Source organism: Pseudodesulfovibrio alkaliphilus (genome assembly GCF_009729555.1).
Classification (GTDB): Bacteria; Desulfobacterota; Desulfovibrionia; order Desulfovibrionales; family Desulfovibrionaceae; genus Pseudodesulfovibrio; species Pseudodesulfovibrio alkaliphilus.
Map to the genome: position 1 here is coordinate 112,425 of NZ_WODC01000005.1, position 177,295 is coordinate 289,719.

Below are 177,295 nucleotides of genomic sequence, written 5' to 3' on the forward strand. Positions count from 1 at the left end.
CAGGAATACAAGCGCGAGGGCTTTGCCCTGTTCGAGGAGCTGGTCTACACCCTCAAGGAGAATGCCATGCGCGCCTTCTCCCACCTGCGCATCCAGGCCGAAGTGCGGGACGAGGAATTCCAGCACGAGCAGACCGACAAGCTCGAGTACACCGACTCCGCCTCGGCCGGAGACAAGAAGAAGGAGCCGGTCAAACGCGCCGAGCCCAAGGTCTCCAGAAACGCCCCCTGCCCCTGCGGATCGGGCAGAAAATACAAGAAGTGCTGCGGCTCGTAAGGTCGCGCTGCCCAGGCTGACATGCAGGCCCGCGAACAGTGCGTTCGCGGGCTTGTTCTTTGTCGGTTCCCGGCGTCGGGACCTATGACCTGAATATGAAATAGACCGCGCCGAGCAGACACAGGGAGGCCCAGAGGTAGTCCCATTTCAGCGGCTGGTTCATGTACAGCAGGCAAAAGGGCGCGAACACGGCCAGGGCCAGCACCTCCTGCATGATCTTGAGCTGGGGCAGGGTGAGCTGGGTGTAGCCCAGCCGGTTGGCCGGCACCTGGATCATGTACTCGAACAGGGCGATGCCCCAGCTGACCAGGGCGGCGATGTACCACGGCCGCTGGTTCAGCTCCTTGAGATGGGCGTACCAGGCAAAGGTCATGAAGATGTTGGAGGCTGTCAGCAGCAGCGCGGTATAGAGCGGAATCCTCACATCCCACCTCGCAATGGAAAGAGTCGTCCCGGACGGACGGCGGAAGATAGACCAAGTGGGCCCCCGCCGTCCACAGTTTCCGGCGGGACCGGCAAAGCAAACTGCTCGACGGACCCGGCCGGGTCGTGGTAGGAAGAGCCGAAAAAGAGGGGGGCTTCACGGTTTCCGTCTTTTTCCCGCCCGGCACCTTGACCACGTTGGTCCAGGCCATTTCCCACCGGGCGGTTTTTCGTTGACGAATCCGGAGGATCGGCATGGACAAGTACCAGAAGCAGGCCCTGCAGGTGGCCAAGGAAGTGGTGATCAAGTTCATCGAGGTGGGGCGCATCTCGCCCAGTAATTTCGGGCAGAATTTCGATGTCATCTATAAGGATGTGATGAGAACCATCACCGGAGTCACCGCTGGCGACGGCTCCCGCGAGGCCGAGCTGGCCGAGGGCGGGGAGGACGAGGCGGAATCTGCGGAGCAGGACGGCTAGATGACCGGGGACCAGTGCCGTTCGGCCACCGGAGCCGCCACCCCCGACGAGCATGGTCGACGAGTGGCCGCCATGTTCGGCCGCATCGCCGGGTGGTACGACTTTCTCAACCACGCCCTGTCCGGCGGGCAGGACATCTACTGGCGCTACCGTCTGGCCCGTGCTGCGCGACCACAGCCGGGAGAGACCGTCCTCGACCTGGCCGCCGGGACCATGGACGTGTCCGTGGAGCTGGCCCGCCAATACCCTGGCTGCAGGGTGGCTGCTCTGGATTTCGCCTTGCCCATGCTTGAGCGCGGCAAGGTCCGCAAGCTCTCGGAGGGGCTGGAGAAACGCATCTTTCCCGTTCAGGCGGACGGTCGCCTTCTGCCCCTGGCCGACGCCAGCATGGGCGCGGCCACCATCGCTTTCGGCATCCGCAACATCCTGCCCCGCCAGGATGCCTATGGGGAGTTTCTGCGCGTCCTCAAGCCCGGCGCCCGGCTGTGCATCCTGGAATTCGGCACCGGCAGCCGCCGGGTGTGGCGGGGGCTGTACAATTTTTATCTCGATACCCTGCTTCCCTTCATCGGCGACCGCATCTCGGGCGATCCGGGGGCTTACCGCTATCTGGCCGAGACCATCAAATCGTTCCCCGACGAACGCGCTCTTGCCCGCGAGCTGCTGGACGCCGGGTTCGCACGGGTCTACCACGTGCCCATGATGTCGGGCATCGTCTATCTGCATGTGGCCGAGAAGGCGGGCAGGGGCTGACCCTCCCTGTGGACAGGCCGCGGTCTAAAAGGATAAGGAGCGGCCGAAGGAAATGATGAGCAGGCCGAGGATTATGGCCGCAAGCCCGATGAAGCGCAGAAATTTCGGGGGTTGGGTGGCCAGCCGCAGCAGCATGCGCGGCATGCGCTCGGCAAAGAGAAAGTAGGGGAGTCCCTCAAAGACAAATGCCAGCCCTACGGCCGCAATGAGCAGTGACCAGTCGATGTTCATTCATTTCTACTATCCGGGAACACCGCCCATGTCCACCAAATGACAAATGGAGACAATGAGTTCATGAGCATGATCACTTTCGAGAGCTTGCAAAACAGGGAAGAGGCCATCGCCGTGGTCGGGCTGGGCTATGTGGGCCTGCCTCTGGCCGTGGCCCTGGGACGGCATTTTCGTGTTCTGGGCGTGGATGTGTCCGAGCGGCGGGTTCGCGAGCTGGCGCGGCGCTTCGATCGTACCGGCGAGGTGGATTTCGCCGCCGTGAGCGGGGATGTGGACCTGACCTTCACCTCGGACCTTTCCGCCCTGGCCGACGCCCGGCTCATCCTGGTGGCCGTGCCCACCCCCATCGACGAATACCGCTCGCCCGACCTGCGCCCCGTGACCGGGGCCAGCGAGTCGGTGGGCACCTATCTCCAGCCCGGCACCGTGGTGGTCTATGAGTCCACGGTCTATCCGGGCCTGACCGAGGACATCTGCGTACCCATCCTGGAAGAGCGCTCAGGGCTGGTCTGCGGCAGCGATTTCCGCGTGGGCTACTCGCCCGAGCGCATCAACCCCGGCGACAAGGTCCATCGGCTGGAAACCATCGTCAAGGTGGTGGCCGGACAGGACGAGGCCACGGGAAAGCTCCTCGAAGCGGTCTACGGCACCATCGTCACCGCAGGCATCCACCGCGCCCCGGACATCCGCACCGCCGAGGCGGCCAAGGTCATCGAGAACACCCAGCGCGACCTGAACATCGCGCTGATGAACGAGCTGGCCATGATTTTCGACCGCATGGGCATCGACACCATGGACGTGCTCGAGGCCGCCGGCACCAAGTGGAACTTCCTGCCCTTCCGGCCCGGGCTGGTGGGCGGCCACTGCATCGGCGTGGACCCCTACTACCTGACCTTCAAGGCAGAGGCCATGGGCTTTCATCCCCAGGTCATCCTGGCCGGGCGGCAGATCAACGACTCCATGGGCAAGTTCATTGCCGAGTCCACGGTCAAGCGGCTCATCCGGGCCGATGTCAAGATCAGGGGAGCGCGGGTGGGCGTGCTTGGCGTGACCTTCAAGGAAAACGTGCCCGACCTGCGCAACACGCGGGTTGTGGACATCCTGGCCGAGCTGGCCGACTACGGCGTCGTCACCCTGGTTCACGACGCCATGGCCGATCCCGAGGAGGCCCGCCACGAACTGGGCATCGAGCTGTGCGCCCTGGACGATCTGCGCGACCTGGACGCACTGATCCTGGCCGTGGCCCACGACCAGTACCGCGAGATCCCCCTGGACGGGATCAGGCAGTGGTTCGCCGACCCGGCCCGCGCCCTGGTGATGGATGTCAAGGGCTTCTTCGACCGGGCCGGGCTTGAGGCCCTGGACATCGAGTACTGGCGGCTGTAGGCGGCCGGGAAAGAAATCATGATCCTCGTCGTCACAGCCACGTCAAAGGAGATGCAGTCCGCCTTCGGAGGCGTGGGGGCTCCTGCCGTGGAGCAGGGCGGGACAGCGGAGTTTTCTCTGGGCGGCCTTGATCTGTTGCTGGCCGTGAGCGGGGTGGGGGTGGTCAACGCGGCCCTGACGGCCGGTCGCCTGATGGCCCTGCCCGGCGCAGCCGGAGTGGTCAACCTCGGCATCGGCGGGGCCTACGAGGTGTCGCGGTTCCCCCTGGGTTCCTGTGTCTACGCCTGGCGGGAGACCTGGCCCGAATACGGCCTGCTCGACGAGGAAGGCCGTGTGGACCCCAAGGGCATCGGCTTTGCTCAGGGCGAGGTGGGGGGAAAGCCGGTCTGGAACCGGCTGGTGCTCAACCCGGTCAACGACGCGGCAACCATGGGGCTGTCCCTGCCCGGCGGCTGCGCCCGGGGTTCCTTTGTCACCGTGAGCGGCGTCACCGGCACCCCGGAGAGGGCTGGCTGGCTTCAGATGGCCTGCTCCGCGGACGTGGAGAACATGGAGGGCTTTGCCCTGGCCTACGGAGCCTTGCGGGCGGGCCTGCCGTTTCTGGAGGTGCGCAGTGTCTCCAACGTGGTGGGATCGCGCCTCGCCGGGGACTGGGATCTCAAGGGTGCGCTGCGGGCCCTTGGCGACTTTGCTCCGCGCCTTTTTACCGGGAAGTAGAAGTCTTTACTCCTTGCCCGCAACCTGACATAGTTGGCGGATATGAACGAACTGCTGCGCTACTTCCAAAGGGAACTCCCAGGAATTAACGGTTATCTCGATGCCGAGGCCGAGTCCTTGAGCGGGTTGGTACGGGATGTCGCCCGGCACATCATCGGCTCCGGGGGCAAGCGCATCCGGCCCATGCTGACCCTGCTCCATGCCCGGGCCCTGGGATATGACCGGGACGACTTTCACGCCATTGCCTGTGCGTTGGAGCTGCTCCATTCGGCCACCCTGCTGCATGACGACTACCTGGACGAAGCCGAGATCCGGCGCGGCCGGGCCGCCTCGCATCTGGTCTTCGGCCGCACCGAGACCATCCTGGCGGGCGACGCCCTGCTGGCCCTGGCCAACGAGATGGGGGCGCGTTACGGCAACGCCCGTCTTTGCTGGCTTCTGGCCCGGGGCATCATGGAGACTGCGGTGGGCGAGATCGAGGAGATCCAGTTCTCCAAGCATCCCACCCTGGACCGCGAGGCGTACATGCGGATCATCATCGGCAAGACCGCCCGGCTCATCGAATGCGCCTGCCGCTGCGGCGCGGCCCTGGCCGGGGCCACCCCGGAGCAGGAGGACGCGGCCGGGGAGTACGGCCTCAACCTGGGCATCGCCTTCCAGCTGGTGGACGATGCCCTGGATTACGATTCGCCCGCGTCCGAGACCGGCAAGCCCGAGGGCGGCGACCTGCGCGAGGGCAAGGTGACCCTGCCGCTGATCCTGTTCATGGAGGACTGCGAGGAGGTGGCCGGCGATACCCTGCTCACCCTGATGCGCGACAGCGAACTGACCGACGAGCAATGCGCAGAGGTTCTGGCCCAGGTCCAGGATGCGGGCAGCGCCGGGCGCACCCGCGAGGAGGCTGCCGTCTATGTGGAACGGGCCAAGGCATGCCTCGCGCTCCTCCCCCCCGGCGAGGAACGCACCGTCCTCGGCCAGGCCGCCGACTATGTGCTGACCAGAACCAAGTGACTTCTGGCCGGCCCGGTCGCGCAAGCGAGACGGGCCGGTTGCTTTTCATATCGCCAAGAAGGAGTTTCCAGATGCTTTTCCGTGTCGTTGTCGGACTGAAAGAAGGCGTCCGTGACGTGGTGGGCGAGAAGGTCGCCCGCAAGATCAGGAGCGAGTTGGGGATGGCCGTGGACGATGTGCGCATCGTCAGCGTTTTTACCTTGGAGGGCGTGAGCCGGGAGCAGGTGGATACGGTTCTTGAACGCGCCGCCCTGCACGATCCGGTGCTGCACGAGGTGTCGCTGTCCCCCCTGGCCCGCGATTTCGACTGGATACTCGAAGTGGGCTTTCGGCCCGGCGTCACCGATAACGAGGGGCGTACCGCCAGGGAGACCCTGGGCGTGGTCCTGGGGCTGACCAAGGCCGAGCTGGAGTCGGTCAGGGTCTACACCTCGCGGCAGTATCTGCTCCGGGCCGGGCTCGACGAGGCCGGAGTGCGGCGCGTCGCGGCCGACCTGCTGGCCAACGAGCTGATCCAGCGCTTCGAGTACAAGTCCGCGGCCCAGTGGGCCGCCTCGCCCGGATTCGAGGCCCGTGCGGCCAGGGTCACGGGCAAGGCCAGCGACGAAGTTGCCACCGTGCCGCTTTCGACCATGACCGACGACGAGATGATGGAATTCTCCCGGGCCAACACCCTGGCCCTGTCCCTGCGCGAGCTGCACGTCATCCGCGACTATTACGCAAATCCGGCGGTGCGGGCGGAGCGCGAGACCCTGGGCCTGGGGAACGAGCCCACCGACGCCGAGGTCGAGGTGCTGGCCCAGACCTGGTCCGAACACTGCAAGCACAAGATATTCAGCGCGAAAATAGACTACGAAAACCGCGAGACCGGGCGAAGCGCCACCTACTCCAGCCTCTACAAGACCTTCATCCAGGGCTCCACCAAGGCCCTGCGCGAGCGCAACGCCGCCGCCGGGCCCCACGGCGACTACTGCCTGTCGGTCTTCAAGGACAACGCGGGGGTCATCGCCTTTTCCGAGGCCCTCAATGTCTGCGTCAAGATGGAGACCCACAACTCGCCCTCGGCGCTCGACCCCTACGGCGGAGCCTTGACCGGCATTGTGGGCGTCAATCGCGATCCCATGGGCACCGGGCTGGGCGCAAACCTTTTGTGCAACACCGATGTCTTCTGCTTTGCCTCGCCCTTTCACGAGGGCGAGCTGCCGCCCCGGCTGCTGCATCCGCGCCGCGTGTTCGAGGGCGTACGCGAGGGAGTGGAGCACGGCGGCAACAAGTCCGGCATCCCCACGGTCAACGGCTCCATCGTCTTTGATGAGCGCTACCTTGGTAAACCCCTGGTCTACTGCGGCACCATCGGGACCATGCCCAAGACCGTGGCAGGCCGGCCCTCGCACGAGAAGCGGGCCATGCCCGGCGACTGCATCGTCATGTCCGGCGGCCGCATCGGCGCGGATGGCATCCACGGCGCGACGTTCTCGTCCGAGGAGCTGCACGAGGGCAGCCCGGCTACGGCCGTGCAGATCGGCGACCCCATCACCCAGCGCAAGATGTACGATTTTCTGATGCGCGCCAGGGACCGCGGCCTGTACAACGCCATTACCGACAACGGTGCGGGTGGCCTGTCCTCCTCGGTGGGCGAGATGGCCGAGGACTCGGGCGGGTTCGACATGGACCTGGCCCGCGCCCCGCTCAAGTATGATGGGCTCAAGCCTTGGGAAATCCTTGTTTCCGAGGCTCAGGAGCGGATGACCATGGCCGTGCCGCCGGACAGGATCGACGAATTCCTGGCCCTGTCCGCCGAGATGGATGTGGAGTCCACGGTGCTTGGCACCTTCACCGATTCCGGCAGGTATCTGGTGCGTTACGGCCGCAAGCCGGTGGCGTGCCTGAGCATGGAATTTCTGCACGAGGGCGTGCCGCAGATGGAGCTTGAGGCGGTCTGGGAGCGGCCCGCAGTGGTCAGCCGGCCTGTGCCCGGTGTGGCCGACCAGGGGGGGCTGCTCAAGAGTATGCTCGGCCGCCTGAACATCTGTTCCAAGGAATATGTGGTCCGTCAGTACGACCATGAGGTCCAGGGAAGGAGCGCGGTCAAGCCCATGGTGGGCGTCAAGGCCGATGGTCCTTCCGACGCGGGCGTGCTGCGTCCCGAGCTTGGCAGCGACCGGGGCCTGGTGGTCTCCCACGGCATCTGCCCGCAGTATTCCGACCTCGACACCTACTGGATGATGGCCAACGCCATTGACGAGGCCATCAGAAACGCGGTGGCCGTGGGGGGCGACATCGGCTACATGGCCGGGTGCGACAATTTCTGCTGGTGCGACCCGGTTCAGTCCGAATCCACCCCTGACGGCCGCTACAAGCTGGCCCAACTGGTCCGGGCCAACCAGGCTCTGGCCCATTTCTGCCTCGGGTTTGGCGTTCCCTGCGTCTCGGGCAAGGATTCCATGAAGAATGACTACAAGGGCGGGGGCCGCAAGATTTCCATTCCGCCCACCGTGCTCTTCTCGGTCATCGGCGTGATCCCGGACGTGAACAGGTGCGTCACCTCGGACTTCAAGGCTCCCGGCGATTTGATCTACCTGCTTGGCCTGACCCGGCCCGAATTCGGCGGCAGCGAGGTGGCTGTCCAGCTCGGTTTCACCAGCGGTCGCGTGCCCCAGGTGGACCTTCTCTCGGCCAAGTCGCGGTATCAGGCACTCTTTGGCGCCATCCAGGCAGGACTGGTCAGCGCCTGTCACGACTGCTCTGACGGCGGTCTGGGCGTGGCTCTGGCAGAGATGTGCATCGGCGGCCGGTTGGGTGCGCGTGTGGACCTTGCGGCCGTGCCTGTCTGCGAAACGATGGACGCCACCGGCCTGCTCTATGCCGAGTCGGCCAGCCGACTGGTGGTTTCCGTGCCCCCGGTCCATGCCGGGGCCTTTGAGGCGAGGTTTGCCGGGCAATGGGTCGCCCGCATAGGCGCGGTGGACGATACCGGGACGTTCCGGGTGGGTCTGGGGGATGCGGCGGTGTTGAGCGAGCCGGTGGAGGCGTTGGCCCGGGCTTTCAAGGCCACACTGGACTGGTAAAGGTCCATGCGGGGGTTTTCGAGGTCCAAGCCCCCTTTACCTGTTTTAAAAAACCATCTATAGACCGTGGGAGTTCTTGTGGGCGCGGGACGTTTTTTCCTGCCGGACCGCCGCATTGTGGACTTTTACGGGGGGGTGGTTGATGTTCTTTTCTTTTGGGTGGCCCAAGGTGTGCGTGTTCTTTGTGGTTGCTGTGGCCGTTGTCGTGATCGGGTCTGTTTCCGTTGGCGGGACCAACTCGGGAAGATATGTGGGCACCGAGTCCTGCGGCGACTGCCATGATCAGGAATACGAAAATTTCAAAAAATTTTCCAAAAAGGCCCATTCCGGGGATTCGGTCAAGATCATGGCCGGCGACCTGACCCGGGAAGAGCTTGATGAGTGTTTCGTCTGCCATATGACGGGGTTTGGCAAGCCGGGCGGGTTTGTCAGTTTCGAGGAGACACCGCACATGGCCGACGCGGGTTGCGAGGTCTGTCACGGCCCGGGCTACGACCATGTCGAGTCCGGCGGCGAGCCCGACCTGATCATCCGAAAGATGAAAATTTCAGACTGCGAGACCTGCCATAACGCTGAGCGCGTCAACGCCTTCAACTTCAAGCCGCTGATCTACGGCGGGGCGCACTAGGAGACGATCATGAAGATCATCAATCAGTCTCTGGGCGTCAAGGTCATCCTGCTGTCCTCGCTGCTGACCATCACCGCGTTCACCGGGCTTTTCATCTACAATTCCTACTCCACCTATGCGCACACCCTGCACGAGGTGGAGGTGGCGGCCGAACGTGTCGGCGACATGCTCTACATGGCCATAGAGGACCCCATGGCCGTGGGCGACAACGAGGGCACGGCCCACAAGTTCCGCGAACTTTCGGAGCGCTACGCCGACATCGGCGCCTATCTTACCGACTACAAGGGCGAGATCACCTACGCCACGGACGAAAGTCTGGTGCGCAAGGATATCTTCGAGATCAGAACCGAAAACGGGCTGCCGCGCATGATGCGCGAGGGACTTGAGCGCCCTGTGGTCATGGGCGAGTTGATGGAGATCGAAGGCAGGCTCCAGTTCGCCGAGGTCAAGACCATTGAGAATAGCCCGTCGTGCTACCACTGTCACGGCCGGTCCCGTAAGATTCTGGGGGCGTTGGTGCTCACCGTGGATGTCAGCCCGCAGTTCAGCGCCCTGAAGACCAACCAGCTGCGCTCGGCGGGCATTTCGGTCGTCGGCGTGGTGGCCCTGCTGGCCGCGCTGATCATTTTCATGCGCAAGAGCGTGGTCAACCGCATCACCAGCATCGCCGGTACCACCGAAGAGGTCAGCAAGGGCAATCTGGATGCGCCCTTCACCGTGACGGGCGAGGACGAGCTTGGCAAGCTTTCGCGGTATCTTGGAGAGATGGTCTCCCAGATCAAGGACCAGCTCCAGTACAACAAGAGCGTGCTTGAAGGCATCGTTGTCCCCCTGTTCGTGACCGATGCGCAGGAGCGGCTGCAGTTCGTCAACGAGCCGTTGCGGGAAATCCTGGGATTGAGCGAGAAGGAGGTGTCCGGGCGCAAGGTTTCAGAGGTTTTCTCCTGCGATCCCGGAGACGAAACCTGCGACGCGGCCCACGTCATTGCCAGCGGCGTGACCATCTCGGGCAACTTCCACTACAACCGTGCCGACGGCACGGTCTTTCCGCTCCATTTCGAGGCGTCGCCGCTTGAGGACGCCGACGGCAAGACCGTGGGCGCCATCTGCGTACTCATCGACCTCACCCGCGAGGAGAACGACCGCAAGAACATCGAGGCCCAGCGGCAGAATCTGCTGGTAGTGGCCAACGAAGTGACCGAGGTGGCCAACAAGCTCAACGCAGCCTCCGAGGCGCTCTCGCAGCAGATGGCCAACCTGGCGCGGGGGGTGGACACCACCGCCGACCAGACCAGCCAGGTGGCCACGGCCATGGAGGAGATGAACGCCACCGTTCTTGAGGTGGCCAAGAACGCCTCGGAAACCGCCGATGCTTCGGGGCGGGCCAATAAGGTGGCCGCCGACGGCGGCGTGGTGGTGGGCAAGACCGTGGCCGAGATCAACACCGTGGCCGAGATCACCGAGAATCTGGCCGGGGCGCTGGCCTCCCTGTCGAGCCGGGCCGAGAATATCGGCAAGGTCATGGCCGTGATCAACGACATCGCGGACCAGACCAACCTGCTCGCCCTCAACGCGGCCATCGAGGCGGCGCGGGCTGGCGAGGCTGGCCGCGGTTTCGCCGTGGTGGCCGACGAGGTGCGCAAGCTGGCCGAGAAGACCATGACCGCCACCAAGGAGGTGGAGGGAGCCATTTCGCTGATTCAGCAGTCCACCACGGATGTGGTCCGGGAGATGGACACGGTCAAGGAGCGGGTGCTCAATACCTCGGACATGGCCAAGGAGGCGGGAGGGGTCCTCGATCAGATCGTGACCCACTCGGATTCCATTGCCGACATGGTGCGCGGCATCGCCACGGCGGCAGAGCAGCAGTCCGCCACCTCGGACGAGATCAACACCAGCGTCACCCACATCAATGATCTCTCCCAGGAGGTCCTGACCGGCATCCGGGAGTCCAATAAGGGCATTCAGGAGGTTTCGGAGATGGCCCAGCACCTTTCGGAGCTGGTGGCCAAATTCCGTCATTAGCCGGATACGGGCCCGGACGCCCGCGTCCGGGCCCCGACCGTGCCGCATTCCTCGCAATTCATCGGCCCCGGGCAAGCGTCCGGGGCCTTCTCGCTGCATTACCGATGTCGGCCCCGCATGGGCGACACAGGTTCTCTCCCGGCGGCCAACGCCGGTTTTGAGGAGATGCCGGCAGGATTTGCGGGTTTTTGGAAAGTACGCTATGGACAGCTCTTCCTCCTGTGGAGAACGTCCCCGTTCAGCCGGGAGCGACCGGGTCCAGGGCGGAGCTTCGAGCGCAACCCCGGCCATTGTGCCGGGACTATCCCCCGCTTGACAAAAGGGCTGTGATCGAATAGTAATCATTATTATGATCGAAAGGGAGGTTTCCCATGACGGCGAATATGGGTTTTCGGTTGTCCAAGCAGCGCAAGGTGATTCTTGAGGAACTCAGGAAGGTGAAGACGCACCCCACGGCGGACGAGGTGTACGACATGGTCCGCAAGATCATTCCCCGTGTGAGCCTTGGCACCGTGTATCGAAATCTTGAGTTTTTGTGCAGCAAGGGGTTGGCCATGAAGCTTGGCGCACCGGGTGCGCAAAAACGCTTTGACGGCATGGCCCAGCCGCATCCGCATCTACGGTGCGAGATCTGCACCCGGGTGGTGGATGTGGAGTGCGACATCGCCATACCCGTGATTCCTGATGAATGCGCTGCCGGGTTCGAAATCCTGAATACCAACGTGGAATTCGTGGGCATCTGCCCCGAGTGCCGGGCCACCCGCCAGTAAGCAGGATGGGTCCGGGGCGGCGGTTGTCTGCCGCGTTTGATGACGGCCTTGTGCCATGGCGAGTGAAAGCCGGGACGCTGTGAGCGGCTCGGCTTTTCTGTTCCCGAGTGATTTTTTCTGGAAATGCGCAACGATGGGTTGACAGGTTGCGAGTTTGTATGTAGTAATTATTATCAACAAGAGCGGTGCACCGCAAGGCCATGATCGCGGGGCGTTGTGGAGAATGTAAAAAATTCGCCTCTTGGCGGTGCACATTGCGCCCTCATGTGCTATGTATTGGCTAAACGGCAGACTTACCTGATCAATAAGCATGAAAGACTAGGAGGATAGCATGTCGCTGAAAGGAACCCGCACCGAGAAGAATCTGCTCATCGCCTTTTCCGGCGAGTCGCAGGCCCGCAACCGTTACACCTACTTCGCCAGCAAGGCCAAGAGCGAAGGATATGTGCAGATATCCAAGATATTTGAGGAAACGGCCAACCACGAGAAGGAGCATGCCAAACGGCTGTTCAAATTCCTTGAGGGCGGCGAGGTGGAGATAACCGCATCGTATCCGGCCGGGGTTATCGGAAGCACCCTGGAAAATCTCAAGGAGGCTGCCGCAGGCGAAAACCACGAGTACACCGAGATGTACCCCGAGTTTGCAAAGATCGCTCGCGAAGAGGGTTTTCCTGCCATCGCTGCGGCCATGGAGCACATCGCCATTGCGGAAAAATACCATGAGGAGCGCTACAAGGCGCTTATCTCCAACATTGAGCGCAACCGTGTTTTTTCCAAGGACAGCGAGATCGTCTGGCGCTGTCAGAACTGTGGATACAACCATACGGGCGCGACCGCCCCGGACCGTTGCCCGGCCTGCGACCATCCCCAGGCCCATTTTGAAATCAAGGATACCAACTGGTAAAACCAAAGGAGTTGTCACATGGGCATCAAACTCGGTGAAGTTTACAAGTGTAACGTCTGCGGCAACATTGTCATGGCCATCCACGAAGGCGGCGGCGACCTTGTCTGTTGCGGGGAGAACATGAATCTGATGACGGAAAACACGGTTGACGCCTCGACCGAGAAGCATGTTCCGGTCTGGACCCGGGATGGCGACAAGATCACGGTCAAGGTCGGCTCCGTGGCCCATCCCATGGAGGAGAAGCACTACATCGAGTGGATCGAGGTCATGGTGGGCGACACCGTGCTGACCAAGCTGCTCAAGCCCGGCGAGGCCCCGGAGGCGGAATTCTGCGTCTGCGGGCTCGCTGGCGAGGTAAAGGTCCGCGAGTACTGCAACATCCATGGCCTCTGGGCCGCCAAGTAGGCGGACGGAGTACGACTTGTTCCGGGGACGGGCGTTGACCCGTCCCCGGTTCCCGGTTCGGGAGAGGTGGGCGCACGTTGACAGCCCCGGCCAGTGCTGCGAGAGTAAGGAAAAAAGGAGACCCGTTCATGCAGAAATACGTGTGCGAAATTTGCGGCTATGTTTACGACCCCGCCCAGGGCGATCCTGACAGCGACATCCCGGCCGGCACCAGCTTCGACGATCTGCCGGACGACTGGACCTGTCCCATCTGCGGAGCGACCAAGGAGAATTTCGTCCCTGAGGACTAGGCCCCTATTGCCGGTTTTCCGGCTGGAAGCGCGCACACTCTGGTCCGCGCTTCTTTTTGACATGACGGTTGATCGACCGTTCAATGCGGAGTGAGACATGAGACCTGTACAGATGAAAGAAGGTGTCCACTGGGTCGGCATAGTGGACTGGAACCGTCGGAATTTTCACGGTTACTCCAAGTCGCCCATGGGTACCACCTACAACAACTTCCTGATCCTCGACGACAAGGTGACGCTGGTGGACACCGTGGCCGAGGAGTTCTGGGGCGCCCTGCAATGCAATCTGGCCCAGGTGCTGGGTACGGACAGGAAGATCGACTATTTCGTCATCAACCATCTGGAGCCGGACCACGCGGGCTGCCTTGCCCTGGCTGTGGAAAAGTACCGGCCAGAGAAGATTTACACCTCGCCAATGGGCCAGAAGGCCATGGCCGCCCACTTTCACTACAAGGATTGGCCGGTCGAGGTGGTGCCCACCGGCAGCTCAATCAGTCTGGGCAAGCGCACCCTGAAGTTCATTGAGGCGCGTATGCTCCATTGGCCCGACTCCATGCTGACCTATTGTCCCGAGGACCGGATTCTCTATTGCAACGACGCCTTCGGCCAGAACTGGGCCACCAGCGAGCGCTGGGCCGACGAGGTGGACCGCCATACCCTGGAAGAACTGATGAAGGCGTACTACGCCAACATCGTGCTGCCGTATTCGCCTGTGGTGCTCAAGACCCTGTCCGCTCTGGCCGAGATGAATCTTGAGATCGACATGATCTGCCCGGACCACGGGCTGATGCTGCGCGGGGACGACGTGCCTTGGGCCATAGCCAAGTACATTGAGTTCGCCGAGCAGAAACCGAAGAACCGGGCGGTGATCGTCTATGACACCATGTGGCACTCCACCGAGAAGATGGCCGGGGCCGTGGCCAGCGGTCTGGCCGACGCAGGCGTGTCCGTGCGTATCATGTCCATGAAGGAGAACCACCACTCCGAGGTCATGACCGAGGTGTTCGACGCCGCGGCCGTGGTCTTCGGTTCGCCCACGCACAATAACGGCATCCTGCCGCTCATGGCCGACATGCTTACCTACATGAAGGGGCTGCGGCCACAAAACAAGATCGGTTCGGCCATCGGTTCGTTCGGCTGGTCCGGCGAGTGCACCAAGATCCTGACCCAGTGGATCGAGGACATGGGCATGGAGCTGGTGGACCCGGTCAAGGTCAAGCATGTGCCCACCCATGACACCTATGCCCAGTGCTACGAACAGGGCAAGGCCATAGCCGCCGCCATCAAGGCCAAGCTGAAATAATACCCGCTCCGAAACCCAAGAAGCCCGGTTCCCCGAACCGGGCTTCTTCTCTTGCGGATTCAAGCGCCGCAGGCTCGCCTGGGGTCCAGGTGCCTTAGGCCCCTGGCGGGTCCAGGGCAGCGCCCTGGCCGCCGCAGCCATTCTGTCAGCTCAGCTTCTCGCTGCGTGTCAGGAACTTGTCGAGCTGGTTGGTGAAGTCCTGCTTGTGGCGCGGGCCGATGGGCGGGGGGCCGCCCGGTGCCATGCCCGCGCTGCGCAGCTCTTCCATGAGATTGCGCATGCGCAGCAGTCCCTTGACGTTGTCCGGGGTGTAGAGCTCGCCCCTGGGGTTGAGACCCGTGGCTCCCTTGTCCACAATGCGGTCGGCCAGGGGGATGTCGGCGGTCACCACCAGGTCGCCTGCTTCGGCCAGGCGGGCGATCTCGTCGTCCGCCTCGTTGAAGCCGTTGCCCACGCGGAGGGTGTCGATGAGGGGGGAGGCGGGCACGGCAAGGTGGGTGTTGGCCACCAGGGTCAGCCGCACCTCGCGGCGCAGGGCGGTTTTGAAGAGCACTTCCTTGATGACCACGGGACAGGCGTCGGCATCGACCCAGATGTGCATGGGGATCAGACCGCGTGACCGGGGTTGGCGGGCACGATGCGTTTGACCCGGCCCACCTGGCCGTCGGTCAGGCGCACTTTGATGCCGTGGGGGTGGACGGGGGACTTGGTCAGCAGCGCGGCCACGACGCCCCGGGTGAGTGTGCCGGAGCGCTGGTCCTTCTTGAGGACTATCTCCACGGTCATGCCGGGGGCGATGTCTTTGCGCGTGGTGCCGCTCATGGCTCCTCCGGCCTGTGTGGAACGCAAAAAAGCGGGCGCAAGGCCCGCCTTGGCGCATGATGCAATGGTGCGGCTATTGCCAGGAGCCCTGTTTGAAGCTGAATATGTGGCGGTTGGGAATGACCGCCACGGGGATAAACTCGGCAACGCGGCATGCGTCTGGTGAGCTGGCAACAGCCTCGAAAACTTTTTCTTTGTAGAAGAGCACTCCGACAAAGGGGATGGTGTTTGAGGATGAGCGGCGCACGTTGCAGACCAGCGAGCCGTCGTCAATGGCGTGGTAGCGGGCCCGGTAGGAGCCGTCGGGCTGGCGCTCGATCTTCATGCGGCTGCGGGAAAGGTTGTGATTCTGGTTGAGGGAGCGGATCTTGGACTTGGCGAAGCTGGTGAAGTCGGCGTGTTTTTGAATGAGAGCCTCGTCAAGATAGGCTGGGAGGTTCGCCGGGTCCGCGGTGGCGGCGGGAACGGCCAGGGCCACGCTCACGGACTGGGTTTCCACGACTTCGAGCGTCTCGCCGGAGGCTTCCGTGGCGAGGGCGCAGGGGGCGAGGGCGCAGGGGGCGAGCAGCCCCAGGCACAGCCAAACGGTCAGGACGGAGAGAAGAAAGTGTTTATTCATGGCGTCTTGTTCTCTGGCCCTGCGTGGGGCCGGGTATCGGCCGGGCGGCTTTGCCGCCCGGCCGAAGGAACCATAGCCTTACTTGGTCTGGATTTCAACCCTGCGGTTGAGCTTGCGGCCTTCGATGGTGGAGTTGTCGTACTTGGGCGACAGCTCGCCGTAGCCCTTGGCTTCCAGGCGCGAGGCGCTGATGCCGTTGGCCACCATCCAGTCCTTGACCGAACCGGCGCGGCGCTCGGACAGTCCCTGGTTGTATGCCTCGGGGCCGGTGGAGTCGGTGTGACCGGCGATCTCGTAGGAGGCCGAGGGGTTCTCGTCCAGGATCATCTTGGCCTGCTCGAGCACCGGGATCATCTCGTCGGTGATCTGGTACTTGTCAAAGCCAAAGTGCAGGCTGAAGGTGATGGTCTCCTTCTCCATGGGAGTGACAGGGACCGGAGCCGGGGCCGGGGCATCGGCCACCTCGGCGTAGAAAACGTCCTTGACATAGGCGTTCATGCCGCCGGGGCTGCTCAGGGAGGCATAGTCGGTCACCACGGAGCAGGAGGACAGGGCACGGATGTTGTCGATGATCATCTGGCCACGGGCGTTGTCCCCGTAGCTGACGATGTGGATGCACAGGTTGTTGCCGTACTTGGCGTAGAGCCCGCGGGCCTGGGCCACGGGATCGGCGCCCAGGTTGGAGTCGCCGTCGGTGAACATGATCACTGCGGTCTTGCCGGGCAGGGCGGCGATGACCGGGTCGAGGTCGATGAGGCCGTTGCCCATGGTGGTGCGGCGGCCGTAGATGTCAAAGTCGGTGCCGACGGAGGTGATGGCGTTTCCCATGGCTCCCTTGTTGTAGGCCCCGGGGCCGGATTTGCCCTCAAAGGGGGCGAAAAGGAACAGGGCCGAGGTGTAGTCCAGCGCTGGCACGGCCTGGTTCATGGCCTGCATGTTCGTGATGGCCATGTCTATTTTGCGTTCCCCCAGTTCCTTGTGCTTTTGCGCCATGGAGCCGGACTGGTCGGAGAAGAAGATGAAGTTGTCCACTTTCTTGACCATCTTGGCGCTGGCCGTGGCCGCGAAAGCGAAGGACATGGTCATGACGACGGCAAGGGCGGTGAGTAAAAGTCTCTTGGATTTTCTCATGATGTCACTCCTTTGGAAATTTTTGTGGCGCGGCAGCTGCGGCGCACGGGCATCCCGATATTGCAATATACGCAAGGGGGAAGTGCGGTGCAAGGGGTGGATGTTAGAATCTTTGGAAAAAGATGCGGGCGCAATCGGTTCCGGCCCGGCCGTTGCGGTTGCGTCCGGCCCGTGAAATCAGTATAAAGAAGCGTTTACCGCCAGTTCGGGCGGGTTGTTCAGCGCAGACAAGGAGATCGCATGTACATAGTCACCGGCGGCGCAGGGTTCATCGGCAGCGCCATGGTCTGGAAGCTCAACCAGCTCGGCATCGACGACATTCTGGTGGTGGATAATTTGTCCACGAGCGATAAATGGAACAATCTCGTCGGATTGCGCTACGAAGACTATCTGCACCGCGACCAGTTCCTCAAGTTCGTGCTGGAGGGGGACGACCCCTTCGACACCCGGGCAGTGATCCACATGGGCGCCTGCTCGGCCACCACCGAGCGCGACGCGGACTTTCTCATGGAGAACAACTACCGCTACACCCAGTACGTCTGCCGGCATTGCCTCAACCACGACGCCAGGTTCATCAACGCCTCCAGCGCCGCCACCTACGGCAACGGGGAATGGGGATTCGACGACGACCATGCGGGCATGGACAGGCTGCGCCCCCTGAACATGTACGGCTACTCCAAGCAGCTCTTCGACCTGTGGGCCCAAAAGGGCGGTATGCTGGACCGCATCGTCAGCCTTAAGTTCTTCAATGTCTACGGGCCAAACGAATACCACAAGCAGGACATGCGCAGCGTTCTCTGCAAGGCCCATCGGCAGATACTGGAAACCGGGCGGCTCAAGCTTTTCAAATCCCATCGCGAGCAGTACCCCCACGGCGGACAGATGCGCGACTTTGTCTACATCAAGGACTGCGTGGACATCATGGCCTGGTTCCTGGAACATCCCGACAAGAACGGCGTCTTCAACATCGGCACGGGTACGGCCCGGACCTGGAATGATCTGGCTGCGGCCGTGTTCGCGGCCATGGACCGGGAGCCGGTCATCGAGTACATCCCCATGCCCGAGGCCATCCGCGACAAGTACCAGTATTTCACCGAGGCGAAGATGGACAAGCTGGCCGCCGCAGGATGCGACGTGACCCTGACCTCCCTTGAGGATGGCGCGGCCGACTATGTGCGCAACTATCTTGACACGGACAACCCGTATCTTTCGTCGCGCTAGATTGAGGTGTTTTTGAGACGTTTCGCCAAGCACATGGGTTTGACCGGCTGCCTTGCGGTCGCCGTCATCCTGTGCCTGCCCTGGACGCTGATGGGCAAGAACGCCCAGCTTGACCGGGTCAGGCAGTATGTGCCCGACACCCCGGTGCGTACGCCAGAGCTGGACGAGTGGACCTTTTCGGCCGACCGGGTGGTGGGGGACCACACCAGCGAGTACATGGAGGCCTTTGGCAACTGCACCCTGGCCATGGGCGACAACCAGTTGCGGGCTGACTTCGCCCGCTACTACCAGCGAACGGGCTGGGTTTTTCTCAAGGGCAACTTGCGCGCTCAGTGGGGCGGCGATTTTCTCCAGGCCGACGAGGGCGAGTTCGACCTCAACACCATGACCGGCTGGCTCAAGAACGGCCGTCTGTTCATGGCCAAGCCCCATGTCTATGTCGAGGCCGAGCGGGTGGCCAAGAACTCGGGCGGCTCATACTCCTTCCAGAACGCCAAGGTCACGGCCTGCGACGGCGAAAAGCCCGCCTGGTCCGTGACCAGCGAAGAGGGAGAGGTGGTGCTCGACGGCCGGGTCAAGCTCTACCGCTCCGCCTTCCGCATCCGCGATGTGCCGGTCTTCTACTGGCCCTACATGGCACTGCCCGGCCGCGGGGATCGCCAGTCGGGTTTTCTGCCGCCCGCGGTCTCGTCAAGCAAGAAGCTCGGCATGCAGGTCAACCTGCCCTATTACTGGGTTATCAGTGACGAGGCGGATGCGACCTTCTATCAGAACTACATGAGTCGGCGCGGCTACATGCAGGGGGTTGAGCTGCGCCATACCGAAGACGCGGGCACCAGGGGCCTTTGGATGGTGGACGCCCTCAAGGACAACCGCCGCGCCGAGACAGAGGCCGACGAGTGGAAGGACTACCGGGGCGACGGGCTCGCCCGGCCCAACCGGAGCCGTTGGTGGGTGCGCAGCAAATACGACGGCTGGCTCGGCAGTCCCGAACTCAAGGTCAAGCTCGACATTGATCTGGTCTCGGACCAGAACTATCTGCGCGACTTTCAGAACGGGCCCAACGGATTCGACCGGACCCGGGCCGAGTTCCTTGAAGCCTTTGGCCGCGACATCGACAACAAGGACAGCACCCTGCGCACCAGCGTGGCCTACGCAAGCCGCAGCTGGGACCGATTCGGGGCCACGGGCTCCCTGACCTATGTGGAAAATCTCGAATTCATGAACGGCAATGGCCGGGAGGCCGACAACACCACGGTCCAGACCCTGCCCGAGCTGAATCTCTTCGCCTTCCAGCAGCAGGTGCCGGGCACGCCCCTTGAGGTCTCGGGCAACGCCAAGTACGACTTCTTCACCCGCAACAAGGGGCACTCGGGCCACCGGGTGCGCCTGACCCCGGAGCTGAAGCTGCCGCTTCAGACCGACTATGTCACTTTCATCCCTTCCGTGTCCGGCGATGTCACCACCTATGACCTGACCCGCCACCAGAGCTACGGCGACCAGGCCGTGGTGGACGACGGCGGCCGCACCCGGTACATCGACACCAACGCCACCAAGAAGGGTTTTCAGTCGCGAGCCACCTGGGGGGCCGGGTTCACCGCCTTCAGCGAGATGACCCGGGTCTTCAGTCTCTCGGAGACGCCTTTGGCCGAGCCGACCCTGGCGGGCACCAGCCGCTGGACCCGGCTCAAGCACTCCATCGTGCCCCGGGTCGAGTACGCCTACACCCCGACCATCACCGGCCAGGACGAGCTGCCCTACTTTGACCGTTACGATCGAATTCAGGGGCGCAACGAGGTGGTCTACTCCCTGACCAACGTGCTCGACAGACGACGCGAAAGCGTGGTTCTCTCGCCCGGCTCCGGTGATGGCCCTCGGACCTCGGTGGCCTCGGATTATCTCGATTTTCTGGTCTTTCGCATTGAGCAGGCGTACGACCGCAACGAGGCCACCCGCACGGATCAGCTCGCTGCCTACAAACGCAGACCCTTCTCGGATGTCCTTGCCGAAATCCGCATCAGGCCGGAAAACTTCATCGATCTGGTCAGCCGGACGTGGTTTTCGCCCTACAAGGCAAGCCTGACCCAAAACGAAAACTATCTGCGCCTCCACAAGAGCGGACTTGGCGAGTTCACAGTGGGCTACGACTATCTGACCAGTATCGACGAGTACAAGCGCTACCGCGAGAAGACCATGTCCATCCTTGCCCTGGGGGCAAAATGGGAGATCAGCAACGATCTGACCTTGATCACCAAGTACCGTCACGACTTCAACAGCAGGCGCGACCTTGAGCGCACCCTGGCCCTGTCCTGGGCCGCCGAGTGCTACACCCTGTATATGTCTGTCAGCCAGAAATCGGGCGACACCCGTTTCGAGATCGGCTTCGACCTCTTTAATTTTTGATGCAACACACCGAAGATATACGCGTCCTCCCTCCGGGGCTGAAGAACCAGATCGCGGCGGGCGAGGTGGTGGAGCGGCCCGCCAGCGTGGTCAAGGAGCTGGTGGAGAACAGCCTCGACGCCGGGGCCACGCGTGTGGACGTGACCCTGGAGCGCGGCGGCCGGGGGCTGATCGTGGTTCAGGACAACGGCCGCGGCGTTCCGGCCGACCAGCTCGGGCTGGCTGTCACCCGTCACGCCACCAGCAAATTGCGCACCTTTGACGACCTTTCGGCCATCGGGTCCTTCGGGTTCAGGGGCGAAGCCCTGCCCAGCATCGCCTCGGTCTCGCGCTTCGTCATGACCTCGCGGGCCCAGGGCGCGGCCGAGGCCGTCTTTATCGAGGTGCGCGGGGGCGAGGTGGCCGGGCAGGGGCCTGCCTCCCTGGCTGCGGGCACCCGTGTCGAGGTGCGCGAGCTCTTCGCCAACACCCCGGCCCGTCTCAAATTCCTCAAGGCCGAGACCACCGAAAACAAGCGCTGCCAGGATACGCTCATGCGTATCAGTCTGGCCCATCCGGGCTGCGGTTTTTCCCTGACCATGAACGGCCGCGAGGTGTTCCGCCTGCCGCCGGATCAGGTCCTGGCCGCCCGGCTGCGCACCTTCTGGCCTCCGGCGGTGTGCGACGCCCTGGCCCCCTTTGATTTCGAGCGGCTGGGCTACCGGGCCAGCGGGGTGGCCGGTGCGCCTTCGGCCGCCCAGAGCCGGGCCGACCGCATCCTGCTGTATGTCAACGGCCGTCCGGTGCAGGACAAGCTCATGCTCGGCGCGGTGCGTCAGGCCTACAAGGGGATGCTCCTCTCCCGGGAATACCCCCAGCTGGTCTTGTTTCTCGACCTGCCGAGGGAAGAGGTGGATGTCAATGTTCATCCGGCAAAGCTCGAAGTGCGTTTCACCGAGGAGAGCCGGGTCTTTTCGGTTATCCGGGGCGGCGTTGTCCAGGCCCTTTCGGCAATGAACGAGCCTGCCCGCGCCGGGGAATCGGGTGGGGCACAGGCGCGGGAAGCCTCGCATGACTTCAGTGCGCCGGGCAGCCGTTTCGCCGGGGAGGGCGGTTTTGACGGCACTGGCCGCGAGACTGTCGGCACCCCTAAGCACGCCTCGTTTCGCGAGGGCGGGGCGAAATTCTCCTCCTACCGCGACTACGCGGCCATGACCAGCCGCCCGGGAACACTGGATTTCGGACCCGGTTCCGACGGAGAGCGGGAGCCGGGCGGAACCGGCGAGGAGCCCGAATCCGGATTTGCCACCGGGACCGGCGGCGGCTTCGGCCTGCGCGACGGATCGCGGGCCGCCCCCCTGGCCGGAACCGACTTCATCTATCTCGGGCAGGTGGCCGACACCTATCTGGTGTTGCGAAGCGGCGCCTCGCTGGTGCTGGTGGATCAGCACGCGGCCCACGAGCGCGTGCTGCTGGCGGCCATGCGTAGGGAGCGGACCCGGGGAGATTCCCAGCCCCTGGCCCTGCCCCTGACTCTGCCCCTGCACCCCAGCGAGGCCGAGTCGCTCGACGAATTGGGCGAGGGACTGCGCACCATGGGTTTTCTCCTTGAGCGCGAAGGCGATACCCTCGTTGTGCGCGGCGTGCCGCCCACCTTGGACACGGGCCGCGCCAGGGAGTACCTCGCTGCCGCGTTGGCCTCCCGGGCCAGGACCATCGACGATCTGTGGACCATGATGGCCTGCAAGACCGCCATCAAGGCCGGGCAGCCTCTGGCCACGGACGAGGCCCTGGCCCTGCTCGAGGTCTGGCTGCGCACCCCGGAGCGCGACTACTGCCCCCACGGCAGGCCCATCACGGTGTCGTGGAATCCGGGGGAACTGGAAAAACTCTTTAAGCGGAAATAGACGATGATCGATTACAACAAGGTCCGGGTTGAAATCTCCCTCGCCAACCTGTTGGCCAATGTCCGGCGTTTTCAGGGGGTGTGCCCCACCATCATCCCGGTGATCAAGTCCGACGCCTACGGCCACGGGCTGGCCGAAGTGGCCCGGGCGCTTCAGGGAGAGGGCATCGCCACCCTGGCCGTGGGCTTTGTCAACGAGGCGGTCGCGCTACGGCGCTCCGGCTGGGTCGGGCGCATCCTGGCGTTGCTCGGTCCCGTGGACGACGAAGACACGGTCGCCCTGTGGGAGCACGACATCCTGGCCGCCATTGCCAATGCGGACCAGCTCGCCCGGGTGGCCGAGGCTGCCCGCACCCGTGGACGGCTGGCCGTGTGCCTCAAATTCGATACCGGCATGCGCCGCCTAGGGTTCCGGCCCGAGGCGCTGCCCCAGTTGCTCGACGCTCTGGCCGCCAACCCCGCACTGGTGCCGGTCATGGCCAGCACCCATCTGGCCTCGGCCGATATGCCGGACCGGGAGGCGCAGGTTGCCGTCCAGGCCGCCCGTTTCCAGGACGTGATCGATGTGCTGGCCCGGGCCGGGCACAGGGTGGAGGCCAATATCGCCAATTCGGCCGGGGGCATGGCCCACGCAGGCTGCCGTATGGACAGCATGCGCCTTGGCATCGCCATGTACGGGGCCAATCCCTTTTACGGCACTGCCTGGGAGGAAAAAGGGGAGGGGCTTGCCCAGACCATGCAGGTTTCGGCCCCGGTGCTCCATGTCCATACCCTGGCCCGGGGCGAGGGGGTCAGCTACGGCTGGACCTATGTGACCGGCCGCGACCGGGAGGTGGCCGTCGTTGGCGTGGGTTATGCGGATAACTACAGCCGGAGTCTGTCCAACCGGGGTTTCATGAACATCAAGGGGCACCGGGTGCCCATTCTCGGCCGCGTGTGCATGCAGATGACCGTGGTTGACGTAAGCCGTCTGGTGGGCGAAGAGGGACCTGGAGTCCGACCCGGCGACCGGGCCTGGCTGCTGGGCGGCCCCGGCCCCGGAACCATCGCGCCCGAGGAGCTGGCCGACTGGTGGGACACCATTCCCTACGAAGTTTTTTGTCTGCTCGGGATGAACCCGCGCAGCCACGCCGCATAATCGACTGAAGCAAGGAGAGCGACATGCCCGCAGTGCAGGACGACGAATGGACCGTGGCCGAGAGCCACTCCCTGAACGAGATGGAAGCCGAGGGCGTCAGCGCAGACTGGCTCGCCCGTAAATGGATGAACGTGGCCGACGACATGGCCCTGATCCCCGAGAACAACGTCCGGGTCGTCGAGGAAAACGGCATCGTCCGCGTGGAGGTCTCGGTGTACCTCATGGAGTGCATGCGCGGGCATTGATGGCCTGACGCGCAGCGCGAACCCCGCCGCCCTGGCGGGGCGCGGTGTCGGGACCGGCACGCCTTGGTGCGCCGGTCCCGGTTCATTTTGGCCTGATGGCTGACCGTGGACGACGCCCTTTCAACAGTCTGTCGGAATCAGCGGGTCATGCCCTGGGGCCAGACATAGTGGAACCCTGCCCTGGGCGGCATGATGAAGCCCGCGTCCAGTCCCAGCAGGGAGGCGGATTCCGGGTCGGCGGCGGTCATGGTGTTGTAGGGGTTGTCGTTGGGATAGGTGTCGCGCCGGTAGGTGACGACCCGTGCGCCTTCGGGCAGACCGGCCAGGGCGCGGGCCTTGGCAAAGGCGTCCTGGATGTAGCCCACTTCGTCGATGAGCCCTGCGTCCAGGGCCTGGCGGGCCGTGAAGATCCGGGCAGTGCGCGCCAGCTCCATGTTCCGGTCGGTCAGGCTGCGGTGTCTGGCCACCAGGGAGAGGAAGCGGTCGGCATAGTCGTCGATGATGGCCTGGAACAGGGCGGCTTCTTCCGGGCTGGTGGGCCGGAAGGGCGAGCCCATGTCCTTGTCCGCGCCGGACTTGGAGACCTCCACGTCCACCCCGATCTTGTCCAGGAGCCCGTGCAGCTTGGGGCGCATGAAGACCACGCCCACCGATCCGGTGATGGTGGTGGGGTGGGCCAGTATCCAGTCTGCGGGCAGGGCCGCGTAGTAACCGCCCGAGGCGGCCACGTCCAGCATGGCCGCCACCACGGCCTTGCCCGTGCGCTCCCTGAAGCCCGCGATCTCGTGATAGAGGATGTCCGAGGTCGTGGCGGTTCCGCCCGGAGAGTCGATGGCCAGGACCACTGCCCGGACCTGGGGGTCGGCCTCGGCCAGGGCCAGGGCGCTGACCAGCTCCTGCACCTGGCTCGGGGTGGCGCGGAGCACGCCCTGGCGCGGCTGCACGGTCAGAAAGCCTGTCAGATGGACGAGGGCCAGCTTGTCGGCGGCGCTGCCTTCAAGGACGAATTCCTTGAGGGGGTCGGTGGTCGGTGCCGCGAATATCTTCAGCTTGGGTGCACATCCCGGCAGGACCAGGAATAGGGCCAGGGCCGCGAGCAGGGCCGGGACAGCGGGGGAAGAGGTGCGTCGCATGATGCCTCCATTGGTGTCGGGTGCGGTGAATGATGCTCCGGTCTCCACAAGCGTCCCCATGCTCAGCCCAGGAGCGCAAAGCCGAGCCCGGCGGACAGTTCGCCCAGGATCACGGCGCAGCCCAGGAAGTCTCCGTTAGCCCCTTTGACGTGGCGGGCCAGCTTGAACAGGGGGATGAGGGTCAGTCCCGCGATGGTTGCGGCTCCGACCGCGACCATTGGCCCGGCCAGGAACACGCCTGCGCCGATGGTCAGGACCGTGGCGGCCAGGGCCGTCTTCGGGGTCGCGCCGTCGATGAAGAGCTTGCCCAGGCCCGGACGGGTCAGGCGGCGCACCGATCCGCCCAGGCAGACGGCCGAGGCGCGGCCCAGGATGAATGCCCATGCTGCGGTGCCGAAGGCCCCGGCCGCGAACATCTCGCGAAACAGGATGACCTGCCCCCCCAGGGCCATGACCAGCCCCATGACGCCGAAGGCCCCGGCCCGGCTGTCCTTGATCACGGTCCAGAAGCGGTCCGGGTCGGCATGGGTGGTCACGGCGTCGCAGACATCGGCCAGCCCGTCAAAGTGCAGACCGCGTGTCAGGAAGAGGCTTAGGCCGACAACGAGCCACGCCTGGATCCAGGGCGAGTGGGAGAGCAGGCCCAGGGCAAAGGGCAGGACAGCCACCGCGCCGAGGACGGCCCCGACAAGGGGCAGATGGGCCATGCACCGGCCCATCTCCTGATCGGTCATGACCCGGGACGGACCCAGCCGGGTCAGGAAGCCGAGGGTGGAGAAAAAGGTGCGTGGAACGCCCATTCACGCCTCCCAGGCCAGCTCCACGGCGTCGCCCATGGACAGGCCGAAACGCTTGGCTGCCGAGCGCTGGTTCACGGCCAGCTCCAGAAAGCCCTGGCTCCCTTCGAGCAGTCCGGGAGCGCCCTCGGGCATGTCGCCGTAGGTGCGGGCGTAGACCAGCTCGCCCCCGGCGGGCATGGTCAGCCGCAGGCCGGTCGGGGTGCCGATGCTCCCGGCCTCCAGGTTGAGGACGCAGTTGCCGAAGCGGTCGATATGCAGGACATGTCCCTGCGCCAGGCCGGGTCGGATGTCCGGGTGGCTCCAGGGTAGACTGACGAGGGCTTGGGGGTCGATCTCGCGGCCCAGCTCGCCGGGGTTGCCGCCCAAGGCCAGCCATGCGGCCAGGGGGGAGAACACGTCGCGGCCGTGGAAGGTGTGGGAGACGCGGCTTGGCGCATCCGTGGCCACGCTCAGGTCAAAGGCGCGGATGTGCTCGGCCCAGGCGTTTTTCAGCGCCAGGGCCAGCAGGCCGTTGTCCGGGGCCAGAAGCAGGCGTCCGTCGATGTCCAGGGCGACGATGCCCCTGTCCGTGCCCACCCCTGGATCGACCACGGCCAGGATCACGGCTTCGGCCGGAAAATGCTCGTAGCTTGCGGCCAGGAAGAAGGCGGCCTGGGCCACGTTGAAGGGGGCCACGTCGTGGGTGATGTCCACCACGAGGCAGCCAGGAGCCTTGCGGGCCAGCACGGCGCGCATCTGGCCCACATAGGGATCGGCCAGCCCGAAGTCGGTGATCAGTCCGATGGTGCGCGGCGGCGCGGTCTCCTTCTTCCTGATCGGGAACATCTAGTAGACCTTTCTCGTGGAGAATCCGCGCCCGAGGACGTGGAAGCCCGAGCCCATGATGGTGAAGGCGTCGGGGTCGATGGAGTAGACCAGCTCCTCCAACCGCTTGAGCTGGATGGAGGAAACCATGGTCAGGATGACCTGCTTGGGTTCGCCGGACCAGCCGCCGCGGCCGTCGAGCATGGTCACGCCGCGGTCCAGCGGGCCGAGGATTGCCTGGCGCACCTCGTCGGGCTTGTCAGTGATGATGATGACCATCTTGCGCTCGCTGAACATGCCCATGACATATTCGATGGCCAGGGCGATGACAAAGGTCATGGCGATGGAATAGAGGACGATGTGCATGTCGAGGAAGGCGAAGCCCGCCAGGAAGCCCACAAGATTGAACCAGAACTCGAAGCTGCCCATGGAGAGGTTGAACTTCTCCTTGCAGATGACGGCCAGGATGTCTGCCCCGCCCGTGGACCCCAGGGAGCGCAGGGCCACGCCCACCCCCGCGCCCATGATGCCGCCGCCCGTGAGCACGGCCAGCCAGATGTCCTCGATGGGCAGGGAGTAGGGGATGATGTCGATGAAGGCCGAGGTGGCGAACATGCCGTAGAGGCTGTAGAAGAAGAACCGTCTGCTGACGAATATCCAGCCCAGGACGAAGACCGGCAGGTTGAGCAGCAGGTACCACTGGCCCGTGGTCAGCCCCCCGAACACATAGTAGCACAACAGCGCAATGCCCGACATGCCTCCGGTAAGCAGGCCGTGGGGCACGGCCACGGCCTTGACCGAAAAGGCGATGAGGAAAGACCCGAAGGTCAGCATCATCAGGTTCCAGGGCACACCGAAGGTCATGGCGCGAAGTCGTTCGTTGAGGTCGGTTTGTTGCATCGTCATCCCGTGCCTTGTATCCGGTTTTGGCCGCACTGGAAACCTCAACTTGCATCCCGCGAACCCGGCTCCCGCCCCGATGCCGGCTTGCTGACGCTTGCGCATGTTGGACAATGCAGGTACTCCCAAAATGTTTCCCTAAAAGGCATTGCAGGCCAGGGAACATCGTTGCGGAACACTCATGCGAACACTGAAGACAAGGAATCTCTCCATGCGCCTGATAGACATGCAGCCCAAGGAAGAATGGGAAAAACTGCAACAGGAACTCAACGACCGCTTTCATTTCAACGCCGATGTCGTGGACCAGGACGGCGTCCGGCTGGCCGGAACCGCCTGGGGCAACGAACTGTGCCGGGCCATCCGCGAGAACGAGCAGGCCCTTGGTGCCATCTGCAAGCCCGCAGGCCAGATGTTCGTGCACCTGATGCGGGAGGGCCGGGCCGCATTCGTGGAGGAATGTGACGCCGGGCTGGTGCGCGTCAGCGTGCCGGTGATCAGGGACGGCGAGCTGCTGGGTGCGGTGGGCGGCTGTGGACTGGTGCCCGAGGAGGGCGAGGTGGACGAGTACATGGTCGAGATGTCATCAGGGATGGACGCCGAGACCGTGGGAAGACTGGCCGGGACCGTCACGTCCGTTTCTGCGGAGCGGGTGCGTGAGATCATCGACTTCATTGAGGCAAAGGTGGCCGAGCTGGTGGCCAAATAGCCCAAGCCGGCCAGCCCGGGCCTGGATTCCTGGCACAAGGCCCGTCGGGCAGACACAAAAGGAGGTTTTCATGCGCCATGAGAACAGCGATGGATCCAGACCCGTCATTGATCCGGGGCTGACCCCCTCGGGCAGGGAGCCGGGTCGCGACAACCTCGACCGGCACCTGCTCATCGCCCTTTCCGCGCATTCCAAGGCCGGGGCGGGTATTGAGTTCGTCACGCATTTCTTCTCCGCCAAGGCGAATCTTGATCTGACCCTCTTTCACATTCCCGCAGGCCAGGCCGCGGTCTGGGCCGAGGAAACCTCCTACAAGACCGTGGAAGCCCTGGAGACCCGGGCGGTCGCGGGGCACGGCAAGGGGCGCAAGCTGGTGGGGGATGTCAAGCATGTCCTGGCCGCGGCCGGGTTTGACCCCGAACGTATCCACGAGCGCGTGGTCGCTCCCCAGAAGAGCAAGGGGCACGACCTGATCCGCGAGGCCGCACGGGGGCGCTACGACGCCGTGGTCCTGGGCCGCCGGGCGCAACTGGGCCTTGGCGAGATCATGGACAAGTCCCTGTCGCGCCATCTGCTCGAAGGGCTGTCCCACGCCATCAGCTTTCCCCTGTGGATATGCCGCCTGCCCGAGCCTGACCGGCGCAACGTGCTCCTGTGCGTGGACGGCTCGCCACCGTCGGAGCGCATCACCGACCATGTGGGCTTCATGCTCGCACGGGAGCCGGGCCATACGGTGACTGTGTTCCACGTCAGCCCCGGCGGGGAGGATGCGCCCGAGGCCCACGCGGTCATGGATCGGGCATTGGCCCTGCTGGCTGAGGCGGGCATGCCTCGGGAGCGCATCGCCACCGTTGTGCGCAAGGGTGCGAATCCTGCCCGGCACATTGAGGCCGAGTACGAGGCGGGACGCTACGCGGCCGTGGCCATCGGCAGCTCGGGCGCGGGCCGGGGTCTGTGGGACCGCCTCTTTGTCGGCTCCGTGGCCCGTACCGTGTTCGCCGACCTCTCGGGCGCGGCCCTGTGGGTGTGTTTCTAGGCTGTTGAAAAACGGCGATCTGCGTCGTTGCTTCAAAAGGTTCAAACCCTCGCGAATCCGGGGACGCTTCGGCCCTCAAGGAGAGTCTCATGGGCAGGAATCCGGCCAACACGCATGTGCGCTTCTGGCGCGACCCGGACCTGCCCGGGGTCGAGGTCCGCGCATCCCGCTACAATGAGGACGCCTTTCGCCCTCATGTCCACGACGCATGGTCCATCGGCCTGATCGATGCCGGGCGGACCACGTTTCTCCTGGGCGAGACGAGCCATGCGGCGGCCAGGGGACAGATGGTGGTCATCGGACCGGGCGCGGTGCATGCCTGCAACCCGGACCCCGGCGCGGTCATGGCCTACCGCATGTTTTACGTGGACCCCGGACTGGTGGACGAGGCGGCCGCCGAGGTCCTTGGCCGCGTGGATTCCGAGGCACGCCCCAGGTTTGCCTCGCCGGTCATCGACGATGCCGACCTCTTCCAGCTCTGGCGCAGGCTGCATGTCGCGGTGGCGGTCAATGCCGGGGCGCTGGAAAAACAGTCTCTGCTCATGCAGGGGCTGGCTGATCTGCTGACACGCCACGGTCGCCTGGGCGGCCCCTGCCCCTGCGTCCGGGTGCCGGAGGCCGTGGAGCTGGTGCACGGGCATCTGGCCGCGCATCTCGACGAGCGGGTCGGCCTTGACGATCTCTCGATTCTTGCCGGAGTCAGCCGGTATCACCTGCTGCGCCTCTTCAGCCGCGAGACAGGGCTGCCGCCCCACGCCTATCAGAACCAGTTGCGCGTGGCCCGGGCCAGGACGCTGCTGGCCAGGGGAGAGCCCATCAGCCAGGTGGCGGCCGAGGTCGGCTTTGCGGACCAGAGCCATTTCAGCCGGGTCTTCCGGCAATTTACCGGGGCCACGCCGCGCCAGTACCAGTCCGGCTCCCAGGACTGACCAGCCGCCGCAATTTCCTTCCATACAGCCGACGCGCAACGGGCTACACCGACCCTTCAATCAAGGAGGGATCATGAGACTGTGGCAAAAGGCGATGATCGGGCTGGCCAGGAGCGAGCGGGTCGCGGCGTGGGTGCAAGGCGCTGCGTGCATGGGCAGGTTCTCGCGCATGTTCGTCGGCGGTGGTGACGCAGATGCTGCCGTGGGGCGCGCCATGGAATTGAAGGCAGGCGGCATGACCGCCTCACTCTTCTATCTCGGGGAATACGTGCGCGACCCGGAGCTGATCCGGCGTAACGCGGCCGAGTTGGAGGCCATGGCTCCGAAGTTGGCGGACGCGGGACTCGATCTGCACCTGTCCGTGGACCCGACCCAGGTGGGGGCCATGCTCTCCTGGGAGGTCTGCCGCGAGAACGTGACCGCCCTGGCGCAGTCCGTGGCCGGGCTTGGCGGTGCAGGCCGGTCCGTGGTCATGCTCGACATGGAGGATTCGTCCGTTACCGAACGCACCTTCGGTCTGTATCACGAACTGCGGGCCAAGGGATTACCAGTGGCCGTGACTATTCAGTCGTCCCTGCACCGGAGCCGCGAGGACCTGGACCGGCTGGTGGAGGACGGGGCCATGGTCCGGCTGGTCAAGGGCGCTTTCGCCGAGGGGCCGGAAGTGGCCGCCACCGGCCGCGCTGCCCGCGATAAGAGTTATCGGGACGGGCTGGAGCAGCTCTTTTCGGCCCGGGCGCGGGAGCGCGGGGTCTATCCCGTACTGGGCACCCATGATCACCGGATGGTGGCGCACGGTGCTACCCTGGCAGCCCGGCACGACTGGCGTCCGGACCAGTGGGAGGTGGAGATGTTGCTGGGGGTGCGGCCCGTCTATCAACGCCAACTCGTGGACCAGGGGGTCGCCGTGCGGCTCTATCTGCCCTTTGGCGAAAGCTGGTTTCCCTATGCCATCCGCCGGGTGGGCGAGCGTCCGGCCAATGCCTGGTTCGTCCTGCGCTCCATGCTCGACGGACTGGCCGGATAAAAAAGGAGAAAGGCCCTGTGGCGGTGATCAGGGCCTTTCCGGGGAAGACCCGGCGGGGATTGCCGGGCTCATGCGCAAGCTTCATCACACTCCTCTGCCGGGAGCAATAGGGGAAGCTCCCGTTCTGCGGGGACTTGGCAGGAAAATGTCCCGAAGAGGCAGGGGGCTGATTTCCGTGAGCACAGAGCCTGCGGACCACGAAGGAAAAAAACGGGCAACCTCTGTTGCTTTTCGTTCAATTTTTTTGTACGTAAAGCGCATGTTGACAGAGTTGTTCACCTCCAAGACGCGGATCAAGCTGCTGCTCAAGCTCTTTCTGAACCCGGAAGTTTCCTGCTATCTCAGGGAGCTGTCTTCCGAGTTCAGCGTCTCGCCCAATGCCATCAAGGGCGAACTCGACAGCCTGAGCGAGGCCGGATACCTGACGCGCAAGCAGAACGGGCGCAGCGTGTTTTTTCAGGCCAACAAGAAACACCCCTTTTTCCCGGAGATCAGCTCTATTGTCCGCAAGTCTCTCGGCATAGACAAGCTGGTGGACGAGGTGGTGGCGAGTCTTGGCAAGGTGGATGCGGTGTATATTCTCGACGATTATGCCCAGGGCAGGGATTCCGGGCTCATTGACGCCCTGGTTGTCGGCAACGTGGACAAGGGTCGGCTCGACGAGCTTCGCTCCATCGTCGAGTCCAAGGTGGGCCGCAAGGTTCGCGTCATGGACATCGCACCTGCCGAGTTCGCGAAGAGCCGGGACATATTTCTCTCCCGTCCCAACTGGAAGGTCTATTGATATGGCTGGTCTGAAAGTGGCTGTCGTCGGTTCCGGCTACTGGGGAAAGAACCTTGTCCGTAACTTCCACGAGTTGGGAGCGCTCGACCGCATCTGCGACTCAAGCCCGGACACCCTGGACTCGTTTCGCGAGATGTATCCGGAGGTGCACACCAGTGTGAGCTACGCCGAGGTGCTGAACAGCGATGTGGACGGGGTGCGGTTGGAAGAAAGCTTTTTCTGCCCGGTTTTCGGGCGGGGTGCCCGTTGCGGGCGATATCCTGCTGTCGTTGTGGTGGCGTACGGGTTTTTCGAACGCAATAACAGACTTCGTGATGGCATTTTTCAAGTGGTGGACGATTTAGGGATATCGTTGCGGCTCGGAAATACAACTGATTGATGTGATGGCCAAGAAAACGTATTGCATGCGTGGGGCAGGACATCTTCGCGGCAGCGGGATTGATTGGATGTACCGTTGATAACATGGCGTAATAGTTTGTGAGTTCAGCAAATGAGTAATGTTGAGTCGTTATTTGATCTGGGCGGAAAGGTTGCAGTAGTAACTGGCATTATGGGGCGCTTGGGCAGTGTTTGGGCCGAAGCGCTTCTGGAGGCCGGAGCGTATGTGTTGGGACTTGACCAAAAGGTGGATGTTGTTTCTGATCCTGTGCAGGCGCTGCAATCTCAATATCCCGGTAAGTTGCATTGTTTCAGGGCGGATGTGTGTTCCAGGAGCGACTTGGAAGAAGCGTTGACGCATTGCAGAGAACAGGTTGGGCCCCCGGATATTTTGGTAAACAACGCGGGCATAGACCAGCCACCTGGAGCGCTGGGGGTATCCCATGTCATGGACAGTGTTCCTTTCGAAATTAGTGAAAAGGTATTTGGCGTGAATACGCTGGGTGCGTTTCAGTGTGCTCAGGTGTTTGGGAAAAGCATGATTGAGAGTGGTGGGGGGAAAATCATCAATATTGGTTCCATGTATGGAACTGTTTCTCCTGATTCCAGGATGTATGACCATATCGATATGTCTCCTCCATTTTTAAAGCCTCCAGCATATGGAGCTTCCAAAGCTGCTTTGGTCAATATTTCAAATTATCTTGCGACGCACTGGGCACCATATGGGATTCAAGTCAACACCTTGTCGCCTGGTGGTGTTTTTGGCGGGCAAGACAGTACATTCAAGAAAAAATTTGCAGAGCGCGTTCCCATGGGCAGAATGGCATATCCACATGAGCTTAAAGGGCCGCTTCTCTTTCTTGCCTCCGAAGCATCATCATATGTGACTGGCGTCGAGCTTGTTGTTGATGGCGGATTTACATGTTGGTAGGGATGAAGCAATATGACTAATTATTTTCCGATCTTGGCAGGAAACTGGATTGATGGGTTTGACGTTCCATCTGGCGACGGGACTGTTTTTGACAACCTGTCACCCCATGATGGCACGGTCTTGTGCCGTTGTGCCCGGTCAAATAAAAATGATGTGGATCAAGCCGTGCAGGCTGCGCGAGCCGCATGGCCGCACTGGAGCCGCACCAGTCCGGTCCGCCGGGGACAAAAGCTCTACGACCTTGCCTTGGGTATGAAGGCTCGACGGGAGGTTATCGCAGATATTGTGGCGGCTGAGACCGGCAAGGCGCCGCGAGATGCCTTGGGTGAGACCGATGGGGCCATTGCCCTCGGGTTGTTTTACGCTGGCGAGGGACAGCGGATGTATGGGCGAACCACGACAAGCGGTGTTGACAATAAGACCGCGATGACGGTGCGGGAACCCATAGGAGTCGCTGGTCTTATTGTCTCTGCCAATACACCCATCGCCAATGTGGCTTGGAAGATTTTTCCAGCTATGATTTGTGGAAATACGGTCATATTGAAGGCTCCTGAGGATTCTCCGGCAACCGCTTGGATTGTCGGGAAAATTGCGAAAGAGCTTGGGTTTCCCGATGGTGTTCTCAATATAATTCAGGGCTACGGCACAGAGGCTGGGGTTCCTTTGGTGGAAAACCATGACGTGGACGTATTAAGCTTTACTGGCTCAACCGTCGTGGGGAAGCAGGTCGCCGCAACCATGGCCCGTAGGCTCGGGCGGGTTTCGTTGGAGCTCGGGGGTAAGAACGCCCTTGTTGTTTGTGATGACGCCGATATGGACAACGCCATCAAATGGGCAATCCTTTCAGCTTTTTCCAACGCAGGCCAGCGATGTGCAGCTGCGTCGCGCATCATTGTCTTCGATTCCGTGTACGATGCGTTTCGCGACAGGTTTGTTGCGGCCGCAAAGAGACTGTCTGTTGGGCCGACCAATGACGATGACTTGGGTCCGGTCATCAACAAACGGCAACTCGACAATATGGCGACCGCAGTGAAGAGAGCCGTTGAGAGAGGGGCCATCATTTTGGCCGGTGGCCGACCCCTGGACGGCCAGGGATATGCGAAGGGCAGCTACATGGCTCCGACGATACTTGAGGGCGTGGCCCCTGACGACGAGTTGTCCACAACCGAGGTTTTCGGGCCCATTACAGCTTTGTACAAGGCTCGGGATCTTGAAGAGGCGATCGCTCTCGTGAATGAGTCACCCTACGGGCTGACCGCATCCATTCATACGCAAAGCGTCCACCGCTCTTCAGAATTCACCCGGCGTGCACGGACTGGCGTGGTGACGATCAACGCAGGGACCTATGGCAGCGAACCGCATATGCCCTTCGGCGGTCTGAAACTTTCTGGAAACGGAACGCGTGAACCGGGAACCGAGGCTCTGGATATATATTCGACTTTGAAATCTGTTTATACGGCAACTCTTCCGGAATTAATATAACATTAAAAGGAATGAGCGCATGAGTAGAGAATTGTTTCTTGGTGGAACACTGGTAAACGACGAAAGCGACTGCTATGTCATCGCCGAAATCGGTAACAACCATCAGGGCGATGTTGAAATCGCCAAGCAGATGGTTCTCGAAGCCAAGAATTGTGGCGCGAGTGCAGTTAAATTCCAAAAACGAGACAACAAAAGCTTCCTGACACGTCAAGCTTTTGATGCTCCATACGCCAATGAGAACAGTTACGGTGCCACATATGGTGAGCACAGGGAGTTTCTGGAGCTCGATACCCCGGAGTTGGCCGAAGTCCAAACCTACTGCAACGAGATCGGCATCACGATGTTTTCCACCGCTTTTGACCTGAATAGCGTGGATGTGCTGGAGGAGCTTGATATTCCATTTTACAAGGTAGCCTCCGGCGATCTTCGGAACACCGTTCTTCTCGAAAAGATAGCCAAGACCGGCAAGCCTGTTCTCGTGTCCACCGGTGGTGGGACCATGGCAGACGTGAGCCGCGCCTATGAAACTATAGCCGCCCATCATGACCAGATCGCCCTGCTTCAGTGCACGGCGGCTTACCCCGTGCTCAATTACTCAGAAATGAACTTGGCGGTCATCACGACCTACCGGGAGCATTTTCCCAACACGGTCATAGGATTGTCTGACCATGAAAACGGTACCGCCATGTGCTTGGCAGCCTACATGCTCGGCGCGCGCATCGTGGAAAAACACTTCACCCTCAACCGAGCTTGGAAGGGGACGGACCACTCCTTCTCCCTGACGCCGCGCGGTCTTGCCCAAGTTGTGAAGTACCTGCACAGGATCAAGCTGGCGCTGGGCGATGGCGTGAAGATACCGACTCGTTCCGAGGAATCTCCCATCTACAAGATGTCCAAGTCCATTGTTGCCGCCCGGGACTTGGCTGCCGGGGAGGCTCTCACCCAGGCCGACATCGCTTTCAAGTGCCCGGGAAACGGGCTACCTCCGTACGAGGCCGCCGGACTCATCGGGAAAATCCTGACTGCGGATTTGGCCGAAGACCAGTTGATTTCCCGCGAGGTTCTGAAGTCCCCAGAGGAAACGGAATGAAGCCTATATACATTCCCAAGAGGGACTTTGATCGAGTGCGGCATATTGACCGCCAGCGTGCGTGGCGGGCTCGACTGTTTGCCGACATGTGCCGCATAAACACTCTTTATATGATCCAGACTGCTGGGAGCGGGCACATCGGATCCAGCTTCAGCAGCCTTGACATGGCGACGTGGATATATCTGCATGAGTTGAGCTTGGGCGATGGGATTGAGCATGCGTATTTCTCGTCAAAGGGACATGATTGTCCGGGCCTTTACTCGGTGCTTATGGCCTGCGGTCTCCTTTCTTTCGATCTGATTCATGGTTTGCGTCGTCTTGATCATCTCCCGGGGCACCCCGATGTGGGGACTCCTGGCATTGTCGCGAACACCGGCTCGTTGGGCATGGGCATTTCCAAGGCAAAAGGGATGGTGCATGCTGACCGCCTGCAAGGACAGAACGGACGGCGGGTTTTCGTCATGCTCGGCGACGGTGAGCTGCAGGAAGGTCAGATATGGGAATCGCTCGCATCCGCCGTGTATTCCGGGATGTGGGAAATAACCGCTATTGTGGATCGCAATCGTATCCAGTCCGACACCTGGGTTGACCTGACTTCGCCGCAAGGCAGCATTGAGGATCGTTTTCGTGCATGCGGCTGGCGCGTGGAGTCCGTGGATGGCCATGATTTCACCGCCCTTGAGTCCGTGTTCGCCGCCGTGGCCGAAGAGCGCGAAGTGCCCCAGGTCATCATTGCGGAGACCCGCAAGGGGAACGGGGTCGAGAAGTTCGTGCACACGGTGGCTCCTTCGGAAGACATACCCTATGCCTATCATAGTGGCGCACTGTCCCAGGTGGATTACGACCATGCCCTCCGAGAACTGCGCGAACGGGTGGTGTCCCTGTTTGCCGAAGCCGGAGCAGAGGCCCCGCAGTTTCTCACCGGACCGGGAAAGGAGCCGGTTGTGTCGGCCGTAAACATCCAGCGCCTCCTCCCTGCCTACGAGAAGTCCTTGGTCGAACTCGGCGATGAAATTGAAGAGGTGGTAGTCCTGGACGCTGATTTGAAATACGATTGTGGACTAGGAGCATTTGCCAACAGGTTCCCCGAGAGGTTTTTCGAGTGCGGAATCGCAGAGCAGGACATGGTGTCGAGGGCAGGCGCCATGGCGCTCAAAGGACTTCTGCCAGTGGTGCATTCCTTCGCTTGCTTCCTGACGACCAGGGCAAACGAGAATATTTATAATAACGCCACAGAGAGGAGCCGAATCATTTATACAGGCTGGCTTGCCGGTCTCATCCCTGCTGCTCCGGGGCATTCCCATCAAGGTGTACGTGATATCGCCGCGCTTACCGGGATTCCGGGGCTGGACCTTGTGGCCCCTTCCTGCGTGGCAGAGATACCCATGGCCTTGAATTATGCCGCCAAGGTGACATCCGGCAGTACCTATCTGCGTATGACTTCCATGCCGACTTCCGTGCCTTACGCCCTGCCCGAATCGTATGTTTTTACACGTGGTCGGGGGTGTGAGCTCGTTTCCGGATCAGATGTTGTCCTGACTGCCTACGGCCCGATCATGCTTGCACAGGCGTTCAAGGCTGCGGAGTTGCTGGCCAAAGACGGCATATTGGCCAAAGTCATGAATATGCCGTGGCTCAACGTCATTGATGAAGGATGGCTCAAGAAGCAGACCGAAGGCGCAACATGCGTTGTGACTATCGACGACCACTATGTTGATGGTGGCCAGGGTTGCCGTATCGCCGCAAGTCTGATCCGGTCGGGCCTGAGCTTTGAAAGAGGCGTTCATCTCTTGGGCGTGAACGAGATTCCTGCTTGTGGCCAGCCACAGGAAGTTCTTGAGCATCACCGCCTGGATGGTGCATCCATTGCCAGCGTGGTGAAAAAGGTCGTCAAGGGGGCTTGATGTGAGTGACTCAATACCCCGCGTATTGGCTGTGATCCCTGCTCGTGGCGGGTCCAAGCGCCTTCCACGCAAGAATATCCGCATGCTGGCCGGGCATCCCATGCTGGCCTACACCATCCAGGCCGCCCAGCAAGCCACCACGGTTACCGATTTCCTCGTGAGCACCGAAGACAAGGAAATTCAAAGAGTCGCAAAGGAATACGGTGCACCAACCCCCTTCCTCCGACCCGCCGAAATTGCCGGAGATGCAGTACGTAATATCGATGTCATGCTTCACGCCCTGGATTTCATGGAAAAGGAAAGGGGATGGCAATACGACATCATCCTTCTAATGCAGCCCACGTCTCCAGTGCGTGACCCGAACCACCTGGACGAGGCCGTCCGATTGCTCGCCACATCGGAGCTAGATACGATTGCTTCGGTTAAAGGGCCGTTCAAGAAGCGCGACCCCATTCTCAAGGCGATCCGGGACGGCGAGCTAGTAACCTATTGCAGCGAGGCCGGAGAGCGCGAACCTTTTTATGTGTACAACGCCGCATTGTACGGGATGAAGCGCGACTATTTCGTATCCGCCCGCAAGCATGTGTCCGAACGCCAGATTCCGCTGGTCATGGATCAGCTCCATTCCGTGGACGTAGATACGGCCGAGGACTTCATGGTGGCCGAGGCCTATATCAACCATTTGAAAAAGAACGATTTTACGGTGAAATAAATGATAGAGACCCGTGCGATCAACGGTGTGGTGCCTGTGGTGCTGACTCCGTTTACCGAAGACGAAAGCATTGATGTCCCCGCCCTTGAGCGGGTTGTGGAATTCGTGGTTTCCAAGCCCATAGGTGGCATGTGGGTGCTTGGCACAGGCAGTGAGGACATGAATCTCACTTTTGATAAGCGCCTGGAAGTGGCTCGGGTCGTCAGCCGGGTCAATGCAGGACGCAAGCCGTTAATTCTCGGCGCAGGCTTCTACGCATTGGAAGAGTCCCTAAGTTTTATGGAGCAGACTGCGGACATGGAAGTGGATGGCTATCACGTTATGCCGTATCACCCGCTACTCAGTCAGGACCGACTCAAGTGGTTATATGAGACGCTGGCCGATGCGGCGTCCAAACCGCTCTGGATGTACACCAGCGGTAACTGGAGTGCACAGCTCAACATTAATCTGCTTGTCGAACTCAAAAAACACCCCAACATCGCAGGTATTAAATACAGCAACGTCAATGCCGTACTTGCGGGCAAGGTGTGTGCCATGGCCGAGCCGGAATTCCAGGTTGTCACCGCTGTGGCCAGCCAGCATCTCGCATCCTTGGTCATGGGCTCCAAGGCACACACCTCAAGCCTCGGCAGCGCTCTGCCAGAGCCGATGATCCAGATTTACGACCTGTTTCAAGCTGGCGATATGAGCGGGGCGCTGAAGGCTCAGCGCAAGCTTAACAAATTCCTGTCTATCTTTGCCTCCTGCACCAAGAAGGACAACTTCATCCAGGCTGCGGACGAGAAGTATGTCATGTCCCTGCGTGGCCTGTGCGAACCTCGGGTGAGCTCCTACTACCGAGAGAGCACGGGAGAAGAACGGGAAGCAATTCGTGCGGGATTGCGAGAACTTGGGCTGGTTGAGGGTGAGGTTTGGGAGTGGACAGAGGTGTGATGAAATTGGCAGGATGGACCTGCTGCTGACGTGGAGAGGCTCTCTAACCACTGGCTTATGCTATGATTATTAATCACAAATACAAATTCATTTTCTTTCGAACCCGCAAGACTGCGAGCACGAGTGCCGCCATAGCGCTCTCGCGTTTTTGCGGCAAGGATGATGTCATCACTCCGCTTCCTGATGTCGACGAGGACATCCGTCGGAAGGCGGGCGGTCGTGGCCCACAGAATTATTCGATTCACCCCGGGCGGTACGGCCGTCTGGACTGGCTTGTCGCGGTCAGAACCATGCGCCTCAAGAAGTTTCCCAGACATGCGACAGCCAGTTTCGTGAAGCGATATGTGTCCGAGGAAATATGGAATACATATTTCAAGTTTTGCTTCGAGAGGAATCCGTATGATAAGGCCATAAGTCGCTACTATTGGACTGCCCCGGAGCCGAGGCCGACCATCAGCAGTTTCCTGGACGATCTTGAGACGCATTTTTTAACGAATTGGGACATCTACACGATCAATGATCATATCGCTCTCGATTTTGTTGGCCGCTACGAGAATTTGATTGAGGATATGGAGACCGTGCGAAAATGTCTCGGCTTGCCTGAAGAGATTCTGATGCCCAGGGCCAAAGGAATGCACCGGGGAAACAGGGATCACTACAGTGCCGTCCTTGACCCATCGGCCCGAAAGCGTGTTGAGGTCGTTTGCGCCAAGGAGATCGCAGCATTTGGATATGAGTGGGAAGAAAAGTAGGTTGCTATGAGAGAGCGGCCGATTGCCCATAATCGTCAGGGCTGAGAAGAGACAGGATGAAAAGGCTTACCTCACTCGACTCTTGCAGATTTTACTTCAAGGAGTTTCCACGGCACATGTGGTGTACAGTGGGCCTTCTGCTGCTTGCCGGTGTCGTGGAGTCTGTGGGAGCGATCAGTGTCGTCCCCCTGCTCACGTCGCTGATTGGAGGAGAAACAACCAGCCCACTTCTTCTCAAGATCAACAGTACCTTTTTATCGGTCGGTGTTGAGCCGTCCTTGGCCAATATTCTCGTTGTCGTCAGCCTCGCGATGGTAGGCCGGGCTGGTCTTTTTTTATTCATTAACCGGCAGGTTGGCTATGTCGAGGCAGAAATCGCGACACGTTTGAGGACGCGGTTACTTGACGGTGTCTTGAGTGCGGACTGGTCGTATTTCACCAAGCAGCCGATAGGCACTTTAACGTATTGTCTTTCCACCGAATGCTACCAGGCCGGCAAGGCCTTGCGTATCTTGGCGCAGGCTCTTTCGTACTTGGTCCAGGTTCTGGCCTACCTTGCTGTGGCTGCCTTCTTGTCTTGGAAAGTCCTTGTTGCTGGGCTAGCATGTGGCTCTCTGTTGCTGCTTTGTTTTCAGTTTCTCATCAGAATGATTCGACGGGCTGGCCTGAAGCAGGCCAGTGCGCTTAACAAAATGAGCGCAATTTTTACTGATTCGCTGACAGGTGTAAAGCCTCTCAAGGTAATGAACCTGGAGAAAAATCTTATTGGCCATATAATGACTCAGTCGGAGCGCTTTCGACGCGCAGCCAGGAAAAGCGCAGTGGGCATGGGAGTTCTTGCTTCGATTCAGGAACCTTTCACCACTATCATGCTCGCTGGCGGTTTGTATGTCGGGCATATCGTGTTAAGCATGGAGACTGCGATACTGCTTGCCATGGCATTCTTTTTTCACAGGATTCTCACGCGTGTCGCAAGTTTTCAGCAAGCATTCCAGGGCTTTGGCGCTCTGGAAGGGGTGCTGACTTCCCTCATCAACAAGCTCAACAACATCCTCGAGCATAAAGAATTTTTTATGGGGGAGGAAAAGGCCTTTTTCGACAAGTCGATCGAGTTGAGGAATGTGTCTTTGAGCTACGGAAGTAAACAAGTTCTCCGAGATTATAGCATCTCAATACGCATGAACAGCGTGACGGCTCTGTGCGGCCCTTCCGGCTCGGGGAAGACAAGTACTGTGGATATCATGGTGGGGCTGGTTTCTCCGACGGCAGGAGGGGTTTACATTGACGGCGTTAATATGGAAGCGTTGGATATTTCCTCATGGCGAGAGCAGATCGGTTACGTGCCGCAAGAGGTCTTTTTGTTTAATGACTCGATTCGTTTGAATATCTCCTTGGGGCGCGAGTGTTCCGACGAGGACATCTGGGCTGCCCTTGAAGCGGCCGGAGCCCGCAGCTTCGTGGAGCTTCTGCCTAGCGGCCTCGATTTTCTCGTCGGCGAACATGGGCGCTCGCTGTCTGGCGGACAAAAGCAGCGGTTGATGATAGCTCGCGCCCTGGTAGCCAGACCCAGGTTGCTTATCTTGGATGAATCGACAACCGGGTTGGATGTGAAAACGGAAAAAGAAATATGGGCCAGCGTTTCAGCCATGAAAAACAATATGGCGATCTTGGCGGTATCCCATCAAGAGGCGGTGATTGACGTGGCTGACGTGGTTGTTCGAATAGGTGGGCGGGAAGGGTGATGCAGTGAGTATATTGTGCTGCATCCATGAAACGCAGCAGATTGCCATGGCGAGGGCTTTGAAGCGGGCTTTCGGGGTCCCGGTAGTCTGCTTGGTCTCCTGGCAGTACATTGAAGACAATTTGGGCATCTCCGAGGAAGATAAGCGGGAGATAGGGCCGTTTTATTCGACGCCTCAACATTATTTTGAGAACAAGCTTCGCGTTGATGCCCTGTCCTGGGAAGATCTGGACCGGGAGCAAGAGGCGGCAGAGAATAGGCTCGGAATCAGGGACAATGCAATGCTGGTTTCGTATGATCGGGATTTTTCCCATATCCATGATTATCGAAAGGCGCGCACCTTCCAACTCCTGCATCTGTGGCTTGTGGAAACCATTCTTGAGGAAAACGACATTAGCTTCATCCTTGCGGGGCGGGAGACCTACCAGTGGCAGGTCTTGGCCGATGCGGCACTATATAGGCAGATTCCATCCATGAGTCTGACTACGGCCCGACATGTCGGCAACCGAATTTACGGCCGAGATTCCCGTGCAAGACAACTCGGGATGCCGGAAGCCTTTGCAGATCTGATGCAAGGGGAATCCAAGATGTCTCATGATGATGCTGAAGAGGCGGACAGAATGTATGACACATTTATAGATCGTCCGAAAAGGCCTCATTATGCAGTCAAGAATACGCGATCTTTTAGACGAAGCATCAGAGATATACTCTTCAATGGCTACAAATCGCTTTATCGTTCGTACATTTTGTGGAATGAAAACGAGTACGACAGGGAGTCAGGCAGGCTGGACTCTGTGGTTGAGTCTGTCATGGCATGGCCAGCTAAAGCCGTCCGGATGTCTACGATCAGATATAGTGATTATCTCCTCCGCTCCCCTGATCTGTCGCAGAGATATGTTTATCTGCCGCTCCACCGCCAGCCCGAAGTAACGGACATGTACTACGGCAGGGATTATTCGCACCACGAAGGATTTATTGCTGATCTTTCCAAGCGATTGCCGTCATCCATCCGCTTGTTTGTGAAGGACCACACTTCAATGGTTGGAAGGCGGCCATTAAGTTTTTACAAGAAATTGAAGAATTTGTACAATGTGGACGTCGTTAATCCCTACGTCAGTACATTTGATCTCATTGCCAACGCAAAGGCAACGATTACCGTCACTGGGACGGCCGGGTGGGAGGCCTACCTAATGAACAAGCCAAGCGTTGCCCTTGGGAATTGCTTCTACAACTTCCTACCTGGTGTGCTGAAGGCAGATCTGCGTGACGATGATTTTATCGTTAAGCTTAATGAGTATATCATGGGTTTCGTACCCGATGGCGACGAACGGCGGGCAGCATTTAGAGCTCATTATGCTTGTTCGTATGATATTGGAGTCAATTACAGGGACATGAATGCGCGTGTTTCTCGAGCCGAAAGATATGCGGAGATAGTCAAGGAGATCGCGGACCGATGGGGTGACTGGCTGGTGGAAAATGAGCCTCAAAGCAGGGCTGGGCGAGGTGGCGGATGACCGCTTTGGGAAACAGGGTAACCAGCGAGAGGTGGCCGGACTTCATCATTGCGGGAGCGGCCAAATCCGGTACGACGTCGTTGTTTCATTACCTCAAGGAACATCCAGGTGTCTTCATGTCGGATGAGAAGGAGCCGAGCTTTTTTTCAACGAGCGAACTAAGTGGCTATCACGACCGAGGGCAATATCTCGAAATGTTTCGTGATGCGCAGCCTGATCAGATGGCAGGGGAAGCCTCGGTGGTATACCTCATGGACCCGGACAGTGCTCGGCGGATTCATGATATGTTGGGTGATTCCGTCAAGTTGATCATGGTGCTGCGCAACCCTGTTAATGTCATGTACTCCCATTGGGGGCATCGTTACCGGGACGGAATCGAGCATCGAGAGGCGGAAGTCGCTCTGCTCGAATCATTCAACGAAATGGAATGGAATCCGCAACGTTGGCATTTCCAGCATGCCTTGAGGGCTCAATTTTACGAGCAATTGAAGCGGTATTTCGACTTGTTCGACCCAGAACGTATGAGGGTTTACATTTTTGAGGAATTTTTTAGCGACGGGTTGCCTTTGTTTTCTGATTTGTGTCGGTTTCTGGACATTGATGATGCGTACAAGCCGAAAGCTGTCGCATACAACAGAAACTACTTGGTGCGCAGCCATTTTGTGCAGAGGTTTGTAAATGTTTATTATAGGAAGTATTTCCTGAACTGGGCAAAATTCATCTTTACGGAATCGGTGCGCAACAAATGCAAGAACGCACTAGAGACATGGAACAGTAGCGGCAGTGATAAGAGGCCCATTCCCGCGATAGCGGGCGACCTCAGGTCGCGACTCGAAGATCGTTTGTCTCCGGGCGTCCGAAAACTGGAAAACTTGCTTGGCAGAGATTTGTCCGGCGTGTGGTTTTAGGGGTAAGATATGTCCTTTCGAAATAAGGCATTACTGGTTGCTAACGATCTAAGAATTGTGTGGTCAATTCTAAAAAATGACGGCACCCTAAAGGCTGGTCAAAAGTGCAAGGTGACCATTGAGGTGTCTTCCGTCTGCAATCTGAAATGCCCGTTATGTCCAACCGGCACCGGAAAAACCAAGCGGCAGAACCGTTTTATGCCGGGCAGGATATTTGATCGGATCGTCGAAGTGACGAGGCCTGTGACGGACGGATATATACTGAGCATGTGGGGCGAGCCTGCATTGCATCCCGAATTGGACAAGCTGATAGAGAAAATTTATCCTCACCCTGTTTGGATTGCCGCCAACCTGAACTACAAGCAATCTATTGCCGAAACCATGGCACGCTGGGACAATCTGCATGTAATTTGCGCTGTGGACACGCTGGTCCCGTCAGAATACGAAGCGTATCGGGTTGGCGGCGACTACAAAGTAATGCTGCGCAATCTTGATATTCTCGCGGCTGGGAAATGCCATACATATCCGCAGTTTCTCGTGGAAGCGGGGAAGAATTCTGATATGTATGACATCTTTGCCAGGGAGCACAACATCCCCACAGAAAATGTGATTATCAAAATCAAACGCGAGAACTTCACCCTCAACCCTTCTGGCGCGTCCGCTGCGGGAACGTGCCATGCCCCCTATTCTGGGATTTATTTCAACAGCGACGGAGAGATGGTGCCGTGTTGTAATGACGTGGGGAATGATTTGGTTATGGCCCATATCGACCATATTGATCTGGATGCCATTGTGGGACGGAGTGATTTGGCTCGGGTGCGAAGACTTCTCGCCAAGGACAAAAATAATTTTCCCAGTTGCGGACAGTGTAAGGGTGAGACTTTTTGGAATACGAGGCTGCCTGTGTATAAGGACTACTTGGCAAAGGTTCTTTTTCATTCCGGGAAAAAAAGCCCGCAAAAGATGCCCTTCCGGGAACCGGCTGGGCAGAAGACGACGGGCGAATAATTGGCATGAGGCGAGCCGTTTTGGTCATATCCTCTCTCGGCATGGGGGGCGCGGAATCAGTAATGGCGTGGCTGGCCGCAGGATTGGACTCCCGTGAGGTGGCCGTTACGATTCTCACTTTTGACCACGGTGATGACGTGCCGTACTACCCGCTACCGGCAGGAGTGGTTGTTCGCCACTTGAAGCTGAGCGGTCCATCCTTGTCAGCAGTTGGAGGGCTGTTGAACAATGTCAGGCGCTGTAGAGTGTTGCGTTCTGCAATACTGACTGAGTCTCCTGACGTGGTGGTCAGCTTCATGGAACAGACCAATGTGCTGACACTGTTGGCCGTTGGTGGTCGATGCCCGGTGGTTGTCTCGGAGCGGGTCCATCCAATGTATCCTGTGGGCAGGCCATGGGCGTGGTTGCGTCGCTGCATCTATGGCCGGGCTGCCGCTTTGGTGGTGCAGACCGCGAGCATTGGGCGGGAGTATGGTTGGCTAAAAACGGCCCAGGTGAAGGTTATCCCTAATGCGGCGATCCCCTCGGGCTGCAAGGAGCCCACGGTAAGGTTTTCCGGCCCAGCGGTTGTGGGCATGGGGCGTCTGCATGAACAGAAGGGGTTCGACATCCTGCTCCGGGCCTTTGCCAAAGTAGCCATGGAATTCCCCCAATGGAAGTTGGTGATTTTCGGAGATGGGCCAAAAAAGAGTGAGTTGCAGGAGCTTACGACGAGCCTGGGTTTGGCGCACCGGGTGGTGTTTGCCGGGCAAACGCCCACCCCACATGCCGACTTGGCTCAAGGGGACATTTTTGCCTTTCCCTCGCGGTTCGAGGGATTTCCCAATGCCCTTTGCGAGGCTATGACCATCGGCATGGCCTGTGTTGCCGCCGACTGCCCCGGCGGTCCGGCTGATCTGATAGACGATGGGCGCAACGGCCTTCTGGTCCCGCCGGGAGATGTTAAGGCATTGACCGAGACCTTGGGGCGGCTCATGGCGGACCAGCCCTTGCGAATCCGTCTTGGGCTGCAGGCTGGCGAGGTGGTTGAGCGGTTTTCCGTGGAGCGGGTAATGGATCAGTGGGAAGCATGCCTAATTGAAGCCGTGGCGACCAATCCCGGGAAGAGATTGAAACAATGTGCGGAATAGTTGGCATATGCTCCCGGATACAATCGCCGGATGAATCGACCCTGCGCACCATGACTGACGCCCTGGCCCATCGAGGGCCTGACCAAAATCATAATATTCTAGAATACCTGAGTTTTATGGTGTTGGGCTTTGGAGGCAGATATGAGAAACGTGCTTTAAGAAGTGGTTGGTGTCTCAATTCCTTGAAAAGTGAGTGCATATGAACAGAGAGATACGAGAGGTTCCTCTGGAGGAGCGGTTCGATTTCGGCTCTAACTGGTCGAAATTTTTGTCGAAAATATCCGAAGAGCAGATTGTTGAAGCAACAGGATCGCTTCTCGCGAGGTTCCCCGAGGGACTTTCTGGCAGTAATTTTTTGGATATTGGGTGCGGCAGCGGGCTTTTTTCCTTGGCGGCAAAAAAACTAGGGGCCTCGGTTGTTTCTTTTGACTTTGATCCCAAATCGGTCGGATGCGCCCGTCAATTAAAACAGCGTTTTTATCCCGAAGATGACTCTTGGCAAATCTGTCAGGCATCAGTGTTGGACGCTACAGCCATGGACGGTTTGGGGAAATTTGATGTCGTTTATTGCTGGGGAGTTCTCCACCATACTGGTGACATGTGGAGCGCAATGGAAAATGCAGTGGCAAGGGTGGCTAGCGGCGGGAAACTGTTTCTCGCAATTTATAACGATCAGGGCGGTTATTCAGAGTTGTGGAGAGTTGTAAAAAAAACATATGTGAAATCGCCTAAGTGGATTCAGTTTGTCCTCAGCGCGTTGACTGTGGCATTTTATGAAGGACGTTCCTTGGTCATCCAAGTTTTGCGTCTGCGGAATCCGATCAAATACCTGATTAATCGGAGGCAACAACGAGGCATGTCCATATGGACTGATGCCAAGGACTGGGTAGGTGGCTATCCATTCGAGGTCGCGAAACCTGAACAGGTTTTTGAATTTTGTAAATCCCGTGGGTTCGTTTTGCATTGGTTGAAGACCAGTGGCGGTGGCATTGCATGCAATGAGTTTTTTTTTACGAAGGGAAATAGCTAGGCAATGTGCGGAATAATCGGTCTATATTCTTCGGTGCAATCGCCGGATGAATCGACCCTGCGCACCATGACTGACGCCCTGGCCCATCGAGGGCCTGACGACTCCGGGGTCTGGATGGACCCGGAAGCGGGCGTCGGTCTCGGCCATCGGCGGCTGGCCATTCTCGACCTTTCGCCCCTGGGCCGCCAGCCAATGGATTCCGTCTGCGGCCGATACGTCATCGCCTACAACGGAGAGGTCTACAACCACGTGGCGTTGCGCCGGGAACTCCCGGATTACCCCTTCCGGTCAACATCTGATACGGAGACCATTCTCGCGGCAGTGTCCGCCTGGGGGCTGGAGGCGGCCCTGAAACGCTTCGTGGGCATGTTCGCCATGGCTTTGTGGGACAGGACGGAACGAAAGCTGTTTCTTGTCCGTGACCGTATGGGCATCAAGCCCCTGTATTACGGCAGACTGGGCAAGGGCTGGGTTTTCGGTTCTGAGCTCAAGGCGCTCAGGGCTTGTCCCGGATTCTCGTCCCGTATCAATCGAGGGGCCTTGTCCCTCTATTTTCGACACAATTTCGTGCCCGCGCCTTTGTCAATTTACGAAGATGCCTGGAAGCTTGAGCCGGGGCAACTGGCGATCATCGACGACACCGGGTTAAAGCTGGTCCGCTGGTGGGACACGGCCAGCCTGTGGCGCAAGGGGAGTGCCGAGCCGCTTGAAATTGGCGACGTTGAGGCCACGGAGCGGCTGGAAGAGCTGTTGTCCGACGCGGTCTCCCTGCGTATGCTTTCCGACGTGCCCCTCGGCGCATTCTTGTCGGGCGGCATTGATTCGTCCACTGTGGTGGCCTTGATGCAAAGGGCATCTGACCGGCCGGTGCGTACCTATTCCATCGGCTTTCATGAAAAGGGCTACAACGAGGCCGGGCATGCCAAGGCCGTGGCGCGTCATCTGGGCACGGACCATACCGAGCTTTACGTGACGCCCCGGGAAATGCTGGACGTGATTCCGGCCATGCCCCGGTTCTGGGATGAGCCTTTTGCCGATTCCTCGCAGATTCCCACCTACATCCTGAGCAGGATGACCAGGGAACATGTGACGGTCTCCCTGTCCGGCGATGGTGGGGACGAGCTTTTTTCCGGCTATGACCGCTACTTCTGGACAACCGGGGTCTGGAACGCCGTGCATCGGATTCCGGCTCCGGTCCGCAAGGCCTTGGTGGCGGCAGGCAGGGCGGTCCCGAATCGAATGTTTGATCTGCTCGGTTCCAAGGGGCAGAAGGTGCGCTGGCGTCTGGACGCCGTGGGAATGGAAGACTTCCCTTCCCTGTACCGATACTTCACGTCCATGTTCAAGCGCAACGAGATCGTGCTGGGCTTGGAGCGGGAGCCGGATCACTTCCTTGCAGAGCTGCCGCCCACCAGCGATTATTGGAGCTGGATGAGTCTTTATGATCTGCTGTGTTACCTGCCGGACGACATACTGACCAAGGTGGACCGCGCCAGCATGGCTGTGTCTCTGGAGGCGCGAGTGCCGCTGCTGGATCACCGCGTGGTGGAGTTCGCCGCCCGGCTGCCCCAAGCCCTCAAGGTCCGTGGAGGCAAGGGCAAGTGGCTGCTCAGGCAGGTGCTTTATCGTCATGTCCCTCGGGAGCTGGTGGAGCGCCCCAAGATGGGCTTTGGCGTTCCCATTGAGCAGTGGCTGCATGGCGAGTTGCGCCAATGGTGCGATGATCTGCTGAACCCGGCTGAAATTCGTCGGCAGGGCTACCTTGATGCGGGGCTGGTGGAAAAGATGTGGCGGGAATATTTGGCTGGTGAGCACAACTGGAAATCGTCCCTCTGGGAAGTTCTCATGTTCCAGGCCTGGCTTGCGGAGTGGAAGCCGTGAGGCGGCCGCTGTGGAGTCACATTCTTCGTGAGAGCGGCCTGTGCATCGACCATGTCCGGCTGCTGGACTGGATAGGCACCAGGGACTGGGCCAGAATCCTGTTCTTCCGTTTTCTGCGGCTCAGGTTTTCTCCGGCAATTCTGGAGAATACCCTGTCCCTTCCCCTGGACCCGCGGGAGAGCGGAAGGCTCTATTCGCTTGGCATGTCCCACATCAACGTGGGGGACACCTACAAGACCACTGCGCCCTATCGGACCACACTGGCCGATGCCGAACTGGAACGGTTGGCTGGGGAGTATGGGGCTCCTTCGGTTCTGGAGGTCGGCGTGTCCGACGGCATCTCGGCCCTTGGGCTGTTGCGAAAGGGCGACACGTTTGAGAGGGTGGTGCTCACGGATCGGTTTCCCCGGTTCTTCGAGAAAGAGATTCCCCTGGGCCGGGTCTTTCTCACTGCCGAAGGCGCATTGCTCGGCGTCAAGTTTCTGTGCTTTTATCTCTGCTTCGGCGAGGGTAAGCCTCGGAGCCGCGACGGATACATTCCTGTTGAGACCGTGAACCCGGTGTTGCGCCGGGAGTTCGGTATCCGGGCCATCCAGGGGTTCGACATGTTTCGCGACCAGCCCGACGAGCCCGTGGCATTGATCAAGTGTTCCAATATATTGAATGTTGGCTATTTCTCCCAGTCGAAGCTCAGGTGCGCTGTGGCCAACCTCGGGCATGGATTGATCGATGGGGGGCACATGGTGATCTCCCAGAACAACCAGAAATACCGGGAAGGCGAAAGCCTCTTCGTGCTCCGGCGGCAAGGCTCAAGGTTGGTTCTTGTCCACGAACGCAACGGCCATGACGCGGCGCCTCTCTTCGCTCAGGGGCTGGACCTGGACGCGGCTCAATCGGAGAGAGTGCGAATCCTCCTCCTCGCCCCCTCCCTGGAGGCGGGCGGGGCCGAGCGGCAGGTTGTGGTCCTGGCCAACGCACTGGCGGCTCGCGGGCATCGGGTGGCCGTGGCCCTGCATTATCCGGGCGGTGTTCTGGAGCGTGAACTTGCGGGCGTGGAGCGCATTCAACTTGGCAAGGGAGGCCGCTGGGATTTCGGTGGATTTCTTGTCCGGCTGGTCCGTGCGGTGCGGGGTTTTGCGCCGGATGTCGTCTATTCGTTCCTGGGGACTCCGAATATTCTCTCGGCCTTGCTGCTGCCTCTGTTCAAGCCGACCCGGCTGGTCTGGGCGGTGCGGGCCTCGAACATGGACATGGCCCGCTACGGCCGGGTGGCCCGCTTCGCCTATTGGTTTGAGGCGCGTCTTTCTCCCGTGGCTGACGCGGTGATCGTCAATTCCCGCGCCGGGCGGGAACATGCCCAGGGACGAGGATTTCCGGCGGAGACCATGGTAGTGGTTCCCAACGGCATCGACACCGGACGGTTCCGGCCGGACAAAGAGGCCCGGCAGACCGTGCGCCGGGAGTGGGGCGTCGGTCCTGAGCATGTGCTGGTCGGCCTGATGGCCCGTCTTGATCCCATGAAGGACATCCCCACTTTTCTCAAAGCCGCATCCCTGGCCGCACGGAAGGACGAGACCCTGCGCTTTGTCTGCGTCGGCGCAGGCCTGTTGGAAGGGGAGCTGCGCATCCTTGCGGCTTCCCTTAAACTTGATGACCGCCTCGTCTGGGCCGGATTCCGGGCCGACGCGGAGCGGGTCTGCAACGGGTTTGATCTCTGCTGCCTGTCGTCCTCGGGAGAGGGTTTCCCCAACGTGCTGGGCGAGGCCATGGCCTGCGGGGTCCCCTGCGTGACCACGGATGTGGGCGACGCCGCCCTGATCGTCGGGGAAACCGGAGTGGTCGTGCCGCCCGGAGACGCTGAGGCGCTGGCCGAGGGCATTTTGACCATGGCGGGCAGGATACGGCGGGGCGAGGTCTCGGGTGTGCGGGAGCGGATCGAGCAGCGTTTTTCGGTCGATGCCATGGTTGATGCCACAGAGAAGGTTTTGGAGAAAAAAGGATGTCGCGGCTGAGACCTTTTCTCCCCTGGGTGGGAGGATGGGTGGCATCGTTTGCCTTTATCCTCCTTGTTTGCGCGGTCTTTGACGACAGCGCGACGCCTGCGGAATGGAACGAGTCCCTTCAATTGTACACGCGCCTTTCGGATCAAACGATACGGTGGCGTTCCGAGGGCTGGGGCGACACCCGTGTCGGCAAATACGGGCTGACTGTGGGAGAAGACGCCCTGGCCGATTCCCCTGTGCCGAAGTTCATGTTGTGGGGCGACTCCATGGTCGAGGCGCTTCAGGTCCCGGACAGGGATAAGATAACCTTTGTCTTCAACCGCATTTCCGGTGGCGACCCGGTGCATGGCATCAGTTGGGGGCGAGGAGGCATGGGGGTCGCAGACTACTATTTCATTATGCCGCACTATCAACGCGTAGTTTCCAATGTGCAGGCAAATGTTGTTCTTCTCAGAGGATTCAACGATGTTACTCCGATGATGGACTCAGGAACGCACGCCAGGTTTCATTGTGACCCCCTTGGCTTCGACGATAGTACAATGGCTGTCCCGACCTGGGCGGGCCTAGTGATCGGTCCTTGGATTCGGGCCTTATATCTTGAACCGCTGCATTTCCTTTATGCCGGACTGCGTCGGCACAACTTCCGCTTCGCGCCCTCGACAGCCACCCAGGCGCTGGCACAGCCCGGTACGGTTTCGTCGGATTGCGATCTGGAGCAGGCGTGGCGCTATCTTGTCGCTGAAATGAAGCAGCGGTCAGGAGTGCCTCTCTCCTTTGTTTATTGTCCGCCGGATTCACCTGCTTTCAGGGATGGGAAGGTGTTTGTCCAGGCCGGGCCGGTGCCGGAGGTGGAGTTGTTCCGGTCCATTTGCAAGGAATCGGGCGTGGGGTTCATCGACATGACGCCACGGTTTAACGCACATTACGAGCAGACCGGCAGGTTTCCGCGTGGCTTCTTTAATTCCCCGCCAGGGACAGGGCACCTGAACGCGGAAGGGCAAAGGATGATCGCCGAGGCGTTGCTCGAATACTTTCGGGAGCAGAGTCAGTGATTTTCTCCCAGCTGGAATTCTTCATCTTTTTTGCCGTGGTCCTGGTCGGGCTCGGGCTTGTGCGCAGCAATCGGGCAGGGAAGCTCTGGCTTCTGGCGGCCAGCTACTACTTCTACGCCTACTGGGACTGGCGGTTTCTGTCTTTGATACTGCTTTCCACGGTCGTGGACTATTGCGTTGGGTTGGGGCTCAAAGGCGAGCATCGCACCCGACGCCGCAGGGCTTTGCTTGGCCTGAGTCTGAGCGTGAATCTCGGACTGCTCGGTTTTTTCAAGTATTTCAACTTCTTTATCGACTCAGCCCGGCCGCTTGTCGAGGCGATGGGGCTGCACGCCGGGAGCCTGGACATACTCCTCCCGGTAGGTATTTCGTTCTACACCTTTCAGACCCTGAGCTACACCATCGACGTGTACCGCGGGAAGCTGGACGTGCATGAGGACTTTTTTGACTTTGCCCTTTTTGTTGCGTTCTTTCCCCAGTTGGTGGCTGGCCCCATAGTCCGGGCCGCGCATTTCCTGCCGCAACTTGCACGTCGCCAGCCGCTTACAGCTGCGAACTTCTATCTGGGTTTCCAGGTTTTTACCTACGGCCTGTTTAAGAAGGTGTTCGTGGCTGACCGCCTAGCCATGTATTCCGATCATGTGTTCGCCAACGCCGGGGCCTACGACTGTACCACCACCTGGCTGGGTGCGCTGGCATACAGCATGCAGATATACTTTGATTTTTCCGGATATTCGGACATGGCCATCGGCGTGGCCTGCATCATGGGGTACTCGTTGGGAGAAAACTTCAACTTCCCCTATCTGGCCAAAAGCCCACGCGAATTTTGGCGCCGTTGGCACATCTCGCTGTCCACCTGGGTCAGGGACTACATTTATATCCCCCTCGGCGGGAGCCGGGGCGGGAAATGGCGGACCTTCATCAACGGCATGACCGCAATGGTGCTCTGCGGGTTGTGGCACGGAGCGGCATGGACCTTTGTGGCCTGGGGGGCATTGCACGGGTTGGCCCTTGCCTTTGATCGTGTCGTCGCTACTGCCGTCGGGGACCGCAGGGTGCCGGGAGCCGGGCTTTTGGGCTGGGCGGCGACCATGTTTTTCGTGGTGCAGGGCTGGGTGTTGTTCCGGTCGGAGAGCTTCGAGCACGCGGCGCTGATGTTCCGCCAGATGTTCGTTCCGGTGCAGGGCGTGGCCTGGTATCATCCCATAGTCCCGTTCATGCTTGCGGGCATGGCCGTTGTCCACGCCATGAAAGCGGCCGGAGGGTGGGAGAGGGTTCTCCTCCCTGAGCGGGCGCGGTGGTTTTCACCGACACTTTTGTTCAGCCTGCTGTGGCTTTCGGTGGTGTTTCGTCCGACAGGGTTCAACCCGTTCATTTATTTTCAGTTTTAGCAGCACCCCCCCTACGCGTCGCTCAACAACTTCTTGGCAATCTCCAGATCATAGAGGGCCAGGGGGTTTCTTCCTGTGCCCCGGGCCTTGAACATTTCGGCGGCCTGGAGGATGGCATCGTAGGGAACCCATTGGTGCTTTTCCCAGATGATGGGTTCTGCGGGGTTGTAAAGCCGGAACTCGATGGCACCATTGTTGTCGCGCACGTACATGCGCACCTCGGGATTCTGAAGGGAGGGGGTGTAGTAGTGGCCGCGTTCGTCCTTCATGCTGTTTCTCCCTTGTTGAAGTCCAGGCGGACGGAGCCGCCCACTTCGTAGACGTTGACGTTCATGCTGCGCAGCAGGGTCCGCAAGGGTCTGCCGAAAAGAAACTCGTTGATGTCACGCGACATGTTGGCCCGTTCGGCCACCAGGCGGCGCATCTCCATGTCAAAGACCACCATTTCCTTGAGGGCGATTCCGGCGTCGTCGTTGCCCTGGCGCGCCGCCTTGACCGCATCCTCCACGGTCCGCGGAGCGCATTTGGCGTCGTGCTCGTCAACGAGTTCGAGCAGGGGGTGTCCGGCCGGGAGCAGGTCGGCGCGGGTCAGGCGCTCCTTGTCGTACATGGCGATGATGGCTGCGGTGTCGCGGCAGGAGAGCAGCTCGCATTCGATGGGCCGGGAATCGTATATGCCGCAGGCGTGCCCCTCCGGGCTGTAATAGAGGCAGGTCCAGGACGAATCGCGTCCCTTGAGCTTCAGGATCTCGCAGTCCAGGGGCTTGATGCTGTGGGTGGGCTGGTCGTAGGCGCGTTCCCCCGGCCGCAGGGTGACGATGTCTGCCAGAGGGATGGTGCCGTCCTGGATCAAGGGCAGATCCTGACGGTGAAGGGCGGGCCCGCCGTTGCGACAGCAGTCGCCGCAGCGCTTGCAAGAGTCGTGTGCGTTCATGGTGTCTGATCCGTGGGTTTTTGGGCAGCAGCCCCTTTTGGCGTTGTCTTGTCCGGGGTCGATTACAACTCGCGGGCGATTTGCGCAAGGGGAGAGGAAAGAGGGTTGGTGGCGAAAGCCGTGTCGGAACTTTGTGTTGCTCATGCCCTGCTTTTAAGGTATCGCTATAAGAGGTTGGCGGCCTGATTGCCGTCTGCGTGAAGATGCGTCAAATGGCGTTTCGCGGCGGGTGGAAGGGGCATCGCCCCATGGCGGGCAGGACGCCCGCGGGAAGAGGATTGGCAAGATGTTTTGGGGAATTACCGGTTGACAATAAACCGGTGCGTCCAGTACATTGTCATCCCTACATATATTGTGAATAACGGCGCAAGTGCCGTATTCTGTGCTTTTCGCGCAAAGAAGCAAAGGCATCCGGGCTCTGGTTGATCGTCACGTTCGAAAGATGGCCCGGATTACAATGGTTGATGGCAACATCTTAATCAAACAATGGAGGTTAAGGGAATGGCGAAACACAAAACTCCTCTGTTGGATCAGCTGGAAAGCGGCCCGTGGCCCAGCTTCGTATCCGACATCAAACAGGAGGCCGCAGCTCGCGCTAAGAACGAGAAGGGCGTTCAATACCAGGTGGCTGTTGATTGCCCCGACGATCTGCTCGGTGTTTTGGAGATGTCCTTCACCGATGGTGAGACCCACTGGAAGCACGGCGGCATCGTCGGCGTCTTCGGTTACGGCGGCGGCGTCATCGGCCGGTACTGTGACCAGCCCCAGATGTTCCCTGGCGTGGCTCATTTCCACACCGTCCGTGTGGCTCAGCCCAACGGCAAGTGGTACTCCACCGAGTTCCTGCGCAGCCTCATGGACATTTGGGACCTGCGCGGCTCCGGTCTGACCAACCTGCACGGCGCCACTGGCGACATCGTTCTGCTCGGTACGTCCACTCCGCAGCTTGAGGAGATCTTCTGGGAGTTGACCCACAACCTGAACGTCGACCTCGGCGGCTCCGGCTCCAACCTGCGTACCCCCGCCTCCTGCATGGGCATGTCCCGCTGCCAGTACGCCTGTTACGACGCCCAGGAGCTGTGCTACAACCTGACCCAGGAATACCAGGACGAGCTGCATCGCCCGGCCTTCCCCTACAAGTTCAAGTTCAAGTTCGACGGCTGCCCCAATGGTTGCGTGGCCGCCATCGCCCGTTCCGACCTCGGTTTCCTCGGAACCTTCAAGGATCCCATCAAGATCAATCAGGAAGCCGTTGCCGCCTACGTCGGCGGTGAGATCGCCCCCAACGCCGGCGCCCACGCCGGACGCGACTGGGGCAAGTTCGACATCCAGAAGGAAGTCGTGGACCTGTGCCCGTCCAAGTGCATCAGCTACGAGGGCGGCAAGCTGATCATGGACCACAAGGAGTGCGTCCGCTGCATGCACTGCATCAACACCATGCCTCAGGCCCTGAGAATCGGTGATGATCGCGGCGTGTCCATCTTCTGCGGCGCCAAGGCTCCGATCCTCGACGGCCCCCAGATGGGCTCCCTGCTGGTGCCCTTCGTCGAAGTCAACAAGGACGACGACTACCAGGCCATCAAGGACATCGTCGAAGCCGTTTGGGACTGGTGGATGGAAGAGGGCAAGAACCGCGAGCGCATCGGTGAGACCATGAAGCGCCTCGGTTTCGCCGCCCTGGCTGAAGCGGCCGGTGTGCCCATTGACGCCCGCCAGGTTCAGGAGCCCCGCCACAACCCCTACATCTTCTGGAAGGCTGAAGATGTCGAAGGTGGCTGGGAACGCGATCTCGCCGAATTCCGTAAACGCCACCAGCGCTAACCATTGGAGGAAAACAACATGGCTTTCATTTCTTCCGGATACAATCCCGACAAACCGATGGAAGGTCGGATCTCCGACATCGGACCTCGTCACTTTGGTGAGTTCCTGCCCCCGGTCATCGCGAAAAACTTCGGCAAGTGGGACTACCATGAGATCCTGGAGCCGGGTGTCCTGTGCCACACCGCCCTTTCCGGCGACAAGGCATACACCGTGCGCTGCGGATCGGCCCGCCTGATGACCGTCACCCATGTGCGCGAAATCTGCGATATCGCCGACAAGTACGCGGGCGGCCATCTGCGGTTCACCACCCGTAACAACATTGAGTTCATTGTCGAGGACAAGCAGGCCGCCCTGGACCTCAAGGCGTTCCTCAACAACCAGAAGTTCCCCGGCGGTTCCATGAAGTTCCCGGTGGGCGGCACCGGCGCCGGTGTCACCAACATCGTGCACACCCAGGGTTGGATCCACTGCCACACCCCGGCCACCGATGCCTCCGGCACCGTCAAGGCTACCATGGACGTTGTTTTCGACGACTTCCAGAACATGAAGCTGCCGGCTCCTGTCCGCATCTCCATGGCCTGCTGCCTGAACATGTGCGGCGCGGTGCACTGCTCCGACATCGCCATCCTGGGCATCCACCGCAAGCCGCCCCTCATTGACCACGAGTACCTGGACAACCTGTGCGAAATCCCGCTGGCCGTGGCTTCCTGCCCCACCGGCGCGGTGCGCCCGTCCAAGGTCGAGCTCAACGGCAAGACCTACAAGACCGTGGCCATCAAGGAAGAGCGCTGCATGTTCTGCGGCAACTGCTACACCATGTGTCCCTCCCTGCCGCTTTCCGACGGCGAGGGCGACGGCATCGCCATCATGGTTGGCGGCAAGATCTCCAACCGCGTCACCAAGCCGGCCTTCTCCAAGGTCGTGGTGCCCTACATCCCCAACGAGCCGCCGCGCTGGCCGACCATGACCAAGGTGATCAAGAAGATTCTCGACACCTATGCGGCCGACGCCAACAAGTACGAGCGTCTGGGCGACTGGGCCAACCGTATCGGCTGGGAGCGTTTCTTCGAGAAGTGCGAGCTGGAGTTCACCGCTCACCTCATCGACGACTTCCGCGATCCCGCCTACTACACTTGGCGCCAGACCACCCAGTTCAAGTGGTAGAATAAAAGAAGTGTCGGGGTACGGCGACTGGGCCGTACCCTGACTTTCTTAAACCAAAGGAGTCCGTCATGGCACTCGATCCCGAATCCGCAAAGGCTGAAATCATCAAGTTTTGTGAAGAGAAATCTGCTAACAAGTCAAAATTCTACTTCAACGACTTCACCAAGCTGTTCCCCGACGAGAAGAGCCGTGACGTCAAGAAGCTGCTGACCCAGCTGGTTCAGGAAGAAAAGATGGTGTTCTGGTCCTCCGGTTCCACCACCATGTACGGCCTGACCGGCGCGGGCAAGCAGGCTCATTCCGAGGGCGAAGACTAGACTCCGGCCCGCTCCCGTCATCAAGGCCTTGCCCGTCACTTAAGGCGGGCAAGGCTTTTCTTGGTTTAACGTCAGCCGAAACGGCGGCCACGTGCAGCAACAGATTCCACGACTCGTCCTGGCCGGACTTTCCGGCGGAACCGGCAAGACCATTGTTTCGCTGGCTCTGGCTCGCGCTTTCAGCCGCCGAGGCCTTGCGGTGGCCCCCTTCAAGAAGGGGCCGGACTACATCGACGCCCGATGGCTGGCCATCGCGGCCGGGCGGGACTGCTCCAATCTCGATCCGTTTTTTCATACCGAAGCGGTCTTGCGGTCCCTGTTTCTGCACAGAGCCCAGGGCGCTGATCTGAGTCTGGTGGAAGGCAACCGGGGCTTGTTTGACGGCAAGGACGCCAAGGGCTCCTGTTCCACGGCCGAGCTGGCGCGCAGACTCGCCGCGCCTGTAATCCTGACCATCGACTGTACCAAGATGACCCGGACCGTGGCCGCCATCGTCCAGGGTTGCGCTTCATTCGAGCCGGGGCTGAAACTTTCCGGGGTGGTTCTCAACCGTACGGCCGGAGAGCGCCATCGGTCGGTGCTGCGGCGGAGCATCGAGGAATACACCGATATTCCGGTGCTGGGCATGCTCCCCAAGATCGCCGTCAATCCCATTCCCGAGCGGCATATGGGCCTGCTGTCGGATCAGGAGTTCGGCACGGGCGTGGACGACGGCAATGCCGCCCTCAATGCACTGGCCGAGACGGCAGAGCAGTGGCTTGATCTCGATGCCATCCTCGCCGCGGCGCACAGGGCGAGCCCCATGAAGTATGCCCCGGCGCCGCTCTTCAGTGGTGCTGCGCAGCCCCCGGCGGTCCGTATCGGCTATGTGCACGACGAGGCGTTTTGGTTCTACTACCCTGAAAACCTTGAGGCGTTGCGCCATGCCGGGGCCGAGCTGGTCCGTCTGTCCGTGCTTTCTGGCGAGCCGTGGCCGGATGTGGACGGCCTGTATCTGGGTGGCGGTTTTCCCGAGATGTTTGCGGAGCGCATCGCGGCCAATGGGCCTGTCCTGACGCACATCCGCGCCCTGTCCAGGGCGGGCCTGCCCATCTATGCCGAATGCGGGGGGTTCATGCTCTTGTGCCAAGCCCTTGAGTGCCGCAGTGCGGACGGCGCCATGGGCCGCTATGCCATGGCTGGGGTGTTCCCGGCGTCCACGACCTTGTGCGCGAGGCCGCAGGGGCTTGGCTACACCGAGGCTGTGGTGGAAGTCGCATCCCCGTTTTTCCGGGAAGGAGAGACGGTCCTTGGCCACGAATTTCATTATTCCCTGTGCCTGGCGGGACAAGGCTCCATGCCGACAACCCTGCGCATGAGGCGGGGCAGCGGCATCGGCCAAGGGGGCGACGGGCTGCTTTATGAAAACACGTTTGCAGGGTATACCCATATTCATGCCCTGGCCGTGCCAGAATGGGCGCCGCGATTTGTGGCGGCGGCTGCCCAGTGGCGCGGCTCCCGGGGGCCACGAGCCTGAACCTAAACATGAGGTGATCGTGCAACGTCTTGTTCAATTGTATCGAAACGGCATGGTCCATGTGGGGCCAGAGGCCTCTGTGGCTGCCTCCTGGCGCCGCGTTGGGGCGTATGGCGTTGTCATCTTCGTGGTGGGCCTGATTTTTCGCATTAGCTTCGCCGACCGCTGGGACCACCCGGAGTTGTGGGTGGCGGGAGAGCGCATCCTGGCGACGCACGACGCCTATTTCTGGCTGGCCAAGGCCAAGGGCCTCGCCTCGGTGAGCGGATACCCGTCTGCCCAACTCGTCGCCTGGGTTCACGGGCTGACAGGAATCGGGCTTGGCGACATCGGCTTCTGGGCCCCGGCGGTGCTCGGCCCCCTGGTGGGCGTGGTCTGCCTTCTGTGGGGATGGCTCCTTGGCGGGGTCAACGCGGGAGTGCTGGCCGGGCTTGTCGGCTCCCTGACCCCGGGATTCTACTATCGTACCCAGCTTGGGTATTATGACACCGATCTGTTCACCCTGCTCATGCCCATGATGGTGGCCTGGATGCTCGCGTTTTGGGCGGGCAGGCTGATGCGTTCCGGGTGGCTGGTCGATTCGGCGGACGAGAGGGAACCCCCAGCAGCCGCCAGGGTTCTCTGGTTGGCCCTGGGATTTGGGCTGGTCAGCCGCTTTGCCGTCATCTGGCATGAAGACATCCAGCACATGGTCATTCTCTACTATTTGATGACCGTCGTGGTGCTGATGATCAATTGCCGGCCGGGGTTGCGCACCCTGGCCATGCAGGGGTTGGCGGTGTTCGCTCTCGCGTCGTTTCCGGGCGGAGTATTCGGACAACTCAAACTATGGCCGATATCGGGGTTTCTGGTCTCTATTCCCGGAGTGTCCGCCTACTGGGCCGTCACTTTGTTTTCCGCAGCCATTGCCGCGGGTCTCGTGTTTTTCTGGAAGCCCCCGGCCGATGGCGCGGAGCGCAGACGCGACGCCCTCTGGGTCGCAGCCGTTGCTCTGGTCGCGGTGATTCTGTCCACCCACATGCTCAACACCTCGGTGGGAAACACTGCCCTTAAGCTTTTCTCATACCTGAGCGGGGCAGCCGGAATCGTTCAATCCGGCTCTGCCGCCGTTCCCATGGGGCCGGTCTATCCCTCGGTGCTGCAGAGCATCATCGAAGTCAGGCTTGAGCCCTTGTCCGAGGTGCTTGAGCGCGGAGTTTTCTTTTCCTGGCTTGGGTGGCTTGCGCTGCTTTCGTCGGTGGTCGTGGTGGCGTTGCGGCCGACGGCTGTATTTTTGCTGCCGCTTATTGCCTTGCAGTTGGCCAGCGTCAAGCTCGGCATCCGGTTTTCCATGTTTGGCGGTGCCGCGTTGTGCGTCATGCTCGGGGTGTGCCTGTACTGGCTGGCGGCCTTTGTCACGCGGCGGATGCGGCATGGCCAGTGGGCAGATCTGGGCCTTCAGGCCTCGCTTGGGGCTGCCTTGCTTTTTTACACCTTCGGGCAGTATTCGGCACTCCAGCTGACGCCGGTGCTCAGTCGCGCCCATGCCGAAGCACTGGTTGAATTGGGGAGAAAGAGTGAGCCCGACGCCATGGTCTGGACCTGGTGGGACTGGGGCTATGCCACGCAGTATTACGCCCTGCTCGGTACGGTGGCAGATGGCGGCAAACACGCGGGGCGCGACCTGTACCCCCTGGGTTTCGCCATGTCCACGCATTCGCCCGAGCAGGCCAGCCGGATGATGCGTTTTGCGGCCCAATACCCGGACAGAAAAGTCCCCTACGGGCTGGATGCGGCCAGGGTCTGGGACACCATTCCCCGTGACCGCCTGGGCGCAGCCCTTGAGGAACAGCTGGGCCGTGAAGACCACCCCCCGGTGCCGCCGCAGTATTTCGTGGTCTCCTGGCACGACCTGACATTGGTCAAGTGGATCACCCATTTTGGCAACTGGAACCTGGAGACAGGAACCACCAGGGAGGCGGAGGTGAGCATCTTCCAGCCCGGAGAGCTCGGGTTCAACGTCGAGCGCGGCGCGGTCATGGATCGCCAGGGCGGTGGCGGGCTGGTGCGGGACCTCACTTTGCTGGACCGGGACGGTATCAATCGTCGGGCGTATCCTCTGAACGCCTTGTCCCCCCAGCTCCTGCCCAAGACCCATCATCTGGTCATCAACATGGTCAGCAAGCAGAGCGTGATCATGGATGGGACAGGTTTTCGGTCCACCATGACCCGGCTTATGACTGGCGACCCGGACGATCCCGAGATCGCCCCGTATTTCAGGCTTGTCGTTGACGGGCTTCCTTTTGTGCGGATTTACCAAATGATTCAGTAACCAAAAGCGAGAGATTCATGAGCATACCCTTCATTGACCTGAAAACCCAGTATCAGCGCGTCGAGAGTTCTGTGCGGGCCCGGATCGACGCGGTTCTCGACCACGGGGCCTACATCATGGGCCCGGAGATCGCGGAGCTTGAGCAACGCCTCTCCAGCTTCTCGGCCGTGCGCCATGCCGTGGGCTGCGCCTCTGGTACGGATGCCCTGGTCATGGCATTGATGGCCCTTGATGTGGGCCCGGGGGATGCAGTGTTCACCACGCCCTTCACCTTCATGGCCACTGCCGAGGCCGTGGCCCTGCTCGGGGCGACTCCGGTGTTCGTGGACATTGATCCTGTCACCTTCAACATCGACCCCGACGACCTGCGGCGCAGGATCGGCGAGGTCAAGGACACGCGAAAGGATCTGACCCCAAAGGGCGTCATCGCGGTGGACCTCTTCGGACAGCCCGCCGACTACGACCGCATTGAGCCGCTGGCCCACAACAACGGGCTGTTTCTCGTGGTGGACGCCGCCCAGTCCTTTGGCGCCACCTACAAGGGCAAGCCGGTCTGCTCTCTGGGCGATGTGGCCTGCACCTCGTTTTTCCCGGCCAAGCCCCTGGGCTGCTACGGCGACGGGGGCATGGTCTTTGCCCACAATGACGAGATGCGCAAGTTGCTGGTATCCATCCGGGTTCACGGCATGGGCGCGGACAGGTACGAGAACGTCCGCCTTGGCATCAACGGGCGTCTGGATTCCATCCAGGCCGCCGTGCTCCTGGCCAAGTTCGCCATCTTCCCCGACGAGATCGCCAAACGCCAGCAGGTGGCTGACCGCTATGCGGCGCTGCTTGCCGATGTCGACGGCCTGACCGTGCCCACCGTGGCACCTGGAAATACCTCGGTCTGGGCCCAATACTCGGTGCTGGCCCGCGACACGGCGCACAGGGAAACGCTCATGGCCAAGCTGAAGAAGGCGGAAATCCCCACGGCCATCTATTATCCCAAGCCGTTGCATCTGCAAGGGGCCTTTGCCGGACTCAAATACGCCAAGGGCGACCTGCCGGTGTGCGAGGCCATTGCCGGGCGCATCTTCAGCCTGCCCATGCATCCCTATCTGAGCGAGCAGGACCAGACGGCCGTGGCCGAGGCCCTCAAGGGGTAGGTCCATGCCCACCGAGCGCGGCACATTCACCCGGCTTGCCAAGCCGGTTCTGGCGGGAATCGCCCTGGCCTATCTGGTCACGGGGTTCTTTGACCGGCCCGCGCCTGTGCAGTTTCAGCCAGAGGGCGTCATCGTCCCGGCCCAGACCAGGATCGTCGAGCCGCAGTTGGAGCTGGTGATGGAAAAGAACATCATGAAGCTCGGTTCGCCCCTGACCGTTATCCGCGACCGGGGAGCCTTTGAGGAAAATCCCCTGGCGCGGCTCGAAGCGCGGCCCATGCCCGAGGCCAACGCCACTGTCGGTTCGCCTCGCGTGGCGGGCGACGCGCCATTGTTGCCAGAAGCCGCGTCAGAATAACCACCCATCAATTCGCCGGAAATTCCGGCGCAAAGGAGTCAGCACAATGATCAAGATGCAAACCAGCATGGGCGATATCGTCATCGAACTCGATTTCGACAAGGCCCCCAAGAGCGCGGCCAACTTCCAGCAGTATGTGGAGGAAGGGTTCTACGATGGCCTCATCTTTCACCGTGTCATCGACGGATTCATGGTCCAGGGAGGCGGCATGGACGAGAACATGAAGGAAAAGCAGACCCGCGCTTCCATTGAGAACGAGGCGGACAACGGCCTGAAGAACGGCTGCTACACCCTGGCCATGGCCCGGACCATGGACCCGCACTCCGCGTCGTCGCAGTTTTTCATCAACGTCAAGGACAACGGTTTCCTGAACCATTCGTCCAAGACTCCCCAGGGTTGGGGCTATGCCGTGTTCGGCAAGGTGGTCGAGGGCACGGACGTGGTCGACAAGATCAAGGCGGTGTCCACCGGGCGCAAGGGATTTCACGATGATGTTCCGGTGGAGCCGGTCTTCATCGTCAAGGCCGCGGTGGTGGAGTAGATCCCGCCCGAGCCGCTCACAAGAAAACGGCCCGGAAGGGCCGTTTTCTTGTGCGTGGAACAGGCGCGGAGTGGCTCAGTCCAGCTCAAAGGTGTCGCGCCAGTTTTCCTTTTCGCTCCATGTCGGCTGGTCCTGCTTGAGAAAGAGAAAGTCCCCCATGACCAGGCAGTCCATCTCGGTGCGCATGAAGCAGCGGTAGGCGTCCTCCGGGGTGCAGACAATGGGCTCTCCGCGCACGTTGAAGCTGGTGTTGACCACCAGCCCGCAGCCGTGGCGGTCAAGCAAGGTGTTCACCAGTCGCCAGTAGCGGGGATTGGTGTCGGCGGACACGGTCTGGATGCGGGCCGAGGAGTCCACGTGGGTCACGGCAGGAATGTCCGAGCGCTGGACGTAGAGTCGCTCGTACATGGGCATGTCGTTGTAGCCGTCCGGCAGGGGATTGAGCCGCTGTCCGGCCACCGGGGCAACAACGAGCATGTAGGGTGAGGGCCTGTCCAGCTCGAAGTAGTTGGCAGCCTCTTCCGCCAGCACCGACGGGGCAAAAGGCCGGAACCCTTCGCGGTATTTGATCTTGAGATTGAGCTTGCGCTGCATGTCGGGGTGGCGCGGGTCGCCCAGGATACTCCGGTTGCCCAGGGCTCTGGGACCGTATTCCATGCGCCCCTGGAACCAGCCCACGCAATTGCCCTTAGCCAGCAGATCGGACACTGCGGCACATAAGCCGTCAAAGTCGTCGAACCGGGTGAAGGGAGCAGCGTGGCGCCGGGCCGTCCGCGCAATGCTTACCGGGCCGAACTCGGGCCCCAGATAGCATCCCTGCATGGCGTCAGGCGTCGCGGGCCTGCGCTCCCTGTCCTGACCGATGTGCCACGCGGCCAGGGCGGCACCCAAGGCGCCGCCTGCGTCACCCGCAGCGGGCTGGACCCAGACATCGTCGAAGGTGCCGCGTCGGATGAGCTTGCCGTTGGCCACGCAGTTGAGCGCCACGCCGCCGGCCATGACCAGCTTGCGACAGCCGGTCAGTTCACGCGCCGTTTCCGCGAGCCGGAAGACGACATCCTCGGTCACCTGCTGAATGGCCAGGGCCAGGTCCATGTGTTCCTGGCCGATGTTCTCCTCGGGCTGTCGCGCAGGGATGCCGAAGAGGCTCTCCCACTTGCCGGAGTAGAACATGGTCAGGCCCGTGGCGTAGGCGAAATAGTCCATGTTGAGGAGCAGGGAGCCGTCGTCGCGCAGGTCAATAAGCTCGGCGTGGATGCGCTCCTTCCAGTGTGCCACCCTATCCGAATCCGGGTTGCCGTAAGGGGCGAGGCCCATCAGCTTGTACTCGCCGGAATTGACCTTGAACCCGCAAAAGGCGGTGAAGGCGGAGTAGAGCAGCCCCAGGGAGTGGGGGAAGTGCAGTTCGCGCAGGATGGCGACGGCATTGCCCGAACCCTTGCCAATGGTGGTGGTGGCCCATTCGCCGACACCGTCCACGGTCAGGATCGCGGCCTCCTCATAGGGGGAGGGGAAAAACGCGCTGGCCGCATGGGAAAGGTGGTGCTCGGGAAAGAGCAGCTTGGGGCTGCCCGGACCGAGCTTGCCAAACTCTTCCTTAAGCATGTGGCGCATGAAGAGCTTTTCCTTGATCCAGACCGGCATGGAGGCGAGAAAACTCGCCAGCCCCTTGGGGGCGAATCCGTTGTAGGTCTCAAGGAGCCGCTCGAACTTGATGTATGGCTTGTCGTAGAAGGCCACGGCCTTAAGGTCGCCAAAGGCGACGCCCGCTTCGCCGAGCACGAAACGCGCTGCATTGGTCGGAAACGCGGGATCGTGCTTGCGGCGGGTGAAGCGCTCTTCCTGGGCCGCGGCCACAATCTCGCCATCGACCAGCAGGGCCGCTGCCGAGTCGTGATAAAACGCCGATATTCCGAGGATGGCCTCTGGCAAGGGGCCTCCTAGAAGACAGTGTAGATGAAGGGTGCGATGGCAGAACCGCTCGTCAATACGATGAGTGCGCCAAACAGCAGAAGCACAAGAATGATCGGCAGCAGCCAGAACTTCTTGCGTTCACGGAGAAATCCCCAGAGATCCTTGAGAAAGTCCACGGTCAGCTCCTAAAAGGGGTGTTGAATGTCCTTGGCGGTGAATCGGTGGTCGCGGACGACGAAAACGCTGCCGCTTCCGTTTTTCCACTGTCCAAGGCGCATCGGGTCGTGCCCGAGCATTTTACGCAGCAGTGCCAGCGGAGTGACAAGGCCGAAGAAGATGATGCCAAGGATGACCTTGGACATCACCGTGCCGAGCAGGGCCGAAAAGCCGAACCAGAGCCGGGCCGGAAGCCGGTACAGCCCCGGAAAGGTCATGTTCACCAGAAGCGCTCCGGTGGCGGCCCAAAACCATGCGTCCCTGCCGGTCAGCAGTCCGCCGATGAGACAGATGAGGGTGAGGGCCATACCCGTGTCTATGGCCTGGCCTCTGCTCGGTTTATTTTCCGCCCTGCTGTTCCTAGTGGTATCCGACATGCGTTTCTCCTGGCTGAGGACCGGATTTTCTTGCCTCATTCAAGGCGAAAAGACAAGCCCGGCCCCGCAGCGGGCGTTTTGGGAGCTTGCAGCTTTTTTCCCGGCTTGTCCATGGAATTGGGCATGCCCGCGACGTTTGGAAGGGGCGGGAGCCCTGCGAGCGCTCAGGGCGCGGGCGGCGCGATGCCGTGCTCAAGGATCGCCCGTGCGCAGGCTGCATGGCCGTGGCCGCTCCAGTGGCCGTCCCGCGGGTATTCAAAGGGCAGACCGTCTTGAAGATATTCCCGACGAAAAACGGGGTGCAGGTCAATGGTCTGGAAGCCCATAGCCCTGGCAGAGACCAAAAGATGTTCGCGCATTCTGGTAAAATAGCCGTCGCTTGGGGTTTCGGCGGTATAGACCTCCGGTCTGACCGCATCCACGATCAGGCAGATGTTACCGGGATCAAGTCCGGCCGCCTGGGGGAGCATGTCCAGGAAGGCGTCCGTTGCCCGGATGGAGTCCTTGATGCGTTCATAGTCCGTGCTGGCGTCGGTGTTGCCCTGCAAGCGCACGGCCGGGGCGGTCAGGGTGGAGAGGGTGTGGGTGATCTGGACGTTGGTCATGAGGTACATGACAAGCCGCAAGTTCCGGGCGGTCCGTATCGGTAGCGAGGGTGAGTAGTCCTTGCGGACAAGGCGCAGCGATTCCCCATTCTCCTCAAAATAGTGGTGTCCAGGCGAGTCCTTGTATTTGAGAAGGCTCTCGTCGAAGTCGTTGCCGATAACGATGATATACAGGCGCTCCGGGCCGAATTCGTCGCGGACGAACCGGGCCATGGCCAAGTACTGGCTCAAGGGGGCGCCGGAGACGCCGAAGCTGTAAACCCGCCACAGCCCGTCCAGTTCCTGGGCCAATCGTCCATGGACGGTCTGGGCATACGGCACCATGACGGCCTCGACGTAGCTGTCGCCGATGAAGGCGATGAGGGGCAGGGAGGCTTGCGGATCGTAATCCTGGTCGTTGAGAAAGCCGTAGTTGTTGGAATGGACCGTGTTGACCATGGAGAAGTCCGCGAACCGGGACCAGGTGGAGGTCCTGTTGGGCGCAAAGTGCATGACGGGCGCGGCTTCATTGATAGGCTGTGCCCACAGCCCCTCGTTGACAGGCAGGAAGCGAAGCGCGACCTCGATCAGCAGCAACGTGAACAAGACCGAGCCGAAAACGGTCAGAGCGTTCTTGAAGAAGGTTCGCATCTAAAAAAGAATCTCCCTGTGCGGCGCAGACAGTCCCGGAGGTTTAGGCCTTACCCGCCCAGATACGCCTTCTTGACCTCGGGGTTCTCCATGAGCGTTTTGCAGGGGCCCTGAGCCACGATCTCGCCGGTGTCGATGACGTAACCCCGGTGGGCGAACTTGAGGGCCAGGTTGGCGTTTTGCTCGATGAGCAGGATGGTCATACCTTCTTCGTTGAGTTCCTTGAGGGTACGGAACATGTCGTACATCAGAAGCGGTGCCAGACCCATGGAGGGTTCGTCAAGCATGATGAAGCGGCAGCCGGACATGAGGGCGCGGCCCACGGCCAGCATCTGCTGCTCGCCGCCTGACAGGGACTCCGAGCGCTGCTTGCGCCGTTCGTTGAGGCGTGGGAAAAGCTGGTAGACGCGTTTGTAGTCGCGGTCCAGTTCGTTGACGCCGTCCTTGCGGGCATAGGTGGCCAGTTTGAGGTTTTCCTCCACGGTCAGGTTGCCGAAGATGTGGCGGCCCTCGGGCACCAGGGCGAGGTGGAGGTCGGCCACGACACGGTCGGGGGACATGCCCAGGATGGACTTGCCCCGAAAGCGGATGTCGCCGCCGGTGATCTTGGGCGCTTCGGGCGGCGGCAACTGGGCCACGGCCATGAGGGTGGTGGATTTGCCCGCCCCGTTTGCCCCGATGAGGGTGACGATCTCGCCCTCGCCCACGGTGAAGGAGATGCCGTGCAGGGCTTCGATGTTGCCGTATTTGACGTGGAGGTTTTCGACTTCGAGAAGAGGGGTGTTCATAGGGTGTCGTCTCCGAGATATGCCTTGATGACCGCCGGGTTGCTCTGGATGTGTTCTGCGGTGCCTTCGGCGATGGTGGCCCCGAAATCGATGACCTTGATCCACTGGCACAGGCTGGTGACGACCTTCATCTGGTGCTCGATCATCAGGATGGTGATGTCAAAGGTGTCGTGAATCCAGCGGATCAGCTTGATCAACCCTTCGACATCGGAGGAGTTGAGCCCGGCAGCGGGTTCGTCGAGCAGCAGCAGCTTTGGCCGGATGGACATGGCGCGGGCGATCTCCACCCGCCGTTGCAGGCCGTAGGGCAGATTTTTCGGGTATTCCCGGGCGTATTCCGTCAGGCTCATGGCTTCGAGCAGCTCCTCGGCGATTTCAAGGATGCGCTGCTCGCGTGCGCGGTATTTCTTGCCGCGGATGACCGAGTCCCACACCGAGTATCCCATGCGGTAGTGCTGGGCGATGCGTATGTTGTCGAGCACGGTCATGTCGTGCCACAGGCGGATGTTCTGGAAGGTGCGGGCCACGCCAAGGGAGGTGACCTGATGCGGCCGAAGACCGGCCGTGGGATTGCCGTCCAGGGTGATGGTGCCCTCGGTGGGCTGGTAGAAGCCGGAGATGAGGTTGAAGATGGTGGTCTTTCCCGCGCCGTTGGGACCGATGAGCCCCATCAGTTCGCGGCCCTTCATCTCGATATTGAACTCGGACACGGCTTGCAGACCGCCAAAGCGCTGGGTCAGGCCGTCGATTTTCAGCAAAGTCATGACGGCCCCCCTACTTGAACGTGTAGTATTTTTTGAGTTTGGGGAACACGTCCGACAACTCCTTGTTGCCCATGATGCCCTCGGGCCTGAACTGCATGATCAGGACCAGGAGCAGCGGGATGAAGACCCATTTGATGACGCCCGCCGAGGGGTCCCATTCCGGGAAGAAGAAGGTCACCGGGGAGAGCATCGCGTCCACCAGGGCCTGTGAGCGCAGCACCTCGAGCAGGCCGGTGAAGAGCACGGCGGAAATGACCGCGCCGGAAAGGGAGCCCATGCCGCCGAGATAGACCATGACCATGGCCTCGGTGGACTTGAGGATGTTGAAGGACTGGGGGTTGACGTAGCCGACGATGTGGGCGAACAGGCCGCCCGCGCATCCGGCCAGGCCGGCTGAGATCATGAAGTTGACCAGTTTGATCTTGTTGGTGTTCACCGACATGATTTCCGCCGCCACCTCGTCCTGGCACACGGCGTTGACGCCCTTGCCGTAGGTGGAGGTGATGAAGCGGCGGATCACCCAGATGCAGAATACCGTGAAGGTGATGACCCAGAAGAGCATCCAGGGGAAGCTTAAGGTGTCCTGCATGGCCCAGACCGTGTCCTTCATGCCCTGAAATCCCCTGGAGCCGCCGATAAAGTCCATGTTTTCGATGGCGGAGATGACCATGTAGTTCACGGCGATGGTGATGATGGCCAGGTAGTCGTCGCGGGTCTTGAAGGCCGGAACCGCCACCAGCACACTGGTCAGGGACGCGGCCACACCGCCAAGCAGGATCATGATTGGAAAGACGAGCATGGCCATGGATTCGGGGAACAGCGGGGCGCCAAAGGCCTTGCCAAAGAAAAGAACGGAAAGGACGGACGAGGTGTACGCGCCCATACACATGAAGGCGGCATGCCCGCAGGTGAATTCGCCCATGTTGCCGTTCACCAGGTTGAGGCTGGTGGACATCATGATGTTGATGCCAACGAACATCAGGACCGCCTGGATGTAGTTGTCGATGACCCGGAAATGGGCCAGCACCAGGAGCAAGACGGCCAGTCCCGCCATGAGGATGTTGAGAGAGTATTTCTGCATTGGCGCATCTCCCAACTAGATCTTGGTGGACTGTGGCATGCCGAACAGTCCGGTTGGCTTCATCCAGAGGATGAGCAGCAGAATGCTGAAGGCGAAGAGGTCGCGATAGGTGGACGGAAAGACCGTGACCACGCCGACCTCGATGAAGCCGAGCAGGAAGCCGCCGTAGAAGGCCCCCCGGATGTCGCCGATGCCGCCGACCACCGCGGCGATGAACGCCTTCCACCCGATGATCATGCCCATAAAGGGTTCGAGGATGGGATAGGACATGGCGAAAAGCAGCCCGGCCAGCCCGGCGAACCCGGAGCCGAGAATGAAGGTGAAGACGATGATGGAGTCGATGGGGATGCCCATGAGCGGGATGGCGAACTTGTCGTAGGAGATGCCGCGCATGGCCATGCCGATCTTGGTCTTGGTGACGATGAAGTTCAGGAAGATGAAGACCGCCACGGCCGCGACGATGACGATGACCTTGAGGTTGGTCATGGTCACGTCGCCAAAGGACCAGACGGATTTTTCGATCAGGTCAGGAAATTTCAGGCGGCTGGCGCCCAGCACCGCGAGGTTGCCGTATTCAAGGATCAGGCCGCACATGAGCGCGGTGATGACCACATACAGCCGGTGGGCTCCCTTTCTGCGCAGGGGGCGGTAGGCGATGCGTTCAAGAGTGACGCCGACGCAGGCGGTGAGGGCCATGGTCAGGGGCACGGCCAGAACAAAGGTCATGGACGGCGAAAGGCCGATTGATGGACCGAGCATCGTCGAGGCAAGAAAAAAGGCGATGTACGCCCCGACCATGAAGATGTCCCCGTGGGCGAAGTTGATGAGGCGCAGCACGCCGTAGACCAGGGTGTACCCCAGGGCGATGAGCGCATAGAAACTCCCCCACTGCAGGGCGTTGAGTATGTTTTGAATGATGAAGTCCACGGTGGTTTTTCCTTAGGATGTCGGATGCTTGGGGCGAGTCCCGCCAGGAGGCGGTGGCCCGGTGGATCGCGAAAGGGCGGAGGCCTGAAGGCCTCCGCCCGGTGTGGGTCGTCTGTGGCCGTCTAGGGGCAGACGGACTCTTCGAAGACGAACTCGCCATCGTCGCTGATCTTGACGACCACGGCGCACTTGATGGGGTCGCCCTGGGCATCGAACTTGGAGGAGCCGGTGATGCCGTCAAAGGACTTGATGGCGGCCAGCCCGTCGCGGATGGCGGTGCGCATCTGGACCGGGTCGGCGTAGACCTGGCCAGCGTTTTTGATGGCCTCGACCATCATGCCGATGGAGTCCCAGGTCAGGGCGGCATAGTCGGCCGGGGTAGAGCCGTAGAGCTCCTGGTAGCGGTCGATGAAGACCTTGGTGGCGCCTTGGGCGCCTGCGGCGGCGTAGTGGGTGGAGAAGTAGTTGCCGTAGCACTGCGCACCGCAGAGCTTGACCAGATCCGGGGTGCCCCAGGCGTCGGAGCCCATGAACGGACCCATGTAGCCGAGGTCACGCGCCTGGTTCACAATCAGGGCGACCTGGTTGTAGTTGTTGGGCACGAAGAGGAAGTCGGGGTTGGCGGCCACGATCTTGGTCAGCTGGGCCGAGAAGTCCTGATCCTTGGTGCCGTGGGACTCGAAGGCCACGACAGGGCCGAGGCCCTTGGCTTCCCAGGAGGACTTGAAGATTTCGGCCAGGCCCTTGGAGTAGTCGTTGGACACGTCGAAGAGCACGGCGGCCGTCTTGGCGTTGAACTTCTTGGCAGCGAAGTCGGCCACCACAGGGCCCTGGAACGGGTCGAGGAAGGCGGCGCGGAAGACCCAGGGACGGTCAAGGGTGGTGCTGGGGTTGGTGGACCAGGGCGAGATCATGGGGACGCGGTTGTCGTTGCAGGTGCCGCCTGCGGGCACGGCTTGCTTGGAGGAGTTGGGGCCGATGATGGCCACGACCTTCTCCTGGTCGATGAGCTTCAGTGCCACGTTGGTGGCGGACTCGGCCTTGGACTCGTTGTCCATGTAAACGAACTGGAGGGGGTACTTGATTCCGCCCACTTCCAGGCCGCCCGCGTCGTTGATGTCCTTGAGATACATCTCCGCCGCGTTCTTGGAACCTTCTCCGACCTCGGGAATGTCGCCGGTCAGGGGCAGGTTGAAACCGATCTTGATGGTCTGGACCTTGTCCTCGCCGCATCCGGCAAGAAGGAAGGCGCTGCACACGAGCATGAGGCCAAGCAGGCCCGCACCTTTAAAAAACGCTTTCATCATTTCCTCCTCTCATATGGATTACGATGGTCAGCAACGCAAACAATGCTGTTCTATACACCAAAAAAAACATGTGTAAAAGGGGTTCAGCGGAAAACAATTTTGAAAAAACCCCTCTTTGCTTGAATAAGCTTCGCGTATCTAGAAGTTCTGCAAGAGAAAAGTCTGCGGAATTAATTTTATGGCGAATAAAAATTTTCATTAATGTCAAGTGCGTCATGAGCGAGGAAAGTTGGAGGGGTCGCCTGGGCCGGTGGGGCGCATGAAGGAGGGCGGCGAGGCCGTAACATTCGAAACTGAATCGGCCCGGTGCGCGATTCCATTGCGCACCGGGCCGGGAAGACGGGAAAATGCAGGCAGAGGGCGGGCTGCTAGGTAGCGTCAGGCGACGGCTGTTTGCCTTTATTTTTGGCGCACTTGGCCTCTTCCTCCTCGCGCAGGGCGCGGCGCAGCACCTTGCCCACCATGGTCTTGGGCAGGGATTGGCGAAATTCCACCTGGCGCGGCACCTTGTAGTTGGCGAGTTTTTCACGGCAAAATGCCATGACCTCGTTGCGGGTCAGGCTTTCACCGGGCTGGAGAACCACATAGGCCTTGACGATTTCGCCCCTGGCATCGTGGGGAATGCCCACGCTCACGGCCTCCATGATCTTGGGGTGGGTGTGCAGGACTTCGTCGATCTCGCGAGGATAGATGTTGTATCCGCCCGAGATGATGAGGTCTTTTTTGCGGTCCACGATGAAGAAGTACCCCTCCTCGTCCATGTAGGCGATGTCGCCCGTGTAGAGCCAGCCGTTTCTGAGTACGTCGGCGGTGGCATCGGGACGGTTGTAGTAGCCCTGCATCACTTGGGGGCCGCGGATGACCAGTTCACCGCGCTTGCCCGGCGGCAGGGGCTCGCCGCCCACTTCCATGTCCACGATCTTGGCATCGGTGTCCGGGAAGGGCAGGCCGATGGAGCCGGGTTTGCGCACCCCCTTGATGGGATTGAAGTGGGTTACGGGCGAAGCTTCGGTCAGGCCGTAGCCTTCGGCGATGGCCGTGCCGGCGCGCTCCTTGAACTGCTCCATGTGTTCAACCGGCATGGGGGCGGAGCCGGACACGCAACAGTCGATGCTGGAGAGATCGTACTTGGCGATGTCCTTTTGCTGGAGCAGGGAGACGTAGAGCGACGGTGCGCCGGGAAACACCGTGGGCCTGAGCTTGTGGATGCCCTTGAGCACGTCCAGGGGCACATAGCGCGGAAAGGGCGCCAGGGTCGCGCCCATGCTCGTGGGCCAGGCCAGACAGGTGGTGAATCCGTAGATGTGGAAATACGGGAGCACACCGAGAAAGGTCTCTTGCCGTTGCCCCAGAGTGTGCATCATGGATTGGCACTGCTGGATGTTGGCTCCGATGTTGGCGTGGGTGAGGACACACCCCTTGGCCACGCCTGTGGTGCCGCCCGTGTATTGGAGCAGGGCGGTGTCGTCAGGGCAGACGCGTTCGTTGGTGTAGGTCTTGCGTCCTTGCGTTAGGGCCTTGAAGGGGATGATGCTTGCGCCGTCGTAGGGCACCCGGGGGGCGGAGCGGTTCTTGCGCGCCTGGAGCGCGTAGAGCAGGTTGAGCGGGAACCTGAGCCCCTCGCCTATGGTGGTGACGAAGAATTTGCGCACGGGAATGGCGTCGCGCAGCCTGACGAGCTTGGGCCAGAGCAGATCCAGAGTGATGCAGACGCGCACATCCGCATCATTGAACTGATGGATGATCTCGGTCTCCATGTACAGCGGGTTGGTCATGGTCACGACGGCCCCGCTGCGCAGCGCTCCCCACACGGCCACGATGGTCTGGGGCAGGTTGGGCAGCATGACGGCGACCCGGTCCCCCTTGCGAACACCAGCATCGCGCAGGTTGGCGGCAAAGACTTCGGACATGGTCTTCAGCCTTGCATAGTTGACCGACCAGTTTTTGAAGACCACGGCCTTGCGTCCAGGCCATTTGTGGGCGGCCCTGTCCAGGTACTTGAAGAGGGGAATTTTTTCGTAGTCCAGGGTCGGGGAGACCTCGGCATCGTAAAACTTGAGCCAGGGGCGGTCCAGATGCTCCATGGGGCGTCCTTTGCGGGTGGATTTTGCCCGGAAGGGCTCGGCGACACTATAATAGCCGGCCTTTTCGGTCAATACGGCATGTTTGAAACACGCTTTGGCGCGTCGTCATCTTGACGGAGGAAGCTATGCGGCGAGCCAGGCCCAGGGATGCGGCCATGACTTCGTCTCTCATGTTATAATAAATACTTTTAATTACAAGTATTTATCTAGAAATAGTTGTATGTTGGGGGGCGATGCGATTGCGTTGGCAATGCTTTTGCAAAGGCAGAGTGCGTCGCTGAAGAGGAAATGATTGCCACTTTGTTATAAAGTAATGGGCGCAACCAACCGATTATTCGTTGTGTCAACGATCGGTATCAGGGCGGGCCGCTCCGGTCCGGGCGGGATGATGACCGACAAGCCTTTGTCGGCCGCCAAGTTGACAGGTTTCCGATGCCGGAATAGGGTGAGAGGATAGGCGTCGGACATGGCTGCTGACCATCATGAATCATTGACCAAGTGAACGACAGAGAAAGAACAATGTCAGACCACGTCGCAACCGCCAACATGGGCATGCTGATCACAGACGGCCACTATTTGCGGCCAAGCAAGAGCACACGGGTGCTCGCCATCCTGGATGCCCTCTCCCGCGAAAGTGCGCTCTCGCAGTTCGAGCTTGGTCGCAAGCTCAACCTCTCCGGGGCCATGGTCAACCAGTATCTCAAGCAACTCCAGTCCGGGGGGCTGGTGGAGTTTTTGCCGGTCAACGGCAAGAGCTACCGCTACGCCCTGACCGATCAGGGGCGGCAGTCCCGGCGCACGATGTTTTCCGACTACTCGTCCGAAACCGTGCGCCTGTACACCACCATCAAGGATTACGTTCTCTCCCGGCTTGATGGCCTTGAAAGCCGGGGAAAAAAACGGCTGGCGCTTTTTGGCGCGGCCGAGACATGCGAGGTGGTCCTGTCCGCCCTTCGGGACAGTGATTTTCAGGTTGTCGCACTGCTCGACAACGATTTCAGGAAACAGGGGCAGATCTTCAACGGGTATGTGGTTTCCGCGCCACATGTCCTGGAGCAGGTCGATTGTGATGCCGTGGTCATCACCTCGTTCGGCAAGCAAGCCGAGATATACGAGCAGATCAAGCCACTCTCCGAAAAGCGCGGATTCCAAATCGTGAGATTCTGATTATGAAACAGATCCAGTCCGTCACGCTTCGTTCCGGCGTCACCATCGGCCATGGCCACCCATGCTTTGTGGTGGCCGAAATAGGCAACAACCACCAGGGCGATTATCTGATGGCCCTGCGGATGATCGACGAGGCCGCCTCTGCGGGCGTCGACGGGGTCAAGTTTCAAAAACGCGATATGGAGGCGCTGCTCACCCGCGAGGGACGGGCCGCGCCCTACACCGGATGCAACAGCTTCGGCCCCACTTACGGCGAGCATCGCAACGCCCTTGAGCTTTCCATCGAGCAGATGGCCCGGCTCAAGGAGTACAGCGAGTCTCTCGGGCTGGTTTTCTTCGCCTCTGCCTGGGACGATCCGAGTCTGCGGCAGATTCTCGGTCTTGAGGTGGACCTGCTCAAGATATGCTCGGCCGACCTGGTCAACGTGCCACTGGTGCGCAAGTATGCGGCCACGGGTGTGCCCATCATCCTGTCCACGGGCATGAGTTCGCTTGAGGACATTGATGTGGCCCTGGCTGAGATACGCGCCTTTCACGACGATGTGGTCCTGCTGCATTGCAACTCCACCTACCCCTGCCCGGACGAGAAGATCGGACTGCCGGTGATGGAGGGGTTGCGCGAGCGCTATGGTCTGCCGGTAGGCTACTCGGGCCACGAGCAGGGCCTCGGCCCCAGCGTGGCCGCCGTGGCTCTGGGCGCGTGCGTGGTCGAGCGCCATTTCACTCTGGACAAGACTCTCAAGGGCACGGACCATCAGGCATCCCTGGAGCCGGACGAGCTGGCCCGCATGGTGGTCATGATCCGCGAGGTGGAGAAGGCCATGCGGGTCAAGGGCAAGAAGGTCTTTCCCGAGGAGCAGGCCGCAGCCAAGAAGCTGCGCAAGTGCATCGTTTTTTCACGCGATCTGCCCGCCGGGCACGTGCTCACCGAGGCGGATCTGACCACTCGCAGCCCGCGTGTGGGGGTGTCTCCCGTGCACTGGGACGAGGTGCTGGGCGCGACCCTCAACCGCTCTGTCAAGCACGAGGAGCCGGTGCAGTGGGACACTTTGAATCTGCATGTGGAGGAGTGCGTGGGCGCAGCCTCCAGCTAGCCGGGCCCGGAAGCCGCAACAGTATGTTTTCCCCTCGCGCGGATTCCCGCGCGAGGGGTTTTTTTGCGCCCGTCCGTGCGCGTGTGATTCGTGTGCGAAAAATCATTCATTTCGGGAAACAGGGATGGTATGGAATGCTGAAATGCGCGAACCACGTTGGGAGGATAGATGAGTCAACAGGAAATTTTGCTGGAAACCGGCACCAACGAGCTTGAGATCATAGAGTTTTTCGTTCATGAGAAGACGGCGGACGGTCCCAGGACGCACTATTTTGGGGTCAACGTGGCCAAGGTGCTGGAGGTGGTGGAGGCCCCCGAGGGGCTGGAGGGCTCCGAGGCTGCTGCGCATCCGAGTTTTCTTGGCACCATTCCCTTGCGCGATCTGATCCTTCCGGTGATAGACCTGAGCGTGTGGCTGAGCATGGAGCGGGAAAAGAGCCTCAACGAGCCCATCATCGTCACCGAGTTCAACGCCATGATCACAGGGTTTCTCGTCTCGGGCGTGACCCAGATCCACCGGGTCAACTGGCAGGACGTGGAGCCGCCGAGCAGGTATGTGGCCAACATGGACACCAACTGCATCACCGGCACGGTGCAGATCAACGACCGCTTCGTGCTCATGCTCGACCTTGAGAGGATGCTGGCCGATCTTGACAGCGCGAACCAGCGCCAGTCCGGGGCTGACGCGGTGTATTCCGAGGAGCGCTACCGCGCCTTGGTTGCGGACGATTCCACCTCTGTTCGCGAGCTGCTGCGCAAGAATTTTTCGGAGGCGAATTTCGAGGTGAGCGTGGTGGGCGACGGGGCCGAGGCGTGGGAGAAGCTGCTGGCCATCAAGGCCCTGGCCGAGCAGGAGGGATCAAGCCCGCTTGATCACCTTGATGTGGTGGTTTCGGATATCGAGATGCCGAGAATGGACGGTTATACCCTGACCAGGAAAATCAAGGAGGACCCGGTCCTCAAGGCGCTTCCAGTGGCGCTGTTCTCGTCACTCATCTCCAAGGGGGTGGAGCACAAGGGCAAGGCGGTCAAGGCCGACGCGCAGGTAACCAAACCCGAGTTTCACGGCCTGACCCGAAAGGTCCTTGACCTGATTACAGAGTGGAAGGCGAAACCCCAGGACTGAGGCCCGGCACCGCCATTGCGTGCTTGCCCATGCCGCGATCCGCAGCGATGGCGGGCAAGGCTCGTGAGTTCCCAATGTGCCCGGCCAGAGCGCCCGGACACGACCCCATCTGCGAAACGGTCATCTAGACCGTGGCTTCGCCCAGCGCCTCGCGCAGGGTGCTGACGCCGCAGGAGTGGCGCATGATCACGGGCACGTTGGTTCCGCGCAGGGCGGCCAGCACATCCTTGCGCGCCTTGTGCGAGACCTTGTTGGTGAAGAGCACCACGAAGTCCACGTTGCCGAGCGAACCCGAGATGGAGCGCTCCTTGCCTGTGTAGCATTTGAGCTTGACCCCGCTCTTTTCCGCCTCGGTCATGTATTCCCGCTTGAGCCTGTCCATTCCGCCGATTAATGCCGCGCACATGCTGGCCTCCAGGTTTGAAATTGAAAATCGTTTTCAATCAATACGGCGAGGCGGACTGGTTGTCAACCAGAGAAGTGGAGAAAAGTGAAATTGTCACGAGAGGGGCTCCTCCCCCTACTCCCCCACATACTCCCAGGTTTCGCCTTCAGGATCGATCTCGGGCAGGGTGCAGGCCGGAACCGCGACCACTCGGTTGCCCTGACCCCGGTCGATGACTAGGGGCGGAGTGCCCACCAGCACGTTGGCCGTGCCCCCGAGAAAAACCTGGCTGGTGGTGCCGGTGAAGTCGCCAAGTTCGGTCCAGGCAAAGGTGTTGGCTGTGGCCGAGAGCGCTTCAAAGGGGTGGCAGTACACGGCGTAACGGGCCTGGCCGCGCACCCGGTTATTGGCGAAGAAGCCGCGGGACCCGGTCTGGATGATGCCGCGGGCCTCGGTGCCCCCGCCCATGAGGATGTCGTTGCAGGCGGCCACGATGTCGTTGGCATAGAGCAGCAGGCCGGACGACCCTTCCCCCCGGGCTTCGACCCGGTTGCCGGTCAGGGTGATGCGGTTGTTGCGGCTGAAGTCCGCGCCCCCGGATGTGTCGTTGTACCATCCTGCCACGATGCCGTTGGGGCCGTACTTGTGCGGGTACTCTATGCCGCTGTCCGCTGTGACGATGCGGTTGGCATCGATGGCAATGGCGCCCTGCCCCTTGGCGCCCAGAGCGTTGTCCAGCACCTCAATGCCGTCTCGCGAAGCCCTGTGGATCGTGTTGCCTCGGATGGCCATGTCCGCCCCTGTCGTGCCGCTGGCGACCACCCCGAATCCGGCGGTGCGCTGCGGCTGGTCCGTCTCCATGAGAAAGCGGTTGTCCTCGATGCGTATGGTGCCGGTGGCCGCGTCCTTGATCGGCCTGCCCGGTGAGTCGAGCCGGTTGCCCACCACCACACCTGCCAGGAAGCGCAGCGAATCACCGCCGGACCAACGCACGGCCAATTCCTGCGGGGTGACGCGGGCCACGGTGCAGCCGCGCAAATCAAAGCCGCCCACATGGGGGAAGTGGAGCGGGGTGCCCTTGGCCCCCTCAAAGCGGATGGAGCGGATGACCACAAGCGGCCCCTTGCCGGCCGGGGGCGCTCCCTTGACCGGAAGCGGCGAATGGAAGGTCCAGAAGCCGCCGATGATTCGGGTCAGCGGATCTCCCGTGGCGTCCGCCTCGCCCTGGATGCGCGTGTCGCGGGAAATGCGTACCCGTCCGTCCGGTCCGAAGTTGAAGGTGCCGCGCAAGATGATCTGGCCGCCCTGATCCACGGCGGCCTGGACGTTTGGCACGTCCTGCCCAGGGTTGCCCGTGCCTGCGACGACGCGGCTGGCACGGGCTGGCAAAGCCGTCAGCAAGAGCGACAGGAAAAAGACGAGAGCGGGAGCGAGGTTGGGCATGTGTCCTCCTGTGGGGCCTTGGCGTTCACACCGCGCTTCCGTTTTACATGGTTCGGTGAGTATTCTCAAATGTCTTCAAGTCTGCCATCTCGCCAATATCGTCAAGGGATTATTTTTTGCGTGTTCCGCTTGCGTCGGTTGTCCTGGCTGTCGTAATCAATGCAGAATCGATAAGTGTCAGCCATGTGGAACAACCCGCCCGAGGGACTCGGGTGCCATGGGAGGGAGTGATGCGATTGAGTACCAGGATGACGCTGATGCAGGTCGCAACGGTGACCGCCGCCATTGTGGCCCTGTGCTGGGTTTTTGTCAGCCAGATGACCGGGTATGCGGAAAACGAGATGGAGAGCTTCCGCCGTCAGGCGTTGGCAGACGAACAGGTCAAACTCACGGATTTCGTCCAGATGGCCGAGGGGGTCATCCGGGGCTACCATGAACGCTCCCAGGATGTGGATGGCCTCAAGGAGGCCAAGCGGGCGGAGCTCAAGCGCGTGGTGGACGCGGTGTACGGGCAGCTTGAGGCCCTTCGCGACCGTGGCGAGGGGACCATGACGCAGCGCCAGAGGCTCGCCGCCCTGGCCGACATCGTGCTCCCGGCCCGGTACGACGGCGACAATTATGTATGGGTCAACGATCTCGACAACGTCATGCTTGCCCATCCCACTCTCATGGGCCGTGACGCCAGTGACCTGCAAGACAGCCACGGAGCCTATATCATCCGCGACATGGTCGAGGTGGCCAGGCGCCACGGCGAAGGCATGACCGTCTACTGGTGGCCCAGGCCGGGCGAAACCGATCCGAAGCTGAAGATATCCTATGTCCGCCGCGTGCCAGGCACCGATTGGATGGTGGGCACCGGCGCATGGATCGAGGACATCACCGCCGAGATGCGTGCCGAGGCCCTGGCCGAGGTGGCTAAGATGCGGCAGAGTGACGGCAACTACTTCTGGATCACCGACCTGGACACACGGATGGTCATGCACCCCGTCACGCCGCAGCTTGACGGCACCGATGTCTCGGGCATGCGCGACGCCCAGGGCAAGACCCTGTTTCTGGAGATGACGCGGACAGCTAGGTCCGGCGGCGAGGGATTTATTGACTATTCCTGGGCCAAGCCCGGCCGACAGGGGGCTGTGCCCAAGCTGTCCTATGTCCGGCTCTTCGAGCCGTGGGGATGGATCGTTGGCATGGGCGTGTATCTCGACGACATCGAGGATGCCGTGCGCTCCAAGCAGTTGGCCCTTGAAAAGACCATCGACGCCATGCTGCTGCTGGTCATCGGCGTGTCCGCCGTGCTGGCGCTGTTCGGGGTTGCGGCGGGTGTGCTGAGTTCGCGATCGGTCACGGGGACCATCGGCGGCGAGCCGGTGGACATCGCCAATATTGCCGCCCGCGTATCGGACGGCGACCTGACCATCGCATCGTCAAACGGCGACAAGGCCCGCGGGATTCTCAGGTCCATGCGCGAGATGGCGACCAATTTGAGCGGCGTGGTTGCGGAGGTCCAGGCGGCCACGGACAACGTGGCCAGCGGCAGCGAGGAGCTTTCGGCCGCATCCGAGACCCTGTCGCAATCCACGGTGGAGCAGGCCGCGTCCATTGAGGAGGTCTCGGCCTCCCTGGTGGAGATCGTGGGCTCCATCCGCAAGAACGCAGAAAACGCCGAGGCCACCAGCCGCATAGCGGCCAGCACCAACGAGGATATCGAGGCTGGCGGCGAGGCGGTGCGCAAGACCGTGGCCGCCATGCGCGAGATCGCCGACAAGATCGTCTTCATTGAGGAGATAGCCCGGCAGACCAATCTTCTGGCGTTGAACGCGGCCATTGAGGCGGCCCGGGCCGGAGAGCAGGGCAAGGGATTCGCCGTGGTCGCGGCCGAAGTGCGCAAGCTGGCCGAGCGTAGCGCGGATACGGCGCAGGAGATTCGCGACCTGTCGGCCGAAAGTGTGCTGGTGGCCGAGGAGACCGGCGAACTCTTCGACAGGCTGACCCCGGAGATAGCCAAGACCGCGGATCTCATCAAGGAAGTGGCCGAGGTCTGCTCCGAGCAGAATCACGGCGTGAGCCAGATTGAACGGGCCATGCAGCAACTCGATACAGTCATCCAGCAAAACGCCATGGCTTCTGAGGAGATGGCCTCCACCTCGCAGGAACTGGCCGGGCAGGCCGCAGCCCTGCAGGAGGCGATGCGCTATTTCCGCGTGGATGCGGACGAAGGGCCGCTGCGGGGTGGTCATGCCGGGGGCGGCGGGGTCAAGGTCCGCCGCGCTGCCCCGGCGGCATTGCCCGGCCCCGTCCAATGACAGGCTCGGGAGGTCCGGGGAGCCGGCCTCAGTAGCCCCGATGGGGCGGCACAGGGCGGCTGTGGCGGAGAAAGGGCCGTTTTCGGGCGTTCTCCCGGTCCTGGGCGAGGACGGCCTTGGCCACGGATTCGCAGGCAGTGTCGAGAGTTGCGCCGTTTCTGATGTCCTCCACCAGGGCCTTGAGGGTCTTGGCGATGACAGGCTGATCTGCCCAGGGCGGATAGCGCGACCAGAGATCGGCCGCTCCCTCGCGGTCGCCCAGTTTGGCCGCGGCATACCCGGCGTGGAGCCAAGCGTCGGGAATGTCCCTGGCTTTGAGGGCTCGTCGCAGTAAGCGCAGGCCGTTCTCGTTGCGCCCTATCCGCACATGGCAGATGCCCGCCATGGTCAGGGCCGACGGGAGGGGCTCCCGGCCGCTCCGGGCCAGGGCGACCAAGTGGTCGTCATACGCCTGTGCCCCTTGGCGGAAGCACGCCTCGGCCATGGCGAACTCCCCGCGCAACTCGGCCCTGCGGCCGCGTTCGAAGTTTGTTCGCCCGATGCGTCCGGGGTTGCGCCAGGGCAGCGTCAGGTTCGAGAAAAATCCCATGGCGAAGCATAGCGCCCGAAGTGCCCGCGGGCAACCTTCAGGTCGTCGGAGGGCGCGGCGTGTCCGCGTCGCAACAGTTTAGCCACGGCGATGGCGACGGCAGGAGGAATGGCCTCCGCCCGGCTCCCCTGCAGGACCGGGCGGAGGCGCAGGGAAAGGATCAGACGTGTCGGGCGTCGAGGGCGTAGCCCATTTCACTGGCCATGAACTGGAGCGGGCGGACATCGCGTGTCACCTTCATGATTTCGAGCAGGGTCTCTGCCCCGAGCTTGGCGCTGGCGTCAAAGGGATTGATCTCCCGCATCAGCGTGGAATAGGGCTTGTTGATTTTGGCGGCCACATCCTTGGCCTGGATGCCGCTGTCGAGAATGCAGTCCTGGACAACCTTGGTCACGTTCTTCTCAAACATACCTACCTCCACAGAGTGATGCTACAACAGGTGCGTATGATTCTCCCCACCATAAGCAACCCGTGTGCCAACCCGCGATAGCGGAGGGCTGTTCTCAAAAAATATAATGTTTATAACGCGTTGTCGCGGAGCTTTGGTTGCCAGACACAATGAGCGGCACAAGAAGTGTTGCAGCGATTCGCGACATTGTGCGACAAGAGTGTCGCAAGTGTCGCAATTGCAACACTGTAGAAACGTAGAGGGAGCCGCCGAAGCGGCTCCCTCAGTGGGGGGGAGGGCCCGGTATCCGGGCTGCCCGAACCATGTACACAGGCTGTCAGGGGTGTGGGTTGCGGTCCATTCCTCGGTGCCGTTTGGAGGTGTTCGGCCGGTTCGGGCTTAAGAGTCGGAAGCCTTGGTCCAATCCTGGGTCCAGGGTTTCCAGGACTCGTTGTACGGGTGCCAGCACTGGCGTCCGAAAATCGTGTCCAATATCTTGGAGAAATTGCGGCTCAAGCACATGACGTTCTCCTATGCGTGCTGCGGGGTGTTGGGGTGCGAATCCATGAGAACCCTCGCAGTGCCGGGCATTGTGTCGTCAGCGGTCTCGGCGTTCTCTGCTTGCAGGCTGCGTATCACGTGGCGGATGGTTTCTTCGCAGAGCCCCTCGCTGCCGAAGGGGGTAAGGAGGCTGGTGCGGACACTGCCTATGATGTTGCCATAGATGATAAGGGCGGTATCCTCAACCGGAAGAGGGCGGATGGAACCGTCGGCCATGCCCCGGCTGACGCAGCGGGCGAGCACATCAATGAAGTGTCGGAATTTTGCAGCCACCTTGGTAACGTCCACCGAGGGCTCCATGTGGCTGAAGGGGGAGCAGCGCAGCAGGATGGGGAAACGGTTGCGATGCCGCTGGGTGAAATCGAGGTACGTGGTCATGTAGTTTTCCACGCATGCAAGGCCGGATCTGCCCCCCCCCACGGCCTCTTCGAGACGGACGTAGAGACGGTCGGCCATGTCGAATCCGGCGGCCAGAAAGAGGGACTGCTTGTTCCCGAAATAGTGGGACACCAGGCCGAAGGATACCTGAGCGCGTTCGGCCACGTCCTTGACCGTGGTGGCCGAGAATCCCTGCTGGCCGAAGGCCTCCTGGGCTGCTCTGAGTATCGCTTCCTTCTTGGTCATGTCTGCCTCTGTCGTCTCGGGTCACGTTTGGACTGATTGCTCAATCAGCCGCAATCAAGAGATAGATTGATTGTGCAATCAATGTCAAGGGGAATGTGATGAATTATTTCATGGGCTGGCCAACGGCCTGATTCCCTGAGTTTTGGCTGACAGGGCTTGGTCGAAAAAGATGCTTGCCTTGATGTCCCTTGAGCGGTAGTCAGTGCCCCGCCCGGGCATGGCCCGGTTCAATCCATTTCCCGGGAGTGTCCATGTCGCTGAGCATCGGTATCGTCGGGCTGCCCAATGTGGGCAAGTCCACCCTTTTCAACGCCCTGACCAAGGCCCAGAACGCGGAAAGCGCCAATTACGCCTTTTGCACCATTGAACCCAACAAGGCCGTGGTCCCTGTTCCTGACCCCCGGTTGCAGATTCTTGCGGATCTGGTTCGGCCGCAGCGGGTGCAGCACTCCACGGTGGATTTCGTGGACATAGCCGGGCTGGTGGCCGGGGCGAGCCGGGGCGAGGGGTTGGGCAACAAGTTCCTGGCCACTATCCGCGAGACCAGGGCCATTTTGCACGTGGTCCGCTGTTTCGATGACGACGATGTCATCCATGTGGCCAACTCCGTGGACCCGTTGCGCGACATTGAGATTATCGAAACCGAGTTGCTCCTGGCCGACATCCAGATTCTTCAGGCGCGTATTGGGCGCATGGAAAAGCTGCTCAAGGGCGACAAGACCCTCGGGCCGAAGCTGGAGGCGGCGCGGCGGCTGCTGGACCATCTGGACGGCGGCGAACCCGCGGCCACCTTCGGTGAGCCGTCTCGGGCGTTGGACGAGCTGCTGGCCGAACTGCGCCTGATAACAGCCAAGCAGATCATCTATTGTGCCAACGTGGATGAGGAGGGGGTGGCCGAGGACAACGAACATGTGCGCCGGGTACGCGCTCTGGCGACCGACCGAGGTGCGGAATTCGTCAAGATTTCCGCGAAAATGGAAGAGGATCTGGTGGGCCTTGAAGATGACGAGTATCAGGAGTTTCTGGAATCCTACGGCATTGCCGAGTCCGGCCTGGATCAGATCGTGCGAACCGGGTTCGGCTGCCTGGGGTTGATCAGTTATTTTACCGCAGGGGTCAAGGAGGTCCGCTCCTGGACCATCCACGACGGCGACAAGGCCCCACGGGCAGCGGCGGCCATCCACACCGATTTCGAGCGCGGCTTCATCCGGGCCGAGGTCATCGGTTACGACAGTTTCGTGGAACATGGCTCCGAGGCAAAATGCCGGGCAGCGGGCGCATTGCGCGTTGAGGGCCGGGAATATGTGGTCCGCGACGGCGATGTGGTCCATTTTCTCTTCAACGTCTGAGCAACATGCGGCCGACAAAGGGCCCCGTCCGCAGATGCGGACGGGGCCCTTGTCGTTGGCATAGACGGGGGGCTAGTCGTCGAAGTCGCCCTTGGGGCCTTTGTCTGTGTTGATTTCCGCAGCCCGGGCCTTGATTTTTTCCTCTGTCCAGTCGGCCGGGTTTTCGAAGAAGTCCACCTTGGGTCCCAGGTCGTGGGAGCCCGCCTTGACGAGGAGCTCGCAGGCGATGGGCGCAGTGTCCGCAGCGTTGAACACGTCCACCAGCAGGTGGTGGACAAAGTCCTCCACGGCTCCGGCCATGCGCTCGCGCACACGCTTGTTTTGCCCCTGCCAGCGGCGCTCAAAGGGCAGATTGAGCTTCTTGTAGTCGCCGCCCTTGAGTTTTCTCTCGTCGGCGTAGGCCACCATCTCGGCCCACAGGGTGTCTTCGACGCCTTCCCCGGCAACTTTGTCAAACCTGCCGTCCTCGGTCATGATGGCGTTGCCGAAGTCGTTGACGCGCACACCCCAGGAGATCATCTGCAGCGCGGTGGCCACATTTGCCTTGGTGGTTTGGGTTTTGGCCGCGATTTCGCGCAGACGCTGCGAATCATTGCCCGAGGTGCCGTGCTGGGCGCCCGAGGTGCCGTAGGGGGCCAGCGCCTTGTGGATGTCTGCGGTCAGTTCCACCTGGATGCCGGTGCCCGACGCCTCGATGCCGTGGGTGGTGCCGTTGTTCAGCGCGATCCAGTCGGGGCAAAGGCCGTGGGCGTTGAGGCCCTGACACAGGTACTTGGCCTCCACCGGAGTGGACAGCCCGAAGGAGCCCTTGATCTCGCCGATTTCGGTCTCGTAACCCGCCCAGGAAGGGATGGCCGAGGAGACCGCGATATTGGCCAACAGGTTGAGGTCGTCGGTCATGTGCGAGGCATCGATGGCGATGGAGGTGATGCCCGTGTCAAAGAGCGAGGGGATCTCGGCCTTGGCTTCGGCCACATCCTCCCATTTCTTCATATAATAGTGGTCGGCGTGGACAGCCACCGGCACGGTGATGCCGAGCATGTTGCACAGGTAGTCCACGCGCCGGGCGATGTTCCAAAGGGTGGTTGGGCAGTAGGTGGCCTCGCTGCGGGCGATTTCGATGATGATGGCCGCGTTGGCCTTCTGGGCCGCCCGGAGTGCGCCCTCAATAATGAAGAGGTTGCGGCCGTTGGCGGCGATGGTCATGGCCCCGCCCTTTTCGAGCATGGCCCTGTCGATCACCTTGCCGCTGACGATGAGAGCCTCGGAATGGGGAAAATTCTGAACCACGTTCGGCGGCCGACCGACGGAGAGCGCTTTTCTGAAAAGATCCTGGGACATGCCCTTCCTCCTTGGAGAGTTTGTGTGCAACAAGCAAATTACAACGAATTGTCCCGGAAAGTCAAAACGGATCGTCGGCTTTCCCCGGTCGGCGGCCGCAACAGCCCGTCCTCTTCGCAACGGAGTGACAGAGCCCGGTCATCTGCGCGGACGGCTACATGGTTGCTTCGAGGCGGCGGGTCTCGGCGTCGGCCTTGGCGGCCGATTCTGAGCGCGTCTCCTCCACGGGCATCAGGGTGTAGCCGAGCTCCCTGGCCATGAATTCGAGTACCGAGACGTTGCGCGTGGTCTTGACGATCTCGAACATGGTTTCTGCCCCCAGCTTGGCATGGACATCAAAGGGATTGAGTTCGCGAAGCAGGGTTGAATAGGGCTTCTTGATCCTTTTGCATACCAGCTTGGCGGGAATGCGGCCTTCGAGCACCATGTCCTGCACCTTCTTGGTCAAGCTCTTCTCAAACATGTCTTACCCCCCACATGTTGGAAATTGCGGACTAGTTTCTATTATTAGCCGCAATGGGAGTTTTTCGTCAACGAAAAAGCAGATGGCCTAAAAAAAACGCCCGGACGGGCCGGGCGGAATGACGGAGGGACCAGCGGCGGGCTATGCCGACTGGGCGGGCAGGGCGAAACAGATGGTCAGTTCATTGGCGTTGTCGGCGCGGGTGTAGCGGCAGTGGTCGGCCATGGTGGTCACCAGGAATATGCCGAGGCCGCCCACGGCGCGCTGGTCCATGTCTGCCCCGGTGTCAGGCGGGGGGGCGGCAAGGGGGTCAAAGGGGGTGCCCCGGTCGCGGATCAGGCAGCAGAACAGTCCGTCGCGCACTTTGCACTCGATCTCGAAGGTCCCCGGAGCCCCGCCATAGGCGTGGCGGGCCACGTTGACCAGAACCTCCTCCAGAGCGAGGTCCAGGCGCGGCAGCGTGGACGGGTCGAGGCCCGCCTGTGTGGCCATGGCCAGGACATGGTCGCGGGCCGGTTGCAGACTCGAGAGGTCCGGGGTGGCGGCGAAGACCGGCATGGGTCAGCCGGCCAGGGCGTCTTCCAGGGTGGGATGGATGGTGAACATGGCGGCGAAGCCAGAGACCACGAACACCTCTTCCACCATGCCCGAGAGGTTGCAGAAGGCCAGACTGCCCTGGGCGCCCTTGAGCTGTTTGGCAGCCGAGAGGATGCTGCGCAGTCCGGCGGAGCTGATGTATTCGAGGCCCGAGAGGTCGGCGATGATATGGGTATCGCCCGCCGCGAGCCAGTTTCGGCACTGGGTGTCGAACTCCTGGGCTGTGATGGCGTCCATGCGTCCGGTCACGGTGACCACGAGTTTCCCCTCGTGTTTGCTGCTGCTGAATTTCATGAATGTCTCCTTTTATTTGTCACACTTGCCGCAGAACTGCATGGCGAGCATGGTGATGTCGTCCGAGGGCTCTGCCCCGCGTGCGAAGGCGGCCACCGAGTCGTTGACCGTTTTGACCAGGGTTGGGGCGAAGCGTTGCGAGGCCTCGGCCACGGTGCGCAGGAGCCGTTCCTCGGAGTAGAGGGCCTGTTCCGGGTTCATGGCCTCGGTCACGCCGTCGGTGTAGATGAAGAGGATGTCGCCCGGAGCCATTGTCATGGTCCGGGTGGAGTATTCCATGCCCTCCATGACGCCGGCCACTGGTTCGCCCAGGGGGGCGACCCAGCGGGGCTCGCCACCGCATGGCAAATGAATGGGAGGGTTGTGTCCCGCGTTGGCATAGCGGGTTTCGCCGGTTTCGATGTCGATGATGGCAAGAAACAGGGTGACGAACATGCACGAGTCGTTTTCCGCAGCCAGGTCGGCGTTGACCTTGCTCAGAATCTGGCCGGGGTCGAGGCCCTTCTCGGCCACCACCTTGAGCAGGGTCTTGGTCACGGCCATGAAGAAGGCGGCGGGTACGCCCTTGCCCGACACGTCGCCCACCAGAAAGCAGAAGTGGGTTTCGTCCACGAAGAAGAAGTCGTAAAGGTCGCCGCCCACCTCTTTGGCCGGTTCGATGGAGGCGAAGACCTCGAACTCGGTGCGGTCCGGGAAGGCCGGGAAGAGCTTGGGCAGGATGCCCATCTGTATGTCCCGTGCGATGCGCAGCTCGGACTCGATGCGCTCTTTGGCCGCCGTGGTGGTGGTCAGGTTGGCGATATACTCCTTGAGGGATTCCTTCATGACCCGGAAGGAACCGGCCAGATCCCCGACCTCGTCGTTGGTGTGCACCTTTGGCAGCATCAGGTCGAGATTGCCCGAGGCGATTTCCAGGGCTGACCGGGAGAGTTCGCTCAGCGGGCGGGTGATGCGTCTGGCGATGTAGATGATGACCAGCGCCAGCAGGGCGAAGCCGACAAGGCCGATAAGGACCATGACATTGGAGAGCCGGTGGACCTCGGCCAGCATCTCGGCCCTGGGGAAGAGGACGCCTAGGGACCAGCCCCCGTATTCCAGGCCGGTGTGGAATAGGTAGCGCTCGTTGCCGAAGACGTTTTCGTCGATGCGGACAAAGGCGCTTTTGCCCGCGATCATGTCGCGGCCCACCTGCCGAAATTCGGGGGCCTCCATCTCCTCGGCCATGGAGAAGAAGGTGTGGTTCATGATCAGCTTGCGGTTGGGGTGGGCGATGAAGGTGCCGTGGCGCGAGAGCAGGAAGGCGAAGCCGGTGTCGAAGATGCGAATTTCTTCGAGCATGTCCTGAAGCCACTCCAGGGAGATGTCTGCCGTGACCACGCCCGCGAAGGTCTTTTTGCCGTCCTGGTTGCGATAGAAGGGCACGGCGTAGGTGGCCATGACCACGCCCCCGCCGCCCTGATCGTTGTAGGGCTCGGTCCATACGGCCTGCTCAAGCTCCTTGGGCAGTTGATACCAGTCCATGTAGAAGTAGCGGTAGTCAGGGCTGCCGAGCATGGTGAAGGCGATGCGCCCGCCCGAGCGGAAGTGGTAGGGCGCGAAATACAGGCGCTCCGGCTCCTGGGTATAGGGCTCGAAGGCGATGGCCATGCCGAATATCTCGGGGTTGTTGGCGATGACGCGTTTGTTGAGGTTGAGGATGTCCTCGCGGCTCAAGGTGGCGTCCTCAAGGGAGTATGCGATGTTGTTGGCCACCTTTTGCACGGAGAGCAGCACCGAGTCGATGCGGCTGGCCGTCTCCTGAGCCAGGTGGCGCGAGTTGGTCTCGGACTGGCGCAGGATGATGGTGCGCGAATAGGCGTAGTTGTAGGCCACGATGGCCGCGAGGATGACAAAGGCGCAGGAGAGGATGAGGGCCGCGAGCCGAAAGGCGATGCCGTATCTTTTCACCGGATCGGCCCCCTGTAGAATTCGGGAAAGATGGGTGCGTCGTCCACGAAGCCGGTCTCGACGAGGGCGGTCCTGACCCGTTCGTAGTCCTCCTGGCGCAGGACCCCCATGGCGGGAACCTTGTCCGAGAGGATGATGTTTTCCATGCGCCTGAGCATCCAGCGTTGGTGGGGGCGGTTGGCCGGGGCTCCGGCCCGGTCCATGCGGGCCATGACCGCGTCCAGCGCCTCCTCGCGGTGGGCAAAGGCGTAGTGCCAGCCTCGCACCGTGGCCCGGACCACGGCCTGGGGCAGTTCGGGTCTGGCGTTGGCCGTGCGCTCCAGGCAGTAGATGCCGTCCTCGGGAAAGTCGAGGCCGTGGTTGCTGAAGAAAATGGGCTTCAGGTCGGCTTCTTCAAGGCCGTAGGAGAGCAGGGTGTGGTATTCGTTATACCACATGCCAGACGCGGCCTGGACCCCGCCGCGCATGAAAAGATCAAGGGAGTCGGACTGCGGGACCACGGTGACCTTGAGCCCGCGCTGGCGAAACAGGGCCCGCGCCTGGATCTGGAACTCGTTGGCCCACAGGCCGATCCTTTTGCCGTTGAGGTCGTCCACGGTCTCAATGTTGTCGCTGGTCTTGGTGATGAGCATCAGGGCGGAGTGCTGCACGAACTGGCCCACATTGACGATGGGCAGGGTGGTGCGCCGCTGGATGGCCGTGCTCAGAAACATGGTGGCGAAGTCGGCGCGACCCGCTTCGAGGAGTTCGCTGGCCAGCACGTCGGGGCCGCCATGGATGAGGGTCATGTCCACACCCTCGTCCTGGTAGAACCCCTTGTCCTGCGCCATGTAGAACCCGGCGAACTGCGCCTGGGGCAGCCACTGAAGCACGAGGGAGGTCTTTTCCAGCGCCTGCGCCGGAAAGGCGAGGAACAGCATGGCCACCAGGGCCAGAGCGGCGGCGCGGCCATATTCAGGGAGATGGCGCATGGTCAGCGTCCCACCGTCTTGTCGAATTCGGCCATCTTGTCCTCCCAGGTCTTGTCTCCGACCTTGCCTTTCCAGCCCAGGCGCGGGTCCACCTGGACGATGAGGGTTTCCTGCATGACGGTATGGGTGGCATAGCGGTGACGGGTCAACTTGCGCACCGAAGTCATGAACAGGTCCTGGGGTATGCACAGGATCTTGCCTGCGTCGGCGAGGTCCACGACGATGTAGTTGTTGAATTTGACGTTGGCCAGCAGGAAACTGAGCACCTTGCGGTCACTGTTGTCCAGATTGGGGTCGCCCGTGAGCTTCAGCAGCATCTCCTGGCTGCTGACGATGGAGCGGTTGGTTTCGATGACCGGCCTGACCCTGCCCGGGTCGCCTGCAATGGCGGCTACGCCGCCTTCGAGAAAGGCGTAGTCGAAGTAGCCGTATGCCTCGAGAAAATACTGGAGCCAGCGGACCTGGCTGCCCACGGCATCGAAGAAGAGCAGGCGCTTTTCGGTCCAGATGCGCGAGACAACGAGGGAGAGCAGGGGGTCGAGGGCGATGGGCCTGATGCCGTCGATGTCGGGGACCACGTCGCGCTGGAAGGGGTCGCGGATGTCGATGACCACCGCGTCAGTGGCCTTTGCCGCCTCGGCGAAGGCGTCGTAGGAAAGCACGCGGATCAGGTAGTCGCGGGGCGGAATGACGCGCCCGGCCCGCGCCGGGGTTTCGCCCATGAGGGTGGCCTTGTCCGGGGCGGCGTCGATCCAGTCGAAGATGCCGCCATCATAGACGAAGACGTTGGTGAATCCCAGCGACAGGGCCACCTGGACCGCCTGATAGCTCTTGGCGCAGGTGTGGCCGTTGCAATAAAAGGCCATGGGCGTGGCCGACTCCCTGGGCCGGACCCGTACCAGCCTGTCGCCGAAGTCCGGTTCGTTGAGGGGCAGGAGCACGGCATTGTTGATCCGGGCCACGTCGTATTCCAGCCGCGAGCGGATGTCGAGGACGATGATCTCGCCATATCCGGCCAGCAGGTCGGCGGTGGAGATGAAGGGCACCTCGGGGTAATAGTGGCGCAGGGGAAAACCCTCGGAGGCTCTGGCCGACGGGCCGGGGGCCGCAAGGGCGAACGCAAGGGCGACCAGGAGGGCGCCCAGGGCGCGGGGGAGGCCGGAGAGTCGGGAGCGTCGGATCATGCCCGCCCCCGGCAGGATTCGAGAAAACTGGCGAAGAGGAGGTCGATCCGTTCCAGACTGTTCGCCAGGGAGTGGTCATCGTCCAGGATATGCAGGCTGGCCCGGTGGCGGCGGGCGAAGCGCAGGACGTTGTCCACCGGCACCACCTCGTCGCCCCAGCCGTGGACCACCGTGACGGCGGGGGGCAGGCCCGTGAAGGTGTCAAGGGCGTAGCCGGGCAGGAAAAAGGCCGGGGCCACCAGGAAGAGTGCTGCCACCTCGCTCCGGGCGCAGGCGGCTGCGGCCACATAGCCGCCCATGCTCGATCCTGCCAGGATCACGGGGCGCGTCTCTTGGGCCAGGGCATCCGCCAGCCGCTCCACCCTCTGGTCCGGGCCGTCCAGATCGCGGAAGTCCGGTGCCTCCATGGACAGGCCGAGCCGCCCGGCGGTCCTGGCCAGGGCCGTGCTCTTGCGGCCCCAGGGTGCGGCGAGGGAACCATGGCACCAGATCAGGCGGGAATCGGTCATTGTCGGCTCCTGCGCGGAGCAGCCCGCGCTTTTTGCGCCCTGTATAGTACACTGCGCCCGTTCGTTCAACACGTTTGCTTCCCAGGAGCCTGCGCCTCGGTCGAATCTGCCGTGGTTTCCCGGGGCCGTATAAGCCTGAGGACGATCTCGATCAGGGCGCTCTTCCTGACGGGCTTGGCCAGATAGTGGTCCATGCCTGCCTCCAGGCAGCGCCCTGCGTCGTCGTCGTGGGCGTGGGCGGTCAGGGCCACCACCGGGGTCCGGGAGAGGCCGTGTTCGTTCTCCCATTGCCTGATGGCGCGGGTGGCCTCGCACCCATCCATATCCGGCATCCGCACATCCATGAGCACGAGGTCGAAGCCGCCGCTCCGGAAGAGGTCCAGTCCCTGGCGGGCGTTTTCCGCCACTGTCAGACGCCACGGCGTGTCATTGAGGTAGGTGCGGATCACGAAGGCGTTGTAGCGGGAGTCCTCGAACATCAGGATGGAGGCGGCGGGCAGGTCAAGGCCGCCTCGGGCCGGGGGTGCGTCGCGGGATGTCCGGTCCGGGCCGGTGCGAGGGTTGGCCACAGCCTGGGGTGCGGAGAAGGGAACGGTGAAATGGAAGGCGCTGCCTCGGCCCGGTGAGCTTTCGGCCCAGATGCGTCCGTCCATCATGTGGATCAGCCGCTTGCTGATGGCAAGCCCCAGTCCGGTGCCGCCGTGGCGGCGGGTGGTGGTGTTGTTGGCCTGGGTGAAGGCGTCGAAGATGGAGGCCAGCTTGTCGGCCGGAATGCCGGGGCCGGTGTCCGACACTGAAAACTGTGCGACAATACCCCCGTCGCGGCTTGGGGCGCGGGCCACTTCCAGGCGCACGTCGCCGCTGTCGGTAAACTTGACCGCGTTGTCCAGCAGGCTGGCGAGGACCTGCCCGAGTCTGGCCGGGTCGCCTGTGAGCCTGTCGGGCATGTCCGGGGCCAGGGTGCAGGTGAATTCCAGGGACTTGTCCGCTGCTTTGGAATCCACGGCCGCACAGGCTTTGTCCACGGTCTCGGCCAGGCTGAAGGCGGTGCGCTCCAGGGTCAGGTCTCCCGCCTCTATCCTGGCGAGATCAATGAGGTCGTCAAGGATGTGGAGCAGATTCTCGCCCGCATTTCTGATGATCTCGACATAATTTGCTTGATCCTGGGTCAGGGGGGATTCGCGCAGGATGTCGGCCATGCCCAGGATGGCGTTCATGGGGGTGCGGATTTCGTGACTCATGCCCGACAGAAACCGGCTCTTGGCGAGGTTCGCCGTCTCGGCCGCGAGCCTGGCGTTGTCCAGTTCGGCCAGGGCCGCATTGAGGGAGGCGTTGTTGCGCTCAAGTTCCTCGGTGCGTTCGGCGACCATGCTCTCCAGGTGGGTGCGGTGGTCCGTCAGGCGCGAGTTGGCCACCTGGAGGTCTTTGATGAGGTGGCGCATTGCCTCGCGCATGTCGTCAAAGGCGCGGGAAAGATTGCGCAACTCGCAGGCGGGCGCCATTTCCACCGGAGTGTCCAGATTGCCCTCGGCGATGGCCTCGGCGGATTGCTCGAGCTTTTGCAGCGGGATGAGCAGCCGCTTGCGGGTGAAGTGGCCCGTGGCCTGGGTGATGATCAGGATCAGAATCAGGCCCAGGGCCAGGGTGGAGCCCGCATTGACCAGAATATCCCGGCGCAGGGGGGCGCTGGAGACGACAAGGGTGAAGGAGCCGATGGCTTCGCCGTGTCGGGTGATGGGCGTGGTTCTGGTCAGGGTGCTGGACAGGGGAGTTTTCCGCCCGTCGTCGACAGGCCGGATGCGCTCGGCCATGACCTCGGCTCCGGCGCTGACCCGGGCCAGGATCACGGCGTTGTCCACGAGGATGGCGTCGAGGAGGTCTCCCACCGAGGCGTGGTCCAGTTGCCAGACTGCGGTGGACAGGCCGGTCTGGGCCACGGCCAGGAGATTGTCGATGCGCCGTTCGAGCTGGCTGGAGAGGCTGTGGGCGTTCCAGGCGATGGCGGCGGCCGAGAAGGCGAGCACCACTGCCGCGATGACCGCCGACAGAAGCAGCACCGCCTTTTGTCCCGGCGGTGCTGATGCGCGTCGCGGGCCGCTTGCGGATTTCGACTGATTGATCGCGCACATGGAACGAGACTACGGGGTTGCGGCTCGTAGCGCAAGAATGCACGTCAGAATCGGGAGATTGTCACGACAGGGCCGGGGCCAGGTGTCGCCGGACCCGCTATTCCCTGTCCATGAGCGGCTTGTAGTACATCCCGATCTTGATGCGGTCCGTGGTGTACTGGCTCTTGAGCTTGATGCGCAGGGTGTCGTTGTCCCACTGGTAGATGTCCCAGCCGCCGTGTTTTTTGTGGTCGGGCAGACCGTACTCGTCCATGAGCAGTGCGATGACATCCCCCACGTCCCTGGCCTTGTCGATTTCCACGATGGTAGTGTAGAGCCTGTTGTTTTTGAAGCCGTATGTGACGCGGGTGTCCTCGATTTTCGAGAGGCCGCAGGCCTCCACCTTGGTCACCCGGTAATAGTGGACGCCGTCGCCCACATGGGAGAATTCGATCAATTCCACGGCCGACAGCGGCTCGCCCCAGGGGATGGCGTTGCACTCCCCGCCCTGGGCCGCGGCCCCGGGCGCGGCGAGCAGAAGGATCAGCAGGATAAGGGGTGCGCAGACAGCGTTCTTCAAAGCGATTCCCTCCATTTCAGTCCAGTGAAAGGCTTTGTGCCATGGGATGCACTTTCACGGTTGAGCGCTTTCGTGTCAACCTGTTTGCGAAATCCATGGGGCAGAGCGATACGCACCATACGGATATTTGCGTAAAATCCACTATTTTTGCTGGAAACGCCGGGTGCTTCGTTGTATGAACCCCGCATGGATGTCAACTGGTTGCTCAACGAGTGCTCCGATCCCTACACTCTGGAGCGGCTTTTCTATGTCGAACGCTATGCGTGGCTTTCGCTCTCGCCCGACATGTGCGCCGTCATCTCGCTGGACGGCCAGTTCGAGGATGTCAACACCCACTGGGAGCGGACCACGGGCATCAGCCGGGAGAAGCTTCAGGGCGCGTACCTCATCGAGCACATCCATTTTGATGACCGCGAACGCGCCCTGGCCGACATGCAGCGGCTGATCACCTCGGACATCGGTTCCACCACCTTTTCCTTCCGTTTTCTCTGCAAGGGCGGCAAGCATGTGGAGTTGAACTGGAACGTCATCTTCTCGCCCGATCACAACGCCTATTTCTGCACTGTGCTCGACCCGGCCCGCGACGCCGACCGCCTGGCCTACACCGACGTGCTCACCGGCCTCAAGAATCGGCTGGCCCTGGGCAAGGATCTGCCCGATGTCCTGGCCCAGGCCCGGGAGGCGGGCTCGGGCGCGGCAGTGCTCTTCATCGACCTCGACGGCTTCAAGTCTGTCAACGACACCCTGGGCCACAAGGCGGGAGATACCCTGCTGGTGCGTGCGGCGCGGCGCATGAAATATGTGATCGGCCAGCAGGGCACTGCGTATCGGCCCGGCGGGGACGAGTTCGTCATCGTCCTGCCCCGGGCGGACCGCAATGTGGCTGCGGGCATGGCCGGGCAGCTGGTGGAGCGGCTTCGCTCCCAGTATGTCATCGAGGAAGAGCGGGTGGGCACGGGCGCCTCCCTTGGCATCGCCATGTTCCCGGCCGACGGAGAGAGCGCCGAGGCGCTCATGGAGGCGGCGGACAAGGCCATGTATTCGGTCAAGCATTGCGGCAAGAACAATTTCGCCTTTTTCGCCAGCGGTACAGACGACGACCCGGACTGTCCGCAAACCTGCTGATCCCGTGCTTCATCCCGTCTGCGTTAACCGCCCTGCTTGGTTCCCGAGTAGGTGAAGGCCTTTTTGTCCATGGCGTAGTGCCCGCCCCGGTCTATTCCCAGGGCCCGGCCGCACGGGCACCAGACCTTGCCCTGGCGTTCCTCCATGTTCCATATCCTTTCGATGCGGTCCTTGTGGCAACGATGGACCTCGCCCGGCCCGATCTTGCGGTATCGCCAAAGCTTGCGGCGACAGGCGGCGCATTTAAGCACGAGCACGGTTCATCCACGCGTGTAGGTCATGGCGTCCGCTGCCGGGAAGTCGCCGAGATTCTTTGCAATGCCTGCCTGGAGAAAGGAATCGACCCACCAGTATATGTTGTTGCGGCGGATCTGGTCGCGCAATCGGCTCATGTGCCGTCTGCGTTCCTCCTTATCCCAGTGGAAGACGCGGTGCAGGGCCTTGGCCACTCCCTCCAGGTCGTAGGGGTTGACCAGGTAGGCGTTTTTCTGGAGCTGGGCCGCGGCTCCGGCGAACTCGCTGAGAATCAGGGCGCCGTCCTCGTCCACGTTGCAGGCGCAGTATTCCTTGGCCACCAGGTTCATGCCGTCGCGCAGCGGAGTGACCAGGGCCGTGTCGGCGGCCAGATAATAGGCTGCCAGCTCGTCGGGCGGGAAGCTGCGATAATGGTAATGGACGGGCACCCAGCCCGGAAAGGAGAACTCGCCGTTGACCCGGCCCACCAGCTGTTCGATTTCGGTGCGCAGCTCCCTGTATTCGTCCACCTCCTCGCGGCTGGGTACCGCGATCTGGACGAAATTGACCTGTCCCTTGAGGTCCGGGTAGCGCCTGAGCAGGGTTTTGATGGAGCGGATGCGCTCGGGGATGCCCTTGGTGTAGTCGAGTCGGTCAACGCCCAGGATGATCTTGCGGTGGCGCAGGGCCTCCTTGATGCCGAAGGCCCTGTCCGCCACCTCGCGCCGCCGGGCCATGTCCGCGAACTGGTTGAAGTCGATGGAGATGGGGAACGCGCCCACGCGAAGAGTCCGGCTGCCCATGTCCACAGACACCACCGCGCCGCGGCCCGAGACCCTGGCCTCGGGCATGAGCCGGTGCAGACAGCCGGTGAAGTTGCGCCTGTCCTGGAGGGTCTGGAAGCCCACGAGATCGAACTCTGTCAGGGCCTGGATGAGTTTCCAGCGCCAGGGCAGCTTCATGAAGATGTCGGGCGGCGGAAAGGGGATGTGCAGAAAGAAGCCGGTTCGCCGCTTGACCCCCATGCTTTTGAGAAAGAGCGCCTGGTGCATGAGATGATAGTCGTGAATCCAGACATAGTCGTCAGGCGTGGTCTTGCGGGCGACCACCTCGGCGAACTTGAAGTTCACGTCGAGGTACATGCGCCAATAGTCCGGGTCGAAACGGCAGCGTGTTTGCAGATCGTGAAACAGCGGCCAGATGATCTCGTTGGAAAAGCCGAAGTAGTACCCCGCCACTTCATCCGCCGTCAGGGGCACGGTGTAGAGGTCATACCCGGCCTCGGACGAGAAGTCCGCCAATAGCCCGGCTGCGTCCACCTCCGGGTCCGAAGTGCCGGACCAGCCTATCCACATCCCCCCCCGGTCGCGCAGCACTGGCGCCAGGGCGGAGACCAGCCCGCCAGCTCCGGCCCTGACCTGCCAGCGGCCGTCCTCCAGGGCCAGGGCCGCCGGGAGGCGGTTGGACACCACCACCAAACGTCGAGTATTCGATTCCATGATTCCCCCCGGGTGTTTCTTGCTCTGATTTTTCAGGATACACGGTAGCGTCCCCGGCCGGGTATGACAAGGCCGCTTCCCGGACGCCGCAGGACAGGCGCATCAAAAATCATGAAATCAGACAAGGCCTTCCCCTCAAAGCCGCAGCCGTTGCAATCGACGGGTTTGCCAAGCTCTATTTCCGATCCCTCTCTCTCCTGCCCTGCCGGTCGCCGCAGGGATGAAAAAAAATCCTGGGGCGCGGTTGACATGGCGGCCAGGGTTCTTATCTGTCTGCGCAGTCAACACCAATGCGCCGCCGGAAGGCGGCCTGTCTCGTTCATAAAGGAGAATACCGATGAGTTTGAATCCCCTGCACGACCGCGTCATCGTCAAGAGGAAGGAAGGAGAGGAGAAGACCGCCGGGGGCATCTACATCCCGGACTCCGCCAAGGAAAAGCCCCAGGCGGGGACCGTTCTGGCCGCCGGCCCTGATTGCAAGACCGTCAAGAAGGGCGATGCCATTCTCTTTGCCAAGTATGCCGGAAGCGAGTTTCGGATGGACGGCGACGATCTCGTCATCATGCGCGAGGACGACATCCTTGGCGTGTTCGCCTAGCAGGCTGTTGAAAAATGGCAATCTGCGTCGTTGCTTCAAAAAAGTTCTCAAATCCGCAGGACAGCGGATTTGGATGTCGGCTTCTGCCGACGCCCCGAAGGGGTGAGCCCCAGGACGGGGCGAATCAACCCCTCGCGTACAGGAAGTACGCTTCGGCCTTGAACTTTTTTCGCGCCTCGCATTTCACCATTTTTGAACAGTCTGCATGATTGGACTTTTTCAACGGTCAGTTAACCTTTTTCACCCATACCGACAGGACGAAAAGCAATGTCAGCCAAAGCCATCGACTACAAAGCCATTGCCCGCGAGGGCATGCAGCGCGGCGTGAACATTCTCGCCGACGCGGTCAAGGTCACTCTCGGTCCCAAGGGCCGCAACGTGATGCTGGAAAAGACCTGGGGCGCACCCCAGGTGACCAAGGACGGCGTCACCGTGGCCGAGAAGATCACCCTTGAGGACAAGCTCGAGAACATGGGCGCCCAGATGGTCAAGGAGGTTGCCTCCAAGACCAACGAGATTGCAGGCGACGGCACCACCACCGCCACCATTCTGGCCCAGGTCATTTTTAACGAGGGCGTCAAGCTGCTGGCCGCCGGCCGCAATCCCATGTCCATCAAGCGCGGCGTCGACGCCGCTGTTGAGGCTGTGGTGGCCGAGTTGGATTCCCTGGCCAAGCCGGTCAAGAAAAGCTCGGAGATCGCCCAGGTGGGCGCCATTTCCGCCAACAACGACGAGACCATCGGCGCCATCCTGGCCGAGGCTGTCGAAAAGGTGGGCGACAACGGCGTCATCACCGTGGAGGAATCCCAGGGCCTGACCACCGAACTGGACGTGGTCGAAGGTATGCAGTGGGACAACGGCTGGCTCTCCCCCTATTTCGTGACCAACCAGGACAAGCAGGAGGCCATCTTCGAGAAGCCCTTCATCCTGCTCTCCGAAGGCAAGATTTCCAACATCAAGCCGTTGATCCCCATCCTCGAAGCCGTGGCCAAGGCCGGTCGGCCCCTGCTGATCATCGCCGAGACCGTTGAGAACGAGGCCCTGGCCGGACTGACCATCAACGCCATGCGCGGCGCCCTCAAGGTCTGCGCGGTCAAGGCTCCGGGCTTTGGCGACCGGCGCAAGGACATGGTCCGCGACATCGCCGTCATGACCGGCGCCAGCGTCATCTCCGAGGATGCGGGCGTGACCCTCGAATCCATCAAGCCCCAGGACTTCGGCACGGCCAAGAAGGTCGTGGTGGGCAAGAAGAATACCCTCATCGTGGGCGGCGCTGGCGACAAGAAGGCCATCACCGGCCGCTGCGAAGAGATCAACCATCTCATTCGCAACGCCACCAGCGACTATGACCGCGAGAAGCTTCAGGAGCGCTTGGCGCGGCTGGCGGGCGGCGTGGCCGTGGTCAAGGTGGGCGCTCCCACCGAGATCGAGATGAAGGAGCGCAAGGACCGCGTGGAGGACGCCCTCAACGCCACCCGCGCCGCCGTGGACGAGGGTATCGTGCCCGGCGGCGGCACCGCCCTGGTGCGCGCAGGCAAGGTGCTGGCCAAGCTCAAGCTGGCCGACGATACTGAAATGGCCGGTGTACGTATCATCGTCCGGGCCGTGGAGGAGCCGCTCAGGCAGATTGCCAACAACTGCGGCCTCGAAGGTACCGTGGTGGTGGAGAAGGTCAAGGAATTGAAGGGTGCCAACGGCTTCAACGCCGCCACCGGCCAGTACGTGGATCTGGTCAAGGAGGGCGTCATCGATCCCAAGAAGGTCACGCGCATCGCCCTGCAGAACGCGGCCAGCGTGGCCAGCATGCTCCTGACCACCGAGTGCGCCATCTCCGAGGCACCCAAGGAAAAGAACGAGAAGTAAGAGCGGAAACGCACACAAATAGCATGAAAGAGGCCGGACAGCGATGTCCGGCCTTTTTCTGTGGCTGCCGAAGGCCGGAGATGCCAGGGGCAGGTGCCCCGGTCATTCCGGCCGCTTCCGTTTAACCGATCTTCACGCCTGTGTCCGGGCCGGTGTCGCCCTCGGCCCATTCCAGTTCGATTTCAAGGGAGCGTTTGAGGGTGCGGCCCTCTTCCTCCTCGGCCTTGATCTCCAGAGTGACCTGGGGCGGGATGACGAGGGAGACTTCCCCTCCCTGGCCCGTCAGGGTGATCTGGCCGGATTCGATCCTGTCGGCGATGGTCCGTAGCACTGCGGCCGCTTCGGCCGCGGATTTTCTTTCCTCACTCTTGAAAAGCACGGTCTCGCGTCCCATGGTTTCCTCCATTTTTTGGGTTTCAGGATACCCTACCCGGTCGTGTCTGGCAAAACAAACCGGGAAAATTCCATCAAGTGCCCGGCCATTTGGTCCGGCTACAGGGTCGGCCTTTGCCGAGAAGGAGAGGCATGGGCGGATTTGACCCAAAAGGGAGAATGGTTCGGGTCAAAATGACACGATGGCTAAATGTCATGAAACAAAGGAGAAAATTGCTGGCGTGGGGTGAAACCCCTGAGCCGTTGCCTGGATGGGGCAAAATGCCCCCTCCACAAAGCCCACTTCAAGCTGTCTTGTTCTTAACGCGCTAAAATGATGTGATATTATGTCTTGGCACACTGTTTGCCTATGGGGTGTGAGTTGCGGCTCCAGATTGATTGAGACACCTCAACCCAGCATAAACCCTAAGGAGATGTGTTATGGCAGTGCTTGAACAAGTTAACGGTTTCTTCATTCCCAGCGTGACCCTTATCGGCATTGGGGCCTCGAAGGAGATTCCCAAGAAGATCAAGGCCCTTGGAGGCAAAAAGCCCCTGATCGTCACCGATCCCGGTATCGTGGCCACCGGAATCCTCAAGCAGATCACGGACATCCTTGACGCCGCCAAGATCAAGTACGAAGTCTATGACAAGACCATCCCCAATCCGACCGACGCCAACGTGGCCGAGGGTGTGGAGTTCTACAAGAACGCCAAGTGCGACAGCCTCATCACCCTGGGCGGCGGCTCTTCCCACGACTGCGGCAAGGGCATTGGTCTGGTCGTGTCCAACGGCGGCACCATCCACGACTACGAGGGAGTGGACAAGTCCACCAAGCCCCTGCCTCCCTATGTCGCGGTGAACACCACTGCCGGTACCGCCTCTGAAATGACCCGTTTCTGCATCATCACCGATCTTTCGCGCAAGGTGAAGATGGCCATTGTGGATTGGCGCGTGACGCCCGGCATCGCCCTGGACGATCCGCTGCTGATGGTGGGCATGCCCCCGGCCCTGACCGCCGCCACCGGCATGGATGCCCTGACCCATGCCGTGGAGGCTTACGTCTCCACCATCGCCACTCCCATGACCGACGCCTGTGCCGAAAAGGCCATCGAACTGATTTTCCAGCACCTGCGCCCCGCTGTGGCCAACGGCAAGGACATCGTTGCCCGCGAAGGCATGTGCTTTGCCCAGTATCTCGCCGGTATGGCCTTCAACAACGCCTCTCTGGGGCACGTTCATGCCATGGCCCATCAGCTCGGCGGCTTCTATGACCTTCCCCATGGCGAGTGCAATGCCATCCTGCTGCCCCATGTTGAGAAATTCAACCTCATCGCGAAGGTCGATCGTTTCGTCAAAATGGCTGAAATCATGGGTGAAAACACCGAAGGTCTGTCTCCGCGAGACGCGGCCGAGCTGGCCCTTGACGCCATCAGGAAGCTCTCTGCGGATGTGGGCATCCCCTCCGGGCTCGTCGAGCTTGGGAAGCGGTACGGTAAGGAGGTCAAGGCCGAAGACATCGCAATCATGACCGGAAACGCCCAGAAGGACGCCTGCGGCTTCACCAACCCGCGTTGCCCCAACGACAAGGATGTGGCCGATATCTACGCTGCGGCGTTGTAGGTCGTGAAACGGACCGGGGGAAGGCGCCTCTCCCGGTCCTGAGCGCACGGCAGGAGAACGTCTTTGGCGGGTTGGGCGCAGATCCCGGGCGGGCTTTCGGCAGCGGCCGACCAAGAAACGATACGGACGCGACACATGAACACAATATCTCTCGACGCCTCCCATGATGCGGACTTCGTCCGTCAGGTGGAGGCGGAAAGCGGGCAGAACCTGAGTCTTTGCTATCAATGCGGCAACTGTACGGCGGGGTGCCCGTACACATCCTTTTACGACATTCCCGTCAGTCAGATTATGCGCCTTGTGCAGGCTGGCCAGCGGGATACGGTCCTTTCCTGCAAATCCTTGTGGCTGTGCGCCACCTGCGAGTCGTGCACGACCCGCTGCCCGAACAATATCGACGTGGCGCGGATCATGGACGTGCTGCGTCATATGGCCCGGCGGGCCGGGCATGCTCCAGAGCCAGCGATCAAGGCGTTTTGGGATAGTTTTCTTGATTCGGTCAAAAAACACGGACGGGTCTTCGAGATGGGAGTCGTCGCCGGGTACATGCTCAAGACCGGGCGAGTCCTGACCGACGCGGATCTGGCCAAGGACATGCTCCCCAAGGGCAAACTGAGCTTCAGACCGCACCCCATTGTCGGCAGGCAGAGCGTGATCGAGATTTTCAAACGCTACCATGAGGAGCGCAAGTCGTGAGTGCAACCTACGCATACTACCCCGGGTGCTCAGGGCTGGGAACCTCGGCCGAGTACGACCGATCCACCCGCGCCATCTGCAAGGCGCTGGGGGTCGGCCTTGTGGACATCCCGGACTGGAGCTGTTGCGGCTCCACTCCGGCGCACACGGTTGACCATGTGCTTTCCTGTGCGCTTTCAGCCCGCAACATCGCACAGGCGGAGACCCTGGATGTGGCGGGAATCGTCACCCCGTGCCCCAGCTGTCTGACCAATCTCAAGACAGCCAGTCATCGCATGCGTGACGACGCGTTCAAGGGCAAGGTCGAGTCGTTGCTTGGACATCCCGTGGAAAACAGACTGCCGGTCATGTCGGTGCTGCAGCTTCTGGCGGAGGCAATCGGCCCGGATAGGGTCGCCGGAAAAGTCGTCCGGCCTCTGACCGGGCTGCGGCTTGCTCCCTACTATGGCTGCATCATGAACCGGCCGCCAGAGGTCATGGAATTTGACGACTGCGAGAATCCCGTGGCCATGGATCGGCTGATGGCCGCCCTGGGTGCCGAGGTGGCACCCTTTGCGCTGAAGGTCGAGTGTTGCGGGGCCTCATTCGGCGTGGCCAGAAGAGACGTGGTCATGAAGCTTTCCGGCAAGCTGCTGGACGCTGCCGAGGATGTCGGTGCCCATGCCATGGTCACTGCCTGCCCTCTGTGCCAGATGAATCTGGACCTCAGGCAAGGGCAGATCAACGCCGCCAACAACGCCCGGCACGACATGCCGGTGTTCTACTACACCCAGCTCATCGGCAAGGCCCTGGGCCTGGGAGATGAAAGTCTGATGCTGGACAAGCTGGTCGTTTCCCCTGCCAGGGTCTTTCACACCATGGAGGAGGCGCAGCGGGCCGCATTCCAACGAGCCGAATCCCAAGGAGCGTCAGTCGCATGAAAATAGGTGTCTTTGTCTGTCATTGCGGGAGCAACATCGCTGGCACCGTGGATGTCAAGGCGGTCGCCGATCAGGCCCGAACGCTCCCCGAGGTGGTCTTTGCCAGCGACACGATGTACGCCTGTTCCGAACCGGGGCAGGAGGGAATCATTGAAGCCATCAAGGAACATGGGCTTGATGGCGTGGTGGTGGCCTCGTGCACCCCGCGCATGCACGAGCCCACCTTCCGCCGCACGTTGGAGCGGGCCGGTCTTAACCGATACATGTTCGAGATGGCCAATATCCGCGAGCATGTCTCCTGGATCGGCAAGGATATCGAGGCTAACACCAGAAAGGCCGTTGACCTGGTGGCAATGGCCGCTGCCAAGCTGACCCACGACAAGGGGCTCACCTCGAAGAAGTTCAGCGTCAACAAGCGCGTCATGGTTATCGGCGGCGGCGTGGCCGGCATCCAGGCCGCCCTGGATTGCGCCGATGGCGGGCTTGAGGTGGTTCTCGTCGAAAAGACCCCCTCCATCGGCGGCAAGATGTCCAAGCTGGACAAGACCTTCCCCACCATCGACTGCTCAAGCTGCATCCTCGGCCCCAAGATGGTCGATATCGCCCAGCATCCGAACATCACCCTGTACGCCAGCTCTGAAGTTTCCGGGCTCAAGGGCTATGTCGGCAATTTCGAGGTGACGGTTACCAACAAGGCCTCGTATGTGGACTGGGATGCCTGCACGGGCTGCGGCCTGTGCATGGAGAAATGCCCCAGCAAGAAATCGCGGGACGTGTTCAACGAGGAAATCGGCACGACCACGGCCATTAATATCCCGTTTCCGCAGGCCATACCAAGGAAGGCTTCCATTGATCCCGAGTACTGCCTGAAGCTGACCAAGGGCAAATGTGGCGTGTGCGAGAAGCTTTGTCCCACCAAGGCGATCCGGTTTGACCAAGTGGACCGGGAAGTCGTGGAATCGGTCGGTGCCATCGTGGTGGCCACGGGGTACGATCTGTTCGACCATACTCGCTACGGGGAATACGGGGGTGGCCGTTATGCCGATGTCATCACCTCCATGCAGTACGAGAGACTGCTCTCGGCTTCCGGCCCCACGGGGGGGCACATCAAGCGGCCTTCCGACGGCAGGGAGCCGGAAAACATCGTCTTCATCCAATGCGTCGGCTCCAGGGACAAGAGCGTGGGCCGACCGTACTGCTCCGGCTTTTGCTGCATGTACACGGCCAAGCAGGCCATCCTGACCAAGGATCATCTTCCCGAGTCGCAATCCTATGTCTTTTACATGGACATCCGCGCTCCGGGCAAGATGTACGACGAGTTCACCCGCCGCGCCATGGAAGACTACGGCGCCAAGTACATCCGGGGCCGCGTTTCCATGATCCATCCCAAGGGCGGCAGATACGTTGTGCGCGGCGCGGACACCCTCATGGGAACCGCCGTGGAGATCGAGGCCGATCTCGTGGTCCTGGCCGTTGGGGCCGAGTCCGCCAAGGGCGCCCCCCAGTTGGCCGAGAAGCTCCGCATATCCTACGACGCATACGGCTTCTACATGGAGAGCCACCCGAAGCTCCGCCCCGTGGAGACGAACACCGCGGGCGTCTACCTGGCCGGAGCCTGCCAGGGGCCCAAGGACATTCCCTCTTCTGTCGGGCAGGGCAGCGCTGCGGCCGCCAAGGTGCTGGCTCTTTTCTCCAAGGACCAGGTGGAAAGCGACCCGCAGATATCAGAGGTGGACATCAAGCGCTGCGTCGGGTGCGGCAAGTGCATCGAGACCTGCCCCTACAGCGCCATCGAAGCCATCGACTTCCGCGGCGAGCCCAAGGCCAGCGTCATCGAAACCATTTGCCAGGGGTGCGGCATCTGCACTTCCACCTGCCCGCAAGGGGCGATCCAACTCCAGCACTTCACCGACAATCAGATCCTCGCGGAGGTCAATGTCTTATGTCAGCAGTCGATGCAACAGAACTACGAATAGTCGGTTTTCTCTGTAACTGGTGCTCATACGGCGGAGCGGACACGGCCGGTGTCGGGCGCTTTCAGCAGCCTACGGATCTGCGAATCATCCGGGTTCCCTGCTCCGGGCGCATTGATCCCCTTTTTGTGGTCAAAAGCCTGATCAACGGGGCCGATGGCGTCCTCGTGTCAGGGTGTCACCCCCGGGACTGTCACTATAGCGAGGGCAACTTTTACGCCCGCCGTCGGCTTGAGGTGCTCAAGAAGTTCCTGCCCATACTGGGCATAGACCATCGGCGGTTCGAATACACCTGGGTTTCGGCGTCAGAAGGGCAGAAGTGGAAGACCGTGGTTTCGACATTCACCGAACACATTCATCAGCTCGGCCCTGCCCCCAAGATCAACAGGGAAGCGCTTGTCCTGGCCAGGACCCTGGCCGCCAAGGCCGTGTAACCGGGTATCAACGGAGTGAATCGATGCAGCATCTGGAAGAATTGAAACAACAGATAAGAGACAGGCTTCCCGCTCTCGACCTTGTCATCGGTTGGGAGGCGGGTTTCGACCCTCTGCGGGCAACGCCCCTGTTCATGCGCCAGCCTGACGACGTGGACAGGCTGATCATCGGGCCGCAATGCGTGCACAACCTTGCAACGCACCTGACCGGCCTCAAGGGCAGGAAGATAGGCATCGTGGTCAAGGGGTGCGACAGCCGCACCATCGTCGAACTGCTTCAGGAAAAGCTGATCAACCGGGAAGATCTGGTCGTTTTTGGTGTGCCATGCTCCGGGGTCGTCTCGGTCGGGAAGATCGGCCGGAAAATGGGCTCTCTTGACTATGTGGAGGGCGTCGAGTTCTCGGCCGACAGCGTGACTGTCGCCAGCGAGGGCGTTCAGAATTCCTTTGCGCTGGAAGAGGTGGCCGCAGACAAGTGCGGGCGATGCCAGTACAATACCCCGCTGCTGTTCGACGTGCTTGTCGGGGAGCCGAGGCCCGGCGATGTCGTCGACGACTATGCCGATGTGGCGACGTTCGAGGAGCAGCCCCTGGAGGCGCGGATGAACCACTGGCTGGAGGCCATGGACCGCTGCGTCCGCTGCTATGCGTGCCGCAACGCCTGTCCCATGTGCGTATGCCGTGATCACTGCGTGGCCCAGAGCCGCGATCCGCACTGGATGACCCAGGAAGACACCGTCGAAAACAAGCTGCTCTTCCAGATAATCCACACCATGCACCTGGCCGGACGCTGTACCGAGTGCGGCGAATGTGAGCGCTCCTGTCCCATGTCCATTCCGTTGTTGCTGCTCAGGCGCAAGATGAACAAGGAGATCGATGCGCTTTTCGATTACAGGGCCGGAACCCGTATCGATGCCACGCCGCCTTTGCTTTCGTTCAAGGTTGAAGAGGAAAAAATCAACGAGAGGGGCTGGTAATGGCTGCCAAATTCATTGCTCATACTGAACTCGATGCTTGGCTGGGCCGGATCTCCGAACGATACCGGGCGCTTGTGCCTCGTCGCGAGGGCAATGCCGTGGTCTTTCGTCCCTTTGACCCGGCCATGCCCGTGGAGCTGAAGGCCCGCCCCACCGAGTCGCCCAAGGCTGCGGTTTTTCCCCGGTGCGAGGCGCTGCTTGCCTACAAGTACGAGAAAGACCCCGAGGAACCGGGCCGCGTCGAGGTCGAGGTGGCGGAGCGGCGTGATGGTGTGCCCACTGTGGTGATCGGCGGGAGGCCCTGCGACGCTGCCGCTTTCAAGACCTTTGACCGGGTTTACGACTCGGATCGGGTCAGGGATCTTAACTACCTGAACCGTCGGGAAATGACCGTTCTCGTGAGCCTGGTCTGTAGCAAGCCCGCCACTACCTGCTTCTGTCATTGGATGGGAGGAGGGCCGGCCTCCACCGCAGGGTCGGATGTGCTCATGACTCCCGTTGCCGACGGCCATGTGTTTGAAACACTCACCGCCAGAGGAGACGAGGTGATCGGGACGGAACTCCCTGACGCCTCGGATGCCCAGATGACCGAGGCCCGCAAGGTGCAGGCCGCCGCAGAGGCCGCAATGGGGGAGCCCGTCGATGTGGGCGCGGCCAGAGAAAAGCTGCTCGCGCTTTTCGACGACGCAGGGTTCTGGGAAGCGGAGTCTGCGAAGTGCATCAGTTGCGGGGTGTGCACCTATCTGTGCCCCACCTGCTATTGCTTCAACATCACAGACGAAAAATTCGGTCACGAGGGCGTCCGGCTGCGCACCTGGGACTACTGCATGTCCCATCTTTTCACCATGGAGGCCAGCGGCCACAACCCCAGGCCGACCAAGGCGCATCGGCTCAAGAACCGCGTGGGTCACAAGTTCAGCTACTACCCGTCGCTTCATGGCGGCAACATTGCCTGCTGCGGGTGCGGCAGGTGCATCAGGAGCTGTCCGGCCTCAGTGGACATTCGGGCCATCGTACTCAATGCCATAGCCGCCCCGGCCCCTCGGCCCAAGGGGTAGGCCCATGCACAGGAAACCAAGATGAAACAAGCAATAAATCCCTATCTTCCGTCTGTCGCCACCATTGTGGAGACCATTCAGGAGACGCCGACCATCAAGACCTTCCGCGTGGTGCTCAACAGCGAGGAGGCAATGCGCAACTTCACCTTTCATCCGGGGCAGGTTGGTCAGCTTTCGGTTTTCGGAACCGGGGAGTCCACCTTTGTCATCAATTCGCCGCCCACGCGCATGGACTACCTGCAGTTCAGCGTCATGTGCGCCGGAGAGGTCACGGCCAAACTGCACTCCCTGTCTGCAGGGGATCAGATCGGCGTCCGCGCTCCCTTGGGCAATTGGTTTCCCCATGAAGAGCTCAAGGGCAGGGACATCGTGTTCATCGGGGGCGGAATAGGCATGGCCCCCTTGAGGACGCTGCTGCTCTACATGCTCGACAATCGGGGCGACTATGGGGATATCTCCGTGCTTTACGGAGCCAGGACTCCCCAGGACATGGCCTTTCAATACGAGCTGCCAGAGTGGCTTGAGCGCGGCGACATGAACACCGTGCTGACCATCGATGTCCCGGCCGAGGGGTGGGAGCATTCAGTGGGGCTGATTCCCAACGTCCTTTTGGAGATGGCTCCTTCTCCGGGCAATGCCGTGGCCGTCACCTGTGGCCCGCCCATCATGATCAAGTTCACCCTGCAGGCCCTGCAGAAGCTCGGTTTTCAGGATGACCAGATCATCACCACCCTGGAAAAACGCATGAAATGCGGCGTGGGTATCTGTGGCCGCTGCAACATCGGGGGGAGCTACGTTTGCGTGGATGGTCCGGTCTACACCTATGCGCAGCTCAAGGCGCTGCCCAACGAACTTTAGGCGTCATCTGGCAAGCGGGTTGGAGCGGCCCTGCCGAAGCCGTTTCCTTTGTCCGGCAACACACAAGCACCATCACGGGGTATGCCATGGCTCATTTTTTCAGCGCCAGCGAAATTGCGAATATCGCCATAGAGATAGAGAAGAAAGGTCGGGAGTTCTACTTGCAGGCCGCGGAAAACGTCACAAGTCCCCGCGTCAGGGAGATCTTTCGGTATCTTGCCGATGAGGAGGCGAAGCACGAGGAGTTCTTCCGCAGCATGGTTTCGCGCCTTGGCAAGGTGGGCATTCCGGCCTGGGCGACGCAGGACGAATACATGCAGTATCTTTCCGCCCTCATCGAATCGCACATGCTCTTCAATGATCTGGCGCGGCAGTACATGATCCAGGCTGGGGACGAGCTGGAAGTGCTCAGGATGGCAATGAATTTCGAGAAGGACACCATGCTTTTCTTTCTTGAGATGAAGGAGCTGGTGCCTGACTCGGAGAAATCCGCCGTGCAGCAATGCTACGAGGAGGAACGTCGGCATCTCAAGGAACTCGGCAAGGTGAGCGCACAACTGGGCGCAGAGTGAAGGCGGCCGAAATTTATGGCGTCGGCCGCCCTCAGGATATGCGCGGTCTCGACTGCATCAGGTGGCCGGGTCGATTTTCAACAGTCATCAGGAGGACACAATGGACAGAATTATCAGGATCGATGTTGGAGCACCCGGCGGCCCCAGGGTCACGGAAGAGGGCCTTGGCAAGTATGCCGGTTTTGGCGGACGCGCCCTGACCTCGGCTATTGTCTGCGCCGAGGTCCCTCCGACCTGCCACCCGCTTGGCCCGGAAAACAAGCTGGTCATCGCGCCCGGCCTGATGGCGGGTTCTGCTGCCAGCACCTCCGGCCGCCTCTCGGTGGGCTGCAAGAGCCCCCTGACCGGCGGCATCAAGGAAGCCAATTCGGGGGGCCAGGCCGCGCATTATCTCGGTCGGCTCGGAATCGCGGCCATAGTGCTCGAAGGGGAGCATAACGGCTCGGATCTTTACAAGATCACCGTCAACACCGACGGGGTCAAGGTGGAGGTGGACAAGAGCCTGGCCCTGCTGCCCAACTATGCCTTGTGCGAAAAGCTCAAGGAAACCTGCGGCGACAGCGTGGCCGTCATCTCCATCGGGCCTGCCGGCGAAAGGAAGATGTCCAACTCCACCATCGCCGTCACCGACCCGGAATTCCGTCCCTCGCGCCATGCTGGCCGCGGCGGTGTCGGCGCGGTCATGGGGTCCAAGGGCGTCAAGGCCATCATCGTCGATCCCGCAGGGACCAAGATGCGCAAGCCTGTTGACCCGGAAAAGTTCAAGGCCGCCAACAGAGCCTTTGTCGAGGGGCTCAAGCGCCACGGAGTCACCGGCCAGGGGTTGCCCGTATACGGCACCAACATCCTGACCAACGTACTCAACGAGGCAGGCGGCTACCCCGCCTACAATTTTGGCCAGGGTCAGTTCGACAGGGCCGCGGACATCAGCGGCGAGACCCAGGCCGCCCTGGAAGACGAGCGGGGCGGACCGGGCTCTTCCACCCACGGTTGCCACCGGGGATGCAGCATTCAGTGCTCGGGCACCTATTACGACAAGGACGGCAACTACCTGACCAAGCAACCCGAGTATGAGACCGTCTGGGCCCACGGGGGCAACTGCGGCATCAGCGACCTTGATGTTGTCGCCAAGCTCGATTTTCTGGACGACAATTACGGATTCGACACCATCGAGATGGGCGTGTCCATCGGTGTGGCCATGGAGGCCGGAGTCATCGAGTTCGGCGATGCCGAAGGCGCCATCCGCCTTGTGGAGGAGGCCGGCCAGGGCACTCCTCTTGGCTGCATCCTCGGCGCGGGAGCGGCCACGGTGGCCCGGTGCTTTGGTGTCGAGCGCGCCCCGGTGGTCAAGGGCCAAGCCATGCCCGCCTATGATCCCCGGGCGGTCAAGGGCATCGGCGTTACCTACGCCACCTCGACCCAGGGGGCGGACCATACCGCCGGATACGCGGTCGCTCCCAACATCCTGAAGGTCGGAGGAGACATTGATCCCCTTTCTCCCGAGGGCCAGGCAGACGTTTCACGCAATCTTCAAATTGCGACGGCGGCTCTGGATTCCACGGGTTTCTGCCTCTTCGTCGCCTTTGCCATCCTCGATCAGCAGGACACCTTCGACGCTATGGTCGAAACCATCAACGCCATGCACGGTCTCAGCCTTACCGGCGATGACGTGGTCGAGCTGGGAAAAACCATCCTGCGCATGGAGCGCGGGTTCAATGCTTCCGCCGGTTTCACCAAGGAACACGACAGACTGCCCTCCTACTTCACCCGGGAACCTTTGAAGCCCCATAACGTGGTCTTCGATGTTCCGGGCGAAGAGTTGGATCAAGTCCACGCCTTCTAACCACCCTCAGCCTTCCCCGGTCCCGGGCGGATCTTCCGCCAGGGGCCGGGGCCTGCTGAAAGGCAACCCACAGGATGGAGGGTGTGTTTCGTGAAGACGCACGGTGGCGGGAATGACGGCGGCGTTGCGGGCGCAGTCGTGGAATTCAGGACCTCGCGGCCTGAAATCTTCGACTTTCTCCTTCAGGAGGGTTTCCAGGTGAGTTTTGTCGACAGGTGCACCATCAGGGAGTTCCTGTGTTGTCAGTTGGCCCTGTGCGGGGACTATACGGAGAAGAACATCCAGACAATTTTTCTCAACAGCAGGCCTGTGGATGACGTGGATGCGGCGGTCCTGCGCGGGGACGACCGCCTGGCACTGTCTGCGGCCATGCCCGGCCTGGTGGGGGCCACCATGCGCAAACGAGGGTTTTTCGCCAAGATGCGGCACTCCATCAGCCATGATTCCGCAGGTGGGGATGACAGGGCTGCGGGCAGGGGAAAGCGGTGCCTGATCCAGGTGAAGCTGTTCAACCTGCTGGCCAGGGATCTGGCGCGGGATTTTCTTGCACGCGGGATATTTTTCCCTGTGGAACGGCTATGCACATTGCTCGGCCGTCGCCCGGTCCGATTTTTTGCCGATCTGAATGCGGTGAGTGTGAACGGCGAACCACTCGATTCGCCAAAAGAGATGGAGGATCGTCTGCGGCCCTTGTCCGGTTGCGTGCAGCTCAGACTGCTCGGCGACTGATGCCTGGAACCGCTTTGGCGACACCGAGGAGGCGCTATGTTTGAGTCCTCATTTGCGAGCGAGATCAGTGGAATGCCCGGCCTGTTCTCCGTCCCGGACAGCAAGGGGTTCTTCGAGGCTTCCCGCCCCGGCAGGGAGTTCCGACAATTGCGGATCGGCACCTACCTGCTTTCGAACCTCTTTGCCGCATCCTTCATGGGCAGATCGGGTTTCGTGAAAGACAAGGATCTCGTCGGATTGAGCCGGAACAAGAGAGTCGCTTTTACCGGCGAGACTTTTGATCAGTGGGATCTCGATGTTCTCCTTCATTGCGCCATGCGCTCCCCTGGTGCGCGGGGCGCGGCCGGGAAGGTGCAGGTCGACGCGGCGGCCCTGCTTCGAGAAGCAAGGCTCCGCAACTCCGAGGAGAACAGGGAGCAGGTCTATGCAAGCCTGTTTCGCTTGCACACCGGCTCGTTGTGCATAGAAGGCGATGGCTACCGATCCATGACCCGACTCCTCGACCGAGTGCTTCTTGACCAGACCAAGGAGCGCTGCCTTGTCGAGGTGAACCGCGATATTGTGAATGCACTGAGTGCGCAGCGGAGCTGGTACAGGGCCTTTGACAGCCGTTTCGCCTTGCGGCGCAACGGCTTGGCCAAGTGGCTCCAGGGGGTGGTCCTGGCGTTCTCGGGCGGCTTCAAAGCCGATATTCCCAGTCTGCACACGCTGTGCGGCATGAGCAGCCGCACCCGGTACATCTTTCCCAAACTGGTTGTGAAGGCCCTTCACGCCATGGAAGAAGCCGGTATCGTCGATTCCTGGCAGGTCGAGGGAGGCAGGGTCGTGGTCCTGCCACGAAACCGTCAGCGGTCCGACGGCGCATGCGGGGTCATCACCTTCGGCTCCTTTTAGTCCGGGGGCGACAGCCCCATGACTCGGCAGGCCAGTCAGGACTCTGTCATCGGGGCCGGCGTGGGCTGCGCCTACTGAGTGCTGCGGATTACGGCCCAGGGCCTGCGAGGATATGCGGCGTCTCGCCAGAGACCTGATCGGCTTCTACAGGACGCCGCCGCCCTGGGAAACAGGAAACTCCCGGGGTGTCATCAGCAGGACATCGACCGACCGTGGACGGCCAGCCATGGCTTTGCAGCCCGACGCATGGCTCCCTGGCGACGTATGCTTTCCGGTACGCTGCCTCCCCCTTTCCGACCCGGAAAAACGGCACCATTGCAATACCCGGCAAACGTCTTATATTGCATTCAGTCGCCGCCTTGCAGGTGTTACAATAATGTCAAAAGTGGCGCGGAAAGCGGCGTTGACAACCCCCTGGGTATATGAATAGCCAATAACAAGACGCAATGTGAGTGTCGCGGGGAAACTGCATGATTCCGGTTGTTCTTGATGCGTCGCATCCCGTATGGTTGGACAGCTGCTGCATGGTCGCCTGGGTCAAATGATGACCCGCTGTGCAGGGGCTGTCCGGGGAGGCCATATGGTGGAGGAGATTGGGGCGAGTCGTTCCAATGGGTACGGGGATGATGCAATGTCGGTGGCCCTTCATGGTGTCGGGCCCGGAGCCTTAAACACGGTTGTCAAGCCGGGCAACTTTGGTGGTACGTGTGATGCTCAGTACGAAATTCGCCATACCGGATGTCATTTTCGGTCGCGGCGCTATCACCCATCTGGCGCAATGCGCCAAGCGGGTAGGTGCCCAACGGGTGTTCTTTGTCAGCGACAAGGGTGTTGAAGATGCCGGCTGGGTCGGATTGGTCAAGGGAATCCTGAGGGCCAACGGGCTGGAGTGCGTGTATTTCAACGATGTCAACTCCAACCCCAGGGACACACAGGTCCAACAAGGGGTCGAAGCCTACCGCGAGGGGGAGTGCGACGTTGTGGTCGCCATCGGGGGCGGCAGCCCCATGGATGCGGCAAAGGGCATCGCCACCATTGTAGGCAACGGGGGGGAGATCAGGGACTACGAAGGAGCCAACAGGATCATGCGGCCCCTGCCGCCCATGATCTTCATCCCCAGCACCGCCGGAAGCAGCTCCGACATCTCGCAGTTCTGTATCATCACCGACATAAAGAGACGAGTGAAGATGTCCATCATCAGCCGCTCGTTGGTGCCGGGCATATCCATCATCGATCCGCAGCTCCTGGTCACCCAGGACCGTAGCCTGATCCTCGCCTCGGGCATCGACGCCCTGGCCCACGCCATTGAGTCCTATGTGTCCAGGCTCGCCTCGCCGTTCACCGAGCTGCATGCCCGCAACGCCATCCGGCTGATCATTGACAATCTCATCCCCGCAGCCGAGGATAAGGACATACAGGCTCTGGAGCAGCTCTCCATCGCCAGCACCTCTGCCGGAATGTCCTTCAGCAACGCGGGGCTGGGAGATCTGCATGCTCTGGCCCACGCCCTCGGCGGGGTGTGCGACGTGCTTCACGGCTGGGTTCATCCGACGCTTCTGCCCTCGGTCATGCGTTACAACATGCCGTCGTGCATGGCGAAGATGGGGGATATCGGCCGATTGATCGCCTTAACTGACACGGCTTCAGACAGGGAGGCCGCCCACATGGGGATCGAAAGGCTCGAGCGGCTTTTTGGGGAGTTGAATCTCAATACCAAGCTGCGGGAACTGGTGCCGGAGAAGTCCGATCTTGAACAGATATGTGCCACGGCGACCTATGATGCCTGCCACCTGACCAACCCGAGGCCCGCCTCGGCGGAAGACCTCATGTCCATTTGCGAGGAAGCCTGGTAATGACTGCGGCAACCACTCTGAGCGACCTCATCGGCATCGAGCACTCCAAGCTCGGGTTTTTTCAGGAGCTTCAGCAGACCGTGACCAAGCTCCAGCAGTCCAACAGGGAGCTGGAGGAGCAGCGGCGCGAGATTGCGGCCATTATCGACGGCATAACCGATGTGATGATGGTCCTCTCGGAGGATCTGCGGATTCTTTCGGTCAACAATGAGTTCCATAAGCTTTTTCCCGAGGGCAACCCCATCGGCAGACATTGCTATGAATTGTTCCGGCACAGTGGCATAGCCTGCCCGGAGTGCCCGGCGTTCCGTTCCATCTCCACCAACACGGTCTGCAAGGAGACCGCGGTGTTTCGGATAGGAGACTGCAACCACCAGTTCGAGATGCTCGCCTCGCCGCTGAAGAGCCCTGGCGGGGAAGAAAACAGGGTGTTGATCTTCAAGCGGGACGTGACCATGGAGAAGGAGCTTCAGGCCAAGTATTACCAAGCCGAGAAGATGGCCACGGTCGGCACCCTGGCCACTGGCATCGCCCACGAGGTCAACAATCCGCTCATGGCCATTTCCGGCTACGCGGAAGGCATCCAGCGTAGGCTGAAGAAGTACGCGGAGTGCATGCCCGAGGATGTGGCCCGCGAGTTTGTGGACTACACCGAGACCATCATCGGGGAGTGCTCGCGTTGCCAGAGAATCGTGCGGAGCCTGCTCCATTTCGGCCACCCGGAAACATCGATTTTCGGAGTGGTCAGCCTCAACGACATCATTCGGGAGAGCCTGACCATCCTCGGCTATCATCTGAAGAAATCTCGGAAGATATCCCTGAAGCTTGAGCTGGCAGAGGATCTGCCGTTTATCTTTGCCGACGAGCCGAGGCTTAAGCAGGTCATGCTCAACCTGGTGACCAATGCCATGGACGCCCTGGACGGCATGGAGGGTGTCATCACCGTCCGAACCCGCCTGGAGGGGGAAACCATGGTCGTCATGGAGGTGGAGGATACCGGGACGGGCATCGCTCCGGCCATCATGGACAGATTGTTCGACCCGTTCTTCACGACCAAATCCATGGGCAAGGGCATCGGTATCGGGCTTGCCACCTGTTATGGCATCATCAAGGACCATGACGGGGACATTGATATCCACAGCGTTGAGGGCGAGGGTGCCTGCTTCAAGGTTACAATCCCGATTCAATTGGAGAAAGAGACAGATGCAGTCTCCCTATCATGTGCTTGTTGTCGATGATGAAGAGAACATCCTCAGGCTCCTGAAAAACGAACTCAGTTCCTGCGACCGCATTGTCCACACGGCGGAAAATGCACAAAGTGCCCGCCAGGCGCTCAAGAAACAGCAATACGATGTCATCATTCTTGACATCCGTCTGCCGGATGCGGACGGGCTTGATCTGTTCGCCGAATTCAAGATGGTCACCCAGGATGTGGAGCTGGTCCTCATCACCGGGCACGGCGACATCGACAATGCCGTGGAGGCCATGCGTATGGGCGTTTTCGACTATATCACCAAGCCATTCAAGCTGGACAGGCTGGAGGTGGTCATTGAGCGCGCCTATCAGCGTGTCTGCCTGCAACGGGAAAACAGGGGCCTGCGGCACACCCAGGCGGCGACCTCGGAACGGTGCAATCTCATCGGACGTTCCGCTCCCATCCAGGAGATCAAATTTCTCATCGACAAGTTGACCCATTCCGAGGTGCCTGTTCTGATCACTGGCGAAAGCGGAGTGGGCAAAGACGTGGTGGCGCAGGCCATTCACACCCGCTCGCAGAGGGCGACGCAACCCTTTATCGTCAAGAATTGCGCCATGCTCTTTCGGGAGATGGTCCGCTCCGAGCTCTTCGGCCACAAAAAGGGTTCCTTTACCGGGGCCACGGAGGCCCACGAAGGACTTGTCGCGGTGGCGCATAAGGGAACGCTGTTTCTCGACGAGATCGGCGACTTGCCCGAGGATGTCCAGGCCTCGCTGCTTCGTCTGCTGGAGACGAAGATGTACCGGCGCATGGGGGAAAACAAGGAGCGCAGGGCCGATGTCCGCTTTTTGTTCGCGACCAATCGCGACCTGGCAAAGGCCGTTGAGGACGGCGCTTTCAACGAGGCCCTGTTCCATCGCATCAACGTCTTCAACATCCATATCCCCAGGCTGAGGGAACGCAAGGAGGACTTGCCGCTGCTCGTTGAGCACTTCCTCAACCTTCTGAGCAATGGCCGACCTGTGGCGGACATGCCGGAAAAAACCTTGAAACGCCTTTTGGCCTACGACTGGCCCGGCAATGTCCGGGAGCTGCGAAACGTGCTGGAACGGGCCCTGATTCTCTCGGACGGCAAAGCCATAACCGAGAACTGCCTACCCAAGGAGTTGCTCGACAGCGGTCAGGGCAACACGAACGCGCCGCCTCTTTCTCTTGAAAACATGGAGCGCGAGCATATCGCCAGGGTTCTCGCCATATGCCACGGAAGCAGACAAAGGGCCGCCCAGGTTCTCAACATCGGGCGCAAGACCCTGTACCGCAAGATTCAGAAATACGGGCTCGAGCCCTGAACCGACACACGCCTTTTGTTGCGGCGGCGGTGTCGTCCGGGCCGCGCTTTTCGCCACAGCCCTGTCCGGCCAGGCGTCAGCGGTTCTTGAGGACCAGGCGAAGCTGTTGGCGCATTTCCTCCCTGTCCACGGGCTTGGCCAGATAGCCGTTCATGCCCTGGTCGAGGAAGGATTCCCTGTCTCCGGCCATGGCATAGGCGGTCAGGGCGATGATGGGGATGTCCCTGTGGTAGTGCCCGGCCGCGCCGTTTCGGATGGCACGGGTGGCCTCAAGACCGTCAATGACCGGCATCTGGATGTCCATGAATACCACGTCGAAGCGGGTGGCGGACAAAGCGTCAAGGGCCTGTCGGCCATTCTCCACGGCCACCACCGTATGGCCGTCCTTTTCGAGCAATCGGGTCGTTGCCAGCCGGTTCACCCGCGAATCCTCGGCCACCAGGATGCGGCAGGGGGCGATAGGGCTATCTGTTTGTTTCCCTGGGGCCGCTTCTTTTGCAATGGCCCGGCCAAGGCCGAAGGGGATCTGGAAATGGACCGTGGTGCCGACGCCGATCTCGCTCTCGATGGACATGGTCCCGCCCATGAGTTCCACCAGCCGTTTGCAGATGGACAGCCCGAGCCCGGCGCCCTGGTGCTGGCGGCGCGTGCCTTCGCCCAATTGGGTGAAAGGCTGGAAGAGCCGGCTCTGGGCTTCGTCGGGAATGCCCGGCCCTGTGTCGGAGATGCTGAAGAGTATCCGGCATTGGGCATGCGGTTTGGCGTTGGTATCGGCCGGGGCGTCGGCCTGCTCGGAAGAAAGAAGCGACACTTGCACGGTCACGGCCCCGCCACGGGTGAACTTGAGGGCATTGCCCACAATGTTGCTGGCCACCTGCTGGAGCCGGACGGCGTCGCCGATGACCAGGGCCGGAATGTCCTTTGCGATGCGGAATTCGAGACTGTTTCCGGCCTGGGTGGCGCCGGGGCGGAAGAGTTGTTCCAAGGAGCGTAGCGACTCGCGCAGGTCAAAGGGATCGGTCAGGATCGTCAGCTTGCCCGCCTCGATGCGCGAAAGATCAAGGATGTCGCCCAGGAGCCGGGTCAGTCGCTTGGCAGCGTCCATGGCGAATCCCGCATATTGGCGCTGCTCCTGGTCCAGTTGAGTGGTTTGCAGGAGTTCGAGCATACCCTGCATCCCGCCAAGGGGGGTTCTTATCTCATGGCTCATGTTGGCCAGAAATTCGGACTTGGAGCGGCTGGCTGCTTCGGCTGCGGACTTGGCGGCCAGGAGCGCCTCCTCTGCCTGTTTGCGGACCGTGATGTCGCGCACGGCGGCCACGCGGCAGACCTCGCCCCTGAGCAGGAAGTTTCGTGCCTCTATCTCGGCCTGAAAGTACGAGCCGTCCCGCCTTCTGATTCGCGCTGTGTAGGGCGCGACCACCTCCCTGTCCATGCTCTGTCGAACGAGGCCCTGGTCCTCCTCGTGGATGAAATCGAGCAGGTTTCGTCCGAGCAGCTCATCGTGGGAGAATCCGAACAAGGCGGCCATGGAGGCGTTGAGGTCGATGGCGATGCCCCTTCGGTGGACCACGACGCCCTCGGTGGTCAGATCGGCCAGCAGGCGGTTGCGCTCCTCGCTTTCGCGCAGCCATTCCTCGGCCGTGTCCCTGGCCTCGAGCATGGCGTTGACCGAGGTGGCTATGGTCTTGAATTCGGCCAGGCCAAGCCGAGTGGGGTCAAGGCGGGTTTTATGCTTGGCTGCGCTGGACAGAAAGCCTGTCAGCTCGTCCAGTTGGCGGCTCACGCGCCCTGACAGCAGACGGGCGGCAAACAGAGCCAGGACCACAAGCAGCACGCACAGCATCGCAGCCCGAAGCAACCCGTTGAGCAGGTCGTCGTGGAGCAGTACGCGCCGTGCGGCGATTTCCGATTCCACCTCGTCCACATAGAACCCGGAGCCGATGATCCATCCCCACTCCGGGACGCCGCGGACAAAGGCGATCTTGGGCGAGGGGGCGGCACCGTCGAGCTTGTTCCACAAGTATTCCAGGAAGCCGCCGCCCGGGAGCAGCGCCTTTTCGTGCTGGAGCTGGATGATCTTGACGCCGTCAGGGTCGGCCATGTCCCATATGGAGGGTTGCCCCTGGGTGATCACGCCGTTGGTGAAGAGGGGGTCCCCCTCCATGGTGGAGCCGAAGAGATAGCCGCTTGCGCCGAAGCGGACCCTGACCAGCCAGTCCAGCGTGGTCTGCCTGAGCAGCCGGGCGTGATCCTCCACATATTCCCCGGTGCCGATTAAGCAGTCAAAAGGTTCGAAATATTTGATAAAAGCTATTTTTGGATGGTCGTTGCCCCTGGTGTCCGGCTTGGTCCAGGTGTATTCATAGAATCCCTGTCCGTGCTCACGGGCCAGGGCGATCATGTCGCGGATGACTGAGCGGCCGTCGCCGCTGCGCATGTCGAGAAGATTGACCCCTTCCAGCTCCGGCTTGTCGGTGAAGAGCAGCTCGGTGCCGTCCATTCTGGTGGCGAAGTAATAGCCCAGGCCGTCGTTGAACCGAATGGACCGCAGCGTTTCCAGCACGAGGTTCTGGAGTGCGGGTTTGTCCATGCTTCCGGCGTAGCGGTCCACCAGACTCTGGGCAATGGCAACGGCTTCAAGGGTGCGTCCGCGTACCGATTCCCTGACCCGGCCGCGGGTCAAGGCGCTCTGGTGGGCGATGTATTCCACGGCCCGATCCACCTGGTAGGTGATTTCGCTTTTGTTGCGCTCCACGAACTCAAGGCGGACCCTTGTTGCCTCGTCCTGGAAATCTCCATATTTTTCAATGGCCCACAAGATGATACCCGCGAAGGACACCAGGACGGACATGGTCGCGATGCTGAGGAAGATGATGGCTGAAAAGCTCCGCTCTCTCAGCATGACACATCCCTTGAACGGCTCTGGGCCGGAACGTCCGTGCCGTTGCCCGAGAGCCAGCGCACCACGCCGCTCCCACGGCTCGTGCCGCGACCATTGTGCGTTCGCATGTTCCTCCCCTGACGGCAGTTCCCGTTGCCCATTCGAACAGCGTTTAAAACTTAACACGAAAGCGGGCGCTCCGCCACTGTCAAGCGACAGAAACACGCAGGTCTGCCGGTTGGCCCTGCAAGACGAAAAAGCCCGGGCCAGCGGCCCGGGCTTGATCGGCGGTCGTCCCGCCTCGGGGAGAGGCTTTGGGGAGGCTACATGTCGATGATGTTCTTGGCGGTGTCGTCCATCATGTCGGTGATGAACTTGATGCCGGTCTCGCGCTCGGTTTCGCGGTTGCCCGAGGCGATGTCGGCGCGGGAGATCTCTTCGAGGGAGAACTTGCGGGCGCCGCACAGAAGCTGCTGGAGCTCGGCCGAGAGCTTGTCCACGAGGCACCAGATGGCCACTGCGCCCAAGGGCAGGTGGGCCATCTCGTTCTTGCCGACCTTCTTTGCCACATCGTGGTAGCTGGCGAAGATTTCCTCGGGGCTGCTGCCGTAGGCGGCCACTGCGGCGGGGAGCTTTTCCCAGTTGCCGCTGAGGCGTTCGCGGCGGTCGGGGAAGAGGGCTCCCTCGATGTTGGAGCCCAGGAAGCCGGGAATCATCATGGCCCGGCCCATGCAGATAAGCTTGGTATAGGGAGCGCCCATGGCCAGTGCCTTGAAGATGGTGCTGCCCTTGGTGAAGCCGCCCGCAAAGGACATGTCCACCACGCGCTTGCCGCGAGCGGCCAGTCGGGTGGCGTACTCGTGGGCCTTGGCATGGAGGAGGATGGAGGGAACGCCCCAGCTCTCCATCATGTTCCAGGGGCTCATGCCGGTGCCGCCGCCAGAGCCGTCCATGGTCAAAAGGTCGAGTTCGGCTTCGGAGGCGAACTTGATGGCCATGGCCAGGGCCTCCATGCCGTAGGAGCCTGTCTTCAGCGAGATGCGCTTGAAGCCGAGTTCGCGCAGGTACTTGACCGAGTTCATGAACTCGTCGTGGACCTGTTCATAGGTGGAGAGGTTGGTATAGCCCAGACGGCTGTGTCGGGCAAAATGCTTGATCGCGCCGCGCCTGTAGCCTTCCTCCACCTCGGGTTTCTCCGGGTCCGGGTCGACAAGGTAGCCGCGCTGCTTGAGGAACAGGGCGTAGTCGAGGCTCGAAACCTCGATCTCGCCGCCGATGTTCTTGGCCCCCTGTCCCCACTTGAGTTCGATGATGACCTTGTCGCCGTATTTCTCGGCCAGGTATTCGGCCACGCCGTTGCGGGTGTCCTCCACGTTCATCTGGACGATGATGGCGCCATAGCCGTCGTAATAGCGTCTGTATATGTCGATGCGGCGTTCCAACTCGGGGGCTTTGGTGATGCGGCCGTTGGCCAGTACGGACTCACGGTCCACGCCGACCACGTTCTCTCCCACCACGATGGGAGCGCCCACCAGGGCACAGCCCACGGCAAAGGAATCCCAGTATTTGGCGGCAATGAAGGTCGATCCGAGTGCGCCGGTCATGAAGGGCACGCGACACTTGGTCTTTTCCTTGGCACCGAAGGAGGTTTCGAGATTGACATCGGTGAAGAGCAGGTCCTGCTCGGTGTTCACCGGCCCCATGGCGCCGTAGTTGAGGCCCTGGATACGTAGCGAGTTGTAGGAAACGCCCAGGTGGGTGGTGTTGCCGCTGCCGGCGGTGACCATGCCGAAGTCACGCGGGTAGAGCATTTCGCGTCCCCGAAGCGAAGACATCCAGGTCTCGCACTTGCCCTGACAGTCGGCCCGGCACAGGGTACACAGGCCGGACTCTATGGCATTGCCGCGATTGACACTTCCGAGCACATCATTGCTTTTGAGCCAGTTCATTGGATTGATACTCCCCTTCAAAAATGTAGATTTTCGGCTGACACATTTAGCAATAACGGCGCAACTTGTCACCAATAATTATCAGGCAAAACTAAAAAAGAACAAAGTTGTAGGAAGTGTGGGTTTTTGGCCGAGACAAGCCGATGATTTTGCACTTTTGTGAAAACGCGGTGCCTGCGGGGGCGTTGCGCCGGATTGCGGCGCCGCGCACAAGCCCTTTGCCGGGGCGCTTTGACAAGGCGGCCGATCTTCGCATACTCACCGACAGGGAGGATGTCCCGGCTGCGGGCCGGAGCGCCGCCCTGATCGTGTTTTCTGTGATCGTAATCTGAGTCTGGATATAGGCAGCAATGGTCTTTTGTGCGGCAGGGCGAATCCTGGCGTGCTGTGACCGTCAATCTCGGAAGCCGTGCCGCCTTCGGGCGGCAGGGCGGAAAACAAGCCGTTGAGGGCCGGTGTCCCCTGGGGCATCCGGCAGCCGGAGGAACAACGTATCATGAGCAATCTGACTCCCCGGGAGATCGTTTCGGAGCTGGACAGGTATATCATCGGTCAGGACGCGGCCAAGCGGATGGTGGCCATTGCCATGCGCAACCGCTGGCGCCGCCAGCAGCTCGACCCCGAGCTGCGCGACGAGATCGCGCCCAAGAACATCATCCTCATGGGGCCTACGGGCGTGGGCAAGACCGAGATCGCCCGGAGGCTGGCCAAGCTGGCCAACTGCCCTTTCTTCAAGGTCGAGGCCACCAAGTTCACCGAGGTGGGCTATGTGGGCCGCGACGTGGAGTCCATGATCCGCGATCTGATGGAGATCGGCGTGAGCATGGTCCGCGCCGAGGAGACCCAGAAGGTGCGGATCAAGGCCGAAAAGAACGCCGAGGAGCGGCTGCTCGATCTCCTGCTGCCCAGGGCCAAGCCCGCCAGCAGCCCGGCAGGCTTTTTCGCAGGCACCCAGGGGGGCGGGGTGGAGCAGAAGCGGGGGGCGGAAGAGGATGCCACCCGCGAGAAGTTTCGCCAAATGTTCCGGGCGGGTCAGCTGGACGAGCGCGAGGTGGAGCTTGAGGTCAAGGTCCAGTCCGGAGCCCAGGTGGAGATCATGGCCATTCCGGGCATGGAGGAGATGGGCGCGAACCTGCAGAACGCCTTTGCCAACATGTTTCCGGGCAAGCGCAAGCAGCGCAAGATGAAGATTCGCGACGCCTATCAGGTGCTGGTGGACGAGGAGGCCGAGAAGCTGATCGATCCCGAGGCGGTCAACGAACTGGCTCGGGAACGGGTGGAGCAGCAGGGCATATTGTTTCTGGACGAGCTGGACAAGATCGCCTCGCGCCACGATCAGGCGGGCGGGGCCGACGTGTCCCGCGAGGGCGTACAGCGCGACCTGCTTCCCGTGGTCGAGGGCAGCGTGGTCAACACCAAGTACGGCATGGTCAAGACCGACCACATCCTGTTCATCGCGGCCGGGGCCTTCCACTTTGCCAAGCCCTCGGACCTGATTCCCGAGCTGCAGGGGCGGTTTCCCCTGCGCGAGGAGCTTGATTCGCTCCACAGGGAGGAATTTTATCGCATTCTGACCGAGCCGCGCAACGCCCTGACCGTGCAGTACAAGGCCCTGCTCGGCACCGAGGGCGTGACCGTGGACTTCACCAGGGAGGCGCTGGAGGAGATCGCGGCCACGGCCGAGAAGATTAACGAGGAGACCGAGAACATCGGTGCCCGCAGGCTCTATACCATCATGGAAAAGATCCTGGCCAGTCTCTCTTACGAGGCCCCGGACAAGTCGGGCCAGACCGTGGTCATCGACCGCGCCTATGTCCGCGACGAACTGGCCGGCATTGTCGAGGACCGCGACCTGTCGAGATATATCCTTTAGCCGCTTGCGCGATGTGGGCCATGAAGCGAAAGATAGCCCTGATGGGGGTTCCCCTGGACGAGAACTCGTCCTACCTGCGCGGCGCGGCCGCCGGGGCGGCCGCGGCCATCGAGGCGGTCTGGTGTGAGTCGGCCAACTTGTGGACCGAGACCGGCTTTGATCTCGGCCCGGTGCTGGAGCGGGCCGGGAATGTGGACTTCGCGGGGACGGATTCGCCAGCAGAGCGCATGGGGCGCATCGCGGAGGCGGCGCGGGATCTGGGCGGTTCCGGGCGGCTGCCCCTCTTCGCGGGCGGGGACCATTCCGTCACCTTTCCCCTGGTGCGCGGCCTGCGCGAGGCCGTGGGCGAGTTCGACATCCTGCACTTCGACGCCCATCCCGACTGCTACGAATCCTTTGAGGGAAACGCTTTTTCCCACGCCTCGCCCTTTGCGCGGATCATGGAGCAGGGGCTGTGCGCCCGGCTGGTGTCCGTGGGCATCCGCACGGCCACCGGGCACCAGCGGGAACAGCGCGAACGGTACGGTATTCAGTGGCTGGAGATGCGCCACCGGGCCGACTGGCCCGTCCTCTCGTTCTCGCGGCCGGTCTATGTCAGCTTTGACCTGGATGCGCTGGACCCGGCCCATGCGGCGGGCGTGTCCCATCACGAGCCGGGCGGGCTGACCACCCGCGAGGCCCTGGCCATCATCCAGGCCATTGACGCGCCCCTGGTGGGCGCGGATGTGGTGGAACTCAACCCCTCCCGCGACCGCGACGGGGTCACGGCCATGACCGCGGCCAAGATCATCCGCGAACTGGCCGGGATGATGCTGCGATGACCTGACCGATGCCGTCAGTGCTATTGCCGTGGCTTACAGGAAAGAAGGGCGACCAGTGATCTGGCCGCCCTTCCGTTTCGTCGTATTACAAGTGTGCTAGATGTCCCAGCCCAGACCGATGGTCAGGGCGAGGTCCGGCTCGGCGTTGTGCTGGCTGTCTATGCCGAAAGAAAGCCGGGAAAAGGTCTCGAAGCCTTCGTAGGGCCGCCACTTGGCGCCGACTCCGGCATCGCCCCAGTTCCGATCCACAGGGCCACCATCGTAATTGAAGGCGTAGAGGCCGGTCAACTGTCCGCCCATGGAGGCTCCCTTGTTCTCGAATCGATGGGACCATGCGGCCCAGCTCCAGAGGTTCAGGGATTCACTGTAGGAGTATTGCGCCTGAAGGCCGAGGCGGGCGCGGTTGCTGGTGTCTGTTCTGGAATCGAACCGGGCCGGGAAGGGGCCGCCGGATTCGGTGTAGCCGTCGATTTTCACCCGCTGCCAGTTGTACTGGGCAAAAGGCTGGAGCGCGACCCGGCTGGCAACGGGAAAGGCCCACCCAATGCGGCCATAGATGCCGAAAGCCTGGGCCTGGGTGCTGCCGCTCGACTGCGCGGAGCCGCCTGCGTTCTGGTAGCCCCGCTTCAGGTCCATGTTGACGTAATGCCAGGTGCCGCCGCCCTCAAGCCGCAGACCATACGCCTCGGGCGCATAGGCCACGAAGACGCCGGGGCCGATCAGGCTCGTTTTCTGGTTGCCGCCATGCGAAGTGTCCAGGGACCGCTTGCCGGAAAAAGCACCGCCGCCGACGCTCAGGCCGTTGGCAAGGTAGCGGGTCAGGCCAACGCCCCCTTCGCCGCCGAAATCGTCGCCAGACAAGGAGCTGTCGCTGATGACTGTGCCGACAACCCAGAGCTGGGTCCTGCCGTTCATCTCGTCGCCGCTTGACAGCCCCTCGCTAGTGTTGAGCTGGGCGCTGTGGGAGGCGTCCATCATGGAGGAGGTGATGGTCTGGCTCATGGAGGAGACAGTGGAACTCACCTGCCCCATGGAGGCCAGGGAGTTGTTGAGGGTCGCTGTGGTGATAACGCCAGTGTTGCGGGCGATGAAGGCTTCGGTTCCGTTGGGACTTGTGCCGATGCCGACTATGGTTGTGCCGTCGCCGGAAACGCCCGTAGCTTCAGTTAGCGTCCAGCCGGTCAAGTCCACTCCGTTCGCGGTCAGAATGTCCTTGAGAGACTGCATGCCCGTGCTTTCGGTCCAGCGAAAGGCCTCTTGTCCAACGTCTGTGGTGCCATATCCTACGATCACAGAGCCGTCTGAGCTTATGTCATAGCCCCAAGAGTCAACTGCTCCGCCAGGGAGGTCGCCCAATCCAACCATGCCGCCAGCCTGTGTCCACCGGAAAGCCTCCCACCCGGAAGCCGATTCGCTTGTCCCCACAATGACCGATCCGTCGTCGTTGGTTCTCCAGGCGTACGACTCGTTCCCTCCGGCCAGGAACCCCAGAGCAACCATTCCGCTGGCCTGTGTCCAGCGGAAAGCCTCTCTGCCCGTATCGGTGGTGCCGTACCCAACGACAACAGAGCCGTCTCCACTCACTCCCCTGGCAGCGGATTCAATTATCCCTCCGGGAAGATCTCCCAATGAGACCATTCCATCTTCCTGTGTCCAGCGGAAGGCTTCCCTACCGCCTGCGATGGACCCGTACCCCACCACGACCGATCCGTCCGCGTTCACGTCGTGGGCCTGGGAATTAAAACTGCCGCCTTCAAGGTCTCCCAGCCCGACCATGCCGCCAGCTTGTGTCCATCGGAATGCCTCCTGCCCTGAGGCTGAGGAGCCACTTCCGACGACCACGGAACCGTCCGAGTTAACGGCATCGGCGCCAGAATTAAGACCCCCGCCAGGAAGGTCCCCCAAAGAAATCATCCCGCCGGCCTGTGTCCAGCGGAAAGCATTAAGGGGCCCATCCACCGAGCTGGTCCCTATGACGACAGATCCGTCAGAACTCACTCCCCAGGCTTGGGACGAAAAAGACCCGCCAGGAAGGTCTCCAAGTCCCTCAAAGTCCGAAGAGGAGGCGGTGGTGCCACAACAAAATATGAACAGGATTACCGATAGAATACAGGTTGCAGCTAATTTTCCTGCGCGAGGAGAGGAGGCGGGAACAGCCATGCGAGCGTCCTTAAGGGTATGTGTATACTTATACCTGCGGTTGTGTACGAATTCAACGGTGGATGTCAATCTATTTGTAAAACCCCTTCCAAATTGGTTTTTATTCGGTTGGATGGGAATGCTCCTGCCATACTTTTACCCAACCCGTATGTCCGTGGTCCGCACCATCGACAGTTTTAACGATGACAAGCGTCTCCGGCAGGAGCTGATCTACAAAGGATTGAACAACCTCAGGCGGAACGATCGTATCCTTGCTTCCCACATAGTGAACCTGGGGAATATCCGATAGCCGTTCGGCGATAGAGGCCGGGTTCAGCGATCCATCCAGCGGGGTGAGGCCGTGCAATCGGGTCCATGCCGCATGGTCGAGATTGCCGCAGATGGTGACGAGCAGGTCCACGTCCGTCCGCCGTGCCGCAAGCAACGCAGCCACGGCCCCGCCGCCGGAATAGCCGAAAAGGACGACGCGCTTTGCCCCGGCCAGCCCCTTGGCCTCATCCACGAGTTGGTTTTGTGCTTGAAGTACGGTTTCGGAGAACCGCCCGGTGGTCCAATGGACCGGACTGCAGGCCTCGCCCGTCACATATTGGCAGGGGCGGCCAAGGTAGGACACTGCCGGGGCATTGTCCTCGTGCGCCAGCAACAGGCCAGTGGGCGTTCGCGGAGTGGGGTCCAGGGATGGCCGGTGTCGGCTGGCGTAGGCCACCCCGTCGCCCTCTATGTAGATATGGATCGTGTCGGCCTGACCGCGCACCCAGCCCACGGCGGGAAGCGGAGCATTGACTATGACCTGCCTCCAAGCTGGGTCGGATTGGAGCGTTTTGAAAGTCTTGTTACCCGCGCAACCGAGCTGCCCGACGACGATCAGCAGGAAGGCGAACCCGATGAAATTGAGGTGCAGTGCGCTTTGCTTCATAGGGCTTCCGGTACCCTAGGTTGGGTGCACAAGGCAACGCTGCTGATGATTCAGTTTATGCTGTTGGCTGCCAGGGATGTGTCGCGAGAAAGGTATCGCCCAGGTTGCCCGGGTTCAGCGCCGTTCGGGCCGGGTGCCACCCTGGGGGGTGTCTGCGTCGTCGTCGCCCTCGGCCGTGCCCTTGACCGTGGCGATGGCCTCGGCATAGGCCTGGAACACGTCGTCGCGGTTGATCAGGCCGATGATCTCGTTGGTGTCGGTCTGGGAGACCACGGGGATCTGGCCGTAGTCGGTGTTCACGAAGCGCAGCAGGGCCTGATAGAGGTCGTAGTCCGGCCGGACATAGACCGGCCGCGACATGAGGTCGCGGACCACCACCAGGGCGTGCAGGCCGTCATCGAACATCCAGTTGCTCACGTTCTGGATGGAGACCATGCCCGCGTAGGTGCCGTCGGCCCGTTTGACCGGGAAATAGAGCTGGTTCGAGTTGGCGATGACGTCGGTCAGCTCCTTGAGGGTGGTGGACTCCTGGAGCACCACCACCTCGCCGGGGTTGTAGAAGTCCGTGACGTGCATCTGCTCGAGGATGTTGATGGTGGCGTCCTCGGCGTGGGCCGGGGAGCTGAACTTGTTGTCCACCTGGTGTTCGTAGAGGGAGACATTGCGGCACAGCACCAGGCACAGGGCCGACGCGAGCATCAGCGGCGCGAGCAGGCCGTAGCCCTGGGTCAGCTCCGTGACCATGATCAGCGGACCGATGGGGGCGCTGGCCACGCCCGCGAAAAAGGCGGCCATGCCCACCAGGATGTACGCTCCGGGCTGGGTGACGATGTCCGGGAACCATGCGTGGCCGAGCTTGCCCACCAGACCGCCGGACATGCCGCCCACGAACAGGGCGGGCGCGAACATGCCGCCGGACATGCCCGAGCCGATGGTGACCGAGGTGGCCACGGTCTTGCCCACGATGAGGTAGCACATGCCAAGGGCGGGCATCTGGCCGAGGATGGCCAGCTCGAGCCAGCCGTAGCCGCCCGAGAGTACGCCCCCGGTGATCATTCCTTCGCTGGCCGTGTAGGGGTAGAGGATGCCGATGAGCCCCATGGCCAGCCCGCCGATGCCCATGGACCAGATCAGCCCCAGCTTCTCGCGCAGAGGGAAGAAGACGTGGTATTTCATGAAGTAGAAGGTGCGTACATACATCCAGCCCGCTGCCGCGCAGACCAGGGCGAGCAGGGCGTAGAACAGAAGCTCGCGGGGGTCATGGAAAGTGAAGCGCGGGATGCCGAAGATGGGGTCTGTTCCGTAGAAGAAGGTGAAGATGGAGTAGGAGACCACGGAACTCATGACCGAGGGCAGGATGGCCTCGGCCTCGAAGTCTTCGCGGTAGATGACCTCCACGGCGGTGAGGGCACCGCCGAGGGGGGCGCGGAAGATGGCGCCCAGGCCGCCGGCCGCGCCTGCCAGGAGCAGGATGCGTCGCTCCTTGGCCGAGAGATTGAAGATCTTGGCCAGCCATGCGCCCGCGCCCGCGCCCATCTGGGTGATGGGCCCTTCGCGGCCCGCGCTGCCGCCAGAGGCGATGGTCAGCACCGAGCAGATGCCCCGGATGATGGCCACTCTGGCCCGGATGATTCCGCCCTGGTTGTGGAAGGCGTTGATGGTGGCGTCGGTGCCGTCGGTGCCTCCTGCGATGGTCTCCGGGATGAAGCGGCTGACCAGCCAGCCCGTGAGCAGGGCCGTGCCGGTGGTGAAGACCGGAATGACCCAGGGCCGGTAGTCTCCCACCGGGCCGTGGAAGATGCCCTCTCCCGCGGGCTCGGGCGAGACGATGCCCGCCAGATAGTGCTGGAGGAAATAGGTGCCCGCCTCCACCAGCAGGAAAAACGCCGCGGCCACCAGCCCCGACAGGCAGCCCGCCAGCACCCCGATGACCAGCCAGCGGAACGAGGTGATGGTCCGGTAGGATTTGACGAAGGAGAGCCAGTAGTTGGCGATTCGTCGGAAGGGCGACATGGCTATCAGCGTTGGCCTGGGTTGGAGCCCGGCTCGAGAAAGGGTGTTGTCAGGCGGATCTCCGCCTCGGGTTGGGCCAGGATGCGTCGGCCCAGATCGACATCCTTGGCAATGCGCGTCTTGAGTTCGTCGATGCCCGAGAACTTGTGCTCGTCGCGGATGCGCTGGACGAAATGGACGCGGATGTCCGCGCCGTAGAGGTCGCCGCGGAAATCGAGGATGTGGGCTTCCACCGAGAGGGCATGGTTGCCGAAGGTGGGGTTGATGCCGATGTTGGCGACCCCCATGCGTACCTCGCCAGCCATCTCGACCCAGATGGCGTAGACTCCGGGCATGGGGAACAGCTCGTCCACCAGCTTGAGGTTGGCCGTGGGAAAGCCGAGCAGCCTGCCGCCCCGGTTCATTCCATGCACCACCTGGCCCCTGACCTGATAGAACCGGCCCAGCAGCGGGCGGGCCTCCCAGACCCGGCCGGACTGGACCAGATCGCGGATACGGGTTGAGCTGACCACCGCGCCGTCGATAGTGACAGGATCGAGCCGGTCCACGGTGAAGCCGTGGAGTGCGCCCAGTTCGGTCAGGGTTTCGAAGTTGCCCGAGCGGCCCTTGCCCATGTGGTAGTCGTAACCGATGATCAGCTCCTGCATGCCCAGGCCATCAAGCAGGTATTTCCCAATGAATTCCTCCGGGGTGAGCCGGGCCATTTCCAGGGAAAACTCAAGGAGCAGACAGAGCTGAGGCCCGTGCTGCGAGATGAGTTCGAGTTTCTGCTCGGTGAGGGTGATGAAGGGCGGGGGTGCCCCCTTGCCGAGCACCTTGAGGGGGTGGGGGTCGAAGGTGACAACCACGCTGACCAGCCCCTGGGCCTTGGCCCGCGAGCAGGCCAACTCAATGAGCCGCTGGTGTCCCTTGTGCACGCCATCGAAGTTGCCGATGGTCACGCAGGCTCCCGCGACCACGCCGCGTATCTCTTCTATGTCTCTTACGATGATCATTGGTCTGATGTTTTTGGATGAAGGAGGGGAACCTACGCCAATTACGCGCAAGGTTCAAGGCGCGACTACATCGGCCCCTTTTCGCGCTCTTCCATGGTGGTGTGCAGCTCCTTGAGCTGTTCGCGCTGGGCGTCGGTCTGGGCGCTTTGGCCCGCCTGTTGCGCGTGGAAGCGCGCTTTGCGCGTGTTGTTCGAGTAGACGGCGGCGTAGGCGAGGTTGAGGTTGCCGCCAAAGGTGTCGCCGGACTCGCCGAGGATCATGCCCAGGTGATGGTAGACCTCCGAGTCCTCAGGCACGAGTTCCAGCACCCGGCGCATGCTGGCTGCGGCCTGGTCATACTGCTTGTTTCGAGCCTGGAGCCGGGCCATGTAAAACAGGGCCAGGGCGTCTCGCGGGTTCTTGATGGCGGCCTTCTGGAGATAGGGGGCGGACCTGTCGAACTCCCCGGCCTTGAAGAAGAAAATACCCGCCTCGCGGACCACGATGGGGTCTTCGCCGTCAAGGCGCAGGGCCTGTTCAAAGGATTCGGTCGCCTCGGAGCGGTTCTTGAGCCGTTCGAGGACGATGCCCCGGCCCACGAAATCGATGGGCGTGTAGGTGTTGATGTTCTTGTCGTTCCAGTAGGCCATGGCCGTGGTGGCCGGAGACATCTTGGCCCGGACCAGCATCTGTACCTTGACCAGGGTGGTGTTGTCGTCCTCTCGCCCGGTGAAGGACTCGGGCATGCGCCTGATGCGGTCGTTGAGGTAGGAGATCCGCTCATTCAAGCCAGGGTGGGTGGAAAGATAGGTGGGCATATCCGAGCCGGAGTCGAACCAGCGGTTTTTGAGCATGATTTCGAATGTTTCCGGCATTCCCTTGGGGTTGAACCCCGCCTTGACCATGGAATTGAGACCCACCTGGTCCGCCTCGCGCTCGTCTTCCTGGGAGTAGTTGAGCATGGCTGCGGTGGCCGCCCCCTGGGAGCCCATCATCAGGGCCTGGCCCATTTTTGCGGCCGAGTTGTTTCCGGCCACGCCGAGAAAGACTCCGGCCAGCAGTCCTGCCATGGAGAGCAGTGCCAATTTTCCCTGTTTTTCCAGGCGGCTGGCCACATGGCGCTGCGAAACGTGACCTAGTTCGTGGGCGATGACCCCTGCCAGTTGCGACTCGGAGGTCACGTCCTGGATCAGGCCGGTGAAGATGTATATGTAGCCGCCGGGGATGGCGAAGGCGTTGAGGGCGGGGTTGGCGATGACCGCGCTGGTGATCCTAAACGGCATGGGTTGCTTGGCATCCACCACGCGCTGGACCAGATGGTTCACATACTGGGTGATATAGGTGTCGCCCACCATGTGCATCTGGGCGCGGATGATGCGGTCGAAGTTGCGTCCCAGCTCGTTTTCCTGGCGGATGGTCAGTCTGCTTTCAGGCAAAATCCCTGGATGCGCCGTGGTCACTGGTGCCAGGATCAGGGCGAGGGCGGCCACCAGGGCCGGAAGTATGGAGAGGCGATGTCTGCGCATGGTCCCTCCGGCTTGCCGGGGTTTCCCCTATTGTAAACATTTATGTCCTGGTGGCAACCATGTGGCCCTGGCTGCACAAAAAATGTCGCGGCCATCCGGTCTGCGGCATTGCGGCAATGACAGGACCGCCCGCGACGATCGGGCGCGGGCGGTCCTGGGTGGGGGGCTGGGCCGGGTTATTTGCTCATGGAGTCGAGGAACTGCCTGTTGTTCTTGGTCCCCTTCATCTTGTCGCGCAGAAATTCCATGGAGTCGATGGAACTCATGGGAGCCAGGAGCTTGCGCAGTATCCAGACGCGGTTGAGCACGTCCTCGCCGAGCAGCAGCTCTTCCTTGCGCGTACCGGAACGGTTGATGTCGATGGCCGGGAAGACACGCTTTTCAGCCAGATGGCGGTCAAGGTATATCTCCATGTTGCCCGTGCCCTTGAACTCCTCGAAGATGACCTCGTCCATGCGCGAGCCGGTGTCGATGAGGGCCGTGGCGATGATGGTCAGGCTGCCGCCCTCCTCGATGTTGCGTGCCGCGCCGAAGAAGCGCTTGGGCCGTTGCAGGGCGTTGGCGTCGATGCCGCCGGACAGCACGCGGCCGGACGAGGGGGTCACGGCGTTGTAGGCGCGGCCGAGCCGGGTGATGGAGTCGAGCAGGATGACCACGTCGCGTTTGCGCTCCACCAGCCGCTTGGCTTTCTCGATGACCATTTCGGCCACCTGCACATGGCGGGTGGGCGGTTCGTCGAAGGTGGAGCTGACCACCTCGGCCTTGACCGTGCGCTGCATGTCCGTGACTTCCTCGGGCCGCTCGTCGATGAGCAGGACAATGAGGTCCACGTCCGGGTGGTTGGCGTTGATGGAGTTGGCGATGGTCTGGAGCATGATGGTCTTGCCGGTGCGCGGCGGAGCAACCAGGATGCCGCGTTGCCCCTTGCCGATGGGGGCCAGCAGGTCGATGATGCGGGAGGCGTAGTTCTTGTCCCCGTTTTCCATGGTCAGCATGGATTCGGGATAGAGGGGGGTCAGGTTGTCGAAGAGGACGAGATTTTTGGAATGTTCCGGGGGTTCAAAGCCTATTTCGCTGACGCGCAGCAGGGCGAAGTAGCGCTCGCCCTCCTTGGGCGGGCGAATCTGGCCAGAGACCACATCGCCCTTGCGCAGGCCGAATCGGCGTATCTGGGATGGGGAGACGTAGATGTCGTCCGGCCCTGGCATGTAGCTGTACATGGGCGAGCGCAGGAAGCCGAATCCGTCCGGCAGGATTTCCAGAACGCCGTCGCCGAAAATCTGGCCGTTCTGGGAGGCACATTGTTGGAGCAGCTCGAAGATCAGCTCCTGCTTGCGCAGACTGCTCGGGTTTTCGACCTCCAGTTGTACGGCGAGGTCTGTCAGCTCCTGCATGTTTTTGAGCTTGAGTTCGGCCAAGTAGAGCTTGTCCACGCCGTTGCCGTTTTCGGAGCCATTGCCCTGGATGGGTTCTTTGGCTGTCTTTTTTCTTGCCATGTGTGGAGTTTACCGTTTGAAGGTTGATGAAGGGAAATCCAAGTATGCCACGAGTCTCTCTCGAGACTTTCAAGCGGAATCGGTGGTCTGGGGCCGTGGGGCTGTCCGTCTGAAAACGGGGAACCGCTCGCTGGATGCGGTTCAAGATGGTAAGTCGGAACTACCTCTTGTTGTATGGTTGGTGAGCCGGGCGCAACCCGTCAAAAAATACGTGTATAGCGGGATGTATTTGATCAAGCCGCAGGTGCGGCGACACCTTGGGGCTTACCCTAAACGCTCGGGCTTGACAAGCCCTTCACGCCGCACTTTGTTCGTGTTTTTCCTGGCCGTCCGAAAGGTTCGGGGAGCGCGTGGAGGAGGGCGGCTGTAGTGGGCGGTGCGTTGAAGCAGTGGCTCTCGGAAAATAATGAATAATTATTGCAGATTGTGGTTCGTAAACAGGGTCTGTTTCGGGTGAGTGCGCTTTGATGCGGGGCGGGGTGGCCGTTGCCGGGCTATTCCTTCTCCTCCTGGGCCTGCAGGACATCGGCGAACATCTCGTTGATGTCGGCCTTGATGTCGTCCTGGGGACGGTCCACGGAATAGGCAAGCTCCATGGAGACAAGGCCCATGGCCTGCTCAAGCAGCCTGCGCTCGCCAAAGGAGAGCTCCTTGTCCCGGCCTATGAGGAAAAGTTCCTTGAGGACGTAGGCCACATCGGAGAGGTCGCCGCTCTTGAGTTTCTCCGAGTATTCTCGATACCGGCGGTTCCAGTTCTGTCCGGTGTAGCCGGTGAAGCCGGTGCGGTCCTTGAGGGATTCGAAAATCTCCTGGCCCACACGCAGGCTGCACACCGTTCGCAGCCCGACGTTCCTGGCATTGGCCACAGGCACCATCAAGGTCACGTTGTTGCTCAGGATGCGGACTATGTAAAAATCGGCCTTCACTCCACCGATTTCCTGGGATTCCACACGCTCAACGCGCCCGACACCCTGGGACGGATAGACGACCAACTCATTGACCTTGAACACTTGGGGAGAGGCTCCTTGCTACTGGCTGTTGAAGAGGCAGAAGGACAGCATACCGAAATCCGGCGCAAGAGTCCATGCCTTGGGTCGTTTCCGGTGGAATTGCGTTCTTCAGGCGGGCTCGGCGGATGTCTTGTCCGGCGTTTCGAGCGCGAAACCGTTGATGTGCTGCACGGCAAAGGAAATCCCCCGCCGATGGAGAATGTCGATGCCCTTGATGGCATGGGTCAGGATGGCGGGGAGGTGGATGGCGTCGTCGTTGGCAAAGGGCTCGAGCACCCAGGCCGAGATGTCGGCGAACCGGACCGCCGGACGGCCGATGCCCATGCGCAGCCTGAAGAATTCCGGGGTGTTCAGATGTTCCTCAATGGATTTGAGTCCGTTGTGCCCGTTGTTGCCTCCGCCCATCTTGAGTTTGAGGCGGCCAAAGGGGAGGTCCAGCTCATCGTGGACCACCAGGAGCTGTTCCGGGACAAGCCCGTGGCGCCCGCAGATTCTGGCAACGGCCTTGCCGCTGAGATTCATATAGGTCATGGGCTTGACCAGCAGACGGTAGGCTCCGGCGAACCTGACGCGCCACAGGGCGTAGTCGCCCGATTCCTCAATGCGTTCAAGGTGCATGCTCTTGCGTTCGCCAGCCATGGACACGAGGCTATCCACGAGCATGAACCCGATGTTGTGCCGGGTCTGTTCGTACTTGGGGCCTGGGTTGCCCAGGCCGATGATGGCGCTTTTGCAGTCCATGGGCTGTGGCGCGGGGGTGTTTGTCGGGGCATAACCCCGCCCGCGCAGAGAAAAAAAACCGGGACGCGACTGGCGCGCCCCGGGAATGCGTATTCTTGAGAGCGCGGTTCGCTATGCGTCTTCTTCGCCTTCGCCTTCTTCCTCGTCGGTCTGCTTTCCGGCGATGGTAAGCACGGCGTAGTTTTCGTCATACACCGGGGTGACGCCCTCGGGGAAGACGATGTCGGCGATGTGTATGGAGTCGAGCACGTCGAGTTCGGTGATGTCGATGACGATGGACTCGGGGATGTTCATGGGCTTGCAGATGACCTCGATGGTGTCGCGGAACAGATCCAGGCGGCCGCCGAGCTTGACTCCCTTGGAGGAGCCCTTGAGCTCGTAGTGGACCGCGACCTTGATGTCCTTGGTCAGGTCGATGCCGAAGAAGTCCACATGCTCGGGCATGCCGGTGATGGGTTCGTTGCGCACCCGCCAGAGCAGGGCGGGCATGGTTTCGGTCTTGCCTTCGCGCTCCAGGACCAGATCAAAGACCTGGGCATTGCCCAGTTTGGCATACGCCTTCTGCAGGGGGATCAGCTTGACCTGGACAGGGATGTTGGTGCCCTTCTGGTCGTAGTAGATGCCGGGGACCATTTCCTTTTGCCGCAGACGGCGGTTGTGGCCCTTTCCGGTCTTGGTGCGTTCCTGCACATTGAGTTTCAGCAGTTCTGCCATGAGTGTTGCTCCTTTTACGCCCTGGCCGTCACCTGTTGACGGACGCTCGCGCCTTAAATGGTTGCCCGTTTCGGAGGGTGGCCACGGCGGCCGCTCCCCGGATCGCCGGGTATCTAGATGAACAGCACACTCACCGACGATTCGGTGTGTACGTTGTTGATGGCTTTGGCCAGCAGGGAGGCCACCGAACGCTGCCTGATCTTGCCGCAGCAGCGCTTGTCCTCGTCCAGGGGGATGGTGTCCGTGACCACCACCTCGGAAAAGGCCGATTCCTCGAGCCGCTGGATGGCCGGGCCGGAGAGCACCGGGTGGGTGGCGCAGGCCATGACATCCTTGGCCCCGTTATCCATGATCACGTTGGCTGCGGCGCACATGGTGCCTGCGGTGTCGATCATGTCGTCGATGACCACCGCCACCTTGTCGCGCACATCGCCGATGATGTGCATTGCCTTGGCCTGATTGGGGGTCTCGCGCCGCTTGTCGACGATGGCCAGGGAGGCGCCAAGGCGCTTGGCGTAGGATCGGGCGCGCTCGACACCGCCCGCATCGGGCGAGATGATGACAAAGTCGTCCTCGCGGTCGCGCAGGTGCTCGATGAGTACCGGGGCGGCGAAGAGGTTGTCCACCGGACAGTTGAAAAAGCCCTGGATCTGCCCGGCGTGCAGGTCGCAGGTGACCAGCCGCTGCATGCCTGCGGCCGAAAGCATGTCGGCCACGAGTTTGGCCGAGATGGGAGCGCGGGGGACCACCTTGCGATCCTGCCGCGCATAGCCGAAATAGGGGACCACCGCAGTGACGCGCGAGGCGCTGGCGCGCTTGAGCGCGTCGAGCATCAGGCACAGTTCCATGAGGTGGTAGTTGACCGGCGAGCAGGTGGGCTGGATGACGAACACATCGTCCCCGCGCACGTTCTCACCGATTTCTATGCGGATCTCGCCGTCCGAGAACCGCTCGCGCAGAACCGGAGAAGGCTTGGTGCCCAAGTGCTCGCAAATGGCCTCCGCGAGGCTTGGGCTTGCGGAACCGCTGATGATCTTTAGCTCGCCGTGCATTGTCATCCCCCGGGTTTGCTGGCTGAATGGCTGGGGCGGAAGGACTCGAACCCTCGAATGTCAGGACCAAAACCTGATGCCTTACCGACTTGGCGACGCCCCAGCATGAAAATCACAGCGTCTGCGTGTGGACGCTCACCCCATCTAGATCAAGAGCCCGCACTGCGTCCTGCGCGACATTTTCATCGCGAAACAGGCCGAACAGGCTGGCTCCCGAGCCGCTCATGGCGGCTGCCGAAGCCCCGGCGATAACGATTTTTTCCTTTATCTTCCGGAGCATTGGATGCGCCTTGAAGACCACGGACTCCAGATCGTTGGCCACGGGCAGGGGCGAAACGGGAGATGCGTTCTTAGTATCAAGCGCGGGGGTTGTCAAGGATTCCCATGCCCCTGGTCCGCTCCGGGCTGTGTCAAAGGCCCGGAAGGCCCACGCGGTGTCCACTCGCAGGTGGGGGCAGGCAAGAACCAGAGTCAGGCCCGTCAGATCCACCCCGGCCGGGGTCAGCCGCTCGCCGATGCCCCTGGCCTCCGCCGGGCCGTCCATGAGGAAAAAGGGCACGTCCGCGCCGAGCTTCGTGGCCAGGGCCATGAGGGTGTCGCGGTCCAGGGCGCGTTCCCCGGCCCGGGCCTGGAGATGGCGAAGCATGGCGGCCGCGTTCGAGCTGCCGCCGCCGAGGCCCCCGCCCATGGGGATGCGCTTGGTCAGGGTGACGAAAAGGCCGGGGCGCAGTCCGGTGGCCTCGCCATGGGCCTTCCAGGCCCGGTAGACGAGGTTCGACGGTCCTTCGAGATCGGGAAACCCGGGGCAGCGCAGAAAGAAGTCGCCCTCGGGGCCGGGATCGACTCCCAGGGTGTCGCACAGGCCGGTCACTGGATGGAAGAGAGTGTGCAGCTCGTGATAGCCGTCGCCGCGTTTTCCGAGGACGCGCAAGAAGACGTTGATCTTGGCCGGGGCCGTGAGGATGGTGGCGGGCATGGCCTCTGATATGTCGGGGTCAGGGCGGGGCTCCTGGCGGAGCCCCGCCCGTTGATTACTTCTGGTCCAGGGGCAGGGCCACGAACAGGTTCTGGCCCTGGCGCTTGATGAGCAGCATGACCGCGCCGCGTGTCTTGTCGCGGGCGATGACGCTCTCCAGCTCTGCCGGGGAGTTCACGTCCTGCTGGTTGGCCTGGAGGATGACATCGCCCTGGCGCACGCCTTCGGCCGCGGCAGGCGAGTCCGGCGCGACCTCGACCACGATGAGCCCCTGCGGGGCGTCGAGACCAAGGGCATTGGCCTCGCGTTCGCCCACCGGGTGGAGCGACATGCCGAGGACCATGGCTGCGGTCTGTGGCTGCTGGGGCTGCATGGCGGCCATGGTCCGTTCGCCGCGCTCGCCCAGGGTCACAGTCTTGGAGATGCGTTTTTCGCCGCGCCAAAGGGTCAGCTTGGCCTTTTCGCCGGGCATCAGCCCCGCGATGCGGGCCAGCAGATCCTTGCTGTCGTTGACCGGCTCGCCGTTGACTTCGAGGATCACGTCGCCCTGGCGGATGCCCGCCTTGTCGGCCGGGTGGTCCTTGCCCACCGAGGAGATGAGCGCCCCCTTGGCCTCGGGCAGGCCAAGCGCCTTGGCCTGGGTGGCGTCCACGCTCTGGATGGTCACGCCGATCCAGCCGCGCCGCACCGCCTTGCCCTCCTTGAGCTGGTCGATGATCAGCTCGGCCTGGCTGCTGGGGATGGCGAAGCCGATGTTGTCGGCCGCCGCGTTGATGGCGGTGTTGATGCCCACCACCTCGCCGCGCATGTTCAGCAGCGGGCCACCGGAGTTGCCGGGGTTGATGCTGGCGTCGGTCTGGAGGAAGTTGTCGAAGGGTCCGGCACCGATGATGCGGTGCTTGGCCGAGATGATGCCCGCGGTGACCGTGTTGTCGAGGCCGAAGGGATTGCCGATGGCCAGGACCCATTCGCCCACCATGAGCGCGTCCGAGTCGCCGAAGGCGAGCACGGGCAGGGTCCGGTCGCTCTTGATCCTGATGACGGCGAGGTCGGTCTCCTTGTCGCGGCCCACGATCTCGGCCACGTATTCCCTGGTGTCGTCCTGGAAGCGGACCGTGACCTTGTCCGCGCCCTCAATGACGTGGTTGTTGGTGACGATGAGTCCGTCGGGCGAGATGACAAAGCCCGATCCCTGGCCGGTCTGCTTGCGGGGCTGGCCCGGCTGCTGGCCGAAGAACTGGTCGAAGCGGTCGAAGAACTCGCGGAAGGGGTGGCCCTCGGGGACCTGCTGGCGGAATTGCCGCCCGCCCGGCCCGGCCTGGGTGGTTTTTTCAGTGGCGATGAAGACCACGGATTTGCCCGCCCTGGCGGCCAGCTCCGTAAACACGGGCAACCCGTTGGCCGCCGCCAGCACTGGCAGCGCCAGGACCAGTCCCGTCACGATGAGTAATTTGGCTACGCGCCGATTCATGTTGCCTCCTGGGGAAATGCGCAAAACAGGACGGCGGAACCTTTCCGCACCCGCCAACTATAGGGCCTTTTTTGCACTTGTAAAGGGTGTGAACCCCATTGCACAGCGCCGGGCCGCCACGAAAGGCTTGCCTTTTGCCCCGCCCTCGGCTACGAAGCTATCCCGGCGTCATCGCCAGTGGCCCCGTAGCTCAGTAGGATAGAGCACCAGATTCCTAATCTGGGTGTCGCAAGTTCGAATCTTGCCGGGGTCACCATTTTTTTGCAAACACAGGCCAGCCTTGTCATGAGGCTGGCCTTTTTCCCGTTGCCAGCCGGAAGGGGCAACCTCGGGATGGGTGAAGTGAGATGGTTATAACCTGACACCGCCCCCATTTACCTGATTATACATTTCCCTCTGGCTACTCGCAGGCCGTTTCCGAGCCGTGGACCGAGGGCAGGGTGACGGCGAAGGTGCTGCCCCGGCCAGGGGTGGAGTGCGCCCGGATGCTGCCGCCGTAATGCTCGACGATCTCCTTGCAGATGGCCAGGCCCAGGCCGGTGCCCGGAGCCTCGGCAATAAGCGTGTCGCCGTTGTCGGCCTTGAAGAATTTGTCGAAGATGTAGGGCAGGTCTTCCGGCGCGATGCCCATGCCCGTGTCGGCCACGGTGAAGGTCAGGTGCTCTTGGTCGCCGCTGACCGTGACTTCGATGCTGCCCTTGCGGGTGAACTTGCAGGCGTTGTTGATCAGATTGATGAGCACCTGCTGGATCTTGTCCGGGTCGGCGTGGACGAGGGGGACCCTGGGCGGCAGGCGGAGGCGGAAGTCGATGTCCTGCCGGTCCTTGATGGTTCCGGCCAGGGCGGCCACCGCCTGGCGCACCGCCCGGCATGGATTGAGGAGCTGATCGTTCCATGCCGCCTTTCCCGCCTCGATGCGGTTGATGTCCAGAAAGTCGTTGATCAGCCGGGTCAGGCGCTCGCCCTCGGTCTCGATGATGTCGAGGTTCTGGCGGATGCGATCGCCCTTGGCCTCCTGCGTGGGGTTCGCGGCCAGGGGGTGGAAGTGGCGCACGAAGTCCTTGCGCGTGAGCTTGGCAAAGCCACGGATGGAGGTCAGTGGGGTGCGCAGTTCGTGGGATATGGACGAGACCAGGGCGGACTTGATCTCGTCAAGCTCGGTCAGCCGCCGGTTGGCGGCCTCCAGCTCGGCGGCCTTGGCCCGCAGCTCGGCCGTGCGCTGTTCGACCATGTCCTCAAGCTCGTTGTTGAAGCGGGTCAGCTCCTCCTCGTTGGACTTGCGCTCGATGGCCAGGGCCACCTGCTCGGACACGGCCTCCATGAAGGTTACGTCCGCATCGGTGTAGTGACGCGGGTTGGTGTAGTGTTGCACGGCCATGGCCCCCATGGTCCGGCCCTTGAGCTTGAGGGGGACGCCGAGCCAGACGGCCGCGGGCGTGCCCACCACGCCGATGTTGCGAGCCTTTTCGGGCGGTATGGGCTCGGCCTGGGAGATGAAGAGCGGCTCGCCGGTACGCAGGATGTGCACGGTCAGCCCACGGGTCTCGGGATCGCTGACGTTGCGGATGTCGTAGAGTTCGTCCATCTCGTCGGCAAAGTAGGAGAAGACCACGCGGTCCTCCGGCTCGTCGTACAGGGCGATGAAGAAGTTGGTGACGTCGATGACCCGGCCCAGGACTGCGTGGATGGTTTTGTAGAGCTCTCTCAGGGTGTCGGCGGTGGCGATGGCCTTGGAGATGTCGTAGAGGGCGCGGGTGGTGTGCTCGTTGAGTTTTCTCCGGGTGATGTCGGCATGGGTTCCGGCCATGCGGAAGACCCGTCCCGACTCGTCGCGGACACTGGCGCCCCGGCCGAGAATCCAGCGGTAGGAGCCGTCCTTGTGCCGCATGCGGAACTCCACCTCGAACTGGTCCGCGCATCCTTGGGCGCAGGAGGCGTTGGCTGCCAGGACATTGGCCAGGTCGTCGGGATGTACGGCGTTTTTCCAGGAGTCCAGGGTATCGGGAAACTCGTGCCCGACATAGCCCAGGATTGCCTTGTACCGGGCGGAGTAGAAGACACTGCCGCTGTCGATGTCCCAGTCCCAGATGCCGTCGTTGGATGCCTTGACCACCAGGGCGTAGCGCTGCTCGCTCTTGCGCAGGGCGCTTTCCATCCGGGCGCGGTCGGTAATGTCGATGAGGGAGCAGACGATATCGCTGGTGCCGGGAATGGCCTGGACAAAGAGGTGGACCCGCCTGCGTCCGCCTTCGCGGGTGAGGATGGTCATTTCGTAGTCGTCGGGGGCGGTGGCGTCTCCGAGGCGGCGTCGCCGGTTGTAGTCCAGGACGCGCTTCAGGTCCTCCGGGGCCACGAAGATGTCCCAGGGCTTTTTGCCCACCACCTCGGCCGCAGACCAACCCACCAGGGCTTCGAAGCGGGAGTTGCAGCGGCTGATGACCGCGTCGGCTCCGAAGGTGATCATGGCCGAGCCCGTGTGCTCAAAGAGGGTGCGGTAGTATTGTTCGCTGAGTTGGAGCGCGGCCTCGGCGCGTTTGGTCTCGGTAATGTCGATGACCACGCCGCGTACGCCTGTGGCCCGGCCGTTTTCAAAGACTCCCTGGGAATAGACCCGGATGGGAAAGGTGCTTCCGTCCTTGCGCATGGCGAGGTATTCCTCGCCGTTTGAGCCGGTGCCGCGCAGGGCACGGTCAATGCCCTCCCTGGCCCTTGCCACGGAGTCGGGGTGCAGTATCTGGTGGAGTTCGAGTCCTTGCTCCAGGTCCGGGGCGGTAAAGCCGAAGCTTTTGAGGGCAAATGTGTTGGCGTAGACGAGCCGCCCGGTGATGTCCACCTCGTAGACGATCTGGGGCAGCCCGTCGATCATTTGCCGATAGCAGACTTCGTCCCGCTCCCGGCCTTGCCTCACGGGGTGCTCCTTGGGACATGCACCCGCGATTTCGTCCGTGCTGGGTTGAGACGCCTCGTGCTCCGCCGCAGAGTCCACCCGTGTCCTGTTCGTGTCGCCCGGCATGTTGTCTCCTGCTCGGTCGGTTTAGACAGTATAGCATATATCAGGCCAGGAATCATCAATTATCAGGCGATGATTTCATAGAGCGGGGCGTTATAAACAGCCCTTGGCCGCTTTTCAGGCGCTCTGTTCGGTGCTATGCAAGGGGATCGAAATGATTGATCGAATCGCACCCGGAGGTGCCCATGCTGAGAAAAGTCACCATCAACGTCCGTATGATACTGCTCATCTGCGCCATCGTTCTCTTTACCGTGGGTTTCGCCCTGACCGCTTACAACGGCGTGTCGCGGGTCAAGGACGTGGGTGTCGAGCGGTCTGCCGCAGCCATGCTTGAGGGCGAGCGGCGCAAGCTTCATGTGGCCACCCACTCCATGGCCGTGACCCTGGCCGAGGCCCTCAAGGGCGTGGAGGGCGAGGAGGTGCGCAAGCAACTCATCCGCAAGCTGATCTCGCCCATCCGTTTCGAGGACGACGAGTCCGGGTATTATTTTGTCTATGAAGGAACCGTCAACGTGGCCCTGCCCACCAGCCCCAATTTGCAGGACACGGACCTGTCGGGCTTGAAGGACAAGGACGGCGTGGCTCTGGTGGTGGAGCTTGACAGGGTGTCCCGTTCCGGGGGCGGGTTCGTCACCTATGTCTGGCCCAAGCCGGGCAAGGGCGACCAACCCAAGCTCTCCTACGCCGAGATGATACCCGGCACCAGAATGTGGATCGGTACCGGTGTCTATCTGGACAATGTGGAAGAGGAGCGTACGTCCATCGCGTCGGATATCGACCGGCTTGTCTCCACCTATGTTTTGGGCATGGGCGGCGGATCCTTCGCAGTGTTCTTGCTGGTGGTCCTGCCCTTGTGCCTGCTTATCGCCCGTTCCATCATCCGGCCCCTCAACGAGGCCGTGGCCCTGGCCGACCAGGTGGCCCGAGGCGATCTGACTCGCGAGATTACCGTGGAATACAACGACGAGCCGGGCCGATTGGCCGCGTCGCTCTCGGCCATGATTCATCGACTGCACGACATCGTGGGCCGGGCCAAGGAGGGGGCCAACCGGGTGGCCACCGGCAGCACCGAGGTGACCACCTCGGCCCAGTCCGTGTCCGACGGGGCCAACCGGCAGGCCGCTTCAGTGGAAGAGGTGTCCTCGGCCATGGAGGAAATGATCGGCCAGATCAGCCGCAATACCGAGAATGCCCGCCAGACGGAGAAAATGGCCGCCCAGACAGCCCTGGACGCCCAAAAGGGCGGCGATACGGTCATGGAGGCCGTGGATTCCATCAAACATATCGCCGAGAAGATCTCCATCATCGGCGAGATTGCGCGTCAGACCAATCTGCTGGCGCTCAACGCGGCCATTGAGGCTGCCCGTGCCGGCGAGGCTGGCAAGGGGTTCGCCGTGGTGGCCAGCGAGGTGCGCAAGCTGGCCGAGCGAAGCGGCTCCGCAGCCGCCGAGATCGGCGAACTGTCTTCGGCCACCCTGTCCAAGGCGGACGAGGCGGGCTCCATGCTTGCCCGGATGGTGCCGGACATCCGGCAGACCGCCGATCTCGTGCAGGAAATATCCGCGGCCAGCATCGAGCAGAATGCCGGAGCCCAGGAAATCAACAAGGCCATCCAGGAACTGGACACGGTCATTCAGCAGAATGCCGCCTCAGCCGAGGAGCTTGCGGCCACGGCCGAAGAGTTCACCGAGCACGCGGCGCAGTTGCAGCAGGGCATGGAATTCTTCACTCTGGCCGAGAATCGCTCGCTGGCGGCTGGAATCACGCGGACCAGGACGCAGATTGTGCGGCAGACCGAGACCCGGCCCGGACCTCCTGCCTCGAAACCGGCCCAGCCAGCTCCCGTCCGGAACCCCCTGCAGGCTTCGGTCAAGCCAGAGTCCGGCAGTAAGCCTGAGGCGGGGCCAAAGGAAAAGGCCAAGCCCGCTCCCAAACCCGCCTCCAAGCCTGATGCCGATGGCGGCATCGATCTGGACCTGGATGACGATTTCGAGAAATTCTGAGGCGGCCTGAACTGGACCGCTCCATTTGGAAAGGCTCCGCCCGCGGCGGGGCCTTTTCTTTGGCCCTGCGGTTGCGTCCGGGCAGATTCCTGGTACACTGGGGCCAAATCCGGCTTGGCGGCTTTCATCATCGGTTCGGGACGAGGGGGGCGTATGGATTCGCAGTTCGTTGAACGGCTTGAAGCGGCCGAGGTGGCCCGGTTTGTCGAGCTGGGGGAGGGGGTGCTGATCGATACGTTGCCGCCCGAGCATTTCGCAGCCCGGCATATCCCCGGTGCCATCAACGCCTGTGTGTACGAGGTGGTGTTCTGCGAGACCGTGGCAGCCTTTGTGCCGTCCATGGGGACTCCGGTGGTGCTTTATGGTGCCGGGCAGGGTTCTCGCGACTGTCTGGCCGCAGCCGACAAGCTGGCCCGTCAGGGCTATACCGACGTGGCCGTGTTCCAGGGCGGCCTGGAGGCGTGGCGAGCCGAGGGGAGGGAGCTGGTCGGCTCGGCCCCGGAAGCGACCGAGCCACCGCATCCGACGGCGAATCTGGAGCCGAGGATCTACCGCCTGCACCCTGACGAATCAATGCTTCGGTGGACAGGGCGCAACGTCAACGGTACGCACCACGGAACCCTGCGTTTTTCCGCAGGAGAACTGGACTGCGCCGGAGACGGACCCAAAGGCCGCTTTGTCATGGACATGACCTCCCTCGCCAATCTGGACCTGGTTGGGAGCGAGCTGCATCCCGTGTTGGAAAAGCATCTGCACTCCGACGATTTCTTCTTCACGGCAATGTTTCCCGAGGCCGTGTTCGCCACCACGGCAGTCAGGCTGGCCGAAGAGGCGCAGGCCACTAGGCCCAACGCCATGATTCAGGGGGAACTCTCCCTGCGCGGCGTGGGCAGTGAAATCGCCTTTCCTGCCCATATCCGCAATCTTGAGGATGGCCGCCTGACGATCATCGCCAATCTCGACATCGACCGCACCGAGTGGGGGGTTGTCTACGGTTCGTCGCGATTTTTCCAACACCTCGGCTACCATCTGGTCTTTGATTTCGTTTCCGTGGAATTTCGATTGGTGCTTGAGTAGCGCGTCGTTCCGGGTTGTTGACGCCAAAGGCCCCCTTTGCCGGACAGGCAAAGGGGGCCTTTGGCGTCAACGGATCAGGGCTCAGATTTTCTGGTCCAGTTCGGCGAAGCAGGGGATGCACAGGGTCTGGCCGCCGAGCCGGCGGGTGCGCGATTCCATGGTCATTTCCCCGCACCGCTCGCAGGCGTGGCTGGTTAGGATTCTGGCGGGCCGGGGGGCGGCCATTTCCAGCCGGGTGATGGCGAACATCTCCTCAAGGGGCAGGGCCAGGAAACGCTCCTGGAGTTCGGTGCGCAGCTCGGCCAACCGGGCCTCTTCCGCTTCCGTGGCCTTTCCGGCCGATACCTTGCCCATGAGCGGCCCCATCTCGGTATCTATGCCGCTTCTGGCTTCGGGGGCGAGCAGGGCGCGCAGGCCGATGCCCCGTCCCCGGTCGAAGAAGGAAAAGGCCATCTTGCCCAGGTCACGGTGGATGAGGTTGCCCTTGCCAAAGGTGCAGCCGGTGAGGGACTGGATGGCGTCCACGCCGCACATGTCGGTCTCGCACACGGCCACCAGGTCGATGTCGCGGTTGTGGCCCAGCTCGCGCAGGGCGAGTTCTGCGGCGCGGATGCCGATGTGCAGGCCGGGACATTCATGGCCGTGAAAGTCGATGGCCTTGGCGATCTGATCAGTGGGAATGTGGCAGGGCATGGTCATGCTCCGTTGTTGCATGTGAGTGGTCATGAGCCGGGATGATAAGCGGGCGGCCGTGGACGTGGTGGATATGGACGGGCAGCCCGTAGACCTCTTCGATGACCTCGCGGGTGACCTCGCTGGCGTTGCCGCGGGAGTGGATGGCCCCGTCCTTGAGAAAGAGCACCTTGTCGGCGTAGCGCAGGGCGGTGTTCAGGTCGTGCATGGTCATGATGGCGCCGATGCGGTGTTCGTCCACCACCCGGCGGATCATGGTCAGAATCTCCACCTGGCTCTTGAGGTCAAGGGAGCTGGTGGGCTCGTCGAGCAGCAGCAGCCGGGGTTCCTGGACCAGCGCCCTGGCGATGGCCACCTTCTGCAGCTCGCCGCCGCTGAGGCGGTCGATATGGCGCATGCCCAGCGCATCGAGCCGCAGCCGCCGCAGGGCGGACTCCACGATTTCAAGGTCGTTGTCGGTCACGCGCCAGCGGATATGCGGCTTTCTGCCCATGAGCACGGCGTCGAACACCGTCAGCTTGGCGGGCTCGCTGCGCTGGGCCACGTAGCCGATTTTCAGGGCGATTTCGTCCGGGCGCATGGCCAGCACGTCGCGCTCCTCGACCATGACCGCGCCGCGCATGGGTCTGTGGATGGCGTTGACGCATTTGAGCAGGGTGGTCTTGCCCACGCCGTTGGGGCCGAGGATGGCCAGCAGCTCCCCGCCCTCAAGAGAGAACCGCACATCCTCCAGAACCGGGTGGCTGTTGTAGGTGAAGGCAAGTCCGCTGATGTCGAGGATCATGCCCGTTGCCCCCTGATGATCAGCCAGATGAAGACCGGGGCGCCCATGAAGGCGGTGAGCACGGAGACGGGAAGCAGGTGCGGTGCGAGCAGGAGCCTAGCCGCCGTGTCCGAGGCCAGGAGGAGCAGTCCGCCGCCCAGGATGGTCGCGGGCAGCAGAAAACGGTGGTCCGAGCCGATGATTCTGCGGGCCATGTGCGGTACCACCAGCCCGACGAACCCGATGATGCCGAGGAAGGCGATGGTCACCGCCGTGACCAGCGAGGCCAGAAGCATGCCCGTCACGCGGACCCTTTCGACGCGCACACCCAGGCCGCGCGCGGTCTCGTCGCCAGCATCGATGGCGTTGTAGTTCCAGGCGTTGGCCAGGAACCAGACGCAGCAGACCAGCGTAACGGCCGAGATCACCCCAAGCTCTGACCAGGAGGCGCGGGAGGTGTCGCCAAAGGTCCAGAAGACCATGGCAGCCAGTTGCACGTCGTCGGCAAAGTATTGAAGGAACATGGTCCCTGCGGTGAACAGGGCGCCCAGGGCCACTCCGGTCAAGACCATGACCTCGGGCGTGGCCCCGCGCAGGCGGGCGACCATGATGATAACCCCTGCGCCGATCAGGCTGAAGAGAAAGGCCGAGGCGGTGGTGAGGTAGGGGTTGGTGATGTTCACGGCATCGGCGCTGGTGGAGGTCATGATGCCGCCGCCAAGAAACATGACCGACAGGGCCGCGCCAAAGGCCGCTGCGTGGGAGATGCCCAGGGTGAAGGGGGAGCCCAGGGGGTTGCGCAGAATGGATTGCATGACCGCACCGGCAACGGCAAGCCCGGCCCCGCCCACAATGGCGGTCAGGGCCTGGGGCAGGCGGATGTTCCAGACAATGGCGTCAATGCGCCGGGGCACTTCGAGCCCGGCCAGGCTGCGGGCCACGTCCGGGATGGGGATGCCTGCCGCGCCCACGGAGATGCCCGTGATCAGTGCGCCCACGAGGAGCCCGGCCGTGGCGAGAACCACCGCGCTCTTCCAGCCGATGTAGCGGCGGTATTCGGCGGGGACCTGTCCATCGGAGAAGTGCATGTCAGTTCACCGGGACTTTGGTGAAGGCGAAGTTGCCGAACATGCCGTTCATTTCTTCGAACAAGGGCTTGCCCAGCAGGAAGGTGTAGATTTCGTCGGCCTTGGCCGCCGGGGCCACATCCTCGAATCGGTCCGGGTGGACCAGCTTGCCGATGAAGAAGGCGTCGGCCAGAATGGAACCGAAGTTCTGAGTGTACCAGTTGTAGGGGAGCAGACCGTAGACCCTTCCCTCGCGCACGGCGGCCATGGTGCGGTAGGCGGGGTCGGTGCGCAGTTCGTGCAGCCCGCCCGCCTTGTCGCCCATCTGGAGCGTGGAGAGATCAAGGAACAGGTACTCGGGGTTCCACTGCACGATCATTTCCTTGGCCACGTTGGCGTGGGTCAGATCCTTGCCGGTCAGCCCTTCGCGGTAGGCGAGGTTGCGCACCCCGGCGAAAACAAAGGGCGGGTACCCCGGCTCGGTGGATTGGAACCCGTGGGGGCCGGACATGGCCACCCCGCCGATATACGCGGACGGCCGCTCCTCTTCGGGAATGTCGGCAGTGCGACGCTTGAGGTCTTCAATCTGTCCCTCCATGAAGGCGATGACCGCCTCGGCCCGGTCCTGTCTGCCCACCACCTCGGCCATGGTGCGCAGGGACTGGTACAGTGCCTGCCTCTGGCTGCCGAGGGTGCCGTAGTCCAGCGTCACCACCGGGATGCCGGTTTTATTCTGTAACTCCACCGGATCGTGCCCCCGGGTGGGGAAGGTCTTGAAAATGACTTGGGGCTGGGGCTCAAGGGTGAGGATCAGCTCCGGGTTGTCGTGGCCCCGGAACTGGCCGAACACCGGCAGGGTCTTGAACTGCGGATTGGCCATGGCGTAGGGCCGGGCGTCGAAACTGCGCCTGCGCACCTCGATGTCGTCCACGGCCACGGCCATGTGCTGGGCCTCCAGATAGGTAAGGAGCCGCAGACAGCCCGGGCCGGAGCAGATGACCCGGCTCACCTCGGCCGGAACCGCCACCTCGCGGTTCATGGAATCGGTGACGGTGCGTTCCCCGGACAGTGCGGGGGTGGAGGGAAGAAGCATCAGCAGGGCGGCCAGCAGGGCGTACAGGTATCGGATAGGGCGCATGGGCTGTCCTCGTTTTGAGTGCGGCCGGGGGTGCTCGGCCGAGTTGTTACGAAATGCGGTCTTGTGTCATCATCGGGATACCTATTGTGCTGGTGTACGTCAAGGAGGTGCACAAAACCCGAGTGCCTGAGTCGGGAATCGAGAGTGTTTTTTTGCGGAAGGGGGGGGAGTCGGAGTTTTCCGGTTTGATTTGGTGAGGCGGGAATACCCGCGGGCGGCCGGAGTCGGCCGCCCGCGGGAAAGGGGTTACTGCGGCATCACGGCCCACTCGGGGAGAGTGTCGAGCTTGACGCCCCAGAGTACGGGCAGGATGTAGACCACGAAGGCCGTGATCAGCATGGTGCCCACGATGTTCAGCCAGATGCCCGCCTTGGCCATCTGCTTGATGGAGACGCAGCCCGAGCCGAAGATGACGGCGTTGGGCGGGGTGGCCACCGGGAGCATGAAGGCATAGGAGGCGGCCACGCAGGCGCCCACGATGGTGGCGAAGGGATGCACGCCCATGGCGATGGCCGCGCTGCCCATGATCGGCACCAGCAGGGTGGCGGTGGCGGTGTTGGAGGTGATCTCGGTCAGGAAGATGGTCATGAAGACCACCACGCTGACAAAGACCAGGATGCTTGCGCCGTCGAGGGCGCCGAGCTGGGCGGCGATGTATCCCGCCAGCCCGGTCTTGGCAAAGCCGTTGGCCAGGGCCAGGCCGCCGCCGAAGAGCAGGATCACGTCCCAGGGGATCTTGACCGCTGTTTTCCAGTCGAGGAGGAATTCGCCCTTCTTGAGGTCAGTGGGGATGCAGAAGAGCGCCAGGGCTCCCAGGATACCGATGGTGGCGTCATGGATATAGCCGAAGTTGGGCATGACCGAGGTGATCAGGGGCAGGTCCTTGATGAACTCCCGCGCCATCCAGAACGTGGCCACAAAGCAGCCGACGATGACGATTTTCTTTTCCTCGGATTTCATGGGGCCGAGCTTGGCCAGCTCGCTTTCGATGATCGTGCGGCCGCCGGCCAGTTCCATGTCGCCCATGGGGAAGAGCACTCGGGTCAGCAGCACCCAGGCCAGGAAGAGCATGGTCACGGACAGCGGGACGCCAAAGAGCATCCACTGGCCAAAGCTGATCTGCACCCCGAACATCTTGTCGATCATGCCGACCATGATGGTGTTGGGCGGGGTGCCGATGATGGTGGCCACGCCGCCGATGGATGCCGCGTATGCCACGCCGAGCATCAGCCCCTTGCCGAAGTTGAACTCAGGGCCGTCGTGGGGACAGGCGCGCAGGGTGCGGGAGTCGAATCCCGTTGCCTGCTGGATAACGGCCAGTCCGATGGGCACCATCATCATGGCCGTGGCCGTGTTGGACACCCACATGGACAAAAAGGCCGTGGCGATCATGAAGCCCATGATCATCCGGGTCGGGCTGGTACCCACCAGCCTGATGGTATGCAGGGCGATGCGCCGATGCAGATTCCACCGCTCCATGGTCACGGCCAGGAAGAAGCCGCCCATGAAGAGGTAGATGAGATGGTTGGCGTACGGGGCGGTTGAAGCCGCCGAACTCATGACGCCCAATGTGGGGAAAAGGGCTATGGGCAACAGCGAGGTGGCCGGAATGGGGATGGCCTCGGTGATCCACCAGATGGCCATCAGGGCGGTCACGGCGGCCACTCGCCATGCCTCAGGGTTCATTCCCTCCGGGGGCGGAAGGATCAGGATCAGGACAAAGACGATGGGGCCGAGGAAAAAACCGATGAGTTTCCCTCGACCGCTCTCAACGGGATGAGCGCTCATTCTGCCTCTCTCTCATGCTTGCGGCGCTCCTGCCGCAGTATCGGACACGAAAACCCCAGTGCTGGCACCCTCTCGGGAGAGAGGGCCGGACGGGGCCGCAACACCCCGTCCGTTTGAATCGGGTTAAATGCCCAGGTTGTAGGAACCGACAAAGGCGCTGACGCGGGCCGTGGAATCGGCGATGCGCTGGCGCAGTTGCCTGCCGTAGTTGTCCAGGTCCAGGGATTTGCGGGCAACGCCGGTTTCCATGGCGGCCCGGGCCACAGCCACGGACACATACTCGATCAGCCGCAGGTCCAGGGCCTTGGGGATGATGTAGTCGATGCCAAAGGTGAGCGAGTCAACGCCGAACGCCTTGCAGACATAATCCGGCACCGGCTCTTTGGCCAACGCGGCCAGGGCGTGGGCAGCGGCCAGCTTCATCTCCTCGTTGATGGCCGTGGCTCCGGCGTCGAGAGCGCCCCGGAAGATGAAGGGGAATCCGAGCACGTTGTTGACCTGGTTGGGGAAGTCTGACCTTCCGGTACCCATGATGGCATCGGGCCGGGCCTCTTTGGCGTCGGTGTAGGTGATCTCGGGATCAGGATTGGCGCAGGCGAAGATGATGGGATTTTCACCCATGGATTTGACCATCTCCTTGGAGACCACGCCTTTGGTGGACAGGCCCAAAAAGCAGTCCGCGCCCTTCATGGCCTCGGCCAGGGAGGCGAATTCGCGCTTGGTGGCGTAGGCCTGCTTGGAGGCGTTCAGGTCGGTGCGGCTCGTGTTGATGTGGCCGCGGGAGTCGAACATGGCGATGTTTTCGGGGTCCACGCCCATGCTCTTGTACAGGTTGGTGCAGGCGATGGCCGAGGCCCCGGCGCCGGAGACCACCACTCGCAGATCCTCGACTTTCTTGCCGGTGATCTCCAGCGAGTTGAGCATGCCCGCGGCCGTGACGATGGCCGTGCCGTGCTGGTCGTCGTGGAAGACCGGGATGTTCATCTCGGCCTTGAGGCGCTCCTCGATGTAAAAACATTCCGGGGCCTTGATGTCTTCGAGGTTGATGCCGCCGAAGGTGGGCTCCATGGCCTTGACAATATCGATGAGTTTGTCCGGGTCGGTCACGTCGAGGTTGATGTCAAAGACATCGACATCGGCAAAAACCTTGAAGAGGACGCCTTTGCCCTCCATGACCGGCTTGCCTGCTGCCGCGCCGATATTGCCCAGGCCGAGAACGGCGGTACCGTTGCTGACCACGGCCACCAGATTGCCTCGGGCGGTGTACTCGTAGGATTTGGACGCATCCTCGGCAATGGCCAGGCAAGCCTGGGCCACGCCCGGACTGTAGGCCATGGACAGGTGCTTCTGCGTTACGCAGGGTTTGACCGGGACGACTTCGATTTTTCCCTTTCGTCCGGTCGAGTGGTAATTGAGCGCTTCCTCTTTAGTAAACAGTGCCATTTTCATCTCCTTGGCTGGATGGGGATTCAGTGAGCCGTCGCATCTGGTTCAGCCGGCACCGTCAATGGTGGCCGGGAGTACCGGGTGTGCGCTTTGGCCCGCTGGCGACGACATTTTCTCGGCCATGGCCGCCATGAATCAGGCCCGAACCCGAGAGCGCCTGGAGGGGCCGCGAGACCACGCGCCGCCGTCCCGATCCGACATGGTTGTCCATGAGCGGGGTGTGAGGCGGGAGCCGTCATCCGGCGCATTCTCCTCGTGTCGCGGAGGCGACAGCGCGTTAATTGCTGGCTCAGTCAATATCCCGGCCCTGATGCCGGAGCGTCCGGGGCACGGGCATGGCTTTGCCGATGGGCGGGTTCATGGCGAAAACGCGGGGCTGGCCCGCGGCGATGGCCACAATCAAACCCTGGGCGAAGTGTGTTTTTGTGAAGCTTCACGCAGGGGCCGTTCTTGACGGTCGCGTTGTCGCCACGTCCGCGACGAAGACGGCTAGCCAGAAGTCTTGACACAAGGACGGCCCGGTGTCCATGCCCCGGCCGGAGATATTTGGCCGTCGATGGGCTCGCTGGCCTTGCCATGCGGGCATTTGCGGCGTGTCTGGTTTTTCGGATCAGCCCTCTTCGGCCGAGCTTGAGAGGGGGGAGACAACTGGCGACGCCCCGGCCGATGTATCCGGCCGGGGCGTCGTCTGGGGGCGGCGGGAGAAGGGTTAGTCGCGTGGAAGGCTCATGCCCAGCAGGCAGTAGGCGAGTTGGGCGGCGGCAAAGTCCGAGGCGTGGTCGCCCGGAGTCGGGGCCAGTTCGACCACGTCGGCTCCTACGACCTGCCTGCCTGCCGTGATCCGTTCGAGCAGGGTCAGGACATCGTGCCAGCTTAAGCCGCCGGGAACAGGGGTTCCGGTGGCCCGGATGACAGAGGGATCGAGCCCGTCCACGTCAAAGGTGATGTAGATGCGCTCGGGAAAGTCCGGGGGGAGCACCTGGGTGGGAATGCCCTTGAGGTGGAGCTTGCGGGCGTCCAGGCAGGGCACGGACTGGCTCTTGCGGTAGTCCGCCTCCTCGGCGCACAAGGCGCGAACACCCACCTGGAAGACCGGGATGCGCAGGTCGTCCATGGCCCGGCGCATGACGCAGGCGTGGCTAAAGGGCGAGCCCTGGTAGGTGTTGCGCAGGTCCGCGTGGGCATCGAACTGGACCACGCCGAAACGGCCGTATTTCTGTTTCATGGCCCGCAGGGCACCCAGGGTGACGGTGTGCTCGCCGCCCAGGACCAGGGGCAAAGCCTCGCACTCCAGGGCGTAGGCCACGGCGTCCTCAATGCGGTCCAGGGTCTTGGCGATTTCCTTGGAGCAGTCCACGGGCTCGGCGGTGTGGATGCCGCTTAAGGCGGGCATCCGTGAACCGTCCCAAAGCTCAAGCTGCTTTGAAGCCTCAATGATGGCGGCGGGGCCGGTGGCGGTGCCGCTGCCATAGGAAGTGGTGTTCTCCAGGGGCACGGGAATGATGTGGACTGCGGCCTTGTCCGGCTTCTCGTTGGGAATTTCCCCTTCCAGAAAATGCGGTGCCATGGGTCGTCTCCTAGGACAGGCGGTTTTTGAAATCCTGGTATCCGAAGCGGCGTATGGTGCACATCTCGCCGGATTCGGGCCGGTAAAGGCGTATCGAGGGCAGTTGGATGCCGTTGAAGGTGTTGGTCTTGACCATGGAGTAGATGGCCATGTCCGTGAACACGAGCCTATCACCGGGGACTAGCGGCCTGTCAAAGGAATATTCGCCCGCCACGTCTCCGGCCAGACAGGACGGCCCCCCGATCCGGCAGGTCCACGCCTTATCGCCGGGCTCGCCCGAGCCGACGATGTGGGGCCGGTAGGGCATTTCGATGACATCGGGCATGTGGCAGGGCACGGCAGAGTCCATGATGACGATGTCCATGTCCGCCCTGACCACGTCGAGGACCGTGGCCACCAGATAGCCCGCGTTGAGCGCCACGGCCTCGCCCGGCTCCAGGTAGACCTCCACCCCCCATTTTTCCTTGAAGCGGGTGACGATGCGTACCAGCAGATCCACATCGTAGCCGGGCCGGGTGATGTGGTGGCCGCCGCCGAAGTTGACATAGCGCATGCGCGGCAGAATGTCGGCAAAGGACGCCTCCACGGCGGCCACGGTGCGCTCCAGGCAGTCGGCGTCCTGTTCGCAGAGGTTGTGCCAGTGCAGGCCGGTCACGCCGTCGAGGTTCGCCGGATCGAAATGCGCCCGGCGGATGCCCAGGCGGGAGCCCGGAGCGCAGGGGTCGTAGATGGGGGTTGCCCCTTCCGAGTGCTCGGGGTTGATGCGCAGGGCCAGTTCGATGTCCCGGCCGTCGGTCTTGGCCAGCTCGCGCACCAGGGGGCGGAATCGGTCGAGCTGGGCAAAGGAGTTGAAAACGATGTGGTCGCTGGTCCGGCACAGGTCGCGGATGTCCGCCTCGCTGTATCCGGCGGCAAAGGTGTGGACCTCTCCCGGGCCGTTCGCGCAGTGGGGCGCGAATTCCTCGCGCCCGAGACGCGCCTCGTGGGGCGAGCTGGCGCATACGCCGTCGAGGCTGGCCGCCGCCAGGGGAAAGGCGCTGTGCATGGCAAAGCACTTTAGGGCCAGGAGCACCTTGCACCCGGCGCGTCGGCGCACCGAGGCGAGGGTGGCCAGGTTGTCCCCGAGCAGTCCTTCGTCCACCACAAAGCACGGGGTCTCCACCCCGGCCGGGTCGAAGCGGTATTCGCGCCGTCCGTTCACTACAGCTCCACTTCGGTCCAGGGCAGGCCGTGCTTGTTGAGGGCGGCCATGAACGGGTCGGGATCGAACTGTTCCATGTGGAAGACGCCCTTACCCGCCCACTTTCCGGTGAGCATCATCATGGCCCCGATCATGGCGGGCACCCCGGTGGTGTAGGAGATGGCCTGGGAGCCGACCTCCTCATAGGCGGCCTCGTGGCTGCATATGTTGTAGACGTAGAGGGTCTTCTCGCGGCCGTCCTTGACGCCCTTCATGACGTTGCCGATGCAGGTGCGGCCCTTGGTCAGCGGTCCCAGAGAACCGGGCTCGGGCAGCACTGCCTTGAGGAACTGCAGCGGCTGGATCTTCTGGCCGCCAAAATCCACCGGCTCGATGGAGGTCATGCCGATGCCTTCAAGCACGCGCAGATGGGTCAGGTACTGGTCGCCAAAGGTCATCCAGAAGCGGGCGCGCTTGAGTCCCTTGATGTGCATGACCAGGGACTCCAGCTCTTCGTGGTACATGAGGTAGCACTTTTTGGGGCCGATGCCCTCGGGAAAGTCGTAGCTCATGGACCAGGACAGGGGGTCGGTCTCGACCCATTCCCCGCGCTCCCAGTAGCGGCCGCGCTGGGTGATCTCGCGGATGTTGATCTCGGGATTGAAGTTGGTGGCGAACGCCTGCCCGTGGTCGCCAGCGTTGCAGTCGATGATGTCCAGCACGTGGATTTCGTCGAAGTGGTGCTTCATGGCGTGGGCCGCGAACACGTTGGTCACGCCCGGGTCAAAGCCGGAGCCGAGCAGGGCCATGAGCCCGGCCTGCTCGAAGCGCTCCCTGTACGCCCATTGCCACTTGTATTCGAACTTGGCCTCGTCCGGCGGCTCGTAGTTGGCGGTGTCGAGGTAGTTGACGCCGGTTTCAAGGCAGGCGTCCATCAGCGGGAGATCCTGATAGGGCAGGGCCAGATTGACCAGGAGGTCGGGCTTGACCTTGTTGATCAGGGCCACGGTCTCGGCCACGTTGTCCGCGTCCACGGCGTAGGTGGGCACGGTCACGCCAGTGCGTTCGAGCACGGACGCGGCAATGGCGTCGCACTTGCTCTTGGTGCGGCTGGCCAGATGGATTTCGGTGAACACCTCGGGAACCTGGGCGCACTTGTGCACCGCCACGCTGCCGACGCCGCCAGCGCCGATGATCAGTACCTTGGACATGACTGTACCCTCCGTGAATCGCCCGCGGGGGCGGTTTACCGTTCGAAGTAGGTGTATCCCTGCAGGCCGGTCTTGTATGCCTGGAGAATGGCCCGTCGTTGCCCGGCTGTGATGCGGCCGTCGCGCACGGCGTTTTCCGCGGTCTCGCGGAACCGGGTCAGCAGGTGCTTGGTGTCGTATTCCACATAGGAGAGGATGTCCTCCACCGTGTCGCCCTCAAGCTCGCTGACAAAGTCGAATTCGCCGTTGTCGCGCACCCGGATGGTCACGACGTTGGTGTCACCCAGAAGGTTGTGCAGATCGCCCAGCGTTTCCTGGTACGCGCCCACCAGGAACGCGCCAAGATAGTATTCGTCGGTTTCCTTGAGCTCGTGCAGGGGCATGGTCCTTTTGACGCCCTGGCGGTCGATGAAGCGGTCGATCTTGCCGTCGCAGTCGCAGGTGATATCGGCCAGGATGCCTTCGCGGGTGGGGCGCTCGTCCAGCCGGTGGACCGGCATGATGGGAAAGAGCTGGCCGATGGCCCAGGCGTCGGGCAGGGATTGGAACACGCTGAAGTTGCAGTAGTATATGTCCGAGAGGGCCTGGCCAATGCCTTCCAGCTCGTGGGGCAGGGAGGGCAGATCCCTGGACAGGGTGGCGATGCGTCGGATGGTCTCCCAGAAGACGTTCTCGCCCTGGGCGCGTTCGCGAAAGGTGATCTTGCCGTGGCTGAATGCCTGGCGCACCTCGTCGCGGTAGTAGAGGATGTCGTTGAAGCACTCCTGGATGTTGCGCAGGTTGAGGGACTGCAACGTCTCGAAGAGGTGGCGGATGTGGATGTTGGTGTCATCGGGCAGCACCTCGGGCAGGGGGTCGGGCTCGAACCGGGCCGCGTCGAGCACGTTGAAGAGGAGCATGGAGTAGTAGGCGACCACGGCGCGGCCGGACTCGGTGACGATGACCGGATGGTCCACTCCCTGCTCGTCGAGAACCGTCATGACGCCCTCCACCACGTCCACGCAGTATTCGTCAAGGGTGTAGTTGCGGCTGCTCATGAAGTTGGTCTGGGTGCCGTCGTAGTCAACGGCCAGGCCGCCTCCCAGGTCGAGGTAGCGCATGTTGGCGCCCTCGCCCACCAGCCCGGCGTAGACGCGGCTGGCCTCGGCCACGGCGTTGCGTATCTCCCGGATGTTGGGAATCTGTGAGCCGAGGTGGTAGTGGAGCAGTTGCAGGCAGTCGAGCATGTCCGCCTCCTTGAGGCGGTCGATGACATCGATGATCTGGGTGGCGTTGAGGCCGAAGATGGAGCGGTCGCCGCCGGATTCGGACCACAGGCCGTTGGCCTGGGCTGAGAGTTTGACGCGTACGCCGAGGATGGGCTTGACCTTCTTGGCCTTGGAGCGCTCGATGATCAGCGGCAGCTCGCCGGGCATCTCGACCACCAGGATGCAGGTGAACCCGAGCTGGGTGGCGTGCAGGCCAAGGTCGATGAACTCCTCGTCCTTGTAGCCGTTGCAGACGAGCACGGCCTCGGTGTCGCGCAACATGCCCATGGCGGCCACCAGTTCGGCCTTGCTGCCCGCCTCGAGTCCGTGATGGTATTTCTTGCCGTGACGGGTCACGGCCTCCACCACCTGATGCTGCTGGTTGACCTTGATGGGATAGGCCCCGAGGTAGGAGCCTTTGAATCCGAGACCGCTCATGGCGGACCGGAAACTCTCGTTGATCAGGGTGATCTGGGTGTCCAGAATGTTTTCGATGCGCAGGAGCACCGGCATATCAAGGCCGCGTTCCTGTATGCCGGCGATGACCTCGGGGATGCTCACGGCCTTGTCGAACCGGCCGGGCTCGGGAGTGACCAGCAACTCGCCGGAGTCCGAGATGCCGAAGTACCCCGCGCCCCATTCGCGGATTCCGTAAAGTTCTCTGGACTTGTCAGCCGTCCATCTTTGCAGTGCGTGTGCCACTCATAAACCCTCGCATCCCTAGAATTACGGGCTCTTGCCCCGCCAAGGACCGACATGAACCCATGTCGCGCCGTGCGTCTGCCGAAAGCGGGGTGTTATGGGTCACGGCCCGAGTTGTCAATCAAAAAACAGGGGCCGGAAAAGCCTGTCTCCCCCGCCGTTTCGCTACCTTGCTCCACGGGGCCGACAGCCTGCTCCGAGCATAGCATTGTGGGCGCAAAGTGCAAATCCGGAAATGAGTGGCTGGGGCCTGTTGTCATGCGGGGCGGTTCAGGTCACAATATGCCGTGCCCCACAAGGTGGGCGGTGGATCGGCGCGAGGAAGGAGAGAGGATGGAAAAGCCCGTGACCGGCACGTTTTCTCGATGCGGCCCGGCGTCCTATACGACCCGGGGGCCGCGCCTGCTCTTCTTCAGCGGCGGCTCTGCCCTGCGCGAGACATCGCGGCGGCTGATCCGGCATACGCGAGATTCGGTCCACGTCATCACCCCTTTTGACTCGGGCGGCAGTTCTGCGGTGTTGCGCCGCGCCTTTGACATGCCCGCCGTGGGCGACATCCGCAACCGGCTCATGGCCCTGGCCGATCTCGAAGAACCCGGCGTGCGGGAGCTTTACGCCCTGTTCACCTGCCGCTTCTCCCGGCGCGAACCCGGACCGGCCCTGCGCGTGGAGTTGGAGCGCATGGCCTGCGGGGAGCATGTGCTGGCGGCCCTGGTGCCCGAGCCGGTGCGCGGCCGCGTCACGGGCTGGCTCGCTGATTTCCTGGCGGCCATGCCCGAAGGGTTTGATCTGCGCGGGGCCAGCGTCGGCAATCTGGCCCTCACGGCCCGCTGGCTTGCCCATGGCAGAAGGCTGGGGCCGGCCATCGACGAGGTTTCCCGTCTGGTGGGGGCCGGGGGGCTGGTTCGGCCCGTGGTCGAGGGGGATCTGCACCTCGCCGCCGAACTGGAAGACGGCTCTGTCGTGACCGGCCAGCACCGGCTCACGGGCAAGGAGGGAGCGCCCGTGGCCTCGCCCGTCAGACGGATATGGCTGACCGGCTCGCCGGACGATGCCCTTCCCTTGTCCGCAGCCATTGATGGCGAGGTGGCCGGGCTGGTGTCCGGGGCCGATCTGATCTGCTACCCGGTGGGCAGCTTTTTTACCAGCGTGCTGGCCAACCTGCTGCCCGCTGGCGTTGGCCGGGCCGTGGCCGCCTGTCCCGGTCCAAAGGTCTTTGTGCCCAATCCGGGCGGCGATCCCGAATTGCTCGGCCATACCGTGGCCGGACAGGTGGGGCTGCTGCGCCGCGTTCTGGCTGCCGACGGCGGGGAGGACGGCAATGATCCCGCAGTGGCGGGGCGCTTGCTTGATTATATTTTGGTGGACGGGGGTGCGGACTACCCCGGCGGGGTGGACAAGGCTGCGCTTGCCGCCTCGGGCCTTCGGGTCGTCGACAGGCCCTTGCTGGGCCGCGAGCCGGGCCGATTTGACCCGGATCTGCTGGCCGAGGCGCTGTTGGCCCTCGTCTGATGCGAATTGTGCGCCCGCCCCCCCTTCGGGGGGGCAAACTTCCAGGACTGCGGAGGTAGGTCATGAAGGCCATGGTGCTTGAACGGTTTGGCGAGGACTACGCCTTTGTCGAAGGGGAACTGCCCCTGCCGGAGCCGGGGCAGGGCGAGGTGCTGGTGCGGGTGGCCGGGTCCAGCCTCAACCCCATCGATCACAAGATTGCCACCCTTGGTCCGGCCCTGGCCTTTGCGCCCGAGCTGCCTGCGGTGCCGGGCATGGACGTGTCGGGCACGGTGGAGGCCGTCGGTCCGGGCGTGATCCGTCTGCGGCCCGGCGATCGGGTCTTCGGGTGCGCCGGGGGGCTGGGCGACATGCCCGGTGCCCTGGCCGAGTTCATGGTGGCCGATGCGGACCTGCTCGCCCAGGCCCCGCAGTGCATGGACCTTGTGGACGCCGCCGCCCTGCCGCTGGTGTCCATCACCGCCTGGCTGGGGCTTTTCGAGCGGGCGCATCTGGCCGCTGGCCAGACCCTGCTCGTCCACGGCGGAGCGGGCGGGGTTGGTCATGTGGCGGTGCAGCTCGGCGTCCACGCCGGGGCCGAGGTCTTTGCCACGGTCTCGGGCAACGGCAAGGCGGACGTGGTGGAGGCCCTGGGGGCCACGCCCATCGACTACCGGGCCACGCCCGTGGACGAATACGTAGCCGGGCTTACCGGTGGGCGCGGGTTTGACGTGGTTTTCGACACCGTGGGCGGTGCGGTCCTCGACGCCTCATTCCTTGCCGCGGCTCCGGGCGGGCAGGTGGTCTCCGTTTCGACTCGGGCCAGCCACGACCTGAGCCCCATGCACGCACGGGGGCTTTCCCTGTATGTGGTCTTCATGCTCCTGCCGCTTATCTCGGGCCAGGGGCGGTCCGCCTATGGCCGAATCCTGGAGGAGGTGGCCGCCCTGGTGGATGACGATGTGCTGGCCGTGCTGCTGGACGAGCGTCGTTTCCACTTTACCGAAATCGCTGCGGCGCATCGCCACTGGGCAGCAGGCAACGCCCTGGGCAAGGTTTCCCTGTTCATGGAGGGGTAGCTCCGCAAAAACGGCATGATCGGCCCAGGTCGGCCGCCGGGGCCGGCAACCCGTGGAATCTCCATGGCAAAGGCTGTGGAAAAAAAGCAAAATGGCCGGGATGTTTGGCATTAATAGGATAATGAAGCTTGACAAAACGCCGCCCAGAGGAAAGGTTGGGAACAACCCGAAATGAGGGGTTGACCGGGTGCGGGGGCATCCGGTGTTTCGGCATTTCCGTCATCACCTGTATCCAAGCGTGACCATATGGCTTCAGACGATACCAAGACACCCGGGCCCGGCGCACCCGAAACGCCGGACGCGGCCGGAGACGGACAGGGTTTACCCGACAAGGCGCGGGCAGCGGCCGGGACCGTTCCGGGGTCCGGTCCTGCGGCTCCCGATCTGTCAAGCGACGAGCGCCTCTCGCCAAAGGACATCGACTTTCAGCCACCGTTGGTCATCTGCCTGTCCATCATCAGCCGGCTCATGGGCAAGCCCGTGTCCTCGGCCACTCTCAAGGCGGGCATTCCCCAGCAGGAGGGCGTCATCACCGCCGCCTCCATCGTCCGGGCCGCCGAACGCATCGGCATCAGCGCCAAGACCGTGCACCGTCCGGGCGTACGCAACATCACCAAGCTGGTCCTGCCCTGCATCCTGCTCCTGCGCGGCGGCAACGCCTGCGTGCTGCTGGACACCGAGGAGGACAAGGCCCGGGTCATGGTCCCGGGGCACGGCATGGACGAGACCGAGATGGACCTGGCCGTCCTGGAGGAGGAGTACACCGGCTACGCCATCTTCTGCCACCGCAAGGAGGCGCTGGACAAGCGGGTCAGCGGGCTGAAGCTCGTTCGGACCAAGCGCTGGTTCTGGGGCGTGCTGCTCAGCTTCTGGCCCATCTATCGCCACGTTGTCGGCGCGAGCATCATGACCAACCTGATTATCGTGGCCTCGCCGCTGTTCGTCATGAACGTCTATGACCGGGTCATCCCCAACAATGCCCTGGACACCCTCTGGGCACTGGCCATCGGCATCGGCATCGCCTATCTCTTCGATTTCCTGCTCAAGAACCTGCGCAGCTATTTCGTGGACGTGGCCGGGCGCAATGCGGACGTGCTCATCGGCAGCCGGATCATGCAGCACCTGATGTCCGCAAGGCTCGACCACATGCCCGAGTCGGCCGGAGCCGTGGCCAACAACGTGCGCGAGTTCGAGTCCCTGCGCGAGTTCTTCAGCTCAAGCTCGCTGGTGGCCCTCATCGACATGCCGTTCCTGCTCCTGTTCATCGGGGTCATTTCCTACATCGGCGGCCCGCTGGCCTGGCCCGTGTTTGTGGCCGTGCCCATCGTCATCGCCTTCGGCCTGTTTCTTCAGATACCCTTTCAGCACATCATCGAGAAACACTACAAGGAATCGACCCAGAAACACGCGCTGCTTTTCGAGATCGTCCAGGGGCTCGAAACCATCAAGACGAGCATGGCCGAGGGGCGGATGCAGGCGCGCTGGGAAAACGTGGTCGGCATGTCCGCGCTCTCCAACAGCCGGGCCAAGGTCATGGCCAACCTCTCGGTCTCCTTTTCCATGTTCATCAGTCAGGTGGTCAGCGTGGCCATCATCATCATCGGGGTGTATCTCATTGCCAAGGGCGAGTTGACGGTGGGCGGACTCATCGCCTGCAACATCCTGGCTGGCCGGGCCATGGCCCCCTTAAGCGCCGTGGCCGGGTTGCTCTCGCGTTTCCAGCAGTCGCGCATGGCGCTTGGGGCGCTGGATCTGCTCATGGAGATGCCCAGCGAGCGGCCCGAGGACAAGGAGACCTTCCACTACGGCACCGTGGAGCCCTCCATGGTCCTGGAGAATGTCTCCTTCAGCTATCCCGGCACGGACAAGGCCGTTCTCAGCGAGGTCAACCTGCGGCTTAAGCCCGGCGACAAGGTGGGGATCGTCGGCCGCACGGGCGCGGGCAAGACCACCCTTGGCAAGCTGTGCGTGGGGCTCTATCAGCCGGTGGCCGGGTCGGTGAAGGTGGGCGATATCGACCTGCGGCAGATGGATGTGGCCGACCTCAGGCGCAAGGTGGGCTATGTGTCCCAGGATTCCCTGTTGTTTTACGGCACCCTGCGCGACAACATCGCCTTCGGTCTGCCCGAGGCGGATGACCAATCCATCAAGTACGCGGCGGACATCGCCGGAGTGAGCGACTTCGTGCGCGACCATCCTGCGGGCTACGGCATGATGGTGGGCGAGCGCGGCTCGTCCCTTTCGGGCGGCCAGAGGCAGGCGGTGTGCGTTGCCCGCGCCATCCTTCCCGACCCGGAAATATTGATAATGGACGAACCCTCGAGCAACATGGACAACCAGTCAGAATACCGGCTCAAGGCCATGCTCGAACCCTATGTCAAGGACAAGACCCTCATCGTCATCACCCACCGCCATTCCATGCTCGATCTGGTGGACCGGCTGGTGATCATGGACAAGGGGCGCGTGGTGGTGGACGGTCCCAAGCAGGCCGTGCTCGACGGGCTCAAGTCCGGCAAGATCAAGGTTTCCCTGTGAGGACGCGGTGACCAAAGACAGATTTGAACGCGAAACGCTGCTGTACATGTCCGAGGTGGATCAGGCCATGTACGGCCGGGGCCGCAAGCTGGCCTATATCGTCTCCATCTCGATCATGGTGATGTTCTGCGGCTTTTTGCTCTGGGCCCGGCTGGCCGTGCTCGACGAGGTCACGCGAGGATTCGGCAAGGTCATTCCTTCGCAGCGGGTGCAGGAGATCCAGAACCTTGAAGGCGGCATATTGAGCGAGATCTTCGTCATCGAGGGGCAGGAAGTGCAAAAGGGCGATCTGCTCTGCCGTCTGAGCAACGAGCAGGCAGCCAGCTTTTATCGCGACGCCATGTCAAAGGCCCTGGAACACCGGGCTGCCATCGCCCGGCTCCTGGCCGAGGTGGAGGGCGTGGAGCCGGTTTTTGACGCGGAGGTGCGCGAGCGGGCGCCCCAGTTGGTTGAGGACCAGTATCGCATTTTCGAGGCGCAGCGGGATCAGGTGGTCATCGAGTTGCGGCTGCTCCAGGACCAGTTCGAGCAGCGGCAGCAGGAAGTCAGCGAGATGGAAGGGCGGCGTCGCCAGCTCATGCAGAGCCTTGAGGTGGCGCAGAAGCAGCGGGACATCGCCAAGCCCCTGGTGGAGAGGCAGATACACTCCGAGCTTGATTATCTCGCTCTGGAACAGCGCGTGCTCGAACTCAAGGGAGATGTGGAGGCCCTGACGCTTGGCATCCCCAGGGTCAAGCGGGCTGCCCAGGAGGCCCGGGGCCGCATCGAGCAGCGCAGCGCAGAGCTGCGCAGCCGCGCCCTGGCCGAGATCAACGAACGCAGGCAGGAGCTGATTTCCATCAACGAGACCCTGGCCTCTGGCGGCGACCGGGTCACGCGCACCGACGTGCGCTCCCCTGTGCGCGGCCTCGTCAAGCACATCCTCATCAACACCCTTGGCGGCGTGGTCCAGCCCGGCAAGTCCATCATGGAGATCATTCCTCTTGACGACACCCTGCTGGTGGAGGCGCAGATCAAGCCTTCGGACATCGCCTTCCTGCATCCCGGACAAGCGGCCCAGGTCAAGATCACGGCCTACGATTCTTCCATCTACGGCGGGCTTGACGGTCTGGTGGAGCATATCAGCGCCGACACCATCCAAAACGAGAAGGGGGAGAGCTTCTACGTGGTCCGCGTACGCACGGAGAACAACGCCATGGAGTACCGTGGCAAGCGGCTGCCCATCATTCCGGGCATGACCGCGCAGGTGGACATCCTCACGGGCAAGAAAACCGTGCTCGACTATCTGCTCAAGCCGATACTCAAGGCCAAACAGAACGCGCTGCGCGAACGCTGATCCGCCCATGGTCCACACCGCCCGCATATGCCGGACTTCCTGGGGGTGGTGCGTCGCGCTGCTGGTTCTGAGCCTGACTGTCCGGGCAGGGGCGTGTCTGGCCGCCGAGGGCGGCGCGTCGGCCTCGCGACTTTTTGGCACCGTGGAGTTCAAGGGGCCCATCACCCAGCTGCCCAAGTGGACGGGCGTACTCGACAAGATGAAGGGGTGGAAGGGGTTCTTCGAGGACCCGTCCATGGCGGGTGTTCCGGCCCGCCAGAGCTGGCAGACGCTGAAGAGCGAGATAGCCTCCGCCGCGCCCATGGACCGCGTCAAGGCGGTCAACAAGTATTTCAACCAGTGGCCCTACCGGCTGGACCAGGCCAACTACGGCCAGAGCGACTACTGGGCCACCCCTCCTGAATTCATGAAGAAATCCGGAGATTGCGAAGATTATTCCATCGCCAAGTTCTATGCCCTCAAGGAACTTGGCTTTACCGGCGACGACATGCGCATCGTGGCGCTTCGGGACACCATCCGCAACATCGGACACGCGGTGCTGGTGGTCTATCTCGACGGCGACGCCTATGTTCTGGATAACCAGACCGTGATGGTTCTATCCCACGAGAAGTACAAGCACTATCTGCCCCAGTATTCCGTGAACGAGCAGTTCCGCTGGATGCACGTGCCGCCGACCGGGAGCACCACCTACACCAAGCAGAAGAAATGATCCCGGCCGCTCCGGCAGCCGGAACAACACAACCAGATGGAGTGAACAGATGATGGCCAGACAAGCACAGACAACAACCGAGGTGCCGAAGAGCATCGGCGGGGCCGGACAGGGCGTCAAGATCGGCGTGGTCATGGCGTTCGTCCTGGTGATTTCGGCGGGCATCCTGTTTCTGGCGAACCAGGCTGTGTCCGACAAGCGGGCCGAGGGCCTGGAAAACCAGGAGAGGCGGCTTGATCTCCTGGCCCATGGCCGGGCCGAGGTCTTTCAGGCATGGCTTTCGGAGATGTCCCGCCAGGGAGACCGGCTGATCAAGTCGGACCTTTTCCGCCTTTACGGCGCCGAGGTGGACAGCGTGGCCGACAACCTGGGTGCCGTTTTCGGCTCCGTCTCCGGCGAGCTGGCCGAGGGCCAGGGCGCTGAGCTGGCCGCCCAGCTGCCCATGATGCAGAACATGCTGCGGGAGTTTTCCACCTACTCCGGCTTTCTCAACGCCCGTATCCTGACCCGCACCGGAGACGCCTATATCGCCACCGACGGCCACCTGCCGCCCATGAGCGATGTCCAGCGCGGTCTGGTCCGCGAGGCCGTTGCCTCCGGGGAAGCCCGGTTCTCGCCCCTGCGCAGGACGGGACAGGGGCTTGAGATGGATATCTATGTGCCCATGTCGCCGCCCGACGACGAGGCGGGCGCGGCCATCGGCGCATTGATGATGACCCGGCAGGTGGCGGGCAAGATCACCGAGCTGCTTTCCAACTCGGCCTTGTCGGCCAAGGGGGAACGCACCCGGCTGATGCAGCGGGTCGAAGGCGGCTTCCGTGAGGTCACGCCCTGGACGGCCGGGGGATTCACTGATGTCACGGTCCACGTGGAGATGGACGAGGCGGGGGATCTGCCCTTTGGCGCCCGCGGGAGCCTCTCGGATCGGGAGCAGCCGGTCTTTTCGCTGGGGGTTCGGGTGGACGGCCCGCAATGGTGGGTGGTGCAGGAGTCTGACCTTGAGGCGGCCATGGCCCCCATCGAGAATTTTTCGCGTACCGTGACCATTGTGGCCGGCCTTGGCATTCTCACGGCCCTGCTCATCGCCGGGCTCGCCTGGTGGGTGCTGGCCGGGGTGCAGAGCCAGCGCATCGCCCAGGAGTTCCAGGCCCTGGCCGCCCAGATCGACGACCAGAAGCGGTTCATCGACTCCATCAACGCCAACATCGACGAGTTCATCACCCTCAAGGACGCAAGCGGGCGCTACACCTACGTCAACGATGCTTTTGCCCAGGCCGTTGGCCGGACCAAGGAGGAGCTGATCGGCATGGACGCGGCCGCCGTCTTTGGGTTTGACACGGCCAAGCGGCTGGCGGCTGTTGACGAGGCCGTGCAGACGGACAAGCGCAAGATGACCATCAACGAGCCGGTCTTCCTGCGCTCCCAGCGCCATCAGTTTCAGATATCCAAGTCGCCTTACTGCGATCAGGAGGGCCAGTGCCTGGGCATCGTCGAGGTGTACCGCGACATTACCGAGTTCGTGGCCGTGCAGGAGAAGAACAAGCGGCTCATCCGCCGGGCCATGGAAGCCCTTGGTGCCACCATCGAGGCGGCTGACCCCTATCTGGGCGGCCACACTCGGCTGCTGGCCGGTCTTTCGGTGGAGGTGGCAAGGACCATGGGCCTCCCCGAAATGGACATTGCGGAGATCGAGACCGCGGCCAACCTCTCGCAGATAGGCAAGATGTTCGTGCCAAACGAAATCCTGACCAAGCCGGGCAGGCTCACGGACGAGGAGATGAAGGTCATGGAGGGGCATGTGGACCACGCCTACCGCATCCTCAAGGACATCGACATCGCCGAGGGCGTGCTCATGGCCATCTACCAGATGAACGAGCGCGACGACGGCAGCGGGTATCCCAAGAAACTCAAGCGCGACGAGATAATCCGGTCGGCGCGCATTCTCTCGGCGCTCAATGTCTTTTGCGCCATGATCCGGCCCCGCGCCTATCGCGGAGCCAAGGAGCCGGGACAGGCGCTGGAGATATTGAAGGGCGAGGCATCGAGGTTTGATCCCGAGGTGGTCGAGGCCCTGGCCGGGGTGATCGCCAGCCCTGCGGGTGAGCGGCTCCTGGTCCCCAAGGCGTAATCACGGTCCTTCCCATCTGGTTGTGCGAGGCCCTGGCGTGGAAGCGCCGGGGTCTCTTTCGTGGCGGAAGGCAAAAAAAGCGTGTTGCCTTGTCGTGCTGAACCATGTATGAAACTCGGCTCCGCAAACGGGAACGTCCTCCCGCTCGCCGTCTTCATCCCGCCGAGGAACATATGCAATTCATGGAACGATGGAAGGCCGACAACGGCTACAGACAGGCTTTGGTGCTGGGTTTGCCGCTGGTGATCAGCATGATTTCGTCGTCGATCATGACCTTTACCGACCGCATCTTTCTGGGCAGCTACTCCCTGGAGGCTTTGGCAGCGTCGTTGCCCGCGAGCGTAGCGGCGTTTCTCTTCCTGTCGTTTTTCTTTGGCGTGGCAGAGTATGTGGGCGTGTTCGTCTCCCAGTACACCGGGGCCACCAAGCACGAGCGCGTGGGCGCGGCCCTGTGGCAGGGACTGTGGTTCTGTGTGCCTTCCGGGCTCTTTCTGGCGGCTCTCTGGTTCGTGGCCGAGCCGCTTTTCGCCCTGGCCGATCATCCGCCCGAGGTGCGGGAATTGGAGGTGGCCTATTTCCGCGTTCTCACCCTGGGGGGCGGCCCCTTCCTGGTGGGCATCTGCCTCTCCTGTTTCTTCTCGGGCAGGGGGATGACCAAGCCGGTCATGGTCGTGAACATGGCGGCCGTGGCCTTGAACATTCCGCTTGATTACTGCCTGATCAACGGTATCGGTCCCTTTCCCGAGCTTGGCATCGTGGGCGCGGGCATTGCCACGTTGGTGAGCTTTACCCTGCCCGCCGTCTGCTTTGCGGTGATGACCTTCACCCGGGCCAACGAGGAGCGCTTCCGGGTGCGCTCGGCGTGGCGCATCGACCGTGACCTGTTCGGCCGCTTCATGCGTTTTGGCTTGCCCGGCGGGGTGCAGTTCTTTGTGGACATGTTCGCCATCACCTTCTTCGTCTTCGTGGTCGGGCGCATCGGCCCGGTCGAGCTGGCGGCCACCAACGTGGCGGTCTCCATCTACACCCTTGCCTTCATGCCCATGATCGGCATGCACGTGGCCACCAGCATCATGGTGGGCCAGGCCATGGGCCGGGGCGAGCCGGAGCAGGCGGCCTACGCCACCAAGAGCGTACTGCACATCGCCCTGGTTTACATGGCCCCCATGGGGGTGCTCTTCGTCGCTTTTCCCGGACCGTTCATAGAGCTGTTCCAGGCGCGGGGCGACGCAGCCCGCGACTTCGCCCCGGTGCTGGCCTCTGGCACTGTTTTGATGCGCTATCTGGCCGCGTTCTGCCTGCTTGACGCCATTGCCATCACCTACATGGGCGGGCTCAAGGGCGCGGGGGACACCCGCTTCATCATGCTGACCATGGCCGGGGCATCCCTCTTTTGCATGGTCGGACCGCTGCTGGTGCTAGGCCACTTCGGCTCCGTGGGCATCCACGCATCCTGGCTCTGTTTGCTGGCTTATGTCACGGCCCTGGCGGTCACGTTCATGACCCGTTTCCGCAAGGGACCGTGGCGCACCCTGCGCCTCATCGACGAGTAGGCAGCCCGCTGGCCGGGCCGAAAGGCCGCGCAGGGCGGACAGACGAAACACAGAGGGGCACCGCCGTATGGCGATGCCCCGTTATCGTTCGGAATGATTTCGCTGGCAGGGCTATTGGGGCAGGGTGGTGTAGGCGCTCTCGGAGACCTCAAGGGTCTTGACCAGCCGTCCCTGGAGATTGAGGAACTTGTAGAGGGTGAAGTCGCGGTTGCTCTGGGCCGTTTCGAGCAGCACGCTGTTGCTGAAGACCTCGTTGATGGCGTCGAGCACATCGAGGAGCGAGCGCTGGCCCACGTTGAACTGCATCAGGTACATGTCGCGCGATTCGATGCTGTACTGGAGCGCTTCCTGGTGCTTGTCCACCTGACCCACGGCGGTGTTGTATTCGGCCCAGGTGGTGGCCACCTGCCGGGTCAGTTCGTCGGTGGTGTCGTGCAGCTCTTCCTGGGCCTGCCGGATGCGGGCGCCGGCCGCCTGGGAGGACTGGTAGTCGGTGCCGCCGCTGAAGAGGTTCCAGGACATGGCGAGCATGGCCCGGTCGTCGCGCAGGTAGGTGGCCGATCCGTCGTGGTGGTCGGTGTAGCGGGAGCTGACCTTGATGTCGATGTCCGGGTAGTAACTGGAGCGAACCACATCGCGGTCCTGGGTGACGGCTTCCACGTCCGCCTTGCGGGCCTTGATCTTGGGGTTGTCCGCCAGGGAGGTTTCCAGCACCTGATCAAGGGAGACGGGCACGTACCCGGGGTTGAATTCCTGCTCGGCCAGGGCTTCGGGCATCTTGCCGGTCTGGCGCACGTATTCCGCCTCGCTGGCGCGGAGTTCGCCGACATAGGTGATGAGCGTGGTCTCGGCGCGGGCCACGCGGCCCCGGGCCTGCATCTCGTCCGCCTTGCTGCCAGCCCCGCCCGCCACGCGCTCGGCGATGGATTCGAGCACGGACTGATGGTCAATGATGTTGCTTTGGGCCAGGGCCACCAGCCTGCGGGTGCGCACCACGTCGAAGTGGGCGCGGATGGCGCTCAGGGCGATGGAGTCCACCATGTCGAAGAGGCGGTTTTCCGCGGATTCGAGCCGGGCCTTGGAGCCCTGGTAGGTGCTTAAGCGGCCCATGCCGTCAAAGACGTTCTGGGTCAGGGTCAGGGAGGAGTCCGAGGCGGTGCGGGTGCGGTCCTCGGTGCCCAGGTTGCGGGCAGTGGAGCTGTTGTACTGCTGGAACCCGTACTGGGACGACAGGTCAAGGGACGGGAAGAACCGGCCCAGGGCGGCCGAAAGGTCTCGCGAGACCGCCTCGCGGTTGAAGAGCATCGCCTTGATCTGCGGGTGCTGCCTGACCGCATCGACCACGGTCTCCTTGAGAGTGGTGGTGCCGTCGATTTCGGCGCGGGCAGGGGTGGCGACGGTCATGACCAGGGCCATGAGAAGCGGTATCAGCGTGGAGTGTTTCATGTCTCTATTTCGCGTGGGTTCGGGTGCGTGAACAGTTTCTTGATAGGTATAGTTATTTCGGACGCAAGGCAAGGGCCAAGGCAGGGAAAAGCCCCGGTCCCTCTGACAGGGGCCGGGGCTTTGGGCGCTGCCTATTGGTTGTTGCTTGGCGATTCGATCATGTACTTGAGCAGGTCGTCCACATGGCTGTCCGGGGAGACAGCGGTCTCGTAGTCCGAGAAACTGGTCTGGGTCACTCCCAGCAGCTTGATGACCACCTGTTCCTGTTCCGAGTCCTTGCCCACGAGCACCTCGGCGTAGTTGAGCTCTTCGGTGTCCTTGAAGGTGATGTCCAAGACTTTCATACCGTCTTGCAGATCCAGGGCGTCCATGCCCACGGTGAAGTCTTCCACCGTGATCTCGCCGCCGCCGTCGGCCAGGACCGAGGGGTCGATGATGATGGTGTCGTTCCCGTCTCCTGTGCGGATCACGTCGCGGCCGCTGCCGGGGTTGAAGGTGTCGTCGCCGCTGCCGCCGATGAGCAGGTCGTCGCCGGGGCCGCCCACCAGCAGGTTGTTGCCGCTGCCGCCGACAAGCGTGTCGTTGCCCGCGTTGCCTTTAAGGGTGTCGTTGCCCTCGCCGCCAAAGGCGTAGTCGTTGCCGTCGCCGCCGATGAAGAGGCCGTCCTCGGTGCCGCGCACATGGACCACGAGGTCGTCGAAGTCGTCGTCATCGTCAAACCAGTCAAATGAGCCTTTCCCGTAGGGGTTCGAATCCTGTTCCTTGCCGAACCAATCAAGGAACGGTCCCTTGAACTCGTCGTCCATGCGGACTTCCACGGTGTCGCCCGGTTCGACGGTGAGTCCGGCCTCAAGGGACTGATCGAGGTTGGTCAGGCTCGGCTCGACGCCCTGGCCGTTTTCGTCCAGCAAGGAGGACCAGAATCCGGGTTCCTCGCCGGTCGGGTTCAGGTTCGGGTCGTCGAAGTGAATGTTCGTGTAGGTGCTCTTGCCGTCTCTGCTGACGGAAAGCACCCATTGCCCGTTTGACCAGATGATGTCCAGGGTGTCGGTGTCCCGCACGGTGTCCGCCGTGACATGGGGAATCAGGAAGAACCTGATCTGGTCGTCTCCGGCAAAGGTCTTGAGCACATTCGTCGGGGGGTTTTTGCTGTCGAAGAGGATGATCTCCGGGTCCACTGGCTTGTCATCGGCATCAAGGCTGTAGACGCCGAGCATGTTGGTGAATTTGGTTGTCTCATTGACGAAGACCACCTCCTGGCCGCTGACATCCAGGGCCACCATGTCCGGCTTGATCACCTGGATGGTGGCCGTGGCCGTGGCCTGGGCACCGTGCTGATCGGTCACGGTGTAGGAGAAGGACGCCTGCCCGGTGAATCCGGCATTGGGCGTAAAGAGGACGTTGCCGTTGGTGTCCAGGGCCACCGTGCCGCCCACGGCATCGCCCACGGAAGCGAGGCGTAAGGTGTCGCCCTCGTCGATGTCGTGGTCGTTGGCCAGGAGCTGCTGCGCGGTGATGAGGTACGCGCCGTCCACCATGGTCAGGTCGCCAGCCAGGACCTCGCCTGCGCCGTCTGAAGAGGCTGCCGGAGTGGCGGTGATGCCTTGCAGGGCGAACTCGGAGTTGTCGGCCTTCTTGCTACCGTTGTCCACGGGCAGAATCTGCAGGGAGCCGATGGACGCGCCGTTCAACTCGGCGGCGTCCACGGTGATGGTGGCCAGGCCGGTGCTCGAAGACGCCGTCACAGGAACGGTTCCCATGAGAGTGCCTTTTTCGTCGTAGGCATAGACGACGGCCTTTTCGACCTCCCCGTTAGGGATGTTGTAGAAGTAGGAAAGGGTGATCTCCACCGAGGACATGGGCGTTTCAAAGGAGACCTGGATCAACTCGTTGTTCTTGTAGTCGACTTCATGGTCAAGGCGGCCTCCTTTGATGCCGATGCCGCCTGTCTCTTGTTGGTAAGGAGACTGGAGAGCCAGGGTCAGATTGGCTGGTTTGTTGGTCAGTTCAACGGAACCATCTTTTTTGATGCGGCCGTGGTGGGCGCTGATGTTGATGCCCTGATCTTCCCACTGCTGGACAACGTCCGCAATGGTTGCATTGGGAGTGTCCCCGGTGTGCGGGACGGCGACGCTCACCGGGGTGGTGTCGACGGCATCGCCGGCCACGACCACCGTGAAGGTGTCGGCCACGGCCACGGGCGCGTCGTTGGTGCCGTTGATGGTGATGGTGATGAGCTGCTCTGTTCCGTCCACCGAGGTGACGGTGAAGGTGTCGGTCAGCTTCTGGTCTTTGCCCAGGGACTGGACAGGGTCAGCGTCGTTGCCCAGCGTGTAGGTCCACTTGCCGTTGGCGTCGATGTCCAGGGAGCCGAAGTGGTCGCCGCCCTCGATGGTGGCCGGGGTGAAGGCCGCTTCGCCCTCGTCCGGGTCAATGATGTCCAGCTGTCCGGCAACGGTCGTCAACTGATCTTCGGTAACGCTGCCTTTCGTGTCGCCGGAGATGATTGCCGGGTCGGCAACCGGCTCCACAGTGACCGGAACGGTCACGGCCACGGTCCCGCCCTTGCCGTCGCCAACGGTGTAGGCGATGGTGTCCGTCCCGTTGTAGTCGGGGTCAGGGGTGTAGGTCCAGGTGTTGTCGCCGGTTTGGGTCAGGGTGCCGTGCTCGGCGGTCGGGGTGCCCACAACGTAGAGAGGGTCGCCGTCCGGGTCGCTGACGTTGGCCAGCAGGTCGAGGGCGACCGTGGTGTCTTCATCCAGGGTGACGGTGGTTTCGCCCGTGACCACGGGCGCATCGTTCACCGGGGTGATGTTCAGGGTCACGGTGGCGGTGGAGGAGCCTCCGTTGCCGTCGCTGACGGTGTAGGTGAAGGTGGCCGGGCCGTGGTAGTTGGCCTCGGGCACGAAGATGATCTGGGTTCCATCAAGGCTGACCGTACCATAGGTGGCATTGCCCACCTCGGTGATGGTCAGGTCGTCGCCGTCCGGGTCAGAGTCGTTGGCCAGCAGGACGCCGGCCTCCAGGGTGATGGTCTCGTCCTCGAGGAAGTCGCCGGTGATTTCGGCCATGGACTCGCCGCTGACGCCGCGCAGCAGGAAGTCGGAGTTGTTGTTATTGCTGCCCGCGCCGTTGGCAAGGGGCATGACCGTGACCGTGGCGATGGGCGTTCCGTAACCCTGGTCAGTCACGTCAAGGGTGACGGAGACCAGTCCGTCGGGCGTGCCCGGCACGTCCTTATATCCGAGCAGGGTGCCGTCCGCGTCAAAGGCGGCAACGCGGGCCATTTCGGTGTGCGGCCTGTCGAAGGGTGCGTCCTTGCCGCCGAACAGGGCCGACAGCTTCACGGTCACGCTCTGCATGGGCTTCTCAAAGGAGACTGCCAGCAACTCTGTGTCGGTCTCGTGGCTGCCGTCGATCAGGTCCACCTCGCCGCCGTCCATGTTGTCTTTAACACCAAGGCCAGAGTAGTTGTACGCTTTACCATTCAAATTGAAGCTTACGGGCTTGGTACCCAGTTCCACTTCGTTTTCATTCCAGGAATCGGCGTCCATCCCATTGCCGATCATGGCGCGAACCGTCACACCCTGATCCGCCCAGTCCGACTTGACTTTGGCCGGGACCACATTGGCGTCCGGGGTGGTCACGGTGATGGGCACGACCTCGGTCACGGTGATCGTACCAAGCTCATCGTCCACAGCCACGGGCGCCTCGTTGACGTTGGCCACGTTGATGATCAGTGTCTTGGTGGTCTCGCCACCGTCGCCGTCGCTCACGCTGACATTGATGGTGTAGCTATTCGTTTCACTTTCGTAATCCAGATCCGCGCCGTCCCTGACGGTGATCACGCCTGTGGCCTCGTCGATGACGAAGGGCGAGATGCCGTCCGGGTCGACCAGGGAGTATTTCAGGTCCGTGGAATCGATGTCCGAGCCCACCACGCTGGCCACGAAGGTGCCGCCCGGCGAGTTCTCGTTGACCGTGACTTCGCCGTCCACGGCCGGGGTCACGGCGAACATGCGTACGTTGTCCGCCACGTTGCCGTAGCCGTCGGCGTCGTGCGAGCGCAGGGTCAGGGTGCCAGTGCCCGAATCGTCCTCGCCCACGGTGATGATCACGGAGCCCGTTTCCCAGGCCGTGTGGCCGGGATTGAAGGATGCCACGGCCTTGCCGTCCCAGAGCACGTCGATGTTGCCGCTGTCGTCGCCTCCCCGGTTGGAACCCCGGTCGAAGAGGTCAAGCTCAATGACGTACTGGCCCGGCTTAAGGCCCTCTATGGTCTGTGAGATAACCAGGGCCTCGCTGCCCACGCCGAAGTCGATGACGTTGTTGCCATCGGTGGCCCCGATGATGCCGTCACGAGTGCCGCTCATGACTTCCCAGCGGGTACCGGCGTCCTTGGTCCAGCCCTCGGGCGTGTGGCCTTGCGCCCAGTTGCCAGGGGCGATGACCACGTCCTCGAAGCTGCCGTTGATTACATAGTTGTGGGTCTGGTCCACGCCGGTGAAGCTCAGCTCGGGCGCGTCGTTAACGCCGTTGACGGTGATGGTCAGGGTGGCTGTGTCAGTCAAATCTCCGTCTGAGACGGAGTAGCCGATCTTAAGGACGTGGGTTTCGCCCTCGGTCAGGTAGTCGTAAGAGGACGCATCAAAGGTATATGTACCGTCGGCGTTGAAGGTGAGGCCCGCAGGTGCGCTGTCCGGATCGGTCAGGGAGTAGGTCAGTTCCTCGGCCGTGTTGTCCACGTCATAGTCGTTGTCGGCCACGGAGCCGGTGATGGTCGCCTTTTCCTTGAGCGCGGCCGTGTCGTCCACCGCCACGGGGGCGTCGTTGGTGCCGTTGACGGTGATGGTCAGGGTGGCTGTGTCAGTCAAATCTCCGTCTGAGACGGAGTAGCCGATCTTAAGGACGTGGGTTTCGCCCTCGGTCAGGTAGTCGTAAGAGGACGCATCAAAGGTATATGTACC

General features: G+C 61.9%; 152 protein-coding genes, 2 tRNA genes and 1 pseudogene (1 of these 155 running past the window's edge). 86 read left to right on the forward strand and 69 right to left on the reverse strand.

Going from position 1 to position 177,295, the window contains the following annotated elements:
• Positions 1–276 carry the end of a preprotein translocase subunit SecA gene (gene secA / locus GKC30_RS09020; RefSeq protein WP_155934271.1) on the forward strand. The gene continues 2,271 nt to the left of window position 1, outside the view, so only the last 276 of its 2,547 coding nucleotides appear in the window; the start codon falls outside the window, past its left edge; it ends in the stop codon at positions 274–276.
• An 82-nt stretch (positions 277–358) separates the two neighbouring features.
• Here the strand turns inward: secA and GKC30_RS09025 are convergent, their stop codons facing one another.
• Complete coding sequence (locus GKC30_RS09025) at positions 359–700, reverse strand: DMT family protein (protein WP_367614057.1); 342 nt, start codon at positions 698–700, stop codon at positions 359–361.
• 254 nt (positions 701–954) lie between these two features.
• Here GKC30_RS09025 and GKC30_RS09030 point away from each other — a divergent pair, with 254 nt between their 5' ends.
• Both GKC30_RS09030 and GKC30_RS09035 read left to right on the forward strand, forming a co-directional pair.
• Entirely contained in the window at positions 955–1,179 is a 225-nt protein-coding gene (locus GKC30_RS09030; protein WP_155934273.1) for a hypothetical protein, read from the forward strand.
• A complete protein-coding gene (locus GKC30_RS09035; protein ID WP_155934275.1) occupies positions 1,180–1,932 on the forward strand; it encodes a ubiquinone/menaquinone biosynthesis methyltransferase in 753 nt (250 codons plus the stop codon).
• A gap of 24 nt (positions 1,933–1,956) precedes the next feature.
• Here GKC30_RS09035 and GKC30_RS09040 read toward each other — a convergent pair whose 3' ends face one another.
• Positions 1,957–2,163 carry a DUF2065 domain-containing protein gene (locus tag GKC30_RS09040; protein WP_155934277.1) on the reverse strand — a complete coding sequence of 69 codons (207 nt, stop codon included), beginning with the start codon at positions 2,161–2,163 and terminating at the stop codon, positions 1,957–1,959.
• Between the two features lie 63 nt (positions 2,164–2,226).
• On the opposite strand from GKC30_RS09040, the gene GKC30_RS09045 reads away from it, so the two are divergent.
• The 11 genes from GKC30_RS09045 (at position 2,227) to GKC30_RS09095 (ending at position 14,667) form a co-directional block, all read left to right on the forward strand.
• The gene (locus GKC30_RS09045) at positions 2,227–3,549 is read left to right on the forward strand and encodes a nucleotide sugar dehydrogenase (RefSeq protein ID WP_155934279.1); all 1,323 of its coding nucleotides are present in this window, start codon (positions 2,227–2,229) and stop codon (positions 3,547–3,549) included.
• 18 nt (positions 3,550–3,567) lie between these two features.
• Positions 3,568–4,266, forward strand: coding sequence for a futalosine hydrolase (gene mqnB, locus GKC30_RS09050; RefSeq protein WP_155934281.1), 699 nt, complete (start codon positions 3,568–3,570; stop codon positions 4,264–4,266).
• A gap of 42 nt (positions 4,267–4,308) precedes the next feature.
• The gene (locus GKC30_RS09055) at positions 4,309–5,277 is read left to right on the forward strand and encodes a polyprenyl synthetase family protein (RefSeq protein WP_155934283.1); all 969 of its coding nucleotides are present in this window, start codon (positions 4,309–4,311) and stop codon (positions 5,275–5,277) included.
• A gap of 71 nt (positions 5,278–5,348) precedes the next feature.
• Positions 5,349–8,345, forward strand: a complete 2,997-nt coding sequence (locus GKC30_RS09060) for a phosphoribosylformylglycinamidine synthase subunit PurS (protein ID WP_155934285.1) — start codon at positions 5,349–5,351, stop codon at positions 8,343–8,345.
• A gap of 142 nt (positions 8,346–8,487) precedes the next feature.
• Positions 8,488–8,973, forward strand: a complete 486-nt coding sequence (locus GKC30_RS09065) for a cytochrome c family protein (protein WP_155934287.1) — start codon at positions 8,488–8,490, stop codon at positions 8,971–8,973.
• A 9-nt stretch (positions 8,974–8,982) separates the two neighbouring features.
• Complete coding sequence (locus GKC30_RS09070; protein WP_155934289.1) at positions 8,983–10,998, forward strand: methyl-accepting chemotaxis protein; 2,016 nt, start codon at positions 8,983–8,985, stop codon at positions 10,996–10,998.
• A 371-nt stretch (positions 10,999–11,369) separates the two neighbouring features.
• Positions 11,370–11,768: a Fur family transcriptional regulator gene (locus tag GKC30_RS09075; RefSeq protein ID WP_155934291.1), complete on the forward strand. Its 399-nt coding sequence runs from the start codon at positions 11,370–11,372 to the stop codon at positions 11,766–11,768.
• Between the two features lie 331 nt (positions 11,769–12,099).
• A complete protein-coding gene (gene rbr, locus GKC30_RS09080) occupies positions 12,100–12,672 on the forward strand; it encodes a rubrerythrin (protein WP_155934293.1) in 573 nt (190 codons plus the stop codon).
• Between the two features lie 18 nt (positions 12,673–12,690).
• A complete protein-coding gene (locus GKC30_RS09085; RefSeq protein WP_155934295.1) occupies positions 12,691–13,077 on the forward strand; it encodes a desulfoferrodoxin in 387 nt (128 codons plus the stop codon).
• Between the two features lie 128 nt (positions 13,078–13,205).
• On the forward strand, positions 13,206–13,367 hold the full coding sequence (gene rd / locus GKC30_RS09090) for a rubredoxin (RefSeq protein WP_155934297.1): 162 nt from the start codon (positions 13,206–13,208) through the stop codon (positions 13,365–13,367).
• Between the two features lie 97 nt (positions 13,368–13,464).
• Positions 13,465–14,667: an FprA family A-type flavoprotein gene (locus GKC30_RS09095; protein ID WP_155934299.1), complete on the forward strand. Its 1,203-nt coding sequence runs from the start codon at positions 13,465–13,467 to the stop codon at positions 14,665–14,667.
• A 145-nt stretch (positions 14,668–14,812) separates the two neighbouring features.
• On the opposite strand, the gene GKC30_RS09100 is transcribed toward GKC30_RS09095, so the two are convergent.
• The 4 genes from GKC30_RS09100 to GKC30_RS09115 form a co-directional block, all read right to left on the reverse strand.
• Entirely contained in the window at positions 14,813–15,268 is a 456-nt protein-coding gene (locus GKC30_RS09100; RefSeq protein WP_155934301.1) for a YaiI/YqxD family protein, read from the reverse strand.
• A 5-nt stretch (positions 15,269–15,273) separates the two neighbouring features.
• Positions 15,274–15,489, reverse strand: coding sequence for a YwbE family protein (locus tag GKC30_RS09105; RefSeq protein ID WP_155934303.1), 216 nt, complete (start codon positions 15,487–15,489; stop codon positions 15,274–15,276).
• A gap of 73 nt (positions 15,490–15,562) precedes the next feature.
• The gene (locus GKC30_RS09110) at positions 15,563–16,108 is read right to left on the reverse strand and encodes a hypothetical protein (RefSeq protein WP_155934305.1); all 546 of its coding nucleotides are present in this window, start codon (positions 16,106–16,108) and stop codon (positions 15,563–15,565) included.
• 78 nt (positions 16,109–16,186) lie between these two features.
• Complete coding sequence (locus tag GKC30_RS09115; RefSeq protein ID WP_155934307.1) at positions 16,187–17,239, reverse strand: OmpA family protein; 1,053 nt, start codon at positions 17,237–17,239, stop codon at positions 16,187–16,189.
• A 240-nt stretch (positions 17,240–17,479) separates the two neighbouring features.
• Here GKC30_RS09115 and rfaD point away from each other — a divergent pair, with 240 nt between their 5' ends.
• The 5 genes from rfaD to GKC30_RS09140 are packed head-to-tail and all read left to right on the forward strand — an operon-like array spanning position 17,480 to position 24,131.
• Positions 17,480–18,460 (forward strand): ADP-glyceromanno-heptose 6-epimerase, encoded by a 981-nt coding sequence (gene rfaD / locus GKC30_RS09120; protein ID WP_155934309.1) that lies wholly within the window; start codon positions 17,480–17,482, stop codon positions 18,458–18,460.
• Positions 18,461–18,466: 6 nt separating this feature from the next.
• Complete coding sequence (locus GKC30_RS09125; RefSeq protein ID WP_367614058.1) at positions 18,467–20,863, forward strand: LPS-assembly protein LptD; 2,397 nt, start codon at positions 18,467–18,469, stop codon at positions 20,861–20,863.
• The gene (gene mutL / locus GKC30_RS09130; RefSeq protein WP_155934311.1) at positions 20,863–22,749 is read left to right on the forward strand and encodes a DNA mismatch repair endonuclease MutL; all 1,887 of its coding nucleotides are present in this window, start codon (positions 20,863–20,865) and stop codon (positions 22,747–22,749) included. The genes GKC30_RS09125 and mutL overlap by 1 nt, the downstream gene beginning before the upstream one ends.
• A 3-nt stretch (positions 22,750–22,752) precedes the next feature.
• The gene (gene alr / locus GKC30_RS09135; protein ID WP_155934313.1) at positions 22,753–23,886 is read left to right on the forward strand and encodes an alanine racemase; all 1,134 of its coding nucleotides are present in this window, start codon (positions 22,753–22,755) and stop codon (positions 23,884–23,886) included.
• Positions 23,887–23,909: 23 nt separating this feature from the next.
• A complete protein-coding gene (locus GKC30_RS09140; protein WP_155934315.1) occupies positions 23,910–24,131 on the forward strand; it encodes a hypothetical protein in 222 nt (73 codons plus the stop codon).
• A gap of 137 nt (positions 24,132–24,268) precedes the next feature.
• On the opposite strand, the gene sppA is transcribed toward GKC30_RS09140, so the two are convergent.
• The 4 genes from sppA to GKC30_RS09160 all read right to left on the reverse strand — a co-directional run bounded on the left by sppA (position 24,269) and on the right by GKC30_RS09160 (position 27,774).
• On the reverse strand, positions 24,269–25,264 hold the full coding sequence (gene sppA, locus GKC30_RS09145) for a signal peptide peptidase SppA (protein ID WP_155934317.1): 996 nt from the start codon (positions 25,262–25,264) through the stop codon (positions 24,269–24,271).
• A gap of 62 nt (positions 25,265–25,326) precedes the next feature.
• Positions 25,327–26,064, reverse strand: coding sequence for an adenosylcobinamide-GDP ribazoletransferase (locus tag GKC30_RS09150; RefSeq protein WP_155934319.1), 738 nt, complete (start codon positions 26,062–26,064; stop codon positions 25,327–25,329).
• Positions 26,065–26,889 carry an SAM hydrolase/SAM-dependent halogenase family protein gene (locus tag GKC30_RS09155; RefSeq protein WP_155934321.1) on the reverse strand — a complete coding sequence of 275 codons (825 nt, stop codon included), beginning with the start codon at positions 26,887–26,889 and terminating at the stop codon, positions 26,065–26,067.
• Positions 26,890–27,774 carry a YitT family protein gene (locus tag GKC30_RS09160; protein ID WP_367614059.1) on the reverse strand — a complete coding sequence of 295 codons (885 nt, stop codon included), beginning with the start codon at positions 27,772–27,774 and terminating at the stop codon, positions 26,890–26,892.
• A 175-nt stretch (positions 27,775–27,949) separates the two neighbouring features.
• On the opposite strand from GKC30_RS09160, the gene GKC30_RS09165 reads away from it, so the two are divergent.
• The 24 genes from GKC30_RS09165 (at position 27,950) to GKC30_RS09275 (ending at position 54,090) form a co-directional block, all read left to right on the forward strand.
• Positions 27,950–28,474, forward strand: a complete 525-nt coding sequence (locus GKC30_RS09165; protein ID WP_155934323.1) for a PocR ligand-binding domain-containing protein — start codon at positions 27,950–27,952, stop codon at positions 28,472–28,474.
• Between the two features lie 70 nt (positions 28,475–28,544).
• Positions 28,545–29,510: a universal stress protein gene (locus tag GKC30_RS09170; RefSeq protein WP_155934325.1), complete on the forward strand. Its 966-nt coding sequence runs from the start codon at positions 28,545–28,547 to the stop codon at positions 29,508–29,510.
• Between the two features lie 89 nt (positions 29,511–29,599).
• Positions 29,600–30,439 carry an AraC family transcriptional regulator gene (locus GKC30_RS09175; RefSeq protein WP_155934327.1) on the forward strand — a complete coding sequence of 280 codons (840 nt, stop codon included), beginning with the start codon at positions 29,600–29,602 and terminating at the stop codon, positions 30,437–30,439.
• Between the two features lie 73 nt (positions 30,440–30,512).
• Positions 30,513–31,466 carry a proline dehydrogenase family protein gene (locus GKC30_RS09180; protein WP_155934329.1) on the forward strand — a complete coding sequence of 318 codons (954 nt, stop codon included), beginning with the start codon at positions 30,513–30,515 and terminating at the stop codon, positions 31,464–31,466.
• Positions 31,467–31,725: 259 nt separating this feature from the next.
• Entirely contained in the window at positions 31,726–32,250 is a 525-nt protein-coding gene (locus tag GKC30_RS09185) for a winged helix-turn-helix domain-containing protein (RefSeq protein WP_155934331.1), read from the forward strand.
• A 1-nt stretch (position 32,251) separates the two neighbouring features.
• Positions 32,252–32,629, forward strand: coding sequence for a Gfo/Idh/MocA family oxidoreductase (locus tag GKC30_RS09190; RefSeq protein ID WP_155934333.1), 378 nt, complete (start codon positions 32,252–32,254; stop codon positions 32,627–32,629).
• Positions 32,630–32,740: 111 nt separating this feature from the next.
• Positions 32,741–33,559 carry an SDR family oxidoreductase gene (locus GKC30_RS09195; protein WP_155934335.1) on the forward strand — a complete coding sequence of 273 codons (819 nt, stop codon included), beginning with the start codon at positions 32,741–32,743 and terminating at the stop codon, positions 33,557–33,559.
• Between the two features lie 12 nt (positions 33,560–33,571).
• Positions 33,572–35,041, forward strand: coding sequence for an aldehyde dehydrogenase family protein (locus tag GKC30_RS09200; RefSeq protein WP_155934337.1), 1,470 nt, complete (start codon positions 33,572–33,574; stop codon positions 35,039–35,041).
• A 19-nt stretch (positions 35,042–35,060) separates the two neighbouring features.
• A complete protein-coding gene (locus GKC30_RS09205) occupies positions 35,061–36,131 on the forward strand; it encodes an N-acetylneuraminate synthase family protein (protein WP_155934339.1) in 1,071 nt (356 codons plus the stop codon).
• The gene (locus tag GKC30_RS09210; protein WP_155934341.1) at positions 36,128–38,035 is read left to right on the forward strand and encodes a thiamine pyrophosphate-binding protein; all 1,908 of its coding nucleotides are present in this window, start codon (positions 36,128–36,130) and stop codon (positions 38,033–38,035) included. Before GKC30_RS09205 ends, GKC30_RS09210 begins: the two co-directional genes overlap by 4 nt.
• Before the next feature lies 1 nt (position 38,036).
• Positions 38,037–38,747 (forward strand): acylneuraminate cytidylyltransferase family protein, encoded by a 711-nt coding sequence (locus GKC30_RS09215; protein WP_155934343.1) that lies wholly within the window; start codon positions 38,037–38,039, stop codon positions 38,745–38,747.
• Positions 38,748–39,680: a dihydrodipicolinate synthase family protein gene (locus GKC30_RS09220; protein WP_155934345.1), complete on the forward strand. Its 933-nt coding sequence runs from the start codon at positions 38,748–38,750 to the stop codon at positions 39,678–39,680. It abuts the gene before it with no gap.
• A gap of 62 nt (positions 39,681–39,742) precedes the next feature.
• Positions 39,743–40,432 carry a sulfotransferase family 2 domain-containing protein gene (locus tag GKC30_RS09225; RefSeq protein ID WP_155934347.1) on the forward strand — a complete coding sequence of 230 codons (690 nt, stop codon included), beginning with the start codon at positions 39,743–39,745 and terminating at the stop codon, positions 40,430–40,432.
• Positions 40,433–40,548: 116 nt separating this feature from the next.
• The gene (locus tag GKC30_RS09230) at positions 40,549–42,174 is read left to right on the forward strand and encodes an ABC transporter ATP-binding protein (RefSeq protein ID WP_196772846.1); all 1,626 of its coding nucleotides are present in this window, start codon (positions 40,549–40,551) and stop codon (positions 42,172–42,174) included.
• Positions 42,175–42,178: 4 nt separating this feature from the next.
• Entirely contained in the window at positions 42,179–43,687 is a 1,509-nt protein-coding gene (locus GKC30_RS09235) for a capsular polysaccharide export protein, LipB/KpsS family (RefSeq protein ID WP_155934351.1), read from the forward strand.
• Positions 43,684–44,595: a sulfotransferase domain-containing protein gene (locus GKC30_RS09240; protein WP_155934353.1), complete on the forward strand. Its 912-nt coding sequence runs from the start codon at positions 43,684–43,686 to the stop codon at positions 44,593–44,595. Before GKC30_RS09235 ends, GKC30_RS09240 begins: the two co-directional genes overlap by 4 nt.
• A gap of 9 nt (positions 44,596–44,604) precedes the next feature.
• On the forward strand, positions 44,605–45,603 hold the full coding sequence (locus GKC30_RS09245; RefSeq protein WP_155934355.1) for an SPASM domain-containing protein: 999 nt from the start codon (positions 44,605–44,607) through the stop codon (positions 45,601–45,603).
• 41 nt (positions 45,604–45,644) lie between these two features.
• On the forward strand, positions 45,645–46,733 hold the full coding sequence (locus GKC30_RS09250; RefSeq protein ID WP_269203829.1) for a glycosyltransferase family 4 protein: 1,089 nt from the start codon (positions 45,645–45,647) through the stop codon (positions 46,731–46,733).
• The gene (locus tag GKC30_RS15280) at positions 46,721–46,936 is read left to right on the forward strand and encodes a hypothetical protein (protein WP_496196974.1); all 216 of its coding nucleotides are present in this window, start codon (positions 46,721–46,723) and stop codon (positions 46,934–46,936) included. The genes GKC30_RS09250 and GKC30_RS15280 overlap by 13 nt, the downstream gene beginning before the upstream one ends.
• Entirely contained in the window at positions 46,933–47,763 is an 831-nt protein-coding gene (locus GKC30_RS09255) for a class I SAM-dependent methyltransferase (RefSeq protein WP_155934359.1), read from the forward strand. Before GKC30_RS15280 ends, GKC30_RS09255 begins: the two co-directional genes overlap by 4 nt.
• 3 nt (positions 47,764–47,766) lie before the next feature.
• A complete protein-coding gene (asnB, locus tag GKC30_RS09260; RefSeq protein ID WP_155934361.1) occupies positions 47,767–49,644 on the forward strand; it encodes an asparagine synthase (glutamine-hydrolyzing) in 1,878 nt (625 codons plus the stop codon).
• The gene (locus GKC30_RS15220; RefSeq protein ID WP_367614061.1) at positions 49,641–51,656 is read left to right on the forward strand and encodes a glycosyltransferase; all 2,016 of its coding nucleotides are present in this window, start codon (positions 49,641–49,643) and stop codon (positions 51,654–51,656) included. Before asnB ends, GKC30_RS15220 begins: the two co-directional genes overlap by 4 nt.
• 29 nt (positions 51,657–51,685) lie before the next feature.
• On the forward strand, positions 51,686–52,699 hold the full coding sequence (locus tag GKC30_RS09270; protein WP_155934363.1) for an SGNH/GDSL hydrolase family protein: 1,014 nt from the start codon (positions 51,686–51,688) through the stop codon (positions 52,697–52,699).
• Complete coding sequence (locus tag GKC30_RS09275) at positions 52,696–54,090, forward strand: MBOAT family O-acyltransferase (RefSeq protein ID WP_367614062.1); 1,395 nt, start codon at positions 52,696–52,698, stop codon at positions 54,088–54,090. The genes GKC30_RS09270 and GKC30_RS09275 overlap by 4 nt, the downstream gene beginning before the upstream one ends.
• An 11-nt stretch (positions 54,091–54,101) precedes the next feature.
• Here GKC30_RS09275 and GKC30_RS09280 read toward each other — a convergent pair whose 3' ends face one another.
• Both GKC30_RS09280 and GKC30_RS09285 read right to left on the reverse strand, forming a co-directional pair.
• Complete coding sequence (locus GKC30_RS09280; protein ID WP_155934365.1) at positions 54,102–54,359, reverse strand: hypothetical protein; 258 nt, start codon at positions 54,357–54,359, stop codon at positions 54,102–54,104.
• Positions 54,356–55,024 carry a YkgJ family cysteine cluster protein gene (locus GKC30_RS09285; protein ID WP_155934367.1) on the reverse strand — a complete coding sequence of 223 codons (669 nt, stop codon included), beginning with the start codon at positions 55,022–55,024 and terminating at the stop codon, positions 54,356–54,358. Before GKC30_RS09285 ends, GKC30_RS09280 begins: the two co-directional genes overlap by 4 nt.
• Positions 55,025–55,525: 501 nt before the next feature.
• On the opposite strand from GKC30_RS09285, the gene dsrA reads away from it, so the two are divergent.
• The 8 genes from dsrA to GKC30_RS09325 all read left to right on the forward strand — a co-directional run bounded on the left by dsrA (position 55,526) and on the right by GKC30_RS09325 (position 64,200).
• Positions 55,526–56,845 (forward strand): dissimilatory-type sulfite reductase subunit alpha, encoded by a 1,320-nt coding sequence (dsrA, locus tag GKC30_RS09290; protein WP_155934369.1) that lies wholly within the window; start codon positions 55,526–55,528, stop codon positions 56,843–56,845.
• Between the two features lie 18 nt (positions 56,846–56,863).
• Positions 56,864–58,009, forward strand: a complete 1,146-nt coding sequence (gene dsrB / locus GKC30_RS09295) for a dissimilatory-type sulfite reductase subunit beta (protein WP_155934371.1) — start codon at positions 56,864–56,866, stop codon at positions 58,007–58,009.
• Positions 58,010–58,077: 68 nt separating this feature from the next.
• Complete coding sequence (locus GKC30_RS09300) at positions 58,078–58,326, forward strand: dissimilatory sulfite reductase D family protein (RefSeq protein WP_155934373.1); 249 nt, start codon at positions 58,078–58,080, stop codon at positions 58,324–58,326.
• A gap of 91 nt (positions 58,327–58,417) precedes the next feature.
• A complete protein-coding gene (locus tag GKC30_RS09305; protein WP_367614063.1) occupies positions 58,418–59,842 on the forward strand; it encodes a cobyrinic acid a,c-diamide synthase CobB in 1,425 nt (474 codons plus the stop codon).
• Positions 59,843–59,861: 19 nt separating this feature from the next.
• Positions 59,862–62,153 carry an STT3 domain-containing protein gene (locus GKC30_RS09310; RefSeq protein WP_367614064.1) on the forward strand — a complete coding sequence of 764 codons (2,292 nt, stop codon included), beginning with the start codon at positions 59,862–59,864 and terminating at the stop codon, positions 62,151–62,153.
• A 17-nt stretch (positions 62,154–62,170) separates the two neighbouring features.
• Positions 62,171–63,301, forward strand: coding sequence for a DegT/DnrJ/EryC1/StrS family aminotransferase (locus GKC30_RS09315; RefSeq protein WP_155934377.1), 1,131 nt, complete (start codon positions 62,171–62,173; stop codon positions 63,299–63,301).
• A 4-nt stretch (positions 63,302–63,305) separates the two neighbouring features.
• The gene (locus GKC30_RS09320) at positions 63,306–63,659 is read left to right on the forward strand and encodes a hypothetical protein (protein ID WP_155934379.1); all 354 of its coding nucleotides are present in this window, start codon (positions 63,306–63,308) and stop codon (positions 63,657–63,659) included.
• Positions 63,660–63,705: 46 nt separating this feature from the next.
• Positions 63,706–64,200 (forward strand): peptidylprolyl isomerase, encoded by a 495-nt coding sequence (locus tag GKC30_RS09325; protein ID WP_155934381.1) that lies wholly within the window; start codon positions 63,706–63,708, stop codon positions 64,198–64,200.
• Positions 64,201–64,275: 75 nt separating this feature from the next.
• Here GKC30_RS09325 and GKC30_RS09330 read toward each other — a convergent pair whose 3' ends face one another.
• The 10 genes from GKC30_RS09330 to GKC30_RS09370 form a co-directional block, all read right to left on the reverse strand.
• Complete coding sequence (locus GKC30_RS09330; protein ID WP_155934383.1) at positions 64,276–66,132, reverse strand: carbamoyltransferase family protein; 1,857 nt, start codon at positions 66,130–66,132, stop codon at positions 64,276–64,278.
• Between the two features lie 8 nt (positions 66,133–66,140).
• On the reverse strand, positions 66,141–66,290 hold the full coding sequence (locus tag GKC30_RS15145) for a DUF5989 family protein (RefSeq protein ID WP_196772848.1): 150 nt from the start codon (positions 66,288–66,290) through the stop codon (positions 66,141–66,143).
• Positions 66,291–66,299: 9 nt separating this feature from the next.
• Positions 66,300–66,707, reverse strand: coding sequence for an SxtJ family membrane protein (locus GKC30_RS09335; protein ID WP_155934385.1), 408 nt, complete (start codon positions 66,705–66,707; stop codon positions 66,300–66,302).
• Positions 66,708–66,871: 164 nt separating this feature from the next.
• Positions 66,872–67,942, reverse strand: coding sequence for an SGNH/GDSL hydrolase family protein (locus GKC30_RS09340; protein ID WP_155934387.1), 1,071 nt, complete (start codon positions 67,940–67,942; stop codon positions 66,872–66,874).
• A gap of 50 nt (positions 67,943–67,992) precedes the next feature.
• Positions 67,993–68,730 carry an ABC transporter ATP-binding protein gene (locus tag GKC30_RS09345; RefSeq protein WP_155934389.1) on the reverse strand — a complete coding sequence of 246 codons (738 nt, stop codon included), beginning with the start codon at positions 68,728–68,730 and terminating at the stop codon, positions 67,993–67,995.
• Positions 68,727–69,494: an ABC transporter ATP-binding protein gene (locus GKC30_RS09350; RefSeq protein ID WP_155934391.1), complete on the reverse strand. Its 768-nt coding sequence runs from the start codon at positions 69,492–69,494 to the stop codon at positions 68,727–68,729. The genes GKC30_RS09345 and GKC30_RS09350 overlap by 4 nt, the downstream gene beginning before the upstream one ends.
• A 10-nt stretch (positions 69,495–69,504) precedes the next feature.
• On the reverse strand, positions 69,505–70,575 hold the full coding sequence (locus tag GKC30_RS09355; protein WP_155934393.1) for a branched-chain amino acid ABC transporter permease: 1,071 nt from the start codon (positions 70,573–70,575) through the stop codon (positions 69,505–69,507).
• 15 nt (positions 70,576–70,590) lie between these two features.
• On the reverse strand, positions 70,591–71,502 hold the full coding sequence (locus GKC30_RS09360) for a branched-chain amino acid ABC transporter permease (RefSeq protein ID WP_367614066.1): 912 nt from the start codon (positions 71,500–71,502) through the stop codon (positions 70,591–70,593).
• 122 nt (positions 71,503–71,624) lie between these two features.
• Positions 71,625–72,806 carry an ABC transporter substrate-binding protein gene (locus tag GKC30_RS09365; protein ID WP_155934395.1) on the reverse strand — a complete coding sequence of 394 codons (1,182 nt, stop codon included), beginning with the start codon at positions 72,804–72,806 and terminating at the stop codon, positions 71,625–71,627.
• 371 nt (positions 72,807–73,177) lie between these two features.
• Positions 73,178–74,893 carry a long-chain-fatty-acid--CoA ligase gene (locus GKC30_RS09370; RefSeq protein ID WP_155934397.1) on the reverse strand — a complete coding sequence of 572 codons (1,716 nt, stop codon included), beginning with the start codon at positions 74,891–74,893 and terminating at the stop codon, positions 73,178–73,180.
• A gap of 519 nt (positions 74,894–75,412) precedes the next feature.
• On the opposite strand from GKC30_RS09370, the gene GKC30_RS09375 reads away from it, so the two are divergent.
• The 3 genes from GKC30_RS09375 (at position 75,413) to GKC30_RS09385 (ending at position 78,279) form a co-directional block, all read left to right on the forward strand.
• Entirely contained in the window at positions 75,413–76,060 is a 648-nt protein-coding gene (locus GKC30_RS09375) for a winged helix-turn-helix transcriptional regulator (protein ID WP_155934399.1), read from the forward strand.
• A gap of 2 nt (positions 76,061–76,062) precedes the next feature.
• On the forward strand, positions 76,063–77,154 hold the full coding sequence (locus tag GKC30_RS09380) for an N-acetylneuraminate synthase family protein (protein ID WP_155934401.1): 1,092 nt from the start codon (positions 76,063–76,065) through the stop codon (positions 77,152–77,154).
• A gap of 168 nt (positions 77,155–77,322) precedes the next feature.
• The gene (locus GKC30_RS09385; protein ID WP_155934403.1) at positions 77,323–78,279 is read left to right on the forward strand and encodes a chemotaxis protein; all 957 of its coding nucleotides are present in this window, start codon (positions 77,323–77,325) and stop codon (positions 78,277–78,279) included.
• 124 nt (positions 78,280–78,403) lie between these two features.
• On the opposite strand, the gene GKC30_RS09390 is transcribed toward GKC30_RS09385, so the two are convergent.
• Together GKC30_RS09390 and GKC30_RS09395 are read right to left on the reverse strand one after the other, a co-directional pair.
• A complete protein-coding gene (locus GKC30_RS09390; protein WP_155934405.1) occupies positions 78,404–78,685 on the reverse strand; it encodes a DUF2325 domain-containing protein in 282 nt (93 codons plus the stop codon).
• A 114-nt stretch (positions 78,686–78,799) separates the two neighbouring features.
• Positions 78,800–80,107: a right-handed parallel beta-helix repeat-containing protein gene (locus GKC30_RS09395; RefSeq protein WP_155934407.1), complete on the reverse strand. Its 1,308-nt coding sequence runs from the start codon at positions 80,105–80,107 to the stop codon at positions 78,800–78,802.
• A 257-nt stretch (positions 80,108–80,364) separates the two neighbouring features.
• Between GKC30_RS09395 and GKC30_RS09400 the strand changes: the two genes are divergently transcribed.
• Positions 80,365–82,410, forward strand: a complete 2,046-nt coding sequence (locus GKC30_RS09400) for a methyl-accepting chemotaxis protein (RefSeq protein WP_155934409.1) — start codon at positions 80,365–80,367, stop codon at positions 82,408–82,410.
• A gap of 28 nt (positions 82,411–82,438) precedes the next feature.
• Here GKC30_RS09400 and GKC30_RS09405 read toward each other — a convergent pair whose 3' ends face one another.
• The 3 genes from GKC30_RS09405 to GKC30_RS09415 form a co-directional block, all read right to left on the reverse strand.
• A complete protein-coding gene (locus GKC30_RS09405) occupies positions 82,439–82,999 on the reverse strand; it encodes a tetratricopeptide repeat protein (RefSeq protein ID WP_155934411.1) in 561 nt (186 codons plus the stop codon).
• A 160-nt stretch (positions 83,000–83,159) separates the two neighbouring features.
• On the reverse strand, positions 83,160–83,408 hold the full coding sequence (locus GKC30_RS09410) for a phage regulatory CII family protein (protein ID WP_155934413.1): 249 nt from the start codon (positions 83,406–83,408) through the stop codon (positions 83,160–83,162).
• A gap of 510 nt (positions 83,409–83,918) precedes the next feature.
• Entirely contained in the window at positions 83,919–84,572 is a 654-nt protein-coding gene (locus GKC30_RS09415) for a TetR/AcrR family transcriptional regulator (RefSeq protein WP_155934415.1), read from the reverse strand.
• A gap of 251 nt (positions 84,573–84,823) precedes the next feature.
• Between GKC30_RS09415 and ychF the strand changes: the two genes are divergently transcribed.
• Complete coding sequence (gene ychF / locus GKC30_RS09420) at positions 84,824–85,921, forward strand: redox-regulated ATPase YchF (RefSeq protein WP_155934417.1); 1,098 nt, start codon at positions 84,824–84,826, stop codon at positions 85,919–85,921.
• A gap of 72 nt (positions 85,922–85,993) precedes the next feature.
• Here ychF and GKC30_RS09425 read toward each other — a convergent pair whose 3' ends face one another.
• The 10 genes from GKC30_RS09425 to GKC30_RS09470 all read right to left on the reverse strand — a co-directional run bounded on the left by GKC30_RS09425 (position 85,994) and on the right by GKC30_RS09470 (position 95,930).
• Complete coding sequence (locus tag GKC30_RS09425; RefSeq protein WP_155934419.1) at positions 85,994–87,262, reverse strand: class II fructose-bisphosphate aldolase; 1,269 nt, start codon at positions 87,260–87,262, stop codon at positions 85,994–85,996.
• A 154-nt stretch (positions 87,263–87,416) separates the two neighbouring features.
• Positions 87,417–87,725 (reverse strand): phage regulatory CII family protein, encoded by a 309-nt coding sequence (locus GKC30_RS09430; protein ID WP_231117106.1) that lies wholly within the window; start codon positions 87,723–87,725, stop codon positions 87,417–87,419.
• A 141-nt stretch (positions 87,726–87,866) separates the two neighbouring features.
• The gene (locus tag GKC30_RS09435; RefSeq protein WP_155934421.1) at positions 87,867–88,283 is read right to left on the reverse strand and encodes an ATP-binding protein; all 417 of its coding nucleotides are present in this window, start codon (positions 88,281–88,283) and stop codon (positions 87,867–87,869) included.
• A gap of 3 nt (positions 88,284–88,286) precedes the next feature.
• Positions 88,287–88,616: an STAS domain-containing protein gene (locus GKC30_RS09440; RefSeq protein WP_155934423.1), complete on the reverse strand. Its 330-nt coding sequence runs from the start codon at positions 88,614–88,616 to the stop codon at positions 88,287–88,289.
• Between the two features lie 12 nt (positions 88,617–88,628).
• Positions 88,629–90,563: a SpoIIE family protein phosphatase gene (locus GKC30_RS09445; protein WP_367614067.1), complete on the reverse strand. Its 1,935-nt coding sequence runs from the start codon at positions 90,561–90,563 to the stop codon at positions 88,629–88,631.
• Positions 90,560–91,534: an ABC transporter substrate-binding protein gene (locus tag GKC30_RS09450; protein WP_231117107.1), complete on the reverse strand. Its 975-nt coding sequence runs from the start codon at positions 91,532–91,534 to the stop codon at positions 90,560–90,562. Before GKC30_RS09450 ends, GKC30_RS09445 begins: the two co-directional genes overlap by 4 nt.
• Before the next feature lie 2 nt (positions 91,535–91,536).
• Positions 91,537–92,718: a rhodanese-like domain-containing protein gene (locus GKC30_RS09455; protein ID WP_155934425.1), complete on the reverse strand. Its 1,182-nt coding sequence runs from the start codon at positions 92,716–92,718 to the stop codon at positions 91,537–91,539.
• Positions 92,715–93,227, reverse strand: coding sequence for an alpha/beta fold hydrolase (locus GKC30_RS09460; protein ID WP_155934427.1), 513 nt, complete (start codon positions 93,225–93,227; stop codon positions 92,715–92,717). The genes GKC30_RS09455 and GKC30_RS09460 overlap by 4 nt, the downstream gene beginning before the upstream one ends.
• A gap of 65 nt (positions 93,228–93,292) precedes the next feature.
• A complete protein-coding gene (locus GKC30_RS09465; protein WP_367614068.1) occupies positions 93,293–95,284 on the reverse strand; it encodes an ATP-binding protein in 1,992 nt (663 codons plus the stop codon).
• A gap of 169 nt (positions 95,285–95,453) precedes the next feature.
• Positions 95,454–95,930: a hypothetical protein gene (locus GKC30_RS09470; protein WP_155934432.1), complete on the reverse strand. Its 477-nt coding sequence runs from the start codon at positions 95,928–95,930 to the stop codon at positions 95,454–95,456.
• Between the two features lie 171 nt (positions 95,931–96,101).
• Here GKC30_RS09470 and GKC30_RS09475 point away from each other — a divergent pair, with 171 nt between their 5' ends.
• Positions 96,102–97,040: a sensor domain-containing diguanylate cyclase gene (locus GKC30_RS09475; RefSeq protein WP_155934434.1), complete on the forward strand. Its 939-nt coding sequence runs from the start codon at positions 96,102–96,104 to the stop codon at positions 97,038–97,040.
• 23 nt (positions 97,041–97,063) lie between these two features.
• Here GKC30_RS09475 and GKC30_RS09480 read toward each other — a convergent pair whose 3' ends face one another.
• Positions 97,064–97,297 carry a hypothetical protein gene (locus GKC30_RS09480; RefSeq protein WP_367614069.1) on the reverse strand — a complete coding sequence of 78 codons (234 nt, stop codon included), beginning with the start codon at positions 97,295–97,297 and terminating at the stop codon, positions 97,064–97,066.
• 3 nt (positions 97,298–97,300) lie between these two features.
• Positions 97,301–98,773, reverse strand: coding sequence for an alpha,alpha-trehalose-phosphate synthase (UDP-forming) (locus GKC30_RS09485; protein WP_155934436.1), 1,473 nt, complete (start codon positions 98,771–98,773; stop codon positions 97,301–97,303).
• 337 nt (positions 98,774–99,110) lie between these two features.
• On the opposite strand from GKC30_RS09485, the gene GKC30_RS09490 reads away from it, so the two are divergent.
• Positions 99,111–99,371 carry a co-chaperone GroES gene (locus GKC30_RS09490; protein ID WP_155934438.1) on the forward strand — a complete coding sequence of 87 codons (261 nt, stop codon included), beginning with the start codon at positions 99,111–99,113 and terminating at the stop codon, positions 99,369–99,371.
• Between the two features lie 267 nt (positions 99,372–99,638).
• Entirely contained in the window at positions 99,639–101,234 is a 1,596-nt protein-coding gene (gene groL / locus GKC30_RS09495) for a chaperonin GroEL (protein WP_155934440.1), read from the forward strand.
• Between the two features lie 121 nt (positions 101,235–101,355).
• Here the strand turns inward: groL and GKC30_RS09500 are convergent, their stop codons facing one another.
• Positions 101,356–101,628 carry an amphi-Trp domain-containing protein gene (locus GKC30_RS09500; RefSeq protein WP_155934442.1) on the reverse strand — a complete coding sequence of 91 codons (273 nt, stop codon included), beginning with the start codon at positions 101,626–101,628 and terminating at the stop codon, positions 101,356–101,358.
• 419 nt (positions 101,629–102,047) lie between these two features.
• Between GKC30_RS09500 and GKC30_RS09505 the strand changes: the two genes are divergently transcribed.
• The 15 genes from GKC30_RS09505 to GKC30_RS09575 all read left to right on the forward strand — a co-directional run bounded on the left by GKC30_RS09505 (position 102,048) and on the right by GKC30_RS09575 (position 118,583).
• On the forward strand, positions 102,048–103,229 hold the full coding sequence (locus GKC30_RS09505) for an iron-containing alcohol dehydrogenase (protein WP_155934444.1): 1,182 nt from the start codon (positions 102,048–102,050) through the stop codon (positions 103,227–103,229).
• Positions 103,230–103,364: 135 nt separating this feature from the next.
• On the forward strand, positions 103,365–103,925 hold the full coding sequence (locus GKC30_RS09510; RefSeq protein WP_155934446.1) for a 4Fe-4S dicluster domain-containing protein: 561 nt from the start codon (positions 103,365–103,367) through the stop codon (positions 103,923–103,925).
• Positions 103,922–104,845, forward strand: coding sequence for a CoB--CoM heterodisulfide reductase iron-sulfur subunit B family protein (locus GKC30_RS09515; protein WP_367614070.1), 924 nt, complete (start codon positions 103,922–103,924; stop codon positions 104,843–104,845). Before GKC30_RS09510 ends, GKC30_RS09515 begins: the two co-directional genes overlap by 4 nt.
• Positions 104,842–106,821 carry a CoB--CoM heterodisulfide reductase iron-sulfur subunit A family protein gene (locus tag GKC30_RS09520; RefSeq protein ID WP_155934448.1) on the forward strand — a complete coding sequence of 660 codons (1,980 nt, stop codon included), beginning with the start codon at positions 104,842–104,844 and terminating at the stop codon, positions 106,819–106,821. Before GKC30_RS09515 ends, GKC30_RS09520 begins: the two co-directional genes overlap by 4 nt.
• Positions 106,788–107,252, forward strand: a complete 465-nt coding sequence (locus GKC30_RS09525; protein ID WP_155934450.1) for a hydrogenase iron-sulfur subunit — start codon at positions 106,788–106,790, stop codon at positions 107,250–107,252. The genes GKC30_RS09520 and GKC30_RS09525 overlap by 34 nt, the downstream gene beginning before the upstream one ends.
• Before the next feature lie 23 nt (positions 107,253–107,275).
• Complete coding sequence (locus GKC30_RS09530) at positions 107,276–108,229, forward strand: 4Fe-4S dicluster domain-containing protein (RefSeq protein ID WP_155934452.1); 954 nt, start codon at positions 107,276–107,278, stop codon at positions 108,227–108,229.
• Positions 108,229–109,287 carry a 4Fe-4S dicluster domain-containing protein gene (locus GKC30_RS09535; RefSeq protein WP_155934454.1) on the forward strand — a complete coding sequence of 353 codons (1,059 nt, stop codon included), beginning with the start codon at positions 108,229–108,231 and terminating at the stop codon, positions 109,285–109,287. The genes GKC30_RS09530 and GKC30_RS09535 overlap by 1 nt, the downstream gene beginning before the upstream one ends.
• 21 nt (positions 109,288–109,308) lie before the next feature.
• Positions 109,309–110,145, forward strand: a complete 837-nt coding sequence (locus GKC30_RS09540; protein WP_155934456.1) for an FAD/NAD(P)-binding protein — start codon at positions 109,309–109,311, stop codon at positions 110,143–110,145.
• A gap of 86 nt (positions 110,146–110,231) precedes the next feature.
• Positions 110,232–110,717, forward strand: a complete 486-nt coding sequence (locus GKC30_RS09545; RefSeq protein WP_155934458.1) for a ferritin-like domain-containing protein — start codon at positions 110,232–110,234, stop codon at positions 110,715–110,717.
• Between the two features lie 100 nt (positions 110,718–110,817).
• Positions 110,818–112,560, forward strand: coding sequence for an aldehyde ferredoxin oxidoreductase family protein (locus GKC30_RS09550; protein WP_155934460.1), 1,743 nt, complete (start codon positions 110,818–110,820; stop codon positions 112,558–112,560).
• A 90-nt stretch (positions 112,561–112,650) separates the two neighbouring features.
• Complete coding sequence (locus GKC30_RS09555) at positions 112,651–113,289, forward strand: hypothetical protein (RefSeq protein WP_155934462.1); 639 nt, start codon at positions 112,651–112,653, stop codon at positions 113,287–113,289.
• 36 nt (positions 113,290–113,325) lie between these two features.
• Positions 113,326–114,183: a hypothetical protein gene (locus GKC30_RS09560; RefSeq protein ID WP_155934464.1), complete on the forward strand. Its 858-nt coding sequence runs from the start codon at positions 113,326–113,328 to the stop codon at positions 114,181–114,183.
• A gap of 710 nt (positions 114,184–114,893) precedes the next feature.
• A complete protein-coding gene (locus GKC30_RS09565) occupies positions 114,894–116,036 on the forward strand; it encodes an iron-containing alcohol dehydrogenase (protein ID WP_155934466.1) in 1,143 nt (380 codons plus the stop codon).
• Entirely contained in the window at positions 116,036–117,274 is a 1,239-nt protein-coding gene (locus GKC30_RS09570; protein ID WP_155934468.1) for a two-component system sensor histidine kinase NtrB, read from the forward strand. The genes GKC30_RS09565 and GKC30_RS09570 overlap by 1 nt, the downstream gene beginning before the upstream one ends.
• Positions 117,240–118,583, forward strand: coding sequence for a sigma-54-dependent transcriptional regulator (locus GKC30_RS09575; protein ID WP_155934470.1), 1,344 nt, complete (start codon positions 117,240–117,242; stop codon positions 118,581–118,583). Before GKC30_RS09570 ends, GKC30_RS09575 begins: the two co-directional genes overlap by 35 nt.
• A 76-nt stretch (positions 118,584–118,659) precedes the next feature.
• On the opposite strand, the gene GKC30_RS09580 is transcribed toward GKC30_RS09575, so the two are convergent.
• Together GKC30_RS09580 and GKC30_RS09585 are read right to left on the reverse strand one after the other, a co-directional pair.
• Positions 118,660–121,488 carry a cache domain-containing protein gene (locus tag GKC30_RS09580; protein ID WP_155934472.1) on the reverse strand — a complete coding sequence of 943 codons (2,829 nt, stop codon included), beginning with the start codon at positions 121,486–121,488 and terminating at the stop codon, positions 118,660–118,662.
• Positions 121,489–121,790: 302 nt separating this feature from the next.
• Positions 121,791–123,416: a glutamate synthase-related protein gene (locus GKC30_RS09585; protein WP_155934474.1), complete on the reverse strand. Its 1,626-nt coding sequence runs from the start codon at positions 123,414–123,416 to the stop codon at positions 121,791–121,793.
• 496 nt (positions 123,417–123,912) lie between these two features.
• Here GKC30_RS09585 and hslU point away from each other — a divergent pair, with 496 nt between their 5' ends.
• Complete coding sequence (gene hslU / locus GKC30_RS09590; RefSeq protein ID WP_155934476.1) at positions 123,913–125,289, forward strand: ATP-dependent protease ATPase subunit HslU; 1,377 nt, start codon at positions 123,913–123,915, stop codon at positions 125,287–125,289.
• A gap of 20 nt (positions 125,290–125,309) precedes the next feature.
• Complete coding sequence (locus tag GKC30_RS09595) at positions 125,310–126,110, forward strand: arginase family protein (RefSeq protein ID WP_155934478.1); 801 nt, start codon at positions 125,310–125,312, stop codon at positions 126,108–126,110.
• A gap of 96 nt (positions 126,111–126,206) precedes the next feature.
• On the opposite strand, the gene GKC30_RS15020 is transcribed toward GKC30_RS09595, so the two are convergent.
• The 14 genes and pseudogenes from GKC30_RS15020 to GKC30_RS09660 all read right to left on the reverse strand — a co-directional run bounded on the left by GKC30_RS15020 (position 126,207) and on the right by GKC30_RS09660 (position 141,159).
• A complete protein-coding gene (locus GKC30_RS15020; RefSeq protein WP_231117108.1) occupies positions 126,207–127,337 on the reverse strand; it encodes an autotransporter outer membrane beta-barrel domain-containing protein in 1,131 nt (376 codons plus the stop codon).
• 126 nt (positions 127,338–127,463) lie between these two features.
• Positions 127,464–128,270, reverse strand: a pseudogene (locus tag GKC30_RS15225) (hypothetical protein); the annotation flags it as partial.
• A 100-nt stretch (positions 128,271–128,370) separates the two neighbouring features.
• Positions 128,371–129,186: an alpha/beta hydrolase gene (locus tag GKC30_RS09605; RefSeq protein WP_155934482.1), complete on the reverse strand. Its 816-nt coding sequence runs from the start codon at positions 129,184–129,186 to the stop codon at positions 128,371–128,373.
• A 114-nt stretch (positions 129,187–129,300) separates the two neighbouring features.
• Positions 129,301–131,199: a chloride channel protein gene (locus GKC30_RS09610; protein ID WP_155934484.1), complete on the reverse strand. Its 1,899-nt coding sequence runs from the start codon at positions 131,197–131,199 to the stop codon at positions 129,301–129,303.
• A 5-nt stretch (positions 131,200–131,204) separates the two neighbouring features.
• Positions 131,205–132,194: a bifunctional riboflavin kinase/FAD synthetase gene (locus GKC30_RS09615; protein WP_155934486.1), complete on the reverse strand. Its 990-nt coding sequence runs from the start codon at positions 132,192–132,194 to the stop codon at positions 131,205–131,207.
• Positions 132,195–132,259: 65 nt separating this feature from the next.
• A complete protein-coding gene (locus tag GKC30_RS09620; protein WP_155934488.1) occupies positions 132,260–133,699 on the reverse strand; it encodes a M48 family metallopeptidase in 1,440 nt (479 codons plus the stop codon).
• 176 nt (positions 133,700–133,875) lie between these two features.
• Entirely contained in the window at positions 133,876–135,195 is a 1,320-nt protein-coding gene (rho, locus tag GKC30_RS09625) for a transcription termination factor Rho (protein WP_196772850.1), read from the reverse strand.
• Positions 135,196–135,689: 494 nt separating this feature from the next.
• On the reverse strand, positions 135,690–136,205 hold the full coding sequence (locus tag GKC30_RS09630) for a CarD family transcriptional regulator (RefSeq protein WP_367614071.1): 516 nt from the start codon (positions 136,203–136,205) through the stop codon (positions 135,690–135,692).
• Positions 136,206–136,313: 108 nt separating this feature from the next.
• Positions 136,314–136,946: an aminoacyl-tRNA hydrolase gene (pth, locus tag GKC30_RS09635; protein WP_155934490.1), complete on the reverse strand. Its 633-nt coding sequence runs from the start codon at positions 136,944–136,946 to the stop codon at positions 136,314–136,316.
• 111 nt (positions 136,947–137,057) lie between these two features.
• Complete coding sequence (locus GKC30_RS09640) at positions 137,058–137,660, reverse strand: 50S ribosomal protein L25 (protein ID WP_155934492.1); 603 nt, start codon at positions 137,658–137,660, stop codon at positions 137,058–137,060.
• A 113-nt stretch (positions 137,661–137,773) separates the two neighbouring features.
• Positions 137,774–138,712 (reverse strand): ribose-phosphate diphosphokinase, encoded by a 939-nt coding sequence (locus GKC30_RS09645; protein ID WP_155934494.1) that lies wholly within the window; start codon positions 138,710–138,712, stop codon positions 137,774–137,776.
• A gap of 27 nt (positions 138,713–138,739) precedes the next feature.
• A tRNA-Gln gene (locus GKC30_RS09650) sits at positions 138,740–138,815 on the reverse strand.
• Positions 138,816–138,824: 9 nt separating this feature from the next.
• Positions 138,825–139,688, reverse strand: coding sequence for a 4-(cytidine 5'-diphospho)-2-C-methyl-D-erythritol kinase (ispE, locus tag GKC30_RS09655; RefSeq protein ID WP_155934496.1), 864 nt, complete (start codon positions 139,686–139,688; stop codon positions 138,825–138,827).
• Between the two features lie 55 nt (positions 139,689–139,743).
• Positions 139,744–141,159, reverse strand: coding sequence for a Do family serine endopeptidase (locus GKC30_RS09660; RefSeq protein WP_155934498.1), 1,416 nt, complete (start codon positions 141,157–141,159; stop codon positions 139,744–139,746).
• A 179-nt stretch (positions 141,160–141,338) separates the two neighbouring features.
• Between GKC30_RS09660 and GKC30_RS09665 the strand changes: the two genes are divergently transcribed.
• Positions 141,339–141,415, forward strand: a tRNA-Arg gene (locus GKC30_RS09665).
• 144 nt (positions 141,416–141,559) lie between these two features.
• Here GKC30_RS09665 and GKC30_RS09670 read toward each other — a convergent pair.
• On the reverse strand, positions 141,560–144,172 hold the full coding sequence (locus GKC30_RS09670; protein WP_155934500.1) for a PAS domain S-box protein: 2,613 nt from the start codon (positions 144,170–144,172) through the stop codon (positions 141,560–141,562).
• 182 nt (positions 144,173–144,354) lie between these two features.
• On the opposite strand from GKC30_RS09670, the gene GKC30_RS09675 reads away from it, so the two are divergent.
• Together GKC30_RS09675 and GKC30_RS09680 are read left to right on the forward strand one after the other, a co-directional pair.
• Entirely contained in the window at positions 144,355–146,172 is a 1,818-nt protein-coding gene (locus tag GKC30_RS09675) for a methyl-accepting chemotaxis protein (protein ID WP_155934502.1), read from the forward strand.
• A gap of 153 nt (positions 146,173–146,325) precedes the next feature.
• The gene (locus tag GKC30_RS09680; protein WP_155934504.1) at positions 146,326–147,249 is read left to right on the forward strand and encodes a YceI family protein; all 924 of its coding nucleotides are present in this window, start codon (positions 146,326–146,328) and stop codon (positions 147,247–147,249) included.
• 81 nt (positions 147,250–147,330) lie between these two features.
• Here the strand turns inward: GKC30_RS09680 and GKC30_RS09685 are convergent, their stop codons facing one another.
• The 10 genes from GKC30_RS09685 to speA form a co-directional block, all read right to left on the reverse strand.
• A complete protein-coding gene (locus GKC30_RS09685) occupies positions 147,331–147,942 on the reverse strand; it encodes an FmdE family protein (RefSeq protein WP_155934505.1) in 612 nt (203 codons plus the stop codon).
• Entirely contained in the window at positions 147,920–148,726 is an 807-nt protein-coding gene (locus GKC30_RS09690) for an ABC transporter ATP-binding protein (RefSeq protein ID WP_155934507.1), read from the reverse strand. Before GKC30_RS09690 ends, GKC30_RS09685 begins: the two co-directional genes overlap by 23 nt.
• Positions 148,723–149,793 (reverse strand): FecCD family ABC transporter permease, encoded by a 1,071-nt coding sequence (locus tag GKC30_RS09695; RefSeq protein ID WP_155934510.1) that lies wholly within the window; start codon positions 149,791–149,793, stop codon positions 148,723–148,725. Before GKC30_RS09695 ends, GKC30_RS09690 begins: the two co-directional genes overlap by 4 nt.
• 1 nt (position 149,794) lies before the next feature.
• Positions 149,795–150,910 carry an iron ABC transporter substrate-binding protein gene (locus GKC30_RS09700; protein WP_155934512.1) on the reverse strand — a complete coding sequence of 372 codons (1,116 nt, stop codon included), beginning with the start codon at positions 150,908–150,910 and terminating at the stop codon, positions 149,795–149,797.
• A gap of 246 nt (positions 150,911–151,156) precedes the next feature.
• Positions 151,157–152,698 (reverse strand): SLC13 family permease, encoded by a 1,542-nt coding sequence (locus GKC30_RS09705; RefSeq protein WP_155934514.1) that lies wholly within the window; start codon positions 152,696–152,698, stop codon positions 151,157–151,159.
• 123 nt (positions 152,699–152,821) lie between these two features.
• Positions 152,822–154,141 carry a malic enzyme-like NAD(P)-binding protein gene (locus GKC30_RS09710; RefSeq protein ID WP_155934516.1) on the reverse strand — a complete coding sequence of 440 codons (1,320 nt, stop codon included), beginning with the start codon at positions 154,139–154,141 and terminating at the stop codon, positions 152,822–152,824.
• 712 nt (positions 154,142–154,853) lie between these two features.
• The gene (gene speB, locus GKC30_RS09715) at positions 154,854–155,711 is read right to left on the reverse strand and encodes an agmatinase (protein ID WP_155934518.1); all 858 of its coding nucleotides are present in this window, start codon (positions 155,709–155,711) and stop codon (positions 154,854–154,856) included.
• Positions 155,712–155,721: 10 nt separating this feature from the next.
• Positions 155,722–156,912: a carboxynorspermidine decarboxylase gene (gene nspC, locus GKC30_RS09720; RefSeq protein ID WP_367614072.1), complete on the reverse strand. Its 1,191-nt coding sequence runs from the start codon at positions 156,910–156,912 to the stop codon at positions 155,722–155,724.
• Positions 156,912–158,102, reverse strand: a complete 1,191-nt coding sequence (locus tag GKC30_RS09725; protein WP_155934522.1) for a saccharopine dehydrogenase family protein — start codon at positions 158,100–158,102, stop codon at positions 156,912–156,914. The genes nspC and GKC30_RS09725 overlap by 1 nt, the downstream gene beginning before the upstream one ends.
• 35 nt (positions 158,103–158,137) lie before the next feature.
• Positions 158,138–160,051, reverse strand: a complete 1,914-nt coding sequence (speA, locus tag GKC30_RS09730; RefSeq protein WP_367614073.1) for a biosynthetic arginine decarboxylase — start codon at positions 160,049–160,051, stop codon at positions 158,138–158,140.
• 333 nt (positions 160,052–160,384) lie between these two features.
• Here speA and GKC30_RS09735 point away from each other — a divergent pair, with 333 nt between their 5' ends.
• The 7 genes from GKC30_RS09735 to GKC30_RS09765 all read left to right on the forward strand — a co-directional run bounded on the left by GKC30_RS09735 (position 160,385) and on the right by GKC30_RS09765 (position 170,882).
• Entirely contained in the window at positions 160,385–161,563 is a 1,179-nt protein-coding gene (locus tag GKC30_RS09735; protein ID WP_155934523.1) for a GAK system CofD-like protein, read from the forward strand.
• Between the two features lie 62 nt (positions 161,564–161,625).
• Positions 161,626–162,621, forward strand: a complete 996-nt coding sequence (locus tag GKC30_RS09740; protein WP_155934524.1) for a zinc-dependent alcohol dehydrogenase family protein — start codon at positions 161,626–161,628, stop codon at positions 162,619–162,621.
• A 246-nt stretch (positions 162,622–162,867) separates the two neighbouring features.
• On the forward strand, positions 162,868–165,156 hold the full coding sequence (locus GKC30_RS09745; protein WP_231117109.1) for a type I secretion system permease/ATPase: 2,289 nt from the start codon (positions 162,868–162,870) through the stop codon (positions 165,154–165,156).
• A gap of 46 nt (positions 165,157–165,202) precedes the next feature.
• Complete coding sequence (locus GKC30_RS09750; RefSeq protein ID WP_155934551.1) at positions 165,203–166,492, forward strand: HlyD family type I secretion periplasmic adaptor subunit; 1,290 nt, start codon at positions 165,203–165,205, stop codon at positions 166,490–166,492.
• 7 nt (positions 166,493–166,499) lie between these two features.
• Entirely contained in the window at positions 166,500–167,201 is a 702-nt protein-coding gene (locus tag GKC30_RS09755; protein ID WP_155934525.1) for a transglutaminase-like cysteine peptidase, read from the forward strand.
• 49 nt (positions 167,202–167,250) lie between these two features.
• A complete protein-coding gene (locus GKC30_RS09760) occupies positions 167,251–169,329 on the forward strand; it encodes an HD domain-containing phosphohydrolase (RefSeq protein WP_155934526.1) in 2,079 nt (692 codons plus the stop codon).
• A 182-nt stretch (positions 169,330–169,511) separates the two neighbouring features.
• Positions 169,512–170,882, forward strand: a complete 1,371-nt coding sequence (locus GKC30_RS09765) for an MATE family efflux transporter (protein ID WP_367614075.1) — start codon at positions 169,512–169,514, stop codon at positions 170,880–170,882.
• A 111-nt stretch (positions 170,883–170,993) separates the two neighbouring features.
• On the opposite strand, the gene GKC30_RS09770 is transcribed toward GKC30_RS09765, so the two are convergent.
• Both GKC30_RS09770 and GKC30_RS09775 read right to left on the reverse strand, forming a co-directional pair.
• Entirely contained in the window at positions 170,994–172,328 is a 1,335-nt protein-coding gene (locus GKC30_RS09770) for a TolC family outer membrane protein (protein WP_155934528.1), read from the reverse strand.
• 131 nt (positions 172,329–172,459) lie between these two features.
• Positions 172,460–177,295: cadherin-like domain-containing protein (locus GKC30_RS09775; protein WP_155934529.1), on the reverse strand; the 4,836-nt coding region annotated here is incomplete at its 5' end.

What these genes read in the sequence shown, in the direction of transcription:
- GKC30_RS09140 (WP_155934315.1), top strand. Translation starts at nt 23,910, where the DNA reads ATGCCCGCAGTGCAGGACGACGAATGGACCGTGGCCGAGAGCCACTCC.
- GKC30_RS09620 (WP_155934488.1), bottom strand. Translation starts at nt 133,699, where the DNA reads ATGCGCAGACATCGCCTCTCCATACTTCCGGCCCTGGTGGCCGCCCTC.
- GKC30_RS09440 (WP_155934423.1), bottom strand. Translation starts at nt 88,616, where the DNA reads ATGAAATTCAGCAGCAGCAAACACGAGGGGAAACTCGTGGTCACCGTG.
- GKC30_RS09485 (WP_155934436.1), bottom strand. Translation starts at nt 98,773, where the DNA reads ATGGAATCGAATACTCGACGTTTGGTGGTGGTGTCCAACCGCCTCCCG.
- GKC30_RS09575 (WP_155934470.1), top strand. Translation starts at nt 117,240, where the DNA reads ATGCAGTCTCCCTATCATGTGCTTGTTGTCGATGATGAAGAGAACATC.
- GKC30_RS09640 (WP_155934492.1), bottom strand. Translation starts at nt 137,660, where the DNA reads ATGGCAGAACTGCTGAAACTCAATGTGCAGGAACGCACCAAGACCGGA.
- GKC30_RS09085 (WP_155934295.1), top strand. Translation starts at nt 12,691, where the DNA reads ATGGGCATCAAACTCGGTGAAGTTTACAAGTGTAACGTCTGCGGCAAC.
- GKC30_RS09155 (WP_155934321.1), bottom strand. Translation starts at nt 26,889, where the DNA reads ATGTTCCCGATCAGGAAGAAGGAGACCGCGCCGCCGCGCACCATCGGA.
- GKC30_RS09255 (WP_155934359.1), top strand. Translation starts at nt 46,933, where the DNA reads ATGAACAGAGAGATACGAGAGGTTCCTCTGGAGGAGCGGTTCGATTTC.
- GKC30_RS09565 (WP_155934466.1), top strand. Translation starts at nt 114,894, where the DNA reads ATGCTCAGTACGAAATTCGCCATACCGGATGTCATTTTCGGTCGCGGC.
- GKC30_RS09525 (WP_155934450.1), top strand. Translation starts at nt 106,788, where the DNA reads ATGTCAGCAGTCGATGCAACAGAACTACGAATAGTCGGTTTTCTCTGT.
- GKC30_RS09725 (WP_155934522.1), bottom strand. Translation starts at nt 158,102, where the DNA reads ATGTCCAAGGTACTGATCATCGGCGCTGGCGGCGTCGGCAGCGTGGCG.
- GKC30_RS09755 (WP_155934525.1), top strand. Translation starts at nt 166,500, where the DNA reads ATGGTCCACACCGCCCGCATATGCCGGACTTCCTGGGGGTGGTGCGTC.
- GKC30_RS09750 (WP_155934551.1), top strand. Translation starts at nt 165,203, where the DNA reads ATGTCCGAGGTGGATCAGGCCATGTACGGCCGGGGCCGCAAGCTGGCC.
- GKC30_RS09735 (WP_155934523.1), top strand. Translation starts at nt 160,385, where the DNA reads ATGGAAAAGCCCGTGACCGGCACGTTTTCTCGATGCGGCCCGGCGTCC.
- GKC30_RS09570 (WP_155934468.1), top strand. Translation starts at nt 116,036, where the DNA reads ATGACTGCGGCAACCACTCTGAGCGACCTCATCGGCATCGAGCACTCC.
- GKC30_RS09500 (WP_155934442.1), bottom strand. Translation starts at nt 101,628, where the DNA reads ATGGGACGCGAGACCGTGCTTTTCAAGAGTGAGGAAAGAAAATCCGCG.
- groL (WP_155934440.1), top strand. Translation starts at nt 99,639, where the DNA reads ATGTCAGCCAAAGCCATCGACTACAAAGCCATTGCCCGCGAGGGCATG.
- rbr (WP_155934293.1), top strand. Translation starts at nt 12,100, where the DNA reads ATGTCGCTGAAAGGAACCCGCACCGAGAAGAATCTGCTCATCGCCTTT.
- GKC30_RS15280 (WP_496196974.1), top strand. Translation starts at nt 46,721, where the DNA reads ATGTGCGGAATAGTTGGCATATGCTCCCGGATACAATCGCCGGATGAA.
- GKC30_RS09660 (WP_155934498.1), bottom strand. Translation starts at nt 141,159, where the DNA reads ATGAATCGGCGCGTAGCCAAATTACTCATCGTGACGGGACTGGTCCTG.
- GKC30_RS09405 (WP_155934411.1), bottom strand. Translation starts at nt 82,999, where the DNA reads ATGGGATTTTTCTCGAACCTGACGCTGCCCTGGCGCAACCCCGGACGC.
- GKC30_RS09710 (WP_155934516.1), bottom strand. Translation starts at nt 154,141, where the DNA reads ATGGCACTGTTTACTAAAGAGGAAGCGCTCAATTACCACTCGACCGGA.
- GKC30_RS09540 (WP_155934456.1), top strand. Translation starts at nt 109,309, where the DNA reads ATGAAACAAGCAATAAATCCCTATCTTCCGTCTGTCGCCACCATTGTG.
- GKC30_RS09170 (WP_155934325.1), top strand. Translation starts at nt 28,545, where the DNA reads ATGCGCCATGAGAACAGCGATGGATCCAGACCCGTCATTGATCCGGGG.
- GKC30_RS09530 (WP_155934452.1), top strand. Translation starts at nt 107,276, where the DNA reads ATGCAGCATCTGGAAGAATTGAAACAACAGATAAGAGACAGGCTTCCC.
- GKC30_RS09550 (WP_155934460.1), top strand. Translation starts at nt 110,818, where the DNA reads ATGGACAGAATTATCAGGATCGATGTTGGAGCACCCGGCGGCCCCAGG.
- GKC30_RS09040 (WP_155934277.1), bottom strand. Translation starts at nt 2,163, where the DNA reads ATGAACATCGACTGGTCACTGCTCATTGCGGCCGTAGGGCTGGCATTT.
- ychF (WP_155934417.1), top strand. Translation starts at nt 84,824, where the DNA reads ATGTCGCTGAGCATCGGTATCGTCGGGCTGCCCAATGTGGGCAAGTCC.
- mqnB (WP_155934281.1), top strand. Translation starts at nt 3,568, where the DNA reads ATGATCCTCGTCGTCACAGCCACGTCAAAGGAGATGCAGTCCGCCTTC.
- GKC30_RS09435 (WP_155934421.1), bottom strand. Translation starts at nt 88,283, where the DNA reads ATGCCGGTCTTCGCCGCCACCCCGGACCTCTCGAGTCTGCAACCGGCC.
- GKC30_RS09765 (WP_367614075.1), top strand. Translation starts at nt 169,512, where the DNA reads ATGGAACGATGGAAGGCCGACAACGGCTACAGACAGGCTTTGGTGCTG.
- hslU (WP_155934476.1), top strand. Translation starts at nt 123,913, where the DNA reads ATGAGCAATCTGACTCCCCGGGAGATCGTTTCGGAGCTGGACAGGTAT.
- GKC30_RS09700 (WP_155934512.1), bottom strand. Translation starts at nt 150,910, where the DNA reads ATGCGCCCTATCCGATACCTGTACGCCCTGCTGGCCGCCCTGCTGATG.
- GKC30_RS09580 (WP_155934472.1), bottom strand. Translation starts at nt 121,488, where the DNA reads ATGCTGAGAGAGCGGAGCTTTTCAGCCATCATCTTCCTCAGCATCGCG.
- asnB (WP_155934361.1), top strand. Translation starts at nt 47,767, where the DNA reads ATGTGCGGAATAATCGGTCTATATTCTTCGGTGCAATCGCCGGATGAA.
- GKC30_RS09095 (WP_155934299.1), top strand. Translation starts at nt 13,465, where the DNA reads ATGAGACCTGTACAGATGAAAGAAGGTGTCCACTGGGTCGGCATAGTG.
- GKC30_RS09180 (WP_155934329.1), top strand. Translation starts at nt 30,513, where the DNA reads ATGAGACTGTGGCAAAAGGCGATGATCGGGCTGGCCAGGAGCGAGCGG.
- pth (WP_155934490.1), bottom strand. Translation starts at nt 136,946, where the DNA reads ATGGACTGCAAAAGCGCCATCATCGGCCTGGGCAACCCAGGCCCCAAG.
- GKC30_RS09690 (WP_155934507.1), bottom strand. Translation starts at nt 148,726, where the DNA reads ATGATCCTCGACATCAGCGGACTTGCCTTCACCTACAACAGCCACCCG.
- GKC30_RS09475 (WP_155934434.1), top strand. Translation starts at nt 96,102, where the DNA reads ATGGATGTCAACTGGTTGCTCAACGAGTGCTCCGATCCCTACACTCTG.
- GKC30_RS09340 (WP_155934387.1), bottom strand. Translation starts at nt 67,942, where the DNA reads ATGCGAACCTTCTTCAAGAACGCTCTGACCGTTTTCGGCTCGGTCTTG.
- GKC30_RS09380 (WP_155934401.1), top strand. Translation starts at nt 76,063, where the DNA reads ATGAAACAGATCCAGTCCGTCACGCTTCGTTCCGGCGTCACCATCGGC.
- speB (WP_155934518.1), bottom strand. Translation starts at nt 155,711, where the DNA reads ATGGCACCGCATTTTCTGGAAGGGGAAATTCCCAACGAGAAGCCGGAC.
- GKC30_RS09345 (WP_155934389.1), bottom strand. Translation starts at nt 68,730, where the DNA reads ATGAACACCCCTCTTCTCGAAGTCGAAAACCTCCACGTCAAATACGGC.
- GKC30_RS09220 (WP_155934345.1), top strand. Translation starts at nt 38,748, where the DNA reads ATGATAGAGACCCGTGCGATCAACGGTGTGGTGCCTGTGGTGCTGACT.
- GKC30_RS09355 (WP_155934393.1), bottom strand. Translation starts at nt 70,575, where the DNA reads ATGCAGAAATACTCTCTCAACATCCTCATGGCGGGACTGGCCGTCTTG.
- alr (WP_155934313.1), top strand. Translation starts at nt 22,753, where the DNA reads ATGATCGATTACAACAAGGTCCGGGTTGAAATCTCCCTCGCCAACCTG.
- GKC30_RS09770 (WP_155934528.1), bottom strand. Translation starts at nt 172,328, where the DNA reads ATGAAACACTCCACGCTGATACCGCTTCTCATGGCCCTGGTCATGACC.
- GKC30_RS09395 (WP_155934407.1), bottom strand. Translation starts at nt 80,107, where the DNA reads ATGCCCAACCTCGCTCCCGCTCTCGTCTTTTTCCTGTCGCTCTTGCTG.
- GKC30_RS09065 (WP_155934287.1), top strand. Translation starts at nt 8,488, where the DNA reads ATGTTCTTTTCTTTTGGGTGGCCCAAGGTGTGCGTGTTCTTTGTGGTT.
- GKC30_RS09240 (WP_155934353.1), top strand. Translation starts at nt 43,684, where the DNA reads ATGACCGCTTTGGGAAACAGGGTAACCAGCGAGAGGTGGCCGGACTTC.
- rd (WP_155934297.1), top strand. Translation starts at nt 13,206, where the DNA reads ATGCAGAAATACGTGTGCGAAATTTGCGGCTATGTTTACGACCCCGCC.
- GKC30_RS09520 (WP_155934448.1), top strand. Translation starts at nt 104,842, where the DNA reads ATGAAAATAGGTGTCTTTGTCTGTCATTGCGGGAGCAACATCGCTGGC.
- GKC30_RS09490 (WP_155934438.1), top strand. Translation starts at nt 99,111, where the DNA reads ATGAGTTTGAATCCCCTGCACGACCGCGTCATCGTCAAGAGGAAGGAA.
- GKC30_RS09300 (WP_155934373.1), top strand. Translation starts at nt 58,078, where the DNA reads ATGGCACTCGATCCCGAATCCGCAAAGGCTGAAATCATCAAGTTTTGT.
- GKC30_RS09455 (WP_155934425.1), bottom strand. Translation starts at nt 92,718, where the DNA reads ATGATCCGACGCTCCCGACTCTCCGGCCTCCCCCGCGCCCTGGGCGCC.
- GKC30_RS09200 (WP_155934337.1), top strand. Translation starts at nt 33,572, where the DNA reads ATGACTAATTATTTTCCGATCTTGGCAGGAAACTGGATTGATGGGTTT.
- GKC30_RS09740 (WP_155934524.1), top strand. Translation starts at nt 161,626, where the DNA reads ATGAAGGCCATGGTGCTTGAACGGTTTGGCGAGGACTACGCCTTTGTC.
- GKC30_RS09165 (WP_155934323.1), top strand. Translation starts at nt 27,950, where the DNA reads ATGCGAACACTGAAGACAAGGAATCTCTCCATGCGCCTGATAGACATG.
- GKC30_RS09645 (WP_155934494.1), bottom strand. Translation starts at nt 138,712, where the DNA reads ATGCACGGCGAGCTAAAGATCATCAGCGGTTCCGCAAGCCCAAGCCTC.
- GKC30_RS09545 (WP_155934458.1), top strand. Translation starts at nt 110,232, where the DNA reads ATGGCTCATTTTTTCAGCGCCAGCGAAATTGCGAATATCGCCATAGAG.
- GKC30_RS09150 (WP_155934319.1), bottom strand. Translation starts at nt 26,064, where the DNA reads ATGGGCGTTCCACGCACCTTTTTCTCCACCCTCGGCTTCCTGACCCGG.
- GKC30_RS09385 (WP_155934403.1), top strand. Translation starts at nt 77,323, where the DNA reads ATGAGTCAACAGGAAATTTTGCTGGAAACCGGCACCAACGAGCTTGAG.
- GKC30_RS09100 (WP_155934301.1), bottom strand. Translation starts at nt 15,268, where the DNA reads ATGCACATCTGGGTCGATGCCGACGCCTGTCCCGTGGTCATCAAGGAA.
- GKC30_RS09425 (WP_155934419.1), bottom strand. Translation starts at nt 87,262, where the DNA reads ATGTCCCAGGATCTTTTCAGAAAAGCGCTCTCCGTCGGTCGGCCGCCG.
- GKC30_RS09470 (WP_155934432.1), bottom strand. Translation starts at nt 95,930, where the DNA reads ATGGAGGGAATCGCTTTGAAGAACGCTGTCTGCGCACCCCTTATCCTG.
- dsrB (WP_155934371.1), top strand. Translation starts at nt 56,864, where the DNA reads ATGGCTTTCATTTCTTCCGGATACAATCCCGACAAACCGATGGAAGGT.
- GKC30_RS09035 (WP_155934275.1), top strand. Translation starts at nt 1,180, where the DNA reads ATGACCGGGGACCAGTGCCGTTCGGCCACCGGAGCCGCCACCCCCGAC.
- GKC30_RS09375 (WP_155934399.1), top strand. Translation starts at nt 75,413, where the DNA reads ATGTCAGACCACGTCGCAACCGCCAACATGGGCATGCTGATCACAGAC.
- GKC30_RS09190 (WP_155934333.1), top strand. Translation starts at nt 32,252, where the DNA reads ATGGCTGGTCTGAAAGTGGCTGTCGTCGGTTCCGGCTACTGGGGAAAG.
- GKC30_RS09030 (WP_155934273.1), top strand. Translation starts at nt 955, where the DNA reads ATGGACAAGTACCAGAAGCAGGCCCTGCAGGTGGCCAAGGAAGTGGTG.
- GKC30_RS09245 (WP_155934355.1), top strand. Translation starts at nt 44,605, where the DNA reads ATGTCCTTTCGAAATAAGGCATTACTGGTTGCTAACGATCTAAGAATT.
- GKC30_RS09175 (WP_155934327.1), top strand. Translation starts at nt 29,600, where the DNA reads ATGGGCAGGAATCCGGCCAACACGCATGTGCGCTTCTGGCGCGACCCG.
- GKC30_RS09370 (WP_155934397.1), bottom strand. Translation starts at nt 74,893, where the DNA reads ATGGAGCATCTGGACCGCCCCTGGCTCAAGTTTTACGATGCCGAGGTC.
- GKC30_RS15020 (WP_231117108.1), bottom strand. Translation starts at nt 127,337, where the DNA reads ATGCAGTCTCTCAAGGACATTCTGACCGCGAACGGAGTGGACTTGACC.
- GKC30_RS09680 (WP_155934504.1), top strand. Translation starts at nt 146,326, where the DNA reads ATGGATTCGCAGTTCGTTGAACGGCTTGAAGCGGCCGAGGTGGCCCGG.
- GKC30_RS09160 (WP_367614059.1), bottom strand. Translation starts at nt 27,774, where the DNA reads ATGACGATGCAACAAACCGACCTCAACGAACGACTTCGCGCCATGACC.
- GKC30_RS09210 (WP_155934341.1), top strand. Translation starts at nt 36,128, where the DNA reads ATGAAGCCTATATACATTCCCAAGAGGGACTTTGATCGAGTGCGGCAT.
- GKC30_RS09075 (WP_155934291.1), top strand. Translation starts at nt 11,370, where the DNA reads ATGACGGCGAATATGGGTTTTCGGTTGTCCAAGCAGCGCAAGGTGATT.
- GKC30_RS09675 (WP_155934502.1), top strand. Translation starts at nt 144,355, where the DNA reads ATGCTGAGAAAAGTCACCATCAACGTCCGTATGATACTGCTCATCTGC.
- GKC30_RS09070 (WP_155934289.1), top strand. Translation starts at nt 8,983, where the DNA reads ATGAAGATCATCAATCAGTCTCTGGGCGTCAAGGTCATCCTGCTGTCC.
- GKC30_RS09510 (WP_155934446.1), top strand. Translation starts at nt 103,365, where the DNA reads ATGAACACAATATCTCTCGACGCCTCCCATGATGCGGACTTCGTCCGT.
- GKC30_RS09670 (WP_155934500.1), bottom strand. Translation starts at nt 144,172, where the DNA reads ATGCCGGGCGACACGAACAGGACACGGGTGGACTCTGCGGCGGAGCAC.
- GKC30_RS09760 (WP_155934526.1), top strand. Translation starts at nt 167,251, where the DNA reads ATGATGGCCAGACAAGCACAGACAACAACCGAGGTGCCGAAGAGCATC.
- GKC30_RS09705 (WP_155934514.1), bottom strand. Translation starts at nt 152,698, where the DNA reads ATGAGCGCTCATCCCGTTGAGAGCGGTCGAGGGAAACTCATCGGTTTT.
- ispE (WP_155934496.1), bottom strand. Translation starts at nt 139,688, where the DNA reads ATGCCCGCCACCATCCTCACGGCCCCGGCCAAGATCAACGTCTTCTTG.
- GKC30_RS09185 (WP_155934331.1), top strand. Translation starts at nt 31,726, where the DNA reads ATGTTGACAGAGTTGTTCACCTCCAAGACGCGGATCAAGCTGCTGCTC.
- GKC30_RS09535 (WP_155934454.1), top strand. Translation starts at nt 108,229, where the DNA reads ATGGCTGCCAAATTCATTGCTCATACTGAACTCGATGCTTGGCTGGGC.
- GKC30_RS09315 (WP_155934377.1), top strand. Translation starts at nt 62,171, where the DNA reads ATGAGCATACCCTTCATTGACCTGAAAACCCAGTATCAGCGCGTCGAG.
- GKC30_RS09335 (WP_155934385.1), bottom strand. Translation starts at nt 66,707, where the DNA reads ATGTCGGATACCACTAGGAACAGCAGGGCGGAAAATAAACCGAGCAGA.
- GKC30_RS09365 (WP_155934395.1), bottom strand. Translation starts at nt 72,806, where the DNA reads ATGAAAGCGTTTTTTAAAGGTGCGGGCCTGCTTGGCCTCATGCTCGTG.
- GKC30_RS09595 (WP_155934478.1), top strand. Translation starts at nt 125,310, where the DNA reads ATGAAGCGAAAGATAGCCCTGATGGGGGTTCCCCTGGACGAGAACTCG.
- GKC30_RS09400 (WP_155934409.1), top strand. Translation starts at nt 80,365, where the DNA reads ATGCAGGTCGCAACGGTGACCGCCGCCATTGTGGCCCTGTGCTGGGTT.
- sppA (WP_155934317.1), bottom strand. Translation starts at nt 25,264, where the DNA reads ATGCGACGCACCTCTTCCCCCGCTGTCCCGGCCCTGCTCGCGGCCCTG.
- GKC30_RS09390 (WP_155934405.1), bottom strand. Translation starts at nt 78,685, where the DNA reads ATGTGCGCGGCATTAATCGGCGGAATGGACAGGCTCAAGCGGGAATAC.
- mutL (WP_155934311.1), top strand. Translation starts at nt 20,863, where the DNA reads ATGCAACACACCGAAGATATACGCGTCCTCCCTCCGGGGCTGAAGAAC.
- GKC30_RS09230 (WP_196772846.1), top strand. Translation starts at nt 40,549, where the DNA reads ATGTGGTGTACAGTGGGCCTTCTGCTGCTTGCCGGTGTCGTGGAGTCT.
- GKC30_RS09605 (WP_155934482.1), bottom strand. Translation starts at nt 129,186, where the DNA reads ATGAAGCAAAGCGCACTGCACCTCAATTTCATCGGGTTCGCCTTCCTG.
- GKC30_RS09560 (WP_155934464.1), top strand. Translation starts at nt 113,326, where the DNA reads ATGTTTGAGTCCTCATTTGCGAGCGAGATCAGTGGAATGCCCGGCCTG.
- GKC30_RS09350 (WP_155934391.1), bottom strand. Translation starts at nt 69,494, where the DNA reads ATGACTTTGCTGAAAATCGACGGCCTGACCCAGCGCTTTGGCGGTCTG.
- GKC30_RS09110 (WP_155934305.1), bottom strand. Translation starts at nt 16,108, where the DNA reads ATGAATAAACACTTTCTTCTCTCCGTCCTGACCGTTTGGCTGTGCCTG.
- GKC30_RS09415 (WP_155934415.1), bottom strand. Translation starts at nt 84,572, where the DNA reads ATGACCAAGAAGGAAGCGATACTCAGAGCAGCCCAGGAGGCCTTCGGC.
- GKC30_RS09410 (WP_155934413.1), bottom strand. Translation starts at nt 83,408, where the DNA reads ATGTTTGAGAAGAACGTGACCAAGGTTGTCCAGGACTGCATTCTCGAC.
- GKC30_RS09450 (WP_231117107.1), bottom strand. Translation starts at nt 91,534, where the DNA reads ATGCGCCATCTCCCTGAATATGGCCGCGCCGCCGCTCTGGCCCTGGTG.
- dsrA (WP_155934369.1), top strand. Translation starts at nt 55,526, where the DNA reads ATGGCGAAACACAAAACTCCTCTGTTGGATCAGCTGGAAAGCGGCCCG.
- GKC30_RS09105 (WP_155934303.1), bottom strand. Translation starts at nt 15,489, where the DNA reads ATGAGCGGCACCACGCGCAAAGACATCGCCCCCGGCATGACCGTGGAG.
- GKC30_RS09585 (WP_155934474.1), bottom strand. Translation starts at nt 123,416, where the DNA reads ATGAACTGGCTCAAAAGCAATGATGTGCTCGGAAGTGTCAATCGCGGC.
- GKC30_RS09695 (WP_155934510.1), bottom strand. Translation starts at nt 149,793, where the DNA reads ATGCACTTCTCCGATGGACAGGTCCCCGCCGAATACCGCCGCTACATC.
- GKC30_RS09205 (WP_155934339.1), top strand. Translation starts at nt 35,061, where the DNA reads ATGAGTAGAGAATTGTTTCTTGGTGGAACACTGGTAAACGACGAAAGC.
- GKC30_RS09195 (WP_155934335.1), top strand. Translation starts at nt 32,741, where the DNA reads ATGAGTAATGTTGAGTCGTTATTTGATCTGGGCGGAAAGGTTGCAGTA.
- GKC30_RS09250 (WP_269203829.1), top strand. Translation starts at nt 45,645, where the DNA reads ATGGGGGGCGCGGAATCAGTAATGGCGTGGCTGGCCGCAGGATTGGAC.
- GKC30_RS09615 (WP_155934486.1), bottom strand. Translation starts at nt 132,194, where the DNA reads ATGATCATCGTAAGAGACATAGAAGAGATACGCGGCGTGGTCGCGGGA.
- GKC30_RS09045 (WP_155934279.1), top strand. Translation starts at nt 2,227, where the DNA reads ATGAGCATGATCACTTTCGAGAGCTTGCAAAACAGGGAAGAGGCCATC.
- GKC30_RS09610 (WP_155934484.1), bottom strand. Translation starts at nt 131,199, where the DNA reads ATGTCGCCCTTCCGACGAATCGCCAACTACTGGCTCTCCTTCGTCAAA.
- rfaD (WP_155934309.1), top strand. Translation starts at nt 17,480, where the DNA reads ATGTACATAGTCACCGGCGGCGCAGGGTTCATCGGCAGCGCCATGGTC.
- GKC30_RS09280 (WP_155934365.1), bottom strand. Translation starts at nt 54,359, where the DNA reads ATGAAGGACGAACGCGGCCACTACTACACCCCCTCCCTTCAGAATCCC.
- GKC30_RS09115 (WP_155934307.1), bottom strand. Translation starts at nt 17,239, where the DNA reads ATGAGAAAATCCAAGAGACTTTTACTCACCGCCCTTGCCGTCGTCATG.
- GKC30_RS09325 (WP_155934381.1), top strand. Translation starts at nt 63,706, where the DNA reads ATGATCAAGATGCAAACCAGCATGGGCGATATCGTCATCGAACTCGAT.
- GKC30_RS09505 (WP_155934444.1), top strand. Translation starts at nt 102,048, where the DNA reads ATGGCAGTGCTTGAACAAGTTAACGGTTTCTTCATTCCCAGCGTGACC.
- GKC30_RS09745 (WP_231117109.1), top strand. Translation starts at nt 162,868, where the DNA reads ATGGCTTCAGACGATACCAAGACACCCGGGCCCGGCGCACCCGAAACG.
- GKC30_RS09460 (WP_155934427.1), bottom strand. Translation starts at nt 93,227, where the DNA reads ATGACCGATTCCCGCCTGATCTGGTGCCATGGTTCCCTCGCCGCACCC.
- GKC30_RS09685 (WP_155934505.1), bottom strand. Translation starts at nt 147,942, where the DNA reads ATGCCCTGCCACATTCCCACTGATCAGATCGCCAAGGCCATCGACTTT.
- rho (WP_196772850.1), bottom strand. Translation starts at nt 135,195, where the DNA reads ATGGCAAGAAAAAAGACAGCCAAAGAACCCATCCAGGGCAATGGCTCC.
- GKC30_RS09060 (WP_155934285.1), top strand. Translation starts at nt 5,349, where the DNA reads ATGCTTTTCCGTGTCGTTGTCGGACTGAAAGAAGGCGTCCGTGACGTG.
- GKC30_RS09285 (WP_155934367.1), bottom strand. Translation starts at nt 55,024, where the DNA reads ATGAACGCACACGACTCTTGCAAGCGCTGCGGCGACTGCTGTCGCAAC.
- GKC30_RS09225 (WP_155934347.1), top strand. Translation starts at nt 39,743, where the DNA reads ATGATTATTAATCACAAATACAAATTCATTTTCTTTCGAACCCGCAAG.
- GKC30_RS09430 (WP_231117106.1), bottom strand. Translation starts at nt 87,725, where the DNA reads ATGTTTGAGAAGAGCTTGACCAAGAAGGTGCAGGACATGGTGCTCGAA.
- GKC30_RS09320 (WP_155934379.1), top strand. Translation starts at nt 63,306, where the DNA reads ATGCCCACCGAGCGCGGCACATTCACCCGGCTTGCCAAGCCGGTTCTG.
- GKC30_RS09055 (WP_155934283.1), top strand. Translation starts at nt 4,309, where the DNA reads ATGAACGAACTGCTGCGCTACTTCCAAAGGGAACTCCCAGGAATTAAC.